Source organism: Arthrobacter sp. 05L417, assembly GCF_056397865.1.
The window spans coordinates 225411-391166 of record NZ_JBFTOG010000003.1 but is presented as its reverse complement, the minus strand read 5'-3'; the positions used below and the strand labels follow the sequence as shown (position 1 = coordinate 391166).

At 64.4% G+C, this 165756-nt stretch carries 133 protein-coding genes, 2 tRNA genes and 1 riboswitch (1 of these 136 cut by a window edge); of the genes, 51 read left to right on the top strand and 84 right to left on the bottom strand.

Going from position 1 to position 165756, the window contains the following annotated elements; translation table 11 throughout:
- Positions 1–198 (top strand): hypothetical protein (locus AC1DJW_RS05090; protein WP_476900858.1); only part of this gene is annotated, 198 nt, incomplete at its 5' end.
- A 56-nt stretch (positions 199–254) separates the two neighbouring features.
- On the opposite strand, the gene AC1DJW_RS05085 is transcribed toward AC1DJW_RS05090, so the two are convergent.
- The 13 genes from AC1DJW_RS05085 to AC1DJW_RS05025 form a co-directional block, all read right to left on the bottom strand.
- A tRNA-Asn gene (locus AC1DJW_RS05085) sits at positions 255–327 on the bottom strand.
- Between the two features lie 63 nt (positions 328–390).
- Entirely contained in the window at positions 391–2373 is a 1983-nt protein-coding gene (gene dnaG, locus AC1DJW_RS05080) for a DNA primase (RefSeq protein ID WP_476900857.1), read from the bottom strand.
- A gap of 48 nt (positions 2374–2421) precedes the next feature.
- Positions 2422–3732 carry a deoxyguanosinetriphosphate triphosphohydrolase gene (locus AC1DJW_RS05075; protein ID WP_370872192.1) on the bottom strand — a complete coding sequence of 437 codons (1311 nt, stop codon included), beginning with the start codon at positions 3730–3732 and terminating at the stop codon, positions 2422–2424.
- A gap of 113 nt (positions 3733–3845) precedes the next feature.
- On the bottom strand, positions 3846–5027 hold the full coding sequence (dusB, locus tag AC1DJW_RS05070) for a tRNA dihydrouridine synthase DusB (RefSeq protein ID WP_284751334.1): 1182 nt from the start codon (positions 5025–5027) through the stop codon (positions 3846–3848).
- A gap of 59 nt (positions 5028–5086) precedes the next feature.
- Positions 5087–5698, bottom strand: a complete 612-nt coding sequence (locus AC1DJW_RS05065) for a response regulator transcription factor (protein WP_390282966.1) — start codon at positions 5696–5698, stop codon at positions 5087–5089.
- Entirely contained in the window at positions 5695–6867 is a 1173-nt protein-coding gene (locus tag AC1DJW_RS05060; RefSeq protein ID WP_390282967.1) for a sensor histidine kinase, read from the bottom strand. The genes AC1DJW_RS05065 and AC1DJW_RS05060 overlap by 4 nt, the downstream gene beginning before the upstream one ends.
- A 22-nt stretch (positions 6868–6889) precedes the next feature.
- On the bottom strand, positions 6890–7666 hold the full coding sequence (locus AC1DJW_RS05055; protein ID WP_284751337.1) for an ABC transporter permease: 777 nt from the start codon (positions 7664–7666) through the stop codon (positions 6890–6892).
- Positions 7663–8601, bottom strand: coding sequence for an ABC transporter ATP-binding protein (locus AC1DJW_RS05050; RefSeq protein WP_284751338.1), 939 nt, complete (start codon positions 8599–8601; stop codon positions 7663–7665). The genes AC1DJW_RS05055 and AC1DJW_RS05050 overlap by 4 nt, the downstream gene beginning before the upstream one ends.
- A gap of 105 nt (positions 8602–8706) precedes the next feature.
- Positions 8707–10140: a YibE/F family protein gene (locus AC1DJW_RS05045; protein WP_459340556.1), complete on the bottom strand. Its 1434-nt coding sequence runs from the start codon at positions 10138–10140 to the stop codon at positions 8707–8709.
- A gap of 195 nt (positions 10141–10335) precedes the next feature.
- A complete protein-coding gene (locus AC1DJW_RS05040; RefSeq protein ID WP_284751340.1) occupies positions 10336–11709 on the bottom strand; it encodes an FAD-binding oxidoreductase in 1374 nt (457 codons plus the stop codon).
- 215 nt (positions 11710–11924) lie between these two features.
- The gene (locus tag AC1DJW_RS05035; RefSeq protein ID WP_476900856.1) at positions 11925–12899 is read right to left on the bottom strand and encodes a GNAT family N-acetyltransferase; all 975 of its coding nucleotides are present in this window, start codon (positions 12897–12899) and stop codon (positions 11925–11927) included.
- Positions 12900–12901: 2 nt separating this feature from the next.
- Entirely contained in the window at positions 12902–14287 is a 1386-nt protein-coding gene (locus tag AC1DJW_RS05030) for a glycine--tRNA ligase (protein ID WP_284751342.1), read from the bottom strand.
- A 115-nt stretch (positions 14288–14402) separates the two neighbouring features.
- Positions 14403–15431 (bottom strand): DMT family transporter, encoded by a 1029-nt coding sequence (locus AC1DJW_RS05025; protein ID WP_476900855.1) that lies wholly within the window; start codon positions 15429–15431, stop codon positions 14403–14405.
- A gap of 33 nt (positions 15432–15464) precedes the next feature.
- Here AC1DJW_RS05025 and AC1DJW_RS05020 point away from each other — a divergent pair, with 33 nt between their 5' ends.
- Entirely contained in the window at positions 15465–15695 is a 231-nt protein-coding gene (locus AC1DJW_RS05020) for an RNA-binding S4 domain-containing protein (RefSeq protein ID WP_284751344.1), read from the top strand.
- A 64-nt stretch (positions 15696–15759) separates the two neighbouring features.
- Here the strand turns inward: AC1DJW_RS05020 and AC1DJW_RS05015 are convergent, their stop codons facing one another.
- On the bottom strand, positions 15760–16407 hold the full coding sequence (locus AC1DJW_RS05015) for an alpha/beta hydrolase (protein ID WP_390282971.1): 648 nt from the start codon (positions 16405–16407) through the stop codon (positions 15760–15762).
- Between the two features lie 75 nt (positions 16408–16482).
- Between AC1DJW_RS05015 and AC1DJW_RS05010 the strand changes: the two genes are divergently transcribed.
- Together AC1DJW_RS05010 and AC1DJW_RS05005 are read left to right on the top strand one after the other, a co-directional pair.
- Positions 16483–17319, top strand: coding sequence for an SGNH/GDSL hydrolase family protein (locus AC1DJW_RS05010; RefSeq protein WP_476900854.1), 837 nt, complete (start codon positions 16483–16485; stop codon positions 17317–17319).
- Positions 17320–17385: 66 nt separating this feature from the next.
- Complete coding sequence (locus AC1DJW_RS05005; protein WP_390282973.1) at positions 17386–17778, top strand: hypothetical protein; 393 nt, start codon at positions 17386–17388, stop codon at positions 17776–17778.
- A gap of 1 nt (position 17779) precedes the next feature.
- On the opposite strand, the gene metX is transcribed toward AC1DJW_RS05005, so the two are convergent.
- Positions 17780–18901, bottom strand: a complete 1122-nt coding sequence (gene metX, locus AC1DJW_RS05000) for a homoserine O-acetyltransferase MetX (RefSeq protein WP_284751347.1) — start codon at positions 18899–18901, stop codon at positions 17780–17782.
- A gap of 13 nt (positions 18902–18914) precedes the next feature.
- Positions 18915–19030: riboswitch (SAM riboswitch) on the bottom strand.
- Between the two features lie 161 nt (positions 19031–19191).
- Positions 19192–20508 carry a bifunctional o-acetylhomoserine/o-acetylserine sulfhydrylase gene (locus AC1DJW_RS04995; RefSeq protein WP_476900853.1) on the bottom strand — a complete coding sequence of 439 codons (1317 nt, stop codon included), beginning with the start codon at positions 20506–20508 and terminating at the stop codon, positions 19192–19194.
- 247 nt (positions 20509–20755) lie between these two features.
- Here AC1DJW_RS04995 and AC1DJW_RS04990 point away from each other — a divergent pair, with 247 nt between their 5' ends.
- On the top strand, positions 20756–21394 hold the full coding sequence (locus tag AC1DJW_RS04990; RefSeq protein ID WP_028266517.1) for a VOC family protein: 639 nt from the start codon (positions 20756–20758) through the stop codon (positions 21392–21394).
- 119 nt (positions 21395–21513) lie between these two features.
- Here AC1DJW_RS04990 and AC1DJW_RS04985 read toward each other — a convergent pair whose 3' ends face one another.
- Positions 21514–22278 (bottom strand): CPBP family intramembrane glutamic endopeptidase, encoded by a 765-nt coding sequence (locus AC1DJW_RS04985; protein ID WP_390282975.1) that lies wholly within the window; start codon positions 22276–22278, stop codon positions 21514–21516.
- Positions 22279–22377: 99 nt separating this feature from the next.
- Between AC1DJW_RS04985 and AC1DJW_RS04980 the strand changes: the two genes are divergently transcribed.
- A complete protein-coding gene (locus tag AC1DJW_RS04980) occupies positions 22378–23058 on the top strand; it encodes a histidine phosphatase family protein (protein ID WP_284751350.1) in 681 nt (226 codons plus the stop codon).
- Positions 23059–23072: 14 nt separating this feature from the next.
- On the opposite strand, the gene AC1DJW_RS04975 is transcribed toward AC1DJW_RS04980, so the two are convergent.
- The 11 genes from AC1DJW_RS04975 to tdh all read right to left on the bottom strand — a co-directional run bounded on the left by AC1DJW_RS04975 (position 23073) and on the right by tdh (position 34449).
- Positions 23073–23864, bottom strand: coding sequence for a DeoR/GlpR family DNA-binding transcription regulator (locus AC1DJW_RS04975; protein ID WP_234750768.1), 792 nt, complete (start codon positions 23862–23864; stop codon positions 23073–23075).
- A gap of 23 nt (positions 23865–23887) precedes the next feature.
- Positions 23888–24727: a class II fructose-bisphosphate aldolase gene (locus tag AC1DJW_RS04970; protein ID WP_284751351.1), complete on the bottom strand. Its 840-nt coding sequence runs from the start codon at positions 24725–24727 to the stop codon at positions 23888–23890.
- Positions 24724–25680, bottom strand: a complete 957-nt coding sequence (locus AC1DJW_RS04965; protein ID WP_476900852.1) for a 1-phosphofructokinase family hexose kinase — start codon at positions 25678–25680, stop codon at positions 24724–24726. Before AC1DJW_RS04965 ends, AC1DJW_RS04970 begins: the two co-directional genes overlap by 4 nt.
- Complete coding sequence (locus AC1DJW_RS04960) at positions 25677–26627, bottom strand: ROK family protein (protein WP_284751353.1); 951 nt, start codon at positions 26625–26627, stop codon at positions 25677–25679. Before AC1DJW_RS04960 ends, AC1DJW_RS04965 begins: the two co-directional genes overlap by 4 nt.
- Positions 26628–26635: 8 nt before the next feature.
- On the bottom strand, positions 26636–27553 hold the full coding sequence (locus tag AC1DJW_RS04955) for an SIS domain-containing protein (protein WP_284751354.1): 918 nt from the start codon (positions 27551–27553) through the stop codon (positions 26636–26638).
- Between the two features lie 264 nt (positions 27554–27817).
- Entirely contained in the window at positions 27818–29041 is a 1224-nt protein-coding gene (gene hutI, locus AC1DJW_RS04950; RefSeq protein WP_459340564.1) for an imidazolonepropionase, read from the bottom strand.
- Positions 29042–29052: 11 nt separating this feature from the next.
- A complete protein-coding gene (locus AC1DJW_RS04945; protein ID WP_459340565.1) occupies positions 29053–30150 on the bottom strand; it encodes an NAD(P)/FAD-dependent oxidoreductase in 1098 nt (365 codons plus the stop codon).
- Positions 30151–30201: 51 nt separating this feature from the next.
- Positions 30202–30672, bottom strand: a complete 471-nt coding sequence (locus AC1DJW_RS04940) for a pyridoxamine 5'-phosphate oxidase family protein (RefSeq protein WP_284751359.1) — start codon at positions 30670–30672, stop codon at positions 30202–30204.
- A 55-nt stretch (positions 30673–30727) separates the two neighbouring features.
- The gene (locus tag AC1DJW_RS04935) at positions 30728–32128 is read right to left on the bottom strand and encodes a 6-phospho-beta-glucosidase (RefSeq protein ID WP_476900851.1); all 1401 of its coding nucleotides are present in this window, start codon (positions 32126–32128) and stop codon (positions 30728–30730) included.
- A gap of 6 nt (positions 32129–32134) precedes the next feature.
- Complete coding sequence (locus tag AC1DJW_RS04930) at positions 32135–33343, bottom strand: glycine C-acetyltransferase (protein ID WP_476900850.1); 1209 nt, start codon at positions 33341–33343, stop codon at positions 32135–32137.
- A 59-nt stretch (positions 33344–33402) separates the two neighbouring features.
- Positions 33403–34449 (bottom strand): L-threonine 3-dehydrogenase, encoded by a 1047-nt coding sequence (gene tdh, locus AC1DJW_RS04925; protein WP_284751362.1) that lies wholly within the window; start codon positions 34447–34449, stop codon positions 33403–33405.
- Between the two features lie 115 nt (positions 34450–34564).
- Here tdh and AC1DJW_RS04920 point away from each other — a divergent pair, with 115 nt between their 5' ends.
- Complete coding sequence (locus tag AC1DJW_RS04920) at positions 34565–35521, top strand: LysR family transcriptional regulator (protein WP_284751363.1); 957 nt, start codon at positions 34565–34567, stop codon at positions 35519–35521.
- 67 nt (positions 35522–35588) lie between these two features.
- On the opposite strand, the gene AC1DJW_RS04915 is transcribed toward AC1DJW_RS04920, so the two are convergent.
- From AC1DJW_RS04915 to AC1DJW_RS04865, 11 genes are all read right to left on the bottom strand, one after another.
- Positions 35589–36773: a Gfo/Idh/MocA family protein gene (locus AC1DJW_RS04915; protein ID WP_476900849.1), complete on the bottom strand. Its 1185-nt coding sequence runs from the start codon at positions 36771–36773 to the stop codon at positions 35589–35591.
- A gap of 10 nt (positions 36774–36783) precedes the next feature.
- Positions 36784–38505, bottom strand: coding sequence for a DUF4091 domain-containing protein (locus AC1DJW_RS04910; protein ID WP_476900848.1), 1722 nt, complete (start codon positions 38503–38505; stop codon positions 36784–36786).
- Positions 38506–38565: 60 nt separating this feature from the next.
- Positions 38566–39540, bottom strand: coding sequence for a carbohydrate ABC transporter permease (locus AC1DJW_RS04905; protein WP_459340569.1), 975 nt, complete (start codon positions 39538–39540; stop codon positions 38566–38568).
- A complete protein-coding gene (locus AC1DJW_RS04900; protein WP_284751367.1) occupies positions 39533–40483 on the bottom strand; it encodes a carbohydrate ABC transporter permease in 951 nt (316 codons plus the stop codon). The genes AC1DJW_RS04905 and AC1DJW_RS04900 overlap by 8 nt, the downstream gene beginning before the upstream one ends.
- Positions 40480–41802 (bottom strand): extracellular solute-binding protein, encoded by a 1323-nt coding sequence (locus tag AC1DJW_RS04895; protein WP_390282985.1) that lies wholly within the window; start codon positions 41800–41802, stop codon positions 40480–40482. Before AC1DJW_RS04895 ends, AC1DJW_RS04900 begins: the two co-directional genes overlap by 4 nt.
- 260 nt (positions 41803–42062) lie before the next feature.
- Positions 42063–43067 carry a LacI family DNA-binding transcriptional regulator gene (locus tag AC1DJW_RS04890; protein ID WP_284751369.1) on the bottom strand — a complete coding sequence of 335 codons (1005 nt, stop codon included), beginning with the start codon at positions 43065–43067 and terminating at the stop codon, positions 42063–42065.
- An 82-nt stretch (positions 43068–43149) separates the two neighbouring features.
- Complete coding sequence (locus AC1DJW_RS04885) at positions 43150–43767, bottom strand: hypothetical protein (RefSeq protein WP_390282986.1); 618 nt, start codon at positions 43765–43767, stop codon at positions 43150–43152.
- 196 nt (positions 43768–43963) lie between these two features.
- Positions 43964–45472: an Asp-tRNA(Asn)/Glu-tRNA(Gln) amidotransferase subunit GatB gene (gene gatB / locus AC1DJW_RS04880; protein WP_284989768.1), complete on the bottom strand. Its 1509-nt coding sequence runs from the start codon at positions 45470–45472 to the stop codon at positions 43964–43966.
- On the bottom strand, positions 45472–47052 hold the full coding sequence (gene gatA, locus AC1DJW_RS04875; RefSeq protein ID WP_476900847.1) for an Asp-tRNA(Asn)/Glu-tRNA(Gln) amidotransferase subunit GatA: 1581 nt from the start codon (positions 47050–47052) through the stop codon (positions 45472–45474). The genes gatB and gatA overlap by 1 nt, the downstream gene beginning before the upstream one ends.
- A gap of 3 nt (positions 47053–47055) precedes the next feature.
- The gene (gene gatC, locus AC1DJW_RS04870; RefSeq protein WP_184736130.1) at positions 47056–47352 is read right to left on the bottom strand and encodes an Asp-tRNA(Asn)/Glu-tRNA(Gln) amidotransferase subunit GatC; all 297 of its coding nucleotides are present in this window, start codon (positions 47350–47352) and stop codon (positions 47056–47058) included.
- Between the two features lie 136 nt (positions 47353–47488).
- Positions 47489–48961, bottom strand: coding sequence for a CitMHS family transporter (locus AC1DJW_RS04865; RefSeq protein ID WP_476900846.1), 1473 nt, complete (start codon positions 48959–48961; stop codon positions 47489–47491).
- Between the two features lie 226 nt (positions 48962–49187).
- Between AC1DJW_RS04865 and AC1DJW_RS04860 the strand changes: the two genes are divergently transcribed.
- Entirely contained in the window at positions 49188–51026 is a 1839-nt protein-coding gene (locus AC1DJW_RS04860) for a sensor histidine kinase (RefSeq protein ID WP_476900845.1), read from the top strand.
- Positions 51023–51697 (top strand): response regulator, encoded by a 675-nt coding sequence (locus AC1DJW_RS04855; protein ID WP_284751375.1) that lies wholly within the window; start codon positions 51023–51025, stop codon positions 51695–51697. The genes AC1DJW_RS04860 and AC1DJW_RS04855 overlap by 4 nt, the downstream gene beginning before the upstream one ends.
- Positions 51698–51755: 58 nt before the next feature.
- On the opposite strand, the gene AC1DJW_RS04850 is transcribed toward AC1DJW_RS04855, so the two are convergent.
- Positions 51756–52136 (bottom strand): RidA family protein, encoded by a 381-nt coding sequence (locus AC1DJW_RS04850; protein ID WP_078105825.1) that lies wholly within the window; start codon positions 52134–52136, stop codon positions 51756–51758.
- A gap of 57 nt (positions 52137–52193) precedes the next feature.
- The gene (locus tag AC1DJW_RS04845) at positions 52194–52706 is read right to left on the bottom strand and encodes a GNAT family N-acetyltransferase (RefSeq protein WP_284751376.1); all 513 of its coding nucleotides are present in this window, start codon (positions 52704–52706) and stop codon (positions 52194–52196) included.
- A gap of 568 nt (positions 52707–53274) precedes the next feature.
- Here AC1DJW_RS04845 and AC1DJW_RS04840 point away from each other — a divergent pair.
- Positions 53275–54630, top strand: a complete 1356-nt coding sequence (locus AC1DJW_RS04840) for an LLM class flavin-dependent oxidoreductase (protein WP_459340575.1) — start codon at positions 53275–53277, stop codon at positions 54628–54630.
- 83 nt (positions 54631–54713) lie between these two features.
- Here the strand turns inward: AC1DJW_RS04840 and AC1DJW_RS04835 are convergent, their stop codons facing one another.
- The 8 genes from AC1DJW_RS04835 to AC1DJW_RS04800 form a co-directional block, all read right to left on the bottom strand.
- Complete coding sequence (locus tag AC1DJW_RS04835) at positions 54714–55541, bottom strand: inositol monophosphatase family protein (protein WP_459340576.1); 828 nt, start codon at positions 55539–55541, stop codon at positions 54714–54716.
- Positions 55538–57796 (bottom strand): NAD-dependent DNA ligase LigA, encoded by a 2259-nt coding sequence (gene ligA, locus AC1DJW_RS04830; RefSeq protein WP_476900844.1) that lies wholly within the window; start codon positions 57794–57796, stop codon positions 55538–55540. Before ligA ends, AC1DJW_RS04835 begins: the two co-directional genes overlap by 4 nt.
- A gap of 70 nt (positions 57797–57866) precedes the next feature.
- The gene (locus tag AC1DJW_RS04825; RefSeq protein WP_390282993.1) at positions 57867–58481 is read right to left on the bottom strand and encodes a hypothetical protein; all 615 of its coding nucleotides are present in this window, start codon (positions 58479–58481) and stop codon (positions 57867–57869) included.
- Between the two features lie 143 nt (positions 58482–58624).
- Positions 58625–59383 (bottom strand): PP2C family protein-serine/threonine phosphatase, encoded by a 759-nt coding sequence (locus AC1DJW_RS04820; RefSeq protein WP_476900843.1) that lies wholly within the window; start codon positions 59381–59383, stop codon positions 58625–58627.
- The gene (locus AC1DJW_RS04815) at positions 59383–60546 is read right to left on the bottom strand and encodes an adenylate/guanylate cyclase domain-containing protein (protein WP_284751380.1); all 1164 of its coding nucleotides are present in this window, start codon (positions 60544–60546) and stop codon (positions 59383–59385) included. Before AC1DJW_RS04815 ends, AC1DJW_RS04820 begins: the two co-directional genes overlap by 1 nt.
- A complete protein-coding gene (locus AC1DJW_RS04810) occupies positions 60536–61171 on the bottom strand; it encodes a PH domain-containing protein (protein WP_390282995.1) in 636 nt (211 codons plus the stop codon). Before AC1DJW_RS04810 ends, AC1DJW_RS04815 begins: the two co-directional genes overlap by 11 nt.
- Positions 61164–62072: a biotin--[acetyl-CoA-carboxylase] ligase gene (locus tag AC1DJW_RS04805; protein ID WP_476900842.1), complete on the bottom strand. Its 909-nt coding sequence runs from the start codon at positions 62070–62072 to the stop codon at positions 61164–61166. Before AC1DJW_RS04805 ends, AC1DJW_RS04810 begins: the two co-directional genes overlap by 8 nt.
- A 47-nt stretch (positions 62073–62119) precedes the next feature.
- A complete protein-coding gene (locus AC1DJW_RS04800) occupies positions 62120–63019 on the bottom strand; it encodes an SDR family oxidoreductase (RefSeq protein ID WP_284751383.1) in 900 nt (299 codons plus the stop codon).
- Positions 63020–63230: 211 nt separating this feature from the next.
- Between AC1DJW_RS04800 and AC1DJW_RS04795 the strand changes: the two genes are divergently transcribed.
- From AC1DJW_RS04795 to AC1DJW_RS04755, 9 genes are all read left to right on the top strand, one after another.
- Positions 63231–64814, top strand: a complete 1584-nt coding sequence (locus AC1DJW_RS04795) for an acyl-CoA carboxylase subunit beta (protein ID WP_390282998.1) — start codon at positions 63231–63233, stop codon at positions 64812–64814.
- Positions 64811–65065: an acyl-CoA carboxylase epsilon subunit gene (locus AC1DJW_RS04790; protein WP_476900841.1), complete on the top strand. Its 255-nt coding sequence runs from the start codon at positions 64811–64813 to the stop codon at positions 65063–65065. The genes AC1DJW_RS04795 and AC1DJW_RS04790 overlap by 4 nt, the downstream gene beginning before the upstream one ends.
- A 142-nt stretch (positions 65066–65207) precedes the next feature.
- Positions 65208–66893, top strand: coding sequence for a DUF885 domain-containing protein (locus AC1DJW_RS04785; RefSeq protein WP_476900840.1), 1686 nt, complete (start codon positions 65208–65210; stop codon positions 66891–66893).
- 296 nt (positions 66894–67189) lie between these two features.
- Positions 67190–68602: a dicarboxylate/amino acid:cation symporter gene (locus AC1DJW_RS04780; protein WP_476900839.1), complete on the top strand. Its 1413-nt coding sequence runs from the start codon at positions 67190–67192 to the stop codon at positions 68600–68602.
- A 90-nt stretch (positions 68603–68692) separates the two neighbouring features.
- The gene (locus tag AC1DJW_RS04775; protein ID WP_284751388.1) at positions 68693–69178 is read left to right on the top strand and encodes a YbjQ family protein; all 486 of its coding nucleotides are present in this window, start codon (positions 68693–68695) and stop codon (positions 69176–69178) included.
- A 114-nt stretch (positions 69179–69292) separates the two neighbouring features.
- The gene (locus AC1DJW_RS04770) at positions 69293–69979 is read left to right on the top strand and encodes a TetR/AcrR family transcriptional regulator (protein ID WP_459340581.1); all 687 of its coding nucleotides are present in this window, start codon (positions 69293–69295) and stop codon (positions 69977–69979) included.
- Between the two features lie 26 nt (positions 69980–70005).
- Positions 70006–72528 (top strand): MMPL family transporter, encoded by a 2523-nt coding sequence (locus AC1DJW_RS04765; protein WP_476900838.1) that lies wholly within the window; start codon positions 70006–70008, stop codon positions 72526–72528.
- 361 nt (positions 72529–72889) lie between these two features.
- A complete protein-coding gene (locus AC1DJW_RS04760) occupies positions 72890–73564 on the top strand; it encodes a Maf family protein (protein WP_284751391.1) in 675 nt (224 codons plus the stop codon).
- Between the two features lie 149 nt (positions 73565–73713).
- The gene (locus tag AC1DJW_RS04755) at positions 73714–75522 is read left to right on the top strand and encodes an acetyl/propionyl/methylcrotonyl-CoA carboxylase subunit alpha (RefSeq protein ID WP_390283002.1); all 1809 of its coding nucleotides are present in this window, start codon (positions 73714–73716) and stop codon (positions 75520–75522) included.
- Positions 75523–75599: 77 nt separating this feature from the next.
- Here AC1DJW_RS04755 and AC1DJW_RS04750 read toward each other — a convergent pair whose 3' ends face one another.
- Positions 75600–77009, bottom strand: coding sequence for an MFS transporter (locus tag AC1DJW_RS04750; protein WP_476900837.1), 1410 nt, complete (start codon positions 77007–77009; stop codon positions 75600–75602).
- 292 nt (positions 77010–77301) lie between these two features.
- Between AC1DJW_RS04750 and AC1DJW_RS04745 the strand changes: the two genes are divergently transcribed.
- From AC1DJW_RS04745 to AC1DJW_RS04730, 4 genes are all read left to right on the top strand, one after another.
- The gene (locus tag AC1DJW_RS04745) at positions 77302–78708 is read left to right on the top strand and encodes an MFS transporter (RefSeq protein WP_390279735.1); all 1407 of its coding nucleotides are present in this window, start codon (positions 77302–77304) and stop codon (positions 78706–78708) included.
- A 1-nt stretch (position 78709) separates the two neighbouring features.
- Positions 78710–80956, top strand: coding sequence for a molybdopterin oxidoreductase family protein (locus AC1DJW_RS04740; protein WP_476900836.1), 2247 nt, complete (start codon positions 78710–78712; stop codon positions 80954–80956).
- The gene (locus AC1DJW_RS04735) at positions 80953–82515 is read left to right on the top strand and encodes an FAD-dependent oxidoreductase (protein ID WP_476900835.1); all 1563 of its coding nucleotides are present in this window, start codon (positions 80953–80955) and stop codon (positions 82513–82515) included. Before AC1DJW_RS04740 ends, AC1DJW_RS04735 begins: the two co-directional genes overlap by 4 nt.
- Before the next feature lie 195 nt (positions 82516–82710).
- Positions 82711–83199 (top strand): hypothetical protein, encoded by a 489-nt coding sequence (locus AC1DJW_RS04730; RefSeq protein WP_284751396.1) that lies wholly within the window; start codon positions 82711–82713, stop codon positions 83197–83199.
- A 160-nt stretch (positions 83200–83359) separates the two neighbouring features.
- Here the strand turns inward: AC1DJW_RS04730 and AC1DJW_RS04725 are convergent, their stop codons facing one another.
- Entirely contained in the window at positions 83360–85180 is a 1821-nt protein-coding gene (locus AC1DJW_RS04725) for an HNH endonuclease signature motif containing protein (protein WP_476900834.1), read from the bottom strand.
- Between the two features lie 182 nt (positions 85181–85362).
- Here AC1DJW_RS04725 and AC1DJW_RS04720 point away from each other — a divergent pair, with 182 nt between their 5' ends.
- Positions 85363–85509, top strand: coding sequence for a type II toxin-antitoxin system Phd/YefM family antitoxin (locus AC1DJW_RS04720; protein ID WP_476900833.1), 147 nt, complete (start codon positions 85363–85365; stop codon positions 85507–85509).
- 1 nt (position 85510) lies between these two features.
- Entirely contained in the window at positions 85511–85759 is a 249-nt protein-coding gene (locus AC1DJW_RS04715) for a type II toxin-antitoxin system RelE family toxin (protein WP_459340588.1), read from the top strand.
- Positions 85760–85792: 33 nt separating this feature from the next.
- Here the strand turns inward: AC1DJW_RS04715 and AC1DJW_RS04710 are convergent, their stop codons facing one another.
- From AC1DJW_RS04710 to AC1DJW_RS04700, 3 genes are all read right to left on the bottom strand, one after another.
- Entirely contained in the window at positions 85793–86353 is a 561-nt protein-coding gene (locus tag AC1DJW_RS04710; protein ID WP_476900832.1) for a S66 peptidase family protein, read from the bottom strand.
- Positions 86354–86416: 63 nt separating this feature from the next.
- Complete coding sequence (locus AC1DJW_RS04705; protein WP_476900831.1) at positions 86417–86779, bottom strand: LD-carboxypeptidase; 363 nt, start codon at positions 86777–86779, stop codon at positions 86417–86419.
- 189 nt (positions 86780–86968) lie between these two features.
- Positions 86969–88384, bottom strand: a complete 1416-nt coding sequence (locus tag AC1DJW_RS04700; RefSeq protein ID WP_284752562.1) for an NAD(P)H-quinone dehydrogenase — start codon at positions 88382–88384, stop codon at positions 86969–86971.
- Positions 88385–88529: 145 nt separating this feature from the next.
- Here AC1DJW_RS04700 and AC1DJW_RS04695 point away from each other — a divergent pair, with 145 nt between their 5' ends.
- The 6 genes from AC1DJW_RS04695 to AC1DJW_RS04670 all read left to right on the top strand — a co-directional run bounded on the left by AC1DJW_RS04695 (position 88530) and on the right by AC1DJW_RS04670 (position 96800).
- The gene (locus tag AC1DJW_RS04695; protein WP_476900830.1) at positions 88530–89330 is read left to right on the top strand and encodes a purine-nucleoside phosphorylase; all 801 of its coding nucleotides are present in this window, start codon (positions 88530–88532) and stop codon (positions 89328–89330) included.
- A 108-nt stretch (positions 89331–89438) separates the two neighbouring features.
- Positions 89439–90041 (top strand): hypothetical protein, encoded by a 603-nt coding sequence (locus AC1DJW_RS04690; RefSeq protein ID WP_476900829.1) that lies wholly within the window; start codon positions 89439–89441, stop codon positions 90039–90041.
- A 116-nt stretch (positions 90042–90157) separates the two neighbouring features.
- Positions 90158–90913 carry a YcnI family copper-binding membrane protein gene (locus AC1DJW_RS04685; RefSeq protein WP_476900828.1) on the top strand — a complete coding sequence of 252 codons (756 nt, stop codon included), beginning with the start codon at positions 90158–90160 and terminating at the stop codon, positions 90911–90913.
- Between the two features lie 506 nt (positions 90914–91419).
- Positions 91420–93024, top strand: a complete 1605-nt coding sequence (locus AC1DJW_RS04680) for a glycoside hydrolase family 68 protein (protein ID WP_284752559.1) — start codon at positions 91420–91422, stop codon at positions 93022–93024.
- A 104-nt stretch (positions 93025–93128) separates the two neighbouring features.
- Positions 93129–94784 carry a glycoside hydrolase family 32 protein gene (locus AC1DJW_RS04675; protein WP_476900827.1) on the top strand — a complete coding sequence of 552 codons (1656 nt, stop codon included), beginning with the start codon at positions 93129–93131 and terminating at the stop codon, positions 94782–94784.
- Between the two features lie 267 nt (positions 94785–95051).
- Complete coding sequence (locus AC1DJW_RS04670) at positions 95052–96800, top strand: phospho-sugar mutase (RefSeq protein ID WP_476900826.1); 1749 nt, start codon at positions 95052–95054, stop codon at positions 96798–96800.
- Position 96801: 1 nt separating this feature from the next.
- Here AC1DJW_RS04670 and nirD read toward each other — a convergent pair whose 3' ends face one another.
- Complete coding sequence (gene nirD / locus AC1DJW_RS04665) at positions 96802–97173, bottom strand: nitrite reductase small subunit NirD (protein ID WP_284752556.1); 372 nt, start codon at positions 97171–97173, stop codon at positions 96802–96804.
- 280 nt (positions 97174–97453) lie between these two features.
- Here nirD and nirB point away from each other — a divergent pair, with 280 nt between their 5' ends.
- Genes nirB through AC1DJW_RS04650 form a run of 3 tightly spaced genes read left to right on the top strand, consistent with a single transcriptional unit; the run spans position 97454 to position 102312 of the window.
- Positions 97454–100093 (top strand): nitrite reductase large subunit NirB, encoded by a 2640-nt coding sequence (gene nirB, locus AC1DJW_RS04660; RefSeq protein ID WP_476900825.1) that lies wholly within the window; start codon positions 97454–97456, stop codon positions 100091–100093.
- A gap of 13 nt (positions 100094–100106) precedes the next feature.
- On the top strand, positions 100107–101141 hold the full coding sequence (gene cobA / locus AC1DJW_RS04655) for a uroporphyrinogen-III C-methyltransferase (RefSeq protein ID WP_459340595.1): 1035 nt from the start codon (positions 100107–100109) through the stop codon (positions 101139–101141).
- A gap of 10 nt (positions 101142–101151) precedes the next feature.
- Positions 101152–102312 (top strand): uroporphyrinogen-III synthase, encoded by a 1161-nt coding sequence (locus tag AC1DJW_RS04650; protein ID WP_459340596.1) that lies wholly within the window; start codon positions 101152–101154, stop codon positions 102310–102312.
- Here AC1DJW_RS04650 and AC1DJW_RS04645 read toward each other — a convergent pair.
- Positions 102309–103766, bottom strand: coding sequence for a sugar porter family MFS transporter (locus AC1DJW_RS04645; protein WP_284752552.1), 1458 nt, complete (start codon positions 103764–103766; stop codon positions 102309–102311). The genes AC1DJW_RS04650 and AC1DJW_RS04645 overlap by 4 nt on opposite strands.
- 133 nt (positions 103767–103899) lie before the next feature.
- On the opposite strand from AC1DJW_RS04645, the gene AC1DJW_RS04640 reads away from it, so the two are divergent.
- The 8 genes from AC1DJW_RS04640 to AC1DJW_RS04605 all read left to right on the top strand — a co-directional run bounded on the left by AC1DJW_RS04640 (position 103900) and on the right by AC1DJW_RS04605 (position 111626).
- Positions 103900–104910, top strand: a complete 1011-nt coding sequence (locus AC1DJW_RS04640) for a LacI family DNA-binding transcriptional regulator (RefSeq protein WP_459340598.1) — start codon at positions 103900–103902, stop codon at positions 104908–104910.
- Positions 104911–105051: 141 nt separating this feature from the next.
- Positions 105052–105957 (top strand): FAD-dependent oxidoreductase, encoded by a 906-nt coding sequence (locus AC1DJW_RS04635; RefSeq protein WP_476900824.1) that lies wholly within the window; start codon positions 105052–105054, stop codon positions 105955–105957.
- Positions 105958–106052: 95 nt separating this feature from the next.
- On the top strand, positions 106053–106757 hold the full coding sequence (gene deoC / locus AC1DJW_RS04630; RefSeq protein ID WP_390279699.1) for a deoxyribose-phosphate aldolase: 705 nt from the start codon (positions 106053–106055) through the stop codon (positions 106755–106757).
- 53 nt (positions 106758–106810) lie between these two features.
- Positions 106811–107035, top strand: coding sequence for a hypothetical protein (locus AC1DJW_RS04625; RefSeq protein ID WP_284752548.1), 225 nt, complete (start codon positions 106811–106813; stop codon positions 107033–107035).
- A gap of 257 nt (positions 107036–107292) precedes the next feature.
- On the top strand, positions 107293–107748 hold the full coding sequence (locus AC1DJW_RS04620; protein WP_390279697.1) for a hypothetical protein: 456 nt from the start codon (positions 107293–107295) through the stop codon (positions 107746–107748).
- A gap of 86 nt (positions 107749–107834) precedes the next feature.
- The gene (locus AC1DJW_RS04615) at positions 107835–108674 is read left to right on the top strand and encodes a COG1470 family protein (RefSeq protein ID WP_476900823.1); all 840 of its coding nucleotides are present in this window, start codon (positions 107835–107837) and stop codon (positions 108672–108674) included.
- A gap of 1 nt (position 108675) precedes the next feature.
- The gene (locus AC1DJW_RS04610; RefSeq protein ID WP_459340601.1) at positions 108676–109185 is read left to right on the top strand and encodes a hypothetical protein; all 510 of its coding nucleotides are present in this window, start codon (positions 108676–108678) and stop codon (positions 109183–109185) included.
- Entirely contained in the window at positions 109182–111626 is a 2445-nt protein-coding gene (locus tag AC1DJW_RS04605) for a beta strand repeat-containing protein (protein WP_459340602.1), read from the top strand. The genes AC1DJW_RS04610 and AC1DJW_RS04605 overlap by 4 nt, the downstream gene beginning before the upstream one ends.
- A gap of 44 nt (positions 111627–111670) precedes the next feature.
- On the opposite strand, the gene AC1DJW_RS04600 is transcribed toward AC1DJW_RS04605, so the two are convergent.
- Both AC1DJW_RS04600 and mfd read right to left on the bottom strand, forming a co-directional pair.
- Complete coding sequence (locus AC1DJW_RS04600; protein WP_390279689.1) at positions 111671–112477, bottom strand: metal-dependent hydrolase; 807 nt, start codon at positions 112475–112477, stop codon at positions 111671–111673.
- A gap of 3 nt (positions 112478–112480) precedes the next feature.
- Complete coding sequence (mfd, locus tag AC1DJW_RS04595; protein WP_476900822.1) at positions 112481–116209, bottom strand: transcription-repair coupling factor; 3729 nt, start codon at positions 116207–116209, stop codon at positions 112481–112483.
- Between the two features lie 159 nt (positions 116210–116368).
- Here mfd and AC1DJW_RS04590 point away from each other — a divergent pair, with 159 nt between their 5' ends.
- The 3 genes from AC1DJW_RS04590 to nhaA all read left to right on the top strand — a co-directional run bounded on the left by AC1DJW_RS04590 (position 116369) and on the right by nhaA (position 118561).
- A complete protein-coding gene (locus AC1DJW_RS04590) occupies positions 116369–116866 on the top strand; it encodes a DUF2505 domain-containing protein (RefSeq protein ID WP_284752541.1) in 498 nt (165 codons plus the stop codon).
- Between the two features lies 1 nt (position 116867).
- Entirely contained in the window at positions 116868–117089 is a 222-nt protein-coding gene (locus AC1DJW_RS04585) for an SCO4848 family membrane protein (RefSeq protein ID WP_284752540.1), read from the top strand.
- 164 nt (positions 117090–117253) lie between these two features.
- The gene (nhaA, locus tag AC1DJW_RS04580) at positions 117254–118561 is read left to right on the top strand and encodes a Na+/H+ antiporter NhaA (protein WP_390279685.1); all 1308 of its coding nucleotides are present in this window, start codon (positions 117254–117256) and stop codon (positions 118559–118561) included.
- 51 nt (positions 118562–118612) lie between these two features.
- Here nhaA and AC1DJW_RS04575 read toward each other — a convergent pair whose 3' ends face one another.
- The 6 genes from AC1DJW_RS04575 to AC1DJW_RS04550 form a co-directional block, all read right to left on the bottom strand.
- Positions 118613–119602, bottom strand: coding sequence for a glycosyltransferase family 2 protein (locus AC1DJW_RS04575; protein ID WP_390279683.1), 990 nt, complete (start codon positions 119600–119602; stop codon positions 118613–118615).
- A complete protein-coding gene (locus tag AC1DJW_RS04570; RefSeq protein ID WP_459340604.1) occupies positions 119599–121155 on the bottom strand; it encodes a polysaccharide pyruvyl transferase family protein in 1557 nt (518 codons plus the stop codon). The genes AC1DJW_RS04575 and AC1DJW_RS04570 overlap by 4 nt, the downstream gene beginning before the upstream one ends.
- A gap of 558 nt (positions 121156–121713) precedes the next feature.
- Complete coding sequence (locus tag AC1DJW_RS04565) at positions 121714–121851, bottom strand: hypothetical protein (RefSeq protein ID WP_390279679.1); 138 nt, start codon at positions 121849–121851, stop codon at positions 121714–121716.
- 68 nt (positions 121852–121919) lie between these two features.
- Complete coding sequence (gene sufU, locus AC1DJW_RS04560; protein ID WP_459340605.1) at positions 121920–122447, bottom strand: Fe-S cluster assembly sulfur transfer protein SufU; 528 nt, start codon at positions 122445–122447, stop codon at positions 121920–121922.
- Positions 122444–123778 (bottom strand): SufS family cysteine desulfurase, encoded by a 1335-nt coding sequence (locus AC1DJW_RS04555; protein ID WP_390279675.1) that lies wholly within the window; start codon positions 123776–123778, stop codon positions 122444–122446. Before AC1DJW_RS04555 ends, sufU begins: the two co-directional genes overlap by 4 nt.
- Positions 123779–123900: 122 nt before the next feature.
- On the bottom strand, positions 123901–126555 hold the full coding sequence (locus AC1DJW_RS04550) for a helix-turn-helix transcriptional regulator (protein WP_390279673.1): 2655 nt from the start codon (positions 126553–126555) through the stop codon (positions 123901–123903).
- 441 nt (positions 126556–126996) lie between these two features.
- Between AC1DJW_RS04550 and AC1DJW_RS04545 the strand changes: the two genes are divergently transcribed.
- Positions 126997–128064 carry a hypothetical protein gene (locus tag AC1DJW_RS04545; RefSeq protein ID WP_390279671.1) on the top strand — a complete coding sequence of 356 codons (1068 nt, stop codon included), beginning with the start codon at positions 126997–126999 and terminating at the stop codon, positions 128062–128064.
- A 137-nt stretch (positions 128065–128201) separates the two neighbouring features.
- On the opposite strand, the gene AC1DJW_RS04540 is transcribed toward AC1DJW_RS04545, so the two are convergent.
- Both AC1DJW_RS04540 and AC1DJW_RS04535 read right to left on the bottom strand, forming a co-directional pair.
- The gene (locus AC1DJW_RS04540; protein ID WP_390279669.1) at positions 128202–129581 is read right to left on the bottom strand and encodes a glycosyltransferase family 2 protein; all 1380 of its coding nucleotides are present in this window, start codon (positions 129579–129581) and stop codon (positions 128202–128204) included.
- Positions 129578–130978, bottom strand: coding sequence for a polysaccharide deacetylase family protein (locus AC1DJW_RS04535; protein ID WP_284752529.1), 1401 nt, complete (start codon positions 130976–130978; stop codon positions 129578–129580). Before AC1DJW_RS04535 ends, AC1DJW_RS04540 begins: the two co-directional genes overlap by 4 nt.
- A gap of 530 nt (positions 130979–131508) precedes the next feature.
- Here AC1DJW_RS04535 and AC1DJW_RS04530 point away from each other — a divergent pair.
- Positions 131509–132672: a chitinase gene (locus AC1DJW_RS04530; RefSeq protein ID WP_284752528.1), complete on the top strand. Its 1164-nt coding sequence runs from the start codon at positions 131509–131511 to the stop codon at positions 132670–132672.
- A 189-nt stretch (positions 132673–132861) separates the two neighbouring features.
- Here the strand turns inward: AC1DJW_RS04530 and AC1DJW_RS04525 are convergent, their stop codons facing one another.
- The 13 genes from AC1DJW_RS04525 to AC1DJW_RS04465 form a co-directional block, all read right to left on the bottom strand.
- Positions 132862–133482: a hypothetical protein gene (locus AC1DJW_RS04525; protein ID WP_390279667.1), complete on the bottom strand. Its 621-nt coding sequence runs from the start codon at positions 133480–133482 to the stop codon at positions 132862–132864.
- 279 nt (positions 133483–133761) lie between these two features.
- Entirely contained in the window at positions 133762–135612 is a 1851-nt protein-coding gene (locus AC1DJW_RS04520; RefSeq protein WP_476900821.1) for an S-layer homology domain-containing protein, read from the bottom strand.
- A gap of 199 nt (positions 135613–135811) precedes the next feature.
- Positions 135812–136816 carry a dTDP-glucose 4,6-dehydratase gene (locus tag AC1DJW_RS04515; RefSeq protein ID WP_459340609.1) on the bottom strand — a complete coding sequence of 335 codons (1005 nt, stop codon included), beginning with the start codon at positions 136814–136816 and terminating at the stop codon, positions 135812–135814.
- A gap of 31 nt (positions 136817–136847) precedes the next feature.
- Entirely contained in the window at positions 136848–138230 is a 1383-nt protein-coding gene (locus tag AC1DJW_RS04510) for a nucleotide sugar dehydrogenase (RefSeq protein WP_476900820.1), read from the bottom strand.
- 482 nt (positions 138231–138712) lie between these two features.
- Positions 138713–141394, bottom strand: a complete 2682-nt coding sequence (locus tag AC1DJW_RS04505) for a helix-turn-helix transcriptional regulator (protein ID WP_459340611.1) — start codon at positions 141392–141394, stop codon at positions 138713–138715.
- A complete protein-coding gene (locus AC1DJW_RS04500) occupies positions 141391–144174 on the bottom strand; it encodes a LuxR C-terminal-related transcriptional regulator (protein WP_284752522.1) in 2784 nt (927 codons plus the stop codon). Before AC1DJW_RS04500 ends, AC1DJW_RS04505 begins: the two co-directional genes overlap by 4 nt.
- Before the next feature lie 212 nt (positions 144175–144386).
- Positions 144387–147146 (bottom strand): LuxR C-terminal-related transcriptional regulator, encoded by a 2760-nt coding sequence (locus tag AC1DJW_RS04495; protein WP_390279657.1) that lies wholly within the window; start codon positions 147144–147146, stop codon positions 144387–144389.
- Positions 147124–149688 (bottom strand): helix-turn-helix transcriptional regulator, encoded by a 2565-nt coding sequence (locus AC1DJW_RS04490; protein WP_476900819.1) that lies wholly within the window; start codon positions 149686–149688, stop codon positions 147124–147126. The genes AC1DJW_RS04495 and AC1DJW_RS04490 overlap by 23 nt, the downstream gene beginning before the upstream one ends.
- A gap of 392 nt (positions 149689–150080) precedes the next feature.
- Positions 150081–150665, bottom strand: a complete 585-nt coding sequence (gene pth, locus AC1DJW_RS04485; RefSeq protein WP_269993268.1) for an aminoacyl-tRNA hydrolase — start codon at positions 150663–150665, stop codon at positions 150081–150083.
- A gap of 120 nt (positions 150666–150785) precedes the next feature.
- Positions 150786–151358 (bottom strand): 50S ribosomal protein L25/general stress protein Ctc, encoded by a 573-nt coding sequence (locus AC1DJW_RS04480; RefSeq protein WP_284752518.1) that lies wholly within the window; start codon positions 151356–151358, stop codon positions 150786–150788.
- A 273-nt stretch (positions 151359–151631) separates the two neighbouring features.
- Entirely contained in the window at positions 151632–152612 is a 981-nt protein-coding gene (locus AC1DJW_RS04475) for a ribose-phosphate diphosphokinase (RefSeq protein WP_028266439.1), read from the bottom strand.
- Positions 152609–154117: a bifunctional UDP-N-acetylglucosamine diphosphorylase/glucosamine-1-phosphate N-acetyltransferase GlmU gene (gene glmU, locus AC1DJW_RS04470; RefSeq protein WP_476900818.1), complete on the bottom strand. Its 1509-nt coding sequence runs from the start codon at positions 154115–154117 to the stop codon at positions 152609–152611. Before glmU ends, AC1DJW_RS04475 begins: the two co-directional genes overlap by 4 nt.
- Before the next feature lie 154 nt (positions 154118–154271).
- A tRNA-Gln gene (locus AC1DJW_RS04465) sits at positions 154272–154343 on the bottom strand.
- Between the two features lie 276 nt (positions 154344–154619).
- On the opposite strand from AC1DJW_RS04465, the gene AC1DJW_RS04460 reads away from it, so the two are divergent.
- Positions 154620–155219, top strand: coding sequence for a TetR/AcrR family transcriptional regulator (locus AC1DJW_RS04460; protein ID WP_284752574.1), 600 nt, complete (start codon positions 154620–154622; stop codon positions 155217–155219).
- A 929-nt stretch (positions 155220–156148) separates the two neighbouring features.
- Here the strand turns inward: AC1DJW_RS04460 and AC1DJW_RS04455 are convergent.
- The 5 genes from AC1DJW_RS04455 to AC1DJW_RS04435 all read right to left on the bottom strand — a co-directional run bounded on the left by AC1DJW_RS04455 (position 156149) and on the right by AC1DJW_RS04435 (position 162295).
- Complete coding sequence (locus tag AC1DJW_RS04455; RefSeq protein WP_476900817.1) at positions 156149–157984, bottom strand: ABC-F family ATP-binding cassette domain-containing protein; 1836 nt, start codon at positions 157982–157984, stop codon at positions 156149–156151.
- 51 nt (positions 157985–158035) lie between these two features.
- Entirely contained in the window at positions 158036–159013 is a 978-nt protein-coding gene (locus AC1DJW_RS04450; RefSeq protein WP_476900816.1) for a 4-(cytidine 5'-diphospho)-2-C-methyl-D-erythritol kinase, read from the bottom strand.
- Positions 159010–159891 carry a 16S rRNA (adenine(1518)-N(6)/adenine(1519)-N(6))-dimethyltransferase RsmA gene (rsmA, locus tag AC1DJW_RS04445; RefSeq protein WP_284752514.1) on the bottom strand — a complete coding sequence of 294 codons (882 nt, stop codon included), beginning with the start codon at positions 159889–159891 and terminating at the stop codon, positions 159010–159012. The genes AC1DJW_RS04450 and rsmA overlap by 4 nt, the downstream gene beginning before the upstream one ends.
- Positions 159892–159998: 107 nt before the next feature.
- A complete protein-coding gene (locus tag AC1DJW_RS04440; RefSeq protein ID WP_284752513.1) occupies positions 159999–161144 on the bottom strand; it encodes a transglycosylase family protein in 1146 nt (381 codons plus the stop codon).
- A 266-nt stretch (positions 161145–161410) separates the two neighbouring features.
- Positions 161411–162295: a TatD family hydrolase gene (locus tag AC1DJW_RS04435; protein ID WP_390279649.1), complete on the bottom strand. Its 885-nt coding sequence runs from the start codon at positions 162293–162295 to the stop codon at positions 161411–161413.
- A gap of 178 nt (positions 162296–162473) precedes the next feature.
- Here AC1DJW_RS04435 and AC1DJW_RS04430 point away from each other — a divergent pair, with 178 nt between their 5' ends.
- The 3 genes from AC1DJW_RS04430 to AC1DJW_RS04420 all read left to right on the top strand — a co-directional run.
- Positions 162474–163550 carry an AAA family ATPase gene (locus AC1DJW_RS04430; RefSeq protein WP_476900815.1) on the top strand — a complete coding sequence of 359 codons (1077 nt, stop codon included), beginning with the start codon at positions 162474–162476 and terminating at the stop codon, positions 163548–163550.
- Positions 163551–163572: 22 nt separating this feature from the next.
- On the top strand, positions 163573–164994 hold the full coding sequence (locus tag AC1DJW_RS04425) for a DUF58 domain-containing protein (RefSeq protein ID WP_284752510.1): 1422 nt from the start codon (positions 163573–163575) through the stop codon (positions 164992–164994).
- A gap of 155 nt (positions 164995–165149) precedes the next feature.
- A protein-coding gene (locus AC1DJW_RS04420; protein ID WP_476900814.1) for a transglutaminase TgpA family protein crosses the window boundary here: on the top strand, positions 165150–165756 show its start. The gene runs 1769 nt beyond the window's last position; the window shows 607 of its 2376 coding nt (coding positions 1–607); its start codon is at positions 165150–165152; its stop codon lies off the right edge, out of view.

The window sequence follows — 165756 nt, the reverse complement described above, 5'->3', positions numbered from 1 at the left end:
CGCAGCACCAGCGGCACCACCCTGGCCAGCCTGCTCAAACTCTGCAACAACAACGGCACCTGGACCCAGTTCACCGCCGACCTCACCGCCTACAAAGGCCAGACCATCACCCTCTGGTTCAACGTCCACCTCGACGGCTCCACCCCCGCGGATGACACCTGGATGTACCTCGACGACGTCACCCTCACCACGAGGTAAAGAACCAGACGCCAAAAATCCCCGCCCTCTACTGAGGACGGGGATTTTTGAGTAAGCTCCTCCGACTGGACTTGAACCAGTAACCCTTCGATTAACAGTCGAATGCTCTGCCAATTGAGCTACGGAGGAATGAAGCGTGTACCAGCCTAACAAAGGGCTGCCGGGAAACGAAATCGACGCCGGGGAACGCCCTTAGCTATCCATGCGGAGAGCGCGGCGCTGCATTTCCAGCTGCATGAGTTCCCGGTTGAGGCGCTGGAACTCCTCCGGCTGGGCCGAGGCGTCCAGGCGCTGCAATTGGCCCATCTTGTCCGCTTTGACCCTGGTGATCTGCAGTTCGAAAAGTCGGGCCAAGATGTCTCGGCAATAACGCTGAAGCGCCTCGGGGGTGCTGGCCGGCAGCGGAACGACGGCAAGCTCGGAGACCAGGCCTTGGAGCGGTTCCGGAACCTCTTGGCGAATCCCTTCCACCCAGGCCACAGGGTCTCCCGCGTGTGCCAGCCCGGCAGCCCGGATGGCAGTGTGCACGGCTGAATAGGCCGGAGTGACAAAATGGCAGGCCTCAAATCGTTCCCATGCTCCACTGTTAGGCACAGCTCCACCTGCAAGCGCAGCTTCGCCACCGAGGACAGCAGGATTCTGGATGACCACTTCGAGGGCCTGCCGCTCCATGGCTGCAATGGGATCCCGCGGATCCGGGCGCATGAAGGCGATGGGAGCGCTCGACGGCGGTGCTGCCGCCGGCTGTCCGGCCTGGCCCGGCAGTGTGCCCTGCCCGGCCCCCTGGGCTCCAGCGGATCCCGCAGCTCCTGAAGCGCCCGACATCCCCAGTGCAGGCGCGGAAGCAGCGCGCTTGCCGGCCAAGCCCACAGCCCGGCTGACCTCCTCAATCGGCATGCCAAGCCAGCCCGCCAGCTCGCGGACATACGCCGGACGGATGCCCGAATCACGGATCTGCGCCACCACAGGGGCCGATTCGCGCAGGGCGGCGACCCGGCCTTCCACGGTGTCCAGGTTGTGGCGTTTCAGGGAGGCCCGGATGGCAAATTCGAAGAGGGGCCGGCGGGTGCCGATCAAGTCCCGGACGGCCGCGTCCCCCTTGAGTTGGCGCAAATCGCATGGGTCGGCCCCGGTGGGTTCCACGGCCACGTACGTCTGCGCGGTAAAGCGCTGGTCTTCCTCAAAAGCGCGCAATGCGGCCTTCTGCCCGGCGGCGTCGCCGTCGAAGGTGAAGATGACCTCTCCCCCGGTGCCGTCGTCTGACAGCAAGCGGCGGGCGATCTTGATGTGTTCCGTGCCGAAGGCCGTACCGCATGTGGCCACGGCGGTAGCGACTCCGGCAAGATGGCAGGCCATGACGTCCGTGTATCCCTCCACCACCACCAGTTGCCGGTCCTTGGCGATGTTCCGCTTGGCGAGGTCGATTCCGTAGAGGACCTGGGACTTCTTGTAGAGCACGGTCTCCGGAGTGTTCAGGTACTTCGGGCCCTGGTCGTCCTCGTAAAGCTTGCGGGCACCGAAGCCGATGGTGTCACCGGCGATGTCCCGGATGGGCCAGATGAGCCTGCCGCGGAAGCGGTCGTAAATGCCCCGGTTGCCTTCCGAAAACATTCCCGTCAGCTTCAGCTCGGCATCCGCAAACCCGCGTCCGCGCAGGTGCTTCAGCAGCGAGTCCCAACCCTGGGGCGCGTAGCCGACGCCGAACTTTTCGGCCGCGGTCCGATCGAAGCCGCGGCCGTGGAGGAAGTTGCGGCCCTCTGCGGCACCTGCCGTGAGCAGTTGGGCACGGAAGAACTCGTCGGCGATTTTGTGGGCATCCAGCAGCCGTTGGCGCTTGCCGACCTCTTCGCGGTTGGGACCTGTGCCGCCGTCTTCATAGCGGAGCTCGTAGCCGATCCGGGCTGCGAGCTTTTCCACGGCTTCGTGGAAGGAGCTGTGGTCCATTTTCTGGACGAAGGAGATGGCATCGCCGTCTTCGCCGCAGCCGAAGCAATGGTACCGGCCCACTTGCGGACGGACAGTGAACGACGGCGAGCGCTCGTCGTGGAAGGGACACAGGCCTTTGAAGGTCCCCAGGCCGGCGCCCTTGAGGGTGACGTAGCCGTCCACTACTTCCTTGATATCGGTGCGCTGGCGTACTTCGTCGATATCTTCACGTTTGATCAGGCCAGCCACGTCACCATCCTAGTCGCTCCGCACGGGCAGCCGCGGGCCGCCGTCGGGCTACCAGAGCGAGGGGAGGCTGCCCACGAGGCGTTCGTACATCGCCAGCGCCGAAGCGTCCGTGAGGGACGCCACCTGGTCGATGACAACGCGAAGCCGGGCGCCGTCGTCGGGGGCGTCCCGCCAGTCCGCGGCGAACATCGGTTCCAGATGCCGGTCTCCGCTCGCGTTGAGCACGCCGACGAGGGCGTGCAGGACTTCGCGCTGGCGCTCATAGACGGGCTGCCGATGGTCGGTGGAGATCACGAACGTCGTGGCAAGGCCCTTCATGGCCGCGATCTCGGTGACGGTTTCCTCGGGGACCATGAGTTCCGCAGCGTACCGGGTGAGGTGGTCCGGTCCGAAGTGCGCCCTCGTGGTCTCCAAGGCACTCTGGCAGAACCGGCCGATCAACTGGCTGGTCATGTCCTTCAGCGCGGCCATCGACTTGCGGCTGCCGTCGGCTTCGCGGACCCACACGCTCGTGGCTTCGAGGCGTGCCAGTGCGGCGTCGATTTCGGCCGGATCGTTGTGGGGCAGGTACCACTGCTTCGTGTACCCCACCACGCGCGCGCGGTGGTCCGGATTGTCCAGCCACTTCAGCTGGAAATGGCCGGCAACAATGGCGTCCTCGACGTCGTGGACGGAGTACGAAATATCGTCGGCCAGGTCCATCACCTGGGCCTCGATGCAGGAACGGTTCCCCGGCGCTCCGTCACGAAGCCAGGCAAACACGGGCAGATCGTCCTCGTAAGCGCCGAATTTGCTGCTCCGCTGTCCGTGGATGACGGGGGCATCGACGGCGGACCAGGGATACTTGGACGCGGCGTCAAGGCTGGCCCGGGTCAGGTTCAGGCCCGCGGGCCGGCCGTCGGGGGCAAGGACCTTGGGTTCAAGCCGGGTCAGCAGGCGCAGGGTCTGGGCGTTGCCTTCGAAGCCACCGATTCCATGGGCGACCTCGTTGAGCGCCGATTCCCCGTTGTGCCCGAAAGGCGGATGGCCAAGATCGTGGCTCAGGCACGCCGTGTCCACAACATCCGGATCGCAACCGAGCGCGCGGCCCAATTCGCGGCCCACCTGGGCCACTTCAAGGCTGTGCGTCAACCGGGTGCGCACGAAGTCGTCGGTGTCCGGGGCCACCACTTGGGTCTTGGCCCCGAGCCGCCGGAGGGCTGACGAATGCAGCACCCGTGCCCGGTCCCGCTCGAAGTCCGAGCGGTAGGTATTCTTGCGGGGTTCCTGGACCCAGCGTGCCGAGTCGGCCTCCACATAGCCTGGAATGCCCGTTGCGTTTTCGGCCGGGCGTGCTGCAGACATCGCTTCAGTTCCCATGGGTATCTGCCTCCTCCGCTTGCCGTGCACCGGCGTCTCTTCAGCCCGTGCCTATGCAGCCAGTTTTCCACGACTCTGGCCGTGCGCGTGCACGCGCCGGTCCGGGCCGCGCTTTAGCCGCCTGAGACGTCGAGTTCGGCTGCGGCGATATCACGCGTCTGGTCCGCGTCCATCTGCCGGCTGAGAAGCCAATCCTTAGGCAACGCCGGCTTTTTGGGGGAACCTGCGCGTCCGCGCGGGCCTTCCGAATCGATGCCTGGGTACGGCAGGTCCATGTCCAGCTGGTCCAGCAGCTCGCGCAGGACCTCGAGCGTCGGCACCGTGGCCAGTTTGGCACGCAGCTCCCCTCCCACCACGTAGCCCTTGAAGTACCAGGCCATGTGCTTGCGGATCTCACGCAGCGCCTTGTACTCGTCGTTGCCGAAGGTTTCGATCATGAGCTCGGCGTGGCGGTAGACGCCGTCGGCCACCTCGCGCAAGCCCGGACGGTGGCGCTGGTCGCTGCCCTCAAAGGCGGCCTGGAGGTCCCCGAAGAGCCACGGGCGGCCTTGGCAGCCGCGGCCCACCACGACGCCGTCGATCCCGGTTTCGCGCACCATGCGGACTGCGTCTTCGGCGGACCAGATGTCCCCGTTGCCGAGGACGGGAATGTCCGGGAGAGCCTCGCGCAGGCGTGCGATGGCGGACCAGTCGGCCTGGCCGGAGTAGAACTGCGCGGCCGTGCGGCCGTGGAGCGCGACGGCGGCAACACCGGAGTCGCGGGCGATGCGGCCGGCGTCGAGGTACGTGAGGTGGTCCTCGTCAATGCCCTTGCGCATCTTGATGGTCAGCGGGATGTCGCCCTTGGAGGCTTCCTTGACGGCAGTCTGGACGATCGAGGTGAAGAGGTCGATCTTCCAGGGGAGGGCGGATCCGCCGCCGCGCCGGGTGACTTTGGGCACGGGGCAGCCGAAGTTGAGGTCGATATGGTCCGCCCGGTCTTCTTCGACGAGCATGCGCACGGCCTGGCCAACGGTGACGGGGTCCACGCCGTACAACTGCACGGAACGGACTTTTTCGTCGTCGTCGTGGGAGATGATGCGCAACGACTCCGGGGTGCGCTCCACGAGGGCACGGGAGGTCACCATCTCCGCGACGTATAGACCGCCGCCGTATTCACGGCACAGCCGACGGAAGGCCGAGTTGGTGATGCCGGCCATCGGGGCAAGGATCACGGGGGTGTCCACGGTGATCCGGCCGAGCTGCAGCGGGGGCAGTTCGAGCTTGGGCGAAGGGGGTGTTGCTACTACAGTCACCCGTCCATTGTCTCAAAGCGGGGCAAATCGACTGGACCGGCCGGTCGCGAGCCGGGCCGCTAGAGCAGCCAGCCGTTGTCTTCGGCGATCCGCACGGCCTCGGCGCGGGTCCGGCCGCCGGTCTTGGCCATCGCGGCGGACAAGTAGTTCCGCACGGTCCCTTCGGAGAGCATCGCCGACTTCGCGATATCGGCCACCGTTCCGCCGTCGGACGCTGCCTTGAGCACTTCCCCCTCACGTTCGGTCAGCGGGCTGTCTCCCGCGGTCAAGGATTCCGCGGCGAGCACGGGGTCCACCACCCTGAGCCCCTGATTCACGCGGCGCACCGCTTCGGCCAATTGCCGCGCCGGGGTGTCCTTGACGACGAATCCGGAGGCACCGGCCTGCATCGCGCGCTTGAGGTAGCCGGGCCGCCCGAACGTGGTCACCATGAGGACCCGGCACTGCGGCGCGGCCCGCCGCACGGCGGCTGCCGCGCTGATCCCGTCCAGGCCGGGCATCTCGACGTCGAGCATTGCCACATCGGCGGAGTGCTCGACGACGGCGGCCGCCACCCCTGTCCCGTCGCCCAGTTCCGCGACCACCTCGATGTCCGGCTCCAGTCCCAGCAAAGCCGCAAGTGCACCGCGCACCAGGGCCTGGTCATCCGCGATCACCAATCGGATGCTCATACCTCTACCGCCAATCTGAACCCTCCCAGGTCGCTCGGGCCAATACTGACCGTTCCGCCCGCGGCACCCACGCGTTCGCGGATCCCGGCCAGTCCGTTCCCGGAGCGGCCCCCGGAGGCCGGGCCGACGCCGTCGTCCTCCACCAGAACGCTCGACGCCGTCAACCGGACGCGGCAGCGCGCGGCGCCGGAGTGCCGCACAACGTTGGTGACGCCTTCGCGCAACACCCAGCCGAAGAGCTCCCGGTGACGCGCCGGAACCTGTTCGACGGTTCCCGGCAATTCGGCGTCGATCCCGGCCGATTCCAAGGCGGTCCGGGCCACTGCGAGTTCCGCCAGGACGTTGACGCCGCGGTAGCCGGCCACGGTGGCGCGGACGTCGGCGAGCGCGCCGCGGGCCAAGTCCTGCACCGCGACGATCTCGGCCGCGGCCCGGTCGCGGGCAGGGTAATCGCCCGGGACGGTGTCCAGCATCCTGCCTGCCAATTCGGCCTTCACGGCGATGACCGTCAGGGAATGCCCCAGGATGTCGTGCATGTCCCGGGCGACGCGGCTGCGCTCCGCCGCCACGGCTGTGTCGGCCAGTTCAGTCTGCGCTTCCCGGAGCCGTGCGGTCTGCCTGATCAGCCGCGCGAAGGCGGACATCATGAGGCCGAGGGACACGATGATCCCGGCCTGGAGCAAGGCCTGCTCCCCGTTGCCCGTCACCAACTGGGTGGTGAAGGAAGCGAGGGCCAATCCGACGATGAGGAAGAAATCCGCGCGCGGCGGAAGGGACGTCATGGCGATGGCGCAGGCGAGGAAAGTCCAGGTCCACAAGGCTTCCCTGCCGATGAGGAGGACGATCACACCGTTCAGCGCCAGCAGGATACCGGCGGACACAATGCCCGCCCGGACGCCCAGGCGCCAACTGATCTGGGGCAGGAAGACGTAGGCAGCGAAGAACACAATCAGGGACGCCGACGCCGCTACTTTCCAGGCCAGCGGCTCGTCCACGGACCACACGATGTTCCACGTCGGCCAGGCCCAGAGCAGGATGGAGAGTCCCGCCCCGATGAACCAGCCCCGTGGTCCGGGACCGCGGAACATGCTGCCGGTGAACAGCTGGCCGCTGAACGCGCTGCCGTTGAGCACATCCCTGAAAGAGCTTCCGCCTGCTTTGTTGGTCATGGTGCTCACCCTAGCGGCCTGTTCAGACACGTTTCGTGTCGCGGCGGAACGCCATCGCAGCCCCGGCCACGAAGATCACGAGCCAGATGAGCACGTTGACGATCCACGCCCAGTCGAACTCGCCTGTGATGGGGCTCCGGGCCAATTGCCCGATCCCGTAGGCGGGCGTGAACTTGGCGATGTTCCCGAAGGTCTCCCCCATGATCTCGATCGGCATGAACAGTCCACCGAGCATGGCAAGGATGGCAAGGGCCGGGCCGAGGATCTGCATGACATTCTGGCTCGGCATGAGGTATCCGACGAACAAGCCGAGTGCCGCGAAGACCAGGGAGCCCAGCCAGGCAACCAGCCCCGCCGTCAGCCAGGTCTGGGCATCCATGGTGACACCAGCCAGGGCACCGATGACGAACTGGGCCACGACGGCAACGAGGGACAGCGTCAGCGCAGCCATGGCTTTCACCGCGATGTACGCACCGGGCAGGAGGGGCGTGAGGCGAAGCTGGCGGCTCCAACCCTGGGCACGTTCCACTGCCACTTGGCTGCCGGCGCCCGTAGCAGCGGTCATCGCGGCATAGACCGTGAGGCTGATGAGGATGTACTGGCCGTAGCTGTGCCCGTTGGGCAGGAGCTTGTCCTTGTTGGACAAGCCGAAAATGAAGAAGAAAACGGCGGGCATGAATACCGTGAAAATGATGGTCCGGCGGTTCCGGAGCATCCGCTTGATTTCGATCCAGAGGAACGTGCGGTTGACCCCGCCAGCGGACGGTTTCCGTTCCTGGACGACTGTTGCCGTGCTCATACGAGGTCTCCTTCAAAAGTGATGCTCGTGGATTCCGGCACGGCATCGTCTCCGGTGAGGGCGACGAACGCCTCCTCGAGGTTGTTGGCCGCCACTTCGACGTCGTGGGCGCCCGTGTTGTTGAGCAGGTACCGCACGACGGCGTCCGAGTCGCCCGTGCGGACGGTGAGGCGGCCGCCGTCGTACTCGACACTTTCCGTCGGCGGCATCCCGGCCAAGAGCCCGCGCTCTGCCGCCGGAAGGGAAGCCTTGACGGTACGGCCCGAGGCAAGGTTCTTGATCTGGGCGGCGGTGCCGTCGGCGACGATGCTGCCTTGCCGGACCAGGACAATCCTGTCCGCGTAGGCGTCGGCTTCTTCGAGGTAATGGGTGGCGAAGATGACGGTCCGTCCGCGCTGGGCGTCGCTCCTGATGGCGGTCCAGAAGTCGCGCCGGCCCGCCACATCCATGCCGGTGGTGGGCTCGTCCAGGATGAGCAATCCGGGATCGGAGACGAGGGCCATGGCGAAGCGCAGCCGCTGCTGCTGGCCGCCGGAGCACTTTTCCACCTTGCGGTCGGCGATCTCCAGGATGCCCGCCCGCGCCAGGACTTCGTCCACGGGGCGGGAGGAATCGAACATGGCTGCGTTGAGCTGCACGGTCTCGCGGACGCTGATGTCCCGCAGCAAGCCGCCAGTCTGCATCACGGCTGCCACTTGGCCACGGGCGATGGCTCCCCGGGGAGTGTGGCCGAAGATGGAAACGCTTCCCTGGTCCGGGGCGCTCAAGCCGAGGATCATGTCGATCGTGGTGGTCTTGCCGGCCCCGTTGGGACCGAGGAACGCCACCACTTCCCCCGGCTGCACGGTGAGGTCGAGGCCGCGTACGGCATGGACCTTCCCGAAGCTCTTGTGCAGTCCGGCGGCGTGGACGGCCGGCACACTCGCTGTTGTCATGACTCTCCTTGGCTTTGGTTTACTCCACTACCCATCAAAGCCGGGATCCGCGTCCGGCGCCGGGGCGTGTGTCACCAATGAGGCATGACAAATGTCATGTCGGTTCTACTGTCCGCGTTCGGCTTCCCTGCGTGCCCGCCTGGTCATGACGACGGCGGCGAGCTCGCCCGTGTCGAACGATTCGAAGGCGTCTGCGGACCCGGCAGTTTCAAGCTCACGGACGTCGCCGTCGTCGTGGGCTGGTTCCGGATCCGCGGCAACGGCAGCCGCGAGCCGCCTCGGACCGGTCGCCTTCACCACCAGCACAGCAATCAAGGTGGTCACCGGGATGGCCAACACCAGGCCGATGGAGCCAACCAGCGTGCGGATGACTTCCTCGGACAACTCGGCACTGGTGAGGGCGTCGACCAGCGGGCGGTCGTACAGCATGACAATGATCAGGATGGGCAGTGCGGCACCGGCGTAGGCGAAGGCGATGGTGTAGACCGTGGAGGCGATGTGGTCCCGGCCGATCCTCATGGCCGAGGTGAACAGCTTCCGCGCGCCAGTCTCGGGTGCCAGTTCGTAGAGTTCCCACACTGCCGCGGACTGGGTGATGGTCACGTCGTTGAGGACCCCGAGCCCGGAGATGATGAGCCCGCAGAGGATGATCCCGGAAAGGGAGATCTTGTCCGACATGTTCACGAGCGTGGCGCCCTCGCTCGTGGCAATCCCGGTCAGGTTGGCCGCATCCGTGGCCCAGGCTGCCAGCAGCGCCGTAATGCCGAGGCCGAAGATCGTGCCCAGCAGCGCGGTGGAGGTCTTGGCCGAGAATCCGTGGGCGAAATAGAGGACCCCCATCATGATGGCCGTGGAGCCGACCAAAGCCACGAGCAGCGGCGGCTTCCCTTCCACCAATCCCGGAAGCATGAAGCTGACCATCACCACGTAGGCTCCGGCCAGCCCGAGGAGCGCCCTGAAGCCGCGCCAGCGCGCGACCGCAATGACCACCACGGCATACAGGATCGCCAGAAGGGCCATGGGAACGGTCCGCACGAAGTCCAGGAAAACGTACGACGGCGAGCCGTTGCCCGCCGCTGCGCCCTGCACCCCGGAGAGGTTCAGGTAACGGATGCTGTCCCCGACTCTGACGCCGTGGGACTTGGCGACATCCGGGTTGATGACTACTTTCACGGGGCTGCCGCCGTTATCCGGTTGCGTGGACGCGAAAGTGCATTGGGACCCCTGCGGCTGTGCGCCACTACTCTGGTTCGTGCCGTTCGTACTCGGCGCCTGCGTCCCTTGCGTGCAGCTTTCCTGGGTGACGGCTTGGATCTTGCCGGTATCGAACGTCACCCCGGGAGCGGCCGTGTAGGGGCTCGCGAAGGTGATGCCTTCCTTGCTCCCCGACGGCCACATGACGAGCATGGCTACGATCGTGAGCACGGCAATCGGAGCCAGCACGGCCACGAGGAGCCAGTTGGCCCGCTTGCGTGCCGCGAGCGCCGTCGGGCTTGGCTCGACATGCTCTGTGTGTCCGTGTGAATGGCCGTGACCCATTAGCTGCAAAACCTCATGCCCACAAGCCTACGTGGGGCAGCGCTGCGTCCCACCCAACTAACTCGCAGTTGTTGTCGTTATGAGCGCTCTGAACGACAACAAATGCGTGGGCCCACGCCGCCAGGGTTCCCTGGCCGAGCTTGCGAGGCGAGGGTGGCGGTGGGGATCAGTTGGGCTCGCTGGATACCCGAGTGCTTAGGCGGGTTTGATGTTTTGATTCACGTGGAAGAGGTTTCCTGGATCGTACTTGCCCTTGATGGCTTGCAGCCGCTCGTAGTTGACCCCGTAGTTCTCACTGATCCTGCCTTGGTCCTCCGCATCCATGAAGTTGATGTAGCCGCTCGCAGCAGAATGCGGACGGAGCGCCTCCGCGTAGTTGCGGGCCCAGGCTATGTTGGCTTCATTGTCCGCAGGGTCCGGCCACTGTGCTGCGATCACGGGGGCGAACTTCATCCCGCGGTTCGCGAAAGCTGTGTCCTGGGCTCCGACCCGGGCCGCCGCGCCGTCGATCGGGTAGACGTGGACCGCGGTGTTGAGGCTGGTGACCGTGGAACCAAATTCTGCATGCGCGTCGATGACGCCATCGTTGAGTTCACTGATGAAGTTGGCTTTCCAGTACCCTTGCAGGCCTTTGGGATTGAGCCCGTCAAACGCCACGTTGAGTGCCGGATAGGGCATCGGGGTGATCAGGGATCCGGCCACGGGTGCGGCTTCGAGGAACGGCTGCCAGCGGGCTTCGCCTTCTGCCATGTCTCCCGTCCACATCCCGACCACGACGCACACGGGCTTGCCGTGCCATTCTTCTGGAAGGAACGGCACGGGTGGGCCTTGATGGAATCCGAGGAACGCTCCGAACTCTTCGGGAGCGGAGTCAATGTAATCCCGGTAGAACTTCGCGACCGTCTCGGTGTTTTCCGCTCCATAGATGACAATCCCCACGTGGACCATGTCCACCGGGTGCAACTTGTATTCCAGTGACGTCACCACACCGAAATTGCCGCCGCCGCCCCGCAAGGCCCAGAAGAGATCCTCGTTCCGGGTTTCGTTTGCAGTCAGGAACTTGCCGTCGGCAGTCACCACGTCGGCGGAGATCAAGTTGTCACAGGACAGGCCGTGTTTGCGGGCAAGATAGCCGATGCCGCCACCCAGGGTCAGGCCCGCGATGCCGGTGGATCCCACAATCCCGCCGGTGGTGGCCAGCCCGAATGCATGGGTAGCGTGGTTGAAATCTGCCCAGGTTGTTCCCGCCTCGGCACGGGCCGTGCCGGCTTCGGGATCAACACGGACTCCGGTACGGTTGACGAAATCTATGACGAGGGCATCGTCCCAAGTCCCGAAGCCGGGTGCGCTGTGGCCGCCGCCGCGGATAGCCAATGGCAGGGAATTGTCCCGGGCGAAGTTCACGCTCGCGATGACGTCCGCCACCTGGGCCACCCGGACGACTCCTGCCGGACGTTTGTCGATCATCCCGTTAAAGACGGCACGGGCGGAATCATAGTCAGGATCACTTGGAGTGACGAGTTGCCCACGGAGCTGTTCACGCAGTCCGTCGAGGGCTGTTCCATTCATGGGTGTTACCGCCGATTCTCTTCATGAGACCGGATTCGTTCCACCCGCCGCTACCCCACCAGAGCAACGGCCGGGGCTTACGTCGTCATGCCTACACCCAGGGCAGCAGCGCCGTCAAGGCTTCCCCAACCAGCTTCCCCCGACTACCTCGCAGTTGTTGTCGTTATGAGGGCTCATAACGACAACAACTGCGAGTCACTTGGGCCAGCCGCCGGCTATTCGCTGACCACCAGGGTGTCCGCGCCGCGGAGCTTCGCTTTACCCAGCTCCAGCAAGGGATCGACGACGGCACGGACGGCCGTCATCGAATCGTCCACCTCAAGGAGCACGGGGTGCTGGTAGGCAATGAGCGCGAGCAGGCCACGGACTGCCTCCCTCGCCTCGTCATCCTGCAAAAGCGGATCGTGGCCAAGGAACACCTCCGATGGCTCGTCCGAGCTGCCCTGGGCATAGCTGATGGCGAAGGCCTGCAGCTTGCCCTTGCGGGTGGCCGGAACGCCCGTACCAAAAGCACTGGCCTTCGGAGCACGCAGCACGACCGCTCCGTGCGCCCCCGTCAGATCGTCGAGGAAAAGCCGTTGCACCGTGGGGATGCCCAGCTCGCCGGGGTTGTCCCAGTGGTGTACGGCGGTGTAGTACCGGCCTACGACGTCGCTCAGTTCCACGGATCCCGTGGCGAGGTCTTCGACTTGCTCGGACGCCGCTTCTTCGGAGCCGTCTCCAAACACCGGCAGCCTGAGCGGCTCGGGATCCACCACCACAAGCCGGGAGCGCTGGATCGGTGTTAGTCCCGCCCACTCGGCGAAGGCGGCACCGGCCGTGCCGGGCTCCACTTTGCTGCGCAGCTTGATGACGCCCGACGGCGACTGCCCGGCTTCGCGCCGCAGCATGGTCAGGAGCGTGGCCCCTATCCCGCTGCGTCGGTGGTCCTTGGCAACCTCGATGTAGGCCCAGAGACGTTCCGCGTGCAGGGACGCCTCATGGACCACACCCGCGGCCACCGGGATGCCGACGCCGTCAACGACGTCTTCCGCCACGATGCACCGGCGCCAAGGCTGGCCTTGACCGCTGTTGCTCGACGGTGCCAGGGCTGCGCGGAATTGCTGGGCCGGCAGGGTCTCGGGCCCGCCCCACATTTCCAGGAGCGCGAGGTCGTCGCCCTCACGCCATTCGCGGTACTCGATGGTCACGCTTAGGCGCCGATCAGTCGTGCGGCCAGGTAGCCCTCCACCTTGTCCAGGGACACACGTTCCTGGCTCATGGTGTCGCGCTCACGGATGGTGACGGCCTGGTCATCAAGGGTGTCGAAGTCCACGGTGATGCAGAACGGAGTCCCGATCTCGTCCTGGCGACGGTAGCGGCGGCCAATGGCGCCGGCGTCGTCGAAGTCGATATTCCAGTTCTTGCGCAGCTGGGTGCCCAAGTCCTTTGCCTTCGGGGACAGGTCCTCGTTGCGGCTCAGGGGCAGCACGGCTGCCTTGACCGGCGCCAGGCGCGGGTCAAGCTTCAGGACAGTGCGGACGTCGACGCCGCCCTTGGCGTTGGGTGCCTCGTCTTCGGTGTAGGCGTCCACGAGGAAGGCCATGAAGGAGCGAGTCAGGCCGGCGGCCGGTTCAATGACGTACGGCGTGTAGCGCTCGTTGGTGGCCTGGTTGAAGTAGCTGAGGTCCTGGCCGGAGGCCTTCGAGTGGGTGGAGAGGTCGAAGTCGGTGCGGTTGGCGATGCCCTCGAGCTCGCCCCACTCGGAGCCCTGGAAACCGAAGCGGTATTCGATGTCCGTGGTGCCCTTGGAGTAGTGGCTGAGCTTGTCCAACGGGTGCTCGAAGAAACGCAGGTTCTCCGGCCGGATGCCCAGGTCGGTGTACCAGGACATGCGTTCCTTCATCCAGTACTGGTGCCATTCTTCGTCCGTGCCCGGCTCGACGAAGAATTCCATTTCCATTTGTTCGAACTCGCGGGTGCGGAAGATGAAGTTGCCCGGCGTGATCTCGTTGCGGAAGGACTTGCCGATCTGGCCGATGCCGAACGGCGGCTTCTTGCGGGACGTGGTGAGCACGTTGCTGAAGTTGACGAAAATGCCCTGCGCGGTTTCCGGGCGGAGGTAGTGCAGGCCTTCTTCACTGGCCACCGGGCCGAGGAAGGTCTTGAGGAGGCCGGAGAACTCCTGCGGTTCGGTCCATTGGCCGCGGGTGCCGCAGTTGGCACAGGCGATGTCCTTGAGGCCGTTTTCGGCGGGACGGCCCTTCTTTTCCTCGTACTCTTCCTCGAGGTGGTCGGCGCGGTAACGCTTGTGGCAGGAAAGGCACTCGACCAGGGGGTCGGAGAACACCTCGACGTGGCCGGAAGCTTCCCATACCTGGCGGGGCAGGATCACGGAAGAATCCAGGCCCACTACATCTTCGCGGCCGCGGACAACGCTCTGCCACCACTGGCGCTTGATGTTTTCCTTGAGCTCGGCACCGAGGGGGCCGTAGTCCCATGCAGACCGGGAGCCACCATAGATTTCACCGGCCTGGAACACGAAGCCCCTCCGCTTGGAGAGGGAAATGACCTGGTCGAGGACGGATTTTGCTGCCATGGGTACTCCAATGTTCTACAGGGCCGCTGGGTGCGGTCCGTGGCTATGCTCTACGGGAACAGTCATTAAGGGGAAACGCTGTTTTGGGGAAGTGCTGTGCAGGAAGCTGCGTGTCCTAGCCTACCGGCCTTTGACCGCTGTCCTGCCTCCGGGACTGGCCCGAATGGCTCTTGGCGGGACGGCGGGAAGAGAGCGCGCCCTTCGGCCAAGGCAATGTGGCGACAATGATGGCGAACAGGGTCAGCAAGGTGCCAAGGATCGTGGGGAAGGCAACCACGGTTCCGGGAGCCGGCAGGACCAGGTCAAGTGCGAGGGATCCGAGCAGTTGCCCGGCGATCATCCCCAGCCCCGTCACGAGCACACCAAGGCTGCGGACCAACAAGGCCGCCAGGCCGATAAAGACGCAGCCCATCGGGCCGCCCACGTAATACCACCACTCAGCAGGCAGGGCGTGGCCGGGACCAACCACCAACACTTTGATGAGCCAGGTGATCCAGAGAATGACCGTTCCGGCCATGAAATTCACCAGCGTCGCGGCGATGGGGCTGCCGTAGTGCACGGTCGCGGTGCCGTTCATGGCCTGCTGGAAACTCATGAGGCAACCCGCCACGACCGGTAACAGGATCGGGAGCAGCAAGGACCCGACGTCGGCGGCCGCCCCGAGGCACGGCGACACGGCCCAGACGACGGCGGCGATCGTCAGGACGCTGCCGAGGATGCGGACCCCGGTGATCGTGCGTTTGCCGCCGGGACCGATGCCGAGCCGGTCCACGAAAAGGCCGCTCACGGTCTGCCCGGTGATCACGGCTACCGTGAACAACGCGACGCCAAGCAGGCCAATAGTGAACGATTGGGCAATCACGTAGAGGGCGCCGATCCCGCCGGCCACCACATAGAACCGCGGAAAGCTGCGCTCCTTGACGGCAGGCACTATCCGGCGCAAACCAGCGCGGCCTTTCGGCAGTGCAAGGCCGATCACGGCGATCAATACCAGCCCGGTAGTGAAGCTGACGACGGCGGCCGCGACGCCGTCGTCGAGCCTGGCCCCCAGCGCACTGTTGATCCGGCCTTGGACCGGAAGCAGGGTACCGTTCGCCACCGCAAGCAGCAGGCCGGTGAGCAAGGGAGGAGAAGTTCGCGGCATTTTCACCACCCTACTTCAGGCATCATTGCTTGTATGAGCAACCCGGAAATCGAAGAAATCCCCATCCGCGACGACATGATCCGACTCGGTCAGCTCCTGAAGCTCGCCAACCTGGTGGAAGACGGCGTGGAAGCCACGGAACTCATCAAGAATGGCCTGGTCAAAGTCAACGGCGAGATCGACGAACGGCGCGGCCGCCAGCTTCACGCAGGCGATACCGTGACCGTCAACGGACAGACCGTGCGGATCACTGCCGCTGCCTAGCAAACGCGGGGTCACTTACGGCCCATTACGCGCCCCAGGATGGGCCGTAAGTGACCCCGCGTTGCTAGGAGAGGACCTTGTGCTCCAAGAATTCGCCCACGTGGCCGATTTCCTGCTGGTTGATGCCGTGCCACATGCCTGTGTAGAGCACCTTGGTGAGGTCCGTGTGCTTTCGCACCCACCCCATGGTGTATTCGATCTTGTCCGGAGTAATGACAGGATCCTGCTGGTCGCGTCCCCAGAAGAGCGGCACGGAACCGTCCAGTTCGGCGTCGCGGAACGCGGGGTCGGCATCGGCGTCGACGGCGAAACCTGAAAGCCCGACGACGGCGGCGAAGTCCGCCGGGCGCTGCCGCAACAGCGAGGTGGCCATCGCCATGCCCATGGAGAACCCGAGGAGCGTTACCGAGCTGTGGTTGGACTTGCACGAGTCCAACCAGGAAAACACGTACTCTGCTGCGTCCTTGACGGCGTCGAGCGAGTAGTCGATGGACGCCGTGAGCGGGAACCACGTGAAGCCCGGGCCCGTGGCGATCGGTGCGCGGAGCGAAGCGACGACGAAGTCCCGGGGCAACAGGCCGGCAAGGCTGAAGAGGTCCTGCTCGTTGGACCCGTAACCGTGCAGCAGGACCAGCAATGGCTTCCCAGCCCGCTCCTCCTCTTCGTGGGACCACAAAACGACCGGGGCAGGAAAGGCGGAAGCTTGACTCATGGGACTATTCTTACAGTTACCCATGAGTAACAAGCCACAGGCGCGTGGCGTTGCAGCAAGAGGCAGGATATCGACGTGAGTGACATTGATCCCACGGTGGGACCAAAGCCGGACGAACGGATTCATCCGTGGACCCGCTACGTGGCATTGGGTGATTCCTTTACCGAAGGGATCGGCGACCCCGAGCCCAACAACCCCGGGGGACATCGTGGCTGGGCCGACCGCGTAGCCGAGGAACTGAGCCGGGGACACCGGGATTTCGCCTACGCCAACCTGGCCATCCGCGGGCGGCTCCTGCAGCAGATCCTCGACGAACAACTTAGCCCGTGCATGGACCTCAAGCCGGACCTCGTGAGCATCTCCGCAGGCGGCAACGACCTTATCCGTCCCGGCGGCGACCCCGACGCCTTGGCGGAGAAACTCGATGCCGCCGTGCAGACCCTGAGTTCCGAAGGCGCCACCGTGGTTCTCTTCAACGGTCCGGACACCGCGTCCTCGGTCCTCGGCCGGATCCGCGGCAAAGTGGCCATCTACAACGAAAACCTCCGCACGGTTGCCGCCCGCCACGATGCCGTGATCGCCGATATGTGGTCCCTGCGGCAACTCTCCAACTCCCAGATGTGGGACGAAGACCGCCTGCACTTCTCGCCGCTCGGCCATCACACCATCGCAGCAATGGTCCTCGATTCCCTCAATGTGCCGCACAACCTCGAGCCGCTGTCCCCGAAGCCGCTCCCCCAGCGCAGTTGGCGCGAGGCCCGCTCGGGCGACCTCGTATGGGCACGGGAGTACTTTGTCCCGTGGGTCATCCGCCGGATCCGTCACCAGTCCTCCGGTGACGGAATCTTGCCGAAACGCCCGACGCCGGGACCTGTCTTCGGTCCTGCCGACGCCATCCTGCCCCGGAGCTGACCGGGAACCACGAGGTGGGTCACAGGGAGCGGAGCTAAGCTGGTGAAAGACAGGGAGGCCCCCACCGTGAACAATTTGATCTTCTGGATCATCGTCTGCTCTTGGCTGATTCCCATGGGGATCCGCATGTACAACCGATCGCGCCAGCGCAGGCTCCGGGACTTCCCTCCGCAGAATTACCCCGCGCCGCCCTATCCTCCACAGAACTACCCCATCGGATACCCGGAGCAGCCTCCGCTAGTGCTCCCGGCTGAACCCCAACTCCCGGTGGCGACGCCCGCGCCGCAGGCCGCTCCGCCGTCGTCGGCTACTCCCCAAGCGAACAGCGTTCCCCAGCCGAACAGCGCTCCCCAAGGCTACCGGGCACGGAAACTGGCCGAGCTGGACCAGGAGTACAGCGACGGGAAAATCGCGATGGAGGACTACATGAAGCTCCGCCAGGAAATCATGAACGGCTGATTCAGCCGAAGAAGGCCTCTCGCAGCTGGGGACCGAGCTGGCCGATCTCGGTGAGGAACCCGTCGTGCCCGATCGGCGCCTCGATCACGTGAACGGGAACCTCTCCGGGCAAGGCCTTGGCCAGCTCGTGGGATTGTTCCGGGAAGTAGAGCCGGTCCGAGTCCACCGAGGCAACGAAGAACTTCGCGGTTGCCACGGACAACGCATCCTCCAATGAGCCCCGGCCGCGGGTGATGTCGTGGCTCATGAGCGCCTCGGTGATGGCGATGTAGCTGTTGGCGTCGAAGCGCTGGACCAGCTTGCGTCCCTGATGGTCGAGATAGCTCTCCACCTGGTAGCGGCCCCGGTCCCCCAGCGCGGCAGCCTGGAGGGGCGCCTCGCCGCCCTGGGCGTTCCGGCCGAAGCGGAAGTCCAGTTCATCCGCCGAACGGTACGTGATGTGGGCGATCCGCCGGGCAAGGGCCAACCCCGCCTCGGGGGCGGACTGGCCATAGTAGTCGCCGCCGTTGAAGTCGGCGTCCTGCCGGATGGCGAGCGTCTGGGCCTGTGCAAACGCGATCTGCTCGGCAGTGCTGTACGCCCCGATCGAAATCACGGCGCATCGCTTGACGCGGTCCGGATAGCTGACGGCCCATTCCAATGCACGGGCACCGCCCATGGACCCGCCCACCACGGTATGCCAACTGCGGATCCCCAGGACGTCGGCCAGCCGGGCTTCGGCTACGGTGCTGTCCCGCAGGGTCACGAGCGGGAAGCGGGAGCCCCACGCCTTGCCGTCGGGAGCGCTCGACGACGGCCCGGTGCTGCCGTAGCAGCCTCCCACGATGTTGACGGAGACCACGAAGTAGCGGTCCGTGTCGATGGTGGCGCCGGGGCCGACGAGTTGCTCCCACCAGCCTTCTTCATCGCTCTCGCCGCGGGCCACATGGGTGCTTCCGGTCAGGGCGTGTTCCACCAGGACGGCGTTGGAAGAGTCTGCGTTGAGCCGCCCCCACGTCTCGTACGCAAGGACGACGTCCGGCAGGAAACCTCCGGCCTCCAGTTCGAGTCCACCCACGGAAACATACTTGAGGGTTCCGTCCTGGGTACCGGAAAGGGGTATGGCTGTTGCAGCAATTGTCATTCGTTGACACCTCACATCGCGCTTGCCCGTCGCCAATACAGCGAAGGGCCAGGTCTTCACCCGGGGCACCCCACCGCGAATGGAGGGTTGCCGGCCAGCAAGCCGGGGCTGTCGCTGGCACTCATGACCTATAGGAAGAGTCTAGGAAAACCGGACCCCTTCTGACGAAGATTATGACATCTTTGTGACACTTGACCGCGTTTTGTTCATGAAGTTGAAGCCCAGGAGGCCGGTCGGCGAAGATTCGTCCTGCGTCGCCGGCCAGCCTCCCTGCGCCATCCGGGGCAGTACTAGGCGCCCTTGGCTGCCCGGAATCCCGACTCGAGGTCCGCGAGGATATCGTCGATGTGCTCGATCCCGACGGACAGCCGCACCAGGCCCGGAGTCACTCCGGCCACAGCCTGCTGTTCGGGCGTCAACTGGCTGTGCGTCGTGGACGCCGGGTGGATGACCAAGGAACGGACGTCGCCGATATTTGCCACGTGGGAATGCAACTCCAGGGCGTCCACGAAGCGTTTGCCGGCATCGATCCCGCCGCGGATGGTGAAGGACACCACCGCGCCGGTGCCCCGGGGTCCGTACTTCCGTCCGCGTTCGAACCACGGGCTGGAAGGCAGCCCCGCGTAGGCGACCGATTCGACGTCGTCGCGCCCTTCGATCCATTGCGCCACCTTGGTGGCATTGTCCACGTGGCGTTCCACCCACAGGCTGAGGGTTTCGATTCCTTGCGAGATCAGGAAAGCGTTGAACGGTGAAACGGCCGAGCCAAGGTCGCGCAGGAGCTGGACGCGGGCCTTGAGGATGTAGGAAAGGTTCGCGCCGAGGGCACCGTCCTTGCCGAGGTCGCGGGCATAGACCAGGCCGTTGTAGCTGGGGTCCGGGGTGTTGAAGTTGGGGAACCGCTCAGGGTCCTTGCCGAAATCGAAGTTGCCGGAGTCCACGATGACACCGGCAATAGCAGAACCGTGCCCACCCAGGTACTTGGTGGCCGAATGCACCACGATGTCCGCGCCCCACTCGATGGGCCTGATCAGGTAGGGCGTGGCGAGGGTGTTGTCCACGACGAGCGGGACTCCGGCCTCATGTGCGGTGCGGGAGACGCCCTCGATGTCCAAAACGTCTTGGCGGGGGTTGGAGACGACTTCGGCGAAGAACAGCTTGGTGTTCGGCTGCACGGCGTCGCGCCAGTGATCGAGGTTGTCCGGGTCTTCGACGAAGGTGACCGAGATTCCGAACTTCTTCAGCGTGTGCGCCAGCAGGTTGTAAGTCCCGCCGTAGAGGCTCGGGCTGGCGACCACGTGGTCACCGGCCTCGGCCACGTTGAGGATGGCGAACGTTTCCGCGGCCTGGCCGGAGCTCAGCAGGAGCGCCGCCAAGCCTCCTTCCAGGCTCGCTATGCGCTGTTCCACCGCATCCTGCGTGGGGTTGCCGATCCGGGTGTAGATGGGCGCCAATTCGGCCAGCGCAAAGCGGTTGGCCGCGCTTTCCGCACTGGGAAAGACGAATGAGGTGGTCTGGTAAATGGGGAGTGCCCGGGCGCCCGTGGCGGCGTCAGGCTCCTGGCCGGCGTGGATCTGGCGCGTTTCGAATGACCATCCTTGGGACATGCGGACTCCTGGTTGTCTGGGCGATTTGCCGTGCTTCAGCCTGCCGGCCTGCGGGATTAAGCCAGCCGGCGTTCGGTTGCCGCCAGTCTAGGGACGGCGTTGCGGGCTCCGGAAGCTTTGTGACGAACACGGTAGTTTTCGGTCCTGGCGCGTCCTGAAGTGACCCTGAGCTGCCTTTTCGATACATCCCACCTTAGTTAGGCTTGACTTAGCTGAGAGCTCCATCACAAAGTGCCAAGATGAAGCCATGCGCATGGATCACGTCTCTTACGCTTGTGAACGAGATGGCCTCTTGGCCACCACCGAGCGGATTTCCGCAGCATTGGGAGTGGACGCAGTCCGGGGCGGAGTGCACCCGCGCTTCGGTACCCGGAACATGATCATTCCCCTTGCTGACCACAAATACCTGGAGGTTGTCGAGGTCCTTGACCACCCGGCATCCGACAAGGCACCTTTTGGACAAGCCGTCCGTGCACGCTCCGCCGCGGGAGGTGGATGGATGGGCTGGTGCGTCGCTGTTGACGACCTGAGCCCGTTCGAACAGCGGCTCGGACGCGCCGCGGTTCCCGGCAACCGCAAGTTTCCGGACGGGCGCGAACTCGTCTGGTCGCAGATCGGAATCCTGGGACTCATCGCCGATCCCCAGGTTCCGTACTTGCTCCGTTGGGAGGGCGACCCCGCACTTCATCCGTCCCTCGTCTACCCGAGCGACGTCAAGATGTCCAGCCTCACGATCGCCGGCTCGGCGGAGCGCGTCACCGAGTGGCTCGGAGAACCCGTGGAGAAGCCGCTTGAGGACGTCGCCGTCCAATGGATGGCACCGCACGGAACGCCGGGAATCATGTCGGTAACGTTCGAAACCGCCAACGGAGCCGTCACCATCTGACGGACCCTCGCATCACCTTCTGAGGGACATCGGGCGAGGAGGCCCGGAAAACTTCGGCCGCCATATGCGGGTGCCAATGACGTCACCCAGCGATGGCGGCCGAAACCTTTTAACGCGCCTTACCCCAGCCCGACGGCCTTGCCGAAGACGCTGAAGCCGACGAACGCCACAATGTCCAGGAGTGCGTGCGCCACCACGAGCGGCATGACCCGTTTGGTCTTGGTGTAGATCCAGCCGAACACGAGGCCCATGACCGCATTGCCGATGAACGGTCCGAAGCCTTGGTACAGGTGGTAGCTGCCGCGAAGGAGCGCGCTGAGCACGATCGCCAACGGTGTGCTCCATCCGAACTTCGCGAAACGGTCGAGGAGGTAGCCCACCACGATGACTTCCTCGACGACGGCGTGCCGCACCGCGGACAGGACCAGAACGGGCACTGTCCACCAGTAGGAGTCCAGGCCGCTGGGGATGATCGCCGTCGTGATCCCCAGGGCGCGGCCGGCCGCATAGAGGCCCAGCGACGGGATCCCGATCAGCGCGGCGAGGCCCAGTCCTTGCAACGTGTCGCGGCCCGGGCGGGCGAAGTTGAAGCCCAGCCGGGTGAAACCCGATGGACTCTCCGCGGTCTGGCGGTGCAAGGACAGGAAGTAGAACACCAACACCACAGGGACCAGCGCGAACGCGATATCCAGCAGTTGGTAGGTGAGGTCGAAGTACTCTCGCGTGCTCTGCGAGCGGTTGAGGGTGGACGTCGCATGGGCCAAAGGCCCCTGGGTCATCTTGTCCAACAACTGCACCACGGAGTACACGGCCGATTGGCCCAGAGACAGGCCAAGGACAATCAGTACTTCGGCGCGCAACCGGCGCGTTGAGGCTAGGAGCATGCTCCTATCTTGCCTTCATTTCCCTGATGTTTTCCTTGAGCCGGGTCCCCGGAGTCCGCTTGCATGGGCCGGGCTGCTCCTGACCCTATGCTTGGTGGGATGAGCGCGCCCGCACGAATCTTCATGATCCGGCACGGCCAGTCCGCCGCCAACGCCGACACTTCCATCTACAACCGTGTGCCCGATTACCGCATCCCACTGACGGAGCTTGGCGTCGGGCAGGCACGGGCAGCGGGTGAGGTGCTGCGCAGGAAGCTCGCCGGCGAACCCGTATGCGTTTACGTCTCGCCGTACCTTCGGGCATACCAGACCCTCGAGGCACTGAATCTGGGCAGCCTCACGGAAAGGGTGATCGAGGAGCCCCGGCTGCGTGAACAGGACTGGGCCAACTTCCAGATTGCCGGAGACATCGGGGACCAGAAGGAGCTTCGCAACCTCTACGGACATTTCTTCTACCGGTTCCGCGAGGGCGAATCAGGCTCCGATGTCTACGACCGGATTTCGTCCTTCATGGAAACGCTGTACCGGCATTGGGAAAAGCCCGATTACGCGCCCAACACCCTGCTGGTAACCCATGGCCTCACCATGCGGCTCTTCTGCATGCGATGGTTCCACTGGTCGGTGGAGTACTTCGAGTCCCTCAACAACCCCGGCAACGCGGAGCTACGGACACTTATCCGCAACGACCAGGACAAGTACGATCTCGACACGCCGTTCAGCCAGTGGGTGCAGCGCAGCACGGACGAAACCGTGCTGAACGCTCCCCCGATGGTTTTCTAACGGCCACAACGCTGCTAGGCGTCCTTGGCGACGATCACTTCGGTGCCGCTGGCTTCAAATGCCGCCTTGTCCTCTGCCGTGATGCCCGAGTCCGTGATGAGCCTCCGGAAGTCGTATCCGGCCATCGCGGCGAAGGCACGCTTGCCGATCTTCGTGGAGTCGGCCAGGACATAGGAGTCCGTGGCGCGCCGGGCCATGACGGTGTTCACCATGGCTTCTCCCTCGTCGGTGATGGTGGGGCCGATCTTCGGATCGACTCCGTTGACGCCGATAAAGGCGATGTCCAAGGCAACCTTCTGCATGATGACATCGGTGTAGGGCCCCACAAGTTCGTAGGAACGCGGGTTCAGGATGCCACCGGTGACCATGATCTTGATGTTAGGGCGCACGGCAAGCTGGGCGGCGATGTTGATCGCGTTGGTGACCACAGTCAGCATTGGGCGGTTGGAGGGCGCGTTCAGGTCTTCGCGGGTGGACAGCACTTGGGCCAAGGCCGTGTTGGTGGTGCCGCCGCTCAGTCCGATCACGGCCCCGGGCATGATGAGCTCGGAGGCCGCCAAGGCAATCTGCTGCTTTGCCTCGGCGTGATCATCCCTGTTGTAGCGCCCCGGGAGTTCGTAGGCCACTGATCCCGTGGTTGCACCGCCACGGGTACGGCTCAGGAGCCGCTGCTTGGCGAGGCTGTCCAAGTCACGACGGGCCGTGGCTGGCGAGACTGCCAGGCGGGTCACGATATCCTCGACCTCGACATGCCCTGACTCGGCGAGGAGATCAAGGATGGCTGTCAGTCGATCGTTGCGGGTCATCACGAACCTTCCGGAAATTGGGACTAATTCACCTTCGCGAACAGCGTCAGCAGACGTGCGGTTTCCAACACCAGGGCGTCCCGTCCGGCCTTGATGTACTTGCGGGAGTCCACCACGGAAGGGTTGGCATCCAGGTACTCACGGACGGCGCGGGTGAAGAACCCGTTCAAGTGTGTGGATACGTTGATCTTAGTCATACCGGCCCGGATTGCCGCCACCAGCATTTCATCTGCTACTCCGGAGGACCCGTGAAGGACGAGCGGCAGCTGGACGGCCTGCTTGAGCCGGGTGATGAGGGCCAAGTCCAAGGCGGCACTGCGTTCGGTCATGGTGTGCGAGGAACCGACGGCGACGGCGAGGGCGTCAACGCCGGTGGCATCCACGAAGGAGCGGGCCTCCGCCGGATCCGTCCGGACTCCCGGAGCATGGGCACCGTCCTTGCCTCCCACCTTCCCAAGTTCGGCCTCGACGTAGACCCCGTGCTCCCGGGCGTATCTGGCGACCCGACGCGTGACGTCAACGTTCGAGCCATAAGGCAAGTGCGCGCCGTCGTACATGACGGAACCGAACCCGAGGTCGACGGCCTGCAGGGCCAGCTCTTCGGATTCGGCATGGTCCAGGTGCAGGGCCACGGGCACCGAGGAGTCCCGGGCGATGGACATGGCACCCCGTGCAATCGGCACGAGCCCGCCGTGGAAACGGACGCAGTTCTCCGAGATTTGCAGGATCAACGGGACGCCTGCCGCCTCCGCCCCGGCAACCAGGCCTTCCGCGGTTTCGAGGTGGATGACATTGAAGGCGCCCTGTCCGATGCCATTGGCCGCGGCGGTATCCATGAGTTCCCGTGTACTGACGAGCGTCACAGGGTCTCCTTCCAGCTGAGAATGAGTTGGTCTTCGAGGTCCGTATAAAGCGGCGAGATCTCACCGGCGGCAGGCATGAGCACTGCGGCGGCGGACCAGGCTGTTGCCCGGCGGAGGATCGTAGGGATGTCGGTGATGCCGGCGGCGAGCGCGACGGCGGCCGCCGCCACTCCGGCGTCGCCGGCTCCCGTGGGGTTGCCGCTGAGTGGTTCCGGGAGCCGGGCGCTCCAGTAGCCTCCGGGGGCGGCATGGTGGAACGCGAGCATGCCTTCGGCACCGGCGCTGACCAGGACTGTCCTGGCACCCAAAGCGATCAATCGCCGTGCCGCGACATCCAGGCTGCTTTCCCCTGTTGCTTCGAGGAGTTCGTGGTTGTTGGGCTTGAGGAGGTCCGCCCCGGCCCGCGCGGCGGCGATGATCCCGGGACCGGAGGTATCGACGACGGCGGGAATCCCGGCGTCGTGCGCCAGGCTCACCAGCGCCGGGTAGAAGTCGGCCGGCGCGCCGGGTGGCAGGCTGCCGGAACCGACGAGCACGCCTGCGCTCTCCCCGTCGAGGGCGTCGACGACGGCGGCTGCCAGCGCCTGCCATTCGGACGGTTGGAGGGGGCTCCCCTCTTCATTGAAAATGGACGTTTCGCCACCCACCGTGTCCACGAGGGCGATGCTGCGCCGTGTTTCCGCGGCGACCGGAATCAATCGGTGCGGCACGCCGCTGCTGAGCAGTTCGGCGGCGAATTCGGCACCGGCCGGGCCGCCCGAGGGCGCGAGTGCCAGCACGGGATGGCCCAGCTGGTGGGCCACGCGCGCAACATTGAGGCCTTTTCCGCCTGCGCGGCTGAGCGGTGCGGCTACGCGATGACTTGCACCGGGGGTGATCCCGGCGACGTGATAGCTGAGGTCGATGGCCGGGTTGGGCGTGACGGTGATGACCCGTTTCATGGCGTGGTTCATCGTCCCGTCCCCGTGCCGGAGGCGGCCTTCGCGGCCGGGAGCAGGGCCCGGGCCCTCATGGCGGCGCCGAGCAAGCCTGCATCCTGGCCAAGTTGCGCGCGCATGATGATCGGCCGGCGTTGGAAGTCGAGGAGTTCGTCAAGGCGCGAACGGAGCGGCTGGAGGAGTCCTTCTCCCGCTTCGGCAAGGCCGCCGCCCACAACCACTGCTTCGGTGCCGATGATGCTGACGCATTGGCTGAGGCTGAAGGCGAGGGCGTCCACCGCGTCGGCCCAGATCCGGGCTGCAAGGGCATCGCCCGCTTGGGCCCGTTCGAGGACTTCACGGGCACCGGCGCGCGGAGTTCCGGCCTTGTCGCTGTAACGCCGGGCGATCGCTCCGGCGGAGCCGACGGCCTCGAGGATCGCGGTCCCGGGACCGTCCGGGTCCGGTACGAGGGCGTGGCCCAGTTCCCCGGCGAAGCCGCCTGCGCGCACCGGGTACCCGTCGGAGATGACGGCGGCGGCGATCCCGGTGCCGACCACCATCACCACGACGTTGCGAAAATCGCGGGCCGCTCCGAAACGGAATTCGGCTTCGGCCGCCGTGCTGACGTCATGCCCGAAGGAGACCGGCAGCCCGAGGCGCTGCGCGGCCTTTTCCCCGAAGGGAAAGTTCCGCCAACCCAGGTTCGCCGAATAGATCCCCACCCCGGTGTCTGAGTCAACGATTCCCGGAACAACAATGCACGCGGCTTTCGCCGGGTGGCCCGGGAACTCAGCGGCAAACTCAGCCGCCAATGCCGCAACGGCGTCCAGGATTGCCTCGCCCGGCCGCAAGGGATCATGCGGCGTAGCAGTGCGGCGCAAACCCAGGACATTCCCGGCCGTGTCGACAAGGCCTGCCTTCAGGTCCGTCCCGCCCACATCAAAGGCCAGGACTGCGGATTCAGCGGCTCCGAGAACCATGGGATTACCTAGGCCGTGGCGTTCAGGACGACAGAGCGCGTGAGGTTGCGCGGCAGGTCCGGGTTGAGGCCGCGCACGCGTGCCCGCTCCAGGGTGACCTTGTGGACCCGTGCCAGCTCGGCGAGCGGGTGCTTGCCGGTGTTGACGTAGAGGGCGCCCGTGCGCCCCATGTCGGCGTCCAGTCCCTCGGGCTGCGGGCCAAAGATCCACGTCACCCGGCCAGGTGCAGCAATGGAAATGGGACCGTGCCGGTATTCCATCGCCGGATAGGATTCGGTCCAGCCCTGCACTGCCTCACGCATCTTGAGCCCGGCTTCGTGGGCCAGCCCAACCGTCCAGCCCGTGCCGAGGAAGGTGAACTGTTCAGCGTCGAGCAGCTCCTGGGAAACAGGTTCGGTCACAGCGGTACGGGCGTCCTCGATTGCCGTGCCGAGTTCGATGCCCAGGCTCGTCAGGAGGTACACGAGGGCCGTCGTGGCGAAGCGGGTCTGGACCACCGATTTCTCGTCGGCGTAAGGGAGGCCGATCACGGCGTCGGCCAGGGTGGTGATAGGCGAATTCACGTCCCCGATCACCGCAACCGTACGGACTTTCCCGCGCAAGGCTTCCAACAACTCAAGAACCTCAGTGGTGGTGCCGGAGCGGGTGATGGCGATCACGGCGTCGTACTGGCGGCCCGCGCTGTTGTGATTGAGGAAGGCTTCGGACGCTGCGAACGCGTCCGTGACGCCCTTGCCCGCGGCTTCGCGGGCAGCGGCATAGCTTTGCGCCATGAACCATGAGGTACCGCAACCAACGACGGCGATCCGCTCACCGTCGGCGGGAAGCAGGTGCTCCGCCTTGGACTGCTCGATGGCCCGCTGCCAGACCTCGGGCTGCGAAACAAGCTCTTCTTCCATGAAGGCCCCGAGGGTGTTGTTACTCATCGCACTTACCATTCCTGTCCGCGCTTCGTCGACGCGCTCTTCAACACTCAATGATTTGACGTTTTATGATCCATATAAACACTAAACGATCATATTCAATCGCACAAGGATCGTTGCGACCGCAAGGCGCGCCTGGCAAATGGGAATGACTACCCCCAGGGCGGAACCCCGCCCTGGGGTCGCTAGAGTGCACAAGCAAAAGCAGGGCCCCTCCGCGTGGAGAGGCCCTGCCGGTGTTGCGAAAGTGTGTTGCGGTAGGCGGCCCTAGACCGCGCGGACGCCTGCCCGCCACACCGCGAAAGTCAGCGGGATGCCGGGACGGTACGCCAGGTGCGTCGCCGACGGCGCCTTGAGCATGTGCAGGTCGGCGCGGTGCCCGACGGCGATCGAACCCACCGCCCGTTCGCCGTCGACGTCGTTGCCCGACTCCCTGCCCAGCGCCAGCGCGCCGCCGTAGGTGGCCGCCCGGACGGCTTCGTGGACGCTCAAGTGCATCTGCAGCACCGCCGTGGTGACGCAGAAGGCGATGGAGCTCGTGTAGGAGGTGCCGGGATTGCAGTTTGCGGCCAAGGCAATCTGCACCCCCGCGTCGATCAACGCGCGGCCCGGCGCGAGCGGCTGCCGGGTGGAGAGATCGCAGGCAGGCAGGCACGTGGCCACCGTGCCGCGCGTGCCCGCTCCGGTGGAGGCATCCCAGCCGCTCCAGGTTCCGGCGAGCGCCTCGATATCGGCCGCTGAAAGGTAATTGACGTGGTCAACGCTGGCAGCACCGAACTCCACGGCCAACTGCACACCAGGTCCTTCACCCAATTGGTTGCCGTGCACACGCAGGCCCAGGCCCGCATCGCGGCAGGCGGTCAGGACGCGACGCGACTGTTCTTCAGTGAAAGCGCCGCGCTCGCAGAAGACATCGGCCCAGCTGACATACGGGCGGACGGCGTCGAGCATCGGACCGCAGACGAGGTCCGTGTATTCCTCGGCGTCGGCACCGGCCGGGACCAAGTGCGCGCCGAGGTAGGTGACTTCGTCCACGGTCGCTGCCGCGATGCGTGCGCTGCGGGCCTCGTTTTCAAGGTCCAGTCCGTAGCCGGTCTTGCTCTCAAGGTAGGTGGTGCCCTGGGAAACGGCTTCGGCCACGCGCCCGGCGGCGAGTCGCGTCAGTTCCTCGTCGCTCGCGGCGCGCGTGGCGCCGGTGGTGACGGCGATGCCGCCGGCGCTGTAGCTCTGGCCGGCCATCCTGGCCTCGAATTCGGCGGTGCGGTCCCCTGCGAAAATCAGGTGCGAGTGCGAGTCCACCCAGCCCGGGAGCACCGCGCGGCCTTCCGCGTCCACGTGCTCATCAGCCGAGGGAGCCTCCGACGCCGGACCGATCCAGGAAATCCGCTCACCTTCGATCACCACGGCGGCGTCCTTGAGGACACGGTGCTCCGCGTCCTGGGTCATCAGTTCGCCGATGTTGCTGATCAGTGTGCTCGTCTGCCCGCTCATGAACCTATTGTTCAACGGCGGATGGACCAACGGGCCGCCGCCAGCTCCCTCGGTGTCCGGGATACCGGACTGATGCCGGATGTGTGGTCCAGGATTTCCGCGGCCGCGAGCTCGGCGATGGCGGAAGAGGTCTGGAAACCGTAGCCGCCTTGGCCTGCAAGCCAGAAAAAGCCCGGAGCCTCGGCGTCGAAACCCACCACGGGAACGCCGTCGGCGGCCTCGGTGCGCAACCCGGTCCAAGCCTTGGCCACGGAGCGTATGCCCAGCGACGTGATCGAGTTCAGCCGGACCACCAGCTCTTCCACGTCGCCGGGACGCGGCTGTGCGTCTTCGGGGCCGCTCGGCACCGTCTCCGACGGCGAAATGAGCACTTGCGCCCCCTCACGCCGGAAGTAGTAGGAGTCATCCGCCGCCGCCACCATGGGGCTGCCCACCGGAAGGGGGCGTTCGACGTCGACGATGGCCGCGGTGCGCCGGAACGGCTGCAAGCCCAGCTTCTCCACCCCGCTGAGCACCGCGAGTTCATCCGCCCAGGCACCGGCTGCGTTGACCACGACGGCGGACTGGAAGCCTTCCAGCCCGGCGCCCAGTTGCCAGCCGGAGCGGAGGCGTTGGGCCGAATGGACCCGGGCGCCGGTGATGATGTCCACTCCCCCGGCTTCGGCGCGCTGCCGGTGGTCTTCCAAGAGCACGGGTGCGTTGCAGGCGAATGACCCGGTATCCAGGCCCGCGGCCGTGAAGGACCCAGGGTTCAACGCCGGGCACAGCTCAAGGGCTTCGGCGTGCGTAATGTGGTGCATGTGCCCGCTGGCTTCTGCCTTGACGGTGGCTTCGTCGCCCACCAACATGAACGAGCGCGGTTCCAGTACCGGTACCGGCAACGCGGCGTCGCGGGCTCCCATCAGTTCCAGGGTGCGGACGGTGAGTTCCTGCACGACGGCGGGTCCGTAGCTTGGGATCAATTGCCGGGCCGAGCGGGAGGATGTGTGGTAGGCCAGTATCTGTTCGGCCTCCACGAGGGCCACCGAGCACCGGCCGGCCAGCGCCGAAGCCAGCGACAACCCGGCGATGCCTCCACCGACAATTACCACGTCATAGTTTGCAGCCATTCCTCCATCCTGTCAGCGCACACGCCCAGATGCGAGGGGGAGGTGGTGGGGCTAGTCCACCGCGGACCGCTTGATGCCCATGTAGGGGGTCCACCATGTGAGGGGCTCCGTGACGGTGAAGCGCCGCCCCGAGATCGAATCCGCTGGAACCCGCACGAAATGGTCTTTCTTGCCGGCTTCCCAAGGAAAGAGGGGCAGCGAGAACGAGTTGACGACGTCGTCGATCTGCTTGACCGGCGCCGCTTTGCCGTGGAGCACAACACTCCATGCGACGCCGGTGTCGGCGTCGACGCCGTCCACTTCCATGGCCACCGGGAATTCGCCCAAGGCCGCGGCAAGCTTTGTGCCCGCCCCGGTCCTGAAGACAACCGTCCCCTGGTCCACGGTGTAATTGATCGGAAAAATGTCAGGGTGGTCTCCGAGCCACACCGCCAGCCTGCCAACGGACACGCCCCTCAGGAGATTCCAGCATTGCTGCGAATCCAACACCTCGGTGACGGGTTGTGCTGCATCTTTGTCCATGTTGCAGATACTAGGCCTCCGATCCCCCTTGGGACAGGGTTGCCAGGAAGGGGACTCAGCGCAGGTACTGGAGCTCCTCGAAATGACGGATGTAGTCATCCAGTAGCGCTTCTGCCACCCTGACCGAGTCCACGAGCGGGTTCATCGCCATCGCCTTGTAGGCAGAGCTCCGGGAACCCGTGAGCGCAGCGTCGATCGTGGCTCGTTCCACCGCCTTGGCGTTGACGACAAGTCCCCGCGCGTAGTCCGGAAGAGACTTGGCGGGGAGCAAGCGGACTCCGCCCGCATCCACGAGGCACGGCGCCTCAATGACGGCGTCGGCGTCGAGTTCTGCCAGGGTGCCCTTATTGGGGACGTTCAGGATCAGGCGGGCCGTTTCCCCCTGGCTGATGGCACGCATGATCGCCAAGGCAACAGCCTCGTAGCCACCGGATACCAGGTCCTCGGCGTCGCGTTCGAACGTACCGGCTGCCTCCCTGTTGCTCTGCATGTACGTCTCTTCGCGGTCGAGCTTGGTCTTCTCCCAGAGCCTGAGGGCCGACTTCGACGACGGACCCGCCTGGGCGGGCTCCGCACCGCCGTCGTTCGCTTCCGCCAGCCCGCTGTAGAAGGACGACTGCTGCCGCGCCAAGTAGGCGCCGCGGGTGGTTTGGGCGCGCCGGTCGGCGTCGAGCGCTTCCCGCCTGAAGTAGTAGTAGTGCAGATACTCGTTGGGAACCGCGCCCAGGGCTTTGATCCACGAAGCGCCGAACAGCCGGCCCTCTTCAAAGGACTCGATGGCGCGGTGGTCGGCCAGGAGCCGCGGCAGGACATCCTCGCCGTCGACCACCAGCCCGCGCAGCCAGCCCAGGTGGTTCAGGCCGATGTAGTCGATCTCCACGGAGCCGTCCCGAAAGGCCGCCCCGCCTCGGTGGATTCCGGCCGCGAGCAAGCATCGCCTGGCCAGCCCCACCGGCGAATCGCAGATCCCCACCACCTTGTTGCCAAGGACCCGCGTCATGACCTCGGTGATGACCCCGGCCGGGTTGGTGAAGTTGATGAACCAAGCGTCCGGAGCATGCTTCTTCACCGCCTCGGCGATGTCCAGGACCACGGGAATGGTCCGCAAGGCATAGGAAATCCCGCCGGCACCGACGGTCTCCTGCCCGATGACACCGTGCGCCAGGGCAATCCGCTCATCGGCGGCGCGCCCCTCCAGGCCACCCACCCGGATGGCGGAGAAGATGAAGTCGGTGCCGGGCAAGGCGTCCGGCAGTTCCGTGAATATCCTCACCGCAGGTGCGTCGGGCACCCCCTCGGCCATGTCGGCGAGGACCCTGGCCACCACGCCCAGGCGTGCGGGGTCGGCGTCGAACAGCCTCAGTTCGGTGACCCTGCCGGGCCCATGGTCCGACAGCAGTGCTGAATAGACCAGGGGTACCCGGAATCCCCCGCCGCCCAGGATGGTGAGGATCATGGGAACTCAGAGCCCCGCGGCTGCGCGGCTCTTCACGAAGGCCTCGACACACGCCTCGACGTCCTCGGAGCTGTGTGCGGCCGAGAGCTGCACGCGGATCCGGGCAGCTCCCTTGGGCACCACGGGGTAGCTGAACGCCGTGACGAACACTCCATGGTGGAGCATCTCGTCGGCAACCTTCGCTGCCGCCACGGCGTCGCCGAACATCACCGGAATGATGGCGTGCTCGCCGTCGAGCAGTTCGAAGCCTTCCTCGCTCATGCGGCGCCGGAACAAGGCAGCGTTCTCGAAGAGCCTGGAGCGGAGCTCGCCCGAACCCTGGACCAGCTCAATGGCCTTGATGGTGGCTGCGACGATTGCCGGGGCCAGGGAGTTGGAGAACAGGTAAGGGCGGGCCTTCTGGCGCAGCATGGCGACGATTTCGCTGCGGCCGGAGACGTAGCCTCCGGAGGCGCCGCCAAGGGCCTTGCCGAACGTGCCGGTGTAGATGTCGATCCTGTCGGAAACACCCGCGTGTTCCGGGGTTCCGGCACCGGTGGCTCCCACGAAGCCTACGGCGTGGGAATCGTCCACCATGACCAGCGCGTCATGCTTTTCGGCGAGATCGCAGATGGCTTCGAGCGGCGCGAGGTAGCCGTCCATGGAGAAGACGCCGTCCGTCACGATGATCTTGCGCCGGGCCGGTGCCTCGCCGCTTGAGGCCTCGATCAGCTTGGCTTCGAGGTCAGCCATGTCCTGGTTGGCGTAGCGGAAGCGCTTGGCCTTGCTGAGCCGGATGCCGTCGATGATCGAGGCGTGGTTCAGGGAGTCGGAGATGATGGCGTCCTCGGCCCCGAACAGGGACTCGAAGACACCTCCGTTGGCGTCGAAGCAGCTGGAGAAGAGGATGGTGTCTTCGGTTCCGAGGAACTGTGAGACCCGGGCCTCGAGCTCAAGGTGGAGGTCCTGGGTGCCGCAGATGAAACGGACGGAGGCCATGCCGAAGCCGCGCTCGTCCATGGCGGACTTGGCGGCCGCGATGATGTCCGGGTGGTCTGCGAGGCCCAGGTAGTTGTTGGCGCAGAAGTTAAGGACGGTGTTCGCCGGCTGGCCGAGCTGGCCTGCGGCGATGTGGCTCGCTTGCGGCGAGTCGATGTGGCGTTCGGTCTTGAAGAGGCCTGCGGTCCGGATCTCTTCAAGTTCGCCTTGCAGCTGGTCTTTGATGCTTGAGTACATGGTGGCTCCTGGTACTGGGGTCTTGGGGAGGACTTTACGTTGTCTTAGATTTCGGCGTTCTAGAGTTCGGTCCAGTCGAGGACAACCTTGCCGCCAATGCCGGCGCGCGCGATTTCGAAGCCCTTTTCCCAATCGGTGGCGGACAGCTTGTCCGTGACGACGGCGGAAATGTGGCTGTGCAGCACGGGGTTGGAGGACAGCATGGCGCTCATGGCGTACCAGGTTTCGTACATCTCGCGGCCGTAGATGCCCTTGAGGGTCAGCATGTGCGTGACCACTTTGCCCCAGTCGATGTCGATGGACTGGCTGGGCAAGCCGAGCATGGCGATGCGTCCGCCGTGGTTCATGTTGTTGATCATCTCAGGCAGGGCCGTGGGATGCCCGGACATTTCCAGGCCGATGTCGAATCCTTCGCGCATGCCGAGCTCGAGCTGGGCGTCCTTGACGCGCATCTTCGACACGTCGACGGCGAGGTCCACACCCATCTTCCGGGCGAGTTCGAGGCGGGGAGCCGAGACGTCCGTGATGGCGATCTTGCGGGCACCGGCGTGGCGCGCGACGGCGATTGCCATGAGCCCGATGGGCCCGGCACCTGTGATGAGCACATCCTCGCCGACCAGGGGGAAGCTCAGGGCGGTGTGGACGGCGTTGCCGAAGGGGTCGAAGATGGCGCCAAGCTCCGGGGTGACGGAGGGATCGTGGTGGACCCAGACGTTGGTCTCCGGGATGACAACGTATTCGGCGAAGGCGCCGTCTCGCTGCACGCCCACGGACACCGTGTGGATGCACATCTGGCGGCGGCCTGCGCGGCAATTGCGGCAGATCCCGCAGACCACGTGGCCTTCACCGGAGACGCGGTCACCTACCTTGACGTCGCGGACGTCCTCGCCCACAGACACCACTTCGCCGTAGAACTCGTGTCCGGCGATCAAGGGAGTCTCGATGATGCTCTGCGCCCAGGCGTCCCAGGACTGGATGTGCAGGTCGGTTCCGCAGATGCCGGTGGTCATGACGCGGATCTTGACGTCGCTCGGACCTGCCTCCGGCTCGGGCCGTTCGACGAGTTCAAAACCAGCGTGGGGACCGGACTTGTAGAGAGCCTTCATGGGTCTTCCTAACTCAAGGGATTGGGCCGTTTGTGTGCCGTTTCACTTCATTGAAGCCCCACGGACGGTTTAGCACAACTAGGTTTTTCTCAATCAACGATTTAGCATTTGCTAAATGGAAGTACATCAGCTCCAAATGCTCAGGGAACTAGGAGATCTCGGCAGTGTCAAGGCCGTAGCCGAGACGCTCATGGTCACCCCCTCGGCCGTTTCCCAGCAGCTCGCACTCCTGCAGAAATCGGTGGACGTGCCCCTGACCCGAAAGGAAGGCCGCGCCCTGGTGCTCACCGATGCGGGCCGGGTCCTCGCCGACGCCGGAGCCGCCGTCGTGAATGCGCTCGCGGACGCCCAGGCGGCGATCGGCGCTTACCACGACTCCCCGGGCTCCACCGTGACCCTAAGCGCCTTCCACAGTGCGGGGCAGGCCTTGTTCGCTCCACTCGCGGCTTTATTGACGAGCGCGCGCAATGTCGGTCCGGAAAACAGCGTTCCGCGCGTGAAACTCGCCGACGAAGATGTTGCCCAGGAAGACTTTCCGGGCCTCGCCGCGCGCTACGACCTCGTGCTGGCGCACCGGATGGAGCACAGCCCCGGGTGGCCCACCGACAAAGTGGCCGTGATCCCGCTCGCCGACGAACCGCTCGACGTCGCGTTGCCTGCCGGGCACCCGCTCGCGGCGCGCCGCGAACTCAGCCCGGCCGACGTCGTCGGGCAGCCCTGGGTGACCAGCCGCGCCGGATACTCTCCCGCGGATGTGCTGGCCGCCGTCGTCGCCGTCAGCGGACGGCCCGCGGATGTCCTGCACCGCATCAACGACTATTCCACCGTTGCCTCGCTCGTGGCGGACGGCGGCGCGATAGGTTTGCTCCCGCGGTTCACCGCCCAGCGCGTGCTGGACGCCGGCGTGGTGCTGCGTCCGCTGGCGGGGGTGAATTCCGTGCGCAAGATCGACATCCTCGCGAGGCCGGAGACCCTGAAACGGAAATCGGTCATGACGGTCTGCGAAGCGCTGCAGACCGTCATGACCGAACTCGCCGGGGGTACATCACCTGGCGCCTCCCAGCCCAACTAGCTCGCATTTAATGTCGTTATGAGGCCTCAAAACGACAACAACTGCGAGCTACTTGGGGGCGCGGGCGCTAGAGTTCCCGGACCCGGACCGGCTGCCCTGCGTTGAAATACTCCACGAGCTGTTCGGGCAAGGCCGGAACGAGCTTCGCGCAACCGTCGCCGCGGAGGGACTCGGTGGCAAGCACTCCAGCGGCCACGGCCTCGCGGGCCGCGATCGGCGACGTCGCCGTGGTTCCGCCATCCTTGGCGAAGCGCAGGAACTCAGCGATCAGCAAGGGGTCCGCTCCGCCATGGCCGCCTTCTCCGTCACGGACCAAGACCTTCTGGTCAGGCTCGGCGAAACCGGAGGTGGTCCTGGTGGTCCATACGTAGATCTGGTCGCCGGCCCCGTCACCGAAGTTCTCGATCCTGCCTTTGGTGCCGATCACCGTGTAGTTCCGCCAATAGTCCGGGGTGAAGTGGCACTGCTGGTACGAGGCGAGTACACCGTTGTCCAAGACCATGTTCATCATCGAGATGTCCTCGACGTCGATCGTCTCGGCGAGGTCCGTCTGTTCGGTGGGGGGCCAGTTGTCCACGGAGAACCAATCTCCCATCCGCCGCCCCGTGTTGTCGCGGCGGGAAGCGACGTCCCCGTACACGGCCAGCTCGCCGATCGCCTGGACCTTGGTGCTGTATCCCCCGGCGAGCCAGTGGATGACGTCGATATCGTGGGCGCCCTTTTGCAGCAGCAGCCCTGTGGTGTTGGCACGCTGGGCATGCCAATCCTTGAAATAGTAGTCCCCGCCGTTCCCCACGAAATGCCGGCACCAAACTGCTTTGACGTCACCGATGGTCCCGGCCTGGATGATGTCGCGCATCTGCACCACCACCGGCATGTGCCGCATGTTGTGGCCCACGTAGAGTCGAGTTCCGGAGTCGAAGGCCGTCTGGAGGATAACGTCGGCTGCTTCGAGCGTGACGTCGAGCGGTTTCTCGCAGAAGGTGGGGATGCCGGCTTTGAGCGTCCGGACGGCGACGGCGGCGTGCTGGTTGTCCGGCGTCAGGACCAGGACCGCGTCCAGACCGGAGTCCAACAGGACGTCCAGATCGTCGGTGACGACCGCCGTCGGGATCTTCTCGGCCGCGTCTGCCCTGCCGCGCTCGCCCAGATCGCACACGACCGTAACTTCCGAACCGTGGCCGGGCTTGTGCGCGTGGCGCCACAGCGACGACCGCAAGCCGAATCCAACGATGCCTACTTTGAGGTCCATAAGTACTTTCCTAACTAGATAGGTTGATGCGCGGGCGTGTTTGACCCACCCGTTGCGCGATTCCTTGGTTGACCAGCTCGCGAACCCTTCGGTAGTGAAGGGGGTCGTAGCTGAAGCTGTCCATGGCGAGGCTCCCGCCCGAGCCGTCCGTATCGATGAGGGCGAGCACTTCCTCGCGGCCGGCCAGCTTGGCCAGGAGCGAGAGTGCCCGGTGGTCCCACATGGCCTGGGCGAATACCTTGTAACGGATCGATTCCCACGGAACCCCGTCCGGTCCCGGGTAGACCATGAAGGCATCGCCGCCCGGGAAGGCTCCCCCGGCACAGGTGTCCTTGAACGGGTCCACGGGCGCCAACGAATGGGCCGTGTTGTAGAAGTTGAATCCCCAATGCAGAAAGCCCGCGCATTCCAGGGCGAAGAGCTGGTGGCCCAACACCCGGTTTCGCACTGAAGGCATGGAAATGAACCGGTTCGCAACACCGACGTCCTGGGCGACGCAGTAATAGACCCACAGGTCCTTCACTCCGGCCGCCAGGAACGGCGCCACGGCATCGCTTGCCACCACGGGATTCGATACTGCCCCGCTGCTGTAGAACTCGAAGTCGCTCAGGGCGTCAACCACCGTCAGCCCGTCGAGGAGATCCGCGACGGCGCCCTTTGCCCGTTGGTATCCGGCCAGGGCTTCGGCACCCTCCGGTTCATCCGAAATGTGGAAAATGACCCGGTCAAGCGACCAGTGCTCCGCCAGAAAGGACCGCAGCGCCGGCAGCAGCTCGGCCATGAGCTCCCGGTACGAGGACGACGTCGACGGCACGTCCCAGCCGAAGCGCCGCTCCAGGCCTTCCGCGGTTTCGATATAGATCGCCGGAGTCGCTTTGGCGCCCCATTGTGTGAACAAGTGGGCGATTTCCAAGTACTGGATTCCATGTTTGGCGCACAGGCCCACCCAGCGCAGCAGCTTGCTGAAATCAAAGTGGTAGCCGGAATCTTCGCGGATCCCGATCAGCTGGGTGGGCAGCCGCGTTCCGCCGACGGCCGTGTCCAGCGGAGGAGTCCACGTGGGTGTCAGCAGCGAGTTTGCTCCCATCCTTGCCGCGGACCCCATGAAGGCATCGATGATCGACCAATGCTCCTCGCTGAACACGCCGACGCCGTAATGGCTCGCCAGGCCGTCGCAGTGGAGCCAGTGGGCGTTCACGATCTCCAGTTCCGGGGCTTGCGGGGGCACCACGGTGACGCAGATGTGGGTGCTGAAGAGCGTGTTGCCTTCCGCGTCCCGCACCGAGATCCCGAGTTCGTGATCGCCCGCGTGATCCACGGAAGGCACCACGAGGTCGATCCATGCCGCGGTCCATTGGCCATAGAGCGGATTGATCAGCCCATCCGGGGCAGGCCGCAAAAGGTCCGGATACAGTCCGGGGGTATCCCGGTCGTAACCGCCATCATGCTCCGGGAATGCCGCCAATGAACATGGCACCAGCTCAACCTGCGAAATGGAGGTGAATCCTGCCGCCGGACCATCGACTGCAACTTCCAACGCCCCGGACAGCCGAAAGTCGTGTTTCATGGGCGGCCGGAGCGCTACCTGGACCGAGGCGGTCTCGCCGGGGAAAACGGACATCGGAATGGTCCTGTCGAACGGCCGTGGTGGAACGTCCGGGTAGACCTTTTCCAGGGAGTCCACGAGCACGAACGACCAGCCGTCATCCGGTGCCGCGTTCTGTTCCGTCAAGGCTGTGATCCTTTCCTACGTGAGCTCTACTTGAGTCTCTACTTGGGCTCTACTTGAGCCCTACTTGAGTCCCGAGCGGCCGATGCCTGCCATGACGCGCTTCTGCATGAGCAGGAACATGATCAGGATCGGCGCCATGGCCATCAGGGATGCCGCCATGAGGATCGGGTAATTGTTGGCGTGCTCACCCTGGAGGTTCGAAAGCCCGACGCTCAACGGTGCGGCGTTCGCCGTCGACGTCACTACCAAAGGCCATAAGAGGTCGTTCCAGGACCACAGCACAGTGATGATGACGAGGGCCCACAGGCCGTTGGCCGCGAGTGGCAGCATGACCCGGAAGAAGATCTGGAACGGATTGGCGCCGTCGAGCCGTGCCGCATCTTCGAGTTCGTCCGGGAGCCCCATGAAAAACTGGCGCATCAGGAACAGGCCGAAAGCGCTGAAGATGCCCGGAGCCACGATGCCGGCAATGCTGTTCAGCCAACCCAGGTTTTGGATGATCTGGTACTGCGGGATCAGGAACAACTGGGACGGCACCATGATGATCGACAAGACGACGGCCAGGATGAGCCCTTTGAACCGGAACTGCATCCGCGCGAAGGCGTAGCCCGCCATCGAGCAGAGGAGCACTTGCCCGATCACCCGGATCACTGTGATTGCTACCGTCACCCAAAGCTGTGAACCGAAATTCATGGAGGTGAAGACGTCCGCGAAGTTGTGCCATTGGACGACACTCGGCCACAGGGTGGGCGGGGTGCTTTGGACTTCGGCGTTCGTCGAAAGCGACATGACGATCTGGTACAGGAGCGGGGAGATCATGGCCAACCCGCCAATGCTCAGAACACAGTGCGCCAGGACGTTCGAGCCCTGTTTGCCGCCTTTGGCGCCGTGGCTTTTGGCGCCCCGGCCCTTGCTTGCGCGGCCCGCGCCGTCGCGATCCGCGGGTGTGCCTGGAGCTTGAGACGGCCTCGCGGTGGCCGCCCCGCTCCGTCGCGATTCGACGCCGCTTTTTGTGGAGAGCATCGATTCAGACATAGTTGACCCACCTCTTCTGGATACGGAATTGGAAAGCGGTCAGAAGAGCGATGATGACCAGGATCAGGATGCCGATGGCGGCCGCGTAGCCCTTGTCGTTCTGCAGGAAGGCCTGGTTGTAGAAGATGTACACGAGGCTTTGCGTCTGCGGCATGGCCAGGTTGGCTTTCCCCATCATCACGTACAGCAGATCAAACAGCTGGAAGCCGCTGATCACGGTGACGATCGTGACGAAGAAGATGCTGGGCGTCAACAACGGAACGGTAATGCTGAAGAATTGGCGGACCCGGCTGGCCCCGTCCATTTCCGCCGCTTCGAAGAGCTCCCGCGGAATCTCGCGCAGCCCCGCGCTGATGATGATGAGGTTGAATCCCAGCGACATCCAAAGCCCCACGGTAGCCACGGCGAGCAGTGCGAACCCCGGCGTCGATGTCCAGTAGGGGCCCTGGATCCCGAACAAGCCCAAGAACCAGTTGATGGGTCCGAAGTCACCGTTGTAGATCAGCCTCCATACGATCCCGACGGCGGCCGGCATGGTGATGTAGGGAATGAAGTACAGCGTCCGGTACAGGGCTGCGAAGCGCAGGCCGGGACGCTCGATCAAGGACGCAAGAATGACCGCGATGGGAATCCCCAGCAGCACGACGACCGTGTAGATCAGCGTATTGAGGATTGACTGCGGAATAGTGGAATCCGCGAACATCCGCACGTAGTTGTCCAAGCCGATGAACTTGGTTCCGCCGAAGACTCCCCACTTGGTGAAGCTGTAGTAGAACGTCTGGATGATCGGCCAAAGGTAGAACACACCGATGCCCGCAACGGTAGGCACCACGAACAACCATGGCCACCAGCCATCCGACTTCGATTTTCCTTTGCGGCGATCCCCCGCTGCCCGGGCGGCACGGACGCTTTTGGACGCCGGCGTCAGGGTCTGGGCTTTCATGATTCTTTGGCCAGCGCGGCATTCATCTGGCTGGCAAGGTCCTTGGCGACGTCGGCAACCGGCTTGGTCCCGGCGAAGGCCTGCGGCAGCAAGGTGTTCTCGAGTTCGTTCCAGGCGGCAGTGTTGGCAGACGCCGGGTAGGGCGAGGCATCCTTGGCCAGGTCAAGGAAGACGTTGAGGTCAACGGAAGGAACGGACTTGACCCAGGCATCCTGTGTGCCGTTGAAAGCCGGGATGACGGTTCCAGTTTCCGCCTGGATCTTGGCAGCATCCTGGGTCCCCAGGAAGGCGACGAACGCCTGCGCCGCGGCAGGGTTCTTCGCATTGGCGGGAATCACGTTGGCAAGTCCGTGGATCACGCTCTGGTTGCTCTTCGGCCCCTTCGGGAGGCTGACAATGCCCAGATCGTCACCGAGTGCCTTTTGGGCCGGCCCGACGGTCCAGGAGCCGTCCATGGTCATAGCCAATTTCCTGGACGTGAACATGTCGCTCGAGGAGGTGTCCGTCAATTGCTGCATCGAGGGCGATACGCCGGACTCGATCAGGTCGCGCCAGAACTGGAGGCCTGCGATCGATCCGGCGGAGTCGTAGCCCGACTTCTTGCCGTCGGCCGAAATGATGGTCCCGCCGGCTTCGATCATGGTGTTGTAGTAGCTGGTCTGGCCACCGGTGAGGTCCCCGGCATAACCGTAGATACCCTTGCCCTGGTAGAACTTGGACAGTTTCGCGCCAGCGGATTTCACGTCGTCCCATGTCCAGTTGGGCGTCGGATCGGGCACCCCGGCTTCCTTGAAGAGGGCCTTGTTGTAGAAGAGCGCACTGGTATCGAAGTCCTTGGGGACCCCGTAGAACGTCCCGTTGACGGTGTACAGATCCACCAGTGCCTTGGGGTAATTGGACAAATCCACTCCCTTGCCGGAGACCAGTCCGTCCAAAGGCAACAGCTGGTTGTTTTGCGCGTAGAGCTTGATGTGCGGACCATTCATCCAGAAAACGTCCGGCAGGGTGTTGCTGCTTGCCTGGGTTTGGATCTTCGTCCAGTAGGCCGAACCCTTCGACGGCGTGACGTCGATGGTGACCTTGATGTTCGGGTATTGCTTGTTGAACTCGGTCACGATCTTCTGCATCGCGGGCTTTTGTGCCGCGTCCCAGATGGCGTAGCTCAGCTCGGCGCTCAGGTCCTTCGCGGGAGCAGCGTAGGCGGCCTTGGCTGCGCTGCCCCCGGCGGCACTGTTCCCGCCGCAGGCAGCGAGCGAAACGACGGCGGCACCGGCGGCCGCAAAGGAAAGGAATGACCTGCGGGTCACGTTGTGGTTCATAAGAATTCTCCGATGTCTTGGTCAGAAGACCGACGGTCCTTCGGGGGCGGGCCCGCATTCGGCGAACAGCCAACCCAACTGATGTTGTGCAGTTGATCACATCATGTTAATCGTTTAAAGGCAAGATCCTGATTGATCTTTCCTTAACTTTTTCGGGCACAAAACGTCATCAAAGTGCAAATGGGATGATTGCCTGATCATCGGGAACGTGCATCGACGTACCTCGGGGATAGCTCCCGGTTCGACCGAGGGCTCCCGGTTCACGCCGAGGGCGCTGAATCCCTCACAATGAGCTTCCAGGGGAATTCCAGAACGCTCGCGGGCCCATCGGGATTCTCTGCCCGGTCGAGCAGGAATGCAGCCAAGCCATCGAAAAAGCCCTCAGGACCAACGGTGGTCAACGACGGCGTCATGCGCTCGCCTTCGGTGGTGTTGCCGATACCGAGCACTTCCACGTCCTCGGGAATGCGGAGTTGCAGCCGTTGGGCCGCATGGATGGCTGCGATCGCGGCGAAATCGGTGGTCGCATAGATCGCGGTCGGACGGTCCGCCCGCTGCAGGAGCCGCAGCGCGGCATCGAACGCGCTGAGTCCGTCGCGGTCATACGTCTCGACGTAGTCGTCCCGGTAATCCAAACCAGCCTTGGCGAGGCCACGCGTGTATGCGCCCAAGCGGATGTCCAGGGTGCTCATCGAATGTGTCGACGAGATCAGGCAACCCACCCGGCGGTGCCGCCCGGTGAGGTGATCCACCGCCTGTTCGCAGGACGAACCGGCCAACGGGCGCACGACGTCGAATCCCTCAGGTTCCATGGTGTCGCTGAAAACCACCAAGCGCTGCAATCTCGCCGCCTGCGCCAGCAGTTCGGCATCCCCTGGCTCTTCGGCGCCGTCGATGAATGTCACGTCGGCGTTTTGCCGTTTCAGGGCCACCCGCCAGTCGGTATCGGCCAGAATCATGGGCGTAATGCCACGTTGGGCCGCAGCCGTACCAACAGCGCGGCTCACGTCCAGTGCCCATGGATCCGAAATCATGGTCAGCGACAGCATGAGTAGGTTCGTTCGTCCAGTGCGGATCGCCCTTGCCGATTGGTTGGGGCGATATCCGAGGGCCAGGGCAGCCTCTTGAACCCGGAGCACGGTGGCGGGGGCCACGCCGGAACCGCTCCTGCTGCCGTCTTTGCCGCTCCTGCCTGAAAGCACATAGGACACAGTCGCCGTCGAAACCCCGGCTGCTGCCGCCACGGACTTGATCGTGGGGCGCATTCGTCTCCTTCTTGGCTGAGCCGCCGAACCACGGGCGTGGTTCGGCGGTAGTAGCATCATAGCCAGACGAGCGGGCGCGGGTTCAGGAAGAGACGCTCCCGTAGCCCAGCCGTCGTCCACCATTACCGGGCGCAGCAGGCAAGGTACCTCCGATAATGCGTGTGGCCGTGACGGTGGTGCCGCTCTTCGTGCCGGAGGCAGCGACTGTGTCCCCCGCCTTCAAGTCGGTGGCCTTGATGGTCTGGGGCGATGGCCGCCGGCCTTGCGTGCCCGCTCCGGAAGCGGGGAGCTTGACGATGGTGGTAGACGATGTGATCGCGTAGCTCTGAGTGAAGCCGTCATCGCTCTTGACGGAAATGCTCGCATCGCTGACGGACTGCACGGTGCCTCGCTGCGACACGAGGGTCGTATAGCTGCCGTCCTTGTTCTTGACCGTGAACTCACCGTGGATCCCCGGACCTGCGAAGCCGCGGGGAAGCACGGGGAACGGCCGGGCTTTGCCGGGCGACGGAGTGGCGGGCGAGGTGGCCCCCGGCGACGGCGTGGCGGGCGACGCCGTACCTGTCGGCGTCGCGCTCACCACGTACTCGGGGATGATCTGGCCGGCAGCCCACACTGCGGCCGCACCACCGCCGCCGAGGACGACGGCGATACCGCCGGCGATGAGGGCCTTACGAACCCCCGGAGTCATGGTGGACATGGCCGAATCCTTTCTCCGCTCCTCCCCGGACCGGTAAGGGGCGGGCAGCAAAGAACTGATGACTCCATGATGAGCCCTGAAGCTGTGTGGGGGCTGTGGATCCAGACACAACCGGGTCGCAGTTCTTGTCGTTTTGACGGCTCATAACGACAACAACTGCGACCTAGTTGGGTGAGGCGCGGGTGGCGGGTGGGACTCAGCCTTCGACGCCGAGCCGCTCCAGGATCAGCTGCTTGACGCGTCCGGCGTCGGCCTGCCCGCGGGTGGCCTTCATGACTCCGCCGACGATCGCACCGATGGCCTGGAGCTTGCCGCCGCGGATCTTCTCCGCGACGTCGGGCTGGGCCGCCAGTGCGGCGTCGATCGCTTCAAGCAGGGGGCCGTCGTCGGACACGACGGCGAGGCCGCGCTTCTCGACGATCTCGGCCGGGGTGCCCTCGCCGGCGAGGACGCCGTCGAGCACCTGCGAAGCCATCTTGTTGTTGATCTTGCCGCCCTCGACGAGCTTGTTTAGCTCCACGATGGTTTCCGGCGTGACGCCGAGTTCGGAGGGATCGACGTCGGCGGTCTTGGCACGTCCGACGATCTCGCCCATCCACCACTTGCGGGCCACGGAGGCGCTGGCACCGGCGGCGATGGTCTCCTCGATGGAGTCCATGACGCCGGCGTTCACGACGTCGCGGAACTCGAGGTCCGAATAGCCCCAGTCGGCCTGGAGCCGCTTGCGGCGGGCCGCGGGCGGCTCGGGCAAGGTGGCGCGGAGTTCTTCAACCCATTCACGGGACGCGAGGACCGGAACGAGGTCCGGCTCCGGGAAGTAGCGGTAGTCGTCGGCGTCGGACTTTGCCCGGCCCGACGTCGTCGTGCGCGTGTCTTCGTGCCAGTGGCGCGTTTCCTGGATGACCGGCTCACCGGAGTCCAGGACGGCGGCGTGACGCTGGATTTCGTAACGGACGGCGTGCTCGACGGCGCGCAGAGAGTTGACGTTCTTCGTCTCGGAACGGATGCCGAAACGTTCGCGGCCGTGCGGGCGCAGGGAGACGTTGGCATCGCAACGGACGTTGCCGCGTTCCATCTTGGCATCGGAAACGCCGAGGTTCTTGACGATTTCGCGCACTGCGGCGACGTAGGCCTTGGCGAGTTCGGGTGCGCGGCTGCCGGCGCCCTCGATCGGCTTGGTGACGATTTCCACGAGCGGAACACCGGAACGGTTGTAGTCCACCAGCGAGTAGTCGGCACCCTGGATGCGTCCGGTGGCGCCACCCATGTGGGTGAGCTTGCCGGCGTCCTCTTCCATATGTGCGCGCTCGATCTCGACGCGGAACACCGTTCCGTCCGAGAGTTCGATGTCCAGGTAGCCGTCATACGCGATGGGCTCGTCGTACTGGGACGTCTGGAAGTTCTTCGGGGTGTCCGGGTAGAAGTAGTTCTTCCGGGCGAAGCGGCACGACTCGGCGATCTTGCAGTTCAGGGCAAGGCCGATCTTGATGGAGGATTCCACTGCCGTCTTGTTCACCACGGGCAGGACGCCGGGCATGCCCAGGTCCACCTCGTTGACGTTGGTGTTCGGCTCGTCGCCGAAGACGTTCGGGGCGGAGGAGAACATCTTGGTCTTGGTGTTGAGCTCCACGTGGACCTCGAAGCCAAGGACGGGATCGTACTTCTCCATGGCCTCTTCGAAGCTGAGGATGGCGTCGGTAGACATCAGTTGGAACCTCCGGCGGTGTTGAATGCGGTACCGAGACCTGCGTTTTTCAATTCAGGTGCCTTCGCCAACAGCGGGCCGCCCCACTTCTCTTCGAGCAAGGATTCAAGGACAGCACCCACGCGGTACAGGCGGGCGTCCTCGCGGGCAGGCGCCAGCAGCTGGATGCCTACGGGCAGGCCGTCTTCGTCGGCCAGGCCGCCAGGCAGGGACAATCCGGGGATACCGGCCATGTTCGCCGGGATGGTGGCGACGTCGTTGAGGTACATGGCCAGCGGATCGTCCAGCTTCTCCCCCAGCTTGAAGGCCGTGGTCGGGGCTGTCGGCGAAATCAGGACGTCGGCCTGCGCGAACGCGGCATCGAAGTCGCGTTGGATGAGCGTGCGGACCTTCTGCGCCGAACCGTAGTAGGCGTCGTAGTAGCCCGCGCTCAGGGCGTAAGTGCCCAGGATGATGCGGCGCTTGACCTCATCGCCGAAACCGGCGGCGCGGGTAGCGGCCATGACGCGTTCGATCGTCATGGGACCGTCCTCGGGCAGGACGCGCAAGCCGTAGCGCACGCCGTCGAACTTCGCCAGGTTGCTGGAAACCTCGGAAGGCATGATCAGGTAGTAGGCGCCCAGCGCGTACTTGAAGTTGGGGCAGGAAACCTCGACGATTTCCGCACCAGCCTCCTTGAGCAGCTCAAGGGACTCGTTGAAACGGTTCTCGACGCCGGCCTGGTAGCCCTCGCCGTGGAGTTCCTTAACGATGCCGATCTTCATGCCCGTGACGTTGCCCGTCTTGGCTGCGGCAACGAGCGTGTCGAAGGGGTCCGTCAGCGAGGTGGAGTCGAAGGGGTCATGGCCGCCGATGACTTCCTGCAGCAAGGCCGAGTCCAGCACGGTCCGCGAAACCGGACCGATCTGGTCCAGCGACGACGCCATGGCAATGGCACCGTAGCGGGAAACGGCACCATAGGTGGGCTTCATGCCGACCGTGCCGGTGACGGCGCCGGGCTGGCGGATGGATCCGCCGGTGTCCGTGCCAAGGGCCAGCGGAGCTTCGAAAGCGGCGACGGCGGCCGCGGAGCCACCGCCCGAGCCGCCGGGAATGCGGTCCAGGTCCCACGGGTTGCGGGTGGGGCCGTACGCCGAGTGTTCCGTGGAGGAACCCATGGCGAATTCGTCCAGGTTGGTCTTGCCCAGGATGGGCATCTTCGCAGCGCGCAGCTTCTTGATGACGGTGGCGTCATAGGGACTGTGCCAGCCCTCGAGGATCTTGGAACCGGCCGTGGTGGGCTGGCCAATGGTGACGATGAGGTCCTTGACGGCGATCGGTACGCCAGCGAGCTCGTGGAGCGCTTCGGCCTCGGCACCACCGGCGGCGCGGATCGCGTCCACCTCGGCGGCGACCGCGAGCGCCTCTTCAGCGTTGACGTGCAAAAAAGCATGGATGCCGTCGGACCCGCCGTCTACAAGGGCAATGCGGTCCAGGTACGCCTGCGTGACCTCAACGGACGTGACCTCGCGCGCGGCCAGCTTGGCGGCCAACTGTGCTGCGGACAGGCGGATGAGTTCGGAGTTGTTCAATTCAGTCATCGCTTAGTCCTCATCCAGGATTGCCGGAACCTTGAAGCGGCCCTCGAAGGAATCCGGAGCCCCGGACAAAGCCTGCTCGGCCGTGAACGTGTGGCCCACGACGTCCTCGCGGAACACGTTGTTCAACGGAATCGGGTGGGACGTGGCCGGGACATCGTCCCCGGCGGCTTCGCTGACGGACTTCACCGAATCCACGATGACGGCAAGCTCGCCGGCCATCCTGTCCAGCTCTTCGGCACTCATTTCAATGTGAGCCAGACGCGCAAGATGCGCGACGTCGTCACGGTTGATCGCAGCCATGGATCTCCCCTGCAAAGTTCAAATGGTTTTCCGGACTAGTCTACGTGGCTTGGACGACGAACAACGCGGGGTCACTTACGGCCCATCCGGAGGTCCCGAATGGGCCGTAAGTGACCCCGCGTTGCTGGTTGCTTTGCTACCCGATGCCGATGGCTCCCGTCAGCATGCCCACTGCGAGCATGACGACGGAGATGACCGCCGTGCGCCACAGGACCTTCTTGTGGTGGTCTCCCAGTTCTACCTTGGCCAGGGACACCAGGAGCAGGATCGCGGGGACCAGGGGGCTCTGGAGGTGGAAGGGCTGGCCGGTGATGGAGGCTCGGGCCATTTCCGCGCCGCTGATGCCGTAGTGCGCGGCGGTTTCGCTCAGGACCGGCAGGACGCCGAAGTAGAAGGCGTCGTTGCTCATGAAGAAGGTCATCGGAATGCTGAGCAGCCCGGTGATGACGGCCATGAACGGACCCATCTCGGCGGGGATGATGTGCACCAGCCACGCGGACATTTCCTTGACCATGCCCGTGCCGTTGAGGACACCAGTGAGGACAGCGGCCGCCATGACCATGCTGACCACGGCCACGATGGACGGTGCGTGGGCAACGAGCTGCGCGCCTTGTTCCTTGACCTTGGGGAAGTTCACCAGGAGGGCAATCGCGGAACCCACCATGAAGACGTAGGGCAGCGGCACCAGGTTGGCCACCAGCATGACCATGACAGCAACCGTCAGGCCGAGGTTGAACCAGAAGAGCTTCGGGCGCAGGGTCTTGCGGTTCGGATCGAGTGCGGTGTCGGTCAGGCCGGTATCGGCGAGGTCCACGACGGTTTCGGTGCGTTCCAGGACCACGACGCCGGTGCCGCCGCCGGTGCCAGGCTTAGCGGCGGTGCGCCCCGGGCCGAAACCGCGGCCCGAGGAGCCGGTGCCAGAACCGCCGCGGTGCGTGCCGCCGTCGAACACGTCGCCTGCGTCGGCGACGTCGCCCCAGATCTCGGGGGCCGTGGCACGGAGGCGGTTGCGTTCCTGCAGGCCCAAGAGCCAGGAGAACACGAAGACGACGACGAGGCCAGCGATGAGGGACGGGACCATCGGAACAAACACGTCGTTGACGTCGATCTTGAGGGCGGTGGCCGCACGGGCCGTGGGGCCACCCCACGGCAGGATGTTCATGGTGCCGTTGGCCAGGCCGGCCACACAGGTCAGGACCACGGGGCTCATCTTCAAACGGAGGTAGACGGGCAGCATCGCCGCGGTGGTGAGGATGAAGGTGGTGGAGCCGTCGCCGTCGAGCGATACAGCGGCCGCGAGGATGGCGGTGCCCAGGACCACTTTGGCGGGGTCGTTGCCCAGCTTGCGGAGAATGAACTTGACCAGTGGGTCGAACAGTCCGACGTCGATCATGAGTCCGAAGTACACGATCGCGAACATCAGGAGTGCGGCGGTGGACGTCATGGACTTCATCGAATCCATGACCATCGGCCCGATGCCAAGACCGGCACCGGCAAACAAACCGAAGACGGTGGGAACGATGATCAGCGCCAGAACGGGCGTCAACTTCTTTGTCATGATCAGGACCATGAACACCGCAATCATTGCGAATCCAAGCAATACCAGCACAGCCGGCTCCTTACTACAGTGAACGGCATCACGTCGATGTGATGCGCGATACAGAACTTATAGTGGCGACGCTCACAGCAAGGCGTTTGTGGGATTTGATGGACATACTGCTGATTGAGAGCATTTTGCTCATTGTGCTCAATGCTTCAATGGAGAGGTAGACGTAGAAATACAGCGCCGCTGCTGCCCAGCTCCAGCCGGCCAATCCCAGCCGGAAGGAGGCAGGATGCCCAGGCTTGCCTTGCGGTTCTCGACGCAGACCCTGCTCCTGCAACTCGGGGTCGTCCTCTTGGTGGTGCTGCTCAGCGGCAGTGTGCATGCGTGGCTCGTCTATGGGCGGATCGGCGCCGAAGCGGAAAACCAGGCGCTGACTTTGGCACGCACCGTGGCTTCGGATCCGGTGATCCGTGCCCAGGTCCAAGCCATCAGCAACGAGCCGGGAACACCGCCTCCCGGAGTGCTCGCGACCGGCCCCATCCAAGCAGCCGCCGAGGCTGCCAGGAGCCGCACTGGTGCTTTGTTCGTGGTAGTCACGGACGAGACCGGTTTGCGGCTGGCTCACCCGGATCTCGTCCGGCTCGGCGAACGGGTCAGCACGGATCCCTCGGACGCCCTCTCCGGGAAGGAAGTCACCACCCGGAACACGGGCACTCTGGGACCATCCGCGGGCGCCAAGGTCCCGGTTTTCGCTCCGGGTTCCGTGGCGACGGTGGTTGGCGAAGTCAGTGTGGGCTATTCCATGGAGTCGCTCGGCCAAAGCCTTGCCGAGGACATCGTCCCGATTGCCCTGACCGCGGCGGGCTCCTTGATTGCCGGCGTCTTGGCGTCCTTCCTCCTGCGCCGCCGCCTGCAACGCCTGACGCTGGGCCTCGAACCAGAAGAAATCAGCACCCTGGTACATGACCAGGTGGCCGTGCTTCAAGGCGTGGACGACGGCGTGATCGGCATTTCCGCCGATGGCCGCATCACGGTGTTCAATGCCGCGGCGAGGCGGCTGCTTGGTATGCCGGAAGCGTCGGGGACTCCTGGCTCCCCCGCCGCGGCCGGCTCGGACTGGTCCGGCGCCGACCTTGCCGGCACTGACTGGACAGGCACCGATTGGGAGAACGCCGCCGTCCCCGCACAGCTGAAGGCACTCACTGAACCCTCTGCGCACGACGCCGAAGCCGTGGAAATTGTTGCGGGCGGCCGGGTCTTGGTCGCCAACGCCCGCAAGGCACTGCACCGCAAGGAGGATCTCGGCTGGGTGGTCATGCTCAGGGACCGCACCGAGCTGCAGCAGCTGACACGCCAGCTCGACGCCGTGGGCACCATGTCCGCAGCGCTCCGGGCCCAGCGCCACGAATTCGCGAATCAGCTCCATACGATCGCCGGCTTCCTGAGCATCGGCCAACACGGCCAGGCCAAGGACTATCTCGCCAGGATCTCCGCCACCGGTCCCCTGAAGTTTCCCGTGCAGCAAGCCGAGCTCCTGCAGGATCCTTATCTGCAAGCGTTCGTCGGCGCGAAGAGCGTGGAGGCGGACGAGCGAGGAGTGGCGTTGCGGATCGGCCCGGAGACACTAGTGAGGGAGCACGTCACCGAACCGCAGGACGTCACCACGGTGCTTGGCAACCTGATCGACAACGCCGTCAACGCCGCCGTCGCTGGCTCTTCGACGCAACGCTGGGTGGAGCTTGAGTTGCTCGACGAACCGGGGCCCGACGGCGGCACGCTGCACATCGTCGTCGCGGACTCCGGCGACGGCCTCGGCGGTGTCGAGCCCGAAAGGGTTTTCGTGGAAGGATTCACGACGGCGGAGCCCGCCGAAAGCGGTATCGCCAAGGCAGGCGGGCAGGGACTCGGACTCGCACTGGTCCGGCAACTCGCCCGCCGTCGCGGTGGCGACGTGCGCGTCCTGGACCCGGGCTCGCCCGGCGGTCCAGGCGCCGTCTTCATGGCCACGATGCCAGGGGTTACCGGCTCGCCGGGGGTTACCGGCTCGCCGGGGGATGCCCCGCCAGCTGGACCCTCCGGAGCAGCCGAACCCTCCGCAGCAGCCGAACGCAAGGAAGGACACCAGTGAGCGAAGACTTCAGGGTGTTGATTGTGGATGACGACTTCCATGTCGCCAAGCTCCATGCAGCCTACGTGGACTCCGTGGCCGGTTTCCTCGCCCTGGCCCCGGTGGGATCCACGGCGCAGGCGCTGCAGTCCGTGCATAGCCTTCGGCCGGATCTCGTGTTGCTGGACGTTTATCTGCCGGACGGTTCGGGCCTGGATCTCCTGGGCCAACTCGATGTGGATGCGATGATGCTGACCGCGGCTTCCGATGCCGTGTCCATCAGGACAGCCCTCCGGCGCGGGGCCTTGGCGTATCTGCTGAAACCGTTCACGGCTGAATCACTGTCGCAGCAATTGCGTTCCTATGCCAGATACCGGCGAATCCTCGGGCGACAGCATGCGGTGGACCAGGACACGATCGAACGGGCCAAGCGGGCGCTCGTCGCCGGGGACGTCGCGCCGTCGGGAAAGCCGCGATCGGCCACCGAAGCATCGGTGCTGGAATCCTTGGCACCGGGGGAACAATACTCAGCCACGGAAGTAGCGGAACGGGTGGGCGTCTCTCGCGCCACGGCGCAACGGTACCTCTCCTCGCTCGCCGACGATGGCGCCGTCGAAATCCAACTGCGTTACGGCAGCACCGGCCGCCCGGAACACCGCTACGGCGTCCCCGCGCGAACTGGCAGCAAATGACCCTTCCCGCCGTTCTTGAGGGCATCTACTGCCAGCTCGCGCCAACCTTTGATAGTTCTTAGGCGCTCTTCTGGGCTACGAGTTCGATTTCGACCAGCATTTCCGGGTCGAGGAACGGCAGGACGTGGACCAGGGAAAGGGTGGGCCGGATCTCGCCGAAGACTTCGCCGTGCGCGCGGCCGGCGTCTTCCCACTTGCTGATGTCGGTCAGGTAGAGCTTGGACTGCACGACGTCCTCGTAGTCGAACCCGGCGTCAGCCAGGACGGCACCCAGCTTTTCGAGGATGTACTTGGTCTGCGAGTAGAAGTCGTCGCCGACGATGCCATCAGGTCCGGACGCCGCCGTAGCCGAAATGAAGAGTGTGTTGTCCACCTGGACCGCACGGGAGTATCCAAGGGTCTGCTCCCAGACCGAGCCCGTGCCGAATGTCTTGCGCATGCCGCGCCTTTCTCAGTTTCCGCACCCGGCCCGATGACCGGGGTTTACGAGGAAACTTTATGGCTGGCGGACATCCTGCCGGTAAACGAACAGCTTTATGTCGGTCCCGGGAACAAACCAATCACGCTCCGGCTCCCTCTCGAATCCGGTCTTGGCGTAGAGTGCATTGGCGCTTTCCCACGTCGCGCCTGTGGTGAGGGAAACGGCGTTGATGCCATCTATGGAGCGGGCTTGGTCGACGACCGCCTGTACGAGCGCGCGTCCCGCGCCGGAGCGCTGCACGTCCGGATCAACTACCAACGTGCGCATTTCGAGTTCGTCCGGAAGGCCAATGTCAGAAAAGTCGCCTCCCGCCTTGGCCGAGGTGACGGAGCCGATAACCTGGCCATCACGTTCGGCGACGAAGACATCGGCGTACCGCGCGCGGCCGGCCACATCGCGCAGCTTCTCCAGGTACGGGTGGTCCGGGCTGCCATAGTAGCCAGCGGTCACGTAAGACGCCATCGTGATACGGGCTACGGCGTCGTAGTCTTCGGGCAGGGCGGGACGGACGGTAATCTGCGAATGCACTGATCCATGGTAGTCGCGGCCGAGGTGCCGCGGGTGCCAAAGCGGTGTTTCCGTGACCGAACTATCACCCCGGACCCGACGCTCGCTCAGATACATGCCCCAATCCCTCGACGCTCGCTCAGCTATGAGTGAGCGCGCGTCGGCAGAATACCCCACATAGGTGAGCGAGCGTCTTAAAGTACGACGGCGGCGGGCGACTTTGCGTCGTCCCGCCTCGGACGCTCGCTCAGATATCCACCCTGATCCCCCAACGCCCGCTCAGATACAAGGCCGTTCCGCCCAATGCCCGCTCAGATATAGGTGAGCGAGCGTGGAGGGAAAACCTCATATGGGTGAGCGAGCGTCGGCGGAACACCCCCATATAGGTGAGCGAGCGTGGAGGAGAAACCCCACACAGGTGAGCGAGCGTTGGGGCCGCTCAAACATTGCTTCGCGTGGCGCCAGATTGAGTCCGGTTTCCGGCTGTGAAGCCCGGTTTCCTGCTGTTGCGGGAAGGTTTCGCGATGCTGGCGCGGGGCGGGGTTCGCGTGGTTGATTGGCGGCCAGGACACAACGAAAGGAACCCCACATGAGTCCCCAGCAACGCACACTCCACCTCAACGCATTCCTCATGAGCACCGGACACCACGAGGCTTCGTGGCGGCTGCCTGAAAGCAACCCGCGCGCGAGCACCGACATCCGGCACTACCAAAACCTCGCACGGATTGCCGAGCGTGGCACGTTCGACTCCATCTTCTTCGCCGACTCCCCCGTGATCTTCGGCGACGTCGGACGCCGTCCCGCGGGCAAGCTGGAACCGACGGTGTTGCTCACCGCGATCGCGGCTGCCACCGAAAAGATCGGCCTCATCGCCACGGCGTCCACCACGTACAACGATCCCTTCAACCTGGCCAGGCGCTTCGCTTCGGTGGACTTCGTCAGCGGCGGGAGGGCCGGATGGAACGTGGTGACCACAGCCGGGCCGGAGGCCGCGCGGAACTTCGGCATCGACGACCAGCCCGCCCATGCCGCCCGCTATGAACGGGCCGCCGAGTTCCTGGAAGTGGCCGCCAAGCTCTGGGACAGCTGGGAGGACGACGCCGTCATCGCTGACAAGGAAGCCGGCGTCTGGGCAGACTCAGCCAAGGTCCGGCCCATCAACCACGTGGGCAAGCACTTCCGGGTCCGCGGGCCGCTCAATGTGCCGCGCTCTCCCCAAGGCCATCCCCTGATCGTCCAGGCGGGCTCCTCCGAAAATGGCAAGGGCCTGGCCGCCAGGTACGCCGAGGCCGTGTTCACGGCCCAGCAAACCCTTGAAGATGCCCAGGCGTTCTACGGAGACCTGAAGGCACGGACAGTCGCACTCGGCCGGACGGCTGAGAGCATCAAGATCCTGCCGGGAATTGTCCCGGTGATCGCCGCCACCCATGCCGAAGCGCTGCGCCTGGAACGTGAACTGGATGAGCTGATCCGCCCCGAATACGCGAGGGCCGAGCTGGCCAAGACGCTCCGCGTGAAGCCCGAGGACTTGCCCCTCGACCGCCAACTTCCCGCCGATCTTCCCAACGAGGACTCGATCGAAGGAGCGAAGAGCCGCTATACCCTCATTGTGGAGCTTGCCCGCCGCGAAAAGCTTACGGTACGCCAGCTGATCGGCAGGCTGGGCGGCGGCCGCGGCCATCTGACCTTCGCGGGAACGCCGGAACAAGTGGCCAACGCGATCCAGCTGTGGTTCGAAAACGGCGCGGCCGACGGCTTCAACATCATGCCGGCCGTTCTACCGTCGGGTCTCGAAACCTTTGTTGACCACGTGGTGCCGGTGCTGCGCCAACGGGGGCTGTTCCGCACCGAATACACGGGCAGCACGCTGCGGGACCACTACGGCTTGGAACGCCCGGCCAACCGCTTCTCGGAGATCGGGTCGCTCGCCGCAGCCGGGGCTTAACAACGAAAGTCCAGCGGCGCAGGCAGCCACAACTCCCCGACGACGGCGGCCATCCCGCCGTCGTCGGGGCCCCTGACGCCACCTTAGAGCGGGAACTTGCCCGAGAGCTCGAGGGTTCCCGCGCAGGTCCACGCTTCCAAGCGGTCCGCATCCGTGGGGCCGCCGTCCAGCGGGCTGGTCAACCGTGGGCGGCGGACCCAGCAGCCGGCTTCCTCGGCGATCAAGGCACCCGCAGCGTAGTCATGTTCGTTGAGCCCGCGTTCTCCGAAGGCGTCGTGGGTTCCATCAGCCACGAGGCAGAGATCCAACGCGGCGGAGCCAAGCCTGCGGAGATCGGCAAAGCCTTCCATGAGGTTCCCAAGCCCGGCGAACTGCTCTGCCCTCGTGGCGGGATCGTAGCTGAACCCGGAGGCCACAATCAGTCCCGTCCGGCCCATGAGTGGTCCAGTCAGCTGGGTGCGCTGCCCGTTTTCTTCAAGCCATGCTCCGTGGCCGCGTGCCGCAGAGTAGATCCGTCCCAGCGCGGGGGCGTTGACGACGCCGGCCAGCCAGACCCCGTCGGCATCCGCAACGGCCACGGACGTGGCGTAGTAGACGATATTCCGGATGAAGTTGGTAGTACCGTCCAGCGGGTCGATGGACCATCGGTAGCCACTGGGCTGCTCGGGCCGGGTGGTGCCATGCTCTTCGCCCGTGATGGTGTCATGCGGGCGGGTTGCCGTAATTGCGTCCCGCACAGCGTTCTCCGCCGCGACGTCGAAGGCCGTCACCCAGTCGCCGGCGTCGCCTTTGTTCACGACGCCGAGGTTCCCCGCCGAGTTGGGGCCGGCAGGCCGGGCGGCGAGCACCTCCGCCCCTGCCGCAGCAGCGGTGTGGGCGACAGCGAGAAGCTCCAAAATATCGGCCGTCATTCGGCGGGGTCCAGTTCCGCCGCGGCAGCGCCTGCCACAGCAACGGCTGCGTCTTCATCATCCTGAGCCGTGCCGCCGGCGGGTTCCAGAACGCCGTCGAGCAATGCTTTGAAGCCGTCCTCGTCCAACACCCGGATACCAAGCTGCTCGGCCTTGTCCAGCTTGGAGCCTGCGTTCTCCCCGGCCACGACGTAACTGGTGTTCTTGGAAACCGAGCCGGCTGCCTTGCCGCCCCTGATGATGATGGCTTCCTTGGCTTCGTCCCGGCTCAGCGTGGGCAGGGAGCCCGTCACCACGATGGTGAGTCCTTCCAGGTTCCGCTGGATGCCGGCGTCGCGATCGTCAACCATGCGCACCCCGGCCGCGGCCCAGCTGTCCACGATTTCCTGGTGCCAGTCAACGGCAAACCATTCCTTGAGTGCTGCTGCAATGGTCGGCCCTACCCCGTCGACGTTGGCCAGCTCCTCCTCGGAGGCAGCCCGGATGGCTTCCATGCTCCCCAGTGCCGTGGCCAGGGCCCGGGACGCTGTGGGGCCGACGTGCCGGATGGACAGGGCAACGAGGACGCGCCAGAGGGGTTGGGTCTTGGCTTTCTCCAGTTCCTTGAAGAGTTTGTCCGTGGTGGCTGTAGGTTTCGAAGGGGTCTTGGCAGTGGCCTTGGAATAGAAATACGGCACCAGTTCGTACGTTCCCGTGCCCACGCCTTTGGAGCGCTTCTCACGGCGGATGCGGACCTCGGCGAGATCCTCCGGAGCGAGGTTGAACAGGGCCGCCTCACTGCGCAGGGGCGGAGTTTCCGGTTCCGCCGGCTGGGTGAGCGCGATGGCTGCTTCCCACCCCAGTGCCTCAATGTCGAAAGCGCCCCTGCTGGCCACGTGGAAGACACGCTCGCGCAGCTGGGACGGGCACGACTTCGCGTTGGGGCAGCGGATATCGACGTCGCCTTCCTTCGCAGGAGCCAGGGGCGTGTGGCAGGACGGGCATTCCGTGGGCATCACGAACTCACGCACGGGGGGATCCTGCTGATCGCGGAGCGCCAATACCGGCCCGACGATCTCAGGAATGACATCGCCGGCCTTCCGGAGAATCACGACGTCGCCGATCATGACGCCCTTGGCCTTGACCACGTCCTGGTTGTGCAGGGTGGCCATCTCCACGGTGGATCCGGCCACCTTGACCGGTTCCATCACCCCGTAGGGAGTGACGCGGCCGGTGCGGCCGACGTTGACCTGGATGTCCAGAAGCTTGGTGTGGACTTCCTCCGGCGGGTATTTGTAGGCAACGGCCCAGCGAGGCACCCGCGAGGTGTAACCGAGGGCACGCTGCGTGGCGAAGTCGTCGATTTTGACCACGATGCCGTCGATCTCGTGCAGGAGGTCGTGCCGGTGTTCGCCGAAGTGCTTGATGAAGTCGAGGACCTCCTCAAAGGAGTCCAGCACCTTCAAATAGGGGCTGACGGGCAGGCCCCATTCCTCCAGCAGCTTGTACGTTTCAGACTGGCTCGTGGAGTCAAGGCCTTCGCGGGCTCCGATGCCATGGACGAACATCCGCAACGGACGTTTGGCCGTTTCCGCGGGGTCCTTCTGGCGCAGGGAGCCTGCGGCGGCGTTGCGGGGGTTGGCCAACGGCGCTTTGCCGGCCTCGATCAGCGCTTCGTTGAATTCAGCGAATGCCTTGGACGGAATGAAGACTTCGCCCCGGATTTCCACCTCGGACGGATATCCGCTGCCGCTGAGCTGGCGCGGGATCTCCTTGATGGTGAGCACGTTGTGGGTGATGTCCTCGCCCGTGGTGCCGTCTCCGCGCGTGGCGGCACGCACAAGTTTGCCATCGCGGTAGAGCAGGTTCACTGCAAGGCCGTCGATCTTCAGCTCCGTCAGCCATGCAATCCGGGAAGCCGCCGTCCCCAGCTTTTCGACCGAAGCCTCGGCCTTGCGGACCCACGCTTCCAACTCGTCCAGCGAGAAGACATCCTCGAGGCTGTACATCCTCTGAAGGTGCTCGACGGCGGCAAAAGCAGCCGACACCTCGCCGCCCACCTCCTGCGTGGGCGAATCGTTGGACACGAGCTCGGGATGCAGCGCCTCTAGCTCCTCGAGGCGGCGGTACAGGGAGTCGAACTCGGCATCCGAAACCGTCGGCGCATCTTCCTGGTAGTACGCGTAGCGGTACTTGCGGACGAGGTCTGCGAGGTTTTCGTACTCTTCCCGTACGGCTTCCGTTGGAACTGCGGTTTCACTCTCTGCTGTGCTCACGTACCTATCTTGCCGCAAAGGCGCGACAAAATAGGGCCGCTGGGCGACAAGCAGGAATCACAAGCAGGAATCAGTGCGTGAAGCGGTGGCGGCTCCACAACGCGAAGGCAATGCCGCCGGCCGCCACCAAAAGCACGCCGCCCATGATCGCAACTACGGCGAACATGTCCGAACCCGGCCCTTTGGCATTGCTCACCGAGGCAGCCTGGGTGGCCTTGAGCCCGTCCTGGATGGGGGTATTCCAATTGGACGACGCCGACGGCGAGGCGCTCGCCGTCGGGCTGTCCGACGGGGTCGCCGAGCTGGAGACCGCAGGAGCCTCCGACGGCGCCATGCTGGGTTCCGGTTCCACAGGCACCTGCGTCACGGGTGCGGGCGCGGCGGGCGCCACCGGGGCTGGTTGAACCGGCGCGGGTGCCGGCAGCACGACGGGTGGCTTGGACGGCGCGGGATCCACCACCTTCGGCTGGGTCGGCTCAGGTGGTACAGGTGCCGGGTCCGGGGCGGGCGAGGTGGGCGAAACTTGTCCCTGCCCGGGAGCCACGATGGTCTCCGCGTGGGCCGAAAGCAAGGGGAAGGCGCACATCGCCACAGCCATGGCAATGCCCGCGAGGGCAACGGAGAACGGACGTCGCACAGCGGCACGGGTCGCGCCGCCAGAACGCGCGGAGGAGCGTTGGGTCATGTTTACCTCTGCAGGACGGCACGGGCCGCCCGGAGTTGGGGTGGTATTGACCGGAATCTTCCTACATAGTCCGGGCGTGTCGCAAATCCCGTTCCCCAAAATCGCCGTCGGCAGGAGCGGGCGCCGGTCCCCGCGTCGTCGTTCTACTCGATCCTGGCATCCACCACAATCGCGGTGACATTGTCCCGTCCGCCACTCACCAACGCCTCCTGGATGAGGGCATCCACCGCGCTTTGGGGCTTTTCCACCGTGCTCAGGATCCGGAGCATATGCTCGTCGCTCAGCTCCCCGGTGAGTCCGTCCGAGCAGATCAGCACCCGGTCCCCATCATGGATGGGCAGCAACCAGAAGTCCGCTTCGGTTTCGCCGCCGGTGCCGAGTGCCCGGGTCACTACATGGCGGCGCGGATGCACCGAGGCTTCTTCACGCGTGATGCTACCGGCCTCCACGAGTTCCTGGACTTCCGAATGGTCCACGCTGATCTGCCTGAAATCGCCCCCGCTCAAGCGATACGTCCGCGAATCGCCGATGTTCATGACCAGCCAATACGGGACACCCATGTGCTCGGCGACAACGACGCCGGTGAGCGTAGTTCCGGCGCGGCCACCCGTGGCATTCCGGATCTGAGAGTCGGCGGCAAGGATGCACTCTTGCATGGCAACAGCGGTCGCCGAACGGACTCCCGACGCCAATTGCGGCATGCTGCCGAGGGTACGTACGCACAACCCGCTGGCAATCTCGCCTGCCTCATGCCCACCCATTCCGTCAGCCACTGCGAACACCGGATCCATTGCAATGAGCGAATCTTCGTTCAGTTCCCGGCTGAGTCCACGGTCCGTCCCGTAGCCATAGCTCAAGGTGAATCCCGCCTCAGGGGCGGTCGCTGCGGACTCTGAATTCATCAGTCGAGAACCAGTCCCTTGCCAAGGCCGCGGGCAAGCCGGACAGGGAGGATTTCCCCAAAGCCACGAACGTTCTCGGCAGTCTGCGGAAGCAAGACGAAGCGTTCGTCCTGGCCCAGCGCTGCTGCCGTCATCTCGTCCACCAGGACCGTGCCGGGTTCGGCCAAAGCCGTAAGGCGGGCCGCCAGGTTGACCGTGGGGCCGTAGATATCGCCGAGACGGGAAAGGATGCGTCCCCAGACCATGGCCACACGGGCTTCCGGCAGGATTTCGTCTTCAGTGAAAGCCTGGGCGAGCGCCAAGGAGATCTCGGCACCCGCGGCCGGTGTCTCTGCAATGTAGAGGACTTCGTCGCCGACGGTCTTGACCAGGCGTCCTCCGCCGATGGAGATGATCTCCGCGCATTTGTTCTCGAAGCGCTGGACCAACTGGGCCAGGGTTTTCTCGTTCATGCGGCGTGACAGGCTCGTGTAGGAGACGAGGTCGGCAAAGCCCACGGCGCGCGCCAAGGGCAAGGGGGCATCGTCTTCGTCCCCTTCGCGGCCGGCCTCGCTGGCCTGCAAACCGGCTTCGGCACGGACGGCCAGGCGCTGCACACCGGCATTCATCTGGCGGCGCCACGAGTACAGCAGGATCTCTTCCATGGCATCCACGAGGTTGGGCAGTTCGTTGACCAACTGTTTGCGGGCAACGGCATCGGGAATGCCCTGCTGCACCACCATGTCTTCGATCAGGGCCTCGACTTGCCACACCACCATGCGGTCGGTCATCTGGCCAATGGCTCGCGTCACGGAAATGGCGGCTTCCTCAGTGAGCTTTCCGGCGCGGACAAGGTCAAGGATGGTGGAAAGCGCCGCGAGGTCGCGCTCAGTGAACGCCACGTCCTGGTCACCGAAATTGGGGAAACCCAGTGCCCGCCACAGTTTGCGGGCTGACAAGAGCGAGACGCCTGCGCCGGCCGCCACTTCACGTCGCCGGAGTTTGCGTTCCCCGCCCAAGAGCCTGCTTTCGAGTGCCTTGATGGCAAGCCGTTCTGCTGACAGGGCGCCGGTGGGCGGAGACACGACGGGGAGGACTCCCGTTGGCGCGTAGTCCACGGAAGGCTCGGGCACGGCGTCGGGCTCGTGGTCCACGTACTCAGGCTCCTGCTCGTCAACGCTCATCTCTTCCACCTTCTCTCATATCCCAGGGCAACGCGGCATCCGGGTAGTCAACTGGTCCAGCAAAACTGTCAAAATCGCCGGTCTCCGGCACAGCGCCGGGTCCGAACCTGACCCCCGTCGGAAGCTCGGCCATGGCTTCCAGGATGAAACTTCGAAACTTGCCCACCTCGGGAACGTCCGCAAGCACCGCGTCGCCGGGGTGCCCGGTATCCAAGGATATATTCCCGGAGCGCAATATCCGTTGGAGCAGCGATTGTTTGATCCCCACGCCGCGCACCGCGGCCAGCGGCACCTGCCAGTCGCCTCGGCGAAGCATTCCGAAGCGGGCAACTATCCGACCGCTTGTCAGGATGTACCGTATGCCGCGCCAGCGGATGAATCGCGGGAGGCTGTAGCCGAGCAGAACGATCGCTACGATGGCCAGGCACGCGGTCACCAACCATTGGGTCCAGTCGCTCGTGATGACTGGAAGCAGCTTGCCCGGCCCGCCCTTGACTATCCATGCACAGGCGAAGGCCGCCGCAGCGGGGACCAGTATGAATGCCAGGACCGGACCAAAGAGCATCCTGGGCTGCTGCCGCGTGATCACGATGACTTGCTCCCCACGCAGGAGCTCTTTACGCATAACCGCTTTCGGTAGCCCTCAGGTGGACGACGTCGCCGGCGGTCACGACGTGCTCGCGGCCGCCATGGTCCACCACCAAAAGGGAACCATACTCATCCAACCTGGACGCATGCCCCACCAATTCGTGGTCGCCCGGCAAATGCGCCTTCACTTCTCGTCCCAAGGTGACCATGACAGCTTCAACCCGCTTGTGCAGGGACGAGCCGCCGGCCAATCCCGCGGTGGGGTCGCCGTCGGCATTGCAGAAGCTGCGGTAGAGCACCGCGAAACGTGACAGGTAGTTCTGCAGAAGGACCGTGCGGTCCGTGGTCGTGGCACCCTCAAGGAGGAGGGACGTGGCCGTCGGGACCGGCAATTCATCCTCGTTGAGCGTCACGTTGAGGCCGGTACCGAGGATCACGGCCGGAACGGATCCGTCCCCCATCGGCCCCATCTGGGCCAGGATGCCGGCAATCTTCTTGCCCCGGACTAGGACATCGTTGGGCCACTTGATCTCGGCAGGCAGGCCGGCGGTCTCCAGGAGGGTCTCGTGCAAGGCCAGCGCGCCCAGAAGGGACAGCCAGGAGTAGCTCTGGGTCGGTACCGGCAGCCCTTGGGAATTGACGGGTCGCAGGACGATCGAAACGGAAATCGCGGAACGTTCGGGAGATTCCCAGTGACGGTCGAGCCGTCCCCGCGCCGCCGTCTGGTGCTCGGCAGTGAGGACGGCGAGGTCGGCCCATTCCTTAGGCTCTGTGGTGACGGCGCGCAGCAAATCAGCGTTCGTGGAGCCTGTCGTCTCCACCATCTGCAATTGCGAAATACCGGCAGCCGCGAGGAAGTCGGGGTGAAGCAGGGCATCACGGTCCAGGCCCAAGCGCGGGGCACGTGGTTCGCTGCTGGCAGGCTGTTCGACATCCATAGACAGAATCCTATCCAGCCTGGCTGGTCCCGGAAGAAGTTGTCCGCTTAGAGGAAGATATCCGGCACCAGCTTCTCCTCCGGTGCTCCCAGACTGTAGGGCCTGAAGTCTGAAACACCCGCTGCCCTCAGCACCTGTTCGTCCGTGTAGAAATTGCCCGTATTGCTTGCTGAACCGCCTGAGTCTGCAGACAGGTGCGCCCCGGTCAGCACAGCGTGGGCTGCATCCGCCATGATTTCCGGGCCCCTGGCGGCTTGGACGATCTGTTCCCCGCCGGGCATATTTCGAATGGCGGCGGTGTCGATCAGTGTGCAGGGCCAGAGCGAGTTGACCGACACGCCATCGTTCCTGAGTTCTTCGGCCAGGCCCAGTGTGGTGAGGCTCATGCCGTACTTGGCCATTGTGTACGCCAGATGCATCCCAGCCCACTTCGGGTCCAGGTTCAGCGGCGGCGAGAGAGTCAGGATATGGGCGTTGCTCGATTTCCGTAGGGCAGGCAGCGCGAGCTTGGACAGCAGGAAGGTGCCGCGGACGTTGATGTCCTGCATAAGGTCATAGCGTTTCATGTCAATCGCGTCAGTGCGGGAGAGGTCTATCGCCGAGGCGTTGTTGACCACGACGTCGATTCCGCCAAAGCGTTCGACGGCGGCGGCAACTGCCGCGGCAACGTCGCCGTCGCTGCGGACGTCCCCAACGAGCGGCAGCGCCTGGCCGCCGGCTGCTTCCAATTGTTCGGCGGCCGTGAAGACCGTTCCTTGCAGCTTGGGGTGGGGTTCTCCGGTCTTGGCCATGACGACGATATTGGCGCCGTCACGGGCCGCGCGGGTGGCGATTGCCAGGCCGATGCCGCGGCTGCCGCCGGACATCAGGATGGTGCGGCCCTTCAGTGATCCACGTGCCTGGTAGCGAAGGGCAGGGCTTGCAGAAGCATCGTTGCTTGAGGTCATGAGGACACTGTAGCCCAACTATGTTACTGGCGAGTAACATTGCTCGATGCTCGACTTGAAGTCGGAAAATTGTAGGGTTTCTACAGCGGTCTGTGGCTTTTGCGTCATTAGACTAGCCAACAGGGCCCGCACTTTGTACGGATGCTACTTAAGAGCGCATGCCTAACGAAGCAGTGCCAGCGTAAATCAGCTACAGAGCCGGAGACATTTGATGAGCCACGATCTGACAACGACAGCGGGAAAGATTGCCGACTTCCGCGACCGCCAGGCCCGTGCAGAACAACCTTCCGGCCCCGAAGCCATCGAAAAGCAACATGCACGCGGCAAGAACACCGCCCGCGAACGCATCGACATGCTCCTCGACGAAGACTCCTTCGTCGAGTTCGACGCTTTGGCCGTCCACCGCTCCACAGCGTTCGGCATGGAGAAGAAGAAGCCCCTCGGCGACGGCGTCGTCTCGGGCTACGGCACCGTCGATGGCCGCCTTGTGGCCATCTACAGCCAGGAATTCAGCGTCTACGGCGGCTCCCTGAGCCAGGTCAACGGCGAGAAGATCGTCAAGGTCCAGGAATTCGCGCTCCGCAACGGCTGCCCGATGGTGGGCATCAACGACGGCGGCGGCGCGCGTATCCAGGAAGGCGTCGCCTCGCTGGCGATGTTCGCTGACATCTTCCGCAACAACGTCCACTCTTCCGGCGTCGTCCCCCAGATTTCCCTCATCATGGGCCCGTGCGCCGGCGGCGCCGCCTACTCCCCCGCCCTCACCGACTACATCGTGATGGTGGACAAGACCTCCCACATGTTCATCACCGGTCCGGACGTCATCAAGACCGTCACCGGCGAAGACGTGGACATGGAAACCCTCGGCGGCGCTCGCCAGCACAACGCCACCACCGGTACGGCAACGTACCTCGCCAGCGACGAAGCCGACGCGATCGAGTTCGTCCGCGAACTCCTGGACTTCCTGCCGTCCAACAACCTTTCCGAGGCACCCGTCCTGGAGCACGAGCAGGAACTGGAGCTCGACGACGACGACCTCGCCTTGGACACGCTCATCCCGGACTCGGCCAACCAGCCCTACGACATGCGCAAGGTCATCGAGCAGATCGTGGATGACGCCCATTTCCTCGAAATGCAGTCGCTCTACGCCCCCAACGTGATCATCGGCTACGGCCGGATTGAAGGCCACACTGTCGGTATCGTGGCCAACCAGCCCATGCAGTTCGCGGGCACGCTTGACATCTCCGCTTCGGAAAAGGCCGCCCGCTTCGTCCGCCACTGCGACGCCTTCAACGTTCCAATCATCACCTTGGTGGACGTCCCCGGCTTCCTGCCCGGCAAGGACCAGGAATTCCAGGGCATCATCCGCCGCGGAGCCAAGCTGCTTTACGCCTATGCCGAAGCTACCGTGCCCAAGCTGACCGTGATCACGCGCAAGGCCTACGGCGGAGCGTACATCGTGATGGGTTCCAAGAAGCTTGGAGCCGATCTCAACCTGGCCTGGCCCACGGCGCAGATCGGCGTCATGGGCGCCCAAGGTGCCGTCAACATCCTGTACCGCCGCGATCTTGCCGCGGTCGCCGAGGCCGGTGGCGACGTCGAAGCCAAGCGTGCCGAGATCATCCGCCAGTACGAGGAAGAACTCCTCAACCCCTACCAGGCAGCCGAGCTCGGCTACGTCGACGCCGTCATCGCGCCGTCGGAGACCCGCCTCCAGATCATCAAGGGCCTTCGCGCCCTCCGCGACAAGCGGGCCAGCCTGCCCACCAAGAAGCACGGAAACATCCCCCTGTGAGCGCCGAACAGAACCTCCCCGGCTCCGGACCGGATTCCACGGACGCGGCACCGGCCGAGCCGTTGCTTTCTGTGGTCAAGGGAGACCCGACGCCGGAAGAGCTCGCGGCGCTTGCCGCCGTCGTCGCCTCCCTTGGATCGCCCGAGGAAGCCGAAGCTCCAAAACCGAGCACGCGGCACTGGCTGCGACGCCAGCAGCTGCGCCTGGAACCCACGCCGGGTCCGGGCGCCTGGAAACGCAGCCGGGGCTGAGTCCCGCAGTAACCCAACTGACTCGCATTTAATGCCGTTTTGAAGGCCCAGAACGACATTAAATGCGAGCTAGTTGGGTTGGCGGCCGGATCTTCTGCAACAACCCTTTCATAAGGGGCCCGGGCGCGGTTAGGCTCTTGGGGTGACTACTCCTAACACAGCTCCGGCACGCCTCCAGACTGCCATCGATGCGGTCGCCGACGCCTACACGGACACCCTCCTTGCCCTCAATCCGAGCCTCGCCACCACCCTCGGCATGCCCGGACACGAAACCGAATACCAGGATTTCTCGCCTGCGGGCGCGGCGGCATTCGCCAAGGCAGCACGCCACACCATCGACGAGCTAGCCGCCCTCGAACCCAAGGACGCCTCCGACGTCGTCACCCTCGACGCGATGCGGGAACGGCTCGGCCTGGCCCTCGAGATCCACGAATCCGGCTGGGACGCCGCGGACCTGAACAATATCGAGTCTCCGGCCCAAACCATCCGCGCGATCTTCGACCTCATGCCTACCGACACGGCCGAACACTGGGAGCACATCGCCGGCCGCGCGGCCAACGTTGCGGAAGCGATCGACGGGTACATCGTTTCCCTTCGTTCGGCCAAGGAAGCGGGGAAAGTCTCCGCGGTCCGCCAAGTCAAGATCGTCATCGAACAGACCAGCAAATACGCGGCCGAAGACGGCTTCTTCGCCAAGCTCGCCGCCGAAGCCTCCATCGGCGGCCAGCCGCTGCCGGCGGAACTGCAGGAAAAGCTCGACGCCGGTGCCGCCGTCGCGCGCTCCGCTTACTTGCGCCTAGCCGCCTTCCTCGAAGCGGAGCTTCTGCCCTTTGCGCCGGAAAAGGACGCCGTGGGCCGCGAACGCTACGCCCTGGCCTCGCGTTTGTTCCTCGGAGCAACCGTGGACCTGGAGGAAACGTACGCCTGGGGCGTGCAGGAACTCGACAGGCTCATTGCCGAACAGGAACGGGTGGCCGAGCAAATCAAGCCCGGCGCGTCCATCGAGGAAGCCAAAGCCATCCTCGACAACGATCCCGCACGGCAAATCAAGGGCACTGATGCCCTCAAGGCCTGGATGCAGGAACTCTCAGACCGCGCAGTATCCGAACTGGCCGACGTCCACTTCGACATCCCGGACATCATGAAGACCCTCGAATGCCGTATCGCGCCCACGGACGAAGGCGGCATCTACTACACGGGCCCGTCGGACGACTTCTCCCGGCCCGGCCGCATGTGGTGGTCCGTCCCCGCCGGCGAAGACACCTTCACCACTTGGGCCGAAACCACCACGGTCTTCCACGAGGGCGTCCCTGGCCACCACCTCCAGGTGGCCACCGCCGTCTACCGCCGCGAGCTCCTCAACAACTGGCGACGGAACGTCTGCTGGGTCTCCGGGCACGGCGAAGGCTGGGCCCTCTACGCCGAAAAGCTCATGCTGGAGCTCGGCTACCTCAAGGACCCGGGCGACCACATGGGCATGCTGGACATGCAGCGCATGCGTGCCGCCCGCGTCGTATTCGATATAGGCGTCCACCTTGAGCTGCAGGTGCCTGAACGTTGGGGCAGCGGCACGTGGACCTCGGAAAAGGGCTTCGAATTCCTCAAGGCCAACCTTCCCATCAGCGCAGGCCAGCTCCAGTTCGAATTCACCCGGTACCTCGGATGGCCGGGGCAGGCTCCGTCGTACAAGGTGGGGCAACGGCTATGGGAAGAAATCCGGGCTGAACTCGAACGCCGCGACGGATTCGACCTGAAGTCCTTCCACACGGATGCCCTGAACATCGGTTCGGTTGGTTTGGATACGCTCAAACGCGCTTTGCTGGGTTAGTCCGGCGTGTCGGTCGCCCTTGGCGACACGCATCCTCGGCGCGCTGCTCCCCACCGGCCCCCTTCGTCGCTTTGACGCACGCTGCCGGATGCCTGTCGTCAAGGGCACGGTGCGGAAGGTGCCCATCACCTAGCCAAAACGCTGTTACATTCCCCACATTCCGTCCGGGAATAACTTCATAAATGGGTGGATTGGCGGCGAATTCATGGGCCTTTTTTGTAGTGGGTCGAATGTGAGGCCGTAACATTTCTCAACCTCGGGTCGCGGTGGTATTTGTCCGGGCCTAGTTTGTTCCGGTGAGCAATTCATCCAACACTTTGACTTCCGCCGGAAAGACGTCTTCCCGGCTTCCCAAGTGGGCAACGTCCTTCGGCGTCCAGATCATCGCGGCCTTGGTGATCGGCCTGGCCCTCGGCCTCCTGGCCAAAGCGACGGGTAGCACCACGAAGGCTCCCAACGGGCTCGGCGCCACGCTGCAGACCATCGGCTCGAGCTACGTGTCGCTGCTGCAGACCGCCGTCGTGCCCTTGATCTTCACCGCGGTGGTGAGCTCCATCGCGAACCTCCGCCAAGTGTCCAATGCGGCGAAACTGGCGTGGAACACCTTGCTCTGGTTCGCCATCACCTCGCTCATCGCCGTGACGATCGGCATCGGACTTGGAGTGCTCTTGCAGCCGGGCTCCGGCACCGGCATCACCAAGAAGGCCGAGTACGCCGGAAAGACCGGCGACTGGTGGGCGTTCCTCACCGGCCTCTTCCCCAAGAACTTCCTGGGCCTGGGCGCGAGCACCACTGTCACGGACGGAGTCGCCAGCACGTCGATCAGTTTCAATGTGCTGCAGATCCTGGTGATCGCCATCGCCGTCGGCGTCGCAGCCCTCAAGGTGGGCAAGCAGGCCGAACCGTTCCTGAACCTCAACGCTTCCGCCCTGGCCGTCATCCAGAAGGTCCTTTGGTGGATCATCCGCGTCGCCCCGCTCGGCACCATCGGGCTGATCGGCAATGCAGTGGCCGTCTACGGTTGGGACACCATCGGTTCGCTCGGCAAGTTCACGGTGGCCATCTACGCAGGCCTCGCCCTGGTGCTGTTCGTCGTGTACCCCATCCTGGTCAAGACCCATGGATTGTCCGTCAAGCAATACTTCTCGGGCGTGTGGCCCGCCGTGCAGCTCGCGTTCGTCTCGCGCTCCTCGATCGGCACGCTGCCGCTCACGCAGCGCGTCACCGAGCGCAACCTCGGGGTTCCCCAGGGTTACGCATCCTTCGCCGTGCCGCTCGGCGCCACCACCAAGATGGACGGTTGCGCCGCCATCTACCCGGCCGTGGCTGCGATCTTCGTTGCCCAGTTCTTCGGCATCAACCTGGACTTCAGCCAGTACCTGCTCATCGTGGTGGTTTCGGTCCTTGGTTCGGCGGCAACGGCAGGCACCACGGGCGCCGTCGTCATGCTTACGCTGACCCTGTCCACGCTGGGACTGCCGCTCGCCGGCGTCGGGCTCCTCCTGGCGATCGACCCGGTCCTGGACATGGGCCGCACCGCCGTCAACGTGGCAGGACAGGCGCTGGTTCCGGCCATCGTCGCCAAACGGCAGGGAATCCTGGACGAATCGCTCTACAACGCTCCCCGCAAGGGAACGGCGTTCGCGGCCGAAACGGAGTCTGCGGAGGCATCCGGGGAGACCCGGGAGCTCACCGCGGCCACGGCCTAGCGGCCACCCACCGTCGCGCGGACAAATCCCCGGGGAATGCCCTGGGGATTTGTCCTTTTAACAGTGGTGAATTCTGGATAGGCTCTGTCCATGCTGATAGTCACCTCAAACAAGATTCCGGGCCACAGGATCGACGCCGTCTTCGGGGAAGTCATGGGCCTCACCGTCCGATCGCGGGATATCGGCGCCCAAGTGATGGCCGGCTTCCGCTCCCTCGGCGGCGGCGAGCTGCCCGAAATGACCAAGGCGCTCTATGAAAGCCGCCAGGAAGTCATGGCGCGCATGGTCAACGAGGCACAACAGCGCGGCGCCAACGCAATCGTCGCCATGCGCTTCGACACATCCGAGATGGGCGGGAACTGGACCGAAGTGTGCGCCTACGGCACCGCGGTGTTCGCCATCCCCCTGGCCGAAGGCGAGCCAGGCGCGACAGGCCAGTCGATCTACCTGACGAGCGCCGCAGCCCGGCAATCCACGCAGCCCACGACGCCGGCGGCGCCCCAGGGACAAACGGCACCGCCGGCGCCCGGACAGTTCCCCGCTTCCCCGTCTCCCCAAGAGCCTTTCCACCAGTAAGGCGGACGACGACGGCCGGCGACGCACAAGCGTCGCCGGCCGTTCCTTTTGGCTGGCCTGGGGAGCTGGAGATTTAACTTGCCCTGAGTGCAAAGTTGCACTTAGTGTAAATACGTGAGCACTACCGACACCACGGCCCTCCCCTCGCGCCGCGAACAAAACAAACTGGCCACCCGCCAAGCGATCGCGGACGCAGCCCTCGCCATGCTGCGCAGCAGGGGCGTCGGCAATTTCACCGTGGAAGACATCGCGGAAGAGGCCGGCGTATCCCGGCGTACCTTCTTCAACTACTTCCCCAGCCTCGAAGCCGCCTTGGCCTCCGTGACCGAAGGCTTCCTGGACCATGCCCTTGAACAATTCCGATTGCGCCCCTCGGACGAACCCATCCTCGATTCCGCCCGGGCCGCCCTCATGGCGCTGGCTGACCCGATGACGGTCTCCCCCATGGCCGAGCTCTTCAGTCTCACCCACGACAACCGCGCCCTGGTGCGTTCCGAACTCGAAGCCTGGGACCACTGCACCACGCAGATCATCGACGCTGCCCGTCGTCGCCTCGGCCCGGATGTCAACGAGCTCTATCTGCGGGCCTTGGCCGGGTCCATCATTTCGTGCGGCAAGGCAGCCATGAGCGTCTGGTTCGAACAACACGGCCCGGATCTTTCCGCAGAATCCCTCGCGAGCTTGCGGCAGCACTTGATCGACGCAATTGGCCTGCTCGGTTCGGGCTTCACGGCACCCGCCCCTCAAACCCCGTCGGCGCACAGCCCTCAGCCCGCGGCTGACCCCCAACACTCGGCATAACCACACACCGACAGATCGGTTCCGACATGGCACTCCTGCTCTACCGTCTTGGCAAGTTCTCCTATCGTCACCGCTGGCTGGTGATCTCCCTCTGGCTGGCCGTGCTCATGGCCGTCGGCGGCTCCGCGGCCGCCTTCCATGGCATTATGTCCAACAACTTCCAGATCCCCGGCACTGAGACCCAGCAGATGCTGGACAAGCTCAAGAAGGACCTTCCTGCCTCCTCGGGCGGTTCCGCAGGGATCGTCTTCGAAGCCGGCGACGCCGGGTTCAACCAAGCGGGCAAGGACGCCATTGCGTCGGCCCTCGCCCGGCTGGAAAAGCTGCCTGATGTGCAGTCAACGGTCAACCCCTTCACAACCCAAGCCACCTTGGACAAAGCACCGTCCGACCTTGCTGCCGGGGAACAGAAAGCAGCTGCCGGGCAGGCTGAGTTGGACAACGCCCGGGCCACGCTCGATGCAGGGGATGCCCGGCTCAAGGCCGCGGAACAGCAAATGGCCGCTGCCGGGATGCCGGCTGCGCAGATCCAAGCGCAACTTGCCCCGCAGGAGGCCGAACTCCTGGCCGGGCACCAAAAGCTCGATGCTGGCCAGAAGCAAGCCACGGACGGCGCTGCAGCCCTTGCGTTGGCAAAACGCCAGCTGACGGCTTCCCAAGGCATGCGTTTCGTCTCCGAAGACGGTAAGGCGGCAATCGCCCAGGTCCAGTTCAAGACCTCCATCAACGGCCTGACCCCTGCCGTCCGGCAGCAAGTTCAGGACATCGTCCACGGAGTCTCGTCAGCTGGCGTCACAGCCCTGGCCAGCAAGGAAATCACCGAGGACGTCTCGCAGTTGTTCGGTGTCTCGGAAATTATCGGCATTGCGGTGGCGGCGATCGCCCTCATCGTGATGCTGGGGACGCTCGTCGCCGCTGGCCTGCCCCTCCTGATGGCGATCATTGGCGTGGCCGTGGGTGTCGGCGGAACGTTTGCCCTCACCGGCGTCATTGATATGAGTTCCATCTCCCCGATGCTCGCGCTCATGCTGGGCCTCGCCGTCGGAATCGACTACTCGCTCTTCATCGTCAACCGGCACCGCGGGCAATTGCTTTCGGGGATGGACGCGGAGGAATCAGTGGCTCTTGCCACTGGAACCTCGGGTAACGCCGTTCTTTTCGCCGGCCTCACTGTTGTCATCGCGCTTGCCGCATTGGTCGTGCCGGGGCTCCCGTTCCTGGCCGTCATGGGCCTGTCGGCCGCCGCGACGGTGGCAGTCGCCGTCGTCGTCTCCCTCACTCTGACTCCGGCAGTCCTCTCGCTGGTGGGCCGCAAACTGATCTCGAAGCGGGCGTGGGCCAAGGCAGAACGCCACAACGCCGAGCCGGACCACGCCTCGGCGGACCGCGCGGCGGACCAGCGGCGGAGCAGCCGTGGTTGGGGTGGGCTCGTGACCCGGCATCCGGTGGTCTCGCTGCTTGCCGGCGTCGTGCTGCTCGGCGTGCTGGCCCTCCCGGCCTCCCAGCTGCGCCTCGCTTTGCCCGACGGCGGTTCGGAGCCTGTCGATTCGCAAGCGTTCAAGGCGTACGACCTCACCCGGACGAGCTTCGGCGAGGGCATGACCGGCCCCATCGTGGTTGTCGGCACCTTCCCGGACGGGCTCAGCGACGACCAGGCCAAGACCAAGCAGTTCGACGTCGCGGACAAGCTGCGCAGCGTCGACAACGTCGTGGCAGCCGTACCGGTAGCCCTCAGCCCGGATCACCGCACGGCCGTTTTCCAGGTCATCCCCAAGGACGGGCCCGCGAGCGCCAGCACCGTCCAGGTGGTCTCGGAACTGCGGGCCAAGGGTTCCGAAATCCAGCAGGCCACAGGCGCCACCATCGGATTGACGGGGCAGACGGCCGGCAATATCGACGTCTCTGCGAAGCTCGGTGCCGCCTTGCCGCCGTACTTGGCGATCGTCGTCGGGCTCTCGCTGGTCCTCCTGCTGCTGGTGTTCCGTTCGATCGTGGTCCCGCTGCTCGCCACCGGCGGCTTCCTGCTCTCGCTCGCGGCAGCTTTCGGCGCCGTCGTGGCCGTATACCAGTGGGGCTGGCTCGGATCCGTGTTCGACGTCGCCAATCCCGGAGCCGTGCTGAGCTTCCTGCCGATCATCCTGATTGGTGTGCTGTTCGGCCTGGCCATGGACTACCAGGTATTCATCACCTCTGGCATGCGTGAATCGTTCATGCATGGAGAGAACGCGAAGCAGGCGGTCCGAAGCGGCTTCAGCCATGCCTCAGCTGTGGTCACGGCCGCCGCCATCATCATGGTCAGCGTGTTTGCCGGCTTTATCTTCAGCCACTTGACCATGGTCCGGCCGCTCGGTTTCGCGATGGCGTTCGGCGTGCTCGTGGATGCGTTCGTGGTGCGGATGACCATTGTTCCGGCCGCGATGTACCTGTTGGGCGAGAAGGCCTGGTGGCTACCGCGGTGGCTGTCCCGCGTCCTACCCGACGTCGACGTCGAAGGCGCCAAGCTGCAGCGCACGACGGCGGCAGACGGGGCCAAGGAGCTGGTCCACTAAGCGTCTGGTTGCCTTTCAGCGGGCGTCGGTTCTGTGTCCGGAACCGACGCCCGCTCACCTATAACGCCCTTCCCCCAAACGCTCGCTCACCTATAACGCCCTTCCCCCAAACGCTCGCCCACCTGAATTCAAGGAACATGTCCACCTTGGGATATATCTGAAGGAGCGTTTGACGAATTGGCCACACAAGTGAGCGAGCGTCCGGCCCAACTCCCACACAAGTGAGCGGGCGTCCGGCCCAACCCCCACATAAGTGAGCGAGCGTCGGGCCCAACCCCCAGATAAGTGAGCGAGCGTCCGGCCCAACCCCCACACAAGTGAGCGAGCGTCGGGGGGCGGCGCCGCGTACTACGCTTGAGCCGTGACCCGATTGATCCTGGCCTCCCAGTCCCCCGCCCGCACCAAGCTCCTTAGGGAGGCCGGTATCCACCACGAGGTACTCGTCTCGGACGTGGACGAGGACGCCGTGCAAGCCCGGTACGGTGTGACCGATGCGCACGACACCGCTCTCCTCCTGGCCCGCGCCAAGGCCGAGGCCGTCGCTTCCCTGCCCGACGCCGAGGGGGCCCTGGTCATCGGCTGCGATTCCGTGTTCGAGTTCGACGGCGAATCGCACGGTAAGCCGTACACAGTAGACATTGCCAAGGAACGGATGCTTCGCATGAGCGGCTCCAAGGGCGTCCTCCACACCGGGCACTGGCTGGTGGACTGTCGCGAAACCGCGGCGGACGTGAACGACGGCGAGACGGCCTTTGGCACCGGAGCAACAGTCGGTGCCGTGTCCAGCGCGGAGGTCCACTTTGCGGAGATGAGCGAGAAGGACATCGACGCCTACATCGCAACCGGCGAGCCCCTGCACTGCGCCGGTTCCTTCACGATCGACGGCTTGGGCGGGGCCTTCATCCGCAAGGTCGACGGCGACCCGCACGCCGTCGTCGGGCTCTCCATCTCAACCCTCCGCGATCTACTCGGCCAGGCGAATGTTGGAATCACCGAACTCTGGACCCAAAACGGCTCCGAAGCCGGCAGCGAATAGCGGCGGTCGAGGTCGCCAGCGCGGTGGCCAATTTCCGGCCTTTGTAGCAACCCTACAAAGACAGGCCGTCTCACACACGGAATCCCCCATCAATATGGGCGGAACCCTCAAAATCACGCTAGGCTCCCTGAAGGACAGAAGGAGTCAACTTGTCAGCTAATCCGGCGCAGCCCATTTCCAGCCCTCTCACCAAGGTCTTGATCGCCAACCGAGGCGAAATCGCGGTCCGCATCATCCGCGCAGCCCGGGACGAAGGCATCGCTTCCGTGGCCGTCTATGCGGACCCCGACCGCGACGCACTGCACGTCCGGCTGGCAGATGAGGCCTATGCGCTGGGCGGCAACACCGCCGCTGAGTCGTACCTCGTGATGGACAAGTTGATCGACGTCGCCAAGCAGTCGGGCGCGGACGCCATCCACCCCGGTTATGGCTTCCTCGCCGAGAACGCCGAGTTTGCCGCCAAGGTCATCGACGCCGGCATCACCTGGATCGGCCCCTCCCCGGACGCCATCTCTGCGTTGGGTGACAAAGTGCAGGCCCGCCACATCGCCGAGAAGGTCGGCGCTCCCCTGGTTCCCGGCACTGCCGACCCTGTGGAGTCCGCTGACGAGATCCTGGCCTTCGCCAAGGAGTTCGGCCTCCCGATCGCCATCAAGGCTGCCTACGGTGGCGGCGGCCGCGGCATCAAGGTGGCCCGCACCATCGAGGAAATCCCTGAGCTTTTCGAGTCCGCAGTGCGCGAGGCCGTTGCCGCCTTCGGCCGCGGCGAGTGCTTCATCGAGCGCTTCCTGGATTCCCCGCGCCACGTCGAGACCCAGTGCCTCGCCGATGCCTACGGAAACGTTGTTGTCGTCTCTACCCGCGACTGCTCCCTCCAGCGCCGCAACCAGAAGCTGGTGGAAGAAGCCCCGGCACCGTTCCTGAGCCCCGAGCAGAACGAACGACTGTACGAGTCCTCCAAGGCCATCCTGAAAGAGGCCGGCTACCTGGGCGCGGGAACGTGCGAATTCCTGGTTGGCCAGGACGGGATCATCTCCTTCCTTGAGGTCAACACCCGACTTCAGGTGGAGCACTGCGTTTCGGAGGAAGTCACGGGCCTCGACCTGGTCCGCGAGCAGTTCCGCATCGCCCGAGGCGAAAAGCTCGGCTACGGCGATCCCGAGGTCCGCGGCCACTCCTTCGAATTCCGCATCACCGGCGAAGACCCGGGCCGCAACTTCATGCCCGCACCGGGAACCGTCAGCACCCTGAAGAACCCGACGGGTCCGGGCGTCCGCATCGACTCCGGCATCGAGCAGGGCGACGTCATCAGCGGGAACTTCGATTCCATGCTGTCCAAGCTGATCGTCACCGGTGCCAGCCGCGAACAGGCTCTCCAGCGTTCCCGCCGCGCCCTTGAGGAAATGGTGGTTGAAGGCATCCCCACCGTCATTCCTTTCGACCTCGCAGTGGTGACCGATCCGGCGTTCGCTCCGGCCGAAGGCCCGTTCAAGGTGCACACGCGCTGGATCGAGACCGAGTTCGTCAACAACATCCCCGCGTGGACGCCCACCGGAACCGGAACAGAAGCCGCCGACGCCGGTGAGCGGCAGCGCGTCGTCGTCGAGGTTGGCGGCAAGCGCCTCGAAGTTGTCCTTCCCGCGACTCTTGGCTCGGTTTCCTCGGTTGCCAGCGCGGGCGCCAAGGGCGCGAAGGTCAAGAAGCGTTCCCGCTCGGCGGGCGCTACGGCTGCCGTGGCGGGCGGCAACGCCCTCACTTCGCCGATGCAGGGCACCATCGTCAAGGTGGCAGTTGCCGCGGGCGATGTGGTTGCCGAAGGCGATCTGATCGTGGTCCTCGAAGCCATGAAGATGGAACAGCCCCTCACCGCCCACAAGGCCGGCACCATCCACGGCCTGGTGGCCAAGGCAGGCGAAACCGTCTCCGCAGGCGCCGTCATCGCGACGATTGAAGACTGAGCAGCGCTTATATGGCTCCGGCCCCGCACCATTGGTGCGGGGCCGGAGCCATTTAACGCGGGCCTGCTAATACGGGGTCAGGCTACGTTGTTCTCGTAGTCCGTGTCCTTGGTTTCCTTGGACAGGAACAGGGCCACGAGCGTCAACACCGCCATGGCGCTGAGGTAGACACCCACCAGGACTGTGCTTCCCTTGGCCGATTCCCAGAGCCAGACCGCGATGAACGGAGCCACTGCCGCGCCGAGGATGCTGGACAGGTTGTAGCTGACTGCGGATCCGGTGTAGCGGACGTTGGTGGGGAACAGTTCCGGAAGCAGTGCACCCATAGGGCCGAAGGTGAGCCCCATCAGTGTGAAGCCGATGATCAGCAACGCCATGGTCCCTACGAAGCCGCCACTGAACAACGGCACGAAGAGCAGGCCGAATACCAGGATTCCAGCCGTGACGGCCAGGAGCATCTTGCGACGGCCGTACTTTTCGGCCAGCGGACCGGCCACCAGTGTGAAAATACCGAAGAAGACGACGCCGGCAATCAGCATCCAGAGGAAGTCGTTCCGGCTGAAGCCCAAGCCCGGGACGAACGCCGCGGCGGCCGCGTCGGTCATGGGCTTTCCCGCCTTGATAGCAGCAGCTTGAGCGCCTGCCAGGGTGGGCTTGGTGCCGTAGGTCAGCGTGAACGTGGTCATCAGGTAGAACAGCACGTACGTCGCAAGCATGATGAAGGTGCCGAGGATCAGCGGGCGCCAGCTCTTCTTGAACACGCGTCCGATGGGCAGCTTGGCCACTTCGTTGGACTCCAGCACCTTGGTGAATGCAGGAGTTTCAATGAGCTTGAGGCGCACATAGAGGCCGAGGATCACCATGACGGCGCTGAGTAGGAACGGCACGCGCCAGCCCCACGCGGCGAAGGCCTCGGGGGTCAAGGTGTAGCTGAAGACCAGGAAGATGATGTTGGCCAGGATGAAGCCGATCGGCGCACCCATCTGCGGGAATGTTCCATAGATGGCGCGTTTGTTGGCCGGCGCGTTCTCCGTTGCGAGCAGCGCGGCACCGCTCCACTCACCACCGAGGGCCAGGCCTTGGGCGAAACGCAGGACTACCAGCAACGTGGGGGCTAGGAAGGTCCAGCCCGGGACCTGTGCCGTGGGGAGGCAACCGATCAGGAACGTGGCAATACCCATGGTCAGGAGGGACGCAACCAGGGTTCCCTTGCGACCGAACTTGTCACCGAAGTGGCCGAAAATGATGGAGCCGAGCGGCCGGGCGACGAAGGCGACGCCGAACACCGCGAAGGAGCTCAGCAGCTGGGTGGTCTCGTCCGCCGTCGGGAAGAAGAGTTTGGGGAAGACGAGCACGGCTGCCGTGGCATAAACGTAGAAATCGTAGAACTCGATGGACGTACCAATGAGGCTGGCGAAAATCACCCGTCCCCGCGAGTTGACCGGCTTGACTGACTCGCTTTCCTTGGATTCAGCGATGGAAGACATGTAGTGGATGCTTTCGTTCACGCCGGCCCGGCGTCGCTGAGCCTGCCGGCAAAGATTATTGAGAGTTCAATAATAGTTCCCGGTATCCACCAAATGGACAATCAAGTCCAAGATGCGGACGCCCGGAAAAGTCTCACTCTGTGGTCCGCGCCACAACAACCTCACCATCGCCTCACGCAGTGGTTACCCCCTCCGATAGGTGAATGTCACAGCACGTTTACAAACCGCGACGGTCCGCGAAACGCGCCGTACCTAACGTGTAAGTACAACGTCCCCACAAAGGAGGCACTCCGTGACAGTTGACCGAAGCACCGAAATCCTCACCAACGAGCAGGCGCCCACCGCCCTCGTCCCCGAGCTTGAACACCGTCCTGGCCGCTGGATTGCCAACTGGGACGCAGAGAACAAAGATCAGTGGGAAGCCGCCGGCCGTTCCATCGCCAAGCGCAACCTGTACTGGTCCATCTTCGCCGAGTTCCTCGGCTTCGTCGTCTGGCAGCTCTGGTCGATCGTCGTCGTCCAGCTCCCGGCCGCAGGCTTCAAGTTCGACACCAACCAGATCTTCTGGCTCATCTCGATCCCCAGCCTGGTCGGTGCCACACTGCGCATCCCCTACACCTTCATGGTTCCAAGGTTCGGTGGCCGCAACTGGACCATCGTCTCGGCCCTCCTGCTGCTGATCCCGACGGCGGGCCTTGCCTTGTGCGTCTCAAACCCCGGCACCCCCTTCGGCGTCATGCTACTGGTAGCGGGACTTGCAGGCTTCGGCGGCGGCAACTTCGCGAGCTCGATGGCAAACATCACCTTCTTCTACCCTGCCCGCGAAAAGGGCTGGGCGCTGGGCTTGAACGCCGCGGGCGGAAACCTTGGTGCCGCCGTCGCGCAGCTCGTCGTCCCGATCGCCGTCACCCTCCTGGCCGCCGGTACCGTCAACCTGCCCATGGCCGGCCTTATCTGGATTCCGCTCATCCTTATCGCTGCCTTCGGCGCTTGGAAGTACATGAACAACCTCACGAGCGCCAAGGGTGACGTTGCAGGCTCCATCGCCGCACTCAAGGAACCGCACTTGTGGATCATGGCCTTCCTGTACATCGGTACGTTCGGCTCGTTCATCGGCTTCTCCGGGGTCTTCCCCAAGCTCATCAAGGACTACTTCCCGGCATTCTCCTCCATGCACCTCGGCGCGGTTGTCCTCTCGCTCGCCTTCCTCGGCCCGCTGGTCGGCTCCCTCGCCCGTCCCTACGGTGGACGCATGGCTGACCGCATGGGCGGAGCCCGGATGACCGTTACGGCGTTCGCAGCGATGGCCGTTATCACCTTGACCATGATCTGGACCCTTCCGCTCAAGAACTTCTGGCTCTTCCTGGTCCTGTTCCTGTTCCTCTTCACGGCAAGCGGCTTCGGAAACGGCGCCACCTACCGCATGATTCCGGTCATCTTCGCCACTTCCAGCCGTGCAGCCCGCTCGGGGGCGAGCGCCGCCAGCACGGCACGCCTCGCGTCTTCCTCCCTCGGCCTGATCTCGGCGATTGGCGCCTACGGCGGATTCGTCATCCCCCAGGTACTCAACGCATCCAGCGCTTCCGGCTCCTACACCCCCGCGTTCTATGGCTTCGTCGGCGCCTACGTGCTGATGCTCATCGTCTGCTGGGTCTGCTACCTCCGGAAGGCCAACCGTAACGCGATGGGACACATCTAATATGCCCAATGGCGCCAACACCCACTGCCCGTATTGTGCGCTGCAGTGCGCCATGACCCTGACCCCGGCGGCGCCCTCGGCGCAGCCGGGGTCAGACCCCGCTCCCGCGGCAAGGGCACTTCCGCTCCTGGAAGTGTCCGGCCGCGATTTCCCCACCAACCGGGGCGGGCTGTGCCGCAAGGGCTGGACATCGCCGTCGTTGTTGAACCACACCGGACGCGTAACGGAACCCATGCTCAAAGGGTCCGATGGCGTCCACCGGCCCGTCACGTGGGACCAAGCACTCATGCTGGTCACCGGAGCCGTCAAGCAGACCCGCGAGCAGTACGGGCCCGACGCCGTCGGCGTGTTCGGGGGCGGCGGACTCACCAATGAGAAGGCCTACCAGTTGGGCAAGTTCGCCCGCTTGGCGCTGGGAACCTCGCGCATCGATTACAACGGACGTTTCTGCATGTCCTCTGCCGCGGCAGCCGGAAACCGCGCGTTCGGCGTGGACCGCGGCCTCCCGTTCCCCGTGGAAGACCTTGATTCGGCGAGCGTCATCTTCCTTCTCGGCTCCAACGTTGCCGAGACCATGCCGCCGTTCGTCCAGCACCTGCAAGGCGCGCGCGATTCCGGCGGGTTGATCGTGGCCGATCCCCGTCGTTCCGCGACGGCCGCATTCACCGGCGACGGCGGCGGCATCCACTTGCAGCCGACCCCCGGAACGGACCTCGCCCTGCTGTTGGGTATCTCCCACGTAGTGGTCCACGAAGGCCTCGCCGATGCCGAATACCTCCAGAACCGAACCACCGGGTACCCAGCGATCGCTCGCAGCCTCGCCGCGTTCTGGCCTGAGCGCGTCCAGTCGATCACCGGCGTACCCGCCACGCTCATCCGCGAAACCGCCCGGCGCCTCGCAGACGGCGCCCGGCGCGGCGGCAGCTACATCCTCACCGGCCGCGGAGTCGAGCAGCACGTCGACGGCACTGACACCGCCACAGCCGCGATCAACCTCAGCCTCCTCCTCGGCCTCCCGGGATCCGCCCGCAGCGGCTACGGCACCCTGACCGGCCAGGGAAACGGCCAGGGCGGTCGCGAGCACGGCCAAAAGTCCGACCAGCTCCCCGGCTACCGCAAGATCACCGATCCCGCCGCCCGCGCACACGTCGCCAAAGTGTGGGGCGTCGACGAATCCCTCATCCCCGGCCCCGGCCTTCCGGCCGTGGAGTTGTTGAAGTCTTTGGGACAGCCCGACGGCGTCCGTTGCCTTTTCGTGCACGGCGCCAATGTGGCGGTGTCAGCCCCCGACGCCGGCGCGGTGATCGAGGGCCTGCGCCGCCTGGACTTCCTGGTTGTCTGCGATTTCTTCATGTCCGAGACCGCGCTGGAAGCCGATCTGGTCCTCCCGGTCACCCAATGGGCCGAGGAAGAAGGTACCCTGACCAACCTCGAGGGCCGCGTGCTCCGCCGTCGTAAGGCGCTCACCCCTCCCCCGGGCGTCCGCAGCGAATTGTGGCTCATGGCCCGGCTCGCCGAATCGCTCGACGCTCCGTCCACGTTCAGCGACGATCCCGAGACCGTCTTCGAGGAGCTCCGGCTCGCCTCGGAAGGTGGCCTGGCAGACTACTCCGGAATCGACTACGCCATGCTGGATCGAGGAGAGGCCGCCTACTGGCCCTATCCCACCGGCAGCTCGGGAACGCCGCGACTCTTCCTCGACAGCTTCGCGCACGCCGACGGTCGCGCGGTCATGGTCCCGGTGGCACCGCGGAAGCGGTCCCGGCGCTCCGCCGTCGTCGGCTCTGATCCCGATCCGCTGACGCTCGTCACCGGACGGCTCCTGGAACACTACCAATCGGGCGCCCAGACCCGCCGCGTGGCCGAACTCGCGGCCGCGCAGCCGGAGCCGCTCTTGCAGATCCACCCCGCGACGGCGGCCGTCAGGGACATCTCCAGCGGCGACTTTGTCCGGGTCTCCAACGAGCGCGGAGAGGTCCTGTGCAGGGTGGAGCTCAGCAACAGCATCCGGACGGACACCGTCTTCCTGCCCTTCCATTTCCCTGGACTGGGCAGCGCCAACCTGCTCACTGAGGCGGTCACGGATCCTATTTCGGGCATGCCGGAGTTCAAGACGAGCACGGTCTGGGTCCGGAAGGCCGTACTGGCAAACGTCGAATCGGAGTTGGCTGCGCAGTTGGCATTGCCAGCGGCGGCCGGCGTATCAATGCAGGTCAGCTTGTCTATGCAGGTCAAGGAGGCATCGTGAGCGAGCGAATTGTGGTGGTCGGATTCGGACCGGTCGCAGCCCGGCTGGTGGACGAGTTGTTGCCCGCCGTGCGCGGCGGCCTTGTCCAACTGCTCGTCGTCGGGCAGGAAACCGAAGCCGCGTACAACCGCGTCATGGTGGCGGAACTCGGCGTTGGGCGGACCACCGCGGAGGCACTCGCGATGGCGGACGCTGCCGCTTTGGCGGCCGACGGCGTCGAGGTCCGGCTGGGCGTCACCGTCAAACGCATCGACCGTGCACGCCAGCAGCTTGTCCTTTCGGACGGGACAACGCCCGGCTACGACCGCCTGGTGTTCGCCACGGGCTCGCGGCCCGTCATTCCGAACCTCACGGGTATCAACCCCGACCCTTCACACCCTGTACTCCCTCCAGGCGTGACTGCCCTCCGTGACCTCCGAGATGCCGCGCAACTGCGCGACGCCGTAGCTGCCGGCAAGCGCGTGATCGTCCTCGGTGGCGGTGTACTCGGCCTTGAAACGGCATTGGCCGCAGCTGAAGAAGGTGCCCTGACCACGGTGGTGCACAACGGCTCCTTCCCGCTGGGCCGCAATATCGACCGCGGCGGCGGGGCCGTTCTCGCGACGAGCTTGCGCAACAGCGGGATCACGATGGTGGGCAACGCCCGTTCCACGGCAGTGGAGCACAACGGCCCCGACGGCATGTTTTCCGCCCTGGTGCTCAACGACGGGTCACGGATCGAAGGCGACCTTCTTGTCCTTTCCTGTGGCGTTCGCCCCCGGATCGAATTGGCCGAAGGCTGCGGGTTGCCTGCCGCTACCGGCATCCTGGTGGATCACCGCCTGCGGACTTACCACGAGCCGCACATGTTCGCGATCGGCGATTGCGCCGAAGTCCGCTGCGCCGATGCCGAGTGCGCCGAATGCCGCACCGCATTGGGTCCATCAGGCCTGGTGGGGCCGGGCTGGCGGCAGGCCGAATGGCTTGCCGAGTACCTGATCCTCCTCGCCGAAGGCGGCCAGGACGCAGCCGACACCTTGGCGCCCCTGCCGCAGGAGAAGCCCGGCGTCGTGGTGCTGAAGGCACGCGGCATCAACATGGCCGTCGCTGGCGACAACAGCGCCGAACCGTGGGATGACGAGTTGTTGTCCGTCGGTGTCTCCGAGGGAATGCCCCGGCGCCAGGTCGCCCAGTGGGCCGATCCCGAACACGGCCGCTACGTCAAAATGACGACGCGGGGCGGCGCGCTCGAAGGACTCGTGACCGTAGGCATGCCGCGCACGGCCGCGGAGCTCGTGATGCTGTTCGAACGCGGCTCCGAGCTGCCCGCCGATCGTTCACTCCTGCTGCGCCTGGACGGCCCGGACCAACTGGGTCCGTCTGCTTCGAATGATGATCCGCAGCGCACCGTGTGCCGCTGTGCGGGAGTCAGCGGTGCGAGCATCGAGGAAGCCGTGCTGGATGGCTGCTCTTCCGTGCCCGAAGTTTCGAAGGCTACGCGGGCTGGCACTGGGTGTGGTGGGTGCCACGGTGACATCAAGGGGATTATCGAGAAGCACTTTCAGGGGGTTGCGGCGTAGCTCGTGATGAGTTGCGGAAGCGGATCGTTACTCAGAAGCAACTCAATATGTAGTTACTCATGGGCACTCCAGACGCAAGTAGCAAACACTCGCGTTCGAGCTGTGAGTGCCGGTGTAGCATCCAAGGGCTTTGCCGTCAGGGACTCGTCCCGTATGTCCGGGGGGACTTTCGCAAGCTACATCAGGAGGATCTACATGAAACGCTGGCTCGCACCCATCACCGTTTCCGTCGCGGCCGTACTCGCCGCAAGCGCCAGTCCGGCTGTCGCCGCGCCGCCCGCGCCGGCCGACGGAACAATCTATTGGCCCTGTCCGAACTTCACCAACCCTGTCAGGCTGGACGTTACCGGTCGCTCGAAGACGATCGACCTTCCTGGCGGACGTCAGATACTTGCCTCCCCGAACCTCAGGGTGACAGTGACCGCCCCCAACGGGCATTCCGCAAGCTACCTCATCACAGGAGCAACCCACGTCACCTACCTTCCGGATGCAATCCATCCGACCAGCCTCGAGTTGGCTTCCACAGGGTTGAACCTCCTACTCATCCCTGCAGCCAACGGGCACCCGGCCGGGCTAGCCCTGACAACGGGCAATGTCAACTACGCCATCACTCCAACAGGGGAAGAACTAAGGCCCTTCTCCGGCTCAGGAAAGGTCCTCGACGTCTGCCTCGCACTCGGTTAGACCCCTCAAGTCACGGAGCGCCCTTGCATTTGTGGGGGCGCTTTGTGCATAGATCCGGGCCGTCGGTGGGTGGTACCCCGCGAGCGCGTAGTCGCCGTCCACAGCCGATCAGTCTCCCGGCACATCACACTCTCAACGCACGTCACACCGAAGAGCGTGGTCACACGTGGAAGTAGTGGTTTTTGCGTGGTTTTTGCCGTGGGTCGATGTGGGGTGGCGGGATGAACCAAGGCACGCCTGCTTGGACCTGGATGTGCCACTCTTCCTTGTGGATCAGATGGTGGTGGTGGCTGCACAGAAGCGTGCCGTTCTCGACGCTGCTCGGTCCACCCCGGGACCAGTACTCGATGTGGTGGGCTTCGCACCACGGGGCCGGCATCGTGCACGAAGGAAACGCGCAGCCTTTGTCCCGGGCGGTAATGGCTTTGCGGATGTGGGCCGGGAAGATCCTGGAGGCCCTGCCGATGTCCAGCACCTGGCCCTCGCCGCCGAGAACGACGGGAATGATGTCGGCATCGCAGGCGATCTTCCGCAGCGTGGCCGCCGGGACTGGACCGGTGAACGTGAAGCTCCCCGTGCCCCGTTGCGGCCCGCCGGAGCGCGCGGGTCGTCCAGATTGCCCAGGGAACGCGAGCTGCCCGGCTTCCTTTAGCGGTGCCAGGAGGTCCCGGTGGTCGATGGTGGCCATGATCTGGGGGCGCTGGCCTCCAGCCGCGGGCACCGCACCTGCGGCGAGGGCGATCTTGCAGGCGCCCAGCAACCCGTCCAGGAGTTTCTGCGCCCTCGTGCGGCGGTCCAGGGACGCGGCATCATCACCTGAACCACCCGGCAGATCATCTGCCCGGCCGTCCGCCGGAGCGTTTGCCGGCCCGCCCCCGCCGTCCCCTCCGCCCGCGTCCACCGCATGGTCCCCGGACCCGGGGTCCCCGGACACGCGGGTCCGGGGATTGGTGGCGGTGTTCATGACGGTGAGCAGGTGCTCGTACTGGTCCTGGGTGGCGAAGTTCTCCAGATGCTGCAGCCCGTGTTTGGGCCGCCGCAGGAAGGCGCCCTGGAGGTGGCGGAGGGATTCCTCGCGGGGCTCGGACCCGTCCTGGTCGATCGCGTCGGTCCAGCGGCGGGCGATCCTGGCCAGGAAATCGGCGTCGTTCCCGGCCGCCGTCAGGGTCAGTGCGTGTTCCATGTCCGCGGCTGTCTCGGCGCTGCACAGGGGCCGGACGCGTTCCAGAGCCATGGTGATGGTGGTGGCCGGCCGGGACGCGATGCTCCCGCAGGCCAGGGCCGCGGCCACTTCCCCATACCGCGGCTGGATCCGTTGCCCCGTGAGGGAGCGGCCCGGCAGCAGGTCCTCGGCCAGGGCCAGGCGGCGCCGGGCCTCCGCCGCGCCGATCCGCAGCAGCGAGCGCAGGTGCTCACCCGTGTTCCGGAACTCCCGGAACCCGGCGAGAGCGTCACCCGCAGCGAGACCGCCGCACCCGGCACCGTCCCCGGCACCGGCTGCTCCGCCTTCAGTTTCGGGGCTGCCGGGGCCATCGCTGGAACCGCCCTCCCGGGCTTCGGCTCCCCAGCCCGTCGTCCAGCCGGTCCCGCCGATCGGCTCCTGCTGCCGGACCCGGTGCAACTGCCCCGCGGCGACGAGCTGCAAGTAGTCCAGGGTGCGGGAGAGTTCCTCCACGCCGGAGGCGAACGCGGCGGAATCCTGCATCCCCAGAGGCCCGACGTCGTCCACCGCGGTCCGTGCCAGGGAGCGCAACGCTCCAAGAGCACCCTCCAGAACCTGCTGCGGACCACCGTCGCCGCCGTGATCGCCCATGCGGTCCTCGCGCGGATCCAGCAGGGCGAGCCGGCGCAGCCCACGCATTTGACCCGTCCCTTGACCGGCCGCAGTCGCCCTCCGAGGTTCCCGCGCCTTATGGAACACGACGAACCCGCCGCCGGGCGCAGTGCCCTGGCTACTGGTGAAGTGTCCGATCGCTTCCATGGCAATACTCTGCCAGCAGGCACCGACAAAATAACCCGCTTCCGATCTGGAACAGAAAATACGTTATCGACAGTTCTGTACGCAACGTACGTTTTGCTGCACTTGACGTAGCCATTGTGGACACGGCACATCGTGAGCGCGAACCGGTATTCCTCACTCGCCGCGGAATTCGGGTCGCGGCAGTGATTGATTCCGCCGAGCTGGAGCACCTTCGCGAAGCCGCGGAAGAACTTGAAGACATCCGGGACGTCAGCATGGCATGGGAGGAGATGAAACAGACCGGTGAGACCCCTATCCCCTGGGAGGACGTCAAGCGCGATCTGGCCTGACGTGAGCTACTACATCACGGTCCTGCCAGCGGTCCTTCGGCAACTGCGCAAGCTTCCTCCCGAGGGTCGCCGCCGGGTCCAAGCAGCCATCGAGTTGCTCGCCGAGACTCCACGCCCGCCCGGCGCCAAGAAGCTGGCAGGGCGGGTCGAGTGGCGCGTCCGAACGGGAGATTATCGGGTGCTCTACCGGATCGACGACGGCCGACTCGTCATCGTCGTCGTTCAGGCCGGTCATCGCCGCGAAATCTAAAGGGAGTAAGTCCGCTTACAGATTTCTCCGTCGTCAGTGGCGCGTGATCCTCAAAGTGCTTGATTCACCGACAGATACCCCGGCGTCGCCTCCGATCGGGAAGGTGAAGATAGGCGAGGTGTGGCCAAAATCAACGTTGGCGAGCACCGGAAGGCCGGAAAGGACGGAATGTTTGGCAACTATCAGGGCCAGTAGATCCCGGGTCATTCGGCTTGCCTGCTGAAAGCGACCTATCACGAGACCCCGAACTCCCTTTGCCTCAGGCGTCTGCAGGAGAGAGGCCAGGTCCCTCGTAAATGTAGCCGGGTGGCTTTCGAAGTCGTCCTCCACGAAGAGGAGTGTTCCTTCCAAAGATGGCATGTTGGCCGTTCCCTGGAGGAGATTCAGCGTGCACAGGTTTCCGCCCACAATCCGTCCGCTCGCGGCACCGCGTTGCAGCGGCCACCAGCCATCGCCGGGAATCACCGTTCGGCCGTCTTGGTCACGGAACCATGCATCGTCCGTCCAAGCCGTGGCCTGCCGCACGTCCATGGGCTCCCCGCCAAAGAGCGCCTCCATGAACCAGGCCTGAGTCTCCTCAAAGTGGTCCCGCATACCAAATGTGGACCAGTGCGGCCCGGGGTATGTCACCAGTCCGGTGCGTGCGTGGATGGCGTTCTAAAGTGCCGTGATGTCCGAGTAGCCACACAGGATTTTCGGGTTCGCCGCGATGAGCTCCCAGTCGAGATACGGAAGCAATTCATTGCTGCTGAATCCACCAATGACTGTCAGGATTCCCGTTACTTCCGGATCCGAGAAGGCCGCATGAAGATCGTCGACGCGCGACTGCACCGACGACGAAAGGAGCCCATCCATTTCGTCGACGTGCTCCCCGAAGGAAAGCCGCAACCCCATTTCGGCGAAACGCCCCTCGATGCGGCTGGTGTGGTCGTGCTCCATGACCACAGCGCGGCTCAATGCGGGCGCGACCACCCGCACCATGTCACCGCGACGAAATTTGGGCGGGTAGATGGACAGCATGTGCTCGACGCTAGCAAACGCAACGCTGACCACGCCGCTTGCCTACGTACTCAGCGAGGGTATAAACGCATTTGGGTTGGGTGCCGAGGACGCGCATCTGGTTTCACGCGACGCGAAATGCCCCAGGACACGCGAATACGCGCGTCGTGGGGCATTTTCTGTGTCGCAGATCCGAATGCGAACAACAACCTACATATGCACGTGCAACCGTCGCGCCGCTTCCGAGATCGACCCGGTCAAGGAGGGGTACACCGTAAAGGTGCTCGCGAGGTCGTCGACGTGTAGTTTCTGCTTCACGGCAACCGCGATCGGGTAGATGAGCTCGGAGGCGTTCGGTCCGACGACGACGCCGCCGATCACAGTGCCCGAACCCTTGCGCGCGATGATCTTGACGAAGCCGTCCTTGGTGTTGCGCATCTTGGCGCGGGCATTGCTTAGCAGGGACAGCATGACCACGTCGCCCTGGTACTTGCCCGATTCGAGGTCGGCTTCGGAGACGCCCACGGAGGCGATTTCCGGCGAAGTGAAGATGTTTGAGGCCACTTGGCGGAGCTTGATCGGCATGACGGCGTCGCCCAGGAAATGAGCAACTGCAATGCGGCCCTGCATGGCAGCGACCGAGGCGAGGGCCAGGATCCCCGTACAGTCGCCAGCGGCGTAGATGTTCGGCGCCGTGGTGCGGGAGACGCCGTCGACCTTGATGTGGCCGGACTCCGTGACAGCCACGCCCGCCTCTTCCAGCCCGATTCCGGCAGTGTTGGGGATGGAGCCAACACAGACGAGGCAGTGGCTGCCCGAGACCGTGCTGCCGTCGCCGAGCGTCACCTTCACGCCGGCGTCGGTCCTTTCAACGGCCTCCGCGCGCGAGCGGGACAGAACGCGCACGCCGCGGCGTTTGAAGACGCCTTCGAGGACCTGGGCCGCGTCCGTGTCCGAACCTGGCAGCACCTGGTCGCGGCTCGAAATCAGGGTGACGTTCGAGCCAAGCCCGTTGTAGGCCGAAGCGAATTCGGCGCCGGTTACGCCGGAACCAACGACGATCAGGTCTTCCGGAAGTTGCTCGAGGTTGTAGATCTGTGCCCAGTTCAGGATGCGTTCGCCGTCGGGCTTTGCCGTGGGCAGTTCGCGGGGGTGGGCGCCGACGGCGAGAAGAATGGCGTCAGCCGTAATCGTCTTGACGCCGTCCGAGGTGATGACCTCGATGGTGTGGTTGTCCAGGAGCTTTCCGGAGCCCATCAGGATCTCCACGCCAAGGTGCTCAAGGCCCACCCGGATGTCGTCCGACTGCTCGCGCGCGAGGTGCAGGACGCGGTCGTTGATGTGGCCGAGGTCCGCGCGCATGCCCGGCGCCACGTCACTGCCGTCGACCGCGAACTTGACTCCCAGCTCCCCCGCCTCGCCGACGCGGGTCATGAGATCCGCCGTCGCGATCAGGGTTTTGGAAGGTACGACGTCGGTGAGGACGGCCGAGCCGCCGAGCCCGGCGCGCTCGATGAGCGTAACCCGCGCTCCCAAGTGGGCCGCGACCATGGCCGCTTCATATCCGCCTGGACCTCCGCCCAGGATCGCGATTCGTGGTGAGCTGAAGTCAGGATGCATGGTCACAATGTTCCATTCTCACTTAATGCGGGCGGACCTGCCACTAAGCCCCACCTGAGAACGCCTGTAAAGGCCGTTTACCTAGCCAACACCGCCCTGTTCAACAGCGCGCGCAGCACTGTAGTTTGTACCAGTGAGTAACACAGAGCTGATGAACACAGACCCATTCGAGGCCGCCAAAGCTGCGGCCGACTACATCGCAGCGGAGACCGGCGTCGAATCGCACGACGTCGCACTCGTGCTCGGCTCAGGCTGGGGCGCGGCTGCGGATCTCATAGGCGAAACGACGGCGACCCTCACTGCGTCGGAAGTTCCCGGCTTCCACGCGCCTGCCGTTGAGGGGCATGTGGGCACCATCCGCTCGGTCCTGACGAAGAAGGGCAAGCGCGCCCTTGTCCTGGGTGCGCGTACCCATTACTACGAAGGCAAGGGCGTCCGGGCAGTGGTCCACGGCGTGCGCACGGCTGCGGCAGCCGGATGCAAGACCCTCGTGGTGACCAACGGCTGCGGCGGCCTGAATGAAGCCTGGACCCCTGGAACTCCTGTGCTGATCAGTGACCACATCAACCTGACGGCGGCTTCCCCCCTTGAAGGCGCCACGTTCGTCGACCTCACGGACCTGTACTCCTCGCGCATCCGCGGCCTGGCCCGCGAGGTGGATCCCACGCTCGACGAAGGCGTCTACGCCCAGTTCACCGGCCCGCACTACGAAACGCCGGCCGAGGTCCAATACGCCAAGCGAATCGGCGCGGATTTGGTGGGCATGTCCACCGCTCTCGAAGCCATCGCCGCCCGGCACGCGGGCATGGAAGTCTTCGGCATCTCCCTCGTGACCAACCTCGCCGCAGGCATCAGCCCGGTACCGCTGAGCCATCAGGAAGTCATCGAGGCGGGGCAGACGGCGGGCGCACGCATTTCGCGCCTCCTGGCGGACATCATCGCCAAGCTCTGATCGAGCACCCGGGGCGTCGAGGCTCCCCGGCAATTCCGGACTAAGCAGCCCCGGTAGAATTTGACTGATTCTCCGCCACAGCGCTCGAACCGGAAAGGACCGCCGATCATGACATCCGCGCCTTTCCGGTTCTTGCGAACGGGCCTGATCGGATCAATCATTCTGGGCTTTGCCGCGGGTGGGCACCTTGCCGGCGGCGGAAACCTTCCGGCACCGGCCATTCTGACGGCGCTCTGTGCCCTGACAATCCTCCCCGTCGCCATCCTGACGCGTGCCCGGCTTTCGCTGCCAGTCTTCGCCGGGCTACTGGGGGCCGGGCAACTCTGCCTTCACTGGGCGTTCTGTGCGCTATCTGGAACTTCCACCGCGCAACCGTTGCAGTCCGGGCATGCAGGACATGTTCCACTGGCGCCAGCCCCGGATACCGTAAGCGCCATCGCCTCAACCCACGCCTCGGCCAGCGACTGGCAAATGCTCGCTGCGCACACACTCGCAACCTTGGGCACGGCCCTGGTCCTCGCGCGCGGCGAACAAGCACTATGGGCATTGGCGGCGTGGCTGCGCCCGTTAGTCCAACTGCCCGCTCCAAGAGCGATCCACCCACTTCGCACCCCCGCTCCGTGCCCGACCCAGGTTGTGCGTTCCCGCAGCCTCCCCGGCCTTCGGCTTCCCTCCCGGCGCGGCCCGCCTGCCCTGGTTCCGGCCGCCTGAGACTGCCCCCTTTCATCTGCGGGCAGGGACAGGCGGCAACTCGCTGCCTTCACCGGTCCGGACCTCCGTCCGCCCGGTCCCCAACCGCTTTTCCTTTGTGAAAGGGCACCATTGCCATGAAGACTACCCACCGCCGTACCCTCAAAACCGCCTGCGCCGCGACGATGGCCGCCGGGCTGCTCGCCTTCGGCGTCTCAGCCGCGTCCGCGCACGTCAACGTCAATCCCGACGACCCGGCAGCGGGCGGCTACACCCACCTGACCTTCAACGTTCCCAACGAATCCCCGACGGCCAAGACCAACAAATTAGAGGTCTCACTGCCGACGGACGCACCCTTCAACTCGGTGTCCGTGAAGCCGGTCGAGGGCTGGACGGCCGAGCTCGTCACCACCACCCTGCCAAAGCCCGTCACTGTCGCCGGTGCAACGGTGACCAAAGCGATCAGTTCGGTCGTCTGGACCGCGGACGCCGCACACCAGATCGGCCAGAACGAATACCAGGCCTTCTCGATCTCCGTGGGTGTCCTGCCCGACGCCGGCACCACCGTGACGCTGCCGGCCACCCAGACGTACACCGACGGCACGGTGGTGAAGTGGGACGAGAAGACCGTCAAAGGCCAGCCCGAACCCGAGCACCCGGCACCCTCCTTCGTGACCACAGCCAGCGACGAGGCCGCGGCATCCGCGACGGCCACGGCGTCCCCGTCCGCGACCCCGGCCCCGTCCGCGACCCCAGCCCCGTCAGCTGCAGCATCGGCGACATCCAGCGACGCCGGATCCGCGGCCGGCTGGTTCGGACTCGCGGCTGGGCTCATCGGCCTGGCCGCAGGCGTCACCGCCCTGGTGCGAACCCGCTCCACGAAGGCCAACTAGCCTCACATCGAACAAGCGAACTGCCCGCACCGGACCCCGGCGCGGGCAGTTTTGCATCCCGCTGCAGCCGACCACGAATCCCACCAACGACAGTCGTCGCCACAGCAATTTTCCGACGCCTGTCAAGTCAATTCGCCCCCGCGTTAATGGCATGTGAATTTTAAAAATAAATCAGATTTATTCAGAAACATTTGACCCGTCGCGCTTTCCATGGCACGCGCGCGGTGTAAGAATGTAAACGCTTGCGCACATATGTCTGACATGTTGCCTAAGGCCCGGAACGGCGCTCGAAACACGGGTTGCAACCGCATCCAGCGCACGTCAAGCTTTGAACGGTCCCGGCAAGTCGACGTGCCGGACCGAAGGATGGGGGCTTCCTAAGAATCCCCCATCCACCCGACACGATGGCGTTCCTGACGACGCCATTGGTGTTACCGGGAACGCCGGAGTTCGGACCAGGGCTTGCGCCCATTCCACGTAGTCCAACCTCCGCGAGAAGAGCAAGCATGAAATCTCACTCAACCCCCAACAGGCCACGCCGACGCCTGCGGTCGGCGGCCGCCTTTGCGGCCGCTGCCGGCGTGGCTGCCACGGTGCTCATGGCATCGCCGGCAGCCCAGGCAAACCTGCCTGCCGACAAGCCGGCCACCACAATGCCGGCCCCGACGCCGGGATTCCCGCTGCCGACGGTCCACACGCAAGAGGCCTTTGACCCTGCAGCAGCCTTCACGTCCAAATGGACGCGGGCGGATGCCAAGCAGATCATGGCCCAGAGCAATCCGAACGTGGCCCCCGGCCAGAACTCCATGAGCCCCAACGTCACCATGCCGGAAATCCCCAAGGATTTCCCCGCCATGAACGACGACGTCTGGGTCTGGGACACGTGGTCGCTGACCGACCAGAACGCCAACCAGATCAGCTACAAGGGCTGGGACGTTATCTTCTCCCTCGTCGCCGATCGCCACGCGGGCTACGGCTTCGACCAGCGCCACTGGAATGCCCGCATCGGCTACTTCTTCCGCAAGACCAACGCAGACCCCGCGAAGGACAAGTGGAACTACGGCGGACACTTGTTCCTGGACAACACCTCGATCGGCAACACCGAATGGTCCGGTTCCACCCGCCTCATGCAGGGTGACCACGTCAACGTGTTCTACACGGCCACCACGTTCTACGACCGTGCAGAGCGCAACGCGGGCGGCGGCGGGATCGCTCCCGACGCAGTCATCGCCAAGGCCCTCGGCAACATCCACGCCGACCAGAACGGTGTGACCTTCGACGGCTTCCAGCACACCAAGCTGCTCGAGCCGGACGGAAAGCTGTACCAGACCAAGGCCCAGAACGCCGGCTTTGCCTTCCGTGACCCGTACACCTTCGAAGACCCGGCGCACCCGGGCAAGACGTACATGGTTTTCGAAGGCAACACCGCCGGAAACCGCGGCGAGTACAAGTGCACGGACGCTGACCTTGGCTACCGCCCCGGCGATCCCCACGCCGAAAACACGAATACGGTCAACACCACCACTGGTTCCTGGTTCCAGACCGCGAGTGTCGGCCTGGCCGTCGCGGACAACAAGGACCTGACCCAGTGGCACTTCCTGCCGCCGATCCTGTCCGCCAACTGCGTCAACGACCAGACCGAGCGCCCGCAGATCTTCATCCAGAATGAAAACGGCCAGAACAAGTACTACCTGTTCACCATCAGCCACCAGTTCACGTACGCCGATGGCATGCGTGGTCCCGACGGCGTCTACGGCTTTGTTGGCAACGGTGTCCGTTCGGACTTCCAGCCGGTGAACAGCTCGGGCCTCGCCCTCGGCTCGCCGACCGACTTGAACCTGCCGGCGAACAACCCGAGCGGCACCCAGTCGGCACAGCAGAACGGCCGCCAGTTCCAGGCCTACTCGCACTACGTGCAGCCGGGCGGCCTGGTGCAGTCCTTCATCGACAACGTTGACGGCGTCCGTGGAGGGTCCCTCTCCCCCACGGTAAAGATCAACTTCGCCGGTGGCGTCACGCAGGTGGACCGCAGCTTCGGCAAGAACGGCCTCGGCCCGTTCGGCTACCTCCCCACCAACGTCCGCGTCGGCGGGGAAGGCCTCTACAAGTAGGCCACAGTCAAAACCAGCTGGGCAGGCAGAGGATTCGCTGCCTGCCCGGCAACATGGGGCGCCCGGTTCACCCGGGCGCCCCGCTCCACAACCCAGGAAGTCCCATGCTCCACTCTCCCCAACACCCGTTCCGGCCCGCTCGCAGGGCGGTACTCGCCGCCGTCGCCGTCGTCCTGGCGGTGTTCGCGAGTTCCTGCACCCCGACGCCGGACGCGTCGCCATCCGCCGGCGGCACCGCCGTCGGGATGGCTGCCCCCGCACCATCCGAATCGGACCCGTGGCGGCCCGCCGCGCACCTCACGGCGTCGCAAAACTGGATCAACGATCCCAACGGACTCGTCTACGAAAACGGCACTTACCACGCGTTCTACCAGCACAATCCGCACGGCAACTTCTGGGGAGACATGTCGTGGGGCCACTCCACCAGCACGGATCTGGTGCACTGGACCCAACAGCCGGTAGCCATGGAAGGCTCCGCCAGCGAGGAAATCTTTTCCGGCGCCATCGTTCCGGACAGCAAGAACGCCTCCGGCCTGGGCAGCGCTGAAAACCCGCCGCTGGTAGCCCTCTACACCAGCTCATACGGCGACGGCGGGGCGCTGCCCAAGGGCAGCCAGGCCCAGTCCGTGGCCTACAGCCTGGACCACGGGAAGTCCTGGACCAAGTACAAAGGCAACCCGGTACTCAGCTTGCAGCCCGCGTCGAACAACTTCCGGGATCCGAAGATCACCTGGTACGAGCCCGGCAAATACTGGGTCATGACCACGGTGGTTGCTGACGCCCAGGTGGTAAAACTCTTCAAATCCACCGACCTGCTGCACTGGAACTTCCTCAGCGACTTCTCGGGAGTGGGCGCCCAGGGCGGGCTCTGGGAAGTTCCCGAGCTGCTCCAGATGGACGTCGACGGCGGCAACGGCCTGAAGAAGTGGGTCATGATCCTGAGCATCAACCCGGGAGGCATCGCGGGAGGCTCCGGCATGCAGTACTTCGTGGGCGATTTCGACGGCACACGGTTCACGGCGGAAAACGCTGCAAAGCCGGGCGACCCGCTGACGAAGTCACAGTGGCTGGACCATGGAGCGGACTTCTATGCGGCCAACACCATCACCGCGGCTCCTGGTGGAAAGCCGGTGCTTCTGGGCTGGATGGGGAACTGGGACTATGCGCAAGCCGTCCCGAGCACCCCGTGGCGCGGGTCCATGGCCATCCCCCGCCAGCTCACCCTCGTGGCCGCGGGAAGCCGTTTCGAGATCCATTCGACCATCGCCCAGGCTGCCGCGAACGCGCTCACGAACACCAAGACCAGTGAAGTACATGGCAAAAACCTCACCGTCACCGACTCCACGGAGCCCCTGGGCAGCGATTTCGGGGCCCGAACCCAGCTGATCGACGCCGAAATGGACGTTTCGGGCGCAGCTGAGGCCGGATTGGTGCTGCGGGCTTCGGCGGACGGGAAGGCAGGCCTCCGCATCTCGTACAACCGCGCAAGCGAAACCCTGAAAGTGGACCGTTCGGCGGCCGGAACCTCCAACTTCTCGCCGAAATTCAGCCCCTACCATCAAGTCTTCGTGCCTATGAAGGACGGCAAGGTCCGCCTGCGTATCCTCCTGGATTCCTCATCCGTGGAGGTCTTCACGGGCGACGGAGCGGCGGTTATCTCGGACATCTTCTTCCCGCATTGGGGCAACACGGGCGCGGCCGCCTTCAGCGCAGGCTGCGCGGCGAGCTTCGTACTCACCAGCACGCGGCAGCAACCCTGACGCCGGGGAACCCAACTAATCCCCACCGCCACCCTCGCCTCGCAAGTCCCCACCGGCTCCCAGCCTTCGCAAGCTCAGGCCGGGGCCCTCGCCGGTGTGGCCCCACGGCCAAGGAACCCTGGCGGCGTGGGCCCCCGCACTAGTTGTCGTTTAGACGCCTCATAACGACAACTAATGCTAGTCAGTTGGGATGGGGCCACCATACTGTGACGGCTGACATAGCCCTTGACCTCGGCATTCATTCTCTTTGACGATAGCTTTATCCCTATGACATCGAGCGATGCCGAATTTGAAAAGCTGATATCCGACGCCGGCGAATGGGCTGCCCAGGACCCGGACCCGGTCACCGCGGCAGCGCTGTCCGAACTGGCCGGCCTCGCCTCCAGCGGCGTCGCTGCAGCCCGTCAACAGCTTGAAGACAGCTTCAGTGGAACACTGCAGTTCGGTACCGCGGGACTCCGCGCCGCCCTCGGTCCTGGTCCCAACAGGATGAACCGCGTGGTGGTGCGGCGGGCAGCAGCAGGTTTGGCCGCCTTCCTCAAGGACGCCGTTGGGGCGGCTTCCCCGGGAACGCGGCCGCGCGCCGTCGTCGGCTATGACGCGAGGCACAACTCGGACGTCTTCGCACGAGAGTCCGCAGCCATCTTCACAGCCGCGGGAATCGACACGTTCCTGATGCCTTCGGCCCTTCCGACCCCCCTGCTGGCTTACGCCGTCCGCGCCCTTGATTGCGACGGCGGTGTCATGGTCACGGCGAGCCATAACCCACCGCAGGACAACGGATACAAGGTGTACCTAGGCGGCCGGGCCGTGGAGGAAAGCGGCCGGGGATCCCAGATCGTGGCACCCTACGATTCGCAGATCGCCGCAAGCATCGAAGCCGTGGGCCCCTTGGATTCCATCGAACTGGCCGGGTCCGGCTGGACTGAGATGCCTGTTTCCATTACCGGCGAGTATGAGGCCGCGATGGCCGGCCTCGCCGACGTCGGGAATTTCCCGGCCCGTGAGCTGAAGATCGTTTTGACTCCAATGCATGGCGTGGGCGGCGAGACGGCGGTGTCGGTGCTGAATGCGGCAGGCTTCACGGACGTCTCGCTCGTGGAAGAGCAGGCAGCGCCGGATCCGGACTTTCCCACGGTCAATTTCCCCAACCCGGAAGAGCCCGGCGCACTGGACCTGGCTTTGGCGGCAGCGGCGCGCCTGGGTGCCGACATCGTGCTGGCCAACGACCCCGACGCCGACCGCGCGGCTGTGGCGGCAAAGGACCCTGATACGGGTGCTTGGCGGATGTTGCGGGGCGACGAAGTGGGCGCCCTGCTTGGGGCGCATGTGGTGGCCCGGCACGCCGCGGATACGCGGCAAGGAGATACGACACGCGGCGTTTTTGCCAACTCGATCGTCTCGTCCCGGCTGCTTTCCCGCATTGCGGCGGCGGCCGGCTTCGCCCATGAAGAAACGCTGACGGGATTCAAGTGGATTTCCCGGGTGCCGGGGCTTGTGTACGGCTACGAGGAAGCCCTGGGCTACTGCGTTGCGCCCGAACTTGTCAGGGACAAGGATGGCATTTCCGCCTCCTTGCTCATCGCCGAACTAGCGGCGGCGGCCAAGGCCGAAGGAAAGACGATCTTCGACACCCTGGACGAGATCTACCTGGTGCACGGCCTGCACGCGAGTGACCAACTCAGCATCCGCGTGGCGGACCTTGGTTTGCTGGACGCGATGATGAACCGGCTTCGGGCCGATCCGCCGGAGTCCTTTGGCGGATCCGCCATCGAGACCTTTGTGGATTTGGCCGAGGGAAGCGAGCAACTGCCGCCAACGGACGGTCTCCTCTACCTGACCAAGGACCTAAGCCGCGTCATCATCCGGCCCAGTGGCACCGAGCCAAAGCTCAAGTGCTACCTGGAGGTCATCAAGTCGGTCGGTTCCGCGGCGGAACTCGCAGAAACCCGGCACGCCGCGCGAACCATTTTGGACCACATACTCGCGGACGTCCGCGAGGCGCTGGGGCTCTGAGCTAGAGTTCGACTTCGATGAAGCCGTCAACCATGCGGGTCCTGAATGCCGGAAGCCGGAGCCCGGGGTTGGAATAGCACTCACCGGTCTGCAGGTCGTAGACCTCCTTGTGCAACGGGGAGGCGATGGTGGGGCGTGATCCCCGGGAACCGGTGATCCCGCGGGCCATGACATTGGCCAGGGTTGCGGGGTCCTGCTGGGCGACTGCGTAGACATTGTCGGCATCGAGGCGGAAAATCGCCACTTGCACGCCGTCGATCAACGCTGCCTCGCCCCAAGCCGGCTCAAGTTCGTCCAACGGGCATACACGGTGCCAGCTGGACGCGGTCGGCGCGCTCGTCAGTTGTTCTTCCCGTTCCAGAATGACGGTCATGTCAACCCCTCTCGCTATGCCTGCAGCCGGACAAATGCTGTCCTTTCCTTTCAGGCGTTGGCCGCCCAGCGGCCATACCTTCAAGGTAGGCGGGGAGTGTTTCACCGGAACGCAGTCAATGTGTCCGGTGCGTAAAAGAGACCTCACAGGTGCCGACATCCAATCGTGACCCAGAAGTTAAGACCACGAAACAAAGGGGAAACTGAAGAGAAACTGCCCGTCCGTAGTCTGAAGTGACAAGTTGCGGAGCACGTTCTGCGGCGTATGCGAAAGGCCACCAGTGACCGGACACACTTCCACCCCAGAAAACCAGCGCCGTATTGTTGTCGCCGGCGGGGGCCCTGCGGCCCACCGTTTTGCCGATGCGATGCATACCCGCGGTCTCGAGGGCTGGCACGTCACGGTCCTGACCGAGGAAGCGCACGTTCCGTATGACCGGGTCACCCTGAGCAAAGCGCTGACCGATGTGGACTACGACCTCACCTTGGGCGACATGTCCATGTGGGAGCATGATGCGCTGGAGCTGCGCACGGGCGAGCGGGTGGTCAAGATCAACCCCGATGCCAAGTCCGTGGAAACCGCAGCCGGCAACACTTACGCCTATGACCACCTGGTGGTGGCCACCGGCTCGGACGCGGCACAGCTCCCCTTCCCCGGCGGCGAACTCGCCCATGTCTACCGCACCCTCGACGACGTCTGGGCCATCAACAAGGCCATCGCCGAACTCACGGAGAAGCTCGGCCGGACCGTGAAGACCGTGACCATCGGCGGCGGCCTCCTCGGTTTGGAAGCCGCGGCCGGCACCATGGAGCTGGGCGCGCAGGCCACCGTCATCAACGGTTCGCGCTGGCTCATGAACGCCCAACTCGATGAGGGCGCCGGCCAGGCGCTGGGCCGGCTGGTCACTGCCAAGGGGCTTAAAGTTCTTACGGGAACCTACCCTGCCGAAGTATTGTCCGACGACGACGGCCAGGTCACCGGCGTCCTCATGAAGGACGGCCGCGTCATCCCCGCCGACATGGTTATCGCGTCCATCGGCATCCGTCCCCGCGATGAGCTGTTCCGCGAAACGGAAGGCACCGCAGACGGCCCCACCGCTGGCAAAGAACAGCTGTTCGAACTGGGCAAGAAGGGCGGCGTGGTCATCAACGACCATTGCGCCACCCCGGTCCCGGGCATTTGGGCGATCGGTGAGGTGGCGAACTTCGGCGGGATGTGCCTGGGGCTCGTGGCGCCGGCGAACACGATGGCCGAGATCGTCGCCGACCGCCTGCACGGCGGGCAAGCTACCTTCCCCGGCTTCGACACCGCCACCAAGCTCAAGCTTTCCGGCGTCGACGTGGCCAGCTTCGGCGACGCGTTCGCCACAACCGAGCACTCCCTGGAGATCGTCTACGCGGATCCGGCCCGGGGCGTCTACCAGAAGATCGTCACCACCGACGACGCCAAGACCCTGCTCGGCGGGATCTTCGTCGGCGACGCCACCCCGTACATGAGCCTGCGCCCCCTGCTCGGCCGCGAACTGCCCGCCGAACCCGGCGCCTACCTCACCGCTGCCGGTGGCGGTGACGCCCCCGAGACCGAACTGCCGGATGACGCGATCCTGTGCTCTTGCAACAACGTGGCCGCAGGTAGCGTCCGCGATGCCATCAACGGCTGCGGCTCCTGCGAAGGCAACGCCCCCGTCCAGGAACTCGGCGAACTGAAGACGTGTTCGCGGGCAGGCACCCAGTGCGGTTCGTGCGTCCCGATGCTCAAGAAACTCCTTGAAGGGGAACTGAAGAAGTCCGGCATCGAGGTCTCCAAGGCCCTGTGCGAGCACTTCGAGCTCTCCCGCCAGGAACTCTTCGACGCCATCCGCGTCCTGGAACTGACCTCCTTCGAGGACATCCTGGCCAAATACGGCACCGGCGCGGGCTGCGACATCTGCAAACCCACCATCGCCTCCATCTTGGCCAGCCAAAACAGCGAATACGTCCTCGGTGCCGGTCGCGGCACCCTGCAGGACACCAACGACCGAGCCTTGGCTAACATGCAAAAGGACGGTACCTACTCCGTGGTCCCCCGCATCGCCGGCGGCGAAATCACCCCTAAGGGCCTGGGTGTCATCGCCCGGGTTGCCGAGAAATACGGTCTCTACACGAAGATCACCGGCGGCCAGCGCATCGACATGTTCGGCGCCCGCCTCGAACAACTCCCGGAGATCTGGAAGGAACTCGTCGAAGCCGGCTTCGAATCCGGTCAGGCGTACGGCAAGAGCCTGCGCACCGTGAAATCCTGCGTAGGCTCCACCTGGTGCCGCTTCGGCGTCCAGGACTCCGTCGCCATGGCCATCAACCTCGAGCTGCGCTACCGGGGACTGCGCAGCCCGCACAAACTCAAAATGGGCGTGTCCGGCTGCGCCCGCGAATGCGCAGAAGCCCGCGGCAAGGACGTCGGCGTCATCGCCACCGACAAGGGCTGGAACCTGTACGTCGGCGGCAACGGCGGCTTCCTGCCCGCCCACGCCCAGCTCCTTGCCCAGGACCTGGACGACGACACCCTGATCAAGTACATCGACCGCTACCTCATGTACTACATCCGCACCGCCGACCGGCTCCAGCGCACCGCCCGCTGGCAGGAGGAACTCGACGGCGGCCTCAAACACATCGAAGACGTCATCATCCACGACTCGCTCGGCATCGCCAACGACCTCGAAGCCGCGATGGCCCGCCATATCGACACCTACCAGGACGAATGGGCCGAGACGCTCAAGGATCCCGAACGCCTGCGCCGCTTCCGCTCTTTCGTGAACGCCCCCGACCAAAAAGACGAGGCCATCGCCTTCGTCCCCGAACGCGGCCAGATCCGCCCCGCCACCAACGAGGAAAAGGGCGGCGTCCTCATCGCCAGCACGATCCCCGTTCGCGGCCAGGACTAAGGAGCACAAAGCCATGCAGCTCACCATCGACCTCACAGGCCGCGATGTTCTGGTCACGGGCTCTGCCCACGCCGCGCGGCAAGCCGTGCGGCGCTTCGAAGCCGCCGGCGCCGTCGTATATCGGCTCAGCACCCCCGACGGAGCCGACTCTGACGGCCCGCTGCCCGAACGCCCTTTCCTGGTCGCGGCCGTCGACGACGGCCAGCCCGGCTGGGAACCCCTGCTCGAACGCTGCCGGGAAGCGGGGATCCCCGTCACCAGCGAACCGGCTGCAGGCGAGTCCGGGCACGTCACCTTGGTCGGCGGCGGTCCCGGCACCCTCGACCTCCTGACCGTAGGCGCGGTCAACGCGCTGCGGGACGCCGACGTCGTCTTTTACGACCGGCTTGCCCCCTACGCGGAACTGGCGCAACTGACGTCCGCGGAACTGGTGGATGTCGGCAAGCGCCCCGGGCACCACAAGGTCGCCCAATGCGACATCGAAAAGCTCATGGTGGACGCCGCGCTGACGGGCAAGAATGTGGTCCGGCTCAAAGGCGGTGACCCTTACGTGTTCGGCCGCGGCGGCGAAGAAGTCAGCGCCTGCGTGCAGGCGGGCGTCCCCGTCCGCGTCATCTCGGGCGTCACGAGCGCCATATCGGTCCCGGCGGCCGCCGGCATTCCCGTCACGCACCGCGAGGTCAGCCACATGTTCACCGTGGTATCCGGCCACGCACCGCTGACCGAGAAGGAACACACCCACCTGGCCGGGCTCGGCGGGACCATCGTGGTCCTCATGGGCATCGGTACCCTCCCCCAACTCGCTGCCGGGCTCCGGCGGGCGGGGATGGATCCCGCGATGCCCATGGCCGTCGTCGAACGCGGCTACCGCCCCGGACAACGCACCACCATCGCCGAACTCGGCACCATCGAAACCGCGGCCGCAGGCTGCACCAACCCGGCCGTCCTGGTCATCGGAGAGGTGGTCCGGGTGGCCGAAACCAACCGCGATCACACCGAAGCCACCGCAGACCTGGACCGCCTCGCGGCTTCCCTCCTTGAAGCCTGAAAGAACACACATGACTACGTTGAATGCCCTTGATTCCATCGATGCAGGCTCGCCGTTGGCCGCGCCCGGACCAAGCGACGATGCGCCGCTGGACGGTTTCCGGATCGGAGTGACTTCGCACAGGCGTTCACGTGACTTGATCGAGGCGCTCGAACGGCGCGGTGCTTCGGTGCTGCACGCTCCGGCGTTGAAGATCGCGCCGGTCCAGGAAGACGTCACGCTCATCGAGGACACGAAAACGATCATCGCGGCCAAGCCCGATATCTGCATCGCCACCACCGCCTACGGCATGCGGCGCTGGTGCGAGGCCGCCGACTCCTTCGGCATCGGCGAGCAACTTCTTGACGTCCTGGCCGCTTGCCGCATGTTCGTGCGGGGACCAAAAGCCCGGGGTGCGGTCCGCGCGGCAGGCCTTGCCGACGTCGGAATCAGCAGTGACGAAACCACCGCCACACTCGTGGACATGCTCCTTCAGGAAGGCGTCCGGGGGAAGACCGTCGCCGTGCAATTGCACGGCTACACCGACGTCCGCCAGTTGGAGCGCCTCCGCATGTCCGGCGCGACGGTCCTCACCGTCACCCCGTACCGCTGGGTAAAGCCCGACGGCGAAGACAAGCTGCCGCGCCTCATCGAAGCCGCCTGCAGTGGAGACTTGGATGTGCTCACCTTTACGAGCGCGCCCGCGGTAGACGCCATGTGGAGCACAGCCCACGAAATGGGCATGTACCGCCAACTGATCGAGGCCCTCAAGACCCAGGTGACTGTTGCCGCCGTCGGGCCCGTGACCGCACAACCGCTGATCGACGCCGGGCTCAGCCCCCTCATCCCGGACCGCTACCGCATGGGCGCGCTCATCCGTCTCGTCACCGAACATCTGGCCCTGAACCATGTGCGCCGGCTCGACACTCCCTCAGGGCATATCGAGCTGCGCGGTCGTTGCTTGAGGATCAATGGTTCCGTGGTGGAACTGGCCCCGGCTCCGCTGCTCCTGTTGCGCGCGCTTTTGGGAGCCGGGGGCGCAGTACTGTCCCGCGAGTCGCTTTCCGACCTGTTGGAACTGCGTGGCTCGGTCCACGCCCTGGACATGACGGTGAGCCGTTTGCGGTCCTCGCTCCCTGACGGAAAGCTCGTGGAAACCGTGGTCAAACGGGGCTACCGGCTGCGGGTCTAGCCCTGGTTCTTGTGGACGAGGTAGATGGCACCAGTGGTGACGTCCTCCTCAAGTGCTTCCAAGGTGCGGCCACGGGTTTCGGGAACTTGCTTGACGACGAAGATCAGTGCCAGCGCCCCGACGACGGCGAAGAGGAAGAACGTGCCGGTGATCCCGAGGCCCGCGACCAGCGACGGGAAGAACAGCGAAAGGAAACCGTTCACGACCCAGAGGAAGAAGATCGAGACGCCGGTACCGAAGCCGCGCATGTGCAGCGGGAAGACCTCCGACAGGTAGACCCACACCGCGACGTTCAGGAACGTCTGCATGGACCCGACGAAGGCAACCACCAGGAAGAGGATCACGTACGGGCGGATCGGGTTGCCGACGGGCAACATCATCGAGGCGAACCCGATCAGCAGGTGGCAGCTGGTGGTCAGCGTCAGGCCGAGAATGAAGGTCTTGCGACGGTCGATCCGGTCCATCAGGGTCAAAGCGATGACGCCGCCGATCACGGCGATCACGCCGGGCGCGATGTTCGCGATGAGCGCGCCGCTCTCGTTGAAGCCCGACTCGACGAGCACCGTCTGGCCGTAGTACATGATCGAGTTGATGCCGGTCAGCTGCTGGGCGACGCCCAGGCCGATTCCCACGAGGAGGATGCGGAACAGGTTCTTGTTGCTGAAGACCGCACGCCAGCCGATCTGCTGGCTCTCCTGCTCCTCCTTCGCGACGTTCTCGACCTCGCCAAGCTCCGCAAGTGCACGTTCCTCCGAGCGGACGGACCGCAGCACGGCGAGGGCCTCATCGTGCCGACCCTTCTCCACGAGCCAGCGCGGCGATTCGGGCACGCGGAGCATCCCGAAGAACAGCGCGATCGCCGGCAACGCGCAGACCGCAAGCATGATGCGCCACACACCGGGGATGTCGCCCCAGACGATGCCGATAATGGCATTGACGACGAAGGCCGCCAGCTGACCGACGACGATCATGAGCTCGTTGCGGCCCGCGAGGGAGCCACGGATCTCATACGGGGCCATCTCCGCCAGGAACACCGGGACCACCGCTGAGGCGCCCCCGACGGCGAGACCGAGCAGGATCCGGCCGACGACGAGCACCCCGAAACTCGGCGTGAATACGCACACCACGGTGCCGGCGAAGAACAGCACCGCCAGCAGAATGATCGTCTTGCGGCGCCCCCACCCGTCGGAAATGCGCCCGCCCGAGAGCGCACCGATCGCCGCGGCGAAAACGAGCGAGCTGGCAACGATGCCCTCGGTGAACGGGGTGAGGCCGAGCTCGGCCGTCATTGGCCTCAGGGCGCCATTGATGACACCCGTGTCGTAACCGAATAGCAGGCCACCGAAGGTGGCAATCAGGGCGACCAGGCCAAGGCGCTTACGATGCGGGCCGTTGGTCAGTGGGGGAAGCGCGACTGCGCTGCCGATTCCCCTATGGCTTTGCGTAGCAGACATCAGGACTCCTTTGTCTTGTGATGCGGGTCATACACCCGCTCTGAATAACAGACTAACGCGCGAAAGACTTAAATGTAAGGTCAATCTAACAAATGACTTAATTGAGACTTCTCCGTCATGGGAAGATGAGGGCATGGGTCCTGACCGGCAGCTCCGTCCCGCAACACAGAGCGATGTGGCTCGTGAAGTCGGCGTCTCCCGCACGCTCGTGTCCTTCGCATTCCGCGGTGCTCCGGGTGTCAGCGGCGAGACGAAACAGGCCATCTTCGACGCGGCAAAACGTCTCGGCTACCGGCCCAACGCGGCAGCTGCCGACCTGGCACGAAAGCATCGCTCCGCCGTCGGGCTCTATTTGATGGACATCCACAACGAGGTCTACGCGGACATCCTCAGCGGCGTAAGGATGTCACTTCCCCAGGCCCGCAACCGGCTCATCCTGAGCGTCTCCCAGTCTATCGACGGCGTGGACCCGGGAGCCGTGGACTCGCTGATCGAGGCGCGGGTGGGGATCATCATCGCCGCGACGCTGCTGGACCCGGACGAACGAGTGCGGGAACTGGCCCAAATAGTCCCGATCGTCAGTGTCGCGCGGCCCGTACCCGGCGTGGACAGCGTGTATTCGGACGACGACGCCGGCGCCCGCGCCGCCACCGAACACCTCCTCAGCCTTGGACACACCCGGATCGCCCATCTTGCCGGACCCGATTATGACGGCCACACGGTCCGCCGCAGAAGCTATGAGAAGACGATGCGCGACGCCGGTAGGGTGCCTTGGACCGTACCGGCCGATGACTTCACGCAAGAAGCCGGACGGCGTGCCGCAGTTGAACTGCTTGACTCCGCGGAGCGCCCGACGGCCATCTTCACCCACAATGACCAGTTCGCGATGGCGGTACGCGAAGCTGCCTACGCGTGGGGCCTGGCCATTCCCGGAGACCTGTCGCTCGTGGGCTACGACAATTCACGGACCGGCCGGCTCCACGGAATCGACCTGACGTCGGTGGACCTCCACGCAGTGGAACTGGGAAGCGTCGCCGGAGCCGTGGCCATGGACCGGCTCAATAATCCCGATGCTCCCGTCGCGGACACGCGCCTCACGCCCGAACTGGTAGTCCGAAACTCAACGGCACCCGCCCCCATGTGACCCAGCTCATTACCGGCCGGTAACCGGCAGGGAACGGGCCACCGGCAAATGGCAACAGCGGGGAAACACCAGCGAAAAACCCCGCGCCTACGCTGGGTACAGGCGCATCAACCACAGCTCAGTTCAGCGAAGGGACCCACCATGTCCATCACCCCGTCCGCAGGTTCCATCCACCTCGTCATCGCAGGAGCCGGGCCCGCAGCCCAGGCCCTGGTCCGCCAACTGGCAGGCAGTAGCACTACGTCGCGACAGCCGGGAACGGCAGCGTTCCACGGCACCATCACGGTCCTGAGCAACCGCGACGACTGCCCTGATGCGCTGCTGGAGATAGCCGCCCTCCCCCAGGTTTCCGTGCGTTTCGGCCAGGCCGCGAGCTTCATCGATGTCCAGACCCGCACGGTCACCACCACCGAAGGCCTCGAGTTCCCCTATGATCAGCTGGTCATTGCGACCGGGTCCTCCCCGATGTTCCCGCCCGTCCAAGGCGCTGCGCGTAGCTTGAGCTACTCCACCATCGACGACGCCGAGCAGATCGGCACCGCGGTCAAGGACATCACCCGGGTCCTGGGCCGTCGTCCGCTGGGGATACTGGTTGGCACCGGTCCGGCAGCCGGCCAGGCCGAGGCCGTGCTCCGCGCCCGCGGAGTCCGGCCCATCCGTACCACTTTGCGTCCAGCTGCCGTCATGCCTTCCGTCGCCGGCTCGGTCCTGCCTGCTACCGGGATCGTCTTCGAAGACGGGAGCAGCATGAACGGTGATCTTGTGGTGCTCGCCGAGGAACGGCTCCCCCGCAACGGGCTCGCTGAAAGTGCCGGCCTGCAAACAGCGCCCGACGGCGGCATCAGGGTGGGGCGCGACTTCGCCACTTCGGTGCCCGGCATCTGGGCAATCGGCGACGCCGCTTCCCGGGACGGCATGCGCCTTGGGCTCGTCTTGTCCTCGAATGCCGCGGCGGCACATTGCGCCTCCCGGCTTGAGGAAGACGCCAGGCTCCGCGCTTCCAGTGCCACACGGTCCGAGCGTTCCGAACGTTCCGCCGCTGCTTGAGGGGAGCCTCCACGGCAGCCGGGCGGTGTGGCAAGATGGTCATTTGACGAGCCGCGACCCTTGCGGCGCACCGGGCCCGCCACGGAAGGACCTCCATGAGCAACGAAGCCTCCACCGCACTGGACAATAGTGCAAGCATCGCTTCATACATCGACCACACTCTCCTCAAGCCAGAGGCCAGCGAGGCCGAGGTGCGCCAAGTCTGTGCCGAGGCGGCGGAGTACAAGTTCAAGTCGGTGTGCGTCAATCCGATTTGGGTCAAGACCGTAACGAAGGCCCTCAAAGGTTCCGGAGTGCTCACTTGTTCGGTTGTCGGCTTTCCGCTGGGCGCGACTCCCAGCGACGTCAAGGCTTTCGAAGCACGCGGTGCCGTTTTGGATGGTGCGGACGAAATCGACATGGTGATCAACATCGCCGCGGCCCGGGCCGGGGACAAGGGCGCGTTGGTGGATGACATCACCGCCGTAGCGGAGGCGGTCCACGCCGGCGGAGCCATCCTGAAGGTCATCATCGAGACGGCCCTGCTGAATGACGAGCAGAAGGTCCTCGCTTGCGAGGCATCTGTCGAGGCCGGGGCTGATTTCGTCAAGACCTCAACCGGTTTCAACGGTGGCGGCGCCACGGTGGAAGACGTTGCCCTCATGCGCAGGACGGTGGGCCCGGAGCTGGGCGTCAAGGCCTCCGGTGGAGTACGTTCCTTGGCCGATGCACAGGCTATGATTGCTGCTGGTGCAACACGTATCGGTGCGAGCTCCGGAATTGCCATCGTCAAGGGTGAACAAGGTTCATCCTCGTACTGAATGTCACGGAAGCCGCCATAGTTTTTGAGCCCCACGGGGCCGAGGAGGAAAGCATGTCCCAGAACGCCAGCCAGCCCATCGAAAAAGAGAACCCCCTGGCCCAGAGCATTCTGCTCTTTGTGTTCAGCATGGTCCTGTTCCTCGGCGCCATCTACTCGCTGACCTTCCTGACGCTGGAGAACACCTGGCCGATGGCCGTCTGCCTAGTCCTCTTTGGCCTCGCCTTCTGGATCCCGCAGACCATCCTCGGCCGCTCCAACTCGGCTGGCGAAAGCTAAGACCTAACTGCAAAAGCTGTGGCCCCGGACTTCGGTCCGGGGCCATAGTGGTTTAAGTGTGACTCCTTCGAAACCAAGTAGTACCACTCGCATTGGACTGCGAAAAACGGGTAACACCACTCGTTGTTAGTTAAACACTGCGCATGCCAGCATTTGGTCATCGATTGAATGGGCAATCGAAGCAAGAATTGGTAATTGCGAATTCCTTGCCGCTTCGCCTGTTCTGGGGAATACCAATTCAAAAAGGAGTTTCACTCATGCGCAAATTGAGCAAAAAGGGAAAAGTCTACGCCGTTGCAGCATCGGTTGCCCTTGTGGCAGCAAGCGGCGGAGCAGCCTTCGCCTACTGGACCACCACCGGCACCGGGTCGGGAGGGGCGGCCAACTCGGCAGGCGGAGGAACGGTCACCCTGCACGCCACCTTCGCGGCCGGCCTGGCACCAGGCAACTCGACGTCTGTCGCCTACACGGCCGACAATGCGAGCAACACCGACACAGTTGTGGGAGCCCTCACCGCAACGGTATCCACCAGCGATCCCACGCATTGCCTCGCTTCCTGGTTCACGGTTACCGCCTCGACCTCGAATTCGCCCGTGGCACACAACTCAACCGGCACGTCCGTCGGCAGCGGAACGCTGACCTTCCTCAACGACGCCGCCAGCCAAGACTCCTGCAAGGGCGCCACGGTGACGGTCACGGTCGGAAGTCTCTAGCCATCCAGCTGGTGGGCCCGTCACGGGCCCACCAGCTTGTGCTGTCCGCACAGAATCCACGCAGAACAGACCCAGAGGAGGAACCGGTGCCACGCATTCCGGAGCTATTCCGATCGCCGATCCGCACCGTCCGCGCGGGAGCTAAAGTGCTCCTGGCAGGCCTTCTTCTGGTGACCCTCACATCGGGCGTAGTGCTCGCCGCCAACAGCAACGGCACCCAAAACCCGCCCAAAGGCATTACGCTTCAGCTGGCACCCACCAACAGGACCGCCGTTCAGGGAACGTCGGCAAGCTACAACGTGGTGGTCCAGCCTTCGGGCGGCTTTACCGGGAATGTCTCGTTGTCGGCCACTGGGCTGCCGGCAGGTGCCACGGCATCGTTTTCTCCCGCCGTCGTAGCCACCGGGCCCGGATCAGGGTCAGCAACCCTCGACGTGTCCACCACTTCCGCCACACCTCTTGGAACCTACTCCCTGAGCCTCAAGGGCAGCAGCGGGACGCTACAGTCCGCCGTCGTCGTCGTTTCCTTGACGGTGACCGCCGGCCAGCACCAGCCGTTCACCATCTCAGGCGGCCCCACCGGAGTTCTCGCGCCGGGCTACGGCGTGCCGATTGATCTCCAGTTGGCGAACCCGGGCAATTCCAGCCTCAATGTCACTGGCCTCACTGTTTCCGTCACGGGAGTCACCCGGACTGCCCAGGCCATGGCTAACAACCGGCCGTGCAATCCTTCGGACTACGCAGTGACACAATTCAGCGGCAGCTATCCGATCGCCTCCCCGCCGGGCAATTCCTCCCTTTCCGGGAACGGAATTCCGGCGGCTCAATGGCCCCAGATAAAGATGCTGAATAGCTCGCTCAACCAGGACGGTTGCAAAGGCGCAACCCTCCAGCTTTCCTACTCCGGAACGGGACAGGGCAACTGACATGACTTCCAACGGACGGCTGAAGATCAGCGGAGGCCGGGGCGTCAAGGCCGCATTCCTGGCAGGCGCGCTCACCCTGGCACTCGGTACGGGGACGGCGTTTGCATACTGGGCCACGAACGGCTCCGGCAGCGGCTCCGCTGCCACCGGCGACATGCAAACGGTGACCGTCGACGCGCTCGTTCCCGGTGACACCCCGACGTCGATGCTGATCCCGGGTGGGACAGCCGACGTAGTGCTTCGGGTGACCAACCCGAACCCCTACCCGGTCCAGGTGTACAGCGTCATGGGCGACGGACCCGTCACCGCCGACACCGCGCATCCTGCCTGCACCACTACGGGCGTCACCTTCGCCGGCTCTCCCGGTCCACTCAGCCCGTCCGTTTCCATCCCCGCGAATTCGACAGCGTTGGTCACCCTCCCCGGGGCGGCGGGCATGGATACAACATCCCAGCCGGCCTGCCAGGGTGCCACCTTCCACCTTCCAGTCACGTTGGCGGTCCGAAAATGAGCACTAAACCACGGCACCACATGCCCCTCACTGTCGCTTGGCTTAGGACCCGTGCGCCGTGGGTACTGATCGGAATCCTCCTGGTGTCCGGCATCGGTTCGGCAGCCTACGCGTTCTGGCAGTCCATCAGCAGCAGCAACTTCGCCGCTGCCGCCGGGGACGCCGTCATGCCTGGAAGCAAGCCATCCGCCACTGCCACTGGCGCCGATATCTCAGTGAGCTGGACACCTGGTACGACGGCGGGCGGCAGGGCCGTTACCGGCTACACCGTGGCCCGGTACAACGCGGCCACCGGCGGATCCAAAACCCCTGCGACAGGGGCCTGCGCAGGCACCGTTACGGTCCTCAGTTGTGCCGAACACAACGTCCCCGGCGGAATATGGTTCTACACCGTCACCCCGGTCATCGCACTCTGGACCGGCGCTGAAAGCCCTCGCAGTGACGCCGTCAGCAGTGACAGCACACCGCCGGTGGCCTCCGTTGCGTCCATTTCCCCGACGCCCAACGCGTCCGGCTTCAACAACAGCAGCCCTGTCATCGTCAACCTGACAGCCCAGGACAACGCAGGCGGCTCCGGCGTCGCATCGATCACCTACGCCGTTGATTCCGGCAGCCAGACAACGGTGAATGCCGCCAACGCGGCCGTTACCGTCAGTGGCGACGGAACGCATGTCGTGTCCTACTTCGCGACCGACAACGCAGGCAACTCCTGCGCCTCCCAGAATCTTGCGATCAAGATCGATACCGTGGCACCCGGCGCGCCTTCGATCATCGTGCCCACGTACGTGAACAGCGCCAACGTTGCCGCTGTCCCGGTCAGCGGCACAGCTGAGCCCGGATCCACTCTGACCCTTACTGTCACCGATCCCGGTGCTGCCCACACGCTGGCACGAACAGTTGCAGTCAGCGGCTCCGGAGCATGGACGGCAACCGGCCTCGACCTGACCTCCCTGAACCAAGGCACCGTCACGTATGCCGCAAAAGCCACGGACGCTGCAGGCAACGCCGGCTCCACGGTAACCGTCACCAGCATCAAGGACACAGTGGCCCCGGCCGCCCCAACGATCTCCGCCCCGCTGTACGTCAACAGCGCCAACGTTGCCAACGTGCCAGTCAGCGGCACAGCGGAGGCTGGCGCGGCGGTAACCCTGGTCGTCACCGACGCCGGGGCCGCCCATACGGTAACGCAAACAGCGACGGCCAGCGGCACCGGCGCATGGTCCACAACCGGGCTCAACCTGGCAGCCCTCAACCAGGGCGCCGTCACGTACGCGGTCACCGCCACGGACGCCGCCGGCAATACCGGGACTACTACCACGGTTACTAAAACCAAGGACACGATCGCGCCCGGATTGCCGTCGATCACCGTCCCACCATTCGTGAATAGCGCCAATATGGCCAACGTCCCCATCAGCGGCACCGCCGAACCGGGCACATCGGTTGCGCTGAGCGTCACGGACCCCGGTCCGGCGCACACGGTGCAACAAACCGTGACGGCCAGTGGCACTGGTGCATGGTCCACGACTGCACTCAACCTCACGGGGCTGAACCAAGGCACGGCCACCTACCAGGTGACAGCGACCGACGCGGCCGGAAACGTGAGCGCCACCGTTACGGCGACGAACACGAAAGACACGGTTTCCGCTACTCCGGTGGTCAACGCTCCTGCCTTTGTGAACGGCGCCAACGTAGCCAGTGTCCCGGTCAGCGGAACCTCCGACGCCGGAGCGTCAGTCAGTCTGACTGTCACGGATGTCGGCACCCCCACTCACACCGTCAGCCAGACTGTCACCGCGACGGGCTCGGGGACCTGGTCTATCAGTGGACTCAACCTGGGCACGCTCAACCCCGGTGCCATCAGTTACTCGGCAACAGCCACGGACCCCGCCGGCAATGTCAGCGCCGCGGGTACGGCAAGCAGCACGAAGGACGTCGTGCCGCCTACAGTGACAGGGGTTGCACTGTCGAACGGTGGCAACACTGTTGGCACAGCTGACGTCTTAGACTCGGTGACCATTACCTATTCGGAGCGCATGGATGCGACCAAGTTCTGCCCAGGTTGGAATAACACCGGAACTCAGGTCCTGAACAGCAACAGCGATGTCGTCGTCACCCTCCATGACAACGGGTCCAACGACACTCTGACCGTCTCCAGCAGTGCATGTCCCTCCCTCAACATCGGGACCGTGGCCTTGGGCGGAAACTATGTTAGCTCCGCGACGGCAACGTTCCAGGGCTCGGGCAACGGGAAGGTTTCCTCGGTTCAATGGGATCCGGCCCTCTTCAAGCTCACGATTGTCCTCGGCACCAACAAAACCGGGACTCTAGCGTCGAGTGTTGCCGGAACCCCGTCCTACACCCCGCCGTCTGGACTGTCCGACCTGGCTGCGAACCCACTCGGCACAACGCCGTTTACATCAGCAGGTACGTCAAGGTTCTGACGTCGGGTCCCGGCGTCAGAACCAGCAAGTTCTGAAATCCACCGTCATCCACCCAAGCCGAGCATGAGCGCCAGGAGCGCCGGCCACTGGTTTCGGAGCAATGCCCACGCCGCTAGGCCAAATCCAACCATCGCGTAACCACCCACTGGAATCAGGACCAGCCATTCCCGCCGTGAACCGGCCTTGCCGAGCAAGGGAATGGAGAATGCGCCGTTGGCCCGCCAGATTCCGCTCACGAGGGGCAGCTTGCGCCAGAACTTCGGCGGCTTGATGACGATGGGCCACAGGAGCGGCACTCCCCCGGTGGTGATCATGTCGCCGACAATGTGGACTATCACGCCGGTGAGCATGGACAGCGGCAACCAGCTCCATTGGTGCGGAGCGAACCAGGTCACCAGTCCGGCCATAGCAAGGGCAAAAACCCAATTGACCAGCCACCCCGAGTTCGGGAACAGCTTCAGTGCTTTTGCGGCCAGGTTGATCATGAACATGCATAACAGCCCGGCCCCCACGGACAAACGGCCCACAGGAGTATCCAGCTGGAACTGGGCGGCCATGGCGGCGAGCACCACGAAGGCCGAGGCGCCCAGGAGTGAATGGGTTCCTTGCCGGTGCCCTCCGCTGGCCTTCTCGATCCCGACGGCGATCACGTTCGACAACGGCGGCAGTGAGTGGGCGATGGTGCTTGAGCGGTGGTCCCAATCGCACACCAAAGCAGTTCCCGCCGTCGTCATCGCCCCGATGAGGATTCCGGTGGCGTCCAGCGGGTACCAGCCCAAGGCGTACGGGCCGGTTGAAGCGATAGCTATCCACGCCGCAGCCCCGGACGCGGCGTGGTGTCCTCCCATCATCGCTTAGCCTGCGGTCTGCGAAGCGCTGGACGCCGGCGAAGCCGGGAAGAAGATAGCTTCGATCACAGTGTTGGCCCATTCCAGGATTTCGGCGTCCTGCAGGTCGCGGCCGCCGATCCTTGCCGTCTTGGGCTTGGGGAGCAGCACGGCGTCGAGGGCCGGCTTGATCTGCGATCCCGGGTACATGCGGTTGAGCCGCATGACCTTGGATTCGGGCAGCTGGGCGGGCGAGAAGCGGATGAAGTTGCCTTGGAGCGCGACGTCGGACAGCCCGGCTTCGCGGGCACCCACCCGGAAACGCGCGACGGCGATCAGGTTCTTCGCGGGCAGCGGCGGCTCACCGTAACGGTCCACGAGTTCGGCCAGTACCTCGTCGATGGCCTCGTTGGTGATGGCCGCGGCCAGTTTCCTATAGGCCTCGAGGCGCAGGCGTTCGCCGGGCACGTAGTCGTGCGGTAAGTGGGCGTTGACTGGCAGCTCGATCTTCATGTCGGCGGCCTTCTCTTCGGCCTCGCCCCGGTACTCGGCCACGGCTTCGCCCACCAGGCGGATGTACAGGTCGAAGCCGACTCCTTGGATGTGCCCGGACTGTTCCCCGCCCAGCAGGTTGCCGGCACCGCGGATTTCGAGGTCTTTCATGGCCAACTGCATACCCGCGCCAAGCTCGTTGTGGGCCGCGACGGCCTTGAGGCGTTCGAGCGCCACTTCGCCCAACGGCTTCTCGGAGGGGTACAGGAAGTAGGCGTAGGCGCGTTCCCGGCCACGGCCCACGCGGCCGCGCAACTGGTGGAGCTGGGAAAGCCCGTACTTGTCCGCGCCGTCCACAATCAGGGTGTTGGCGTTGGAAATATCCAGGCCGGTCTCAATGATGGTGGTGCAGACCAGGACGTCAAAGCGCTTCTCCCAGAAGTCCACGATGATTTTTTCCAGGCGACTCTCGGACATCTGACCATGCGCCACTTCCACGCGGGCTTCGGGGACGAGTTCCCGGATCTGGGCGGCGATGCGCTCAATCGAGGACACCCGGTTGTGGACGAAGAACACCTGGCCTTCGCGCATGAGTTCGCGTCGGATCGCCGCGGAGGTCTGCTTGTTGGTGAACGGCCCGACGTACGTCAGCACGGGGTGCCGCTCCTCCGGCGGCGTGGCCAGGGTGGACGTTTCGCGGATGCCCGTGAGGGACATCTCCAAGGTGCGCGGGATGGGAGTGGCGCTCATGGCCAGGACATCCACGTTGGTGCGCATCTTTTTGAGGGCTTCCTTGTGCTCCACGCCGAAGCGCTGCTCCTCATCGACGATCACCAAACCGAGATCCTTGAACTCGAAGTCCTTGGACAGCAGGCGGTGCGTGCCAATGACCACATCCACGGAGCCATTCTTGACTCCCTCCATGGTTTCCTTGGCTTCCTTCGCACCTTGGAACCGTGACAGCGGCTTGACGCGCAAAGGGAATCCGGAGAAGCGCTCGGTGAACGTTTCATAGTGCTGCTGGGCGAGCAGCGTGGTGGGAACCAGAACTGCGACCTGCTTGCCGTCCTGTACCGCCTTGAATGCGGCACGCACGGCGATCTCGGTCTTCCCGTAGCCGACGTCGCCAGAGACGAGCCGGTCCATGGGGATCTCGCGTTCCATGTCGGCCTTGACCTCGTTGATGGTGGTGAGCTGGTCCGGCGTCTCCACATACGGGAAGGCTTCCTCAAGCTCCCGCTGCCATGGCGTGTCCGGAGCGAAGGCATGCCCTCGCGAGGCCATTCGGGCGGAGTACAGCCTGATGAGCTCGCCCGCGATTTCCTTCACGGCCTTGCGGGCCTTGGACTTGGTGCTCGCCCAGTCCGCCCCGCCCATCTTGCTCAACGACGGCGTGTCGCCACCGACGTAGCGGGTCACCTGGTCCAGCTGGTCCGTGGGCACGAAAAGCCGGTCGCCGGGCGCACCGCGCTTGGACGCGGCGTACTCAAGCACGAGGTACTCGCGAAGACCGGCGTCTCCCCCGGAGGAACCGGCAGATGAGCCGGCCACTTTGCGCTGGATCAGCTCCACGAACTTTCCGATCCCGTGCTGTTCGTGGACCACGAAGTCGCCTGCGTGCAGCTGGAGGGGGTCGACGGCGTTGCGCCGCTTCGAGGGCATGCGCCGCATGTCCTTCGTGGAGCCGGCCGACGAGCGGCCCAGGAGGTCCGCTTCCGTGAGGAGCCCCAGCTTGAGGCCGTCCAGGACAAAACCGCGTCCGACGGCGGCAGTGGTCACCTCGATGATGCCTGCCTGGGGTTCGTGGGCCAGGGAGTCGACGCGGGAACACGGGATATCAGCATCATGGAACAATTCGGCGAGGCGCTGGGCAGGCCCGGGGCCGTCCGTCGCCACCACGATGCGCCATTGGTCCCGCACATGGGAACCGATGAATTCGAGCATTTCCGCGACGTCGCCCTGGTATCCGCGCGGTTCACGGGCGTGCAGGTTCAGGACGTCGATGTCGAGGACCAGGTCTTCGTCGGTCGCCAACGACGTGATGGACCACCAGGAGACGCCGTGGGCCATCGCCGCACTCCGGGTGTCCGTCAAGGATTGGAAACTGGCCGCGTGCAACGCTGAAGCGGCTTGGGAGCCCAATACCGAGTCGAGATCGAGGGGCGCCGCCCCGCCGTCGGACGCCGTGGACCAGGCCGCTTCGAGGAACTCCTCGTTGGTGGCGGCGAGGTCATGCGCGCGGGTGCGGACCTTCTCAGGTTCAATGACCACACCGATCGAACCTGCCGGCAACTGGTCCACGAAAGGCACCATGGCGTCCACCAGGACCGGCGCCAGGGACTCCATGCCCTCGACGGCGATGCCGCCCGCGATCTTTTCCAACATGTCCGCGGCGGCCGGCATGTCGGCCTTGAGCTTCGCGGCGCGGGACATGACCGCCGGCGTGATGAGGATTTCCCGGCAAGGCGGGGCGTGCAACTCGCTGGGGTGGTGCACGGCCGGACCCGAGAGCGAACGCTGGTCGGCCACCGCAAACCAGCGCATCTGGTCCACTTCGTCGCCGAAGAATTCCACCCTGATCGGGTGGTCCTCGGTGGGTGGGAACACGTCCAAAATACCGCCCCTGACGGCGAATTCACCACGGTGGGTAACCATGTCCACGCGCGAGTAGGCAGCGTCGGCAAGGCGGCGTACCACGTCGCTGAAGGGCATTTCCTGCCCCACCCTCAATGTCACCGGGACCAGCTCTCCGAGGCCCGCCACGACCGGCTGGACCACGGCGCGAACGGGCGCCACGACCACCCGCAGGGGTCCCGCCGTCGAGCTCTCCGGGTGGGCCAGGCGGCGAAGGACCGAGAGCCTGCGGCCCACGGTGTCCGAGCGCGGGGAGAGCCTTTCGTGCGGCAGGGTTTCCCAGCTGGGGAAGGCCGCCACTGAGTCCGCGGGGAGATAGGCGGCCAAGGCCTCGGTGAGGTCCTCGGCTTCTCGACCCGTTGCCGTGACGGCCAACACCACGGCGCTGTCTTCAAGCTTCCGGGAGGCGAGGCCGTCGGCCATTTCCGCCAGCAGCGCGGCCCTCAAGCCTGCGGGGGCGCTGATCTGGTAGTCGCTGCTGCGTTCGCCGAACGCCCGCGAAGCCTCAGGCCTGACCCGCGCGAACGTCCGGTCCTCACCCAGGGCACGCCGCAATCCATCAAGGGATGCGACAGTGCCGGCAGGGCTGATTCCGGAGTTGACCGCTGATGGTTGGCCTTTGGGGCTCATGGATGGCACTCCTCGGAAGAGGGAAGTCGGATAGGGAAAGGCAGCACGAAAACCCGAAATTCTCTCGAATCCCGGGGCGTTCCTAGCCTACCCCGCCCACACCGTAGGATGTTTGGGAGCCGCAAGAGCTTTCAACCGAGATATTCACGGAGGACCCCCATGGCCCTGAACGCATCCACCACCCTGCCCTACGGCGTCGACCGCGTAGCAGCTACTTTCATTGACGAAGACTTCCTGCGCCACACGAGCGAGTATGTCGGCGGCACGCTGGAATCATTCCAGATCGACGGCGACGTCGCCGGACCCTTCACCACCACAACGGTCCGCACCCTGCCCACCACGCGCCTCCCGGAGATCGCCCGCAAATTCGTGGGCGAGAAACTCACCGTCACCCAGACCGAGAAATGGGACGCCCCGACGGCCGACGGCTCCCGGACCAGCCACATCTCCCTGAAGATTTCCGGCGCACCGCTGGATGTCACCGCAGTGCAGCGCCTGGTGGCCGACGGCGGCAACACCCGCGTCGAGCTCGAAGGTGCCGTCACGTCGTCGGTTCCATTCCTCGGCGGCAAGATCGCCGACGCAGCCGAACCGATGGTGGGCAAGGCCTTGAACATCCAGTCCCAGCAGGCCCAGGCCTGGCTCGAAAGCCACTAGCGTGCAGCTGGCAGCCGGGCTGTCGATTGTGCTGATCGTCGCAGGCGCGTGGTCACTGATTGTGTGGCCACAGTTCCTGCGCCGCGTCATGGCCGACTCCCGTGCCCGCGACGCCAACGGGAAAGCCACGAAGTTCCTCACGGTCCACGTCGTGTTGGTCACCATCTCCATGGTGCTCGGACTCGCGACGGCGGTCATCGGGATCACGGGGCTGCTCACCTAAACGCCCCTTCCGAGCCCAACTAGCTCGCATTTGTTGTCGTTTTGACGGCTCATAACGACAACAACTGCGAGTGAGTTGGGAGCCTCGGCTAAAATAGAACACAGGTGCGCCGGGAAGTCTGGTCGGCAACAGTTTTGTCGACCCCGAACTCCCCAAGGAGCCACATGGCGAACCGTCCGCACCGCGCTGCCCCTTCCAGGGTTTTGAGCCGCTCCAGCTTCCCCGAGTACCAACGGATCCTGGCTATTCTGCGCACTGAAACCGTCGGCGGCGCACTCTTGCTCGCCGCCACGGTGGCCGCGCTCGTCTGGGCAAACTCACCCCTGGCGAACGGCTACTTCGCACTGCGCGAAGTGAAGATCGGCTACGCTCCCTGGCATCTGGAATTGAGCCTGGGCCACTGGGCCTCCGACGGGCTCCTGGCCGTTTTCTTCTTCATCGCCGGGCTGGAGCTCAAGCGTGAATTCGTGGCCGGGGAACTGCGGAAGCCCGCAAAAGCAATCGTCCCGGTGGCGGCGGCAGTGGGCGGCGTGGCCCTTCCCGCGCTCATCTACGTGGTCATCAACCTCGGCTCGGGCGCGGAAACACTCAAGGGCTGGGCTATCCCGACGGCCACGGACATCGCGTTCGCGTTGGCTGTCCTGGCAGTCATCAACACGCATTTGCCGGCCGCGTTGCGGACCTTCCTGCTGACCCTGGCCGTGGTGGATGACTTGATTGCTATCGGCATCATCGCGTTCTTCTACTCGAACGGCCTCGAACCCTTCATGCTGCTGGCCGCTGCGGTGCCCCTGGCCCTCTTTGCTTTCCTCGTCCAGAAACGGGTTCGCAGCTGGTACCTGCTCCTCCCCTTGGCGGCGGCCACCTGGGCCTTCGTCCACGCCTCGGGAATCCACGCCACCGTCGCCGGGGTCCTGCTCGGTTTCGCCGTACCCGTCGTGGCCTCAGGCAAGAAGGGTGAACCTGCGGCCGGGCTCGCCGAAAGTTTCGAACACCGCTTGCGTCCTTTCTCCGCAGGCTTTGCCGTACCTGTTTTCGCGTTCTTCTCTGCCGGCGTGGCTTTGGGCGGCGCCGAGGGACTCGGAGCTGCCCTGAGCGACCCGGTAGCTATAGGGATCGTTCTGGCCCTCGTGGTGGGCAAGACGGCAGGAGTCTTCGGCACTACATTCCTCATCACCAAGACCACCCGCGCGCGGTTGGATGACGGCCTGACATGGATCGACGTCGCGGGGCTGGCCATGCTGGCGGGCGTCGGTTTCACCGTCTCCCTCCTCATCGCCGAGCTGGGCTTCGGTACCGGTTCCCCGCACGATGACCACGCGAAAGTGGCCATCCTCGCCGGTTCCCTCGCCGCGGCGGTGCTTGCCGCCGTCGTGCTCAAAGCCCGCAACCGGCACTACCGCAGCGTCGCGTGGGAGGAGCAAAGGGACGCCGACGGCGATGGCGTCCCCGATGTTTTTACCCGCGCCTGATGCACCTGGTCACGTTCGCCCGCGTTGGGCGGTTCGAGGATAAGCCGGCCGTCATCGATTGCCGCGCAAGAACCGGACGATCCTGCCGGTCACCCGGCCGGGACGCCTGGCAAGATCGGTAAAGCTGGTCCTGTTCAGGACGGTTTCTTCCAAGGACGCCACCCTTCGGCCCAGCTCGTCCACACTTGAATTTATCCGCTCCGCCAACTCGCGCAACTCACGGATCGCACCTTCTTGCTGGCCGTGCATCTGGGCCAAATAGAGCAAGGTTCCGTATCCAGTCTTGCCTGCCTCTTCGCGAAGGTAGACATCACGCACATAGCGGTCGAACTTCTGGTGGTCATCGGCACCGGCGATGACACTGTTTCCCATGTCGCCGCGCTCTGATGGTCGATGGCACCAGTAGGCAAGGGGCTCGCCGTCCAGCAATTCAATGGGAGACGCCGAAAGGAAACGGAGGTTGAACTCCCAATCCCCCACGGCGTCCAGCGCTTCGTTGTAACACCCGATCCGCTCCAGGATGGAACGGCGGTACAGGAAGGAAATCGGCACCACCCGGTTGCTGCGAAGCATATCGGACAAGGTGATCGCCCGAAGCTCATGCTCAAACCCCTGGGAGCCGGTCTGCTCGATGACTCCGCCGCGGATTTCCTCATAGACGATATCCGTCCGGACGGCCACGCCCTGGGCCTGCGGCGCCCCCTCGAGGAAGCCCACGGTCTTCTTCAAGAAGTCCCTGTGCCAACGATCGTCGTCGTCATGAATGGAGATGAACTCCGAGTCCGTGGCATGGATTCCCGCGTTGGACGCGGCCTCCATGCCTTTGCTGGCCTCGTGATGGAGGATCGTCAGCTTGCCGGCGGGAAGGTGGTCCCAGGTCCTGGCGAGCGCGTCTACGGGAACAGGATCCCCGCCGTCGTTCACGACGACCACCGCAACATCCTCGAAGGACTGGTCAAAGATGTCCGCGAGCGCCCTGCGCAAGAGGACCGGCCGGTTTTTTGTGCGTACGACGACGGCGACGCGGGCCTGGGCGTTCATCGACGGCCTCCGGAAACACGGCGCAGCAGGTTGGCACCTTCGCGCAACATGGAAGCGGTCCTGAACGATCGTGATTGCACGATTCGTTCCTTTTCATTCAGGGCTTCATTCCGTTCATGCAACAGTAGATCGCGTTGCGAGCGGACGTCGTCCCACTCCGTCCAGAGGCTGGCGATACCGCCGCTCAATGCACGGAACTGGGCCCGTTGGCCGCGGGCCTGTTTGGCCCACTCCGAGTCCGATTCAAGCGTCACGACGTCCCCCAGCCCCTTTGCTGCTTCGACGCCTGTCGCCGAGAAAATGCTTGCGACGGCGTCCCACCAGTTCTCGTGGACGGCGTGTATCTGGGGACGCAGCGAGTCGAGGTGCTCGCGGATTTCCGCGCGCCTCGTCCATGCTTCGGCGATCGCAAGGTCGAAACCGCCGATGTCGAGGCTGCTCAGCGGCAAGGCCCAGTCCTGCACACCCCAGTTGCCCATGGCTCCATGCAATCTCACATCCGAGTAGGAGTCATTCGCGAGCGCAACAACCGGCACGCCGGCAGCTAGGCCGAAGACCACAGGATGGTAGCGGTTTGTCAGCACTAGCTCCGATGCCACCGTCAATGCCGCGGCCGCGGGAGCCGGAAGCACGGGGCAAACGTGAACCCGGCCGCTCCGGGAGTGTGCCAGTACAGTTTCATGGGACTCGTGGTCACCGCCCTGGCCATGTTGGCCCAGGGGGCCGACGTGCGGGATCAGATAGACCGGAAGGCCGGTCAGCTCCACGGCCCGGTCCAACACCTCTCCCAGCTTTGCAAGGCTGCGGGTTCCGTCCCGCCAGGATTCGGGACCAAAGGTCGCCGCAATGAAAGGGCCGGCCGGATACTCGAACTCTTCCCGGGCTGGATTTTCCGCGCCTACCGATCCGGGCAGTGCGCCTACCGATCCGGGCAGTGCGCCTACCGATCCGGGCGGGACCAGGAAGCTGGCATCGTCCAGGACCCTGATGAGCTTCCCGGAACCCAGGCCCATCTGGAAGCCCAGCGCATAGGAGGATGGCTCCCTCGCACCCACCAACGCCGCGTAATCCAAGAGCTCATGGAGAATTTGCTGATCCTGGGGTAACAGCGTGGGACCGAAAGTCTGTCCGCTCACAACCAAGGGCTTGCCCAGTTCCTTCGCGATAAGGCCCAGCGCCGCACGTTCATAGAGCAACCATCCATACAATGAATTCATGTTGCCGCCGCCCGCGATCAGCACGCCGTCGGCCGATTTCACTTCGTCAATGACCCGCCACACCGAATCTTGCGGGGGCAACGCCGTCCTGTCTCCGCGAGCCGCCCGGCGGACGAGCTCCAAGTGGTTGCTGCGCTCTGCCGGCGGCCAGGGGAACACCAAGGTGTCTATCGCGGCCGTGCCGTAAAGCTCCCCGGTTTGTCCCGGGTCGCGGGTGAGGAGGACGATTCCGGCTTGCAACCGGGCTCGAAGTTCATCAGCCGCTGCGATTGCCATCGCCTCGTCACCGACGTGGTAGGCCACCTGGCCCAAATCGCCTTGTACCAGAATCTTCAACGCTCGGTCCTTCCCTAACCATGCACGCAGTGGTTGCAGTGGCTAGGCTCCCAACCACTTCCGGATGCGCTGAAACAGCCTATCGTTCTTCTCCGGGGACTCCGAACCTTGACGATTCTCCGGGTTTTGAGTGCTGACACCCAGGAAATGCCACGACGGGAATGATACGAGTAGCCGATATTTCAAATGGAGTAATGAGTCTTTCAAGTAGGGTGGTTGGCACGCTGTTTGGCCGGTTTCGGCAGGAATACCTTGCTGCTATGGACGCGAATAGTATGGAACGAGTGTGGCATGGGGCCCACAGGAAAGCCCAAGAGAAGAACTGGTCATTGATCTTTGTTTGGGCAATTCTCGGTCTCATGTCGATTTCGGTGCTCATCGCAGCGGTACCCAAATGATGCGGTGACTAGGCCAACGGTACAAAAAAGCTCGGACCGGTTTTTGCGGGTCCGAGCTTTTCTTTGCCTCGTAGGCTTTTCAACGTCATCTCGTAGGCTTTTCAACGTCATATAGTCGGCCGTGAACCCCGCAGCATGGCTGCGTTGGTGCGTCCGGCCCTTACTGCATCAGTCCCGCGACGGCGGCGAGAATTGTCGCGGCGACGAGGACGAGCAACATTCCCACAACCACGAATTCCGCCCTGCGGACCCGATGCTGGCTCCGGCGCCATTCGCGCCTGCTCTCCAAGGTAATCATGCTTCGAGGCTAAGTCCGGCCCGGAGCCCGAAATAGAGTGGACGCTACTCGACCTCGGGCTACCCGCATTAGAGAGCCTGGGACACCCCTTGGCCCGCCTCGGCTTGGCGCAGCGCGTCCTCCGCGGCAACCCATGCGAGCATGGCGCACTTTACCCGGGCAGGATACTTGGCAACCCCGGCCAGGGCGGCAGCGTCCTGCAGCAGTTCCTCATCCGCTTCCAGCTTGCCGCGCGAACGCATCAATTCCCGGAAGTGATCGATCGTGTGGCGAAGGGACGTCGGGGACATGCCCGGTGCCATTTCACTGAGGATGGACGCGGAGGCCATCGAAATGGCACAGCCGTCACCGTCCCAATGGATCTCCGTGACAGCCTGTCCGTCACCGTCGGTGCCGAGACTCAGCCGGAGGGTGATTTCGTCCCCGCAAATGGGATTGAGCTGGTGGCTCTGTCCCGTTCCGCCCTGTCCCGTTCCGCTCTGTCCCGGGCCGGGAGTGCCCGTTGCCGCGGCCGGAAGCTTGGCGAGGTCTCCACCGCTGCGGGTCTTGGAGTGCTCCAGGATCAGCTGCTGGTACAAGGAATCCAGGCCGCTCATAATGTGGCTCCGGCAGCGGTTACACCAAAGTATGGCCTGATCTGCGCGACGGCCTCGACCAGCAGGTCGACTTCTTCGGACGTGGTGTACAGGTACGTACTGGCCCTGGTGGAAGCGCTCAGGCCCAGCCTGCGGTGCAGGGGCTGGGCACAATGGTGACCCACCCGGACGGCGATGCCCAGATCATCGAGGTACTGCCCGACGTCGTGCGCGTGCACTCCGGCGACGTCGAACGCGGCAAGTCCGGTCCGTTCTTCTCCTGGACCGGGTCCCAGCACGCGCACGCCGTCGATAGCGCTAAGGCCTGTGACAAGCCTTTGGCCAAGCTCCGCCTCACGAAGGGCGATCCGGTGCATTCCTGTTTCGCTGAGGTAGTTTGCTGCGGCAGCCAGTGCCACCGCCTGAGAAATAGCCTGGGTTCCGGCCTCGAAACGCTGCGGGGCGGGCAGGTACTGGGCTTCCTCCATGGTCACGGTAGTGATCATGGAACCACCGGTCAGGAACGGTGGCATGGCATTGAGTAGTTCGCTGCGGCCATAGACCGCGCCGATACCCGTGGGCCCCAGCATTTTGTGGCCGGAGAATACCGCGAAATCCACGTCCAGGGCCTTGAAGTCCAAGGGCAGGTGCGGCGCGGACTGGCAGGCGTCCAGGACCACCAAGGCGCCCACTTCCCGGGCCATCCGGACCAACACGTCCACGGGGTTGATGTTGCCAAGCACGTTGGAGGTGTGGGTGAAGGCCAGGATCCTGGTGCGCGCGGTCATGAGGCGTGCTGCTTCCTCAAGACGCAGCGCACCGGCGTCGTCCAGGGGAATGTACTTGAGGCTTGCTCCGGTCCGCCGGCACAATTCCTGCCAGGGGATCAAGTTGGCATGGTGTTCCATTTCGGTGACAAGCACTTCGTCGCCCGGCTTGAGGGCAAAACGCCCGGCGTCGCCGGCTGCCCGCCCCACGCTGGCGTTCGAAAACGAATAGGCCAGGAGGTTCAGCCCGGCGGTGGCGTTGGCGGTCCAGATCAGCTCATCGTCCTGCACTCCCACAAAACGTGCCACGGTGGCACGCGCTTCCTCGAAGGCGTCCGTGGCTTCTACCGCAAGATGGTGCGCGCCGCGATGGACGGCGGAGTTCCGCTGTTCATAGAATTCCTGCTCAGCCTCGAGAACGCTCCGGGGGTTCTGCGAGGTGGCTCCCGAATCCAGGTAGACCAGCGGTTTGCCGTTGATTTCCTGCTCAAGAACGGGGAAGTCGTTGCGGATGCGACGGACTTCATCGTCATCGAGTGCGGAAACCTGGGCATCTCCCCTCGCGGGGGTGGAAACCATTGTCAAAACCGGTGCTCCTTGTTAGGACTACGTGGCAATCGCCAGCGGCTGACCGCCAGGAGTGGCGGCGTCACCTAGTAATTGTCCCACCAATCGGCTTCGCTGCCTTCATCCGCGGAGCGCCGACCCTACTCCTCCGGCTTCGCCAACTCGTCCCACAGTTCGGAGAGCTTCTGCCTGCGCGAAACCCCGAGCTTGCCGTAAACCCGCTGCAGGTGGGCGTTGACCGTGTTCACCGCGATACCCAATCGAGCAGCCACCTCAGCACTGCTCAGCCCGGAGGCCACCAAGGCGGTGACTTCCCGTTCACGCTGTGAAAGCTTGACAATGCCGGGAAGGACCGAGGACCCGGTCTCCGGACCGACCGGGTGGGGCTCGTCAAAAGCGAACGCTTCCTCCTGGTCGAACGCTTGCTGAGGTTCCCCCGTGCTTACTTGCCCTGTTCCCATTTCCTGTCCTGCTTCCTGTCCCGACGGTATGCCGGACTCGACGCTCCACACCAGTTCGGACACTCCCGCTCCCAGCTGCCTGTATCCCCGGCTGCCGGTGCGGGCAGCCAGGCCGAGATTCAACATTTCGAGGGCCCGGTGTCCCTTCTTGGCGGCAGAACCGGCAAGTTGGAGCAGTTTCCGGTGCGAGTGTTCCGCGCCAACCAGCACTGACCGGGCGGCGGACGAATAGCTTTCGGCGAGCTGCGAGGCGAGATAGTTCCCGCCGCTGGCCCGCGAGTCGTAGGCCGCCAAGGCGCGACGTACCTGGTTGACATCGCCCAGCAACCACGCAGCCGCGGCAAGTCCTCCGAGGGCCGGCGGCAGGAGTCCGTCGGGGTCGGCTTCATCGAGCCGGGCCTTGGCCTGGCGGAATTGTTCACATGCCAGTTCCAGGCTCCCCTGCCTGGCGAGGACGAGCGCCCTGTAGAGGTGGGCGGAGCCGCCGAAATAGCTCATCCGGTTGCTGAAGCTGGAACTGCCGGCGCAGAACATTTCGGGGCCACCCCATTGCCCGCGCCAGATCAGATTGGACCCGTGGATGGTCAGCACCGTGGAGTGGAAGTCCACGGGGCACCGTGGCAGCCGCCCCACGGCTTCGAGGGCCAGCGTCGAAAGGGCGACGGCGTCCGCGAACCGTCCGCTGACGGCCAGCCCTTGGGATACGAGGGCCATCAACAGCACGCCAGCCTGGGTAGGCGGTGGTGGATGGCGCTCCGTACGCAATCCAGGATCGACCAATTGGCTATGGCTAAGCCTTTGGAACAGCTCACCACTGGCTGAAGGCCAGGTGCCGTTCTGCGCATCCAGATACAGCTGGAGAACATCCAGTTCGTCCCGGACGGCCGAATGGTCACGATGGGCCTCCCCGCCCGGCTGGATTCCGACGGCGGCAGCCTCCAGCCGCCGTCGGGCATCCTGGAGGACCGCCTGCAGCACACTGGCCCCGGGCGATGTCGGCAAAAGCGCATGCAGCAGGAGCCATACCGCGTGGGCGAAGTCCAGAGTCAGGACGTCGGGGGTGTTCGCCACCAAACCCTTCAGGACCCTGACCGCCCCGGAGAAATCCCTTGTTTGGTAGAGGGCCCTTGCCAGTTCCACACCTGCAACCAGTCCGAGTTCCGGCGCCTGCACCGCTTCCGCGGACCGCCGGGCCCTCCGATTGTCGTGAATGTCGTTTGCGGCAATGGCCACGGCCAAAAGATCGGCGTCGGGCACCGGCAGACCACTCGCCTGTTCGAGGTCCACGCGACGGAACAGCGTCCAAAGCGAGTCATCGGCAACGGGTGAAAACGACGCGTAGATGCTCCGCCGTAGTTCGAGGATCCGTGCAGCTCCCAGCTGCTGCCGGGCCAGCCTCCCCTCGATGGCGTGGCTGAGCGTTGCCGTCTCCTGGCTGTCTTTCTGGACACGGATCGTTCCGTCGGCCCGCAGCGCTTCGATCGCCCGCTTTTGGACAAGTTGGTCAAGGACTGCCAGCGGTATGGGCTCCCCCACCGCCAGAATGTCCACGACCTGCCGCTGCGGCACGGAATAGCCCTCAAGCCGGTGGCGGGTCAGCTCGAGCGCTTGCGAACCGTCCAGGCGGATCGGCCCGGACAATATCCAGGAATCAGCCTGCTCCACGATCTCGCCACGCGCCGCGGCTTCGTCCACCAGCAACTTCGCGGTCTGCAGGTTTCCTCCGGTGAGGGCATGGATGTCCCGGACCAGGCTGCGGGCAGCACGCCCGCCGAGGCGATCATCAAGGAATTCGCGGAGCTGCTGCTCCGTAAGATCATCCAGCGTCACAACGGAAAGCTGCCGTGAAACCACGGACTCCATGAGTTCCATCCTCAAGGGCCGGTCCGAGCGGTGTGTGGCAATCAGGCGGATGTCCGGTTCAACAAGCAATTGGCTCAGGAGCCAAAGGGACATGTCATCCAGGAAATCGATGTTGTCCAGCACCAGCAAGGCGGCGGATCCGGATGTCGCAGCCCCACGTATTGCTTTGCGGCAAGCTGCCACGATGGAACCCGGCCACACCTTGGCCCTGGCCGGCAGGTCCGGAACAAGCGCCATGGCGATTCCAAAAGGAATGTCCGCGAATGACTCCGAGACGTTGTGGGCGATTACGCTAAAGGACCCGCCCAGCACTGAAGCCGCGGCGTCCAAGAGGGTGGTCATTCCGGAGCCGCCCGGTCCCGAGATGACTATCCCGGCCGGTTCCGGCCCTGACAAGGCAATGACAATCTCCTGGAGCTCGGCTGCCCGAATAATCGGGGGCGAGGTGTGGGTCCCTTCGGTTTCGTCCATGGTCCTGTCTCATCTTCGGGCCGCCGGACACACGTTCCTGACGGCTGTGGCACGGACCGGTGTCATTTCCAAACGTTACCTCCGGGTTTCAGCCCTGAATTGAGTGGTAACTACTTGGTTTTCCGGGGCTACTAGCGCGGAATATCCCCGCTCCACGGGGCCTCCAGGCGAAGTGCCAAGGCGTCGTTTCCAGGCCGGTTCCTTCGTCGGATTTGCATCCGCTGTTACCACCCTGTGATCTAACTGTGTAAGCTGGTGCCGCAAGAGTAAGTTCCGGCTGGCTACTTCTGGGGAGTTGAAGCGCAGCCGATTTCCGTAACCACTCTGTCGTGACACACCATTTGGCCGTGTACGACGCTGCGGCGCGTTCGGCCGCAGATCGCCTTACCCATTGCCCAGGTCTCGTATGTCTATGTCCCCAACAGATATGTCACCCAAAATATGAAACACCTGTTCACAGCACTCGTCGCCTTGGCGGTCCTTGCCTTCGGCGGGTTCGCCACCATGTCCGCTGTCCAGTCATCACACAAATCCTCCTACCAGGCCGGCGACCGCGATTCATATTCGCGGCCGAGCTCGTCGCCTTCCGCTTCATCCGCGCCAACGCGCACCTCCACCCCGGCGCCGACGCCGGCCCCTACCAAGGTCACGACGCCGTCGAGCACGCCCGCTCCGGCCGCACCGTCTGCTTCCGCTCCAGCCGCAGGCGCACCCGCACCAACGGCAGCGCCCCTGCCCGTCACGGGAACATACCCGCTGCACACCAACATCGTGAGCACCACCTTCTGGGTGGGCGAGATCTTCAATGCCAGCCTCTCGGACGGCTCCCAGGTCTGCTCCACGTACAACGGCCAGTGGGCTCTGCAGCACACCGGCATCAACATGGGAACCACTCCGTCGAGCGCGAGCGGTTGCCCCGGCAGCACTTACGGCGGTTGTGACGGAGTCAGTTCCGGGACCGGCACGAGCTTCAAATGCGCCACGGAACAGCGCGTTGCCAGTAATGGGTACTTCCCGCTGCACCAGCCCAAGCCTTTGCAGAACCCGTTCTACCTGGACCTGCCTTACGACGACGTCAATGACAGTGTCGCCTTCGCCGAGCGTTGCAACGTGATTCCGTGGGCCGCCGCGGACAACGCCAAAACGGGCGTCAACCATTGCGCGGACTCGAGCTACAGCTACATGAAAAACGCATGGGTCCAGATCACCGGCCCCAATGGCAGCGTCTGCTACGGACAAGTCGAAGATGCCGGCCCGTCCAGCGGCTCCCTTTACCACGATTCCGCCTACGTCTTCGGTGCGAACAACGCGCGTCCTGCCAACAAGCAGTTCTCCGGCGACCCGAGCCAGGGTGCGGGCATGGATGTGTCACCTGCCTTGAACGGCTGCCTGGGCTTCGCTGATCTGGACGGCGACAACGACCACGTATCGTGGCGTTTCGTTGACCGCGCCAGTGTGCCCGCCGGTCCGTGGCTCTCTGTTGTCACCACCGCGGGAGTGACCAACTAACGCGACACGCGTTCCCAGGTCCCTGAGGGTCAACCGGACACTACATACTCCGGGAGTGCCGGACGCCCACGCCACACAGCCGCGATGGCTGTGTAGCGTGGGCGTCCGTGTGTCCGCTCACTTCGCCAGATTGTGCGCTAGCCCGTCCGCACGACGGAAGGCCCCGGCGTCGAGACTTCCTGGGGTTGGCGCTGGATCCTCCGGACCGGGCTGACCCACACTCCCGACGAACTCGACGAGTACGCCCTGGGCAGGACCTGGAGGCAGATGACTGCGTCCAGGATCCGCATCAGCGGAAACAGGGGCGCCATCAACAGAAAACGCGGGTTGCGCATCGAAACTGCGGCAAGGACTGTCAGGAAAAGGTCCGGCAGGAAGACCCCAATGAGGACGTCCTGGGGCCGCAGGACACCCGACAGAAAGACAAAAACGTCCGATCGATTGCCAAAAATCCACACCTCGACAGCAGCGAGGGACGATAGCAGGAAAGCCGGCACCAGAAGCACGAAGAAGAGGCAGCTGGCTACGAGTTCAACAATGTACAAACCCAGGACAAACCAGAATCGGCTGAACTGCAGGCCGTGCCGCCTGACGGTCTGCCAGAAACCGAGTATCCACCGCCGCACCTGCTTGATGTAGTCCTTCAGATTGTCCGGATCCTGGGTGTACGCAACAGCGGCCGAGGGATGGAATGCGATCCGTCCCAGCTTTTTTGCATGGATTTCAAACGTCATGTTGAAGTCTTCGATCACCAGTCCGGGCGCCAAGACCTCTATTTTCGCGAGCGCGCTGGTTCTGTACATGCTGGCAAATCCAGGCACGATGGAGACGACATTGGCGCCCTGGGCTGCCTGGCCGTACTTGAGCAGGAGTTGGACCGCGATGTACAAACGCTCCCGGTAGGCCACAAGGAAGCGGCCCATCGCCGTCGGAGGTGCCGGGCTCATGATTGACTTGGCCCGTCCCGCGACGGCGACCACCGCGGGGTCGTCAAAGAGCGGGAGCCCCGTTTCGAGATAATCCGGCATCGGGCGGGTGTCTGCGTCCAGGAGCATGACCACCTTGAACCGCCTGCACAGATCGAAATGGGCGATGCCCGCCGCGAGTGCACCTGCCTTGCCACGGTTCGGTTCCAGGTCAAGGACCTTCACCCCGGCGGCCCGCGCAATGGCCGCAGTGTCATCGGTGGACATGTCCGAAACGACGTGGATGTTGCGTCGAGGGACTAAAGCGGACGCGGCAAGGATTGTCTCGCTGATGACCAAAGCCTCGTTGTGGGCGGCCATGAGGACCGCGACATTCGCCGGGGAGATCCGCACTCCCTTTGCGCGATGGCGGGCGCGTTGACGTCGAGGGATCGGCGCGTTGACGCCGCGCAGCAAGGCGATCCACCCGCGGATCCGGAAGGACAATTCCCGGGCCCGCCACGACTCCTCACCCGCGAGACGGACCAGCCCGGCAAGAGACCAAAAGATCGTGCTGACTCCCAGAACCAAAAAGATCGAAAGAACTATCACGGCGACGGTGCTCCCACAGTGTCGTACATTTCGTAATCGTCGGTAGCAAGCTGGCCATCACTGAAGAGGTTCATTCCAAAGCTGATGGCCTCGGCTCCTGCCGGAACGGGCGGCGTTTCCCAGATCGCCTGCTCGTAACTGGTGTTGGCCGTAAACCACGGACTGGCTGTCCAATAGGTCCACGTGCCCAGCTTGTTGCGGTAATAGACTTCAAATTGGGTCTTCGCGTTGGACTGGTACCACGCCCTGAGCGAATAGCTGTGGCCTGCACTCACGCTCGGAGCGCATGCTCCGAGATCGAGGACGGGAAGCAATTTGGCGTCACCGGAGGCGTATTCGGTCACGTCCAGGCGACGGGCCACCGCACCGGTGCGACCTGGAGTCAAAGTGCTCAGAACGACGGCGTTCTTGCCGTAGGACGACACCTGCCAGCATTGCGGCAAGCCGTACTTTCCAGCAGTTTCGAGCCCCGGATTCCGAATGGCGTTCTGTCCCGGTGCTGCCGGAGCGGCCACGGGACCGTTCACCACGGGTTTCGCCACGCCGCCGATCACGTCGTGTACCGTGCGCACGGCCATCGTCCCTGGTTGGGTCTTGGCCGCCAGCCAGGTGGCGAACTGTTCGAACAACGCGGGGCTGATGGAGCGGGGACTGCCGCTGTTGTCGATGTCGTAGAAGGTCAGTTGTAACCAGCCGCCGGCCTTTTCGGCTTGCGCTACGGTCGCCTCAAGGTCGGCCAACGTCCATTTGCTGCCGACCTCCGAGGTCGCCCGCGTCCGGAACAAGTCGGCGGGGCGGACAGTTTCTGCTGCCGCGCAGCCGACGCAGTCAACAGGAGTGCTGATCTCGCCGAGGCCTCGCGCGCTGTTGTAGCCGCATCCGGCGACCAGTTCCTCCGATTTCGGCGTTGAAGCCGCAAACGGATAGGCAAAGGAAGTGACCTTAAAGCCCCAGTCCGTGAGGTTCACCCGATCGTTGCAAATCTGTCTCGACGCTTCATCGGGTTCTACGGAGGTCACATCGGCAAGGGTGACTGTGTGGCCACCGATTTCATTCTGGTCCGCGGCCAGGCTATGGAGATTGTCCGTTGTCATGTAGTCAGGTGCGCCAACAAAGCCCGAGTCGATGAAAAAGGTGCCCCGGAGTCCGTGGTCCTTCAGGATCCGGGCCGCCTCCATCTGGCTCGCCCGGCCCGCATCGAACGTCAAGCTGACAGAAGAGAGCGGGGCGATAGAAGGTGTGGGGGTATTGTTCGCGGACCCACCGACGGGAGCTTGGCTTCCGTTGATCAGCGATGTTGCGCCCGTCAACAAGAGCAACACCGACACCCACGAGGCAGCCCATAGACCTGCCCGCTTCCTCGAAGTGCGGACCGGGCCGGATGCGATGCCCTTCACCCGGGGACTCATTGCCAACCCGAGTTGCCGGGATTCCTGAAGGGGCCGGTGGCGACTGGGGGAAGCCTCGGTCTCAAAGGCTTATTCACCACCGGCCCCCGCTCAGGGACCCTCTCTGCGAGGGCGCGCTGCCGTCCGGCAGCACCGTCAATTGGCGCTGGGTCCATAGGAGGGACTGTGCTGTATCCCCAAAGAACAGGCTCGGACTCGAGGCAAACGCCTTCTCGGATGAATCCGCCGCGTCCTGATGCCGTTCGGACCAGAGAGTCCGTTTCCATTGTGAGACCTGTCTCTCCCCCGTTGCCCTCAACCAACTGACACCATCAGCGTATGAATTAGGGAGGCAACGGACACGAGTAGGCTCTACCCGTCTTTACACTCAACCTTGGCGTCCGGACAGCACCACTACTCGTGCGCTACGCGCCGAAACCACGGGGATCAAACCCGGGGGCGCGGGCAGGGGCGAATCCGGTCTGTTCATGGTCAAATGGTGCAATCAGGGCAGTCGGAGTTTAAGGATGGCGGAGAGCGTGTCCAGGAAACAGGGAAGCGGCACGTCCGTTTCGGCTGGGGCGGGCGGCGCGCGGGACGTCCGTCGCTTGTCGCCCCAAGCCAATGGACCTCGCCGCCGGCTGTCAGGTTTCGCCCGGGCCTGCATTGCCGCAGTCCTTGTGGTGGTGGGGATGGGAGGCATCCTCGTGTGGCGGTTTACTACGGACGCAAACGGTTCCCTCGAGCCCCCGTGGTTTTCCGGCTACGTCGACGTCACTGTGGTCCCTCAATACGCTTTCGAGACACCCGTGGGCGAGGGCACCAAGAATGTCACTCTGGCGTTTGTGGTGGCAATGGCTGGACAGGCCTGCACACCGAGTTGGGGTAGCACATACAGCCTCGATGCCGCGAAGACCTCACTCAAGCTCGAAGAACGTATCGCCAAGCTCCGGTCGAACGGCGGCGCCTTCGCTGTGTCCTTCGGCGGCTCAGTGAACAGTGAGCTCGCCAACTCCTGCCAGAACGCAACAGATCTGGAAAGGGCCTACCGGGCCGTCCTCGAACGCTACAACCCCGCAACCATCGACTTTGACATCGAGGGCGACAACCTTGCGGACAGCGCAGCCTGGCAGCGCCGCGCCGCAGCCGTCGCTGCCCTCCAGAAGGAGCGTGTCAAGGAAGGGCACGCCCTTTCAATTTGGCTGACCCTCCCGGTCACCCCGCAAGGGCTGACCGACGCCGGAACCTCAGCCGTTGACCAGATGCTCGCCGCCGGAGTCCAGCTGTCCGGGGTCAACATCATGACCATGAACTACGGTTCAAGCCGGAGTCAATCGCAGAGCATGCTCGATGCCGGAACCTCGGCGGCCCAGTCCACCAACGACCAGCTCAGCATCATCTATCAGCGTGCGGGGATTGCCCTTAACAGCGAACAGATCTGGGGAAAGATGGGATTGACCCCCATGATCGGCCGGAACGATCTCCCGGGCGAAGTGTTCGACCTTGATGCGGCCCGCGGATTGAACTCCTTCGCCATCAGCAAGGGGGTTCAACGAGTATCCATGTGGTCCCTGAACCGGGATATGTCGTGCCCGCAGGACACTCCAGAGGATCCGGCCAGCCACGTGTGCAGCGGCATCGATCAAGGAACCCAGCGCTTCTCCGATTTGTTGAGTGCAGGATTCCACGCCAAACTGCCTTGATCCCGCCGATCAAGAGAGGATCATGCCGGGCCAGTACGTTACGCCCTGTTCTGGTTCTTGCCGTCGGCCGGTCGGGCGAGGTGCCGGCCGTTGCCGTGCCGGAACAATTTCTTAAGCCACTGCATGGATACCTCCAGTTTTCGAGGGGCTGCTTGTACCGGGTTCCTGGGACGGCCCCGGCCGCCGTGGCTATTTCACTTGGCTGACCGTGACGATGTTCAGCCAGGGTCCAGCCGGAACCTGGTCCCGTGGCACGAACTGCCAGTCGACTTTGTCCGACTCGCCATCGAGCTCGGAGAAACCAAGGCACCCGTTGAGCGCAGGCGACACATCCATGCCGGCCCCGTTGAAGTTCTTGTTGGCTGGACGGGCATCATTCGAACCGAAGACGTAGTCCTTGTCGTGATACTGGCCCGGACCGGCATCTTCGATCTGTCCGTAGCATTCGCGGTTGCCCATCCGGATCCTGACCCATTGATTCTTCATGTAGCTGAAGGAACGGTTCTGGGCATTGCCAGCGAACCCGGGATCATTCGCCCATGGGATGACGCTGGCCCGTTCAGCAAAGGCGACGGGATCGTTGATGTCATCGAAAGGAAGATCGAGGTAGAACGGGTTCTCCTTCGGAGTCATGCTGGTCGGCGCGTATCCTTTTGCCTGGGCTCTCGCCTCGGTCTGGCAGCCGTTCTTCACGACGCCGTCGCAGCCTCCGTAGCTCTGCATCCATTGGGAGTCGTAAGTGGACATTACTTGGCTGCCATCTGCGGCCTTGGGATCAAAGATCTCGCCAACCCAAAAGGTCGTGGACACTATCCCGGTGTGCCAGGGATAGCGCCCGGCCGTCGTGGCTGATTGGGTCGGGCTCGGCGCCGGCCCTGGTCCGGTGCAGGCCGCCGTCAGCAGGGCCACGCAAAATGCAGTGCACACGGCCGGGCGGTTCCAACGCTTCACCGTCGATTTCGCCGGATTCACCATTCGCTCCCTTGGGACCTGTCTTACGTGCTTTTCGCAGTGTACGTGGCCTCGGGCGGGAGAACACCGGAAATTTGCTGGGAAATCCCACCCACTGTCCCTCAGGACGAGCCGCGGTCAACCCTTCGGGAAATCAATGTTGTAGCGGTACAAGAAGGCAGCCATGGCGTCACGGTTGATTGCGGTGGTTGGCCTGTACGTGCCGTCAGGGAAGCCGGTAGTGATGCCTGTGGATGCCAGCCAACGGATCTCGTTGTAGAACGGAGCGCCGGCCGGCACATCGGAGAAGGTTGGTGCGTTCGCCGGCACAGAGGGACGGCCCTTGAGACGATAGAGGAACGCTGCCATCGCGGCCCGGCTGACGGCCTCACCTGGGTGGTAGGTTCCGTCCGGGTACCCCGTGGTGATGCCTGTGGATGCCAGCCAACGGATCTCGTTGTAGAACGGAGCGCCGGCTGGCACATCGGAGAACGTGGGCGCGTTCGCCGGCACTACAGGGCTTCCGGAGAAACGGTAGAGGAACGCTGCCATGGCTTCGCGGGTGATTGACGTGAGGGGACGGTAGGTGTTGTCAGGCCAACCTTGCGAAATCAAGTTGTTCGACAGCCAACTGATTTCCTCATAGAACGCCGTGGTAGGAGTGACGTCTATGAAGTGCTTGATACCTGCACTGTCATAGAGTTCAAAGTCGTCCGTGATCAAGGTGCCGTTGCCGAGCAGGTTCAAGCCCATGCTGACGGCCGAAGCACCGGCTGGAAGCGCGGGCGAGGTCCACGTAGCGTGGGCCCATGCGGTCGACGCAGGGAAATACGGGCTAGCGGTCCAATACGTCCACGTTCCCAGCCCCGTGCGGTAATACAGTTCGAATTGGGTCGTCGTCGTCGACGTATACCAGGCTTTCATCTCATAGGTGTGGCCGGGAGTCGCACTTGGCGCGCACTCGCCCAGGTCGAGGGTTGGCACTAGCTTGGCGTCCCCGCTGACATAGGCCGACATCACGAGCTGCTCGGCATGGGTCCCGGTGGTGCCTCCATGCCCGGGGGTTACCGTGGTGAAGGCCGAAGTGTGGCTGCCGTAGTTGCCCTGGGCCCAGCACTGCGGCAGTCCCGAAGCTACCGGCCCAGCGGTTTCCATGCTCGCATTCTTGACGAGGTTCCCCGCGGTGACGGGAGGCGGTGCGGGCGGCCCGGCGACAACGGGTTTGACGGCTCCGCCAAGCGTCTCCTGGACCGTCTGGACGGCGATCCGTCCGGCGGCCTTCTCCGCGGCGAGCCACTGTACATACTGGGTGAAGAGCGCGGTGGAAACCGTCAGGGGATCCGCGATTCCTGACGTCGGATCGATACCGGTGCCGATGTGGTGGAACGTCACCTGCACCCAGCCGCCGCCGGGCTCGGCCTTGGTGACCAGGTTCTGCAGGTCGGTCAAGGTCCAGGTGTTGTCCACTTCGTCCGGAGCCTTTGTGTCATAAGGATCGGCGGGAGGAAGGGTCTCAGCGAATCCCAGCCCTGCACTTCCGGGCACCTTGCTTTCCAGGTCACCGAGCCCGCGGGCGCTGTTGTATCCGCAGGCGGCGACGGTGGTTTCCACTGCCGGGGTCAGGGAAGCGAAGGGGTACGCGAAGTTGGTGACGTTGGTGAATCCCATGTTGGTGAGATTGACCCTGTCATTGCAGATCTGGCGTGTGACCTCGTCCGCACCCATTTGGGCCAGGTCCGGGTGGGTGACTGTGTGGCCGCCGATCTCGTTTCCGTCCGCCTGCAACGCCAGTGCTTCCTGGGTTGTCATGTAGCCCGGAGCGTTGAGGAAGCCCGACGGCGTAAAGAACGTGCCCTTGAGCCCGTTGCTTTTGAGGATAGCCGCAGCGGGAATCTGATCTGCGTTGGCGTCGTCGAAAGTCAGGGTAATGATGGTGTTCGGCGCCGCGTGGGCGGCCGGTACCGCTATCCCAAAGACAGACGTTGACATCAGGACGCTCAGAACGCCTGCGAGCCAACGCGACTTTCCCTTGGGGCTCAAGCGTTCGGCCCTGTGGCGAGGTTGAGACAAAGACGCCCCCCAGATTCGTTTCATTTGCACTCAGCCTTTCTCTTCACGGTACTTCTTCACTTGAACGACTTCAGTCGAACGACGCCGCTTCAGTCGGCACGGCTTGTTCTGGCCCGCATCAAGACGCGAGGGTGATCTTCCAACGTGCGGGATCCAGGACTTTTGCCGGCTTGTAGTCGGCCGCGACGTTGAGGATGATTTCATCCAAGGTGGTCTTCGGCTCGAAGCCAACAAGCCCGAAAGACTTGCTGTTGTCCGGAACCCGCCGGCGCATGTCCTCGTAGCCTTCCGAGTACGCCTGCTCATAGGGCACCAAGGTGATGGCGCTGCCGCTCCCAAGGAGTTCAACGATCCTTTCGGCCAACGTCAGGATTGAAATCTCGTAACTGCCGCCGAGGTTGTAGGCATTTCCGTAGGCAAGCGGCTCCTCGGAAATGCGGACGATGGCGGGAACGATATCGCCCACGTAGGAGAAGCACCTCGTCTGGTGGCCGTCTCCATATACCGTCAGGGGCTCACCGAGGAGCGCCTGCCGCACAAGTCGCGGAACAACCATTCCATAGCGGCCTGTCTGCCGCGGGCCTACTGTGTTGAAGAGCCGCACGATGGCAACCGGCAACCCGAATTGGCGCCAGTATGCATGGGCAAATGCCTCGTCAATGCCCTTGGCCGCAGCGTAGGTCCACCGGGATTTGAGCGCGGATCCCAGGATGCGGTCCGCTTCCTCCGAGAGGCTGTCCGAGGTGTTCTTGCCGTAGATCTCGCTTGTGGACGCCAGCAAGAGCGAGGCACCTGATTCCAGGACCGCGTCCAGGACCACTTCGGTGCCATGGATATTCGTGCGGAGGCTCTCCAACGGGTGGTCGACAATCAAGTTCACCCCAACAGCGGCGGCCAGATGGAAGACCCTGTCGGCACCCGCCACGACCCTGTCCACCGCATCCCGGTCGAGAATGGTGCCCTCGACGAAATGGAAGTTCCTGTGGCCGATGACGCCCTTGAGATTCTCCAAGCGTCCGGTCGACAAGTTGTCCAGCACGGCGACTTCGTCCCCGGCTGCCAACAAGTGCTCAACAAGGTGGCTTCCTATGAAACCGGCACCGCCGGTGATTGCTGTTTTCATTACTCCTGCTTCCGTCGAAAACCTGGTGGATCTAGAGCCGGGTTACGTTGTCGGCTTTGGGCAAGCGGTACGTCGTGTCCAGGACTGCTGATGCTCCGGCCAGCCAGTCAAGTTCCATCCGGCTGTGCCTCGTGTGCAGGATCACCAGATCCGCGCCCCAGTCAGCAGGCGATTGCTCGGATTCGAGCGTCCCGCCGTGGCCATCCGGAGCCGTCTGGCACCAAGGATCGGAGAATGCCACTTCCGCTCCGTCGGCGATCAAGGCGGAGATGATCTCCAGTGCCGGGGATTCCCGGAGATCTTCGACATCGGGCTTGTACGCGACTCCGAGCACCATGACGCGGGCACCGGCAACACCGTGGTTGCGGTCCGACAGGATGCGCCGGGCCTTCTCCACCACTTGGTGCGGCCTGCCTGCAATCCCTGCCATCGCTTGCTCGATCACCGGAGCCGTCAAGCGGGCCTTGCGCAATTGCCACAGCAAGTAGTGGGGGTCGCACGGTATGCAGTGTCCGCCGACCCCAGGGCCGGGAGTGAACGCCATGAATCCATATGGCTTGGTGGAAGCCGCATCGATAACGTCCATGACCTCCATATTGAGTTCGTGGCAGATATCGGCGAATTCGTTCGCCAAGGCGATATTGACGGCCCGGAAGGTGTTCTCCACCAGCTTGGTCATTTCGGCGACATCCGCCGACGGTACAACGTGGACCAGCTTGGTGCTGGCGCTCAGAAGCCGTTCGGCAACTTCGCCGCAGGCCGGGGTCACGCCGCCGACTACACGGGGAACGTCTTCGTGGGAGAACGAATCCACGCCAGGGTTGATGCGCTCCGGTGAAAAGGCCACGAACACATCGCGGCCCGGAATAAGTCCCTTGGCAGCCAGGGGCAAAGCCAGAAGGTCGCGGGTGGATCCGACGTACGTTGTAGAGGTCAGCATCAGCAACTGGCCAGTAGTGGCGAAATCGACCACCGAGGCACACGCCGCCCGGAGAATGCCAAGGTCCGGGACCAAGTACTCGTCTACGGGAGTGGGAACGCACACAACCACCGCCGCCGCGCGGGCAAGCAACGACAAATCGCTGCTCAGCATGAAGGTCGGGTCCAGGAGTGCGTTGCTGAGCCGCTCCCTGTCCGAGTCGAGGAGATCTGCCCGTTGCTCGCGGATCACGGCCAGGCGGGCATCGGACACGTCGAGGCCCAGAACGCGCCGGCCGGAGGCGTTGATGGCCAGGGCCGTGGGCAGGCCGACATAGCCCATGCCCACGATCGCGACGTCGAAAGTAAAGGCCTGGTCCTGTGTGCTTGTCCGTGTTCCCGCGCCCTCCGGCCAAGCTGGGGCCTGCGTGTGCAAGGACTGCGAGCTCCCGCTGGGCTCTGCCTTGAGGGTCTTTACCTTCGTGTTCGGTGCCATGGTCAGTCGACCTCCCGGTGCCTGTTGTCTCCAGTGTGAAAGAAAGCCGGCGGCGAAACGGGATGTGCCCTGGTCTCAGAGGGCACATGACCGCTCGCCGCCGGCTCGATTGTGGGGGTACCCGCCGAAAGCGGGAGACCGGTCGCATTGGAGCTGACTTCTCGCCGGATTACCGGGTGGTTTTCCTGGAGCAAAGAATTCTTCCTGCGTTTCATCTCGAGACCCACTTATCCCCAAATGAGTGGCGGTTGCCATCAGGAAAAGCGTATTAACGAACCCCTAGGGCGGGCGCGAGTGGGCTATACCCGTCTTTGGATGCGCGGCCCCTTCCGGGGCCATTGACTACCCGTCCGGGCGCTTTTCACCACTCGATTTAGTACTCGCTTTAAGGCCTCGCGCCATTCATTGCAGCGGACGACGGCGGAAGGAGGCTTCGGGGAAGCGGTCACCCCAAGCAGTGGGCAAGGAAGCCGCGCGTGCGGCTAGCCCAGGCCCTGCGTGCCGTGGGCACCGTTCATCAAATCTTCCCGGTGGCTGATGCCAAGCTTGGCAAACATTCGGTACAGATGACCTTCAACGGTGCGCAATGACAAGCCCAGGCTAAGCGCGATGTCCTTGTTGCTCGAACCCGACTGCACGAGCGTTGCAATTTCCTGTTCGCGGCGGGTCAGCTTCTGGAGATCCGGGGAACCGCCTTCAAGGGCCGGGCCGGCCTTGTCGAGGGCAGCGGTGCGGCGCTTGAGGAGTCGCTGTCCCTCCAGCTGGCGCGCCTTGTCACCCCTGCTTTCCAGGATCCGCAAGGCGTGGCCGGCGCAATCAGCTGCGGCCAACTCCAGTCCGTCCCTGGCGGCCGATTCACTCAGCTCAATGAGGCGGTCCGCGTCCTTGTGCGCAAGGGCAAGCCCGACGCTCAGGGCAAACTCAGCCGTCCGGCCTTCGCTGCCCTCGGCTACTGCTATCAGCCGACGCGCCACACCCGTGTCTCCCAGCCTCAGGATCAACATCAGGATGTCGATCTCGGCGCCGATCGCTCCGTCCGCGGCCGCGGAATCCGCGAGGGACATGAGTCTCGCAATCGCCGTCTGCGATCCGGTATGTTCGGCTCGCGCTACGGCCGCATGACCTTGCGCAAGCAGCGACGGATGCACGCCTTCCCGGATCAATGCGTCGTACTCGCCTGAGTACGTCATGGCCGTGTCCCGGCGTTTCAGGATCGACGCCGCGTAGGCGGCGGCAGCAACGGCGTCGGGCAGGTCGCTTCCCATGTCGGAGACCCGCAGCATGCTGACCGCCTGGCGAAGCCGGGGCAGCGCCACCCCCAGGTCTCCCCTGCGCAGGTCCACCATTCCTGCGGCCAGGTGCAGCATCCCGCCTGAATAGATCAGGGAGTTCGGTGCCTGCGAAACATGGTTCTTGAGGAACGTTTCAAGAACGCCGAACTCACCTGCCTGGTGCAAGGCCAGAATGTAGCGGCGCATCACCATTCCTGCGTACTGGAGGCTCCAGTCGCCGCTTGTGGAAACCATCTCCTGTATTTCCATCAGGATCTGGATGGCGGAAACCGGGCGTCCTGTGACAGCCAGGGCCTCGGCGAGGAGGGTGCCCGCCACGAGGCGGGACTCGTCGTCGTCCGTTTCCTTCCAGATCTGGCGAAGCTCACGCTCTGTCTCGACGTAGTGGCCTTCGGCTTGGAGGCCTTCCAGCGAGAGGAGCCTGCTTCCCAGCTTCCCGCGTTCCAGTTCACCAGGGTCGATCCCCTGACGGGATTCGGCGAGCCTGGCCAGGGCCGCCTCCCATTCGTATGCTGCTTGTTTGATGGCGTTCGGCCCGACGCCTTGACGCCCGGCAAGCTGGGCCGCCAACATCGATGCCTGCCGGACCGTCCGCGGATCATTTGTCCTGTCCACCACTCCGGCAAGCGAGGACACCGATCCCCTGATGTCGCCCCGGTACCATTTGGCCCGCGCCACCTCCACCTGGGCTGCCAGCCTCAGCGAAGGATCCTTGATCGCGCCGGCTACCCGTTCCACGTAGCTGGGGATGAACAAGCGGTTGGCCAGCTGGGCTGCTTCCAGGATGTCGGAGTCCGGAACCTCGGTGCCTGATTCCAAACCCCAGGAGACGAAGCGCAGCAGTCCGTCCATGGTCTGCGGCTTGGCCCCCATGAGCTCCACGATGCGCCGCCGGATGGTCATGCTGTGGGCGGTCGGGACCAGCTGGCGGATCACTTCGCCAACCAGCGGCTGCGCCAGCCGGACGTGCCGGACGGGGTCGGACGCGATCTCGATGAAATGCAGCTCCTGCAGTTCATCCACGGCACTGGAGTCGCAAGCCTGTTGTACGACGTTCAGCGGGACAGGCTCCGCCAATGCCACGGTCTCGAGGGTCTCACGCTGCGCGGCTCCCAGCATCAGGATCTGGTTCCGCACGAGGTCCATCAAGCGCACGCTGGTTCCCCGCAGCTCGCCCGAAAGCATCCAGGCGTCGTTGCGGCAGACCAACTGGCCCAGCGACTTTGCATGCTCGATGAGTTCCAGCAGGAACATCGGGTTTCCGCCGGAGTACTTGCAGAGGACGGCGCTGGTGCCCTGGACGACGGGCGCTTCCAAGGCCTGGGCGCAAAGCTGGTTGACTTCCTGCTCGTTGAGCGGCTGCAAGTCGAATCGGTCCACGAGCCCCTCGGACCACATCGAGAAAACCTCGGCCGGCGGCGCAGGATACGGACGGCACAAGAATACGACTTTGGCGGCTTCCGCCGCCGCCAACTGCGCCAGGACAGCCACGCTGCTGTCATCGATATGGTGTGCGTCCTCCACGATCAGGACGGCGGGTGCCGGATGGGGCTGGCCTGCCGGGTTCAACGCCGCTACCACGGCCCTGAGGACTGACAACGGTTCATTGATCTGGCTTGGGGTCAAAGCCGTCAACAGCGGCGCCAAGGCGGCAAACGGCACGGAGGCCAGGGTGGGACCGGCAAAGACCCTGAAGGGGCGGACACGTTGCCCCAATTCATGGACCACTTCGTTAATCAGTGCCGTTTTGCCGATGCCCGCGTCGCCGAAAAGCAGGACCCCGGGGCCGTTGACATCGAGAAGGCAGTCGACAACGGCTGCCATCACGCTGAATCGTCCGACGAGCGCATCGGTCGAAACCACCTCAGTCATTTCGCACCACCTTCGACGTTGCCAAGGGCGAAGCTCAGCTCGGAGCGTTCCACGATTTTCAGCTTGCCGAAGATCTGGTAGAGATGCCCCTCCACCGTGCGTACTGAAACATGGAGCTTCGCGGCAATACTTTTGTTGCTCTCCCGGTTCGCCGCCAACTTGGCGATCTCCAACTCGCGGGAAGTCAACTTCAATCCCTCTTGGTTACCGCTTTGCGGTGTGCGCAAGCGCTGCCTGCACGTCTCCGCGAGTTGCCGCGCCTTCCTGAGGACCGTCTTGTCCAGCTGAACCTGGTCCAGGTGCAACACGGTCTCGGCGATATCGAAGGCGAACCTGTCGTTCTGCATGTCTTCGGCCAACCGTGCTGCCTCGAGAAGAAGCTCGGCGCTACCGGATATCGTCGCCCGTGCGTACGCAACGCACAGTTCAGCGAATCGTCCCTGGCAGCGGAGGGCCGAGTCCAACAGCCGTGGAGCAGCTGCGACCGCGCCAAGCCGGACGGCCGAACTGAGGCAAAAGATCTCGTGACCCGGGGCGCCCTCGTCCCGGTCGGCGTCGGCCAAGCGGAGGAGCTCCTCGATGGCGGCCTCCGGGCCGTTGATCCGATCCCGGGCCAACGCCGCGAGATACCTCTTCGTCCGCTCCTTCCGCCACGTCGGCCGGCGCAGCTGGGTGGACGCTTCCTTCAGGTAGCGCAGGGCCTGCTCGTGCTCGCCTTGCAAGGCGGAGGCGTAGGCCGCTGCCGTGCAGGCGACATCCAGCATGCCTTCATTGTCCTGGACCCGCAGCTGGCTAATCACCGGAATGAGCGCCTCCAAGCCGTCTTGGCCCCGTCCCTGAAGGCACCGGAAGATCGCTTTGGGAAGATCGATGGCCGTGGGCAATACCTCGGCCGCGGAGACCAAGAGCTCATCGCCTGGCTGGACCATTTCCGCCTCTTTGTCCCACCGTCCGGCAAGCACGAAGGCGAACCGCAGCCGCGATGTGGCGCGCCGGGCCGCGGCGACCGAAACAGCGGGGTCATGGCAGTCAGCCGTCAGCTGTTCTGCCATGTCCGCCGCCTCGGATTGCCGTCCCGTCAGGGCCCATGCCTCGCACAGCCAGCTTCCGGCGAGGAGGCGGAACTCCGTGCCGTGCGATTCAAAATCTTGAAGTACCTCTTCCAGCCTTGCTGCCATCTCAGCGTAGGAACCCGAATAGCTGGCGGCCTGCGATTCGGCCAGGACAAGTTGCTCCCGAAGCGTGGCGATGTCCTGACCTTCACCCGCCGTGATCGTTTCGTCTTCCAGCCGCCGGCGGACGTGTGCCAGCGTCTCGCAAGCTTGCGCCGTGGTTTCGGGAAGGGCCAGAAGGACCGAGGCCTCGGCCAGCTTGAGCCGGACCCATTCGGCAAGGCTGGCTTCATCGCCGGATCCGTCCTGGTGTTGCCTCAGCACGTCCCGGGCCCCGGCGGCATCCCCCAGCGTCATCAACGCACGGGCTTCCTCGGCTACTGCCCCGGGCACCGTGGAGTGGCCTGGAATGGACCGGACCAGGCGCAGGGCCAGCCGCGCATCAAGTTGCCGATTCGCCACTGCAGCAGCTTCAAGCGCTTCTTCCCTTCCCAGCTTGGCTCCGCAGTCCAATGCCCAAGAGGCCATGGACAGCAGCATGGAGCGTTGGCCGAGGCCCGGATCCATCGACTCAAGGAGCAGGCCCCGTAGTTCGTTGCTACGGCCGGGGGGAACGTTCGCCCGGACCACGTCTCCCACGAGCTGGCTTTGGAGGCGGGCCATCCTGGGCAGCGAATCGTCGACGACGAGGACGCTCCTTTTCTCAAGGGAATCCACATCGTCCGCCGAAGCGAGCGCCAGCAGGGATTCCAGGGGCACCGCCCTGGCCAGTGAAAGGATCTCCAGGACTTTGCGCTCACCGCCGCCCATCCGCCCAAGCCGCGTGGTGATGAGATCGGTGATTGCCCTGCCGTGCAGTTCGTTCCGGGATGTCAGGACCCAGACACCATCGCTTTTCAGAAGCGAACCGGATTCGGCGAGCTCCGCCGCGAGCATCTTGAGGTAGTGCGGGTTTCCCCCGCTGGCGGTCCACAGGGCATGGGCACCGGAAGGAGAGACTTGTGCCCCCAGCCCGGCCTCGAGCCAGGCATGCGATTCCTGGAAAGTCAGTGGTTTGAGGTCAATCCGGTGCAAGAACCCATCGCCGCAAAGCCGTGTGATCTCGCCGCAGAGCCGCTGCGGGTCCGTGCAGGTGAGGACAAGCTGTGCGGTGCCGTTCCTCGCGAGTTGGGCCACTGTCATAGCCGCCAACTCGTCAAGCTCGGCCGCGTTTTCAATGACCAGGTACACCGGCTTTCCCTCGGCGCGTTCACGGAGCAAGTTGGTGAGCGCCGACAGCACCAGGACGGGATGGGCCAGGTATCCGGGGTCAAGATCGCTCAAAAGGATATTGAGGGCGCCGTACGGTGATCTCGCCAATGCTGCGCTGCCGCGGATGACGACGACGAATGAGTTTCCGCGTAGTTCGTTGACCGCCCGAGTAGTCAAGTAGCTCTTGCCGCTGCCCGACGGACCCGTGACGAGCACCCCGCCTTTGGATGCTGCCAACGCAAGGGCGATGTCCTCAACAGCGGCTCTAGGTCCAATCGGCGGCCAGGCCGTCGAAATCGCCGGCTTGCCCTCGGTTCCGTCAGGTGCGGATGAAGCCGAGGATGCGTCGAATGCCTGGTACCGGGATCCCCCGGACCGAACGGCATGGACCGTAGATGCACTGCCTGCTGTCAACATGAGCGAGACCCCCAGTGATCGAGTGGTGACACCCCCCAATTAACCAGCTAGCCGTCAGGCCCACACCAGTAGTGAGTACTCGACTTTCATACCGCCGGATACTCGTATGCGGGTGTGAGTACCCCTGCCCCGGTTTGCGGGTACTCGTCGCTGGCAGTGGGACTTGTTCGAATCGAGAGTGCACTACTACTGCCCTGCGGCCGTTTCCGGCTTCAGCCTGTGCCCGACGCCCCCTGTGCGACGGCGGCAGCTCCGGCAAGTTCGTCCCTGCCGGTGATCCCCAACTTCGAATAGCACCTGTAGAGATGCCCTTCGACGGTCCGGACCGAGATAAGGAGCGTATCTGCAATCTGGCGGTCGCTGAGGCCCTGGACCGCGAGGTTGACGATGTCCCATTCCCTCCGGGTCAGCCTCGGAACCACGGACTCGTTCTGTGCCTCCTCGCTGCCCTGACCGAGTTCTTCGTTGCAACGGGCCAGCCCTGCGCGGGCAACCGCGCTGAGCTCTTTGGTCTGGCCGCGATCCGCTGCTCCCAGCGCCAAACCATAAGCCTTCGCGGCCAGGTGGTAGGCGGTGGCCGCCTGCAGCTTCTCTCCTGCGGACAGATACCGGGCGGCCCCTCCGAATTTGAGCGCGAGCCCGTATTCAGCGAGCGCATGCGCCCATTCGCCCTCCGTTGCGGCCGCGGTTTCACAAAACCGGTCCAGCCTGCTGGTGTCTCCCAGGCCAAGCGCAAGCTCCAGGGCATGAAGTTCAAGGTAGGTGGCGTTTTCCTTCGCTGCGTTGTCCGCGTTGAGGTGCAACGCCTCCACGCCGGAGCCGTCAGCGTTGAGGAGTTCAACTGCGGCCTCGAAAAAGCTGCTTGCCTGTGCCGCGAGAAGGTGGGTGCTGTGTTGTCCCCAGGACTTGTAGTCCGCCCGGAACCGTTCGGCTTCAGGCAACCCTGCGCCCGCTGCGGCATAGAAAGCCATGGCAGCACACAGCCCGAAGAGATTCTGCGGGTCGCTGTCCCTCAGGGCTTCAAGTCCCGCAGTCAGCAACGGCAAGGCGTCGGCGGATTTTCCCTGCCTGATGTCAATGTACCCGGCCACCACGTAGGCCGCCCCGCCGAAGGACGCCATCGAGACGCCGGACGATTCGTAGTACCTGTCGAGCAGCTTTTGTGCGTCGGCCCAGTCACCTACAGCCAACGCGCAAATGACGAGGCGCGCAGAGATGAACTCAGGGACGAAGAAGACGTCGTTCTCCTGGGGCTGCGCGAGGGCGGCAGCCTCCAGCACCAGCAGCTTTGCCTGGCGTCCCAAGCCGAGAGCGCAGAACATCTCTGCCTTCAGGGCCAGCGCCAAGGCCCTGAATAGCGGCGCCGAGGAACCTTCCACGGTTCCCGACTGAAGAAGCACGCGCTCCAGTTCAGGGCCCATCCTCTCGTAGTCGCCGTCCACGGAGCCGGCAAGCAGCCCGATGAGGGCGGCTGCGAGCGGCACCGCGGCTTTCGCCGCCGGCGTCCGCTGGCCCTGCAGGCCTGGCTGCTGTTCTCCCCACTCGCGGAGGACCTCGGCTTCTGACCGGATCAAGGAAGCAGGCTGCCCGACGGCGGCACGCGTAGCCGCGCGAAGGAGGCTGCCGGATACTACGTGGGAGGGTCCGGCGTCGGTATCCACTGTTTCCTGGGCCAGGACTGCCGCGGCCTCCTCCCGGCGGCCAAGATTGAAGTAGGAGCGGGCCATAACCGCCTGGGCAATCGATTGCCACTGCGTGTCCCGCACCGCAGCCGCCATGCGCAGCGCCGTCTCGCTCTGCAGGAGCCTTGCCGAAAGGACCGCGGCCCGGATCAAGAGACGATCGGGCACGTCCGCTCCGCAGTCAAGAGACCATGTCACCATCCGCAGCAAGGAATCCGGATTGTCCTCCAGAACATCCATCCGTGAGATCAGCTGCCGATGCAGTTGGAGGCTCTGTGCGGCCGGGACGATGCTACGAAGCACCTCGCCGTAGACCGGATTGACGAGCCGCAGGGTTGGCAACCCATTGCCTCCGGGCTTGATCAAATGCTGGTCCACCAACTCCTGGACGGCCGCTTCTCCGGCCACAACGTTAATCAGGGTCTCGTCCACCGGCTCCGCCAATGCAATCAAGCTCAAGGCTTCCCTGCCAGCGGCCGAAATGCGCATCAGCTGAAGTTTGACAACCGCCTCGAGCTTCACCGTGTGGACCGGTGCTGCAGCCGTTTTGAGCCACACACCGTGCCTCTGGACGAGGGTCCCCGAGCTCTCGGCTTCGCGGACAAGGGTCTTGAGCAGAAGGGTGTTTCCCCCTGCCTCTGTCCAGAACCCATGGCTCGTGCTGTTCAGGACGATTCCGCCCAGCAATGCCTCGCACAATTCGTGGCCTTGCTCTGCCGTCAGGGGCTCCAGGTCAAACCACTCGGCAGTTCCCTCGTGCCACAAGCGCAAGAGCGGCCCGGGAACTCCCGGCCGCGGAACGCATGCGGCCACGATTTTGGCCCAACCCGCCTGGACAAGCTCCGTCAGCATCGCGCACGTGGCATCGTCCAGGTAGTGCGCGTCGTCGACCAGCAGCAAAGCCGGCCCGGTACCTACGCGGATGCTTTCGAGGTGATCCCAAAGTGAGCGGAGCACAGCGACCCGGGAGGATATGTCGGCAAGCGAAAGATGGGCAAGAAACGGAGCGAGTACCCCATATGGGACAGCGGTCAGTGAAGGACTCCCGTGAATCGGGACTACCGCAAGGTCCCCGCCGAAGACACTGCCCAGCTGTGCCAGGAGAGATGACGCGCCGAGACCGGAATCGCCCACGATGAAGACGGCCGAACAATCGTCGGCACGCACCGCAGCGGTAATTCCGGGAAGCAAATGCCCATAGTCGAGCCACGGTTCAGCCGGCCTCGTACCGCTTTCTCCGACATGACCATGCACCGCCGCAGCGTTGTCATGACTGCGCGGTTCCTTCAAGCTCGCTCCTCGATGAGATTCCCATTTTCGTGAAGATTTGGTACAGGTGGCCTTCGACTGTGCGGACGGAAACTTGCAACTGGTTGGCTACCTCTTTGTTACTCAACCCTTGACTGGCCATCTTTGCAACCTGACGCTCCCTTTCCGTCAGTTCGGGTCCGAAAGTATGCGGTGTCAGGGGCAATACAGGCACGGTACCGACCAGGCGGTCCAGCCGTTGCTGGGCAAGCCTGGCGGACGCCGAATCGCCGGCTTCCCGGGCGATGTCCAGGGCCAGGACGGCACAGCGCGACTCCACCGCGTCCAACTTCAGTTCCTGGGCAACTGAAGCGGCAAGAAGCAGGGTCTTCGGGTCCTTCTTGCGGCTTCCCTCGGCCACCATCCGGTTCACTGCGGCCATCTTGCCTTGGCGGCGGGAGGAGACCTGCTCCAGGAGCAGCAACTCCTCCTCGGTACCGTGGACGGTGGCGCCGAAGAGGCTGATGGATGCCGTGGTGATCCGTCCTTTCGCCAAGTCCCGGTTGGCCGACTCGATGAGGCTTTGCTTCGCCCCGGGATCCTTCAACCAGCGTCGTGCCATCTTGACGCAGAATTCGGCCATCCATGCGGGGAACCATGCTGTCTCCCCTTGTCCCTTTTCCGCCAGTTCGAGAAACGTCCGGGATTCCTTCACGTCGCCGGCCTGCGCATAGGCAAAGGCAAGCGCCGAGTAGGCCAGCGCGGGTCCATAGTAGTTGCGTCTGATCTCCAGTTGCGCCTGGGCCCCCAGCAGGGTGTCGATGGCCACCGCAGCCCGTCCCGCATAGGTGTAGGAAACGCCCAAGGCAAGTTCGGCGGCTCCGCCAAGGTAGTGGATGTTCTTTGGTTGCTGATCGAGGGTCGCCGTCAGCATCCGGGCTAGTTCTTCCCACTGTCCGCTGCAGAGGAGTGCGGCAAACAAGCCTTCGGACAACCAGTTGTGCAAGCGCGGCCGCGCCTTTGCGCGCTGTATCTTGTGCTTCAACTCGCGCGCCAGCTCGATGGCTTCCATTTCCCGCCCAAGCACTGCCCAGGCCATGGTCAGCAGGCTCCCGCAGCTCAACCTTTGTTGAAGATCATTGCCATCCCGGTACTCCTGCTCCAAGGCCTCGGCAACTTCGGCATACTCGCCCTGATGGACCTGGAGCTCGAAACTCGCAAGCCTGAGCATCCCGCAGGCCCGTTCAATTTCCGTGGCATCCGCTCCGACTTCCTGCGATCGGCGGGAAAGATCCTCCTGGGCCTGGGCGATGAGGTCTGGTATCTGGAGGTGCCCGCCTGGAATCCACAACAGCGCACTGCAGAGCTCCTGGACGTAGTCCGCATAGTCGTACGCCGGGAGGCGCCGGAGCTGCTCGGGAGTCACATCCTTCAAAGCGGCCACCGCAGCCTCGTGCTCGGCCAGAATGACGTGGGAAACGCAGCGTTGCTGGGCCGCAGCCACCCATTCTTTGTCCTCGCGCCCGATCTGCCGGGCGCATTCCAAGGCGAACCAAGGATCGAATTGCCTGTTCGCTGCCGTCGCAGCCGCCAAGGCCACCCCGGGTTCAAGGGTTTCGCGGACGTTTAGCGTCGAAGAAGCAAAGCCCAGGAGGGCCTCCGCATCCAGGTCCCGGGAAATGCTGCCAATCACCCCGGCGGCAAGCCGCCGCAGTTCATTCCGCCGTGGCAAGTCCATCCAGCCTCGAATGACCTCGCCCATGTACTCGTCGCGCAGCGCCACCCGGCGGGAGCCGGACGGTTCGATGCGGAGGTAGCCGGACCACTCCATCTCCGCAACCACTTCAGGTTCGAGGACGTCCAACAGCACGGCGAGCGGGGCCGTTCGAATGAGGGCAAGTAGCTCCAGCGCTTCCTGGACGGCAGGGCTCTCCCGGGAAAGGCGGGAACGGACCAGGTCGGTCAGGACTTCCGCGGATGAAAGGTGGATTTCGCCTTTCATCGCCCAAACCTGCCCGGCCAGATGCAGGTTGCCTGAGCGGAGCTGCTCGGTGACGATGGCTTGGAGCACCAAGGGGTTTCCACCGCTGGACGCGTGCAATGCACTTGCCGCGGTTGCGGTCACCCGTTTTCCAAGGACGCCGGTCAGCAATTTGGCAACTTCCGAGCGGGAAAAAACCTGAAGCTGAACTTCTTCCAGGAGGCCGTCCTTCAACAACCTGATCAGGTCTTCCGGCATATCCGTCGCTTGGCGGACGGTGACGAGGACTTTCGCGGTCCCGCTAATTAACAAGTGCACCAGAAGTGCCGTGCTCATACTGTCCAAAGCAGGAAGTTCCGACAGGACCAACAGCACTTCGCGTCCCGCGGCGTCCGCACTTATCAAGTGCGATATGCCATAGATGGTCGCGCCAGGGGAATCTGCAGCATCTGCTGGAAGCCTCGCGACAAGATGGGCCAACGCCCCAAACGGAGAGTTGGCGTCCGTGGAGCCGTGGAGGTGGAGGACGTGGGTCTTTGGAGTGAGCCGGGCTTCAACCGAACGGGCAAAAGTCGCTTTGCCGACGCCCGGCGCGCCAACCACCACCACTCCATACAAAGACGGCTCGCCGAGCGCTTCAATAACCGTGTTCTGAAGATCCTGCCGGACAAGCGACGACCATTTTCGACGTTCAGCAGCGCCTAGTGCTTGCCGCTCCGTTGCGGGTCGCCCTATTTCAGATTCCGGTGTTGCTCGCAATTTAGATCACGCTACCTTCGCAGCTCTGGCGGACGTGACGTTCAGCGGGTCGTTTGCTTTAGAATTTCCTCTTCACCCCCAGCAGTGATTTGCAAAGTATCATAGCGATCCGCCCGAATCAATTAGCCAGACGACGAACCATCAGGGTACTTGTTAACCACTGAATTGAGTGCACGGCAGGCCCACGCTGCTCGGGTTCCCTGGCCGAGCGAAGCGAGGTTAGGGAGGCAGTGGGGTCAGGCCTTGACCGGGTGGAACTTCTGCTGGGCGGCGAGCAAACCTTCAGTCATCAATACTTCGACAGCATCGGCAGCTTCATCCAGGAGGAATGGAAGCTCCTTCTTCTCGGAGGCTCCAAAATCCCTGAGGACGTAATCCGCGGTGTCCATCCTCCCCGGCGGCCTGCCGACGCCCACGCGAACCCGCAAGTAGTCCTTTGTAGCCAAAGCCTTGGAAATATCCCGCAGGCCGTTATGCCCACCTTCTCCGCCGCCGATCTTCAACTTGACAGTATTGAACGGAATATCAATTTCATCGTGGACGGCAATGACGTGATCGGGAGCGATGTCGAAGAACCTGGCCAAGCCGGAGACGGGTCCCCCGGACACGTTCATATAGCTCATCGGTTTAGCCAGCACCACGCGCGGGCCACCGATCCCGAGCCTGCCCTCGACCACCTGGGCCCGGGCCTTGTGGGCCTTGAAGCTTCCGCCCATGCGTGAGGCAAGTTCGTCCAGGACCATCTGGCCGACATTGTGGCGGTTGTGGCTGTACTCAGCGCCGGGATTGCCAAGGCCTACGATCAGCCAGGTGTCTGTCATGGAGTCATCCTAGGGAATCAAGAGTGTGGAATGAAAAGAAGTGGCCGGGACCCCTCAGGGACCCGGCCACTCGCAAAGGCTCATGCCGCAATTAGTCGGAACGACTAATAAACCGAAAAACTACTCGGCGGCAGGAGCTGCTTCTTCCTCGGCCTCCGAAGTGGCCTCCGAGATGTTGATGATGAGGGTCTCGGGATCGGTGAGCAGTTCCGAACCGCTCGGCAGGACGATGTCCGAAGCGTGGACGTGCTCGCCGGCCTTGCGGCCTTCGATGCTGATCTCGACGAAGGTCGGCAGGTGCGTGGCTTCGGCTTCGAGGGAAACCGTGGTGGCTTCCTGGTTGGCGACTGCGCCAATGGCAGCTTCACCGATAACGTGGACGGCCACGTCAACGGTGACCTTCTCGCCCTTGCGGACGGTCAGGAGGTCGATGTGCTCGATGATCTGCTTGATCGGGTCGCGCTGGATGTCCTTCACGAGGGCCAGGTGCTCTTCGCCGTTGACGTCCAGGGCCAGCAGGGCGTTGGAAACGCGGACGGCCAGGGTGGTGGCGCGGCCGGGCAGGTTGATGTGGATGGGCTCAGCGCCGTGACCGTAGATGACGGCGGGGATCTGGCCGGCTGCGCGGGCGCGGCGGGCGAAACCCTTGCCGAATTCGGTGCGCAGTTCTGCTGCGAGCTTCTGCTCAGACATGTGTACTCCTTGATTACTGTGGCGCCGGCGAATTGCCGGCAAGTCGATCAGCAAGGGCGGAGGTCTGTGGTGACCTTCCACGCCCGACGGAATGCCGGCCGCTGAGCAGCAGGTTCAGTCCGCCTTCGTTGAAGGAGATTCAGACCCAGTCGATAACGGAGACCCGCAATCCGGTTTTAACCCGGATGTGCTCTCCCTCGCCAAGGTATCCCCAAGAGTTTAGCAGCCGCGTCCCACCGAAGGGAAAACGGCCCCGACCAGCGGATTGGCGGGTCAGGCGTTGCCGTCGAAGAGGCTGGTGACGGAACCGTCGTCGAACACTTCACGGATGGCGCGCGCAATCAACGGTGCGATCGACAGCACCGTGAGCTGCGGGAAGCGCTTGTCGGCCGGAATCGGCAGGGTGTTGGTGACGACAACCTCGCGTGCACCGGAATCGGCCAAGCGCTGCGCCGCCGGCTCGGAGAACACGGCGTGGGTGCACGCGATGATGACGTCCTTCGCACCGGCGTTCTTGAGGACCTGGACAGCGCCGGAGATCGTTCCACCGGTGTCGATCATGTCATCGATCAGGACGCAGGTGCGGCCTTCGATCTGCCCGACGACGGTCTTCGAGACAGCCTGGTTCGGCACCGTGAGGTCGCGGCTCTTGTGGACGAACGCCAAAGGCGCACCGCCCAGGCGCTCGGCCCACTGTTCTGCGACGCGGACACGGCCGGTGTCCGGCGAGACAACGGTGATGTTGTCCGCTTCGACCCTGGTGCGGATGTAGTCGGCAAGCAGCGGGATGGCCATGAGGTGGTCCACGGGGCCGTCAAAGAACCCCTGGATCTGGGACGTGTGCAGGTCCACGGACATGATGCGGTCCGCGCCGGCAGTCTTGTAGAGGTCTGCCACCAAGCGGGCGGAGATCGGCTCGCGGCCGCGGCCCTTCTTGTCCTGCCGGGCGTACGGGTAGAACGGCGAAACCACCGTGATCCGCTTCGCCGAAGCGCGCTTCAGGGAATCGATCATGATCAACTGCTCCATGAGCCAGTTGTTCAGCGGAGCCGGGTGCGCCTGGATGACGAAGGCATCGGTGCCACGGACGCTCTCCGCCGAGCGCACGTAGATCTCCCCGTTCGCGAAGTCGTAGGCGTCGATAGGCAGGAGTTCAGTTTCCAACTCCTTGGCGATTTCCTGCGCCAGCTCGGGGTGCGCCCGTCCGGCGGCGAGAACTAGTTTCTTCTCGCCGTGTGCGGTAATTTCGCTCATGCCTGTGTGCCCTCTTCTGTGGTTGCCGGAGTACTTGAGGAATCGGGGGTGGCAGTGGAGCCATGCGCGGCTTGCGCAGCCTGCGCCCGCTGGGCCGAGTTGCTGCCCTGCCGGTTGGCGATGACCCAGCCTTCTGCATTGCGCTGGGGAGCGACACTCAAGGTGAGGGCTCCGGCGGGAACGTCTTTGCGGATGATGGCGCCGGCGCCGCTGTACGCGCCGTCGCCAATCGTTACGGGGGCCACGAAGACGGTGTTGGAACCGGTCCGCACGCCGGAGCCGATCACCGTGCGGTGCTTCTTCTCGCCGTCGTAGTTGGCCGTGATGTTGCCGCAGCCGATGTTGGTGTCCTCGCCGATCTCGGCGTCGCCGGCGTAGCCGAGGTGGGACAGCTTGGAACCGCGGCCGATCGTCACGTTCTTGGTTTCGTAGAAGGCGCCGATCTTGCCGGTCTCCCCGAGGACAGTGCCGGGACGCAGGTAGGTAAACGGGCCTACCGTGGCCTTGGCGCCGATAGTGGATCCGGAGCCGTGGGTGCGGGTCACCTTCGCGCCTTCGCCCACCGAAACATCGGTGAGGGTCGTGTCGGGCCCGACGACGGCGTCGCGCGCCACGGTGGTGGTGCCGTGGAGCTGTGTGTTGGGCAGGAGCCGGACGTCTTCGTCCAAGGTGACCGTGGAATCGATCCACGTGGTGGCCGGGTCAACGACCGTGACACCCGCACGCATCCAGGCCTCGACCGTACGGCGGTTGTGCTCGGCGCCGAGGGCGGCCAGTTGGACGCGGTCGTTAGCGCCTTCCACTTGCCACCGGTCCTTGGTGACGACGGCGGAAACCCGGCCTCCGGCGTCGCGCGCCAGTCCGAGCACGTCAGTGAGGTACTTTTCGCACTGGATGTTGTCAGTGGTCACCTTGTGCAGCTGCGCGCGGAGCACCTTTGCGTCAAAGGCATAGATGCCGGAGTTGACCTCGCGGATGGAGCGCTCAGCGTCACTGGCGTCTTTGTGTTCACGGATGCCAAGCACGGTGCCGTCCTCGGCACGAAGGATACGGCCGTAACCATTGGCGTCGTCGAGGACAGCGGTCAGGACCGTCACGGCGTTGCCCTCGGATTCATGCGTGGCGACAAGCTCGGAGAGAAGGGAACCCGTCAGCAGAGGCACATCGCCATACGTGACCACTACCGTCCCAGTGAGTTCGGCCTTCGCGTCCAAGGCGTCAAGAGCTACTTCCACTGCGCGTCCGGTTCCCGGAACATCGTCCTGGTCCACGATGACGGCGTCGGGATCGATCAGTTCAATGTGCGCGGCGACGAGGTCCCGTTCATGGCGGACCACCAGGGCCAGCTGCCGGGGATGGATGGAACGCGCCGCGAGGATGGCGTGCGCCACCATGGAGCGTCCGCCGATTTCGTGAAGGATTTTGGGAGTCCGCGACTTCATGCGCGTACCGGCTCCGGCAGCTAGGACAATAACAGCGGCGGGGCCAGTAGTATCGGGGCTCACGAAGTCGCTCTCCTTGCTCGATTACGTCCGGGCGAACCCGGCTGCGGCATCTGCTCTATCCTACTCTTGCCGATTCACAGCTTTCCGCGCAGCCAGTGGACAGCTTCGGGATACGCAGTGCCATCAGAGGCGGTGCCGGCAGACCACCGACAAGTTCCGCCCATAGGATTCGAACCTATACTCCACGGCTCCAAAGGCCGGGGTGCTGCCATTACACCAGAGCGGACCGTGCGCACGTGGCCCTTGCGGACGCGAGGTCCGCGGGGTTCCCGTTTGACCGGGTCGCACACACAAGAATCTAGTTTGCCATGACCATTGCGGTGTTCGCGACTTGGCGCATCCCCGAGTCCTTTCCAGCGGTATTGGCAGGCCCTCCCGAGGCCGCTTCACGCTTGGCATAAGGCATGATGGATGCGTGAGCAACAGCACAGGACTTCCCCGGCAGTCGACGGGTTCCAGGGTGATCAACCACCCACCCGCAGGCCAGGTTGCCCGTGCCAGGATGACGGGCTCCCAGCGGCGCTCCCAGCTCATCGAAATAGGCCGGGGCCTCTTCGCCGTCCGGGGACTAGACGCCACAACCATTGACGAAATCGCAGCCGCCGCAGGCGTGTCCAAACCGGTGATTTACGAGCACTTCGGCTCAAAGGAAGGCCTCTACACGCAGGTTGTGGAGTTCGAATTCCGGATCCTGCTCGACGCCATCAACGAGTCCCTCGCAGCCGAAGCCAAACCACGCGTCCTCGTTGAACAGGCAGCCCTTGCCCTACTTGGCTACATCGAAGAGCGGAGCGACGGCTTCCGGATCCTCATGCGCGACGCTCCGCCCTCCCAGCCCGAAGGCGCCTTCTCCACGCTGCTCTCCCACGTGGCCGATCGCGTGGAAAACCTGCTCGCCGACGAATTCTCGCGGCGAGGATTCAGCGCAGCCGACGGCGCCATGTATGCCCAGATGCTGGTAGGCATGGTGGCCATGACCGGCCAATGGTGGTTGGACCACCGCGAGCCCGACAAACGCGCAGTAGCCGCCCACCTGGTCAACCTGGCATGGAACGGCCTGACAGGCCTGCAAAAGGAACCGGAACTGCGAAGCGAGGGGTAGGGGCTCTGGTTGCTCTGCGGTTGCGTTTAGCGGCGCATCCGTGGGCGCGTTTCCGCGGGCGCCTTCGCGGCTGCCGTGTTCGCGGTTCGGGATTCGTCCGTGGTCGCCTCCGTAGTTGCCTCCGCGACGCAACCGCCCTTCGCCGTCGCCCGTGGCCACCTCCGCGGTAGCGTCCGTAGTTGCCTCCGCGACGCAACCGCCCTTCGACGTCGCTTAGACACAACGCAAAAGGGCACCTGCGGTCGCTGAGCGACCTCCAGTGCCCGTTGCGTCGCGATGCGCTCCTACCCGAAGGCCCGCAGCGCCGCTCCTGCCAACCTTCCGTTTGGCGCGCCTTGCTTCCGACGCCAGTGCCGCCGTCGACGCGCAAAATCCCTGTCGACACCGGAATCCGCGCATCGATTTTCTCGATCCGAGTCGCGGGCAAATTTGGGTGTCGAGAATCGCCCCCCCGATTCCCCAGCAACGATTTCCCACCCGCGCCCGGACCTCCGACGCAGGTGCCCCCCGTCGACGCGCAAAATCCCTGTCGACACCGGAATCCGCGCATCGATTTTCTCGATCCGAGTCGCGGGCAAATTTGGGTGTCGGTTCGCTCGTTCGCGACGACCTACAGTCTCCCTTGTGCCTCGAGTTCCACGGCCCCCTATCCATCCCACCGCTGGCGGACGACGCCGGAAGTCCGCCGCCCCGCGAGGTGACTTTCCTCGCCGGGGGCGGTTCTTCCGAAAGGAGCGCATCGCGGCCCTTCGTGGGCCGGAGGTCGCTCAGCGAGCGAGCGGGCCCTCTTGCGTCGAAGCGGCGTTCCGAGGGCCCCGAAGCGAGCTTGCGAGCTTTGGGAAGGAACCTCCGCGCTAAGCGACGCGGAAGGGCCGGCTCCGGCACCCAAGGTGACCACGCAAAGGGTGCCGCCGCCCGTCCCTGCCCGCCTACTCCCCCAGGATCTCCGCGGCCTCAAGCCACTCGAGCTCCAAGCCTTCTTTTTCTTCGAGGAGCTCCTGGAGCTTGGTGTTCAGTTCGCCGAGGGCGTCGAAGTCGCCGGATTGGGACTTCGCCGCCATTTGGACGTGCAGCTTCTCTTCTTGTTGCGCGATCTTGCCGAGCTGCCGGTCGATCCGGTTCAGGTCCTTACGGGCCTCGCGCTTTTCGGCTTCGCTCGGCCCGGAAGCGTCGGCACTCGAGCCGCTTGCCGCCGTCGGCCTGGCGCTCCCGCTCGACGCGCCGCCGGTCACTGCGCCGCTCGCCAGCGCGGCTTCGCGCAATTCCAGGTACTGGTCCACACCGCCGGGAAGTCCGCGCAACTTGCCGTCGCCCAAGAGTGCCATTTGGGAATCCGTGACGCGTTCCAGCAGGTAGCGGTCGTGGCTGACTACGACGAGCGTGCCGGGCCAACCGTCCAGGACGTCCTCGACGGCGGCAAGGGTGTCGGTATCGAGGTCGTTGGTGGGTTCGTCGAGCATCAGGACGTTCGGTTCGCCCACCAGCAGGCGCAAGAGTTGCAGACGGCGCCGTTCGCCACCGGAAAGGTCAGTGACGGGGGTCCACTGCTTTTCCTTCGTGAACCCAAGCTGCTCCACGAGCTGGCCGGCCGTGAATTCCCTGCCTCCAACGCTGAAGGAACGCTTCTCGCGTTCGATGACCTCGATCACGCGAAGGTCGGACACGTCGTCGAGCTCCTTGACGTCCTGGCTCAACACGGCGGTGACAACAGTCTTGCCGCGCTTGACCTTGCCGGAACTCGGCGTGATCTCGCCGTTGAGGAGCCTCAGGAGCGTGGACTTTCCGGCACCGTTGACGCCCACCAGTCCAAGCCGCTGCCCCGGCGCCAAGCGTAAGGTCACGTCGTCGAAGAGCTTCCGGCCGGCGTCGTCGCCCTTAAAGTCCAGGGAGACGCCTTCAAGGTCCAGCACGTCCTTGCCGAGCCGCGCGGTTGCCATCTTGCTGAGGGCAACCGAGTCGCGCGGATCAGGAACATCGGCGATTAGCTCGTTGGCGGCTTCGATGCGGAACTTCGGCTTCGAGGTGCGCGCAGGGGCTCCCCGGCGCAGCCACGCCAGTTCCTTCTTGACCAGCTGTTGCCGCTTGCTTTCGACGACGGATGCGGTGCGGTCACGCTCGGCGCGGGCCAACACGTAGGCCGCATAACCGCCGTCGAACGGGTCCACTATGGCGTCGTGCACTTCCCATGTCCGGTTGCAGACTTCGTCCAGGAACCACCGGTCGTGGGTCACCACAAGGAACGCGCCCTGATTGGCCCGCCAGCGGGTCTTCAAGTGCCGCGAGAGCCAGGCGACGCCTTCGACGTCGAGGTGGTTGGTTGGCTCGTCGAGCATGATCACGTCGTGGTCCTCGATGAGCAGTTTGGCCAAGGCGACCCTGCGCTTTTGTCCGCCGGAGAGGGCATGCACGTTGGCGTGCCAATCAACGTCGGCCACGAGGCCGCCCATGATCTCCCGGATCTTGGGGTTCGCGGCCCATTCGTGGTCGGCTTGGTCGCCGACGATCGCGACGCCGACCGTGAGGTCGCCGTCGAGCACGTCGGACTGGTCGAGATAGCCGACATTGACGTCGCCGCGTTTGGTGACGCGGCCGGAGTCCGGCGTCGAGCGCAATGCCAGCAAGCGCATCAGCGTCGATTTACCGTCACCGTTGCGCCCGACCATGCCGATCCTGTCGCCGTCCTCCAAACCAAGGGTTACGCCGTCGAGGATGGTGCGGGTTGCGAACGAAACGGTGAGGTTTTCGCCGCCGAGCAGGTGGGCCACTGGGTACTACTTTCTGGTGTGAATAATCAGGAAATCGCTACTGGCGACTTGTCATAGGAGGGTATCGGAGATGATCCGCGCACCGGGAACCGGGCCGTGCACAGCGAGGGCGTTGTGTCCCAGGTGTCGAAGGTCCTCGGCGAGCCCCTCGGCCGCCCGGGGGTTGTGGGCGAGCAAAGCCACCGTGGGGCCGGAACCGGAAACAATCCCGGCGAGGGCTCCGTTCGACTCCCCTATCCCGATGGTGTCACGCAATTGCGGGGCCAGCTCGATCGAAGCGCGCTGGAGGTCGTTGATGAGGACTTTGCTCAGGGCATCCGGATTCCCGTCGCGCAGCGCCTGCAGGATCTTGGCGTCGACCTCAAGCGGCTCGGGGATCTCGAGTTTCTCAGTGTTCCGAAGCCTGTCCAAGGTGTGGAAGACCTCGGGTGTGGAGAGTCCGTAGTCGGCGCAGACCAGGACCCAGTCCATCTGCGCTTTCGCGAGGGCGGGTGAGAGTTCGTCGCCGACGCCAAGCCCGACGGCGGTGCCTCCGAGAAGCGAGAACGGCACGTCCGCACCCAACTCGGCGGCCAGATGGGCCAGTTCTTCGCGTGACAAACCGCTGTTCCAGAGGGCATCGCAGGCCAGGAGCGTCGCCGCGGCGTCGGCCGAGCCGCCGCCCATGCCCCCGGCGACGGGGACGCGCTTGGTGATTTCCAAGTGCACGCCCGTGGCGTTCTCCGAGACATCCCTCATGATGGCGGCGGCCTTGTAGGCGAGGTTCCGCTCGTCCAGCGGGATGTCCACATCGTCGAGATCCAACGTGCTCGCGGGAGCGATGCTGACCGTGATCCCGGTCCCCTCCGTGCTCGTGGCGGCTACTTCCTCGTACAGGGAAACCGCGAGATACACGCTGGCCACAGAGTGATAGCCGTCGGGCCGCAAGGGGCCGACGTTGAGGGAAACGTTCACCTTGCCGGGCGCCCGGACGCGTACGGTCCGGGCGACGAAGCGCCCCCGGTTCACACCGCTGATTGCCGGCTTCATGCGTCCAGGGGGTGGCGTGCCTCGGCGATCCGGACAAACGCGTTGATATCGAGCACTTCTCCGCGGGCAGTCGGGTCAACTCCGGCAGCGACGATGAAACGTTCGGCCTCCGCGGCGCTCCCGGCCCACGTTGCGAGGGCCGCGCGGAGCGTCTTGCGGCGCTGGGCAAACGCGGCGTCAATGACTGCGAAGACCTGTTCGCGCGTGGCGTGGGTTGCCGGCGGCGCGCCGCGCGTGAAGGACACGAGTCCGGAGTGGATCTTCGGCGCCGGCCAGAAGACATTCATTCCGATCACGCCGGCCTTGCGCATGTGGCCGTACCAAGCGGCCTTGACCGACGGGACTCCGTAGATCTTGGAGCCGGGACCCGCGGCCAACCGGTCCGCCACCTCGTCCTGGACCATGACCAGCCCGTGTTGCAGGCTCGGGAAATGTTGGAGCAGGTGAAGAACCACGGGGACCGCCACGTTGTACGGCAGGTTGGCCACAAGCGCGGTGGGCTGCACAGGAAGCTCAGTGACCTTCATGGCGTCGGAGAGGACGAGGTGGAAATCGTCCACCGACTCCGGGCGCCAAGTACGGACCGTTTCCGGCAACTTGCCGGCCAGTACGGGATCGATTTCGACGGCTACAACGGTTTTGGCGGCGTCGAGCAGGCCGAGCGTCAGCGAACCCAGCCCCGGCCCTACCTCCAGCACGGTTTCCTCGGGATCAATACCAGCGGCAGAGACGATCCTCCGGATCGTGTTCCCGTCGATGACGAAGTTCTGCCCCAGGGTTTTGGTTGGTCGGACACCGATTTCCTCGGCGAGCCGTCGGATGTCCGCAGCTCCCAGAAGGGGCGCGACGGCGGCGTGTTCGGAATTCGGTTCAGTCACCTAGGTATCGTATCGTCTGAGCACTGGCGGGGGCGCCCGCGCGCCCTCTTCACTATGCGAAATGGCCGGGCCCGAAGAATCCGGACCCGGCCAATTTCATTTCCTGCCTAGCTGGAAGCTGCCCATCCGCAGCCCCACGGCGAGAGGCCACGCTGCGCGTAGACGCGGTTGGCGATGTCGATCTGCTGGGCCTTGCTGGCGGCGGCCGCGTTGGGAGCGTAGGCGCCACCGCCGGAACCGATCCAGGTCTGGATGTCGAACTGCAGGCCACCGTAGTAACCGTTGCCGGTGTTGATGGCCCAGTTCCCACCGGACTCACACTGCGCAATCTTGTCCCACATGGCCTCGTTCGGCGCGCCAGTAGGTCCGGAGGCAACAGCCGCGGCAGGCTTGGGGCGCTCCTTGGTGCCGACCGTTACCTTCGCGGGGACCGGCTGGACGGTGACGTCAGAGGAAACCAAAGTCCGGGAAGCCTCACGACCATCCACCAAGACGAGCTTGAACGTCTTGCTGAGCAGCCCGAGGACCCCTTCCTGCGTTACCGTCTTCTGGTCGCTGAACTGGGTGGCGTCTTCCGTGGTGACGGTGTCGAAGGGGACGTTCTCCGTCTCGGTGGCGGTCTTGCTGGTGTCCACCCGGGAAACCTTGATCACCATGTTCTGGACTACCGGAGCCGAGTTGGGTTGCGAAACCCGGTCGTTCGCGCCAAGCGAGACGCCGGCATCGCTGAGGACGGTGCCCACGTCGGGCGCCGTCGTGGTCTTTGAGGAGCTCTGGCCGTCCACGATCAGGCTGATCGTCTTGGGAGTCAGGATCGAAACGTAGGATCCGGAGACGGCGAGTTGCGTATCTTTGGGCTGGGAGACAGCGGATGCGCTCGCGACGCCGAGTTCGGAGACGAGGCCTTCGACGTTGGGAGCCGTGGTGTTGACCGTCCGCTGGGCGCCGTCAAGGCTCACGGTTACGGCCTTGGCCAGGTTGACATTGATGATGGAACCGTTCTGCACCGAGGCATCCAAAGCCGGGGAAACCCGGTCTTCAGCCTTCAGATCAACCTTGGCTGCCTTGACCACTTGGTCAACGGTATTGCCGAAGGTCTGGACGGAACTCACTTTGCCGTCGACGTTGAGGGTGACTGATTTGTTGTTGCCCGTGAAAGCAACCACTCCCAGTACCAGTGCTGAAAGCACCAGCAACTGTGCACCGACCTTGACGAAACTGAACTTGCCGCCCGTGGTGAAGAACTTGACCATGTTTGCCCGTAACTTTTGGACCATCCGGGCACGGGGAAAAGCGCACAGGGGCCTCCAGCCGCGGTCCGGGATGCGTGCCGAAGCATGCAGGAGGACTGCAGCGGAGTTGTGCGCCGCCACACTCAATTCAACTGAAACCACCAATTGCGAACGGAGTTAGTTGTCCGAAGGCCTTCCCCGACCCCGGCTACTGGTTACCCACTGTAACCGAAGCGTTATAAAGTGACCAAGATATTTACATACCGGGTATGTAATACGATTTCTGCTCAGTCCCAGGATCCGTATGTCGCCACGGTGTTTTGGGCCAGTTGCGAGCACAGCGCGGACAGCTCTGTTCCGGTCACTTCAGCCATGGAACGAACGGTGTACGGCACCATGTAGCTCGCGTTCGGCCGGCCCCGGTAGGGGTGGGGTGTGAGGAACGGGGAATCGGTTTCGACGAGCACCAGTTCCGGATCCGCGATGGCCAGCGCGTCCCTCAGATTTGCGGCGTTCTTGAACGTCATGGTGCCTGCAAAGGACATGTACCAGCCGTTCAGGTTACAGATCCGTGCCAGCTCTTCATCGCCCGAGAAGCAATGGAATACCACCCGCTCCGGGGCGCCCTCCTCCCGGAGAACCTGGACGACGTCGTCATGGGCGTCACGGTCGTGAATCTGGAGGGTGAGGTCCAGCCTCTTCGCGATATCGATGTGGCGGCGGAACGAATGGCGCTGGTGCACCAAGCCGTCGCCGTGGGTGCGGTAGAAATCAAGCCCGGTTTCACCGATCGCCCGGACCCTCGGATGGGCCGCCAGTTCTTCGATTTCCGCGAGCGCCGATTCCAGTTCTCCGCGGCCCGCGTACACAGGGGCATCGTTGGGGTGGATCGCGACAGCTCCGAGGAGCCGGCGGTCCGCGTCAAGCGCCTGGACCGTGAACCGCGATGACTCCAGATCGCAACCTACCTGCACCGCGCCCTGGACACCCACTGCTTCGGCCGCGTCCAAAGCATCCGCCACCGCGACTTCGAGCAGGCCGTGCCGGAAGTCGAGGTGCGTGTGGTTGTCCATCACGGGGACCGGCAGCGGCTCGGGAGCAGGCGGGTACTCCTTGCGGGAATCGCCGGTTTCAGGCGCGCGGTAGGAAGCCGGTGGGAGGGAATTGCACATGGATCCACCCTATCTTTCTCTGCTGATCCCTTCCTGACTGCGCACTGATCCCTCCCTACGGAACATGCCTCTGTCTGCGGCGGGCCTAGGCTGGGTAGTCTGGTACAAAAGGCGGTATATATCCCGGCCAAGGCACCGCGGCCCGGCTGGGATGCTGTCATGGCTGAGGGGATTGTCCATGGACTCAAAGCGACACGGCACCGTTGACGAACAATTGCTGCGGGACGAGGCCGTGGTTGCCTTGCCGCCTGAGCGCGAGTCCCTCAACGGGTACAAGCCGACCGTCATGGATCCTGAGCAATTCCACGCTGCCAGCGAGAAGATCCTTGCGGCCATCAACAAAGTCATCGACGGCAAAGCCGAGGCCGCCAAACTTGCCCTCACTGTGCTCCTCGCCCAAGGCCACCTGCTGGTGGAGGACGTGCCGGGCGTCGGCAAGACGTTGCTCGCCAAGACCCTCGCCCGCACCATCGATTGCAGGGTCAGCCGCATCCAGTTCACCCCGGACCTGCTTCCTTCGGATGTCACGGGCGTCTCCATCTACAACCAGTCCTCGCGGCAGTTCGAGTTCCGGATGGGTGCGGTGTTCGCCAATATCGTGATCGGGGACGAAATCAATCGCGCCTCCGCCAAGACGCAGTCCGCCCTCCTCGAATGCATGGAGGAACACCAGGTGACGGTGGACGGCCATTCGTACCAGCTGGGCGAGCCGTTCATGGTTGTCGCGACGCAGAACCCCATCGAGATGGAAGGCACGTATCCGCTGCCGGAGGCGCAGCGCGACCGCTTCATGGCCCGCATCTCGATGGGCTACCCTGACAAGCTCTCGGAGATCGAGATGCTCGAGACGCATCAGGCGGTCTCACCCCTCTCCAAAGTCACCCCGGTGGTCACTTCCGCGGACGTCGCCGCGATGATCGCCACGGTGCAGCAGGTCTACGTCTCCCAATCCGTCAAGGAATATACGGTTGCCTTGGGTCGGGCCACCCGGGACAGCGCCCGCCTGCGTCTCGGCGCCAGCCCGCGCTCCCTGCTGCAACTGCTGCGGGCGGCCAAAGCGACCGCCGCCCTTGACGGAAGGGATTTCGTCCTTCCCGACGACGTCATATCCGTCGCCGAATCCGTCCTGGCACACCGCATCATCCTTGACCGGAAGGCCGCGAGTTCCGGTGACACTCCGCAGAGCATCATCCGGGCCATACTGGCTTCCCTCCCGGTAAGCCAGGACGCCGGCGCGGAACGCCGCAGTAGCTAGGAGATCGAGGGAGGGGGCAGGCATGGCGCTGATCGATCTACTTCCGAAGCATCTGTTCACCACCCGCGGGTGGGGCTTGCTGGCCAGCGGTGTAGGCTCCTTGCTGCTTGCCCAGATCATGGGCAGGCGCGATCTTTTGGCCCTCGGGATCCTGCTGCTGGTGCTGCCGCTGGTATCGCTTGCCGGCGTCCGCATCCTTAAACCACGCTTCCAGGTGTTCCGCGAATTCCATCCCTCTTCGGTGGAAACCTCCTCCACGGCCACGGTGCGGTTGGCGGTGGCACGGACCGGAGCAGCCGCCGGGCCCGTAATCATGGAGGAACAGTTGCCGCCGCGCTTCGGCGAACCTCCGGCCTTTCGGTTTCCTGCCCGGACCGCTTCCGGTGGCACCAGCCGCTATGAATACCATTTGCGTTCGGGCAAGCGCGGCCAGTTCAGGATCGGTCCGGTCACGGCCGAGTTCTGCGATCCCTTCGGCTTGTCGCTGCACCGGCACGAGATCGACGACGGCGACATCCTCACCGTGACGCCTGCCGCCGTCGAACTCCCCGCCACCGGCCTCGCCGGCGCACGCGGAAACGACGGTGTGACGGCCACCCGGATCCGCGCCAATCCCAGCGACGACGACGTGATGACCCGCGAATACCGGCACGGCGACCCGATGCGACGCGTCCACTGGGCCGCGACAGCGCGGCACGGCGAACTCATGGTGCGGCAAGAGGAATCCGTCACCACGCCCGAGGCGACCATCATCCTGGACCAGCGCTATTCCGCTTTCGTGTCGGGCTCGGCCGCGGTCTTCGGCCCTGCCCACGACGACGCTTTTGAACTGGTGAGCAGCGAGAACTTCGAATGGGTCGTGACGGCAGCGATGTCGATCAGCGCCCACCTCGCCGATCGCAACTATTCGCTGCGTTTCCTCGATGCCGCAGGTCACCCCGCATTTCGCGCATCCCGCTCCGCGCCGTATCCGGAAACCGAGGAATTCAGTGGTTTGGGAGGCCTGCAATCCATCGCCGAAAGCCTCGCCGCCATTCAGCTCAGCGGCCCGCGGCATGTCCATGGCGAGCGCGGCCGCAAAGAGGCCGCCAGCGTAGTCGAGGGTACTGAGGCGCCCTTCGACGACCACCTGATGGACAAACTGGCGGCACACCGCCTGCGTGGTCCCGTTCTCGCGCTGCTCGGCAATATGCCGCTCTCCGAGGCCCGTGCGTTGGCACCGGCCGCCGGCTACGGGGCCAACGCTTTTGCCCTCGTGGTTACCGACCACCCGCACCATGTCCAGCCCGTCATCGAAGCCCTGAAGCTGGGCGGCTGGCGTGCCGTCGCCGTAAGTTCGAGAACGGACCTTCCAGCTGCATGGGCCGGTTTCGATCAAGGAGAGATCCTCGCCGCCGCTGCCGCAGCGATGGACGTCCGCCGTGGCGCGGCGGTGCCACGATGACCACTACCTCCAGGAACGGCACTCCGGGACGGTCCCCGCTCCCGGGGCCGGCAGCGAGCGGTGACGCCTCCTCCAGCGGTGGGGGAAGTGCCGGTGGCCCGGGAACGGCGCCCCGCGCCCCGCGCAAGCAAGGACCAGGAGCCTACCCTTGGGCAATGTCCGCGGCCATCGCCGTCGCCGTGCTCGGAGCTTCCCTCGCGCTCAACGGGGTCTTCAGGGGCTGGGTGTGGCTGGTTCCAGCTATCACCACGGTGTTTATCGTCGGATTGACCCTGGCTGTCCTTCGTGCCCTGAGGGTGCACCCGTTGCCCACGACGTTGGGCGGCTTGATCGCCTTGGTGTTCATCCTCGATTTCACGTTCTTCCGGCCGGAAAGCATCGCGGGCTTCATTCCCTCCGGAGCGACCCTTGACACGCTGGGCCAATTCCTCAAACGCGCCGGCGAAACGGTGGTCTCGGAAACTGCGCCCGTCTCCCCGAACGCCGGAATAGTGTTCGTCGCCTGCGCGGGCCTGGGCCTGGTAACTGTCCTCATCGATGCCCTGGCGGTCCCGCTCGGCATGCCTGCGACGAGTGGCTTGGGCCTGCTGGTGGTCCTCGTTTTCCCGGCGACCATCAAGCCGCAAGGCGGTGGGCTCCTCGGATTCCTCGCCGCCGCCATCGGCTTCATCCTGATCCTGGGTTGCAGCCAGTGGTTCGCGCCGGACTCGCGGCTGCAGACCGACAACTCCCACGGCACGGGTCAGCTCAAACGGTCGATGG

Bases quoted from the DNA above. Each gene is read 5' to 3' on its own strand.
- AC1DJW_RS05075 (WP_370872192.1), bottom strand. From the start codon at position 3,732: ATGGGAACTGAAGCGATGTCTGCAGCACGCCCGGCCGAAAACGCAACG.
- AC1DJW_RS05065 (WP_390282966.1), bottom strand. From the start codon at position 5,698: ATGAGCATCCGATTGGTGATCGCGGATGACCAGGCCCTGGTGCGCGGT.
- AC1DJW_RS05060 (WP_390282967.1), bottom strand. From the start codon at position 6,867: ATGACCAACAAAGCAGGCGGAAGCTCTTTCAGGGATGTGCTCAACGGC.
- AC1DJW_RS05055 (WP_284751337.1), bottom strand. From the start codon at position 7,666: ATGAGCACGGCAACAGTCGTCCAGGAACGGAAACCGTCCGCTGGCGGG.
- AC1DJW_RS05050 (WP_284751338.1), bottom strand. From the start codon at position 8,601: ATGACAACAGCGAGTGTGCCGGCCGTCCACGCCGCCGGACTGCACAAG.
- AC1DJW_RS05045 (WP_459340556.1), bottom strand. From the start codon at position 10,140: ATGGGTCACGGCCATTCACACGGACACACAGAGCATGTCGAGCCAAGC.
- AC1DJW_RS05040 (WP_284751340.1), bottom strand. From the start codon at position 11,709: ATGAATGGAACAGCCCTCGACGGACTGCGTGAACAGCTCCGTGGGCAA.
- AC1DJW_RS05030 (WP_284751342.1), bottom strand. From the start codon at position 14,287: ATGGCAGCAAAATCCGTCCTCGACCAGGTCATTTCCCTCTCCAAGCGG.
- AC1DJW_RS05025 (WP_476900855.1), bottom strand. From the start codon at position 15,431: ATGCCGCGAACTTCTCCTCCCTTGCTCACCGGCCTGCTGCTTGCGGTG.
- AC1DJW_RS05020 (WP_284751344.1), top strand. From the start codon at position 15,465: ATGAGCAACCCGGAAATCGAAGAAATCCCCATCCGCGACGACATGATC.
- AC1DJW_RS05015 (WP_390282971.1), bottom strand. From the start codon at position 16,407: ATGAGTCAAGCTTCCGCCTTTCCTGCCCCGGTCGTTTTGTGGTCCCAC.
- metX (WP_284751347.1), bottom strand. From the start codon at position 18,901: ATGACAATTGCTGCAACAGCCATACCCCTTTCCGGTACCCAGGACGGA.
- AC1DJW_RS04995 (WP_476900853.1), bottom strand. From the start codon at position 20,508: ATGTCCCAAGGATGGTCATTCGAAACGCGCCAGATCCACGCCGGCCAG.
- AC1DJW_RS04990 (WP_028266517.1), top strand. From the start codon at position 20,756: ATGCGCATGGATCACGTCTCTTACGCTTGTGAACGAGATGGCCTCTTG.
- AC1DJW_RS04985 (WP_390282975.1), bottom strand. From the start codon at position 22,278: ATGCTCCTAGCCTCAACGCGCCGGTTGCGCGCCGAAGTACTGATTGTC.
- AC1DJW_RS04980 (WP_284751350.1), top strand. From the start codon at position 22,378: ATGAGCGCGCCCGCACGAATCTTCATGATCCGGCACGGCCAGTCCGCC.
- AC1DJW_RS04975 (WP_234750768.1), bottom strand. From the start codon at position 23,864: ATGACCCGCAACGATCGACTGACAGCCATCCTTGATCTCCTCGCCGAG.
- AC1DJW_RS04965 (WP_476900852.1), bottom strand. From the start codon at position 25,680: ATGAACCACGCCATGAAACGGGTCATCACCGTCACGCCCAACCCGGCC.
- AC1DJW_RS04960 (WP_284751353.1), bottom strand. From the start codon at position 26,627: ATGGTTCTCGGAGCCGCTGAATCCGCAGTCCTGGCCTTTGATGTGGGC.
- AC1DJW_RS04955 (WP_284751354.1), bottom strand. From the start codon at position 27,553: ATGAGTAACAACACCCTCGGGGCCTTCATGGAAGAAGAGCTTGTTTCG.
- hutI (WP_459340564.1), bottom strand. From the start codon at position 29,041: ATGAGCGGGCAGACGAGCACACTGATCAGCAACATCGGCGAACTGATG.
- AC1DJW_RS04945 (WP_459340565.1), bottom strand. From the start codon at position 30,150: ATGGCTGCAAACTATGACGTGGTAATTGTCGGTGGAGGCATCGCCGGG.
- AC1DJW_RS04940 (WP_284751359.1), bottom strand. From the start codon at position 30,672: ATGGACAAAGATGCAGCACAACCCGTCACCGAGGTGTTGGATTCGCAG.
- AC1DJW_RS04935 (WP_476900851.1), bottom strand. From the start codon at position 32,128: ATGATCCTCACCATCCTGGGCGGCGGGGGATTCCGGGTACCCCTGGTC.
- AC1DJW_RS04930 (WP_476900850.1), bottom strand. From the start codon at position 33,343: ATGTACTCAAGCATCAAAGACCAGCTGCAAGGCGAACTTGAAGAGATC.
- tdh (WP_284751362.1), bottom strand. From the start codon at position 34,449: ATGAAGGCTCTCTACAAGTCCGGTCCCCACGCTGGTTTTGAACTCGTC.
- AC1DJW_RS04920 (WP_284751363.1), top strand. From the start codon at position 34,565: ATGGAAGTACATCAGCTCCAAATGCTCAGGGAACTAGGAGATCTCGGC.
- AC1DJW_RS04915 (WP_476900849.1), bottom strand. From the start codon at position 36,773: ATGGACCTCAAAGTAGGCATCGTTGGATTCGGCTTGCGGTCGTCGCTG.
- AC1DJW_RS04905 (WP_459340569.1), bottom strand. From the start codon at position 39,540: ATGTCTGAATCGATGCTCTCCACAAAAAGCGGCGTCGAATCGCGACGG.
- AC1DJW_RS04900 (WP_284751367.1), bottom strand. From the start codon at position 40,483: ATGAAAGCCCAGACCCTGACGCCGGCGTCCAAAAGCGTCCGTGCCGCC.
- AC1DJW_RS04895 (WP_390282985.1), bottom strand. From the start codon at position 41,802: ATGAACCACAACGTGACCCGCAGGTCATTCCTTTCCTTTGCGGCCGCC.
- AC1DJW_RS04890 (WP_284751369.1), bottom strand. From the start codon at position 43,067: ATGCGCCCCACGATCAAGTCCGTGGCGGCAGCAGCCGGGGTTTCGACG.
- AC1DJW_RS04885 (WP_390282986.1), bottom strand. From the start codon at position 43,767: ATGTCCACCATGACTCCGGGGGTTCGTAAGGCCCTCATCGCCGGCGGT.
- gatB (WP_284989768.1), bottom strand. From the start codon at position 45,472: ATGTCTACCGACGCCATCCTCAGCTTCGAAGAGGCCATGGAGAAGTAC.
- gatA (WP_476900847.1), bottom strand. From the start codon at position 47,052: ATGACTGAATTGAACAACTCCGAACTCATCCGCCTGTCCGCAGCACAG.
- gatC (WP_184736130.1), bottom strand. From the start codon at position 47,352: ATGGCTGCGATCAACCGTGACGACGTCGCGCATCTTGCGCGTCTGGCT.
- AC1DJW_RS04860 (WP_476900845.1), top strand. From the start codon at position 49,188: ATGCCCAGGCTTGCCTTGCGGTTCTCGACGCAGACCCTGCTCCTGCAA.
- AC1DJW_RS04850 (WP_078105825.1), bottom strand. From the start codon at position 52,136: ATGCGCAAGACATTCGGCACGGGCTCGGTCTGGGAGCAGACCCTTGGA.
- AC1DJW_RS04840 (WP_459340575.1), top strand. From the start codon at position 53,275: ATGAGTCCCCAGCAACGCACACTCCACCTCAACGCATTCCTCATGAGC.
- AC1DJW_RS04835 (WP_459340576.1), bottom strand. From the start codon at position 55,541: ATGACGGCCGATATTTTGGAGCTTCTCGCTGTCGCCCACACCGCTGCT.
- AC1DJW_RS04825 (WP_390282993.1), bottom strand. From the start codon at position 58,481: ATGACCCAACGCTCCTCCGCGCGTTCTGGCGGCGCGACCCGTGCCGCT.
- AC1DJW_RS04820 (WP_476900843.1), bottom strand. From the start codon at position 59,383: ATGAATTCAGAGTCCGCAGCGACCGCCCCTGAGGCGGGATTCACCTTG.
- AC1DJW_RS04815 (WP_284751380.1), bottom strand. From the start codon at position 60,546: ATGAGCGTTGACGAGCAGGAGCCTGAGTACGTGGACCACGAGCCCGAC.
- AC1DJW_RS04810 (WP_390282995.1), bottom strand. From the start codon at position 61,171: ATGCGTAAAGAGCTCCTGCGTGGGGAGCAAGTCATCGTGATCACGCGG.
- AC1DJW_RS04805 (WP_476900842.1), bottom strand. From the start codon at position 62,072: ATGGATGTCGAACAGCCTGCCAGCAGCGAACCACGTGCCCCGCGCTTG.
- AC1DJW_RS04800 (WP_284751383.1), bottom strand. From the start codon at position 63,019: ATGACCTCAAGCAACGATGCTTCTGCAAGCCCTGCCCTTCGCTACCAG.
- AC1DJW_RS04795 (WP_390282998.1), top strand. From the start codon at position 63,231: ATGAGCCACGATCTGACAACGACAGCGGGAAAGATTGCCGACTTCCGC.
- AC1DJW_RS04775 (WP_284751388.1), top strand. From the start codon at position 68,693: ATGCTGATAGTCACCTCAAACAAGATTCCGGGCCACAGGATCGACGCC.
- AC1DJW_RS04765 (WP_476900838.1), top strand. From the start codon at position 70,006: ATGGCACTCCTGCTCTACCGTCTTGGCAAGTTCTCCTATCGTCACCGC.
- AC1DJW_RS04750 (WP_476900837.1), bottom strand. From the start codon at position 77,009: ATGTCTTCCATCGCTGAATCCAAGGAAAGCGAGTCAGTCAAGCCGGTC.
- AC1DJW_RS04740 (WP_476900836.1), top strand. From the start codon at position 78,710: ATGCCCAATGGCGCCAACACCCACTGCCCGTATTGTGCGCTGCAGTGC.
- AC1DJW_RS04730 (WP_284751396.1), top strand. From the start codon at position 82,711: ATGAAACGCTGGCTCGCACCCATCACCGTTTCCGTCGCGGCCGTACTC.
- AC1DJW_RS04725 (WP_476900834.1), bottom strand. From the start codon at position 85,180: ATGGAAGCGATCGGACACTTCACCAGTAGCCAGGGCACTGCGCCCGGC.
- AC1DJW_RS04710 (WP_476900832.1), bottom strand. From the start codon at position 86,353: ATGCGGGACCACTTTGAGGAGACTCAGGCCTGGTTCATGGAGGCGCTC.
- AC1DJW_RS04705 (WP_476900831.1), bottom strand. From the start codon at position 86,779: ATGCTGTCCATCTACCCGCCCAAATTTCGTCGCGGTGACATGGTGCGG.
- AC1DJW_RS04695 (WP_476900830.1), top strand. From the start codon at position 88,530: ATGAACACAGACCCATTCGAGGCCGCCAAAGCTGCGGCCGACTACATC.
- AC1DJW_RS04690 (WP_476900829.1), top strand. From the start codon at position 89,439: ATGACATCCGCGCCTTTCCGGTTCTTGCGAACGGGCCTGATCGGATCA.
- AC1DJW_RS04685 (WP_476900828.1), top strand. From the start codon at position 90,158: ATGAAGACTACCCACCGCCGTACCCTCAAAACCGCCTGCGCCGCGACG.
- AC1DJW_RS04680 (WP_284752559.1), top strand. From the start codon at position 91,420: ATGAAATCTCACTCAACCCCCAACAGGCCACGCCGACGCCTGCGGTCG.
- AC1DJW_RS04675 (WP_476900827.1), top strand. From the start codon at position 93,129: ATGCTCCACTCTCCCCAACACCCGTTCCGGCCCGCTCGCAGGGCGGTA.
- AC1DJW_RS04670 (WP_476900826.1), top strand. From the start codon at position 95,052: ATGACATCGAGCGATGCCGAATTTGAAAAGCTGATATCCGACGCCGGC.
- nirD (WP_284752556.1), bottom strand. From the start codon at position 97,173: ATGACCGTCATTCTGGAACGGGAAGAACAACTGACGAGCGCGCCGACC.
- cobA (WP_459340595.1), top strand. From the start codon at position 100,107: ATGCAGCTCACCATCGACCTCACAGGCCGCGATGTTCTGGTCACGGGC.
- AC1DJW_RS04650 (WP_459340596.1), top strand. From the start codon at position 101,152: ATGACTACGTTGAATGCCCTTGATTCCATCGATGCAGGCTCGCCGTTG.
- AC1DJW_RS04645 (WP_284752552.1), bottom strand. From the start codon at position 103,766: ATGTCTGCTACGCAAAGCCATAGGGGAATCGGCAGCGCAGTCGCGCTT.
- AC1DJW_RS04640 (WP_459340598.1), top strand. From the start codon at position 103,900: ATGGGTCCTGACCGGCAGCTCCGTCCCGCAACACAGAGCGATGTGGCT.
- AC1DJW_RS04635 (WP_476900824.1), top strand. From the start codon at position 105,052: ATGTCCATCACCCCGTCCGCAGGTTCCATCCACCTCGTCATCGCAGGA.
- deoC (WP_390279699.1), top strand. From the start codon at position 106,053: ATGAGCAACGAAGCCTCCACCGCACTGGACAATAGTGCAAGCATCGCT.
- AC1DJW_RS04625 (WP_284752548.1), top strand. From the start codon at position 106,811: ATGTCCCAGAACGCCAGCCAGCCCATCGAAAAAGAGAACCCCCTGGCC.
- AC1DJW_RS04620 (WP_390279697.1), top strand. From the start codon at position 107,293: ATGCGCAAATTGAGCAAAAAGGGAAAAGTCTACGCCGTTGCAGCATCG.
- AC1DJW_RS04610 (WP_459340601.1), top strand. From the start codon at position 108,676: ATGACTTCCAACGGACGGCTGAAGATCAGCGGAGGCCGGGGCGTCAAG.
- AC1DJW_RS04605 (WP_459340602.1), top strand. From the start codon at position 109,182: ATGAGCACTAAACCACGGCACCACATGCCCCTCACTGTCGCTTGGCTT.
- AC1DJW_RS04600 (WP_390279689.1), bottom strand. From the start codon at position 112,477: ATGATGGGAGGACACCACGCCGCGTCCGGGGCTGCGGCGTGGATAGCT.
- mfd (WP_476900822.1), bottom strand. From the start codon at position 116,209: ATGAGCCCCAAAGGCCAACCATCAGCGGTCAACTCCGGAATCAGCCCT.
- AC1DJW_RS04590 (WP_284752541.1), top strand. From the start codon at position 116,369: ATGGCCCTGAACGCATCCACCACCCTGCCCTACGGCGTCGACCGCGTA.
- nhaA (WP_390279685.1), top strand. From the start codon at position 117,254: ATGGCGAACCGTCCGCACCGCGCTGCCCCTTCCAGGGTTTTGAGCCGC.
- AC1DJW_RS04575 (WP_390279683.1), bottom strand. From the start codon at position 119,602: ATGAACGCCCAGGCCCGCGTCGCCGTCGTCGTACGCACAAAAAACCGG.
- AC1DJW_RS04565 (WP_390279679.1), bottom strand. From the start codon at position 121,851: ATGATTACCTTGGAGAGCAGGCGCGAATGGCGCCGGAGCCAGCATCGG.
- sufU (WP_459340605.1), bottom strand. From the start codon at position 122,447: ATGAGCGGCCTGGATTCCTTGTACCAGCAGCTGATCCTGGAGCACTCC.
- AC1DJW_RS04550 (WP_390279673.1), bottom strand. From the start codon at position 126,555: ATGGACGAAACCGAAGGGACCCACACCTCGCCCCCGATTATTCGGGCA.
- AC1DJW_RS04545 (WP_390279671.1), top strand. From the start codon at position 126,997: ATGAAACACCTGTTCACAGCACTCGTCGCCTTGGCGGTCCTTGCCTTC.
- AC1DJW_RS04520 (WP_476900821.1), bottom strand. From the start codon at position 135,612: ATGTCAACGTCTGTCTTTGGGATAGCGGTACCGGCCGCCCACGCGGCG.
- AC1DJW_RS04515 (WP_459340609.1), bottom strand. From the start codon at position 136,816: ATGAAAACAGCAATCACCGGCGGTGCCGGTTTCATAGGAAGCCACCTT.
- AC1DJW_RS04510 (WP_476900820.1), bottom strand. From the start codon at position 138,230: ATGGCACCGAACACGAAGGTAAAGACCCTCAAGGCAGAGCCCAGCGGG.
- AC1DJW_RS04505 (WP_459340611.1), bottom strand. From the start codon at position 141,394: ATGACTGAGGTGGTTTCGACCGATGCGCTCGTCGGACGATTCAGCGTG.
- AC1DJW_RS04500 (WP_284752522.1), bottom strand. From the start codon at position 144,174: ATGTTGACAGCAGGCAGTGCATCTACGGTCCATGCCGTTCGGTCCGGG.
- pth (WP_269993268.1), bottom strand. From the start codon at position 150,665: ATGACAGACACCTGGCTGATCGTAGGCCTTGGCAATCCCGGCGCTGAG.
- AC1DJW_RS04480 (WP_284752518.1), bottom strand. From the start codon at position 151,358: ATGTCTGAGCAGAAGCTCGCAGCAGAACTGCGCACCGAATTCGGCAAG.
- AC1DJW_RS04475 (WP_028266439.1), bottom strand. From the start codon at position 152,612: ATGAGCGAAATTACCGCACACGGCGAGAAGAAACTAGTTCTCGCCGCC.
- AC1DJW_RS04460 (WP_284752574.1), top strand. From the start codon at position 154,620: ATGACGGGCTCCCAGCGGCGCTCCCAGCTCATCGAAATAGGCCGGGGC.
- AC1DJW_RS04450 (WP_476900816.1), bottom strand. From the start codon at position 159,013: ATGAAGCCGGCAATCAGCGGTGTGAACCGGGGGCGCTTCGTCGCCCGG.
- AC1DJW_RS04440 (WP_284752513.1), bottom strand. From the start codon at position 161,144: ATGGTCAAGTTCTTCACCACGGGCGGCAAGTTCAGTTTCGTCAAGGTC.
- AC1DJW_RS04435 (WP_390279649.1), bottom strand. From the start codon at position 162,295: ATGTGCAATTCCCTCCCACCGGCTTCCTACCGCGCGCCTGAAACCGGC.
- AC1DJW_RS04430 (WP_476900815.1), top strand. From the start codon at position 162,474: ATGGACTCAAAGCGACACGGCACCGTTGACGAACAATTGCTGCGGGAC.
- AC1DJW_RS04425 (WP_284752510.1), top strand. From the start codon at position 163,573: ATGGCGCTGATCGATCTACTTCCGAAGCATCTGTTCACCACCCGCGGG.